The sequence below is a fragment of the Synechococcus sp. BIOS-U3-1 genome (assembly GCF_014279975.1).
Taxonomy (GTDB): Bacteria; Cyanobacteriota; Cyanobacteriia; order PCC-6307; family Cyanobiaceae; genus Synechococcus_C.
On the sequence record NZ_CP047936.1, the window covers coordinates 1761060 to 1977324 of the forward strand.

General features: G+C 57.4%; 242 protein-coding genes, 4 tRNA genes and 1 pseudogene (2 of these 247 only partly in view). 125 read left to right on the top strand and 122 right to left on the bottom strand.

Annotated features, from left to right (window positions below; translation table 11 throughout):
• The 3 genes in view from SynBIOSU31_RS09590 to SynBIOSU31_RS09600 are tightly spaced (at most 19 nt apart) and all read left to right on the top strand, a layout consistent with a single transcriptional unit that may run on beyond the window.
• Positions 1-558 carry the end of an NAD(P)H-quinone oxidoreductase subunit 4 gene (locus SynBIOSU31_RS09590; RefSeq protein ID WP_186489515.1) on the top strand. 1014 nt of this gene lie to the left of the window's left edge, so the window shows 558 of its 1572 coding nt (coding positions 1015-1572); its start codon lies off the left edge, out of view; the stop codon is at positions 556-558.
• A gap of 6 nt (positions 559-564) precedes the next feature.
• Complete coding sequence (locus SynBIOSU31_RS09595; protein ID WP_186489517.1) at positions 565-2682, top strand: M3 family metallopeptidase; 2118 nt, start codon at positions 565-567, stop codon at positions 2680-2682.
• A 19-nt stretch (positions 2683-2701) separates the two neighbouring features.
• Entirely contained in the window at positions 2702-4183 is a 1482-nt protein-coding gene (locus SynBIOSU31_RS09600) for an ArgR family transcriptional regulator (RefSeq protein WP_186489519.1), read from the top strand.
• On the opposite strand, the gene SynBIOSU31_RS09605 is transcribed toward SynBIOSU31_RS09600, so the two are convergent.
• From SynBIOSU31_RS09605 to SynBIOSU31_RS09640, 8 genes are all read right to left on the bottom strand, one after another.
• Positions 4143-5282: an alpha/beta hydrolase gene (locus tag SynBIOSU31_RS09605; protein ID WP_186489521.1), complete on the bottom strand. Its 1140-nt coding sequence runs from the start codon at positions 5280-5282 to the stop codon at positions 4143-4145. The two genes, SynBIOSU31_RS09600 and SynBIOSU31_RS09605, sit on opposite strands and share 41 nt — an antisense overlap.
• The gene (locus SynBIOSU31_RS09610) at positions 5279-5830 is read right to left on the bottom strand and encodes a hypothetical protein (protein ID WP_186489523.1); all 552 of its coding nucleotides are present in this window, start codon (positions 5828-5830) and stop codon (positions 5279-5281) included. Before SynBIOSU31_RS09610 ends, SynBIOSU31_RS09605 begins: the two co-directional genes overlap by 4 nt.
• A 5-nt stretch (positions 5831-5835) precedes the next feature.
• A complete protein-coding gene (locus tag SynBIOSU31_RS09615) occupies positions 5836-6531 on the bottom strand; it encodes a hypothetical protein (RefSeq protein ID WP_186489525.1) in 696 nt (231 codons plus the stop codon).
• Positions 6532-6601: 70 nt separating this feature from the next.
• Complete coding sequence (locus tag SynBIOSU31_RS09620; RefSeq protein WP_186492962.1) at positions 6602-7216, bottom strand: esterase/lipase family protein; 615 nt, start codon at positions 7214-7216, stop codon at positions 6602-6604.
• A 1-nt stretch (position 7217) separates the two neighbouring features.
• Positions 7218-7601, bottom strand: coding sequence for a dihydroneopterin aldolase (folB, locus tag SynBIOSU31_RS09625; RefSeq protein ID WP_186489527.1), 384 nt, complete (start codon positions 7599-7601; stop codon positions 7218-7220).
• Positions 7598-8911: a glutamate-5-semialdehyde dehydrogenase gene (locus SynBIOSU31_RS09630; RefSeq protein WP_186489529.1), complete on the bottom strand. Its 1314-nt coding sequence runs from the start codon at positions 8909-8911 to the stop codon at positions 7598-7600. The genes folB and SynBIOSU31_RS09630 overlap by 4 nt, the downstream gene beginning before the upstream one ends.
• 27 nt (positions 8912-8938) lie before the next feature.
• A complete protein-coding gene (locus SynBIOSU31_RS09635; RefSeq protein ID WP_186489531.1) occupies positions 8939-9856 on the bottom strand; it encodes an ROK family protein in 918 nt (305 codons plus the stop codon).
• Between the two features lie 27 nt (positions 9857-9883).
• The gene (locus SynBIOSU31_RS09640; RefSeq protein WP_255477184.1) at positions 9884-14320 is read right to left on the bottom strand and encodes a translocation/assembly module TamB domain-containing protein; all 4437 of its coding nucleotides are present in this window, start codon (positions 14318-14320) and stop codon (positions 9884-9886) included.
• An 85-nt stretch (positions 14321-14405) separates the two neighbouring features.
• On the opposite strand from SynBIOSU31_RS09640, the gene SynBIOSU31_RS09645 reads away from it, so the two are divergent.
• The 12 genes from SynBIOSU31_RS09645 (at position 14406) to SynBIOSU31_RS09700 (ending at position 23970) form a co-directional block, all read left to right on the top strand.
• Entirely contained in the window at positions 14406-14849 is a 444-nt protein-coding gene (locus SynBIOSU31_RS09645; protein WP_186492963.1) for a Ycf51 family protein, read from the top strand.
• Complete coding sequence (locus SynBIOSU31_RS09650; RefSeq protein ID WP_186489535.1) at positions 14846-15250, top strand: DUF4332 domain-containing protein; 405 nt, start codon at positions 14846-14848, stop codon at positions 15248-15250. The genes SynBIOSU31_RS09645 and SynBIOSU31_RS09650 overlap by 4 nt, the downstream gene beginning before the upstream one ends.
• 65 nt (positions 15251-15315) lie before the next feature.
• Positions 15316-15603: a hypothetical protein gene (locus tag SynBIOSU31_RS09655; protein WP_186489537.1), complete on the top strand. Its 288-nt coding sequence runs from the start codon at positions 15316-15318 to the stop codon at positions 15601-15603.
• On the top strand, positions 15575-17218 hold the full coding sequence (locus SynBIOSU31_RS09660) for a CocE/NonD family hydrolase (RefSeq protein ID WP_255477185.1): 1644 nt from the start codon (positions 15575-15577) through the stop codon (positions 17216-17218). The genes SynBIOSU31_RS09655 and SynBIOSU31_RS09660 overlap by 29 nt, the downstream gene beginning before the upstream one ends.
• Before the next feature lie 79 nt (positions 17219-17297).
• Complete coding sequence (locus SynBIOSU31_RS09665; RefSeq protein ID WP_255477186.1) at positions 17298-18011, top strand: DUF3887 domain-containing protein; 714 nt, start codon at positions 17298-17300, stop codon at positions 18009-18011.
• Positions 18012-18081: 70 nt separating this feature from the next.
• On the top strand, positions 18082-20379 hold the full coding sequence (gene glgB / locus SynBIOSU31_RS09670) for a 1,4-alpha-glucan branching protein GlgB (RefSeq protein WP_186489540.1): 2298 nt from the start codon (positions 18082-18084) through the stop codon (positions 20377-20379).
• Positions 20380-20479: 100 nt separating this feature from the next.
• A complete protein-coding gene (gene hemE / locus SynBIOSU31_RS09675) occupies positions 20480-21538 on the top strand; it encodes a uroporphyrinogen decarboxylase (RefSeq protein ID WP_186489542.1) in 1059 nt (352 codons plus the stop codon).
• Entirely contained in the window at positions 21535-22542 is a 1008-nt protein-coding gene (locus SynBIOSU31_RS09680; protein WP_186489543.1) for an NAD-dependent epimerase/dehydratase family protein, read from the top strand. The genes hemE and SynBIOSU31_RS09680 overlap by 4 nt, the downstream gene beginning before the upstream one ends.
• A gap of 35 nt (positions 22543-22577) precedes the next feature.
• Positions 22578-22937: a plastocyanin gene (gene petE / locus SynBIOSU31_RS09685; RefSeq protein WP_186489545.1), complete on the top strand. Its 360-nt coding sequence runs from the start codon at positions 22578-22580 to the stop codon at positions 22935-22937.
• A gap of 127 nt (positions 22938-23064) precedes the next feature.
• Positions 23065-23427, top strand: a complete 363-nt coding sequence (locus SynBIOSU31_RS09690; protein ID WP_186489547.1) for a c-type cytochrome — start codon at positions 23065-23067, stop codon at positions 23425-23427.
• On the top strand, positions 23424-23651 hold the full coding sequence (locus SynBIOSU31_RS09695) for a Nif11-like leader peptide family natural product precursor (RefSeq protein WP_186489549.1): 228 nt from the start codon (positions 23424-23426) through the stop codon (positions 23649-23651). The genes SynBIOSU31_RS09690 and SynBIOSU31_RS09695 overlap by 4 nt, the downstream gene beginning before the upstream one ends.
• A gap of 151 nt (positions 23652-23802) precedes the next feature.
• The gene (locus tag SynBIOSU31_RS09700) at positions 23803-23970 is read left to right on the top strand and encodes a hypothetical protein (RefSeq protein WP_186489550.1); all 168 of its coding nucleotides are present in this window, start codon (positions 23803-23805) and stop codon (positions 23968-23970) included.
• Positions 23971-24007: 37 nt separating this feature from the next.
• On the opposite strand, the gene SynBIOSU31_RS09705 is transcribed toward SynBIOSU31_RS09700, so the two are convergent.
• Positions 24008-24385 carry a hypothetical protein gene (locus tag SynBIOSU31_RS09705; RefSeq protein ID WP_255477187.1) on the bottom strand — a complete coding sequence of 126 codons (378 nt, stop codon included), beginning with the start codon at positions 24383-24385 and terminating at the stop codon, positions 24008-24010.
• Between SynBIOSU31_RS09705 and SynBIOSU31_RS09710 the strand changes: the two genes are divergently transcribed.
• The gene (locus SynBIOSU31_RS09710; protein ID WP_186489552.1) at positions 24373-24531 is read left to right on the top strand and encodes a hypothetical protein; all 159 of its coding nucleotides are present in this window, start codon (positions 24373-24375) and stop codon (positions 24529-24531) included. The genes SynBIOSU31_RS09705 and SynBIOSU31_RS09710 overlap by 13 nt on opposite strands.
• 8 nt (positions 24532-24539) lie before the next feature.
• Here SynBIOSU31_RS09710 and SynBIOSU31_RS09715 read toward each other — a convergent pair whose 3' ends face one another.
• The 3 genes from SynBIOSU31_RS09715 to SynBIOSU31_RS09725 form a co-directional block, all read right to left on the bottom strand.
• Entirely contained in the window at positions 24540-24782 is a 243-nt protein-coding gene (locus tag SynBIOSU31_RS09715) for a hypothetical protein (protein WP_186489553.1), read from the bottom strand.
• A 300-nt stretch (positions 24783-25082) separates the two neighbouring features.
• Complete coding sequence (locus SynBIOSU31_RS09720) at positions 25083-25268, bottom strand: hypothetical protein (protein WP_186489554.1); 186 nt, start codon at positions 25266-25268, stop codon at positions 25083-25085.
• Between the two features lie 80 nt (positions 25269-25348).
• Positions 25349-25564 (bottom strand): hypothetical protein, encoded by a 216-nt coding sequence (locus tag SynBIOSU31_RS09725; protein ID WP_186489555.1) that lies wholly within the window; start codon positions 25562-25564, stop codon positions 25349-25351.
• A 140-nt stretch (positions 25565-25704) separates the two neighbouring features.
• On the opposite strand from SynBIOSU31_RS09725, the gene clpB reads away from it, so the two are divergent.
• A complete protein-coding gene (gene clpB / locus SynBIOSU31_RS09730) occupies positions 25705-28320 on the top strand; it encodes an ATP-dependent chaperone ClpB (protein ID WP_186489560.1) in 2616 nt (871 codons plus the stop codon).
• Here clpB and SynBIOSU31_RS09735 read toward each other — a convergent pair whose 3' ends face one another.
• Positions 28321-28812, bottom strand: coding sequence for a 6-carboxytetrahydropterin synthase (locus tag SynBIOSU31_RS09735; RefSeq protein WP_186489562.1), 492 nt, complete (start codon positions 28810-28812; stop codon positions 28321-28323).
• A 68-nt stretch (positions 28813-28880) separates the two neighbouring features.
• Between SynBIOSU31_RS09735 and hisIE the strand changes: the two genes are divergently transcribed.
• Positions 28881-29549 carry a bifunctional phosphoribosyl-AMP cyclohydrolase/phosphoribosyl-ATP diphosphatase HisIE gene (hisIE, locus tag SynBIOSU31_RS09740; RefSeq protein ID WP_186489564.1) on the top strand — a complete coding sequence of 223 codons (669 nt, stop codon included), beginning with the start codon at positions 28881-28883 and terminating at the stop codon, positions 29547-29549.
• Here the strand turns inward: hisIE and SynBIOSU31_RS09745 are convergent, their stop codons facing one another.
• The 3 genes from SynBIOSU31_RS09745 to SynBIOSU31_RS09755 form a co-directional block, all read right to left on the bottom strand.
• Positions 29550-30197 (bottom strand): L,D-transpeptidase, encoded by a 648-nt coding sequence (locus SynBIOSU31_RS09745; protein WP_186489566.1) that lies wholly within the window; start codon positions 30195-30197, stop codon positions 29550-29552. It lies immediately after the preceding gene.
• A gap of 117 nt (positions 30198-30314) precedes the next feature.
• Positions 30315-30968 carry a peptidase gene (locus SynBIOSU31_RS09750; protein WP_186489567.1) on the bottom strand — a complete coding sequence of 218 codons (654 nt, stop codon included), beginning with the start codon at positions 30966-30968 and terminating at the stop codon, positions 30315-30317.
• 12 nt (positions 30969-30980) lie between these two features.
• Positions 30981-31472 carry a DUF2214 family protein gene (locus SynBIOSU31_RS09755; RefSeq protein ID WP_186489568.1) on the bottom strand — a complete coding sequence of 164 codons (492 nt, stop codon included), beginning with the start codon at positions 31470-31472 and terminating at the stop codon, positions 30981-30983.
• 243 nt (positions 31473-31715) lie between these two features.
• Here SynBIOSU31_RS09755 and SynBIOSU31_RS09760 point away from each other — a divergent pair, with 243 nt between their 5' ends.
• The 5 genes from SynBIOSU31_RS09760 (at position 31716) to SynBIOSU31_RS09780 (ending at position 34327) form a co-directional block, all read left to right on the top strand.
• Positions 31716-32642 (top strand): sigma-70 family RNA polymerase sigma factor, encoded by a 927-nt coding sequence (locus SynBIOSU31_RS09760; RefSeq protein ID WP_186492966.1) that lies wholly within the window; start codon positions 31716-31718, stop codon positions 32640-32642.
• Positions 32643-32734: 92 nt separating this feature from the next.
• Entirely contained in the window at positions 32735-33136 is a 402-nt protein-coding gene (locus tag SynBIOSU31_RS09765) for a YkvA family protein (protein ID WP_186489569.1), read from the top strand.
• Positions 33133-33468: a hypothetical protein gene (locus tag SynBIOSU31_RS09770; RefSeq protein ID WP_186489570.1), complete on the top strand. Its 336-nt coding sequence runs from the start codon at positions 33133-33135 to the stop codon at positions 33466-33468. Before SynBIOSU31_RS09765 ends, SynBIOSU31_RS09770 begins: the two co-directional genes overlap by 4 nt.
• A 41-nt stretch (positions 33469-33509) precedes the next feature.
• Positions 33510-33764 carry a hypothetical protein gene (locus tag SynBIOSU31_RS09775; protein ID WP_186489571.1) on the top strand — a complete coding sequence of 85 codons (255 nt, stop codon included), beginning with the start codon at positions 33510-33512 and terminating at the stop codon, positions 33762-33764.
• 5 nt (positions 33765-33769) lie between these two features.
• Positions 33770-34327, top strand: coding sequence for a phosphate-starvation-inducible PsiE family protein (locus tag SynBIOSU31_RS09780; protein ID WP_255477188.1), 558 nt, complete (start codon positions 33770-33772; stop codon positions 34325-34327).
• On the opposite strand, the pseudogene SynBIOSU31_RS09785 reads toward SynBIOSU31_RS09780, so the two are convergent.
• A pseudogene (locus tag SynBIOSU31_RS09785) lies at positions 34290-34739 on the bottom strand (Nif11 domain/cupin domain-containing protein); the annotation flags it as partial. The gene SynBIOSU31_RS09780 and the pseudogene SynBIOSU31_RS09785 overlap by 38 nt on opposite strands.
• 97 nt (positions 34740-34836) lie before the next feature.
• Between SynBIOSU31_RS09785 and SynBIOSU31_RS09790 the strand changes: the two are divergent.
• The gene (locus SynBIOSU31_RS09790; RefSeq protein WP_186492967.1) at positions 34837-35169 is read left to right on the top strand and encodes a c-type cytochrome; all 333 of its coding nucleotides are present in this window, start codon (positions 34837-34839) and stop codon (positions 35167-35169) included.
• Here the strand turns inward: SynBIOSU31_RS09790 and SynBIOSU31_RS09795 are convergent.
• Positions 35145-35414: a YciI family protein gene (locus SynBIOSU31_RS09795; RefSeq protein WP_186489573.1), complete on the bottom strand. Its 270-nt coding sequence runs from the start codon at positions 35412-35414 to the stop codon at positions 35145-35147. The genes SynBIOSU31_RS09790 and SynBIOSU31_RS09795 overlap by 25 nt on opposite strands.
• 93 nt (positions 35415-35507) lie before the next feature.
• Here SynBIOSU31_RS09795 and SynBIOSU31_RS09800 point away from each other — a divergent pair, with 93 nt between their 5' ends.
• The gene (locus SynBIOSU31_RS09800) at positions 35508-35876 is read left to right on the top strand and encodes an AbrB family transcriptional regulator (protein ID WP_186492968.1); all 369 of its coding nucleotides are present in this window, start codon (positions 35508-35510) and stop codon (positions 35874-35876) included.
• A 3-nt stretch (positions 35877-35879) separates the two neighbouring features.
• On the opposite strand, the gene trpA is transcribed toward SynBIOSU31_RS09800, so the two are convergent.
• Genes trpA through SynBIOSU31_RS09815 form a run of 3 tightly spaced genes read right to left on the bottom strand, consistent with a single transcriptional unit; the run spans position 35880 to position 37319 of the window.
• Positions 35880-36686 carry a tryptophan synthase subunit alpha gene (gene trpA / locus SynBIOSU31_RS09805; RefSeq protein ID WP_186489575.1) on the bottom strand — a complete coding sequence of 269 codons (807 nt, stop codon included), beginning with the start codon at positions 36684-36686 and terminating at the stop codon, positions 35880-35882.
• A 45-nt stretch (positions 36687-36731) separates the two neighbouring features.
• A complete protein-coding gene (locus SynBIOSU31_RS09810) occupies positions 36732-37070 on the bottom strand; it encodes a DUF3007 family protein (RefSeq protein WP_067092961.1) in 339 nt (112 codons plus the stop codon).
• Positions 37071-37073: 3 nt separating this feature from the next.
• Positions 37074-37319, bottom strand: coding sequence for an NAD(P)H-quinone oxidoreductase subunit L (locus SynBIOSU31_RS09815; RefSeq protein WP_186489577.1), 246 nt, complete (start codon positions 37317-37319; stop codon positions 37074-37076).
• Between the two features lie 61 nt (positions 37320-37380).
• Between SynBIOSU31_RS09815 and SynBIOSU31_RS09820 the strand changes: the two genes are divergently transcribed.
• A tRNA-Leu gene (locus SynBIOSU31_RS09820) sits at positions 37381-37469 on the top strand.
• A gap of 79 nt (positions 37470-37548) precedes the next feature.
• A complete protein-coding gene (locus SynBIOSU31_RS09825; RefSeq protein WP_186489579.1) occupies positions 37549-40251 on the top strand; it encodes an MGH1-like glycoside hydrolase domain-containing protein in 2703 nt (900 codons plus the stop codon).
• A gap of 506 nt (positions 40252-40757) precedes the next feature.
• Here the strand turns inward: SynBIOSU31_RS09825 and pyrC are convergent.
• Both pyrC and SynBIOSU31_RS09835 read right to left on the bottom strand, forming a co-directional pair.
• Positions 40758-41843 (bottom strand): dihydroorotase, encoded by a 1086-nt coding sequence (gene pyrC, locus SynBIOSU31_RS09830; protein ID WP_186489581.1) that lies wholly within the window; start codon positions 41841-41843, stop codon positions 40758-40760.
• 16 nt (positions 41844-41859) lie between these two features.
• Complete coding sequence (locus tag SynBIOSU31_RS09835) at positions 41860-43521, bottom strand: SulP family inorganic anion transporter (RefSeq protein ID WP_186489583.1); 1662 nt, start codon at positions 43519-43521, stop codon at positions 41860-41862.
• A 125-nt stretch (positions 43522-43646) separates the two neighbouring features.
• Between SynBIOSU31_RS09835 and SynBIOSU31_RS09840 the strand changes: the two genes are divergently transcribed.
• From SynBIOSU31_RS09840 to SynBIOSU31_RS09870, 7 genes are all read left to right on the top strand, one after another.
• Positions 43647-44765: a calcium/sodium antiporter gene (locus SynBIOSU31_RS09840; protein ID WP_186489588.1), complete on the top strand. Its 1119-nt coding sequence runs from the start codon at positions 43647-43649 to the stop codon at positions 44763-44765.
• A 113-nt stretch (positions 44766-44878) separates the two neighbouring features.
• On the top strand, positions 44879-45379 hold the full coding sequence (locus SynBIOSU31_RS09845; protein ID WP_186489589.1) for a DUF2231 domain-containing protein: 501 nt from the start codon (positions 44879-44881) through the stop codon (positions 45377-45379).
• Positions 45376-46011, top strand: a complete 636-nt coding sequence (locus SynBIOSU31_RS09850) for a DUF2231 domain-containing protein (RefSeq protein WP_186489590.1) — start codon at positions 45376-45378, stop codon at positions 46009-46011. The genes SynBIOSU31_RS09845 and SynBIOSU31_RS09850 overlap by 4 nt, the downstream gene beginning before the upstream one ends.
• Positions 46008-46955, top strand: a complete 948-nt coding sequence (locus SynBIOSU31_RS09855) for a cytochrome c oxidase subunit II (protein ID WP_186489591.1) — start codon at positions 46008-46010, stop codon at positions 46953-46955. The genes SynBIOSU31_RS09850 and SynBIOSU31_RS09855 overlap by 4 nt, the downstream gene beginning before the upstream one ends.
• A 5-nt stretch (positions 46956-46960) precedes the next feature.
• Positions 46961-48649 (top strand): cytochrome c oxidase subunit I, encoded by a 1689-nt coding sequence (locus tag SynBIOSU31_RS09860; RefSeq protein ID WP_186489592.1) that lies wholly within the window; start codon positions 46961-46963, stop codon positions 48647-48649.
• Between the two features lie 3 nt (positions 48650-48652).
• A complete protein-coding gene (locus SynBIOSU31_RS09865) occupies positions 48653-49258 on the top strand; it encodes a cytochrome c oxidase subunit 3 (RefSeq protein WP_186489594.1) in 606 nt (201 codons plus the stop codon).
• A gap of 41 nt (positions 49259-49299) precedes the next feature.
• Positions 49300-50820 carry a GMC oxidoreductase gene (locus tag SynBIOSU31_RS09870; protein ID WP_186492969.1) on the top strand — a complete coding sequence of 507 codons (1521 nt, stop codon included), beginning with the start codon at positions 49300-49302 and terminating at the stop codon, positions 50818-50820.
• A 59-nt stretch (positions 50821-50879) separates the two neighbouring features.
• Here the strand turns inward: SynBIOSU31_RS09870 and gorA are convergent, their stop codons facing one another.
• On the bottom strand, positions 50880-52241 hold the full coding sequence (gene gorA, locus SynBIOSU31_RS09875) for a glutathione-disulfide reductase (protein WP_186489595.1): 1362 nt from the start codon (positions 52239-52241) through the stop codon (positions 50880-50882).
• 135 nt (positions 52242-52376) lie between these two features.
• Between gorA and SynBIOSU31_RS09880 the strand changes: the two genes are divergently transcribed.
• Together SynBIOSU31_RS09880 and SynBIOSU31_RS09885 are read left to right on the top strand one after the other, a co-directional pair.
• A complete protein-coding gene (locus tag SynBIOSU31_RS09880; RefSeq protein WP_255477189.1) occupies positions 52377-53027 on the top strand; it encodes a ParB-like protein in 651 nt (216 codons plus the stop codon).
• Between the two features lie 102 nt (positions 53028-53129).
• On the top strand, positions 53130-53618 hold the full coding sequence (locus SynBIOSU31_RS09885; protein ID WP_255477190.1) for a DUF2808 domain-containing protein: 489 nt from the start codon (positions 53130-53132) through the stop codon (positions 53616-53618).
• 27 nt (positions 53619-53645) lie between these two features.
• On the opposite strand, the gene dnaA is transcribed toward SynBIOSU31_RS09885, so the two are convergent.
• On the bottom strand, positions 53646-55073 hold the full coding sequence (dnaA, locus tag SynBIOSU31_RS09890; RefSeq protein ID WP_255477191.1) for a chromosomal replication initiator protein DnaA: 1428 nt from the start codon (positions 55071-55073) through the stop codon (positions 53646-53648).
• A gap of 53 nt (positions 55074-55126) precedes the next feature.
• Between dnaA and SynBIOSU31_RS09895 the strand changes: the two genes are divergently transcribed.
• The 3 genes from SynBIOSU31_RS09895 to SynBIOSU31_RS09905 are packed head-to-tail and all read left to right on the top strand — an operon-like array spanning position 55127 to position 57658.
• Positions 55127-56287 (top strand): trypsin-like peptidase domain-containing protein, encoded by a 1161-nt coding sequence (locus tag SynBIOSU31_RS09895; RefSeq protein ID WP_186489599.1) that lies wholly within the window; start codon positions 55127-55129, stop codon positions 56285-56287.
• Positions 56288-56306: 19 nt separating this feature from the next.
• Positions 56307-56933, top strand: a complete 627-nt coding sequence (locus SynBIOSU31_RS09900) for a TIGR04282 family arsenosugar biosynthesis glycosyltransferase (RefSeq protein ID WP_186489603.1) — start codon at positions 56307-56309, stop codon at positions 56931-56933.
• Complete coding sequence (locus tag SynBIOSU31_RS09905) at positions 56930-57658, top strand: TIGR04283 family arsenosugar biosynthesis glycosyltransferase (protein WP_186489609.1); 729 nt, start codon at positions 56930-56932, stop codon at positions 57656-57658. Before SynBIOSU31_RS09900 ends, SynBIOSU31_RS09905 begins: the two co-directional genes overlap by 4 nt.
• On the opposite strand, the gene SynBIOSU31_RS09910 is transcribed toward SynBIOSU31_RS09905, so the two are convergent.
• A complete protein-coding gene (locus SynBIOSU31_RS09910; protein ID WP_186492972.1) occupies positions 57628-58089 on the bottom strand; it encodes a GNAT family N-acetyltransferase in 462 nt (153 codons plus the stop codon). The genes SynBIOSU31_RS09905 and SynBIOSU31_RS09910 overlap by 31 nt on opposite strands.
• A gap of 120 nt (positions 58090-58209) precedes the next feature.
• Between SynBIOSU31_RS09910 and SynBIOSU31_RS09915 the strand changes: the two genes are divergently transcribed.
• The gene (locus SynBIOSU31_RS09915) at positions 58210-58965 is read left to right on the top strand and encodes an alpha/beta fold hydrolase (protein ID WP_186489611.1); all 756 of its coding nucleotides are present in this window, start codon (positions 58210-58212) and stop codon (positions 58963-58965) included.
• On the opposite strand, the gene SynBIOSU31_RS09920 is transcribed toward SynBIOSU31_RS09915, so the two are convergent.
• Positions 58938-60782 (bottom strand): ABC transporter ATP-binding protein, encoded by a 1845-nt coding sequence (locus tag SynBIOSU31_RS09920; protein ID WP_186489613.1) that lies wholly within the window; start codon positions 60780-60782, stop codon positions 58938-58940. The two genes, SynBIOSU31_RS09915 and SynBIOSU31_RS09920, sit on opposite strands and share 28 nt — an antisense overlap.
• Positions 60782-61435: an ATP phosphoribosyltransferase gene (hisG, locus tag SynBIOSU31_RS09925; protein WP_186489618.1), complete on the bottom strand. Its 654-nt coding sequence runs from the start codon at positions 61433-61435 to the stop codon at positions 60782-60784. The genes SynBIOSU31_RS09920 and hisG overlap by 1 nt, the downstream gene beginning before the upstream one ends.
• 29 nt (positions 61436-61464) lie before the next feature.
• Here hisG and gloB point away from each other — a divergent pair, with 29 nt between their 5' ends.
• A complete protein-coding gene (gloB, locus tag SynBIOSU31_RS09930) occupies positions 61465-62229 on the top strand; it encodes a hydroxyacylglutathione hydrolase (RefSeq protein ID WP_186489622.1) in 765 nt (254 codons plus the stop codon).
• 7 nt (positions 62230-62236) lie between these two features.
• Here the strand turns inward: gloB and SynBIOSU31_RS09935 are convergent, their stop codons facing one another.
• Entirely contained in the window at positions 62237-63316 is a 1080-nt protein-coding gene (locus SynBIOSU31_RS09935; protein WP_186489624.1) for an ABC transporter ATP-binding protein, read from the bottom strand.
• 43 nt (positions 63317-63359) lie between these two features.
• Here SynBIOSU31_RS09935 and SynBIOSU31_RS09940 point away from each other — a divergent pair, with 43 nt between their 5' ends.
• On the top strand, positions 63360-63758 hold the full coding sequence (locus tag SynBIOSU31_RS09940; protein ID WP_186489626.1) for a RidA family protein: 399 nt from the start codon (positions 63360-63362) through the stop codon (positions 63756-63758).
• Between the two features lie 46 nt (positions 63759-63804).
• On the top strand, positions 63805-64032 hold the full coding sequence (locus SynBIOSU31_RS09945) for a DUF3136 domain-containing protein (RefSeq protein WP_186492973.1): 228 nt from the start codon (positions 63805-63807) through the stop codon (positions 64030-64032).
• Between the two features lie 36 nt (positions 64033-64068).
• On the opposite strand, the gene cbbX is transcribed toward SynBIOSU31_RS09945, so the two are convergent.
• The 6 genes from cbbX to SynBIOSU31_RS14930 all read right to left on the bottom strand — a co-directional run bounded on the left by cbbX (position 64069) and on the right by SynBIOSU31_RS14930 (position 70112).
• Positions 64069-64986: a CbbX protein gene (gene cbbX / locus SynBIOSU31_RS09950; protein WP_186489628.1), complete on the bottom strand. Its 918-nt coding sequence runs from the start codon at positions 64984-64986 to the stop codon at positions 64069-64071.
• Positions 64970-65221, bottom strand: a complete 252-nt coding sequence (locus SynBIOSU31_RS09955; protein ID WP_186489630.1) for a 4a-hydroxytetrahydrobiopterin dehydratase — start codon at positions 65219-65221, stop codon at positions 64970-64972. The genes cbbX and SynBIOSU31_RS09955 overlap by 17 nt, the downstream gene beginning before the upstream one ends.
• 25 nt (positions 65222-65246) lie before the next feature.
• The gene (locus SynBIOSU31_RS09960) at positions 65247-66386 is read right to left on the bottom strand and encodes a CO2 hydration protein (protein WP_186489632.1); all 1140 of its coding nucleotides are present in this window, start codon (positions 66384-66386) and stop codon (positions 65247-65249) included.
• A complete protein-coding gene (locus tag SynBIOSU31_RS09965; protein WP_186492974.1) occupies positions 66383-67906 on the bottom strand; it encodes an NADH-quinone oxidoreductase subunit M in 1524 nt (507 codons plus the stop codon). Before SynBIOSU31_RS09965 ends, SynBIOSU31_RS09960 begins: the two co-directional genes overlap by 4 nt.
• Positions 67907-67910: 4 nt before the next feature.
• Positions 67911-69755, bottom strand: coding sequence for an NAD(P)H-quinone oxidoreductase subunit F (locus SynBIOSU31_RS09970; RefSeq protein WP_186489638.1), 1845 nt, complete (start codon positions 69753-69755; stop codon positions 67911-67913).
• Positions 69756-69836: 81 nt separating this feature from the next.
• Positions 69837-70112, bottom strand: a complete 276-nt coding sequence (locus SynBIOSU31_RS14930; RefSeq protein WP_370593621.1) for a BMC domain-containing protein — start codon at positions 70110-70112, stop codon at positions 69837-69839.
• On the opposite strand from SynBIOSU31_RS14930, the gene SynBIOSU31_RS14935 reads away from it, so the two are divergent.
• Together SynBIOSU31_RS14935 and SynBIOSU31_RS14815 are read left to right on the top strand one after the other, a co-directional pair.
• Positions 70111-70398: a hypothetical protein gene (locus SynBIOSU31_RS14935; RefSeq protein ID WP_222930047.1), complete on the top strand. Its 288-nt coding sequence runs from the start codon at positions 70111-70113 to the stop codon at positions 70396-70398. The two genes, SynBIOSU31_RS14930 and SynBIOSU31_RS14935, sit on opposite strands and share 2 nt — an antisense overlap.
• Positions 70399-70420: 22 nt before the next feature.
• Positions 70421-70543, top strand: a complete 123-nt coding sequence (locus tag SynBIOSU31_RS14815) for a hypothetical protein (RefSeq protein ID WP_255477192.1) — start codon at positions 70421-70423, stop codon at positions 70541-70543.
• On the opposite strand, the gene SynBIOSU31_RS09980 is transcribed toward SynBIOSU31_RS14815, so the two are convergent.
• From SynBIOSU31_RS09980 to SynBIOSU31_RS10010, 7 genes are all read right to left on the bottom strand, one after another.
• Positions 70522-70773: a carboxysome peptide B gene (locus tag SynBIOSU31_RS09980; protein ID WP_186489641.1), complete on the bottom strand. Its 252-nt coding sequence runs from the start codon at positions 70771-70773 to the stop codon at positions 70522-70524. The two genes, SynBIOSU31_RS14815 and SynBIOSU31_RS09980, sit on opposite strands and share 22 nt — an antisense overlap.
• Positions 70773-71093: a carboxysome peptide A gene (locus tag SynBIOSU31_RS09985; protein WP_186489643.1), complete on the bottom strand. Its 321-nt coding sequence runs from the start codon at positions 71091-71093 to the stop codon at positions 70773-70775. The genes SynBIOSU31_RS09980 and SynBIOSU31_RS09985 overlap by 1 nt, the downstream gene beginning before the upstream one ends.
• 2 nt (positions 71094-71095) lie before the next feature.
• On the bottom strand, positions 71096-72859 hold the full coding sequence (locus SynBIOSU31_RS09990; protein ID WP_186489648.1) for a carboxysome shell carbonic anhydrase: 1764 nt from the start codon (positions 72857-72859) through the stop codon (positions 71096-71098).
• Between the two features lie 7 nt (positions 72860-72866).
• On the bottom strand, positions 72867-75191 hold the full coding sequence (gene csoS2 / locus SynBIOSU31_RS09995; protein WP_186489649.1) for a carboxysome assembly protein CsoS2: 2325 nt from the start codon (positions 75189-75191) through the stop codon (positions 72867-72869).
• 101 nt (positions 75192-75292) lie between these two features.
• Positions 75293-75634 carry a ribulose bisphosphate carboxylase small subunit gene (locus SynBIOSU31_RS10000; protein ID WP_186489650.1) on the bottom strand — a complete coding sequence of 114 codons (342 nt, stop codon included), beginning with the start codon at positions 75632-75634 and terminating at the stop codon, positions 75293-75295.
• A gap of 59 nt (positions 75635-75693) precedes the next feature.
• Positions 75694-77109, bottom strand: coding sequence for a form I ribulose bisphosphate carboxylase large subunit (locus SynBIOSU31_RS10005; RefSeq protein ID WP_186489651.1), 1416 nt, complete (start codon positions 77107-77109; stop codon positions 75694-75696).
• A gap of 73 nt (positions 77110-77182) precedes the next feature.
• Positions 77183-77494 (bottom strand): BMC domain-containing protein, encoded by a 312-nt coding sequence (locus tag SynBIOSU31_RS10010; protein ID WP_006169870.1) that lies wholly within the window; start codon positions 77492-77494, stop codon positions 77183-77185.
• A 319-nt stretch (positions 77495-77813) separates the two neighbouring features.
• Between SynBIOSU31_RS10010 and SynBIOSU31_RS10015 the strand changes: the two genes are divergently transcribed.
• Positions 77814-78419 carry a non-canonical purine NTP pyrophosphatase gene (locus tag SynBIOSU31_RS10015; RefSeq protein WP_186489653.1) on the top strand — a complete coding sequence of 202 codons (606 nt, stop codon included), beginning with the start codon at positions 77814-77816 and terminating at the stop codon, positions 78417-78419.
• Between the two features lie 4 nt (positions 78420-78423).
• On the opposite strand, the gene SynBIOSU31_RS10020 is transcribed toward SynBIOSU31_RS10015, so the two are convergent.
• Positions 78424-79209 carry a BMC domain-containing protein gene (locus SynBIOSU31_RS10020; protein WP_186489654.1) on the bottom strand — a complete coding sequence of 262 codons (786 nt, stop codon included), beginning with the start codon at positions 79207-79209 and terminating at the stop codon, positions 78424-78426.
• A gap of 97 nt (positions 79210-79306) precedes the next feature.
• On the opposite strand from SynBIOSU31_RS10020, the gene SynBIOSU31_RS10025 reads away from it, so the two are divergent.
• Positions 79307-79714, top strand: coding sequence for a hypothetical protein (locus SynBIOSU31_RS10025; protein WP_186489656.1), 408 nt, complete (start codon positions 79307-79309; stop codon positions 79712-79714).
• A gap of 10 nt (positions 79715-79724) precedes the next feature.
• Here SynBIOSU31_RS10025 and SynBIOSU31_RS10030 read toward each other — a convergent pair whose 3' ends face one another.
• Positions 79725-80216, bottom strand: a complete 492-nt coding sequence (locus SynBIOSU31_RS10030) for a hypothetical protein (protein ID WP_186489658.1) — start codon at positions 80214-80216, stop codon at positions 79725-79727.
• Between the two features lie 137 nt (positions 80217-80353).
• Between SynBIOSU31_RS10030 and SynBIOSU31_RS10035 the strand changes: the two genes are divergently transcribed.
• From SynBIOSU31_RS10035 to bchL, 3 genes are all read left to right on the top strand, one after another.
• On the top strand, positions 80354-81628 hold the full coding sequence (locus SynBIOSU31_RS10035) for a ferredoxin:protochlorophyllide reductase (ATP-dependent) subunit N (protein WP_186489660.1): 1275 nt from the start codon (positions 80354-80356) through the stop codon (positions 81626-81628).
• 5 nt (positions 81629-81633) lie between these two features.
• A complete protein-coding gene (locus SynBIOSU31_RS10040; protein WP_186489662.1) occupies positions 81634-83214 on the top strand; it encodes a ferredoxin:protochlorophyllide reductase (ATP-dependent) subunit B in 1581 nt (526 codons plus the stop codon).
• 150 nt (positions 83215-83364) lie between these two features.
• The gene (gene bchL / locus SynBIOSU31_RS10045) at positions 83365-84255 is read left to right on the top strand and encodes a ferredoxin:protochlorophyllide reductase (ATP-dependent) iron-sulfur ATP-binding protein (RefSeq protein WP_186489664.1); all 891 of its coding nucleotides are present in this window, start codon (positions 83365-83367) and stop codon (positions 84253-84255) included.
• 3 nt (positions 84256-84258) lie between these two features.
• Here bchL and SynBIOSU31_RS10050 read toward each other — a convergent pair whose 3' ends face one another.
• From SynBIOSU31_RS10050 to psaM, 3 genes are all read right to left on the bottom strand, one after another.
• Positions 84259-85221: a protochlorophyllide reductase gene (locus tag SynBIOSU31_RS10050; RefSeq protein ID WP_186489665.1), complete on the bottom strand. Its 963-nt coding sequence runs from the start codon at positions 85219-85221 to the stop codon at positions 84259-84261.
• Between the two features lie 91 nt (positions 85222-85312).
• Positions 85313-85654 carry a hypothetical protein gene (locus SynBIOSU31_RS10055; RefSeq protein ID WP_186489667.1) on the bottom strand — a complete coding sequence of 114 codons (342 nt, stop codon included), beginning with the start codon at positions 85652-85654 and terminating at the stop codon, positions 85313-85315.
• Between the two features lie 49 nt (positions 85655-85703).
• Positions 85704-85808, bottom strand: a complete 105-nt coding sequence (gene psaM, locus SynBIOSU31_RS10060) for a photosystem I reaction center subunit XII (RefSeq protein ID WP_186489668.1) — start codon at positions 85806-85808, stop codon at positions 85704-85706.
• 79 nt (positions 85809-85887) lie between these two features.
• Between psaM and SynBIOSU31_RS10065 the strand changes: the two genes are divergently transcribed.
• Both SynBIOSU31_RS10065 and SynBIOSU31_RS10070 read left to right on the top strand, forming a co-directional pair.
• Positions 85888-86388, top strand: a complete 501-nt coding sequence (locus SynBIOSU31_RS10065) for a CRR6 family NdhI maturation factor (RefSeq protein WP_186489669.1) — start codon at positions 85888-85890, stop codon at positions 86386-86388.
• Positions 86385-86972 (top strand): hypothetical protein, encoded by a 588-nt coding sequence (locus SynBIOSU31_RS10070; RefSeq protein WP_255477193.1) that lies wholly within the window; start codon positions 86385-86387, stop codon positions 86970-86972. Before SynBIOSU31_RS10065 ends, SynBIOSU31_RS10070 begins: the two co-directional genes overlap by 4 nt.
• A gap of 10 nt (positions 86973-86982) precedes the next feature.
• Here the strand turns inward: SynBIOSU31_RS10070 and SynBIOSU31_RS10075 are convergent, their stop codons facing one another.
• Positions 86983-87762 (bottom strand): TSUP family transporter, encoded by a 780-nt coding sequence (locus SynBIOSU31_RS10075; RefSeq protein ID WP_370593622.1) that lies wholly within the window; start codon positions 87760-87762, stop codon positions 86983-86985.
• Between SynBIOSU31_RS10075 and SynBIOSU31_RS10080 the strand changes: the two genes are divergently transcribed.
• On the top strand, positions 87761-88534 hold the full coding sequence (locus SynBIOSU31_RS10080; protein WP_186489670.1) for a lipoyl protein ligase domain-containing protein: 774 nt from the start codon (positions 87761-87763) through the stop codon (positions 88532-88534). The two genes, SynBIOSU31_RS10075 and SynBIOSU31_RS10080, sit on opposite strands and share 2 nt — an antisense overlap.
• Here SynBIOSU31_RS10080 and SynBIOSU31_RS10085 read toward each other — a convergent pair.
• On the bottom strand, positions 88507-89775 hold the full coding sequence (locus SynBIOSU31_RS10085) for a site-2 protease family protein (protein WP_186492977.1): 1269 nt from the start codon (positions 89773-89775) through the stop codon (positions 88507-88509). The genes SynBIOSU31_RS10080 and SynBIOSU31_RS10085 overlap by 28 nt on opposite strands.
• Before the next feature lie 69 nt (positions 89776-89844).
• Between SynBIOSU31_RS10085 and SynBIOSU31_RS10090 the strand changes: the two genes are divergently transcribed.
• Complete coding sequence (locus SynBIOSU31_RS10090; protein WP_186489671.1) at positions 89845-90528, top strand: phosphoribosylanthranilate isomerase; 684 nt, start codon at positions 89845-89847, stop codon at positions 90526-90528.
• 58 nt (positions 90529-90586) lie between these two features.
• Positions 90587-91045 carry a hypothetical protein gene (locus tag SynBIOSU31_RS10095; RefSeq protein WP_255477194.1) on the top strand — a complete coding sequence of 153 codons (459 nt, stop codon included), beginning with the start codon at positions 90587-90589 and terminating at the stop codon, positions 91043-91045.
• Between the two features lie 61 nt (positions 91046-91106).
• Here the strand turns inward: SynBIOSU31_RS10095 and folE are convergent, their stop codons facing one another.
• The 6 genes from folE to SynBIOSU31_RS10125 all read right to left on the bottom strand — a co-directional run bounded on the left by folE (position 91107) and on the right by SynBIOSU31_RS10125 (position 96492).
• Positions 91107-91901, bottom strand: a complete 795-nt coding sequence (gene folE, locus SynBIOSU31_RS10100; protein ID WP_186489674.1) for a GTP cyclohydrolase I — start codon at positions 91899-91901, stop codon at positions 91107-91109.
• A gap of 12 nt (positions 91902-91913) precedes the next feature.
• Complete coding sequence (locus SynBIOSU31_RS10105) at positions 91914-92621, bottom strand: SDR family oxidoreductase (protein ID WP_186489676.1); 708 nt, start codon at positions 92619-92621, stop codon at positions 91914-91916.
• Positions 92622-92645: 24 nt separating this feature from the next.
• Positions 92646-93635, bottom strand: coding sequence for an acetyl-CoA carboxylase carboxyltransferase subunit alpha (locus SynBIOSU31_RS10110; RefSeq protein WP_186489677.1), 990 nt, complete (start codon positions 93633-93635; stop codon positions 92646-92648).
• 20 nt (positions 93636-93655) lie between these two features.
• Positions 93656-94696, bottom strand: a complete 1041-nt coding sequence (locus tag SynBIOSU31_RS10115) for a long-chain acyl-[acyl-carrier-protein] reductase (protein ID WP_186489679.1) — start codon at positions 94694-94696, stop codon at positions 93656-93658.
• Positions 94697-94859: 163 nt separating this feature from the next.
• Positions 94860-95585 carry an aldehyde oxygenase (deformylating) gene (locus SynBIOSU31_RS10120; protein WP_186489680.1) on the bottom strand — a complete coding sequence of 242 codons (726 nt, stop codon included), beginning with the start codon at positions 95583-95585 and terminating at the stop codon, positions 94860-94862.
• A gap of 73 nt (positions 95586-95658) precedes the next feature.
• Positions 95659-96492 (bottom strand): creatininase family protein, encoded by an 834-nt coding sequence (locus SynBIOSU31_RS10125; RefSeq protein ID WP_186489681.1) that lies wholly within the window; start codon positions 96490-96492, stop codon positions 95659-95661.
• 51 nt (positions 96493-96543) lie between these two features.
• On the opposite strand from SynBIOSU31_RS10125, the gene SynBIOSU31_RS10130 reads away from it, so the two are divergent.
• From SynBIOSU31_RS10130 to pgeF, 3 genes are read left to right on the top strand one after another with little or no spacing between them, the layout of a single operon-like run.
• Complete coding sequence (locus tag SynBIOSU31_RS10130) at positions 96544-97839, top strand: S1 RNA-binding domain-containing protein (RefSeq protein WP_186489682.1); 1296 nt, start codon at positions 96544-96546, stop codon at positions 97837-97839.
• Positions 97836-98750, top strand: coding sequence for a Tab2/Atab2 family RNA-binding protein (locus tag SynBIOSU31_RS10135; RefSeq protein ID WP_186489683.1), 915 nt, complete (start codon positions 97836-97838; stop codon positions 98748-98750). The genes SynBIOSU31_RS10130 and SynBIOSU31_RS10135 overlap by 4 nt, the downstream gene beginning before the upstream one ends.
• Positions 98747-99580 carry a peptidoglycan editing factor PgeF gene (gene pgeF / locus SynBIOSU31_RS10140; protein WP_186489687.1) on the top strand — a complete coding sequence of 278 codons (834 nt, stop codon included), beginning with the start codon at positions 98747-98749 and terminating at the stop codon, positions 99578-99580. Before SynBIOSU31_RS10135 ends, pgeF begins: the two co-directional genes overlap by 4 nt.
• 9 nt (positions 99581-99589) lie before the next feature.
• On the opposite strand, the gene SynBIOSU31_RS10145 is transcribed toward pgeF, so the two are convergent.
• The 5 genes from SynBIOSU31_RS10145 to hemH form a co-directional block, all read right to left on the bottom strand.
• Complete coding sequence (locus SynBIOSU31_RS10145; protein ID WP_186489689.1) at positions 99590-101257, bottom strand: NAD(P)/FAD-dependent oxidoreductase; 1668 nt, start codon at positions 101255-101257, stop codon at positions 99590-99592.
• A gap of 143 nt (positions 101258-101400) precedes the next feature.
• Positions 101401-101625 carry a GIVxVP protein gene (locus tag SynBIOSU31_RS10150; RefSeq protein ID WP_186489691.1) on the bottom strand — a complete coding sequence of 75 codons (225 nt, stop codon included), beginning with the start codon at positions 101623-101625 and terminating at the stop codon, positions 101401-101403.
• 1 nt (position 101626) lies between these two features.
• The gene (locus tag SynBIOSU31_RS10155) at positions 101627-101947 is read right to left on the bottom strand and encodes a nuclease (RefSeq protein ID WP_186492978.1); all 321 of its coding nucleotides are present in this window, start codon (positions 101945-101947) and stop codon (positions 101627-101629) included.
• A 35-nt stretch (positions 101948-101982) separates the two neighbouring features.
• On the bottom strand, positions 101983-103794 hold the full coding sequence (gene ilvB, locus SynBIOSU31_RS10160; RefSeq protein ID WP_186489696.1) for a biosynthetic-type acetolactate synthase large subunit: 1812 nt from the start codon (positions 103792-103794) through the stop codon (positions 101983-101985).
• Between the two features lie 60 nt (positions 103795-103854).
• Positions 103855-105030: a ferrochelatase gene (hemH, locus tag SynBIOSU31_RS10165; protein ID WP_186489698.1), complete on the bottom strand. Its 1176-nt coding sequence runs from the start codon at positions 105028-105030 to the stop codon at positions 103855-103857.
• Between the two features lie 71 nt (positions 105031-105101).
• Here hemH and SynBIOSU31_RS10170 point away from each other — a divergent pair, with 71 nt between their 5' ends.
• Genes SynBIOSU31_RS10170 through cobO form a run of 4 tightly spaced genes read left to right on the top strand, consistent with a single transcriptional unit; the run spans position 105102 to position 108886 of the window.
• Positions 105102-106286 (top strand): site-specific integrase, encoded by a 1185-nt coding sequence (locus SynBIOSU31_RS10170; protein WP_186489700.1) that lies wholly within the window; start codon positions 105102-105104, stop codon positions 106284-106286.
• Positions 106283-107533, top strand: coding sequence for a serine hydrolase domain-containing protein (locus SynBIOSU31_RS10175; protein ID WP_186489702.1), 1251 nt, complete (start codon positions 106283-106285; stop codon positions 107531-107533). The genes SynBIOSU31_RS10170 and SynBIOSU31_RS10175 overlap by 4 nt, the downstream gene beginning before the upstream one ends.
• Before the next feature lie 40 nt (positions 107534-107573).
• Complete coding sequence (locus tag SynBIOSU31_RS10180) at positions 107574-108224, top strand: class I SAM-dependent methyltransferase (RefSeq protein ID WP_186489704.1); 651 nt, start codon at positions 107574-107576, stop codon at positions 108222-108224.
• Entirely contained in the window at positions 108221-108886 is a 666-nt protein-coding gene (cobO, locus tag SynBIOSU31_RS10185) for a cob(I)yrinic acid a,c-diamide adenosyltransferase (RefSeq protein ID WP_186489706.1), read from the top strand. Before SynBIOSU31_RS10180 ends, cobO begins: the two co-directional genes overlap by 4 nt.
• A gap of 16 nt (positions 108887-108902) precedes the next feature.
• Here cobO and SynBIOSU31_RS10190 read toward each other — a convergent pair whose 3' ends face one another.
• Positions 108903-109088 carry a hypothetical protein gene (locus tag SynBIOSU31_RS10190; RefSeq protein ID WP_186489708.1) on the bottom strand — a complete coding sequence of 62 codons (186 nt, stop codon included), beginning with the start codon at positions 109086-109088 and terminating at the stop codon, positions 108903-108905.
• A 102-nt stretch (positions 109089-109190) separates the two neighbouring features.
• Here SynBIOSU31_RS10190 and pyrH point away from each other — a divergent pair, with 102 nt between their 5' ends.
• The 3 genes from pyrH to SynBIOSU31_RS10205 are packed head-to-tail and all read left to right on the top strand — an operon-like array spanning position 109191 to position 111582.
• Positions 109191-109898: a UMP kinase gene (gene pyrH / locus SynBIOSU31_RS10195; RefSeq protein WP_186489710.1), complete on the top strand. Its 708-nt coding sequence runs from the start codon at positions 109191-109193 to the stop codon at positions 109896-109898.
• Between the two features lie 8 nt (positions 109899-109906).
• A complete protein-coding gene (gene frr / locus SynBIOSU31_RS10200) occupies positions 109907-110455 on the top strand; it encodes a ribosome recycling factor (RefSeq protein WP_186489711.1) in 549 nt (182 codons plus the stop codon).
• Positions 110452-111582: an NAD(P)/FAD-dependent oxidoreductase gene (locus SynBIOSU31_RS10205; protein ID WP_186489712.1), complete on the top strand. Its 1131-nt coding sequence runs from the start codon at positions 110452-110454 to the stop codon at positions 111580-111582. The genes frr and SynBIOSU31_RS10205 overlap by 4 nt, the downstream gene beginning before the upstream one ends.
• Here SynBIOSU31_RS10205 and SynBIOSU31_RS10210 read toward each other — a convergent pair.
• The 6 genes from SynBIOSU31_RS10210 to SynBIOSU31_RS10235 form a co-directional block, all read right to left on the bottom strand.
• Positions 111579-113045 carry an FAD-binding domain-containing protein gene (locus SynBIOSU31_RS10210; protein WP_186489713.1) on the bottom strand — a complete coding sequence of 489 codons (1467 nt, stop codon included), beginning with the start codon at positions 113043-113045 and terminating at the stop codon, positions 111579-111581. The genes SynBIOSU31_RS10205 and SynBIOSU31_RS10210 overlap by 4 nt on opposite strands.
• A 49-nt stretch (positions 113046-113094) precedes the next feature.
• Entirely contained in the window at positions 113095-113481 is a 387-nt protein-coding gene (locus SynBIOSU31_RS10215) for a Crp/Fnr family transcriptional regulator (RefSeq protein ID WP_186489714.1), read from the bottom strand.
• A gap of 28 nt (positions 113482-113509) precedes the next feature.
• Positions 113510-114682 carry a transaldolase gene (locus SynBIOSU31_RS10220; RefSeq protein ID WP_186489715.1) on the bottom strand — a complete coding sequence of 391 codons (1173 nt, stop codon included), beginning with the start codon at positions 114680-114682 and terminating at the stop codon, positions 113510-113512.
• Positions 114683-114774: 92 nt separating this feature from the next.
• Positions 114775-116580 (bottom strand): peptidoglycan D,D-transpeptidase FtsI family protein, encoded by a 1806-nt coding sequence (locus SynBIOSU31_RS10225; RefSeq protein WP_186489716.1) that lies wholly within the window; start codon positions 116578-116580, stop codon positions 114775-114777.
• 3 nt (positions 116581-116583) lie between these two features.
• Positions 116584-117039, bottom strand: a complete 456-nt coding sequence (locus SynBIOSU31_RS10230) for a hypothetical protein (RefSeq protein ID WP_186489717.1) — start codon at positions 117037-117039, stop codon at positions 116584-116586.
• 83 nt (positions 117040-117122) lie between these two features.
• Positions 117123-118499, bottom strand: a complete 1377-nt coding sequence (locus SynBIOSU31_RS10235; protein WP_186489718.1) for a CPBP family intramembrane glutamic endopeptidase — start codon at positions 118497-118499, stop codon at positions 117123-117125.
• A 109-nt stretch (positions 118500-118608) separates the two neighbouring features.
• Here SynBIOSU31_RS10235 and SynBIOSU31_RS10240 point away from each other — a divergent pair, with 109 nt between their 5' ends.
• Positions 118609-119937, top strand: coding sequence for a histidine phosphatase family protein (locus SynBIOSU31_RS10240; RefSeq protein WP_186492979.1), 1329 nt, complete (start codon positions 118609-118611; stop codon positions 119935-119937).
• An 11-nt stretch (positions 119938-119948) separates the two neighbouring features.
• On the top strand, positions 119949-121229 hold the full coding sequence (locus tag SynBIOSU31_RS10245; protein WP_186489720.1) for a dihydroorotase: 1281 nt from the start codon (positions 119949-119951) through the stop codon (positions 121227-121229).
• Here SynBIOSU31_RS10245 and lepB read toward each other — a convergent pair.
• Positions 121201-121932, bottom strand: a complete 732-nt coding sequence (gene lepB, locus SynBIOSU31_RS10250) for a signal peptidase I (protein WP_186489722.1) — start codon at positions 121930-121932, stop codon at positions 121201-121203. The genes SynBIOSU31_RS10245 and lepB overlap by 29 nt on opposite strands.
• An 82-nt stretch (positions 121933-122014) precedes the next feature.
• On the opposite strand from lepB, the gene SynBIOSU31_RS10255 reads away from it, so the two are divergent.
• On the top strand, positions 122015-123520 hold the full coding sequence (locus SynBIOSU31_RS10255) for a hypothetical protein (protein ID WP_186489724.1): 1506 nt from the start codon (positions 122015-122017) through the stop codon (positions 123518-123520).
• Here the strand turns inward: SynBIOSU31_RS10255 and SynBIOSU31_RS10260 are convergent.
• From SynBIOSU31_RS10260 to SynBIOSU31_RS10275, 4 genes are all read right to left on the bottom strand, one after another.
• Complete coding sequence (locus tag SynBIOSU31_RS10260) at positions 123483-123842, bottom strand: Spx/MgsR family RNA polymerase-binding regulatory protein (RefSeq protein ID WP_186489732.1); 360 nt, start codon at positions 123840-123842, stop codon at positions 123483-123485. The genes SynBIOSU31_RS10255 and SynBIOSU31_RS10260 overlap by 38 nt on opposite strands.
• A 2-nt stretch (positions 123843-123844) precedes the next feature.
• Positions 123845-124204, bottom strand: coding sequence for a 2Fe-2S iron-sulfur cluster-binding protein (locus tag SynBIOSU31_RS10265; RefSeq protein ID WP_186489734.1), 360 nt, complete (start codon positions 124202-124204; stop codon positions 123845-123847).
• A gap of 107 nt (positions 124205-124311) precedes the next feature.
• Positions 124312-124824 carry an inorganic diphosphatase gene (locus SynBIOSU31_RS10270; protein WP_186489736.1) on the bottom strand — a complete coding sequence of 171 codons (513 nt, stop codon included), beginning with the start codon at positions 124822-124824 and terminating at the stop codon, positions 124312-124314.
• A gap of 307 nt (positions 124825-125131) precedes the next feature.
• A complete protein-coding gene (locus SynBIOSU31_RS10275) occupies positions 125132-125569 on the bottom strand; it encodes a resolvase (protein WP_370593623.1) in 438 nt (145 codons plus the stop codon).
• 174 nt (positions 125570-125743) lie between these two features.
• Between SynBIOSU31_RS10275 and SynBIOSU31_RS10280 the strand changes: the two genes are divergently transcribed.
• The 4 genes from SynBIOSU31_RS10280 to SynBIOSU31_RS10295 all read left to right on the top strand — a co-directional run bounded on the left by SynBIOSU31_RS10280 (position 125744) and on the right by SynBIOSU31_RS10295 (position 130500).
• Entirely contained in the window at positions 125744-127534 is a 1791-nt protein-coding gene (locus SynBIOSU31_RS10280; RefSeq protein ID WP_186489740.1) for a proline--tRNA ligase, read from the top strand.
• A 38-nt stretch (positions 127535-127572) separates the two neighbouring features.
• Positions 127573-127995: a photosystem II protein Psb27 gene (gene psb27 / locus SynBIOSU31_RS10285; protein ID WP_186489742.1), complete on the top strand. Its 423-nt coding sequence runs from the start codon at positions 127573-127575 to the stop codon at positions 127993-127995.
• A 117-nt stretch (positions 127996-128112) separates the two neighbouring features.
• Positions 128113-129432, top strand: coding sequence for an adenylosuccinate synthase (locus tag SynBIOSU31_RS10290; RefSeq protein ID WP_186489744.1), 1320 nt, complete (start codon positions 128113-128115; stop codon positions 129430-129432).
• 54 nt (positions 129433-129486) lie between these two features.
• Positions 129487-130500, top strand: coding sequence for an adenosine kinase (locus tag SynBIOSU31_RS10295; RefSeq protein ID WP_186489746.1), 1014 nt, complete (start codon positions 129487-129489; stop codon positions 130498-130500).
• Here SynBIOSU31_RS10295 and cutA read toward each other — a convergent pair.
• Both cutA and SynBIOSU31_RS10305 read right to left on the bottom strand, forming a co-directional pair.
• Positions 130436-130807 (bottom strand): divalent-cation tolerance protein CutA, encoded by a 372-nt coding sequence (gene cutA, locus SynBIOSU31_RS10300; RefSeq protein WP_370593624.1) that lies wholly within the window; start codon positions 130805-130807, stop codon positions 130436-130438. The two genes, SynBIOSU31_RS10295 and cutA, sit on opposite strands and share 65 nt — an antisense overlap.
• Positions 130767-131606: a precorrin-6A/cobalt-precorrin-6A reductase gene (locus SynBIOSU31_RS10305; RefSeq protein WP_186489749.1), complete on the bottom strand. Its 840-nt coding sequence runs from the start codon at positions 131604-131606 to the stop codon at positions 130767-130769. Before SynBIOSU31_RS10305 ends, cutA begins: the two co-directional genes overlap by 41 nt.
• A gap of 14 nt (positions 131607-131620) precedes the next feature.
• Here SynBIOSU31_RS10305 and SynBIOSU31_RS10310 point away from each other — a divergent pair, with 14 nt between their 5' ends.
• On the top strand, positions 131621-132073 hold the full coding sequence (locus tag SynBIOSU31_RS10310) for a single-stranded DNA-binding protein (RefSeq protein WP_186489751.1): 453 nt from the start codon (positions 131621-131623) through the stop codon (positions 132071-132073).
• A gap of 18 nt (positions 132074-132091) precedes the next feature.
• Here the strand turns inward: SynBIOSU31_RS10310 and SynBIOSU31_RS10315 are convergent, their stop codons facing one another.
• Positions 132092-132271 carry a hypothetical protein gene (locus SynBIOSU31_RS10315; protein WP_255477451.1) on the bottom strand — a complete coding sequence of 60 codons (180 nt, stop codon included), beginning with the start codon at positions 132269-132271 and terminating at the stop codon, positions 132092-132094.
• Positions 132272-132378: 107 nt separating this feature from the next.
• Here SynBIOSU31_RS10315 and SynBIOSU31_RS10320 point away from each other — a divergent pair, with 107 nt between their 5' ends.
• Genes SynBIOSU31_RS10320 through SynBIOSU31_RS10330 form a run of 3 tightly spaced genes read left to right on the top strand, consistent with a single transcriptional unit; the run spans position 132379 to position 134908 of the window.
• Positions 132379-132963: a DUF2854 domain-containing protein gene (locus SynBIOSU31_RS10320; protein WP_186489755.1), complete on the top strand. Its 585-nt coding sequence runs from the start codon at positions 132379-132381 to the stop codon at positions 132961-132963.
• Positions 132956-133813 carry an acetylglutamate kinase gene (argB, locus tag SynBIOSU31_RS10325; RefSeq protein ID WP_186489757.1) on the top strand — a complete coding sequence of 286 codons (858 nt, stop codon included), beginning with the start codon at positions 132956-132958 and terminating at the stop codon, positions 133811-133813. The genes SynBIOSU31_RS10320 and argB overlap by 8 nt, the downstream gene beginning before the upstream one ends.
• Positions 133814-133816: 3 nt before the next feature.
• Complete coding sequence (locus tag SynBIOSU31_RS10330) at positions 133817-134908, top strand: DUF3153 domain-containing protein (protein ID WP_186489758.1); 1092 nt, start codon at positions 133817-133819, stop codon at positions 134906-134908.
• Between the two features lies 1 nt (position 134909).
• Here SynBIOSU31_RS10330 and priA read toward each other — a convergent pair whose 3' ends face one another.
• On the bottom strand, positions 134910-137201 hold the full coding sequence (priA, locus tag SynBIOSU31_RS10335; protein ID WP_186489760.1) for a replication restart helicase PriA: 2292 nt from the start codon (positions 137199-137201) through the stop codon (positions 134910-134912).
• Positions 137202-137505: 304 nt separating this feature from the next.
• Between priA and rpoD the strand changes: the two genes are divergently transcribed.
• The gene (rpoD, locus tag SynBIOSU31_RS10340) at positions 137506-138924 is read left to right on the top strand and encodes an RNA polymerase sigma factor RpoD (protein WP_186489762.1); all 1419 of its coding nucleotides are present in this window, start codon (positions 137506-137508) and stop codon (positions 138922-138924) included.
• 97 nt (positions 138925-139021) lie between these two features.
• Here rpoD and SynBIOSU31_RS10345 read toward each other — a convergent pair whose 3' ends face one another.
• Complete coding sequence (locus tag SynBIOSU31_RS10345; protein WP_186489764.1) at positions 139022-139474, bottom strand: DUF6561 domain-containing protein; 453 nt, start codon at positions 139472-139474, stop codon at positions 139022-139024.
• A 164-nt stretch (positions 139475-139638) separates the two neighbouring features.
• Between SynBIOSU31_RS10345 and hemC the strand changes: the two genes are divergently transcribed.
• A complete protein-coding gene (hemC, locus tag SynBIOSU31_RS10350; RefSeq protein WP_186489768.1) occupies positions 139639-140592 on the top strand; it encodes a hydroxymethylbilane synthase in 954 nt (317 codons plus the stop codon).
• A gap of 11 nt (positions 140593-140603) precedes the next feature.
• Positions 140604-141227 carry a MarC family protein gene (locus tag SynBIOSU31_RS10355; RefSeq protein WP_255477452.1) on the top strand — a complete coding sequence of 208 codons (624 nt, stop codon included), beginning with the start codon at positions 140604-140606 and terminating at the stop codon, positions 141225-141227.
• On the opposite strand, the gene SynBIOSU31_RS10360 is transcribed toward SynBIOSU31_RS10355, so the two are convergent.
• From SynBIOSU31_RS10360 to SynBIOSU31_RS10390, 7 genes are all read right to left on the bottom strand, one after another.
• On the bottom strand, positions 141217-141816 hold the full coding sequence (locus SynBIOSU31_RS10360; RefSeq protein ID WP_255477196.1) for a L,D-transpeptidase: 600 nt from the start codon (positions 141814-141816) through the stop codon (positions 141217-141219). The genes SynBIOSU31_RS10355 and SynBIOSU31_RS10360 overlap by 11 nt on opposite strands.
• A 186-nt stretch (positions 141817-142002) precedes the next feature.
• Complete coding sequence (locus tag SynBIOSU31_RS10365) at positions 142003-142452, bottom strand: DUF6790 family protein (protein WP_186489769.1); 450 nt, start codon at positions 142450-142452, stop codon at positions 142003-142005.
• Positions 142453-142518: 66 nt separating this feature from the next.
• Entirely contained in the window at positions 142519-143106 is a 588-nt protein-coding gene (locus tag SynBIOSU31_RS10370) for an inorganic diphosphatase (RefSeq protein WP_186489771.1), read from the bottom strand.
• Between the two features lie 124 nt (positions 143107-143230).
• On the bottom strand, positions 143231-144763 hold the full coding sequence (locus SynBIOSU31_RS10375) for a carboxypeptidase M32 (protein WP_186489773.1): 1533 nt from the start codon (positions 144761-144763) through the stop codon (positions 143231-143233).
• A 99-nt stretch (positions 144764-144862) separates the two neighbouring features.
• Positions 144863-145069: a hypothetical protein gene (locus SynBIOSU31_RS10380; RefSeq protein ID WP_186489775.1), complete on the bottom strand. Its 207-nt coding sequence runs from the start codon at positions 145067-145069 to the stop codon at positions 144863-144865.
• A 77-nt stretch (positions 145070-145146) separates the two neighbouring features.
• Complete coding sequence (locus SynBIOSU31_RS10385; protein ID WP_186489777.1) at positions 145147-145290, bottom strand: hypothetical protein; 144 nt, start codon at positions 145288-145290, stop codon at positions 145147-145149.
• Between the two features lie 66 nt (positions 145291-145356).
• Positions 145357-145602 carry a hypothetical protein gene (locus SynBIOSU31_RS10390; RefSeq protein ID WP_255477197.1) on the bottom strand — a complete coding sequence of 82 codons (246 nt, stop codon included), beginning with the start codon at positions 145600-145602 and terminating at the stop codon, positions 145357-145359.
• A gap of 61 nt (positions 145603-145663) precedes the next feature.
• Between SynBIOSU31_RS10390 and SynBIOSU31_RS10395 the strand changes: the two genes are divergently transcribed.
• The 4 genes from SynBIOSU31_RS10395 (at position 145664) to SynBIOSU31_RS10410 (ending at position 148992) form a co-directional block, all read left to right on the top strand.
• Positions 145664-145945: a 4a-hydroxytetrahydrobiopterin dehydratase gene (locus tag SynBIOSU31_RS10395; RefSeq protein WP_186489779.1), complete on the top strand. Its 282-nt coding sequence runs from the start codon at positions 145664-145666 to the stop codon at positions 145943-145945.
• Between the two features lie 37 nt (positions 145946-145982).
• Positions 145983-147002, top strand: coding sequence for a CobW family GTP-binding protein (locus SynBIOSU31_RS10400; RefSeq protein WP_186489781.1), 1020 nt, complete (start codon positions 145983-145985; stop codon positions 147000-147002).
• 28 nt (positions 147003-147030) lie between these two features.
• On the top strand, positions 147031-147177 hold the full coding sequence (locus SynBIOSU31_RS10405) for a hypothetical protein (RefSeq protein WP_186489783.1): 147 nt from the start codon (positions 147031-147033) through the stop codon (positions 147175-147177).
• A 261-nt stretch (positions 147178-147438) separates the two neighbouring features.
• Positions 147439-148992, top strand: a complete 1554-nt coding sequence (locus SynBIOSU31_RS10410) for an ABC transporter permease (RefSeq protein WP_186489785.1) — start codon at positions 147439-147441, stop codon at positions 148990-148992.
• Between the two features lie 9 nt (positions 148993-149001).
• Here SynBIOSU31_RS10410 and SynBIOSU31_RS10415 read toward each other — a convergent pair whose 3' ends face one another.
• Positions 149002-150039, bottom strand: coding sequence for an esterase-like activity of phytase family protein (locus SynBIOSU31_RS10415; RefSeq protein WP_255477198.1), 1038 nt, complete (start codon positions 150037-150039; stop codon positions 149002-149004).
• Positions 150040-150059: 20 nt separating this feature from the next.
• Here SynBIOSU31_RS10415 and SynBIOSU31_RS10420 point away from each other — a divergent pair, with 20 nt between their 5' ends.
• Positions 150060-150944 (top strand): cation diffusion facilitator family transporter, encoded by an 885-nt coding sequence (locus SynBIOSU31_RS10420; protein ID WP_186489787.1) that lies wholly within the window; start codon positions 150060-150062, stop codon positions 150942-150944.
• Here SynBIOSU31_RS10420 and SynBIOSU31_RS10425 read toward each other — a convergent pair.
• Genes SynBIOSU31_RS10425 through SynBIOSU31_RS10440 form a run of 4 tightly spaced genes read right to left on the bottom strand, consistent with a single transcriptional unit; the run spans position 150899 to position 154405 of the window.
• Positions 150899-151891, bottom strand: a complete 993-nt coding sequence (locus tag SynBIOSU31_RS10425) for a lysylphosphatidylglycerol synthase domain-containing protein (protein ID WP_186489788.1) — start codon at positions 151889-151891, stop codon at positions 150899-150901. The genes SynBIOSU31_RS10420 and SynBIOSU31_RS10425 overlap by 46 nt on opposite strands.
• The gene (locus tag SynBIOSU31_RS10430) at positions 151885-153120 is read right to left on the bottom strand and encodes a LarC family nickel insertion protein (RefSeq protein ID WP_186489789.1); all 1236 of its coding nucleotides are present in this window, start codon (positions 153118-153120) and stop codon (positions 151885-151887) included. Before SynBIOSU31_RS10430 ends, SynBIOSU31_RS10425 begins: the two co-directional genes overlap by 7 nt.
• Entirely contained in the window at positions 153117-153755 is a 639-nt protein-coding gene (locus tag SynBIOSU31_RS10435; RefSeq protein ID WP_186489790.1) for a hypothetical protein, read from the bottom strand. The genes SynBIOSU31_RS10430 and SynBIOSU31_RS10435 overlap by 4 nt, the downstream gene beginning before the upstream one ends.
• Positions 153755-154405 carry a hypothetical protein gene (locus SynBIOSU31_RS10440; RefSeq protein ID WP_186492984.1) on the bottom strand — a complete coding sequence of 217 codons (651 nt, stop codon included), beginning with the start codon at positions 154403-154405 and terminating at the stop codon, positions 153755-153757. Before SynBIOSU31_RS10440 ends, SynBIOSU31_RS10435 begins: the two co-directional genes overlap by 1 nt.
• Positions 154406-154677: 272 nt before the next feature.
• Here SynBIOSU31_RS10440 and SynBIOSU31_RS10445 point away from each other — a divergent pair, with 272 nt between their 5' ends.
• Entirely contained in the window at positions 154678-155211 is a 534-nt protein-coding gene (locus tag SynBIOSU31_RS10445; RefSeq protein ID WP_186489791.1) for a hypothetical protein, read from the top strand.
• Here SynBIOSU31_RS10445 and SynBIOSU31_RS10450 read toward each other — a convergent pair.
• Entirely contained in the window at positions 155189-155485 is a 297-nt protein-coding gene (locus tag SynBIOSU31_RS10450; protein WP_255477471.1) for a hypothetical protein, read from the bottom strand. The two genes, SynBIOSU31_RS10445 and SynBIOSU31_RS10450, sit on opposite strands and share 23 nt — an antisense overlap.
• A 62-nt stretch (positions 155486-155547) precedes the next feature.
• Between SynBIOSU31_RS10450 and xth the strand changes: the two genes are divergently transcribed.
• The 3 genes from xth to SynBIOSU31_RS10465 all read left to right on the top strand — a co-directional run bounded on the left by xth (position 155548) and on the right by SynBIOSU31_RS10465 (position 159313).
• Positions 155548-156390 (top strand): exodeoxyribonuclease III, encoded by an 843-nt coding sequence (xth, locus tag SynBIOSU31_RS10455; RefSeq protein ID WP_186489792.1) that lies wholly within the window; start codon positions 155548-155550, stop codon positions 156388-156390.
• Positions 156391-156707: 317 nt separating this feature from the next.
• Complete coding sequence (gene hemL / locus SynBIOSU31_RS10460; RefSeq protein ID WP_186489793.1) at positions 156708-158009, top strand: glutamate-1-semialdehyde 2,1-aminomutase; 1302 nt, start codon at positions 156708-156710, stop codon at positions 158007-158009.
• Between the two features lie 53 nt (positions 158010-158062).
• Entirely contained in the window at positions 158063-159313 is a 1251-nt protein-coding gene (locus SynBIOSU31_RS10465; RefSeq protein ID WP_255477199.1) for a carbohydrate porin, read from the top strand.
• A 3-nt stretch (positions 159314-159316) separates the two neighbouring features.
• On the opposite strand, the gene SynBIOSU31_RS10470 is transcribed toward SynBIOSU31_RS10465, so the two are convergent.
• Positions 159317-159811, bottom strand: a complete 495-nt coding sequence (locus SynBIOSU31_RS10470) for a YajQ family cyclic di-GMP-binding protein (RefSeq protein WP_186489795.1) — start codon at positions 159809-159811, stop codon at positions 159317-159319.
• Between the two features lie 149 nt (positions 159812-159960).
• On the opposite strand from SynBIOSU31_RS10470, the gene SynBIOSU31_RS10475 reads away from it, so the two are divergent.
• The gene (locus SynBIOSU31_RS10475; RefSeq protein ID WP_186489796.1) at positions 159961-160497 is read left to right on the top strand and encodes an MAPEG family protein; all 537 of its coding nucleotides are present in this window, start codon (positions 159961-159963) and stop codon (positions 160495-160497) included.
• Here SynBIOSU31_RS10475 and SynBIOSU31_RS10480 read toward each other — a convergent pair.
• The gene (locus SynBIOSU31_RS10480) at positions 160494-161408 is read right to left on the bottom strand and encodes an SPFH domain-containing protein (RefSeq protein WP_186489798.1); all 915 of its coding nucleotides are present in this window, start codon (positions 161406-161408) and stop codon (positions 160494-160496) included. The genes SynBIOSU31_RS10475 and SynBIOSU31_RS10480 overlap by 4 nt on opposite strands.
• A 60-nt stretch (positions 161409-161468) precedes the next feature.
• Here SynBIOSU31_RS10480 and SynBIOSU31_RS10485 point away from each other — a divergent pair, with 60 nt between their 5' ends.
• A complete protein-coding gene (locus SynBIOSU31_RS10485) occupies positions 161469-161912 on the top strand; it encodes an NfeD family protein (protein WP_186489799.1) in 444 nt (147 codons plus the stop codon).
• A gap of 3 nt (positions 161913-161915) precedes the next feature.
• On the opposite strand, the gene SynBIOSU31_RS10490 is transcribed toward SynBIOSU31_RS10485, so the two are convergent.
• Genes SynBIOSU31_RS10490 through ebsA form a run of 3 tightly spaced genes read right to left on the bottom strand, consistent with a single transcriptional unit; the run spans position 161916 to position 164017 of the window.
• A complete protein-coding gene (locus SynBIOSU31_RS10490) occupies positions 161916-162428 on the bottom strand; it encodes a DNA recombination-mediator protein A (protein WP_186489800.1) in 513 nt (170 codons plus the stop codon).
• A 54-nt stretch (positions 162429-162482) separates the two neighbouring features.
• Positions 162483-163592 (bottom strand): phosphotransacetylase family protein, encoded by a 1110-nt coding sequence (locus SynBIOSU31_RS10495; RefSeq protein ID WP_186489801.1) that lies wholly within the window; start codon positions 163590-163592, stop codon positions 162483-162485.
• A gap of 29 nt (positions 163593-163621) precedes the next feature.
• The gene (gene ebsA / locus SynBIOSU31_RS10500; RefSeq protein WP_255477200.1) at positions 163622-164017 is read right to left on the bottom strand and encodes a type IV pilus biogenesis protein EbsA; all 396 of its coding nucleotides are present in this window, start codon (positions 164015-164017) and stop codon (positions 163622-163624) included.
• 2 nt (positions 164018-164019) lie between these two features.
• Here ebsA and SynBIOSU31_RS10505 point away from each other — a divergent pair, with 2 nt between their 5' ends.
• Positions 164020-164808, top strand: a complete 789-nt coding sequence (locus SynBIOSU31_RS10505) for an SDR family oxidoreductase (protein ID WP_255477201.1) — start codon at positions 164020-164022, stop codon at positions 164806-164808.
• Here the strand turns inward: SynBIOSU31_RS10505 and map are convergent.
• Positions 164789-165628 carry a type I methionyl aminopeptidase gene (gene map, locus SynBIOSU31_RS10510; RefSeq protein ID WP_186489802.1) on the bottom strand — a complete coding sequence of 280 codons (840 nt, stop codon included), beginning with the start codon at positions 165626-165628 and terminating at the stop codon, positions 164789-164791. The genes SynBIOSU31_RS10505 and map overlap by 20 nt on opposite strands.
• Before the next feature lie 60 nt (positions 165629-165688).
• Between map and SynBIOSU31_RS10515 the strand changes: the two genes are divergently transcribed.
• From SynBIOSU31_RS10515 to gltX, 6 genes are all read left to right on the top strand, one after another.
• Positions 165689-166012, top strand: coding sequence for a PepSY domain-containing protein (locus SynBIOSU31_RS10515; protein ID WP_186489803.1), 324 nt, complete (start codon positions 165689-165691; stop codon positions 166010-166012).
• A 33-nt stretch (positions 166013-166045) separates the two neighbouring features.
• Positions 166046-166507, top strand: coding sequence for a 50S ribosomal protein L19 (gene rplS / locus SynBIOSU31_RS10520; RefSeq protein ID WP_186489804.1), 462 nt, complete (start codon positions 166046-166048; stop codon positions 166505-166507).
• Between the two features lie 62 nt (positions 166508-166569).
• Positions 166570-166642: transfer RNA gene (locus SynBIOSU31_RS10525), tRNA-Trp, on the top strand.
• A 37-nt stretch (positions 166643-166679) separates the two neighbouring features.
• Positions 166680-166868: a hyperconserved protein Hcp gene (locus SynBIOSU31_RS10530; protein ID WP_006043540.1), complete on the top strand. Its 189-nt coding sequence runs from the start codon at positions 166680-166682 to the stop codon at positions 166866-166868.
• 239 nt (positions 166869-167107) lie between these two features.
• Positions 167108-167181 (top strand) — tRNA-Asp (locus SynBIOSU31_RS10535).
• A 21-nt stretch (positions 167182-167202) separates the two neighbouring features.
• Positions 167203-168636, top strand: coding sequence for a glutamate--tRNA ligase (gene gltX / locus SynBIOSU31_RS10540; protein ID WP_186489805.1), 1434 nt, complete (start codon positions 167203-167205; stop codon positions 168634-168636).
• Here the strand turns inward: gltX and SynBIOSU31_RS10545 are convergent.
• The 5 genes from SynBIOSU31_RS10545 to SynBIOSU31_RS10565 are packed head-to-tail and all read right to left on the bottom strand — an operon-like array spanning position 168580 to position 171906.
• A complete protein-coding gene (locus SynBIOSU31_RS10545; RefSeq protein ID WP_186489813.1) occupies positions 168580-169839 on the bottom strand; it encodes a cation:proton antiporter in 1260 nt (419 codons plus the stop codon). The two genes, gltX and SynBIOSU31_RS10545, sit on opposite strands and share 57 nt — an antisense overlap.
• On the bottom strand, positions 169829-170074 hold the full coding sequence (locus tag SynBIOSU31_RS10550; protein ID WP_186489815.1) for a hypothetical protein: 246 nt from the start codon (positions 170072-170074) through the stop codon (positions 169829-169831). Before SynBIOSU31_RS10550 ends, SynBIOSU31_RS10545 begins: the two co-directional genes overlap by 11 nt.
• A complete protein-coding gene (locus SynBIOSU31_RS10555) occupies positions 170074-170619 on the bottom strand; it encodes a DUF1643 domain-containing protein (protein WP_255477202.1) in 546 nt (181 codons plus the stop codon). Before SynBIOSU31_RS10555 ends, SynBIOSU31_RS10550 begins: the two co-directional genes overlap by 1 nt.
• On the bottom strand, positions 170600-171712 hold the full coding sequence (gene wecB / locus SynBIOSU31_RS10560; protein WP_186489816.1) for a non-hydrolyzing UDP-N-acetylglucosamine 2-epimerase: 1113 nt from the start codon (positions 171710-171712) through the stop codon (positions 170600-170602). The genes SynBIOSU31_RS10555 and wecB overlap by 20 nt, the downstream gene beginning before the upstream one ends.
• A 38-nt stretch (positions 171713-171750) precedes the next feature.
• On the bottom strand, positions 171751-171906 hold the full coding sequence (locus SynBIOSU31_RS10565) for a hypothetical protein (RefSeq protein WP_186489818.1): 156 nt from the start codon (positions 171904-171906) through the stop codon (positions 171751-171753).
• Between the two features lie 8 nt (positions 171907-171914).
• On the opposite strand from SynBIOSU31_RS10565, the gene SynBIOSU31_RS10570 reads away from it, so the two are divergent.
• The gene (locus SynBIOSU31_RS10570; protein WP_186489820.1) at positions 171915-172991 is read left to right on the top strand and encodes a type IV pilus twitching motility protein PilT; all 1077 of its coding nucleotides are present in this window, start codon (positions 171915-171917) and stop codon (positions 172989-172991) included.
• Between the two features lie 11 nt (positions 172992-173002).
• Here the strand turns inward: SynBIOSU31_RS10570 and SynBIOSU31_RS10575 are convergent, their stop codons facing one another.
• Positions 173003-173197, bottom strand: coding sequence for a high light inducible protein (locus SynBIOSU31_RS10575; RefSeq protein ID WP_186489822.1), 195 nt, complete (start codon positions 173195-173197; stop codon positions 173003-173005).
• A gap of 38 nt (positions 173198-173235) precedes the next feature.
• Positions 173236-174306, bottom strand: coding sequence for a tRNA (adenosine(37)-N6)-threonylcarbamoyltransferase complex transferase subunit TsaD (gene tsaD / locus SynBIOSU31_RS10580; RefSeq protein WP_186489831.1), 1071 nt, complete (start codon positions 174304-174306; stop codon positions 173236-173238).
• Positions 174307-174382: 76 nt separating this feature from the next.
• Between tsaD and SynBIOSU31_RS10585 the strand changes: the two genes are divergently transcribed.
• Both SynBIOSU31_RS10585 and psaJ read left to right on the top strand, forming a co-directional pair.
• A complete protein-coding gene (locus SynBIOSU31_RS10585; protein ID WP_186489833.1) occupies positions 174383-174862 on the top strand; it encodes a Photosystem I reaction center subunit III in 480 nt (159 codons plus the stop codon).
• 31 nt (positions 174863-174893) lie between these two features.
• Positions 174894-175010, top strand: a complete 117-nt coding sequence (gene psaJ / locus SynBIOSU31_RS10590) for a photosystem I reaction center subunit IX (protein ID WP_066905917.1) — start codon at positions 174894-174896, stop codon at positions 175008-175010.
• Positions 175011-175015: 5 nt separating this feature from the next.
• Here the strand turns inward: psaJ and gmk are convergent, their stop codons facing one another.
• The gene (gmk, locus tag SynBIOSU31_RS10595) at positions 175016-175588 is read right to left on the bottom strand and encodes a guanylate kinase (RefSeq protein ID WP_186489835.1); all 573 of its coding nucleotides are present in this window, start codon (positions 175586-175588) and stop codon (positions 175016-175018) included.
• A 63-nt stretch (positions 175589-175651) separates the two neighbouring features.
• Here gmk and SynBIOSU31_RS10600 point away from each other — a divergent pair, with 63 nt between their 5' ends.
• Positions 175652-177370: an Rqc2 family fibronectin-binding protein gene (locus SynBIOSU31_RS10600; RefSeq protein ID WP_186489836.1), complete on the top strand. Its 1719-nt coding sequence runs from the start codon at positions 175652-175654 to the stop codon at positions 177368-177370.
• A 117-nt stretch (positions 177371-177487) separates the two neighbouring features.
• On the top strand, positions 177488-178222 hold the full coding sequence (tatC, locus tag SynBIOSU31_RS10605; RefSeq protein ID WP_186492989.1) for a twin-arginine translocase subunit TatC: 735 nt from the start codon (positions 177488-177490) through the stop codon (positions 178220-178222).
• Here tatC and SynBIOSU31_RS10610 read toward each other — a convergent pair.
• Entirely contained in the window at positions 178173-178520 is a 348-nt protein-coding gene (locus tag SynBIOSU31_RS10610; RefSeq protein WP_186489838.1) for a DUF3067 family protein, read from the bottom strand. The genes tatC and SynBIOSU31_RS10610 overlap by 50 nt on opposite strands.
• Before the next feature lie 121 nt (positions 178521-178641).
• On the opposite strand from SynBIOSU31_RS10610, the gene petC reads away from it, so the two are divergent.
• The 8 genes from petC to SynBIOSU31_RS10650 all read left to right on the top strand — a co-directional run bounded on the left by petC (position 178642) and on the right by SynBIOSU31_RS10650 (position 185284).
• A complete protein-coding gene (petC, locus tag SynBIOSU31_RS10615) occupies positions 178642-179178 on the top strand; it encodes a cytochrome b6-f complex iron-sulfur subunit (RefSeq protein ID WP_186489840.1) in 537 nt (178 codons plus the stop codon).
• 44 nt (positions 179179-179222) lie between these two features.
• Positions 179223-180155 (top strand): cytochrome f, encoded by a 933-nt coding sequence (gene petA, locus SynBIOSU31_RS10620; RefSeq protein WP_186492990.1) that lies wholly within the window; start codon positions 179223-179225, stop codon positions 180153-180155.
• 20 nt (positions 180156-180175) lie between these two features.
• The gene (lgt, locus tag SynBIOSU31_RS10625; protein WP_186492991.1) at positions 180176-181027 is read left to right on the top strand and encodes a prolipoprotein diacylglyceryl transferase; all 852 of its coding nucleotides are present in this window, start codon (positions 180176-180178) and stop codon (positions 181025-181027) included.
• The gene (gene cobM / locus SynBIOSU31_RS10630; RefSeq protein WP_186489842.1) at positions 181024-181779 is read left to right on the top strand and encodes a precorrin-4 C(11)-methyltransferase; all 756 of its coding nucleotides are present in this window, start codon (positions 181024-181026) and stop codon (positions 181777-181779) included. Before lgt ends, cobM begins: the two co-directional genes overlap by 4 nt.
• Before the next feature lie 37 nt (positions 181780-181816).
• Positions 181817-181888: transfer RNA gene (locus SynBIOSU31_RS10635), tRNA-Val, on the top strand.
• Positions 181889-182277: 389 nt separating this feature from the next.
• On the top strand, positions 182278-184323 hold the full coding sequence (locus tag SynBIOSU31_RS10640; RefSeq protein WP_186489844.1) for an acyltransferase family protein: 2046 nt from the start codon (positions 182278-182280) through the stop codon (positions 184321-184323).
• A gap of 256 nt (positions 184324-184579) precedes the next feature.
• On the top strand, positions 184580-184873 hold the full coding sequence (locus SynBIOSU31_RS10645; protein ID WP_186489846.1) for a DUF1330 domain-containing protein: 294 nt from the start codon (positions 184580-184582) through the stop codon (positions 184871-184873).
• Between the two features lie 219 nt (positions 184874-185092).
• Positions 185093-185284: a hypothetical protein gene (locus SynBIOSU31_RS10650; protein ID WP_186489848.1), complete on the top strand. Its 192-nt coding sequence runs from the start codon at positions 185093-185095 to the stop codon at positions 185282-185284.
• Between the two features lie 132 nt (positions 185285-185416).
• Here SynBIOSU31_RS10650 and SynBIOSU31_RS10655 read toward each other — a convergent pair whose 3' ends face one another.
• Complete coding sequence (locus SynBIOSU31_RS10655) at positions 185417-185791, bottom strand: hypothetical protein (RefSeq protein WP_186489849.1); 375 nt, start codon at positions 185789-185791, stop codon at positions 185417-185419.
• A gap of 200 nt (positions 185792-185991) precedes the next feature.
• Between SynBIOSU31_RS10655 and SynBIOSU31_RS10660 the strand changes: the two genes are divergently transcribed.
• Positions 185992-186798 (top strand): helix-turn-helix domain-containing protein, encoded by an 807-nt coding sequence (locus SynBIOSU31_RS10660; RefSeq protein ID WP_186489851.1) that lies wholly within the window; start codon positions 185992-185994, stop codon positions 186796-186798.
• Here SynBIOSU31_RS10660 and SynBIOSU31_RS10665 read toward each other — a convergent pair.
• The gene (locus tag SynBIOSU31_RS10665) at positions 186782-188392 is read right to left on the bottom strand and encodes a Ppx/GppA phosphatase family protein (protein WP_255477454.1); all 1611 of its coding nucleotides are present in this window, start codon (positions 188390-188392) and stop codon (positions 186782-186784) included. The genes SynBIOSU31_RS10660 and SynBIOSU31_RS10665 overlap by 17 nt on opposite strands.
• Before the next feature lie 151 nt (positions 188393-188543).
• Here SynBIOSU31_RS10665 and SynBIOSU31_RS10670 point away from each other — a divergent pair, with 151 nt between their 5' ends.
• Together SynBIOSU31_RS10670 and SynBIOSU31_RS10675 are read left to right on the top strand one after the other, a co-directional pair.
• A complete protein-coding gene (locus tag SynBIOSU31_RS10670) occupies positions 188544-189437 on the top strand; it encodes a 4-hydroxybenzoate polyprenyltransferase (protein WP_255477203.1) in 894 nt (297 codons plus the stop codon).
• Entirely contained in the window at positions 189437-190354 is a 918-nt protein-coding gene (locus SynBIOSU31_RS10675) for a S66 peptidase family protein (RefSeq protein ID WP_186489867.1), read from the top strand. Before SynBIOSU31_RS10670 ends, SynBIOSU31_RS10675 begins: the two co-directional genes overlap by 1 nt.
• Here SynBIOSU31_RS10675 and ispD read toward each other — a convergent pair.
• Positions 190345-191016 carry a 2-C-methyl-D-erythritol 4-phosphate cytidylyltransferase gene (gene ispD, locus SynBIOSU31_RS10680; RefSeq protein WP_186492993.1) on the bottom strand — a complete coding sequence of 224 codons (672 nt, stop codon included), beginning with the start codon at positions 191014-191016 and terminating at the stop codon, positions 190345-190347. The genes SynBIOSU31_RS10675 and ispD overlap by 10 nt on opposite strands.
• 72 nt (positions 191017-191088) lie before the next feature.
• On the opposite strand from ispD, the gene SynBIOSU31_RS10685 reads away from it, so the two are divergent.
• The 4 genes from SynBIOSU31_RS10685 (at position 191089) to groL (ending at position 195813) form a co-directional block, all read left to right on the top strand.
• Positions 191089-191919, top strand: a complete 831-nt coding sequence (locus SynBIOSU31_RS10685; protein ID WP_186489869.1) for a glycosyltransferase family 9 protein — start codon at positions 191089-191091, stop codon at positions 191917-191919.
• On the top strand, positions 191919-193019 hold the full coding sequence (locus SynBIOSU31_RS10690) for a potassium channel family protein (protein ID WP_186489871.1): 1101 nt from the start codon (positions 191919-191921) through the stop codon (positions 193017-193019). Before SynBIOSU31_RS10685 ends, SynBIOSU31_RS10690 begins: the two co-directional genes overlap by 1 nt.
• A gap of 47 nt (positions 193020-193066) precedes the next feature.
• Positions 193067-193819 carry a 3-oxoacyl-[acyl-carrier-protein] reductase gene (gene fabG / locus SynBIOSU31_RS10695; protein WP_186489874.1) on the top strand — a complete coding sequence of 251 codons (753 nt, stop codon included), beginning with the start codon at positions 193067-193069 and terminating at the stop codon, positions 193817-193819.
• Between the two features lie 332 nt (positions 193820-194151).
• Positions 194152-195813, top strand: coding sequence for a chaperonin GroEL (gene groL / locus SynBIOSU31_RS10700; protein ID WP_186489879.1), 1662 nt, complete (start codon positions 194152-194154; stop codon positions 195811-195813).
• Positions 195814-195839: 26 nt separating this feature from the next.
• Here the strand turns inward: groL and SynBIOSU31_RS10705 are convergent, their stop codons facing one another.
• From SynBIOSU31_RS10705 to SynBIOSU31_RS10735, 7 genes are read right to left on the bottom strand one after another with little or no spacing between them, the layout of a single operon-like run.
• A complete protein-coding gene (locus SynBIOSU31_RS10705) occupies positions 195840-196022 on the bottom strand; it encodes a hypothetical protein (RefSeq protein ID WP_186489881.1) in 183 nt (60 codons plus the stop codon).
• 19 nt (positions 196023-196041) lie between these two features.
• Positions 196042-196758: an N-acetylmannosamine-6-phosphate 2-epimerase gene (locus SynBIOSU31_RS10710; protein ID WP_186489882.1), complete on the bottom strand. Its 717-nt coding sequence runs from the start codon at positions 196756-196758 to the stop codon at positions 196042-196044.
• A 6-nt stretch (positions 196759-196764) separates the two neighbouring features.
• Positions 196765-197244, bottom strand: coding sequence for a hypothetical protein (locus SynBIOSU31_RS10715; protein WP_186489884.1), 480 nt, complete (start codon positions 197242-197244; stop codon positions 196765-196767).
• Between the two features lie 4 nt (positions 197245-197248).
• Complete coding sequence (locus tag SynBIOSU31_RS10720) at positions 197249-198106, bottom strand: ABC transporter permease (protein WP_186489893.1); 858 nt, start codon at positions 198104-198106, stop codon at positions 197249-197251.
• Positions 198107-198143: 37 nt separating this feature from the next.
• A complete protein-coding gene (locus tag SynBIOSU31_RS10725; protein ID WP_186489896.1) occupies positions 198144-199157 on the bottom strand; it encodes an ABC transporter ATP-binding protein in 1014 nt (337 codons plus the stop codon).
• Positions 199158-199185: 28 nt separating this feature from the next.
• Positions 199186-200193 (bottom strand): heme o synthase, encoded by a 1008-nt coding sequence (locus tag SynBIOSU31_RS10730; RefSeq protein ID WP_186489898.1) that lies wholly within the window; start codon positions 200191-200193, stop codon positions 199186-199188.
• On the bottom strand, positions 200186-201115 hold the full coding sequence (locus SynBIOSU31_RS10735) for a COX15/CtaA family protein (RefSeq protein ID WP_186489900.1): 930 nt from the start codon (positions 201113-201115) through the stop codon (positions 200186-200188). Before SynBIOSU31_RS10735 ends, SynBIOSU31_RS10730 begins: the two co-directional genes overlap by 8 nt.
• A gap of 230 nt (positions 201116-201345) precedes the next feature.
• Here SynBIOSU31_RS10735 and SynBIOSU31_RS10740 point away from each other — a divergent pair, with 230 nt between their 5' ends.
• The 4 genes from SynBIOSU31_RS10740 to SynBIOSU31_RS10755 all read left to right on the top strand — a co-directional run bounded on the left by SynBIOSU31_RS10740 (position 201346) and on the right by SynBIOSU31_RS10755 (position 204899).
• The gene (locus SynBIOSU31_RS10740) at positions 201346-202170 is read left to right on the top strand and encodes a cytochrome c oxidase subunit II (RefSeq protein ID WP_186489902.1); all 825 of its coding nucleotides are present in this window, start codon (positions 201346-201348) and stop codon (positions 202168-202170) included.
• The gene (gene ctaD / locus SynBIOSU31_RS10745; protein ID WP_186489903.1) at positions 202167-203837 is read left to right on the top strand and encodes a cytochrome c oxidase subunit I; all 1671 of its coding nucleotides are present in this window, start codon (positions 202167-202169) and stop codon (positions 203835-203837) included. Before SynBIOSU31_RS10740 ends, ctaD begins: the two co-directional genes overlap by 4 nt.
• The gene (locus SynBIOSU31_RS10750) at positions 203834-204448 is read left to right on the top strand and encodes a cytochrome c oxidase subunit 3 (protein WP_186489904.1); all 615 of its coding nucleotides are present in this window, start codon (positions 203834-203836) and stop codon (positions 204446-204448) included. Before ctaD ends, SynBIOSU31_RS10750 begins: the two co-directional genes overlap by 4 nt.
• A gap of 94 nt (positions 204449-204542) precedes the next feature.
• Positions 204543-204899: an AbrB family transcriptional regulator gene (locus SynBIOSU31_RS10755; RefSeq protein ID WP_186489906.1), complete on the top strand. Its 357-nt coding sequence runs from the start codon at positions 204543-204545 to the stop codon at positions 204897-204899.
• A 102-nt stretch (positions 204900-205001) separates the two neighbouring features.
• Here SynBIOSU31_RS10755 and SynBIOSU31_RS10760 read toward each other — a convergent pair whose 3' ends face one another.
• On the bottom strand, positions 205002-205592 hold the full coding sequence (locus SynBIOSU31_RS10760; protein ID WP_186489908.1) for an HdeD family acid-resistance protein: 591 nt from the start codon (positions 205590-205592) through the stop codon (positions 205002-205004).
• A 74-nt stretch (positions 205593-205666) separates the two neighbouring features.
• Positions 205667-206314 carry a riboflavin synthase gene (locus SynBIOSU31_RS10765; RefSeq protein WP_186489910.1) on the bottom strand — a complete coding sequence of 216 codons (648 nt, stop codon included), beginning with the start codon at positions 206312-206314 and terminating at the stop codon, positions 205667-205669.
• 63 nt (positions 206315-206377) lie between these two features.
• On the opposite strand from SynBIOSU31_RS10765, the gene SynBIOSU31_RS10770 reads away from it, so the two are divergent.
• Both SynBIOSU31_RS10770 and SynBIOSU31_RS10775 read left to right on the top strand, forming a co-directional pair.
• Positions 206378-206968: a bifunctional nuclease family protein gene (locus tag SynBIOSU31_RS10770; protein WP_186492994.1), complete on the top strand. Its 591-nt coding sequence runs from the start codon at positions 206378-206380 to the stop codon at positions 206966-206968.
• 77 nt (positions 206969-207045) lie between these two features.
• A complete protein-coding gene (locus SynBIOSU31_RS10775) occupies positions 207046-208122 on the top strand; it encodes an aldo/keto reductase (protein ID WP_186492995.1) in 1077 nt (358 codons plus the stop codon).
• On the opposite strand, the gene SynBIOSU31_RS10780 is transcribed toward SynBIOSU31_RS10775, so the two are convergent.
• From SynBIOSU31_RS10780 to topA, 5 genes are read right to left on the bottom strand one after another with little or no spacing between them, the layout of a single operon-like run.
• Positions 208111-209121 carry a twin-arginine translocation signal domain-containing protein gene (locus tag SynBIOSU31_RS10780; protein WP_186489912.1) on the bottom strand — a complete coding sequence of 337 codons (1011 nt, stop codon included), beginning with the start codon at positions 209119-209121 and terminating at the stop codon, positions 208111-208113. The genes SynBIOSU31_RS10775 and SynBIOSU31_RS10780 overlap by 12 nt on opposite strands.
• A 9-nt stretch (positions 209122-209130) precedes the next feature.
• Positions 209131-210333, bottom strand: coding sequence for a nicotinate-nucleotide--dimethylbenzimidazole phosphoribosyltransferase (locus SynBIOSU31_RS10785; RefSeq protein WP_186489914.1), 1203 nt, complete (start codon positions 210331-210333; stop codon positions 209131-209133).
• Positions 210305-210949 (bottom strand): DUF2232 domain-containing protein, encoded by a 645-nt coding sequence (locus SynBIOSU31_RS10790; RefSeq protein ID WP_186489916.1) that lies wholly within the window; start codon positions 210947-210949, stop codon positions 210305-210307. Before SynBIOSU31_RS10790 ends, SynBIOSU31_RS10785 begins: the two co-directional genes overlap by 29 nt.
• Positions 210949-211479, bottom strand: a complete 531-nt coding sequence (locus SynBIOSU31_RS10795) for a hypothetical protein (protein ID WP_186489917.1) — start codon at positions 211477-211479, stop codon at positions 210949-210951. The genes SynBIOSU31_RS10790 and SynBIOSU31_RS10795 overlap by 1 nt, the downstream gene beginning before the upstream one ends.
• The gene (topA, locus tag SynBIOSU31_RS10800) at positions 211479-214211 is read right to left on the bottom strand and encodes a type I DNA topoisomerase (RefSeq protein WP_186489918.1); all 2733 of its coding nucleotides are present in this window, start codon (positions 214209-214211) and stop codon (positions 211479-211481) included. The genes SynBIOSU31_RS10795 and topA overlap by 1 nt, the downstream gene beginning before the upstream one ends.
• Before the next feature lie 127 nt (positions 214212-214338).
• On the opposite strand from topA, the gene SynBIOSU31_RS10805 reads away from it, so the two are divergent.
• Positions 214339-215910 carry an NAD(P)H-quinone oxidoreductase subunit N gene (locus tag SynBIOSU31_RS10805; protein ID WP_186492996.1) on the top strand — a complete coding sequence of 524 codons (1572 nt, stop codon included), beginning with the start codon at positions 214339-214341 and terminating at the stop codon, positions 215908-215910.
• Positions 215885-216265 carry the 5' portion of an ABC transporter ATP-binding protein gene (locus SynBIOSU31_RS10810; RefSeq protein ID WP_186489919.1) on the top strand. The gene runs 366 nt beyond the window's last position, so 381 of the gene's 747 nt are visible here — the first part of the coding sequence; it begins with the start codon at positions 215885-215887; its stop codon lies off the right edge, out of view. Before SynBIOSU31_RS10805 ends, SynBIOSU31_RS10810 begins: the two co-directional genes overlap by 26 nt.

Sequence of the window (216265 nt, forward strand, 5' to 3'; positions counted from 1 at the left end):
CTCGGTCTCAGCGGATCCATGCTGCAGATGATCAGCCATGGTCTGATCGCAGCGGCGATGTTCTTCGTGACGGGCTGCTTCTACGAGCGCACCAAGACACTCTCGATCCCCAACATGGGCGGGCTGGCAAAAGCTCTGCCGATCACATTCGCCTTTTTCCTTGCCAGCTCCCTAGCCTCATTGGCCTTACCGGGCATGAGCGGCTTCATCAGCGAGATAACAGTGTTCCTCGGCATCACCAGCCAGGAAAGCTTCACCACCTTCTTCCGAGTCACGACCATCGTTCTGGCAGCTATTGGGCTTGTTCTCACTCCCATTTACTTGCTGTCCATGTGCCGGAGAGTGTTTTTTGGACCACGAATCCCTGCCCTCGCCTTCGTAAAGGACATGCGTCCTCGGGAGGTAGTAATAGGACTCACACTGCTTGTCCCGACACTGGTGATCGGCATCTGGCCTCGGATCGCAATGGATCTCTATGAGGCTTCCACCGATGCCCTTGCTTCCGATCTGGCGAGTCACACCGTTGTTGCTGCTCGTGCCCTTCTCCCCACCGGCTGATCATCAATGAGCACCCCCGAACTGCTGCGCGGCGAAGGCCTACCTCGTTTTGAGGTCATCGACGCTGAGCAGGTCAACAGCGAAATCCCAGCCCTGCTGACCGCGCTGAATAGTCAGCTTGAGGCGCTGGAATCATCACTGCAGCTGCGTCTCGCCGCGGCCTCCCCTCTGAACTGGGACGAGCTGATGCCGAGCCTGCATCAGCTCGGTGAACGTCTTCGCTGGAGTTGGGGCGTAGTGAGTCATCTCAGCGGAGTCCGCAACACCTCTGAGTTACGTGAGGCTCATGCGAAACAGCAACCCGAGGTGGTGCGCTTCAGCAATCGCCTCGGCCAGAGTCAGGTTCTGCATGAAGCTCTCAGCAGACTGAAAGCATCCCCAGCTCAACCGCTAGACGGCACACAGACTCGCATCCTCGACGCTGAACTTCTCTCAATGCAGCATCGCGGCGTAGGTCTGAGAGGAGCCGAGCAGGCTGATTTCAACAGCACAAGTGAGCGCCTCGCAGCTCTCTCAACCAGTTTCAGCAACCACGTGCTGGATGCAACGCAGTCCTGGAGCCTCTTGATCCAGAAGCGGGAACAGCTTGCGGGAGTTCCAGAGCGTGCCCTGGCGGTCCTGGCCGCAGCTGCCGCAGAAGCTGGTGATCAATCCACGGATGGTTTGGCACCAACCGCTGCAGAAGGCCCCTGGCGTCTGGGCCTGGATATGCCGCGCTACATCCCTGTCATCACCCACGCCAAAGACAGAACCCTGCGTGAAACCCTTTACAAAGCGCACGTGAGCCGCGCCAGCAATGGCGATCTGGATAACGCGCCGTTGATCGAAGAGATCCTGAAGCTCCGGCGTGAGCAGGCATCACGGCTCGGGTATGCCAATTGGGCGGAACTCAGCCTTGCTTCAAAGATGGCGGATGATGTGTCTGCGGTTGAGTCGCTGCTGGAAGAGCTAAGAGCTTCGGCCATGCCTGTGGCGCAACAGGAACTCCAGGAACTGAGTGAATGCGCCCAGAGTCATGGTGCGGCCGAAGCCGATGCATTAGCCCCTTGGGATGTGAGCCACTGGGCCGAGCAGCTGAGACGCGAACGTTTCAATCTCGATCAGGAAGCCCTAAGGCCCTGGTTCCCTCTCCCCAAAGTGCTCGAGGGATTATTCAGCCTCTGCGAACGCCTGTTCAGCATCCGCATCAAGCCCGCAGATGGTGAAGCGCCCATCTGGCATGAGGATGTGCGCTTCTTCCGCGTCATGGACTGCGGCGGTGAGGATCTGGCAGCTTTTTATCTCGACCCTTTCAGCCGTCCAGCCAGCAAACGCGGCGGCGCATGGATGGATGAGTGTCTGAGCCGTCAGCGCAATGCCAACGGCGATCTCACCCTTCCGGTGGCTTACTTGATTTGCAATCAGACGCCTCCCGCAGGCGACACGCCAAGCCTGATGAGCTTCGAAGAGGTGGAAACCCTCTTTCATGAATTCGGCCATGGCCTCCAGCACATGCTCACTACGGTCGAGCACCCGGAAGCGGCCGGCATCAACAACGTGGAGTGGGATGCAGTTGAGCTTCCCAGCCAGTTCATGGAGAACTGGTGTCTCGATCGAAGCACCCTGATGGGGATGGCTCGCCACTGGCAGACGGGAGAGCCTTTAGCTGAAGCCGATTACCAAAAGCTCTGCAGCAGTCGCACCTTCATGCAGGGGAATGGCACCCTCCGACAGGTTCATTTCGCCCTGACCGACCTGCGCCTCCACAGCCAATGGACCCCGGAGCTGAAGATCAGCCCAAATGAGTTCCGTCGCCGCATCGCCACAACGACCAGCGTGCTTCAGCCCGTGGAGGAAGACCGTTTCCTTTGCGCGTTCGGCCACATCTTTGCCGGTGGATACGCCGCTGGCTATTACTCCTACAAATGGGCAGAAGTGCTTAGCGCCGATGCATTTGCTGCTTTTGAAGAGGTGGGCCTGGAGAAAGACGATGATGTCGCTGCCACAGGTGAACGTTTCCGCAACACCATCCTCAGCCTGGGCGGAAGCCTGCGGCCTGCAGAGGTGTACCGACGCTTCCGTGGCAGGGATGCGACCAGCGCGGCTCTCATCCGCCATACCGGTCTTGCTGCTACGGCAACCTGATCTGCACAAGGCCTGAGCCATGGCAGACGATCAGCTCAGGCTTAGTTCAACCTGGGGGCAGTCCACTGGTGACGGCACAGGCCTTGCTCCTCTGATCGGGCTTGATGAAGCACTGGAGCAAAGCAACTTACGCCGCGGCATCAGTCGTGAAGCGTTCCTCAAAGAGCTGCTCGGCGATCTGCACCATCAACGTTTAATACCGCTGCTGCTGATGCTTCCCCGGCGCTGGCGCGGGCGGAATGCAAACCTGCCGGAGCATCTACGCAGCTTGGGAAGCCTGCTGGAAAACAATCTGGTCAGCCCTCTACTGCTGGCAACCCTGGCCGATGACCTGCAGCACCTGTTGCCCGCAGTCTCCAAACCCTCAGGGCTCAGTGCCCTTGATCGCTGGTGTCAGCGACAGATCTCCATCAATATTGAACAAACCCTCCCCTTACCGCAGACACTCCAAGCGCTGTGGTCAATGACGGCAGACGCCATGGAAACAGCGTCGGTGATGCCACAACATCCAGGTGGAATGTTGGCGAAGATCAGTCACATGGGCGGGGCTCTGACCTGGAGCAACCACGGACTCACCAATGTGCAGGCAGAACCTGAACGGCTGCGCAATCGTCTGTTAGCGCAGATCCTCAATGCGCTCGGAAGCAACCGACTGAACAGAGCAGGCCGTGCTTTAGAACCATTCAGCTTCGAAGGAGTCAGCAGCGGCCGTGAGCTATTGGATCAGCTCACGAAACAGAGCTGGCAGTGTTGTGCCCGGATTCGAACGAGTGTGGCCAGTTTTGGCCTCGGTGCCAGCACTCGCATCGGTGAGCAATGGCTGCAGATCCCGCTAGCGGTGCCTTATCGGACCGGTCTTCTTGATGAAACAAGCCAAGAGATCCAGGCACTGATGCCCCATTCCTCCCTCGAAATGGAACTGCGGCCTCCCGAGAGCTCGCCACTGCTATTGCAGTACTACCAGGGAGTTGAAGGATTAAATGGCTGGGCAGCCCTCAATGAGCTGCATCGTCCCTGGCAGAACGACCGAAGCAATGGCACTGTCACCTATCAAACAACTGAACTCAGAGGCGAACAGTTGGGTGAAACACTCGATCTTTGCGAGCTGATTGCAGCCGTGCATAACAGCGAAGCCCAACTCAGCCATCTGCAGTTGGGTGGATACGGAGCGCTGGGTTTCTGCATCGATTCCACAGCCCTGCTGGAGCAGGCCATCACTGGACGAACCAACCTGTTCCCACTGACGCTTGCAGACCTATGGCGTCAGAGACTGCACCGCCAGCTGCAGCAACAACTGGACGCGGGCCTGCAAGCGACAGACGACAGCGTGAATCGCTACCGCCTTGCCCTGGAGCAGCTGCCCCAGGACCTCTTCCATGACAACCAATCACGACCTGATGCTTGCCGAAGGCTGAGAGCAAGCCAGCCACGACACAGCCCTTTCGCACTGGTACGAGCACTTAACGGGGAGTTTTCAGGGGAGCTCTTAACGGGGGGCTAAGCACTGAGCGCTCGAGTTCCGTGCAGATGGCCTCAACTACCGAACTGCGGAACGCCGTGGAGAACGGACCAGATGAGCCATTGTGACCCATCCCTTCGATCATGTAGCGCTGCAGGGAATGCTGACGTTGCCAGCGATTCCAATTGGAGAGTGGCAACAGAGGCAGACGACCGGGATAGGCGATCCGCCCCAGAGCAGCGACAGGATCAAGGCTGCCCAGCACCATGGCCACGTCATTGACCGACTCAAGCGCGCCATTACCGCTGAAGACACCACAGACGGTGATGACCTGAACTCTCACACGACAGAGCTGTTGAAGGATTTCAGCGATACCGATCGCCATCTCTCCACCACCGCTGTAACCGACGAGGACGATGCGAGAAGCCTGATGGGGCCGAAAGCCGATCGAATCGAGACGACGGGCAATTTTCAACGCCAGCTCGTAGTTCATCACTGGTCCATAACGGCGATCCGAGGAGATCCCGACCTTGATGACATTGTTCGCTTGCACACAAAAAGCGCAGACAAAGCGGACCAGACCATTGGGGTGATGCTCCTGCAGAGCGAACAGGCGCTGCCAGAACCATCCGGCGAAGGTGGTCGAACTCAGTCCAGCATTGGTGATTGTGTAAGCCTCGATCCCTTTCACCAGCATCGTGTCATCCGCAATCGACTCCTGCAGACAACTGAGGAAGTCGCTCACACGCGGTGGGTGGCTTTCTTCACTCTGATGAATGCCATCGAGGTAGACCACATAGTGACGATGCTGGTCAGAACCCGTGTTGCCTGACGCAAACAGGCGACTGGGGTCTGGGAGGCCATGCATCCAGCCTTCCCAGAAGACGAAATCCACCATCACCGAATAAACACCGACCAGTGCGACCACCACCACCAGAACAATTCCGAACCAGGTCAGCAGTTCCAACAACGATCCCGGTTGCAACAGAGAGGTCGCATCCCGACGGACAGCAGTCACGCCCAGCAGGCCGAGCATGACAACACAGACCAGCGCCACCACCAACCAACGGCGCACCTGCCGAAGACGACGGCGTTGATGCTGAACAGCCGCCACGGTGTCTTTTTCAGAGGCCCCTGTCATGGCGAGGTCAGAGCCGAGACCTCTGTGGCGAGCATGGTGTAGCTGGTGCGCCAACGCTGCGCGAACAGCAATCCCACCAACAGCAGAGCAAGCACAAAGCCAGGAAGCGCAACCACCAGACTCGTCTCCAGAGGGATGTTGTAGACCGCCTGAAGCAGCAACATCACATTGAGATGGATCCAGGCCAGCAAGGTCACTGCGATCAGATCACTCACATAAGGAGCAGCGGCCAGCACATAAAACAAGCCTGGCCACATGGCGGCACCCATGTGATTGGCAAAGGTGATCGGCTGAAGAGGAACGCCTTCCAACAACATCAGCATCAGGCTGTGACAAAGAATTCCGAGCAGAAAGGCCAGGCTGAGCACCAGCGCATCAACGATCATGTGCAACACGATTTGCTTCGGCGTCAGTCGGTTGGCCAGCAACGCAAACAAATGCGAGGCCGACATCGACAACCCAACGCCGATCAGCAGACCAACGCCGGTGTCCATGGCAAGCAGAAGCTGACCCATGGACTGCAGAGAAGCCAACAGCTGATCAGCCATTGGCATCAGGCCCGTCGCAGATGGGGACGATTAACGATCCAGAGAACGATGATCGAAAGCACGGCGCAATAGAAGCACCAGACCGAATTGAAGGTTGCGCTGTAAGTGGCCCACGTGAGGAAAATCGACACGAAGATGAGCACACCAAACAGCTTCACAGCCTTGTCACTGACGGCAATAAGCGGCAAGACAATAAAGCCCCAATACACCAACTCACCAACAGGTTCTGTGTTGACGAAGTTGTGAAAGATGCTGTGAAGACTTGCAATGTCATAAAGAAGACGACCATTGCTATGCACCGCCGGCTGAATCGCCGGCGGATTGAAGAGCATGGGCAAATAGAAGGCGATCCCCAGAACCGTGGCCACAATCGAGACCCATTTCAAGCGTCGTTGCAATCCTTTGGAGTCCGTACTGCGGCTAATGGACCAAGCGCTCCACGGGATCCAGATCATCCAAAAGCAGTAGGCAAAGAAGAGAAAGCCAAGGCCACCAATCGTTGCGAGGGGCTCGATGCTGCCACGGTCGATCGCAGTCCATTCCAGACCCTCGACAAATTGCTGAACTCCGAAGAAGAACGGAACCAAAGCGAGAGGCTTGTAATCAGGCCGCTCATGACGGGTGGCCAGATGATGCGAATAAAGACCAAGAGGAACAAGCACGGCGGAGGCCGTGAAACTTGCCGAAGCCGAAAAACACATGCGCGGCAGGACTGGAATGACATTCAAAGTGTGCCCATCAGCACAGAACATGTCACTGTTCGTGCGCCAATCAGTCGCTCAGCAGCGTTCCCAGCAAAACATCAAGAGATCGGGGATGCGATATCAACTGCTGATGGGTGAAGACAGGAAGACTGCTGACCAGTCCAAAAGGCAGATGGGCCTGCCATCCAGGGACAACCATCAAATCCCAGCGGCAGTAATAACTGACGCAATCCAATCCCTTAAGTGCCTGGGCATCAGTATTGAGAGAACGCAACAGAGGACTGCCACGTTTCATGTCCGCCAGCCCGGCGCAAAGCCATGAGGGAATCCACTGCGCCGTGACAGTTCCCTGCTGCGGACTGCCAACACTCACAAAGCGACGAGTGCGATGAACACCTCCGAGCTGCTGGAGCCAGACACGCCCGATAATGCCGCCCATCGAAAAACCAAGCAGGTCCACCTCCACGTGATCACCCCAACGCCGACGGATGTGATCGTCAAGTTGTTCCGCCAGTGTGTGCAGAGGAACAGCCCCAAAGCGGTGCGGAAGATGGGGCACCAACAGCGGAACATCGTGCTCCTCCAGCCGCCGGACCAATCGCCGAAAAAGATGAGGTGTATCCCAGAGACCATGGACTAGAACCAGCGGTCGCCGTGACGGAGAAGGCACCGTGGTGGTCATATCAGAACGGCTTTCGTCGCCAGCGTTCAAGGCTCACCGTACCGGCGAAACCTGGGATCGGAGCATGACATTTGCTCAGCCAAAGATGCATCGGTAAAGCGCCATAGATCCCCTCAAGCTTCTCGAATATGCGCTCACTGAAATGTTCGAGGGTGTGGCAGGTGATCTCCGCAGCAAGGCCCTGCAAAGCCTGGACTCCCAGGCTGTAATCGGCTGTTGCCGCCAGTGAGTCAGCAGACGCCGATTGGCTCAAATCAAGATGAAACTCCAGATCAACACGGAACCACTGACCGAGTTCACGCTCATGGTCGAGAACCCCCACATGGGCCCAAAGGCGGAGATTATCGACTCTGATGATGTCCAGTGGAGGGGTGACGTTGCTCATCCCTCCAAGTCCACATGATTGAACTGCCGCACACCAGAGGCATAGTCGGAAGCGGTGTGGCCATCACCACGTAATCGATAGCGATAGGTCACCAGCCCCTCCAAACCAACGGGACCTCTCGGAGGCAGGGTCTGAGTACTGATGCCCACTTCAGCGCCGAAGCCGTAGCGGAAACCGTCAGCAAATCGGGTGGAACAGTTGTGGTAGACACCGGCACTGTCCACGGAACGCAGGAATCGCTCTGCAGTGGAGACGTTACGGGTTGCAATCGCCTCGGTATGACGTGAGCCATAACGCCGGATGTGCTCCAGCGCTGCATCAAGATCATCCACAACACGAACCGAAAGGGTCAACGCCAGATATTCCGTGCTCCAGTCCTCGTCAGCCGCGGCCTCAGCGATTCCGCGAGCACAAGCGCCTGGATCACCGAGCAGCCTGACACCTTCGGCCTGGAAGGCGGGGATGGCCTTCTCCAAGAAAACCCCAGCAATGTCGGCATGAACAAGCAGCGTCTCCAAGGCATTACAAGCAGCCGGATACTGCACTTTGCTGTCCAGGGCAATGGCCACAGCCTGATCTGGGTCCGCCTCAGCATCCACATACAAATGACAGACCCCATCGGCATGGCCGAGCACAGGAATGCGGGTGTTGTCCTGAATGAAACGCACCAGTTCGTTACTTCCCCTGGGGATGATGAGATCCACCAAGCCCTCAAGCCGCAGCAACGCAAGGCTGTCTTCACGGGTGGTGAGCAGAGCGAGGGCCTCAGAAGAAACCGACGTGGCGACAAGTCCCTGCTGCAGTGCTGCCATCACTGCTTTATTGGTGCACTCAGCTTCACGTCCACCCTTCAGGATTGCCCCGTTACCTGAGCGGATCGCCAGCGAGGCGATCTGGATCACGGCATCCGGACGGGCCTCGAAAATCACGCCAACGACCCCTAAGGGAACGCTGACGCGTTCGAGCACAAGGCCATCATCAAGTTGCCGGTGCAACTGACGTTGGCCTAGCGGGTCATCAAGCTCTGCCAACTGTCGCAGCCCGGTGATCGCTCCTTCAAGCTTGACTTCATCAAGTTTGAGACGGGCCATCAGTGCCGGAGCTAAACCGCTTTGCTCAGCGGTTTGAAGGTCCACCCGATTCGCGGCAACGATGGCGTGGGTATTGGCACGAAGTGACTCCGCCATAGCCAGCAACGCCTCTCGGCGCTGCTCATCGCTGGTCAGCCCTAGTTCCGTGGCGGCACGGCGCAGGCCCGCCGCCAAAGACAGAAGCTCCGGGGAGGGATCTGGAACGGCCTGCACGGGCATCAGTCAAAACAGGCTCCATCATCCCGCCTAGGGAGACGGAGAAAGCAGCAATCGCTGAATCGCCAGGCGAGCGGCGCCCAGACGGCCCGCGCCATTGCCCAGTGCACACGCCTTGATCTGAAGAGCCTCGCGACTCACCGACTGAACACGAGTGGCGACCTCCTGGCGCACCGCGGGGAGGAAATGCTCACTCGCACCAGCGAGCCCTCCCCCCACCAACACCAGCTGCGGCGTAAACATGTAAACAAGCGAGCTGATCCCAGTGCCCAGAAGCTGGCCGTAGCGGTCCCAATGGCTGATGGCCTGAGGATCACCACTGGATGCGGCCAAGGCCAGTGAGGATGGCTCAACACCACTGAGACGCTTCAACCCGGCAATGCTCGCAAACTGTTCCAGCGACCCCCTGTTGCCGCTGTTGCACTCAGGTCCATCGGGAAAGAGCGTGATCAGGCCGGGTTCCGCGGCGGCTCCGTGATGCCCTGTGAACAACTGGCCAGCGAGCATCACTCCTCCGCCAACACCGGTTCCAAGAGTGAGCAACACCACATCGCTGTAACCCTGAGCAGCGCCTTTCCATGCCTCACCCACAAGAGCGCAATTGCCGTCATTGGCGAGGGTGACCCTGCGCTGAAGGCGTGATTCAAGCCACGCCGCCAGAGGAACCTCCTCCCAGCCGGGCAGATTGATGCAGACGCGGGCCACCCGCGCATCGGCATCCATAGGACCCGGCAAACCAATCCCCACCACCGAAGCCAGACCATCGGGATCAAGGCTCGCGATCGCGTCGACGATCTCCACACAGACCGATCCCGGTGTGGCCGGTTGGGGCGTCGGTCGCTGATGTTCGGCCAGTAACTCCCCTTCAAAGCTGAACAGACCGAGCTTGATCGCCGTTCCACCGAGATCCACACCCAGAACGCACCGATCAGTTACCTCTTTTCTCATGCATTGATCAATCGATTCAGCCATCAATCAGAACCGCATGAACAGTTGCAGCTGGCTCTGCCAAGTGCCCTGACTGTCGACCGCTCCGGACAGACTCAGGTTCGGATTGAGTTGATACGTCAAGGTTCCCTGCGGTGGGATGTCATTGCGATTAGGAGCAGCCAACACGGAGAAGTCGAAGCGTTCAGTGATGGAGACACCCACGTCGGTCACCAGGGTGAGCTGGGGCGGGATCTGACCGGAAACGCGGTCCTTTTCATTCTGAACAATGCGATTGACGTAAGTCGGATAGAGGGCGAACTGCAGGCGCTGATTGAATGAATCGTTGAACGTTCCCAGAACAGGGGACAGCAACGACTGACCAAGCACGGCAGCCAAAGCCGCACCGGCCCCTGCTCCCGAAAGACCTGCGAGCGAGTTGCCGCCAATCAAGGCCAGCAACTGCGGTTGGGGAAGAGACGGTGTACTGCGCAGACGGATGCTCTGGGCCAGGCGGTCGGCTGGTCCGCTGGCAGTGAGCATCACCTTGATCAGCCGCAGCTGTCCTCCGCCACTGAGGTTGCCGATACCGTTGGTATCAAACACTGAGGTGGATCCGCCACTGAGGTTGCCGAGACCATTGGTATCAAACACTGAGGTGGAGAAGGCGCTGTTATCGACGTTATTGATGGTCACGTTGTCGGAGACCCTGGTGTCCATGGCGACATCGACGTAGGGAATCAGCCCGAGCGAGGGCGTGAACACTGCAACATTGGCGGCAGCACGATCAAGGCTGAACGTCGAGGTGAACATGGTCACCCGGCCGGACAGCAACTCAACAACTCCTCGCAGTTCCAGGCTGGGATCAAGAGCTCCATTAACGGTGAGAAGACCCGCCGTCGTGAAGTTGTAGAAAGGCAGATCCTCAATTTTCAGTTTGGGGCCAAGGGTGAGGCGCAGATCGCGGAATCCGATGAAGGGCAGCTTGGGCAGAGAGGCCTTGATCGAGCGACTGGTCGCCGCCTCCACATCAGCGCCACTGAGAACCAGTGGCTCTTTGAAGTCCCACTTTTCCTCGAGGAGTTCATCAACGGAGACTGCCTTGGTGGAAGCTGACTTCTGAGACTGTGGATTTCTGGCCCGAGAGAACATGGAGCGAGGAGGGCGAATCGCTCCATGACTGATTTCGAAGATTCCGCCGATCTGTGGGCTCACCACAGCTCCTGTGAGCATCAGGTCAGCGCCGACCTCTACATCAGCAGTAGGAAGCTTCAAACGGGCATTTTCGACCTGGATGCGTAGCGGATTGGGCTCGGGGTAGGGACGCAGAAGCGCGAGTGCACCACTTCCTTTGAGCTGACCACCTGAGCCGAAACGACCCTTGAGCGTCTGCACTTCCAGCCGGTCAAAGTCGAAGACCATGGAGCCATTGACTTTGGTAAGGCTCTGGCCCTGAGCCTTGAAGGCAGCCTCCTTGATCACGATGTAGCCGTTGGCCTCCGGCGCTAGGAGGGTGCCACCGAGCAACAGACGAAGATCAACATCCCCCTTGTCCCAAGCGATGGTGTCATTGGCCAGCCCGGTCAGAAACTTCAGACCATCTCCGAGGCTCACGATGCGGACATCGAGTGGCTGGTCAGCAGCAAAGGGAATGCTCCCAGTGACGGTCACAGCCTCTTTGGAGGAGTCGGAGACAAGAGCTAGGTCAAGTTTAAGAGCCTGATCACTCAGCAGCACCTGGCCGCGTTTTAAAGCAATTGGGTTGGAGCCGAGACGTGCATCCTCGAGAACCAGCTCGCTGCTGATCACTGACTTGGAACCATCAAGCCGGTAGGTACCTCTCATGCCAAGCGCACCCAGAAGTGACCGCGGGACGGGAGCAACCAGCGCGAGCAGGCTGAATGGGAGGTGCGCAAAGGAAAACTGCCCCTCTCCTCCTTGTAATGGTCCTTCAATCCGTGCAGTGAAGGGTTTCACCTGCAAGGCGTAATCAGCATCCTCACCCTCGATCCATAAATGACCTCGAGCATTGAGATCGAGATTGAGACGACTGATCCGAGGACCGGTCAGATCGATCACCGCATCCACCTGCCCGCGTAGATCTTCAAGACGGAAAGGTTCGCGGTCACGGTTCTTAAGTCGCGCCTGCAGCAAGGCCTGTCGGGCATGACGCAGTGCTTGCAGCTGCCCGTCCAGATTGCCGCCGAAGGTATTGATCAGCAGCGTGCCCAGATCGGATGCTGAGCCGTGCTCTAGGGGCTCATCTTGACTGAGCCTCGGGAGGCTGAGAGCACTGTTGCTAAGCCAACGAGCGCTCAGTCCTCGTGCCACAGCTTGCCCCTTGAAAGGACCATTAGACCGTCCTTCAACATCCACAGTGATCTGGCCCGTATCCGGTGGCAGCAGTTCGCCCGTGATCGCATAACGGCGATCCGAGTAGCGGCCCGTGAGCAGCATTTGCTGAAGCTGAAGCCCCATGAGTCCTGGACGGTTAATGCTCAGATCGCCGGTCATGGCGAGCGGTTGCAGTGCAAGGGTGCCTTCACCACTCAAACGGCCATAAACCCCTTCCCAGCGTTGTCTGGGAGGGAGGGTCAGTTCCAGCCCATCGACCGTTAGATCATTGGCTGTCCATTGGTAAGCAGCCGGCGTTCCTGTGAGCTGCAGATCCCCCTTGCGGCGACGCAGCATCACATCGGTGGGAAGCCAATTCGCACCAAGCTGGGCCTCAAGTGATCCCGCAATCACTGCTCCAACCGAGGCCATCGTCAGCACACCGCCACCACCGGAGCGACCGAGGAAGGTTCCACTCCAGTCCTCCATCAGACGCACAGCACCCGCCCGCGGATGATTCACCGCAAGGCGCAGATCAGGGCGGAGTGCATCAAGAGGGCCCATGACCCGACCGAATGCCGTCATCGTTCCATCCATCTCTGTACCCAGAAGAGGACCCAGTCGCTTGAGCGGGTAGGCGTCTAGGCGCAGATCGGCCTCCAAGGGGCCGGAATTCAGACCGCCTGCAGCAAGGCTGAGCGGCATTCTGGCGCGGGCAGTGAACTCAGGACTACGGAACTGCTCAAGCTTCAGCAGTCCTGATTGCGCAGTCCAGCCTGCCTCTAACGACCATGACTGCAGCAAGGGATTGCTGGCCTGTGCCATGGCCAGAGACACTTCCGGTTTCAGCGATGCACCGCTCAACTGCAGCTTTCCCTTCACTGGGGCTGCAGTCCCGAAAAGCGGAGAGAAGAGTGCAAAACGCTTCCACGCGGATCCCGCTAGCTCAAGCCGCTGGGTCGCAATCTTCAGCCGAGGATGCAGCGCTCCTTTGGCCTTTACATCCAGACCAGGTGCTTTGAGAACAAAGCGATCAAGAGTGGCTGACCAATCCTGGCGGTCTCGCCAATCGGCACTCAGTTGAGCGCCAAGGCGAAGAGGTCCGTCCACCGGAATGGAATCTGGCAATGCCCAGAGCCCATCGATGCGCAGTTTCGGTTGGTCCCAGTCGCCCTCCACCTGGAACGCCAGATTGCGGTTCTGATCCAGTTCTTTGAGGGCTCCCTTCAGGTCGAAGGAGCGATTGAGACGCACGCTCCCCCCAAGGGAAGCCCGATAAGGGCCGTAAGTCCATTGACTGTTTGGGACCTTGAGCATGTCCCCTCGGCAACTGACTCGCAACTGCGGCGACTCGAGCATGTGCTCCATGGCCTGACCACTCAACTGCGCTCTCCGCAGAGACAGTCCACCGCTGCAGTCAGCTTGTCCCCGACGCCAACCCAGACGAAGGTTGCCCCCGAGTTGCCCCTGCATCTGAAGTGGCAGTTCGAACGGGAGCAGGGCCTGATAGCGAGCCAGCTGAATCCGTTCCAGTTGGGTGGTGATCTGAAACTCCGGACGGACCCAACGGCCCTTTGCCTTGACGCTGATGCGCCCCCTCTCTGGAAGCACAAACTTGAGGACGCCATCCGCCTTGTGTTCATCGAGACGGATATCGCTCCATCCCGCAGCTGTCAGGCTGAGTTCCGCAGGAACGACCCTGACCCTGGCGGGGTCACTGAAACGCACCTGAAGATCCAAGCGGGGTGGATCGCTTTGCTGAGGGAATGGGCCCGGAATCCAATAGCTGCCCTGCTCATTGCGCTTCAGATCGAGATGAGCACCTCTGACCCGCACCGTGAGCACTGGTTTGAATCGCTGCAGGCTGGCGAGGGGATCGAACCCGATAGTGATGCGCTGAATCTCTGCCGTCGACTGATCGCGTGGACCTTTGCGGACTTGAACAGGTCCTAAAGCGAATCCATGCGGACCAAGGCCCCGATAGCGACCAATGCTGACGGGGTGACCAAGAGGCTTGGAGATCTGAGCCTCAAGGCTTGGACGCAAACGCTGAAACAGCGAACCGACCCAGCGATCGGCCGCGAACCAGAGCGCCACTCCACCAATGAGGGATCCACCCAAAACCGACAGGACGAGCCTGTTACGCCGCATGCTGGGTGGACCTCCTCGCATCGATGCCCGTCAATACGCCGGAGGTCGACGCAATATAAGGACCACATTCCGAGCAGACCAGCCCATGCCACTTGAGGAATTGCTCTCAACCTCCAGCATCTGGCTCGCGAAGGGCGGGTTGGCGCTGTTCGGATTAACCCTGATCGCCTTCATCGCCCGCTGGGGGATCCGTTTCCGGCTGGTAGGCGTGAGCAGTTTCACCCTGCTGTTGTCGGCCAGCTGCTGGGCTTTTGGTCTCAGCTACACACCAGGCGTCAGCGTGGAAGGAGCACTGCGAGCGCCGATTGTGTTTGACAATGGCGCCGATTTGGTTGTGGCTCAGGCTCAGGCCGATTTCCCAGACGAAGCGATCGAACCGACCCTGCAGCAACTGGCAGGAAACGTGCGTCCAGGCGGTCGCAACAGCCCGGAGGTGACTGTTCGCCTACGTCAGCTGCAGCCCGCTGGGGAAGGGGCTTCAAGATCGGTGGTTCTGGGCGAAACCGTCCGCGACTTACGAGCTGGATGAGACCCGAGGATCCTCTACAGGAGCTGCCCCAGGGCCTGCGCGACGAACTGAAACAGCTGCTTGCCTCCGGCATTACGACCTGGGGGCAGCTTCAGGCTCTCGATGAACGACGGATCAGTCGACTGGCTTCCAGCGGGCGAGCATCAGCACGCAACCTCAGGCGCTTGCAAGCAATGGCCAATCTCGCCTGCTCGTTGGACCTGGCGCCTCAGGATGCTGCTCTGCTGATGCATGCAGGACTGGCCACCGTGACAGCAATCGCTGGGTCTTCCCCTCAGGAGCTACTCACCCGGACCGGTCGGCTTGAACGTCAGTTGCGAAGCGGACGTCCACCCGTTGTGGATCTGGCATTGGCCCGTCGCTGGATCCTCCGAGCCAAGGAGAGGCAAAACACGAACTGACCGTCGAGACCAGCCATGTTCGTCTCACCCGTTTCAAATGAGGACCGATTCGGACAGAGGTTGCGATGCGTTTCCTCAACAACCTGAAATTCGCAACAGTTGCTGCCGTCTCAGCACTGCTCGCGGTGAGCCCTGTCAGTCAGGCCCAGTCATCACTCTTGGAAAGCGTCAAGCGCAACCCCGGTGAAGCCCAGGCTCTCTGCCAACAGTTCAAATCGATCAATGCTCAAGGTGGGTCAGCACTGTCGAGCCAATCCATTGCTGTCATTGCCGGCCAACGCAACCTCAACAAAACTGAGGCTGAAATTGTCGCGACCTACGTAATTGGACTCAACTGCCCGGAAGTTCGCTGATACATCACTGATCACCAGCGACGGCGTTGAGCTCGTCTCACGGGTATGGCGACCCTCCGGACATGGCCCCTGGCCTGCGCTATTGATGCGACAGCCTTACGGCAAGTCCATCGCGTCAACGGTCACGCTTCCTCACCCTGATTGGTGGTGCAGCCATGGCTTTGTCGTCGTCGTGCAAGATGTGCGCGGTCAGGGGGATTCGGGAGGACGCTTCCAAGGCTTCTCGCAGGAAGCGCTCGACACAGCCGACACCTTGACTTGGCTTCGGAATAGGCCAGAGGTCAATGGTCGCATTGGGATGTATGGCTTCTCTTATCAGGGACTAACCCAACTACTGGCGCCTTCAGACTGCCCACCGCCAGATTGTCTGGCACCGGCGATGTGCGGCCTGCATGAACGGGATCACTGGAGCTGCGACGGCAATGCCCACTGGTGGCATCTGGGGTTGGGCTGGGGCCTACAGCTGGCGAGTCTCCAGGCCAAAAAGCGTGGAGATCACTCGGCCTGGGAGGAGATGCGACGCAGCCTGGAGGACGGCAGCTATCTACGAGAAGGCATGCCATTGCTTGAGCGCCATGATCCCGACGGCATGGCCCTGCGCTGGCTGCAGCAAACCCCCGAACAGGACAGCGAGTGGATTCAACATTCCGTTTCGCAGCGATGGCTGCAGCAACCCATGCTGTTATTGGGGGGATGGTGGGATCCCCATCTCCGCGGCGTGATTGCTCTTGCGGAACAAGCCAGGGCGGCTGGAGGCCGGCCTGAACTCCACATCGGCCCTGCGACCCATCTGCAGTGGTGGACAGAAAGCAGCGCACTTCTGTTGAACTTCTTTCAGCGGCATCTGATCTCACCCTCCAACGACTCCGCAGACCAAGAAAGCGACGATGAAATCGTTGTTTGGCTGTGGGACCAGGTCAGCGAAAGCTGGTGCGAACCGAACGGTCTCAACCCAGCATCGAGCGCACCCTCATCTCAGACTTCATCACAACCGCCATCTCAGCAGCGCTGGTATTTGTGCAGTCGAGGCCTCGCCTGCATTGAGGCAGAAGAAGGTCAGATCCTTACTGCGGCTGCTGATTCTGCTGGCAAGGTGGTGATCGTGCATGACCCATGGCGGCCTGTGCCCGCTATCGGCGGGCATCTCAGCCCCAGTGCCGGGCCGTGCGATCGAGCATCCCTTGATCGCCGCAGCGATGTCGCGGTATTTACCGGTGAAACCCTGAAAGGCGCCCTGCTTCTGAGTGGCACGCCGAAACTGAAACTGCGCGTCTGCGCTGACCAGCCTGGATTCGATCTGTGCGTAGCGCTGTCGCGATTGCCTCTGGATATGAACACAGTGCAACAGCTCTCAACGGGGATGCTGCGAGTCCGCGGGCAAGGAGTCCAGGAGCTCTGCGAACGAGAGCTGGAACTTCAGCCACTACACGCCACGTTCGAGCCCGGTGACCGGCTGCGCCTGTCGATCGCAGGAGCAGCCTGGCCAGCCATTGCCATCAATCCTGGACAGCCGGGGATTGCCTGTAGGGCACCCAGCGCTGATTGCCGCGTGATCAGTATTGAGTTGCATCTTGAGATGGCTCAGTTGTGGATGCTGCCTCTGCTGGCGCCCTAACACTGAAGAACTCCGGCAGACTGACACGACCGTACTGACGATTGCTGTGAAGTTCACCTCCTGTCTTCTGGCCGCTGCCATGGCCACCTGCACTGTGGAGATGATCCCTGCGGCAAACGTCCGAGCAGAGGTGAGGGTTGCACAGGCCCTCAATGCTCCGCGGACCAATCTCACCACAAACCAAGCCAAATCGGCAGCCAGCGAACTGCTCCAATCGATCCAAACGAAGGATGCGCAGAGGATCTTCAAACTGTTGGCGTCGCCCCTGCAAGCAGCCACCAGCGTGGAGGCCATCAGCCAGCGACTACAAAGCGCACCCATCATCGAGTCCTACCGAGTCGTCGCGATCAATCAAGGTCTTGACGACACGACCGTTGAAACGGTGGCTGTTACCAATAGCGGCACCCGTGAGCTGCCACTTCTACTGGTGCTCGATGACGACGGTCAGCTGCTGGCGTGGAAGTGGGTCGAGACGATGCTCCCCATCGAGCAGACCGCATTGAACTTTGTAAAAGATCTGGATGCCGGTCGTTGGATCGCAGCGCGGTACTACCTGGACCTCGACTTTCAAAGAGAGATCTCCCCAGCCGACCTCAAGCGCAAGTGGTCGAAGCTGGAGCGGGTTCTCGGGGGAGTGAAGAGCATCAAAAGTGCGCTTGCAGCCTCGAGTAGCAATGAGCAGCAACTGGTGCTGGTCACGATCGAATTCGGCAACATGACCGACAACCTGTTCGTGATCTTCAACCGCCAGGGGCAGATCATCAACGTCGACTTCTCAGCAGATCTGGTCTGAAATCCCTGGCAGGGAAGGAGTTTGAGCAGGCTTTCCGCTTAAGCTCCCGGCCTACGAAAGCTCCGTCGTCATGACCATCACTGTGCAGGACTGGATGGTTGAGGACGCCCAGCGACTTGCGGAGTGTCGTCACGACCACCCCTTCTCCATTCTCGGCCCTCAATCGCAGGACAACGGTGGCTGGGTCATCCGTGTCTGGATGCCCGAAGCCAACAGCGTGACTCTTCTGAGCGGTTCAGAGGAGATCGCCATGGCAACTCCCCACCATCCCTGGATCTTCGAAGCAGAGGTCAATCAGAACCCAGGCAGTACCTACAGGGTCCGGGTGAACCGTGGAGGGATCACCCATGAGCAACACGATCCTTGGGCCTTCCGTCTGGAATGGATGGGGGAAATGGACCGCCATCTGTTTGCGGAGGGCAATCACCATCACATCTGGCGGCGCATGGGTGCCCATCGCAGCGATCAGGACGGAGTCGAGGGGGTGATGTTCTGCCTGTGGGCTCCCAATGCCCGCAGCGTCAGCGTGATCGGCAACCTCAACACCTGGGATGGGCGCCAGCACCCCATGCAACAACGCCTTGGCGGAATCTGGGAGCTATTCGTCCCCGGACTCGCTGAAGGAGAGCTCTACAAATACGAAATCCGTACTCAGGACGGTCACTGCTACCAGAAGGCCGATCCGTATGGCTTCCAGCACGAAGTGCGTCCAGCCACGAGTTCCCTGGTGACCCATCTGGATGGTTTCAACTGGACCGATAGCAACTGGATGAAAACCCGGGACAGCAGCAATGTGCTGGACCAGCCGATTTCCGTTTACGAGATGCACCTCGGAAGCTGGATTCACGCCTCCGCGGAAGAGCCCTTCATTGAGGCCGATGGCACCGCCCGACCGCCGGTCCCCGCCGCAGATCTCAAGCCAGGCGCGCGCCTGCTCACCTATCCGGAACTGGCTGACCGGCTGATTCCATACGTGAAGGAGAGGGGCTTCACGCACATCGAACTGATGCCCATCACCGAGCATCCTTTTGATGGCTCCTGGGGTTACCAGGTCACCGGCTGGTATGCCCCAACCAGCCGTTACGGAACCCCTGATGAATTTAGGGCTTTCGTCGACCGCTGCCATGCCGAGGGCATCGGTGTGATCATCGACTGGGTGCCAGGTCACTTCCCACGTGACAGCCACGGTTTGGCCTTTTTTGATGGCTGTCATCTGTACGAACACGCCGATCCACGCATCGGCGAGCACAAGGAATGGGGCACGCTGATCTTCAACTACAGCCGCAATGAAGTACGCAACTTCCTAGTCGCCAACTTGGTGTTTTGGTTCGACCAGTTCCACATCGATGGCATCCGTGTGGATGCGGTGGCCTCCATGCTCTACCGCGACTATCTGCGACCCGACGGCGAGTGGCTACCCAACGAAAACGGCGGCCGTGAGAACACCGAAGCGGTGCGTTTTCTTCAACAAGCCAATCATGTGCTTTTCCAGCATTTCCCTGGAGCACTATCGATTGCCGAGGAATCCACCACCTGGCCGATGGTGACCCAGCCCACTGATATTGGCGGCCTTGGCTTCAACCTGAAATGGAACATGGGTTGGATGCACGACATGCTCGATTATTTCGAGCTTGATCCCTGGTTCCGTCAGTTCCATCAGAACAACATCACCTTCTCGATTTGGTACACCTACACAGAGAATTTCATGCTTGCCCTGAGCCACGATGAAGTGGTGCACGGCAAGAGCCATCTTCTGCACAAGATGCCAGGAGACGACTGGCAGAAATACGCGAACACGCGCGCTCTTCTCGCCTACATGTGGACTCACCCAGGTAAGAAAACCATCTTCATGGGAATGGAGTTCGGTCAGCGAGCCGAATGGAATGTGTGGGGCGATTTGGAATGGGATCTGCTGAACCACGAACCGCATCAGGGGCTTCAACTCCTGGTGCGCGATCTCAACACTCTCTATAAGGCGGAGCCTGCTTTGTGGAGAGATGACTTCGATCAATTCGGCTTCCAGTGGATCGATTGCAACGACAATCGCCATTCAGTCATCAGCTTCATGCGCAGGGAAAGCAGCAGCGGAACCTGGCTTGTTGTGGTTGCCAATTTCACACCTCAAAGTCACTCCCACTACCGAGTGGGCGTGCCACTGGCAGGCTTTTACGAGGAAATCTTCAACACTGACGCAGCCAAATACGGCGGCAGCAATCTGGGCAACATGGGAGGCAAACCAACCGATGAATGGGGCATTCATGGGTATGACAACTCTCTCGATCTCTGCCTGCCACCGTTAAGCCTGATGGTGTTCAGACACGACCCGAAACGCAGCATGAGCGCTTTGGACCAATCCAAGAGCGACTGAACCGCGGCCAACGATGTGACGAACCGCCCAGCCTGCCTGGAAACCAGTGCTTTTGCACGGTTTCTTCAGGTAGGTTTCCGACTGATTTGATTTCGGCTTGATGAGCGACTCTCTGCCTCTGTTACTGCGTGCAGCCCGCGGTGAAGCGGTGGAGCGTCCTCCGGTCTGGATGATGCGCCAGGCCGGCCGCTACATGAAGATCTATCGCGACCTAAGGGACAAGTACCCCAGTTTCCGCGAACGCTCTGAGAACCCCGATCTCTCTTATGAGATCTCGATGCAACCCTTCAGGGCCTTCCAGCCAGACGGGGTAATTCTGTTCTCCGACATCCTCACGCCTCTTCCTGGCATGGGGATCGACTTCGACATCATTGAGAGCAAAGGGCCTCAGATCGGTGATCCGATCCGCAACATCGACCAAGTCAATGCTCTACGTCCCCTGATTCCAGGCGAATCGATGCCCTTTGTGGGCGAAGTGCTGGGTCGTCTACGTGAGAGCGTCGGCAATGAGGCTGCTGTGCTTGGTTTCGTTGGGGCTCCTTGGACGCTGGCTGCCTACGTCGTGGAAGGCAAAAGCAGCAAAAACTATGCAGTGATCAAGGCCATGGCCTTCCGTGAGCCCGAAATGCTGCACAAACTGCTTGATCATTTTGCTGAGTCCATTGCCAACTACCTTCGCTACCAGATCGATTCCGGGGCACAGGTAGTGCAAATGTTCGACTCTTGGGCAGGGCAACTCAGCCCAGCCGACTACGACGTCTTCGCGGCCCCTTATCAGAAAAAAGTGGTCGACTTGGTCAAGCAGACCCATCCCGACACCCCGTTCATCCTTTACATCTCCGGCAGCGCCGGTGTGATCGAACGGATGGCCCAGACCGGTGTAGACATCATCTCCCTCGACTGGACCGTGGACATGGCCGAAGCCTGTGCACGACTGCCTGAGCACATCGGAGTGCAAGGCAATGTTGATCCTGGCCTGCTGTTCGGCACCCCAAAGGCCATCGAAACCCGAATCGATGACTGTGTTCGCAAGGCCAAAGGCCGCCGCCACATCCTCAACCTCGGCCATGGAATCCTTCCCGGCACACCTGAAGAAAACGGAGCTGCCTTCTTCACTGCCGGCAAGAGCGTGATGGACCGCATTGGGGCTCTCGCTTGAGTCAGCCCACCACTCCGGCACGCATCCTGATCACCGGCGCCAGTGGCTGCGTCGGTCAATACACCACCTCATGGCTGCTGGAGAACAGCGAGGCCGAGCTATTGCTCTGGTTGCGTGATCCGAGCAAACTCACTGCTGTTTCCGCAGATCATCCGCGCATCCAACTTCTGGTGGGCGACCTGCGCGAGGCCGATCGTTTCGAAGCCGAACTGGCCAGCGTGCATCGCGTGATCCACACAGCCACTGCCTGGGGCGATCCCGAGCGCGCTCAACAGGTGAATGTGATGGCAGTCAAGCGAATGCTGTCTCTTCTCAATCCATCCTTAATCGAGCAAATCACCTACTTCTCGACAGCCAGCATCCTGGATCGGCATCTGCAGCCTTTAACCGAAGCACTGGCCTACGGCACCGAATACATCCAGACCAAGGCCCAGTGCCTCAAAGATCTGGAGGAGCACCCTCTCGCCGAGAAAATCGTTGCTGTCTTTCCCACTCTGGTCTTCGGAGGTCGAGTCGACGCCAGCAGCTCTTTCCCCACGAGCTATCTCACCGAGGGCCTCGCTGAGGCCAGCAAATGGCTCTGGCTAGCTCGATTTCTAAGAGCCGATGCCAGTTTCCACTTCATCCATGCAGCAGACATCGCTGCAATTTGCGGCCATCTCGCCACCCACCCCCATCAACGCAACCCGGAACCCGGCCAGGGTGCTGTCCGCAGAATCGTGATGGGTCAGAAGGCCATCAGCGTGAATGAAGCAGTGGCCATTCTCTGCCGCTGGCGGGGCATTCGACGAACCCCTGGAATCCCGCTGTGGCCCTGGTTGATCGAAACACTGATCAGAGTGCTGCCGATTGAGGTCAATGCCTGGGATCGTTTCTCCATTCGTCAACGCCATTTCATTCACCAACCCGTCACCCAGCCAGAACGCTTCGGCGACATCAGCCATGCAGCAGATCTTGAGTCAGTGCTGCAGGATTCAGGTTTACCGAGGCGGGGCTTGCCATGAAATACCCTTATAATTAGACAACTTCAACAGTCGTCATGCTGAAGAGCCTGAAATCGCTTCTCTACACCACCCTCGCCTTCGTGCTCGCCTGCACGGTTGGTGTTGCATCTGCCAATGCAGCCACCGTTGAGGTGAAACTTGGCGCAGATTCCGGAATGTTGGCTTTCGAGCCCAGTTCCGTCACCATCAAAGCCGGTGACACCGTCAAGTTCGTCAATAACAAGATGGCTCCTCATAACGCCGTCTTTGAAGGTCACGACGAGTACAGCCATGCCGACCTGGCATTCTCCCCAGGCGAATCCTGGGAAGAAACCTTCACTGAGGCAGGTACCTTCGATTTCTATTGCGAGCCACACCGCGGTGCTGGCATGGTTGGTCAAGTGATCGTTGAGTGATTCACTCAGACAACACCTGATTTTTCAGGTTTCAACATATTCAGACCCCAGTTTGTCAACGTTCATTCTGGGGTCTTTTCATGTTGTTGATGATGGATAGGTTTGGCATAGAGACGAACGCCAAGGGATGCCAAACCCTGCTTCTGCACTGGCACTGATTCTCAGCCTCTGCCTGAGTCTCGGGGCGGCGCTACCCGTGAGCGCCATGACTGAACCGGACCTTTCCCATGGCGCCCAGCTGTTTTCCAGCAATTGCGCTGCTTGCCACATGGGTGGCGGCAATGTGATTAGAGCCACTCGCACGCTGAGACAGGCCGACTTACAGGCCTACCTCGACTCCTACAGCCAGCATCCAATTGAAGCTATTGAATACCAGATCGAGAATGGGAAAAATGCGATGCCGTCCTACGAAGGCAAGCTGAGTCTTACTGAAATCGATGATGTGGCTGCATTCGTCGAGAAACAAGCTGAAAAAGGGTGGTCACGATGAGCAGAGAAGCACTGAATGCCTTTGTCCATGCGCTCGAACACAGTGCATCGCTTCGACGAAAACTGCATGGCTGCTCGAATGATGCTGAGATTGTTTCTCTGGCACGACGTCTCGACTTCGCCTTAGATCGTTTCGATTTGATCGAAGACGATCAGGTGTCGAACATGGAGACCTGGTTTAGCCGCAGTGCTTTGGGAATCAGAACTCACAACAGCACTGATTGAGCCGTTGTGGCTGAAGACAACGCTTCAGCTGAGCAGCGCATCACATAAAAGCGGTAGCAACCGACACCTATTGAACTTCTTTTAAGGATTTCAGAAAGACGCGGTCCTGGGCACTGCTGATCAACGAAAGTGCTCTCGCTCGAGAATGCTCATGAACGACACCGTTCACAACCGTCGCGGGACCAGCCTGAAATGGGAAACCAACGGAGAACTGGCTGGGGCCGACCTGCGCAACATCCTGCACCGACTCCAGGAAGCCGACCCTAATGCTCAGGGGCTCAATCAATGCGACCTCGTTGATCGACCACAGCAGACGTGACTGACCTGGCCAAGCCGCCAATCGTCAACGACTGGCATCAGAGCAGTTCGGCCATTCGATCAACGCTGGATCCGATGCATTCGACCACATATCCCTCCAACGACTGATCGTCACTGCCTGGCCTAAGCCTGAAGAGATAGGCATTCACCCAGGCCGTTTCCGTGTTGTTGACATCGTGACCACGATCAACAAAACCAGGTTTCTGATCAAACAGGTGGAGAAGAACCGTCAGCACATCCTGTCTAGAAAGGCTTTCAGGATCGATCGATGGCAGCTGATCCCGGATTTCAAGAAACGAGATCGAAGCTGAATAATCAAAATCTTCCGGCACCACAACCGACATCAGCAGCTTCTCGATGTTGGGATGGTAGGTGCGACAGACACAACGACGATCAGTCAGCCATGAGCCTTGCACCGAACGACCGCCACCACTGGATCGAAGAGATCGCGTTTCTTGAAGCCCGCCTGAATGGCAGCCAGGGAGACATCGACAAGGAGGATCGTGCGGCCTGTGAAGAAGCCCTCAAGGCAGCAAAAAGCAATCTTGCCGCCTGTCGCTGATCCTGTCCTCAGGCCCGAAAGGTATGGGACGGAGAAACAAAACTTTGCCGCTTCGCGAACAGCTGCTTGCGAGGTCTAGAAGCGCTCTGAAGACGAATCCTTTCGGACAAGAGCTTGGCTTGCAGCGACTTGTGGCGGGTCTCCTGATCCCGCCAGTACTGCTGGATCGTGGGCGGCCAAAACTCGGACACCCGATCAAGCTTGGGGGTCATGTCGCCGGAGATATTGATCACGGACATCCAGCTCACCATCAATGAGGTCGTCTCCAACCCCTAGCCAGAGCCGAACAGAGTGGCAGCAATCAAGTCACGGCTGACATGAAGTGGGATCACAGGAGGGGGTGACGAGCCACGGCTCAGCCGACTCAACGATTGCTGGTCGGCCTGGTGGCATCCACTTCAGGTTTCAAATTGCAGCACGGAAGCTGCTCTGAGTACTGGGCCGGTTCGCGCATCGCCCAATACTCATCAACCACACCAAGAAGGTGAGAACTGATCCGAGCTAGCCATGACCGTATCTTCATCCCTTCATCCTGGCGAACAAGGGGGGATTCAGCCACGCTCAGCAACCAGCCAGTCCTGGTTGCCGAGCGTTCCAGTGGACTTCGAGTCCAAACTCCACTGCCTCCACTCCGAAGCAGACGCTGGTGATACGGCGTCAACCAGGGCGTTATCGGTCCAGTAGTCGGGTGAATCGAGGATCCCCAGATGCAGAGGACAGGACGGGGCAGCCTTCACAACCCACTCCTTCAGATTTGCTTAATCATGACTCAATCGCAGCCTGAGTTGCAACTAGACCATGACGCCATAGCAAGCCTTTATCCCTTTAAACGAGCCTCAGTCAGCACAGCCAAATACAGATCCTCATCAACCTCCCGGATGTCGTACTCCGAAGGCATCGCACCATGGTGATGTTCATGAACCACGGTCCAGCACATTCTCTCCAAGTCAGAAGGTGAAGCTCCATAGAGCTCCCTCACTCTGGCCGCAAGCCTTGTCACCAAGCTCGGATTCACAGGGTTTTCCTCAACCATGGGATTGCCAGCATTCGGTGGACCCTACCGATCTGGATCGGTTGACCGCAGGCTGGAGTGCAGACCGAACCACTTGGATCGGTTCCCCATGGGCTTGAGGATGATGCCCCCCATACGGTTGTTGCAGTACAAACGGAATCATGCAACCCACGGCCGAACAATTCACCGAAAAGGCCTGGGCCGCGATTCTTTCGGCCCAGAACCTGGCCCAGAAGCGACGCCATCAACAACTGGAGACCGAGCATCTGATGCTGGCACTCCTGGAACAAGACGGACTCGCCAGTCGCATCCTCGAAAAAGCCGGTGTGACGCCAGCCGCTCTTCAGAGCAACCTGGAAGCCCATCTGAGTGTGCAACCGGCGCTGCAGTCTCCTCCGGAATCCGTTTACCTAGGCAAGGGGCTCAACACCCTGCTGGATCGTTCCGAAACTCTCAAGCAGAGTTACGGAGACAGCTACACCTCCATAGAACACCTGCTGTTGGCATTAGCAGAGGATTCCCGCTGCGGACAACGCCTACTCAATCAGGTGGGCGCCGACGCCAAAGCCCTGAAAACCGCCATTGATGCCGTGCGTGGCAGCCAGACCGTGACCGACCAAAACCCAGAAGCAACCTACGAATCGCTGGAGAAATATGGACGTGATCTCACGGCGGCGGCCCGTGACGGCAAGCTGGATCCTGTGATCGGCCGCGACGAGGAGATCCGCCGCACCATTCAGATTCTTAGCCGCCGAACCAAGAACAACCCTGTACTGATTGGTGAACCAGGCGTTGGCAAGACCGCCATTGTGGAAGGCCTGGCTCAGCGCATCGTGAACGGCGACGTTCCTCAGGCGCTGCAGAACCGACAACTCATCGCCCTCGACATGGGGGCACTGATCGCCGGTGCCAAATATCGCGGTGAATTCGAGGAACGACTCAAGGCGGTTCTGAAGGAGGTCACCGACTCCGAGGGGCAGATCGTTTTGTTCATCGACGAGATCCATACGGTGGTAGGGGCCGGTGCCACAGGCGGCGCCATGGATGCCAGCAACCTGCTCAAACCGATGCTGGCCCGCGGTGAATTGCGCTGCATCGGCGCCACCACACTCGACGAACATCGTCAGCACATCGAAAAGGATCCAGCTCTTGAGCGTCGCTTCCAGCAGGTGCTGGTGGACCAGCCGACGGTGGAAGACACGATCTCGATCCTGCGCGGACTGAAGGAGCGCTATGAAGTGCATCACGGTGTTCGCATCGCCGATAGTTCGCTAGTGGCTGCTGCAGTACTCAGCAGTCGCTACATCGCCGACCGCTTTCTCCCGGATAAGGCCATCGATCTGGTGGATGAATCGGCAGCGCGCCTGAAGATGGAAATCACCTCCAAACCGGAGGAGATCGACGAAATCGATCGCAAGATCCTGCAGCTTGAGATGGAAAAACTCTCACTCGGCCGCGAATCCGATGCCGCCAGTCAGGAGCGGCTGGAGAGACTCGAGCGGGAATTGGCAGAACTCTCAGAACAGCAGAGCACCCTGAATGCCCAATGGCAGCAGGAAAAGGGGGCGATTGATGAACTCTCCAATCTCAAGGAGGAGATTGAGCGGGTGCAACTGCAGGTGGATCAGGCCAAGCGCAGCTACGATCTCAATAAAGCCGCAGAGCTGGAATACGGCACCCTGGCCACCCTGCAGAAGCAGCTGTCGGGGAAAGAGGCCGCACTGGCCGAAGACGACGACAACGGTCAGGAGAAGACCTTGCTGCGCGAGGAGGTTACCGAAGACGACATCGCCGAGGTGATCGCCAAATGGACCGGCATTCCCGTGGCCAAACTGGTGCAGTCGGAAATGGTCAAGCTTCTAGAGCTTGAGAACCAGCTGCACGACAGAGTTGTGGGTCAACAACAGGCTGTCACCGCCGTCGCCGATGCGATTCAACGCTCACGCGCCGGGCTCAGTGATCCCCATCGACCGATTGCCTCCTTCCTCTTCCTCGGTCCTACCGGTGTCGGCAAAACAGAGCTGTCCAAAGCACTGGCAGCTCAGCTGTTCGACAGCGAAGACGCGATGGTGCGCATCGACATGAGTGAATACATGGAGAAGCACACCGTGAGTCGTCTGATCGGTGCGCCTCCTGGTTACGTCGGCTACGAAGCAGGAGGTCAGCTCACAGAAGCCGTACGCCGGCGCCCTTACGCCGTGATCCTGTTCGACGAAGTGGAGAAGGCCCACCCCGATGTGTTCAATGTGATGCTGCAGATCCTGGATGACGGTCGGGTCACCGACGGCCAGGGCAGGACTGTTGACTTCACCAATGCCGTTCTGATTCTCACCAGCAACATCGGCAGCCAGTCGATCCTTGATCTTGGTGGCGACGACGGGCAGCACGAAGAAATGGAACGGAGGGTGAATGAAGCCCTTCGCGGCCATTTCCGTCCTGAATTCCTCAATCGGCTTGATGATCAGATCATCTTCCACAGTCTGCGCAGAGACGAACTGCGCCAGATCGTGAGCCTGCAGGTTGACCGTCTCCGTCGACGACTCATGGAGCGCAAGCTCAGTCTGACCATCAGCGAGAACGCCACCGACTGGCTTGCGAATGCCGGCTATGACCCGGTGTATGGCGCCCGTCCGCTCAAGCGTGCCATCCAGCGCGAACTGGAAACACCGATTGCCAAGGCGATCCTGGCTGGACGTTACGTCGACGGAGATGACGTCACTGTGGATGTGCAGCCAACCGGAGGCAGCGATGAGCAACAGACCCTGGTGCTGCGCTGATCACTGGCCAGGTTGTGGGTGCGCAGTGCTGAACCAATCGGGCATTGCTTCATAGCTAGCACCATTGGCAGAATTCTCGCGAGCCTCCACCTTCCAGCAACAGCTGCGGCCGGCATCACGATTTAGCAACAAGACGTTGGCCCAACCCCAGACCAATCGTGCGCTGGCTTCCATCCCAACGTTGTCCATCACTCGCAGGTCCAGGGCACCTTGTTCATGCAGGGTCTGCCATTGCTGCATCAACGGATCATCACTATTCACCAAAAAGGTGTGATCGAACTGGTCTCTGAGCTGCTTCTCTAGAGGCCTGAGACTGGAGAAATCCACCACAAACCCACATTGGTCGAGATGAGTTGCGGCGAACCACACGGTGAAGCTGCGGCTGTAACCGTGGACGAATCGACAGTGTCCGGGGTGCTGCCACTGCCGATGGCTACAGGGATACCCCTCGAAATGCTTACTGCAGGTGTGACCGGTGGAGGGCAGAGGCATCGGGCAGAGGGAAGGGACGGCACTGCGGCAGGATTCTTCCTGTCTACATCTGCAGCACGCGCAGACCGATGCAGCCCCTCACATCAGCCTTCATTGATCAACTCCGTTTCAATGATGCGGGACTGATCCCCGCGGTCGCCCAGGACTGGTTGGACGGTGCGGTGCTGATGGTGGCCTGGATGAATCAGCACTCCATTGACCTGACGTTGAGTACTGGAGAAGTTCACTACTGGAGCCGCTCGCGTCAAGAGCTCTGGCACAAGGGAGCCACCAGCGGCCACACCCAAACAGTCAAAAGCATCCGTTACGACTGCGACGCGGATGTGATTTTGGTCTCAATCGAGCAGACCGGCGATGTGGCCTGCCACACCGGCGCTCGCAGCTGCTTCTACGAAGACAGCGACCAGCGTTCTCCGGGTGGTGTAGACGCGCTCCCACCTCCGGCTGACGCCTGCACGGAGTTAATGCGGGTGATCGAAGACCGCCGAGATCATCCTGAGCAGGGCAGCTACACCAACAAACTGCTGGAGGGAGGTGACAACAGCATCCTCAAGAAAATCGGTGAGGAAAGTGCAGAATTTGTGATGGCCTGCAAGGACGGCAACGCCGACGAGATCGCTGGAGAGGCTGCTGACATCGTGTTCCATCTGCAGGTAGCCATGGCCCATCACGGTGTCAGCTGGCGTCAGGTACAGGAAGTACTGGCCGCCCGGCGTGGAGCTCCGCGCAGGCCTTGATCAAGGCGTGCAGGGAGAATCAGAACTGATCACAACTTCATCTCCGAGCTGCACTGTTGTGAGCAGGTCAGCCATCACCTTGCGATCCACATTGATGCAGCCTCCGGTGATCGATTTCCCCACCCTGCTGGGATCGTTGGTGCCATGGATGGCGAAGCTATACCAACGGAACTTGCCGTCGTAGGTGTTGAAACGGAATGGCTGTGGCGTAGCAGGCACGGGCGCCAGGCTGATGTAACCCTCGCCGTACTCACCTGTTTCACCATCACCCTTGAAATCGATGGAACTCATGTTGCGAAACAGGTTCTCGCGCAGATAGGTCTCAGTTTTTCCGGACTCCTTCACCAAGGCGGGATCCATGACAAAGCGATCCTCACTGAGGATTGCATTCACACGAAAGGTGCCCAGCGGTGTCCAGCCCTCTTCAAACGTTGATCCAGCGCAAGTCATACCGTTGCGGCCATACCCCACCTTGAAGCGAAGGGGTTCTCGTCCCTGATTCAGCTCTCCTGCGCTGGCAGAAGGCTCGGCAGCATCCAGTTGAATGCGGATGCTGTCCTTGGAGGCTCGGCCTTCCCTGGATAGAGGACCCGACGATCCACACCCAGAAACAACAACGAGCACTGCGCCCATGAGCAGTGAACGCATCAGACCACGTGAGCGCAGCAAGGTCGCAATCCTCAAGGCCAGCAATCGTTCAGTGAAGGCAGCATGCCAAGTTTTCAGCGGCCTGTCAGAAGCTTGAAGCGTGCGTCAAAAACGTCGTCACTGCGCGGCGGCATCGGCAGGCTTGAAGGGCTTGCCAAAACGAGTGGGCTGATCACGCAACCAGTTGAGAGTGCGTCGATCACCAGCAGATGGAGCGAGCACTGGCGATGCTCCTTGCACCGGTGCAAGGGCATCAGTGGGATCAACGCTATGGCCCCAGAGACCGAAAGCATGGCCCAGCTCATGCAACGCGGTGGCCTGCAGAGACTGTGCCCTCAGCTCCGGTGACACCATCACGGTCACACCTGGTTCCAGTCGCCAGATGTCTTCGCGCTGAACCTCCAGCAGTTGCAGCACGGCACGACCATTACTGGCTCGCCAGCCGCCCGCCAGCTTTCGCCGAAGCGGCCGACGACGTTCGACCCGAACGTGAGCCCGGTTGGGATCACTGACACGCGTGATCGGCAAGAAAGGCATCCAATGATCCAAAGCAGCATCAACGGCATTCAGCCAGCGACGCTCCCATCGATCCGGCACCTCATCAGCTGAAGGCTCGACCCACACACACCAGCGAGGCAGGGACGGAATACCGAAAGCCGTGGTCGCCAAACGCGCCCCATATCCAGGTGCTGTTTCAGGAGCCGCGGCAGTGAAGGGCTGACCCTCAAGCCTGCGAACCTGCTGAACTGGTGGACAGGGGTCGTCAAGCATCGAACTTGTTACTCAGGCAGCGGAAAGACCAACACCCCTGGCCATCAGTGTGGCGAGCATCGGAACCAGGGCAAATCCCACGAGCTCCACGTTGATGATCCACCCCAGACGGGTTGCCAGCGCCTGGCCCACCTTGGGCAGTTCACCTTTACGGAGCGGAATCGCCCACAGGATGTAAGTGACTGTGGGATAAAGCGAAAGCCCTCCGACACTCAGGTAAAGACCGACTTTCCACCAGAACAGAGGGTTTTCGGTGTAAAAGTCGCTGCCCTGACCGAAATAGAGCACCCGCAGAATCCCGGTCAACAGCAGAGCGAGTGCTGCGATTCCATAAATGATGTCGGTGATCACCATGGCCGTGGCGGTCCTGCGGTCAGGATCTGGACGAATCAGCCGGCGCTCCACCACCAAGGCCGCGAAGCAGAGCATGAAGCTCAGGTAGTGGACATAGGCCACTCCAGCACTCTTGGCGATCTCCGGCGTTAGCGCAGTGGCCAGCAACATGAGCTCGAATCATTTGTTGCTGGCGACAGTAGCGGCTGAGAGGAAACCTCCGCTGCTTCCATGCGGAAGGTCTGCACAACAAATCCAACGCAAATATGAAGTGATACGAATCACATTATGAACAAAAGTTGAATTCGGTACAAATTCAGAATTACGACTGAAATATGAATTCCGCAGTCTTCATTACACGCACCAGATAAAAAGCCATTCGCCCTAGGTTCAATGAAACCTGGCATACATGTGATGGTGAGTTCACTGAGTGCATTTCTGGGCGAAATCGGCAGACATCAACTATTGACTCCTGAACAGGAGTTAACAATGGGTCGAAAAGTTCAGGCGATGGTCGCTCTGAATGAGCGCTGTCTGCTTGCCGGTGGAAGTGGATCCGCATGTGAATACAACGACGAAGAGAAACGCACGATTAAACGAGGGGAGCGGGCCAAGAATCAGATGATCACCTCCAACCTCAGGTTGGTAGTCAATCTTGCAAAGCGATACCAGGGCAAGGGACTTGACCTCTTGGATCTGATTCAAGAAGGCACCCTTGGACTCACACGCGCCGTCGAGAAATACGACCCAACTCGCGGTCACCGCTTTTCCACATACGCCTACTGGTGGATTCGTCAGGGCCTGAACCGTGCTCTTTCAACCCAGAGCCGAACTATTCGCATACCCGTAAATGTGAATGAAAAACTCACCAAACTGCGTGCTGCCAAAGCTCGACTGATGCAGAGCAATGGCTTACCTCCAACATCGGAACAACTTTCGGAGTCGATGCAAATCTCCCTCAGCGAGGTGGAAGATCTGCTGGGTTGTGAGTTACGCAGTGTGACGGTCAGCCTTCAGGGAGTCGTGAAGTCAAAGTCAGATCCATCAGAACTCGTTGACGTTTTGCCAAGTGATGAAATTCCACCGATGGAACGGGCGGAAATCGCTGAAAGAACGGCTTCGGCCTGGAAGCTGCTGGACAAATCCAATCTCACTCCCAAGGAACGAACGGTGGTGATGCTGCGCTTCGGCCTCGACGGCAGCCACGAATGGCGCACGCTTGCTGAGGTGGCCCGGCACATGAACTGCAGCCGTGAATACTGTCGCCAGGTGGTCCAACGTGCATTGCGCAAACTGCGCAAAACCGGTATCCAGCATGGCCTCGTCGAGATGAGCGTCTAAACGGGAACCCACCCTCCCGGGATCGGCTCTCCTGCTGGCCAATCCGCTCACAGGGTGAGACTGTTCATGCTGACTGCTGCGCTACTTCTGCCATGACCTCGAGCTCCTCTTCAGGCCACTCGGAGTTCGACACCAGCTTCAACGGGGAAGTGGTGGATGCAGAAGTGCTCGACAGTGAAGTGATTGATGAGTCGGCATTCCGTCAGCTGCTGAAGCGGGCTGGACGATCCATTGCCCGCCCAGCCCTTGAGGCGCTCGAGATGATGCTTGATCCAGCAACGCCTCCTCAGGCGAGGCTGACCCTGCTAGCAGCACTGACCTATCTCCTAGTCCCCACCGATCTAATCCCGGACCTCTTGCCAGTGGCTGGTTTCAGTGATGATCTGGTGGCAATCACCGCAGTCATGGGTCTTTGCCGGAATCACATCACACCCGAGATCAGGCAACGGGCACAACGCAGACTGGATCAATGGTTCCCGACCCAATGTCCATGACCCGCTGGTCACGCGAATTGGAGGATGAGCTTGCAGCACTGCTCAAGGACTGGCTGAAGCAGCAGGGGCGTACACAGTCAGACCTGCGCCGCAGCCTGAGAGCAACATCCACCCGCATGCCTGCCCTGATGGAGGTCCTAGAGCGTGAACATGTCCTTGGGGGCATGCCTCGGCTGGCAGCCCGGCTGTGCTCCATCGAAGCCGAATGGGCAGCCAATCCGGAAATGCCTGCGAATGAGGCTTCAGGCGCAGGTGCCCCTCAGAACGGTGCCGACCCCTTCGGTCAACTGGATCTACTGCTGCGAGAAATTAGAGATGACTGCACCGGCTGAACCCGATCGCAGGCAACATGGGGTTATCCGTTTGGTTCTCAATGGCCTCCGTCCCGCAACGACTGCTCGGCGTCAGCCTCATCACGGCTGTCAGCGCGACGCTTCCGCAGGCAGCGACGGCTCAATCAGAGGTCTGGTTGCTCGGCCCCAACAGTCGTACGGGAGAACAGAGCACTGTGGTTCCCACGGACTGCGTCGAAGGAGCGGATGGTTCCATCACCTGTAACACCAAGATCCAAAATCCCCCTGGCGACACACCCGCCAAGCCCTTTTACAACCCGTTCAGCAACAACTGAGCCCAGTGATTCAGTCTCGTCGCAAACGCCGAAGTTTCCTGCAATGGGTTGATGCAGGGGAAAAGCAGGTCGCCATCCTGCTCACCATCATCACTGCTGTTGTGATCGCTGCTTCGATCGTGCAGCTCACAATCCGCGTGGCTCTTTCGCTGATCACCAATGAACAGGATTCCTACTGGCTGGGTGATGGTCTGATTCGCATCCTTGGTGATCTGCTGACGGTCTTGATCGCACTGGAAGTGCTGCAAAACATCACCAGTTACCTGCGTCGCCACGTCGTCCAGATTGAACTAGTGCTGGTCACCGCACTCACGGCCGTAGCCAGGAAAGTCATTGTGTTGCCCAAAGGCGCGGAAGACAAACCACAGCTTTTGATCGGCCTTGGCGTCTCCGCCATCGCGTTGGCGGGGGCTTACTGGCTTGTTAAACGATCGGCTGAACCGGATACTCGCTTGGACGCTCATTCCAGTAGAGAGCAAGCCATACCGTTCCAGGATGAGCATCCGTCCGCTCAACCCGATGACGTCGACCAGCTGAGAGCATCAGTTGATCCCCCACGCTGAGTTCAACGCATTCCTCTGGATCTTCAAGACGTAGGAGCGCGCTCCCCTTCAACAAGGTGAGCCACTCATGCTCTTTCTGTTGATACCAGAAACCATCCGGACTACGTGATCCGTTGGAACTGATCCTCATCAGCCTCCAACCCTCGCCGGAACACAACTCGTCTTCGATTTCATGCCCTGAAGCTGCCAGTGGCCCAGCCAGCAGATTGGAGAAACCTGGTCCCTCCACACTCGGCTCTCCCCAGCGTCGGTCGATGCGGTATCCCCATAACCGCGCCAATTGCACGACCGCATTGTGATCCGAGCAGGCCGCTAATTGACGACGACGCTCCGGATTGGCCTCAAGACTGCTGACCAATGCATTGAGCTGTTGGACCTTCAACAGAAAACGCTGCAGATCCTCTTCCGCCATCAGATCAAAGACAACTGTTCTGATCCTGACAACCCACCGATTCAGACCCAACCAATGGCTTGCACCAAGGCAGACTGAAATCACCTACCGATAGATGATGAGAACTCTGCTGGCAGGTGCACTGATGCTGCTAACACTGTTCTGGCAGAGTTCCAGCGTCTGGGGCTTGAGTGGATCAGGAGCGCAGCTGTTTGATCTGCATTGCGCTGGATGTCATCCCAATGGCGGAAACATCATTCGTCGAGGACGAACACTAAAACTTACGGCCCTCGAGAAACGAGAGCTCAACAATGCTCAAGCGATTGCACAGATTGCCCGTGAAGGCATTGGCCAAATGAGCGGTTATGCCGATGCTCTCGGAGAAGGGAATGACATCGTGGTTGCCGAATGGATCTGGCAGCAGGCTCAGAATGCCTGGACCCATGGATAAACATCCAGTTGAGTCCAAATTCCCTCTCGCCAGTAGACATCTGCTTCAAGCAGAGCGCGCACAGTTGATTCACTGTCGGACTCAAAGACTGCGAAAACGTGTGTACTGCCAACAGTGGGACCAAGGGTGATCAATGTCCCACTTTCCTTGAGGGCTTTGAGCCGCTCGAGATGCTCATCACGAAACGGAGCTCTTTTTTCCAATGCGTTGTCGCAATAGGTCCCCCAGAGAACGAATCGGGCCATAGTTTCACCTCCGGTTGAAAAAATCTGCACCGAATGGTTGGCGCATACTGCACACTAAGCGCTATGTTCAGAGGGTAGATTATTTTTATGATGATGCTCACTGGTGCTGAACTCCTTGCAAAGGTCAAGGATTTAGGTGACGTCTCCAAGACAGACCTGGCTACTGCCTGTGGTTATGTCTCTAAAAAAAAGGATGGTTCTGATCGCGTTAATTTCACTGCTTTCTACGAAGCTCTTCTCAATGCCAAAGGCATTGATCTAGGTGGCGGTTCCGCTGGTATTGGCAAAGGTGGTCGCAAACTTTCCTACGTGGCAACTGTCCAAGGAAACGGCAACCTGTTGATCGGCAAGGCATATACAGCCATGCTTGATCTAAAGCCTGGTGATGAGTTCGAAATCAAGCTGGGTCGCAAACAAATCCGCCTCGTTCCCGTTGGTGGCACTGACGAAGACGAAGAGTGATTTTCAGCCGGCTGCTGCACGCAGCTCACGGCAAAAATCACCTGCTTCCGCCGCTGCGCAACCTTGTTGTGCAGCGGCGATTCTTTTGACTAAGGCACTACCAACAATGGCTCCATCAGCGCCCCATGCACGCACCTGACGGACCTGCTCAGGACCAGAGATTCCAAATCCCACAGCAACAGGACCCGCATCGCATCGCTTCAAAGAAGTGACTAATTGGCCGACACGTTCTTGAAGAGTTGAGCGTTCTCCGGTGACACCAGTCACAGAAACCAGATAAGTGAACCCACGACTGGAAGCAGCGATACGTTCCATGCGCTCTTCCGGAGTGGTGGGTGCCACCAACAAAACAAGATCAAGGCCATGTTGTGCTGCAAGTGGAGACAAACGTTCCGCTTCCTCAAGGGGGAGGTCAGGTACAACCAAACCAGAAACACCAGCGGCAGCAGCTTCAGAAAAAAAGCGTTCTGCTCCTCGATTCAGCAGTGGGTTGCTGTAAGTGAACAGCACCACCGGCATCGTGAGTTGTTCACGCAATCCACCCAACATCTCCAGCACTTTTGCCGGGGTTGTTTTCTGTTCAAGAGCTCGATGAGCCGCAGCCTGGATCACTGGTCCATCTGCCAAAGGGTCGCTGTAGGGAATGCCGAGCTCCACCACATCAGCCCCATGATTTTGAAGACTGAGCAACACATCTGCCGTGCTCTGAAGATCAGGATCACCAGCCATCACGAAAGGCATCAGTGCCAGACGCTGCTCAACGGCGGTCTTCACAAAGACCTCTGCAATGCGTGAAGACTGCTCTGTCACGGATTCTGAAACTGTGATGCAGGCGAGCCTAGAGGTCGGCTGAAACTACTCAGATGCTTGGGTGGTCTCCTCTTCAGCGATAGAGGCCATCAGTGCCTGCTGCTGCTCTGGAGTCATGGCATCGAACCGCTCCTGAAGCTGTTGAGCGGTGAGCTGGTCGTAACCGCTGCGATAGCGACGGCGTTGCTGCATGTAAGTCATGCGTCCCGTCACCACTCTGAACAGATAGGAGCTGGTCCAGATCACCACCACCACGACAAGAAGGGCTTCGGCTGCGATTCCCGCAGAAAACCCCTCCAGCCCAAGAGCTTCAAACAGCCAATAGCCCAAACCACCAGCGAGCAGAAGACCCAAGCCAAGTTTCAGAACACCGGCACGTGTCAATTCTCAGACCTCACCCTGACCGCTGAAACGCAGATTGAGGAATGGAGCAAACACAATCAATCCTGGAAAAAACAGGAACACCAGCGAGTAAATCCCCAAACGCTCGTATTTACCCATCACGGTCCAGCGGCGGGTCATCCAGGCGTAAAGAAGAAGGGGAACTACCACTAGGTAGGCACCACCCAGGACGATATAGGCACCGATCACAAGCCAGGTATCCAGGGAAACCGCGTTGAGGAGAGTCTCCATGGTCTGCAGAATGGGCCTTCTGGAGGGAATCTAGAATGCCAAGGCGGTGCCGGTGGCACCTGGGGGCGTGGCGGAATCGGTAGACGCACGCGACTTAAAATCGTTTGGGATGAAAATCCTGTGGGGGTTCAAGTCCCCCCGCCCCCACCACCGGTAGTGATACAAGCCGTTTTGTCATGGGCATTCGAGATCACCCTCATTAACTTCGAAGCATGAGGGTGCTTCGTTCATGGCAACTTCTGTGATCTTCAACGCAGAGCTTGGAGAGGAACCTGCAGAGCTGATTCGTTGCCGCGAGCGCGACGATGGGCATCAACCCTGGGATCGATGGGGCACCTATCTCAGCGACAGACAGTGGGGAACCGTTCGAGAGGACTACTCCGCAGACGGCAGTGCCTGGGACTCGTTTCCCTTTGACCACAGCCATCTACGCACATACCGCTGGGGCGAAGACGGCCTGCTCGGCCTTTGTGATGAAAAGGGTCTGCTCTGTTTCGCCCCGACACTCTGGAACGGAAAAGACCCTGTTCTGAAAGAACGCCTTTTCGGTCTAGGTAATCCGGAAGGCAATCACGGTGAAGACATCAAGGACATGATGTATCACCTGGCCGGAACGCCCACAGGAAGTTATGCCAAAGCGTTGTATCGGTACCCTCAGAAAAGCTTCCCTTACAAGCAACTAAGAGATGAAAACCGGTGCCGCGGTAGACACCAGAACGAATACGAACTGATTCACACCGGCATTTTTGATAACAATCGATTCTTCGATCTGGAGGTGGAGTACGCCAAGGCCTCACCAGAGGATGTGGTCATCCGTTTCACCATCACCAACCGTGGACCGGAGCAGGCTGAACTCCATTTGCTTCCCACACTTTGGTTTCGCAACACTTGGAGCTGGGGTGAAAACAGAGAGAACGACGGCAACACACCATCACTACACCTGAAGGAGGATCTGCTCGTCAGCAGTGCAGTTGAGGGACTCGGCTCCTACGGCCTGAGTTGCAGCGAACAGGGAACATGGCTGTTCACCGAAAACGAGACCAACACCCAGCGGCTTTACAACCAGCCTCTGAAGCAGCCCTATGTGAAAGATGCCTTTCACCGTTATCTGACCGAAGGCAAGCTCGATGCCGTGAATCCCAATCAAACAGGAAGCAAGGCAGCTCTCCACCTGCAGCGCGAACTCAAGCCCGGCGAGATCTGGGAGATTGATCTCAGGCTGCGCAAATACGACACCGCAGGGACAACAGCACAAGGCAGCGTCGAGTCCGCCACAATTACTGCCCTCATTGAGCAACGTCGCCAGGACTGGCAAGAGCATCTGCACTGGGTAGCCCCAGGACTAAACGACGAAGACAGAGCGATTCATGCCGCAGCAGCGGCTGGTCTGTTTTGGTGCCGCAAGTTCTACAACTGGTACGTGGCTCGCTGGCTGCGCGGCGACAGCAACTCAGCCAAACCACCAGTAGAACGCTGGCAAACCGACAACGCCTATTGGCGCAACCTGCGAGCACGCAACATCATCTCCATGCCCGACTGCTGGGAGTATCCCTACTTCTGTCAGTGGGACCTGATGTTCCATGCCGTGGCCTTCGCAGAGATTGACCCGGGTGAAGCAAAGCGTCAGTCACGCATGTTGCGCCAGGCTTCTTACACCGCCAACAACGGCCAGTCCCCGGCCTACGAATGGGCACTGTCCGACTCCAATCCTCCGATCGGAGCCTGGGCGGCACTGCGGATCTTCATGATCTCCAATCGCCGCTATGGCCACAAGGATTATCCGTTTCTGCGTGCAAGTCTTCGCGAACTGCTGCTGGAATACGGCTGGTGGGCTAACCGCACCGACCGCAATGGCGACAGCCTGTTTGAAGGTGGCTTCCTCGGACTCGACAACATCGCGATCTTCGATCGCCGCTATCCGCTAAAAGACGGAAGCCGCATCGAGCAGTCGGACGGTACGGCATGGATGGGCATGCTCAGCCTGAACATGCTGGAGGCATGCGTTCTGCTTGCCGAAGACAGAGAGGAATACACGAGTCTCTGCGAGCGCTTCGTCGCTGACTTCAGTCGTCTCACGTACGCCTTGAACAGTCCTTCCGGGCGTGGCTACGTCAATTGGGACGAAGAGGATGGGTTCTATTACGACGTGCTGAAGCGACCGGACGGCAGCAGTGATTACCTACGCACACGGTCACTGAGTGGGCTGATTCCTCTGCTTGCAGTCGCTACGTTTGATGCAGCGACAGTGAGGGAGATCCCATCCCTCGATGTGCGCAGCTATCTCAATGAACTGGCTGAAGAGCGAGGGGCACCTTTTGATGGAATCAATCATCTCGGCACATGGCATCGCGATCGCGTGCTCTACTCAATCGTGCCTCCCGATCGACTGCGTCGAATTCTCACCAGGGTCTTCGACGAAGAGGAGTTTCTCTCTGCTTACGGCATCCGAAGTCTGTCCAAGGCGTACCAGAAGACTCCCTATACCTATCAACAGGGTGACGACTGCGCCACCATCAGCTACTGCCCTGGCGACAGTCCGATTGCCATGTTCGGTGGTAACTCCAACTGGCGAGGTCCGGTCTGGATGCCGATCAACTATCTGCTAATTGAGGCCCTGCAGAAGTTCGGCCACGTTCTCGGTGACGAATTCAAGATGGAGTTTCCAACCGGCTCAGGGCGTGAACTGAACCTCTGGCAAATTTCACTGGAACTGGAACAACGACTGGTCGGAATCTTCCGGCAAGATGCCTCGGGTCGCCGCGCCTTCAACGGAGAGATGGCCCAGTTCCAGGACGATGCTGTATGGCGCGATCTGTTCCAATTCAATGAATACTTCAACGGCTGCACTGGCGCTGGGTTGGGAGCCAGTCACCAGACAGGCTGGACAGCCATTGTCACCAAAATGATCACTCAGCTTCAACGTTGGCGGTGATGGCAAAGACAACACATACCTCTATTCATTCAGAGGCATGCACTGCTCGTTGATCTCTGGCAAATCACGGAAACCCTGCCATTGAAGAGTGAAGAACCAATCCGGACCGTTTCAGGCGACTTAGCAACTCAAACACAATGGCTTCTACTAACTCGACTCATTCCAAAACCATTGAGCAACTTTAAATCCAAAATAAGCTCAGACAAATACACACCCTTTACAAGTGGTATTAACAAGCAATAAACCCAATTTTACCAAGACAAAATGGCAACTTACTTGATAGCATTCGGCGCACGTCTTACCCAGCAGAATAGTGCGTCAATAGCATCAAGGCTTCTAAGGGCACCTACACAAAGCCATCGATGGCTGGATTTAGGTGAAGAACTCTCCGCCCCCCATTATCTCTACAACTTATGCTTAACGATAGACCTAATGAAAGACTAGTCAGATTCAAAAGATTTTCGATATCTCCACGGGGGCTAACCCCCGATTCACTGCATCACCAGCTAACTATTAACTTCAACAGTCCATGCAAGCGTTTCACCGGCATGAAACAACAGCGGCAATTCACCATCCGGTAGTGCGTCATCCCCGCAGCAGATTGATGCCGGCGGAACCAAACGTGAGGGAACCCGTTGATCCCGCCGGGCAAGTGTGATGGTGTCGGTGTTGAGAGGCAGGCCGTAAAAGCGCGGACCATGCTCACTGGCAAAGCCTTCGAGATATTCGAGCGCGCCCTCCTGTTCAAAGATGGCGGCGTAGCTCTCTAATGCATGAAGCGCATTGAAGATGCCCGCACAACCGCAGGCTGACTCCTTGCCTGATCGGGGGTGAGGAGCGGAATCGGTGCCAAGGAAGAAGCAGGGCAAGCCACTGGTCGCAGCCTTCACCAATGCCCTTCGATGACATTCCCGCTTCACAACCGGGAGGCAGTAGAAGTCGCTTCTCAAGCCGCCCACAAACATGGCATTGCGGTTGAGATGCAGATGATGCGGAGTAATCGTGGCGGCGATACGTTCATCACCACTCTGATAAGCGTCTCGGATATAGATCGCTGATTCCTCAGTGGTGATGTGCTCGAGCACAATGCGTAACCGAGGATGGCGCTGGCGGAGCGGTTTCAGATGCCGTTCGATGAACAGGGCTTCACGGTCGAAGACATCCACATCAGGATCCGTGACTTCTCCGTGGATCAGCAGAGGCATGTCGATGGACTCCATGCATGACAGCACGGAGGAGATTTTGGACAGATCACTGACACCGGCCGCTGAATTGGTGGTTGCATTGGCGGGATACAACTTGGCCGCTCGAAACACATCCTGAGTGAATCCTTTCGCCAGCTCATCGGGATCGAGATCGTCTGTGAGATAAGCCGTCATCAGCGGCTCAAAACGGATCCCCTCAGGTAAAGCCTCAAGAATTCTGCTGCGGTACGCCAACGCTGCATCCACCGAGGCCACCGGTGGGCGCAGGTTGGGCATCACAATGGCCCGAGCAAAAGTTCGAGCTGTGGCTGGCAGCACAGCCCAAAGCATGGCTCCGTCCCTGAGGTGCACATGCCAGTCATCCGGACGGCGAAGCTCGAGGGACATTGGCACCTCCGCCAAGTCAGACCTCCTGAAGGACGGGGAGCTGACCCACTGCACGACGCAGAATCTCCTCCCGATCGTCGCTCACATGGTGTTCGGGCAGAAGCTCAAGCAGCTTCAGCTTCTCGAGGCGATTGCGGGTGGAACCGTTCATCACCACCAGATAAACAGACCGGCCAACTTCAACGGCTTCCTTAATGGCGTTTTCAAGGGCCAATGATGCAGTCACTCCGAGATGAGAGACCTCCGTCAGATCAAACAACACGGCTTCACAATCTTCGATGGCGTTGTGTTCACGGCTGATGGTCTTGGCCACACCGAAGATCATCGGACCGGTGAGTTGGAAGAGCAGCAGACGACCAGCCGCCTGATCCAGCAATGCTTGCTGATTTTCAGGAAGTTCAACGTCATCATCGGTGGTGCTGATGGTTTTGACTCCGCGGGCCTGCAGGGCCGTCATCCGTTCGATGGTGAGCACATTGGCCACGAAAACACCAATGAATACAGCCCAGATCAGGTCAACCAGCACGGTGAGTGCAATCACCCCGTAAGTGATGCATGCCGCTTTAATCGAAAGGTGATGAGCGCGCTGAAGGAAGCTCCAGTCAATGATGTCGAAGCCCACTTTCAGGGCAATACCTGCCAATACTGCCAAGGGAATCTGGGAGGCCAGCGGCGCGGCAAGCAGAATCACCAGCATCAGAATCAGTGCGCGGACGATGCCGGACAGGGCAGAGCGACCACCCGCCTGAATATTGACCACGGTGCCCATGGTCGCTCCAGCTCCCGGCAGCCCCCCGAACAAACCAGAGATCACATTGCCAAGGCCCTGTCCGATGAGCTCCTTATTGGAATCGTGCTCTGTGCGGGTCAGGCTGTCAGCCACCACAGAGGTGAGCAGAGCATCAATGCATCCGAGCATGCCGAGCACAGCACCATTGACCACCATCAATCGAATCTGATCGCCCGAAAAGGTCGGAGGAATGAAACGGGGAAATTCGGCTGTGAATTCGGGAATCCTGCGCAGTTCAACATCACCGAAGAGAGTGAGAGACAACACAGTGCCCACCACGAGAGCCAGAAGCTGTGGAGGGCAGAACCGCTTGAACTGCTCGGGTGTGAACCACAAGATCAACAAAGTGATCACGGCCAGTGCAAGCTCAAGAGGCTGAACACCCGATATCAATTCCGGGAGCGAATTCAAGGTCCCAATCACACCCCCGGAGGGACTGCTCTGTCCCAGAAAGGGAGCCAACTGCAGGATCACCAAGATCACACCGATCCCGGACATGAATCCCGAAATCACCGTGTAGGGCATCATCGTGATGTAGCGGCCTAGACGGAAAAAACCAAACAGGATCTGGAACACGCCAGCCAGAACCACCACGGTGAAGGCCATCGCCAGAGCAGTCCCTTTGTCGGGAATCTGGCTTGTGAAACTGAGAATGACGGCGGTGAACACCACCGTCATCGGTCCAGTCGGCTCAGAAATCAGCGTGGGAGTGCCACCGAAGAGCGATGCCACCAGGCCGATGATCACAGCTCCCCAAAGTCCGGCAGCCGCTCCAGCTCCGGAGGCCACACCAAAGGCGAGGGCCATCGGCAATGCCACGACAGCTGCCGTCACACCACCGAAAACATCCCCGCGAACGTTGCGCGTACTGATGTGATTAAGAAGCACGCCAAACCGTTTCGAATGTGGCGGAATGCTAATTCCCTGTCAGAGCAATGGCCTGAATCCGCGCAGGGTCGCTCCCTGACGAGCACTGGGTGGCATCGCAGAATAAGGGCAGGCTGCGACGCAAGATGCCCGACTTTCTGACATCCGCCCTGGAGGTCCTCATCGGGATCGGCCTCTTGTTTGCAGGGGGAGAAGTCTTCGTCCAGGGGGCGGTGACGCTCTCGCTGATTTTCGGAATCCCTCAACTGGTGATCGGACTCACTGTGGTTTCGATCGGAACCAGCGCTCCGGAGCTGTTCGTGAGTGTCAATTCCGTTTTGCGTGGATTGGATTCCCTGGCCGTGAGCAACGTGGTGGGCAGCAACATCTTCAACGTGATGGTGGTGCTTGGTAGCAGTGCTGTGGTGATGCCACTGCGCGTCGAAAGCCGCCTCGTTCGAAGGGATGTGCCGGTGATGATCGCTGTGTCCGCGGCGGTTTGGGGCATGGCATCGGCGGGGAGGGTGACCTGGCAGTCGGGCATAGCACTTCTGCTCGCACTGTTGATCAACTCAATCTGGGAAATTCGCACAGCCCGAGAGGAGCCAGCAGGTGTTGAAGGAGCTGAGCCCGATGTGAATCCCGACCAGGGCAAGCGCGGCATCCTGAAAGCTGTGTTGTCACTGTTGGTCGGAATTCTGCTGCTGGGTGTGGGGTCGCGGGTTCTCGTCAGCGGTGCCAGCGGTGCTGCGACCTATTTGGGCGTGAGTGAAGCGGTGATCGGACTCACAATCGTGTCTGCCGGCACCTCCATGCCAGAACTGATCACGTCGCTAGTGGCCGCCATCAAGGGGCGAACCGATCTGGCGATCGGCAATGTTGTAGGCAGCAACCTGCTCAACCATCTGCTCGTGCTGGGCGCCAGCTCACTGGCAGCCGCTGGAGCGGGCGGTCTGCAGGTGAGCCCCCTCTTGATTCAGCGCGACATGCCGGTCATGGTGCTAACCGCACTGGCTTGCATGCCCATCTTCTGGACCAAAGGCCGGATCACCCGTCTAGAGGGTGGAATCCTGCTGGCCCTCTATGTGTTCTACGTGGTCGATCAAGTGCTGCCTCGCACACTGCCCACCTGGCAGGACGAATTTCGACTGGTGATGCTTTGCCTTGTGGTTCCGGCCGTCATTGTCGTGATTGTTGTTCAGGCTGGGCTGTATTGGCGACAGCTTCAACGCAAGCGACTCAAAGAGCCCAATGAGCTGAGCTGAAGCACAAGAGCTTGGATCAAGACACATGTCACAGCAACGCTCGCATTCGTTCACGAAAGGATGACCACACCCTGAAAGCTGTTCATCCTTAGAGAGCGTTGCGCGGCTTGCCGATGCTCGAGCTGCTTCCACCTCTCAACGACAAAAATTTGCCTTGGCTGGATGTAATCCATCCAATCATCGTGCATTTCGTGATCGCGATGGCGCTGATCTCAGTTGTGTTCGATTTAGTTGGTGTGATTACACAAAAGCGCAACCTCTTCGAGGTGAGCTTTTGGAATCTGGTGGTGGCCACCGTATCCATCTTTGTAGCCATCATCTTCGGACAGATCGAAGCAGGTCTGGCCAGTCCCTACGGAGCAGCACGGGACATCCTCAACTACCACAGCACCATCGGCTGGTCACTGGCTGGCGTTCTCGGTCTATTTACTGGCTGTCGCTATGTCGTGCGCCAGAAAGATCCAACTCGTCTGCCAGCAGGGTTTCTGGTCATTGATGGAGTGCTCGCCACGCTGGTGTTCTGCCAGGTGTATCTGGGCGACATGCTCGTTTGGGTCTACGGGCTTCACACCGTGCCGGTCGTCGACGCTATCCGCAGTGGAGCGGTGTCATGAACCCCACGGTCCCGTTGCCAATAATCGCGATTCCGTCTCCCATCAATGACATCGTCGATCAGCTCGGTGCGAATGATCTCCCTTACACGATTCCAATTCACCCAAACCTGGTTCATTTCACGATCGGCTTGTTTGCAATCGGAATCGCATTTGACTTCGCCGGTGCGATCTATCCACTGGAAAAAAGGATCTTCCGTTTCCTTGCACTCCCAGTAACGCGCACTGGCTTCCATGACGTGGGCTGGTACAACGTCCTCGCCTGCAGCGTGATCACTTTTTTCACAGTGGCCGCAGGCTTCTTTGAAATGCTTCTGGCCGTGCCGCTGCCTGGCATTCGCAGCGTCATTGGCCAAAACGCCATCGACACCATGCTTTGGCACGCCATTGGTGGGGTGGCACTACTACTGATCATCGTTGCGATGACCATTTGGCGCGGCTTCCAGCGCTTCGCCTGGCGCAAAGACCTGGGTCGCCAGGTGAGCTGGCTGTATCTCGCCTGCGGGGCCGTCATCCTTTTAGTCATGGGGGTTCATGGAAGCCTTGGTGCCTGGCTTGCCAGTGAATTTGGCGTGCACATCACAGCTGATCAACTGCTTGCAGCTGGAGCGGATCTGAAGGAGGCACTGCCATGACGTCCTCGCGCCAAAGCCCGAAAAAAGGTCTGCCGCTCCGGCTGCTGGCCGTGATCCTGGTCTCCACTGCACTGGATGTGGCAGTGAGTTTCCAGGTGTCGCGCTGGGCCTATGGCTGGTTGCCAGTGCCCGCATCCACGGCTGCACCTTATGTGGATGATCTGTTCAGCCTTGAGGTCGGGATCGGCGCCTTCGTGTTCATCGGCTGTGTGGGTTTCATTGTCTGGTCGTTGTTATTCAGTCGTGCTGAAAAGTACGACGAAAGTGATGGTCTTCCGATTGAAGGCAACACCAAACTCGAAATCACCTGGACGGTGATCCCTTTTGTCATTGTCATGGCGCTGGCCTTTTATTCGATCCAGGTGAACGAGAAGCTTGCCTCGCTCGGGCCCAAGCAGAAATACGACGTCGCGCTCAATCAGGCTCCCGATGCCGTAGCCACCCTGGACGCACGCCGCGACATCGGACCGATCGAGGTGATTTCCAGGCAATGGTCCTGGGAATTTGTTTACCCCGATGGCGTGCGCAGTTCAGAACTGCATCTACCGCTCAATCAGCGCGCCAACTTTCTGCTGATCTCCGAAGACGTTCTTCACAGCTTCTACATTCCGGCGTTCCGCCTCAAGCAGGACATCATTCCAGGAAGTGTGATCTCGTACAGCATCACGCCCACCCGTGAAGGTCGCTTCAGGCTGCGCGATGCCATGTTCAGCGGCGCTTACTTCTCCAACAACCAGACCGACGTGATTGTCGAGTCGGAAGAGGAGTACGCCTCCTGGCTGACCACCACAGCCAAGCGCCCACTGGTCCAGGGCCTTAGCCCGGGCACAGCCCTTTACGAAAAACGCCTCAAGGACGGCGACCGTGGATGGGCGACCGTTCCCCCAGCTCCTCCACCGATGGTCAACGACCCCGGTAATCCCGAAGCGCCCCACGACGCCTGACCCCGATGACCAGCGCCAAATACGACCCCAGAGTGCTCAAGGCACCCCACCCTGTTCCAGGTGCTCCTGACAACTGGAAGCGCTTCTTCAGTTTCAACACCGACGCGAAAGTGATCGGAATTCAGTACATCGGGCTGTCACTGTTCTTCCTGATGGTGGGTGGTCTCCTGGCCATGGTCATGCGCGGTGAATTGATCACTCCTCCGGCAGATCTCGTCGATCCGAGTGTCTACAACGGGCTCTACACAATGCACGGGACAGTAATGCTGTTCCTGTTCCTGTTCCCGGTCCTGAATGGATTCAACAACCTGTTGATCCCCACCATGATCGGAGCTCCGGACATGGCTTTTCCCAAGCTGAACGCCGCAGCTTTCTGGCTGGTGCCTGTCTTTGCTGTCGTACTACTGAGCAGCTTCTTCGTGCCTGGAGGACCAGCCTCATCGGGGTGGTGGTCCTATCCACCGGTCAGCATTCAGAACCCTCTTGGTCATCTAATCAATGGTGAATTTCTCTGGATCCTGGCAGTAGCGATCTCCGGGGTGTCATCGATCATGGGTGCGATCAATTTCGTCACAACGATCATCCGCATGCGGGCGCCCGGAATGGGCTTTTTCAAGATGCCCGTCTTTGTCTGGACAGCATGGGCCGCCCAGACTCTTCAGCTGATTGGTCTACCCGCACTCACGGGAGGAGCCATCATGTTGATGTTCGATCTCAGTTTCGGAACCAGTTTCTTCCGACCTGAAGGAGGAGGAGATCCAGTGCTTTACCAGCACTTTTTCTGGTTCTACTCCCATCCTGCGGTGTACGTGATGGTTCTGCCTGTGTTCGGCATCTTCTCAGAGCTAATCACGGTTTATTCACGCAAACCACTATTCGGCTACAAATTCGTGGCATTGGCCTCATTCATCATCACTTTCCTGGGCTTGATCGTCTGGGTGCATCACATGTTCTATACCGGAACGCCACAGTGGATGCGCAATCTGGTGATGATCACAACCATGCTGATTGCTGTACCCACCGGAGTGAAAGTATTTGCCTGGCTGGGAACACTCTGGGGGGCAAAGATCCGTCTTAGCACACCGATGTTATTCGTTCTGGGGGGCCTTGTGAATTTCATTTTCGGAGGCATCACCGGCGTCATGCTCGGCACAGTTCCCATCGATATCCACGTGGGCAACACCTATTTCGTTGTTGCCCACTTTCACTACATCATTTTCAACACGATTGGTTTTGGAATCTTCGCTGGCATCTATCACTGGTTCCCAAAATTCACCGGCCGGATGTACTACGAAGGGCTCGGAAAAATTCATTTCACCCTCACCTTCATTGGTGCAACTCTCAACTGGCTTCCGCTGCACTGGGCCGGCCTCTACGGCATGCCTCGACGCGTTGCCTCCTATGACCCTGAGTTCGCCCTCTGGAATGTGATTGCAAGTATCGGAGCCTTCATGTTGGGGGTGGCTTCCATTCCCTTCATCCTCAACATCGTGAGCTCCTGGGCAAGGGGTGCCAAAGCCCCCGCCAATCCCTGGAGAGCGATCGGACTGGAGTGGTTGCTTCCCTCGCCGCCGCCGGCTGAAAATTTCGAAGACGATATTCCCACTGTGATCAGCGAGCCCTATGGCTATGGCCTGGGCAAACCCCTTGTCGAAGACGAGGAGTTTTATGTCCGACGCTCCATGGAGGCCTGAACAATGACCAGCGCCAATGTTGATTTACCGCTCAAGCACAAACCCGGACATATCAAACATGACGGGCACAATTTGACGGGATTTATCATATTTCTATGCTCGGAAAGCATTATCTTTCTGGCGTTTTTTGTTGGTTATGCACTGCTGAAGATCACGAGTCCCGAATGGCTTCCGGAAGGTGTCGAAGGTCTCGAAACACGGATGCCATTAATCAACACAGTCATTCTTGTGAGCTCCAGTTTTGTTGCCTACTTCGCTGAACGCTATCTCCACAAAGAGAATCTCTGGGGATTCCGGGCAATGTGGCTACTCACAATGGCCATGGGAAGTTACTTCGTCTATGGGCAATATGTCGAGTGGTCAGAGCTGGCATTCAGCTTGAGCAGCGGAGTATTCGGGGGAACGTTCTACTTACTGACCGGTTTTCACGGCCTTCATGTGATCACAGGAATCCTGCTGATGGGCCTGATGTTGGCGCGTTCCTTCCGCCCAAACAACTACGCCAAGGGGGAAATGGGCGTCACGGCAGTGAGCCTGTTCTGGCATTTCGTGGATGTGATCTGGATCATCCTTTATGTGCTGATTTATGTGTGGCAGCGAACCAGCTGATCGCTTCTGCATCACTCAGTTTTCAACAACCTCAGCCATCCATGATCATCGACGACCGCCATTACGACATCATCATCGTCGGCAGTGGTGCCGGCGGAGGGACTCTTGCAGGGGCGCTCACCCGCCAGGGCAGAAGCGTTCTGCTTCTAGAGCGAGGAGAAGCCATGGCACTAAGTGATCAAAACGTGGCCGATGTAGATCTGCTCCGCAAGGATCGCTATCACCCCACGGATGAACGCTGGTTCGGTCCAGATGGAGACCCTTTCGCACCTCAAACCGCCTACAGCCTGGGTGGCAACACCAAGATCTGGGGAGCAGTGTTGGAACGCATGCGCGACAAGGATTTCGGTGAGGTGTCACTGCAGCATGGTGTTTCACCAGCCTGGCCTTTCGATTACGCCCATCTGGCTCCCTACTACGACCAGGCTGAGACGCTCTACCGGGTTCACGGTCAGGCCCATATCGACCCCACGGAGCCTGCACGCAGTAAAGACTTCGACCATGCGCCACGTCCGGTGGTGCCGTTCCTCGAGCAGCTTCGCGAAGGGCTACAGCGCCACGGCTGCCAGCCTTACGACCTGCCTCTCAGCTGGTCCGAAAGCAAAGAAGATCCCAGCGGTGACTCCCAGCTCTTCGGCCTAGACAGGGCCGACCCAAGCAAGCTGGAGGTTCGAACTCTGTCCAAGGTTCTGCGGTTGCATGTGAGCCCCAGTGGACGAGATGTGAAGCGGGTGGAGGCGGATGTAGACGGCGAGGTCTGGCTTTTCTCCTCCGATCTGGTGGTACTGGCAGCCGGTGCAATCAATACGCCGGCCATCCTGCTGCGATCTAGCAACGAACGTCACCCCCGTGGCCTCAGCAACAAGTCAGACCAGGTGGGTAGAAACCTGATGAATGTTCAGCTCACCTCGATCCTGCAGCGTTCCGCGGAAGCTAACAGCGGTCGTTACGCCCGTTCCTTCGGCATCAACGACTACTACTGGGGAGACAAGAACGTGACGTTCCCACTGGGGCACATTCAGTCCGCAGGCGGAGTGCTGCAGGACGCACTATTCGCAGAATCACCGCCAGTGTTGTCACTGGTCAGCAAGTTGATTCCTGATTTTGGATTGGAGCGCCTGGCATCGCGATCAGTCGCCTGGTGGGCCATGACCGAAGTGCTTCCCGATCCAGAAAACAAGGTATGGCTGAACAAAGAACAGATCCGCATCAATTATCTCCATAACAATCTGGAAGCCCACGACCGACTGGTGTATCGCTGGATCGACACCCTCAAATCCGTGGAGGCCGATCCGGTCACCAAGGTGGTGACGTCAGAGCCCGTGCATCCCCGCGGCGAAGCACCTCTCAGCGTGGTGGGCTACGGCTGCGGCACCTGTCGAATGGGTGAAGATCCCGTCGCATCCGTCGTGGATGCAGATGGAAAGTGCCATGAACTTGAGAACGTCTACATCACCGACAGCAGTATTTTTCCAAGCTGCCCAAGCGTGGGACCAGGTCTCACCACTATTGCCCTGGCACTGCGCATGGCAGAAACACTTCACCAACGGCTGCACAACTGATCCTGGGACCACTCCGATCATGAGCTGATCAGCTCATGATCGGAGTGGTTGTGACGCCATTAGCCCATGGTGACGAATTCCTCCGACACCGTTGGATGCAAAGCCATCGTGCGATCAAAGTCTGACTTGGTTGCTCCCATTCCAACAGCGATCGCCGCCATCTGAATGATCTCTGCTGCATGTTCGCCGACCATGTGACAGCCCAGAACGCGCTCGGTTTCTACTTCAAGGACCAGCTTGAGCAGACAACGCGGTCCGCACTTAGGTAGGGCCTGTGCCATGGAGCGGAAACGGGCCCGGTGAATCACCACCCCCTCGGCACCGTATTGGGCGATGGCATCCTCTTCCGACAACCCCACCGTGGCCAGCTCAGGCTGACTGAATACGGCACTGGCTACCAATTCATGGCTCACCTGTCGCGGACGCTCTCCATAGACACTGTCAGCAAAGGCGCGACCCTCATCAATCGCCACAGGCGTGAGGCAGATGCGATCGGTCACATCACCAACAGCGAACACATGGGGCACATTGGTGCGCTGATCAGCATCCACGGGAATGTGATGGCCATGGATCGTCACTCCCGCAGCATCGAGGTTGAGACCTTGCAGAAAAGGCCGTCGTCCAGTGGCCAGAAGTACACCCCCACAGGAGATTTGATCCCCGCGATTGGTGCGCACAACCAGGTCTCCGGGCTTGCCCTCAATGGCTTCAGGGCCTGTGGAGAACTGCACATTCACGCCTTTCTCAGCCATCCCCTCCTGCACGACTGCTGCCAGTTCGGCATCAAAACCGCGTAGCAGATGTTCGCGGCGCACCAGCTGTGTCACTTCGACACCAAGGCCGCTGAGAATCCCCGCGAATTCGCAGGCGATGAAGCCAGCACCCACCACAACCATCCGCTCAGGGAAACGCTCCAGCAAAAACATGTCGTCGCTGACCCAGCCCAGCTCGACACCTTGGATATCAGGACGCTGAGGGCGCCCGCCGACACCGATCAGCACCCTCTCAGCATGCAGGCGTTGCTCGGGATCACCACCGGGGTCAGCGGAAACAAGAATGTGATGGTCATCCTCAAAGCGTCCCCAGCCTTTGATCAGGGAGACACCGGCCTTCGCTAGAAAGTCAATGTGCATGGCATTGAGGCGGTCCACCTCAGCACGCACATTGGCAAGCAACTGTGCTGAATCAATCCGGACCTCAGACGGATGGACGCCATAACTGGAGGCCTCCTCCATCTGTCCTGCCATCTGGGATCCATAGACCAGCAGTTTCTTGGGGACACACCCCCTGATCACGCAGGTGCCACCGACACGATCACCTTCAATGATGGCAACCCGAGCCCCATGACGTGCCGCCCGCTTGGCCGCCGCGAGGCCGCCGGAACCGGCACCGAGCACTACGAGATCAAACGACTGGTCCACCACAGCTGACGCTCAACTACCCAGCATTCTGAAGGGTCTGAATTCAATGGCTTCAAAGGGTGCGATCGAGATCAGCGAACCAACCAATCGGTGAGATCCGCATAGGGTTGGGTCGATTGAGACCTGGAGTCTGGTGTGCATCTGCCTCGCTACGACCGGATTCCTGATCATGACAATGATCACAAGCTGATCGAAGTCAGGGTGTGTGATCTCCAGCCCACGCAGATGTGCGTCGGGCTTGCGGAGGTTCGGAGCCGTCAGAGGGACTTCAGCAAGGAAAACAGGAAGGAACGTCTCGATTATCTGCGCGGCAAGCCGGTGCCCCTCGTGCGCAACCGCCTTGGGCAGCTCTGGATGGTGGATCGACACCATCGACTGAGGGCACTGCTGGAGATGGATCCCGGTGTTACCACCTATGGCTACGTCATCGCTGAGCTTGACAGCGACAGCCGCGATGCAGCGCTCCCAGCTCTGCAGAGTCGGGGGTGGCTCTATCTCCAGGACGGACGCGGCAACGGTCCATGGGAACCCTCCAAGCTGCCCCTGTCACTCCTGGGTCTTGAAGACGACTCGTACCGCAGCCTCGTCTGGAAATTGAAGAAAGAGGGGCTAATCAAGCCACAGCGCCTTATCCCTTATCACGAGTTCCGTTGGGGGGCATGGCTGCGCACACGCCCCTTGCCACCGTTCAGTTCCTCCCAGTTAGAGCCGGCGCTGCCGGCATCTCGGCGACTGGTTCAGTCCCGATCTGCGGCTCATCTCGCCGGCTGGACTGGCAAAACCTGAAGGGTTGAGCGCTGTTGCCCCCTCCCCTCAACCGTTCGACGATTCACAAAACACCCCACTCCTATGCGTCTCCTGACCTCAACTCTGGCAGCAGCTGTGCTGATGACAGCCACGACTGCGAAGGCTGTGGAGATCGATGGCCAAACCAGTTTTGTAGCCGTGCCAACGCAGGCAAAACTCACCAATTACCGCTGGTACGCGTTCGAGTGTTGTGCCGTTTACTACGTGACTCTGGAATTCCCAGGGGGTGCTGGAGCTGATCTGGGAGGAATCAATCTTGAACAGATCCGGGGCGCGCAGCCCGCGTTTTATTACGGAGCTGTGCCTGTTAAGGCCTTTATTGGCACTCCACGTCGTCAAGGGAAATCCGTTGAGGTCCAGGCGAAATTCAGTCATGACGCACGCTCAATCGACGTTCGATTCGAGTCAGCGGTGAAACCAGGAGACGTTGTCACGATCGCCTTTCAGACAGGAGTGAACCCACCCGAAGACATCTACACCTTCTCGTTAACGGCCGTTCCGGCAGGGCCGAATCCGATCCATCAGATGGTTGGAGTGATTCAAATGGAGATCTTCGAGCCGATGTACTGAGGCTGAAGGCTGTGGAACAAAAAGTCTTCAGCGCTTGCGACGTGAATCAATCTGCAGCAGATCACGCACCCTTTGCACCTGACTGGCCAGCTGTGGATCAGTGCCGAGCTTCTTCTCCACCTGACCAATGGCGTACATCACCGTGGTGTGATCCTTTCCTCCGAAGGTTTCACCGATCCGCGGAAGGCTGAGCCCGGTGCCCTGACGCATCAAGAACATGCCCACCTGTCGGGCCTGACTGACCGCCCGGCGACGGCTGCTGCTGCGCATGTCATCCGCAGTCACCCCAAAGACTTCCGACACCTTGTCGATCACCTGCTGAGATGTGACTTCAACACCCTGGCCGCTGGGATCCAGCATGGGAGCAACCGATTCAACGGTCATCGGCATCCCAGTGATCGAAGAGAAAGCGACCGCTCTTGTTAGCGCTCCTTCCAGCTCGCGGATGTTGGAGGTGAAACGACCAGAGATGTACTGAATCAGATCCCTCGGCAGAGAAACACGTTCCTGTTCGGCCTTTTTCTGAAGAATCGCCATGCGCGTCTCAAGATCCGGGGCCTGGATGTCAGCAATCAAACCCATGGAGAAGCGCGAAATCAAACGTTCTTGCAGTCGGGGAATCTGGCTGGGAGGGCGATCACTCGCGATCACGATCTGTCGACCGGCCTCGTGCAACGCATTGAACGTGTGGAAGAACTCTTCCTGCGTGTATTCCTTGCCCTCGATGAACTGGATGTCATCAACAAGGATGAGATCAGCGGCCCGGTAACGATCGCGAAAGGCCTGCATCCCATCTTTGCGAATCGCCACGATCAGGTCGTTGGTGAAAGTCTCGGTGGAGACATAAAACACCTTGGCCTCAGGATCGATCTCTAAGCGGTAATGACCGATGGCCTGCATGAGATGGGTCTTACCAAGGCCGACACCTCCACAGATGAACAGCGGGTTGAATTCGCGCCCGGGGGCCTCGGCAACAGCAAGGGCAGCGGCATGGGCCATGCGGCTATTAGGCCCCACAACGAATCGGTTGAACACGTACCGCATGTTCAGCCCCGGGAGACGACGGGGAGCCCTCGTAGCCGGGGTTGGCGGCGCCAGCGGGGGCGGCACCGCTGGCGCCGTAGGTGCGGCGGTGACACCTGCCGTTGCAGAGCCGGCCGGAAGCTCCTCAGCATCACGCGCCAGAACCGACACCGTCACAGGCTGACCAGTGATCTCACCGGCCACATCCGCGATGGTGCTCGCATAGTTCTTACGCAACCAGTTGCTGGCAAAGCTGTTAGGCGCCAGCAATGTGAGAGTCCCTTCCCGGAATCCGCTGCACTGGGCAGGGCGGATCCAGGTCTCGAAGGTTGGCTTGCTGAGGTTGCTCTGAAGGGCCTGCTGAACCTTGCTCCAAAGCTCACTGCCCGTCAGCACTGCATCCTCCGATTCACGGTGGCTGAATCTACGCACCCCAGGCCGATCGGTCCGTCTTTAATGAGGTGCTGACGACATCACACATCTTCATGGCCTCCGCCATCCAGCGTCCCCTGCAGCGAGCACTCATGCTCATCGGCGTCGGCCTCATCGGCTCCAGTCTCAGCGGCTGCGGAACCGACTGGAAGCAGCGCATCGGACTTGATCAGGCCCCCGCCAGCGACCCCTTGCCGGAGGTGAGCGATGGCCCTCGCTCAGCCCCCCTTCAACCGGGTAAAAACATCATTGTTGAAGCGGTGGATCGGGTCGGCCCCTCAGTGGTGCGGATCGACACGGTGAAACGTGTGGTCAACCCGCTCGGCAACCTGTTTGGCGGCAGAGCCCCCATACAGCAACAGGCGGGACAGGGGTCCGGATTCATTACGCGTTCCGATGGCCTGATCTTCACGAACGCACATGTTGTGGAGGGTGCGGACCAGGTCTCGGTGACGCTGCCAGACGGTCGCAGCTTCAGTGGTCGCGTTCTCGGCAGTGACCCACTCACGGACATCGCTGTGGTGCGTGTGGTTGCCGACAAACTGCCGGTCGCTCCCCTTGGAAATTCCAACAATCTCAAGCCCGGGGAATGGGCCATCGCCATCGGCAATCCTCTAGGCCTCAACAACACGGTGACTGCTGGCATCATCAGCGCCGTGGATCGCACCAATGCCATAGGGGAAGGGCAGAGAGTGCCTTACATCCAAACGGATGCGGCCGTGAACCCGGGTAACAGTGGCGGACCGCTGATCAATGCCGCTGGCCAGGTAATCGGCATCAACACTGCTATCAAGAAAGCTCCCGGCGCCGGCCTGAGTTTTGCCATCCCGATCAACCTGGCCAAGCGAATCGCCCAGCAGATCATCAGCACCGGCCAGGCGTCTCACCCCTTCATTGGAGTCCGCCTCCAAAGCCTGACGCCCCAATTGGCCAAGGAGATCAATGCCGCGGCCAATAGCAACTTATGCAAGGTGCCTGAATTGAACGGCGTAGTAGTGATCGAAGTGGTGGAGAACAGCCCTGCAGCAGCGGGAGGAATCCGCCCCTGCGACCTGATCCGAGAAGTCAACGGCACCAAGGTGCAGGACCCGTCCCAGGTGCAGCTGGCAGTCGACCGGGGTCGCGTTGACGAGGCGATGCCCATCCTTGTTGAGCGCGATGGCGAAAGCCTTGAGCTGATGGTGAAACCTGAGGAGCTCCCACGGCAGCAGTGATCCCTTGCGTGCTGATCCGATGACCAGGCCCATCCTGGTGGTGATGACCCGCTGGCCTGCCAGCGGGCGCTGCAAACGCCGTCTTGCAAGCAAGCTGGGTGCTTCTCAGGCCGCAGGGATACAGGCTCGGTTAATCAGTCACACCTTGGCGGTGGCACAGGCACTCGCCAGAGAGGGAACGCTGCGACTGCACATCGCCATCAGCGGCGCTGGCCCAAGAGCCTGGCGCCGCTGGCTCGCCTCAGTGCCTGAGGCCAGCGTCAGCGCACAGGGCCGTGGAGACCTCGGCAACCGAATGCGCAGGGAGGTACTGCGGGCACGTTCCATTGACCCCAGTGCTCCCGTGATCCTGATTGGCACGGATCTTCCCGACCTTGCTCCAAGAGACCTGATCAGGGCGATCGAGCTTCTGCGCCACTCACCATTAGTGATCGGACCATCAAGGGACGGTGGTTACTGGCTCTTTGGTCTGGGGGCAACGGCGACTGGAACACCCCGCTGGCCCTTTCATTCGATCCCTTGGGGGAGCGATCAGGTCTTCCAGCTCACTTGGCAGCGTGCCTGCCAACGCGGTCTGACGCCTGCACAACTCGACGCACGCAATGACATCGACGAGCTCGAGGATCTGGAGGGGTGGCTGGCATGAACACTCCAGCGGCCCTGAGCGTGGTGATTCCCTGCCTGAACGAAGCAGAACGACTGCCACTGCTGCTGGCGGACTTACAGCAGGGTGGAAGCGAACTGGAGATCTTGCTAGCTGATGGGGGGAGCAACGATGCAACGCCGGAGATCGCTTGCCTAGCAGGTGCTTATCTCATCAAGGTTCATCCCGCTGGCCGTGGCCGTCAACTGCGCACTGCAGCGGCTCAGGCAAGTAGCGACTGGTTGCTGTTCCTGCATGCGGACAGCCGCCTGCCCCTGCGATGGTTCAGGGAGATCAGACCACTGCTGCAAACCTCTTCAGAAGCAGAAGCTGCAGCCTGGTATTTCGACTTTCGAATCACTCCCTCCACAGCAGCGCGACGCCTGCTGGAGCAGGCTGTGGCCTTGCGCAGCAGCTGGCTGCAACGTCCTTACGGCGATCAGGGACTACTGCTGCATCGCACGCTTTATGACCGCAGCGGCGGCTTTGCCGAGCTGCCGCTGATGGAGGATCTGGATCTGGTGGAGCGCCTGAGCCGCATCACTGATCTCAGGCGGATCGGTCTGCCGCTGACCACCGATGGCCGACGTTGGCAGAGCGACGGAGTGATGCAACGCAGCTGGCGCAATGCAAGGCTGCGCAGGCGCTGGAGACAGGGAGAGTCCGCAGAGCGGCTAGCGGCGGATTACTACGGAACTCAGTTCGCGTACCAGAAACCGCAGCGGTGACCATTGGGTTCCAGGTCCCAGCCCAGACGTTTGTAGAAGGGCAGGACTCCTGGATCGGCAAACAACGTGGCGCGTTCAGTCCCCAATGCTCGCAGCGCATCAAGGATGTAATCCATGAGCTGACTGCCGAGACCAGAGCCCTGGTAAAGGGGGTGAACAGCAACATCCCAGATGGTCGCTTCAAGCACCCCGTCGCCTGTGCAGCGCGCGAAGCCAACCAGTCGCGGAATCCGGGCATCGTGGCGCCAGAGACCAACTCGGATCAGGCTGTTGTCGAGGGCCTTGCGAACCCTTCGTGCAGGTCGCCGGCTCCAGCCCACCGCTTCAAGCAGCTGCTCCAGCTCCACCAGATCAAACGGTCGGTGCTGACTGAAGACCAAAGTGAGCTGGCTGGCAGGGGTCGCACACAGCTTCGCCTGATCGCCGTACATCACTTGCAGTGTCTCTGGCGTAAGGGAAGGGTCGTCGATCACTGACGATGCTGCAGTCTGACGATCCTGGCGCACGGAAGGCGAAAAGGGCGGCAAGGTAGGTAGGCAAGTTCTGCACTGATGCCTGCAAGTCAACTGCTGATTGCTGTTCATGGCTGGCTTTTGAGCAAGCAGGTCTGGTCGCCTTTCTCTGCATGCTGGAAAGAACGCCACCCAGAGATCGATCTCTGGTGTCCTGATCTCCCCGGCTTCGGTGATGCAGAGCGCCCCTCCGGACTGCTGCCCAACCTGTCCGCTTACGGCCGCTGGCTGGCGGAGGAAGCCGTTCAGAGGGCGAACGGACGTCCTTTCGTGCTGTTGGGCCATTCACTCGGCGGCAGCGTGGTGCTGCATGCCGAAGCGACGCTGCGACAACAGCAACAGACAGGCTTATTGGGCGTTGTTCTACTGGCAGCCGGAGGTGGGATCTATCAGCCGCGGCCCTTTCGTCGACTGCGCAGCTTCGGCAAACTAATTCTTGAGCTGCGTCCGGATGTCCTGGCTCAGCTCCCAGCGCCCATTGGAGAGCTAGGACCGTTCAAGGCCGAGCGTCGTGCTGCCCGCGGACTGCTGGTCAACAGCACCAGTCGAGGCGCAGTTCGAGATCTACCTGGGTTGGTGTCGGATCTGGGAGTCGACAGCCTTTGGATCAGTGGTGAAAACGATCAAGTCATGGAACCTGGTTATGTGCGTCACTTAGCGGCTTACAGCCCTGGTCATGACTATCGCCAAATCTCTGGGTGTGGCCACCTACCGATGCGAGAGAAGCCCGAGGTTCTGAGCGACCTTCTGTCCAGCTGGGTGGAGGCTCAGAGCCTGGCTAAGCCACGTTCCTGAAGCTCAGCGAGTTCGGCATAGAGACCGCCCTGAGCTCGCAATTGAAGATGGGTTCCCTGCTCGATCAAACGGCCACGACGCAGAACGAGGATCCGATCTGCAGCCTCAACGGTGGCCAAACGGTGAGCGATCACCACAGCTGTTCGACGCTCAAGTAAGCGGTCAAGGTCCCTTTGCAAGGTTGCTTCCGTGGAAGGATCCATGAAGGCGGTGGCTTCGTCCATCACGAGGACATTGGGGTTTCGGATCGCCACACGTGCCACGGCAAGCAGCTGACGTTCGCCTGAGCTGAGATTGCCCCCACGCTCGCGCAGCTCCGTGTCCAACCCCTGAGGAAGCCTTCCGAGCAGTGTGCTGAGGCCAAGATCCCTGCAAACCTCCTTGAGCTGCTTGTCATCGATATCCCGATCGAGACGCAGATTGTCACCGACGCTGCCACTGAACAAAAAGGTGTCTTGCAGGACCACCCCGAGCTGGCGACGGAGATCAGGCAGGGAAAGACTGCGGATGTCGCGTCCATCGAGAAGGATGCGGCCCTGCTGTGGTTCATAGAGCCTGCAGAGCAAGCGGATCACGGTGGTCTTTCCAGACCCAGTGGGACCCACCAGCGCCACATGTTCTCCTGGCGCCAGTCGGAAGCTCAGATCCTGAAGGATCGGCTCATCAGGCCGATAGGCGAAATGAACACCTTCAAACACCACTTCGCCGCGAGACGAGGGCATCACCTGAAGAGGAGCCGGTGAGGCGCCCTCAGCAGTTGAGTCCTGAGTGTTGGCGGAGCCCGCACGGGTGTGATCTCGAATTTCCAGTGGCTCTTCGAGCAGTTCTCCGATTCGCTCAACAGCAGTCAGCCCACCCTGAATCTGAGTGAAACGCTCGGCCATCTGCCGCAGTGGATCAAACAGACGCTGCGAATAAAGAATGAATGTGGTGAGGATGCCCAGCCCCATTGCCCCGGAGCTGACCATCCAGCCACCCAGAGCCAGCACAATCGCCACCGCACCGAGAGAAACCCACTCCAGGAATGCGGAGATGCTGCTGTCAAACAGAATCGTTCCATTCACCGCCTCGCGATAGGCCAAGCCGGTTCGTTGGAAACGAGCGCCGTTGAAGGCCTCACGACGAAACATCTGAACCACGTCCAGACCCTGCAAATTTTCCTGAAAATCTGCATTCAGCTGCGACAGCTCCTCACGCACCCGGTAGTTCGCTTTGCGGTAGCGACCCTGCAGCCAGAGCACAACCAGGGTCACGGGAACCTGAGACACAAGCAGCAGAAGTCCCAGTCGCCATTCGATCAACAACATGGTCACCGCGATCACGGTGAGCGTGACCAGATCACCCAAAACGCCAACAGCACCGCTACCAAACACCTCAGCCAGCGCATCGACATCACTAGTGAGACGCGTGAGCAACTTGCCTACTGGCATGCGGTCATGGAACCGCAGGGAGAGATCCATCGCATGGGCGAAAAGATCGCGGCGGATTCTGGCCGTGAGTCGCTGGCCCACCGATTGGATGTTGAAACTTTGCACTCCCTGCAGAGCCAGACGCACCAGCACGGAAATCAGCAAAGCAACAATGATCAGCCGCAGGGCCAACGTGCTGTCCAATGGCTGAAGAATTGGAGCGACCGCTTCATTGGTGGCACCCGACACAGTGCGCAGAATCGAGATGGCCTGTCCCACGAGCAACGGCTGGATCGCGCCGGCGAGCGCCACCGGAATGAGTAGAACCAGGGTGAGAAGCAGACGACGACGGTCGCGTCCGAGGTAACGCCCCAGCCGACTGATGCGCTGAAGATCAGAACCGGCCATCAACTCGTTCTCACCATCTCCCTCTTGGGAGCATCCATCGCCTCGATGACCTGTTGCAGTTCTCCCTGGTCCAAACGCAACGAAAGCGGATGGCCCACCAGTCGGGCGGTGGTGTGGAAGAGGTCCTCAATCGCCACCAAACCATTGTCTTTGAGGGTTCGCCCTGTGGCGACCAGATCAACAATCGCTTCGGCAATCCCAGTGATCGGACCAAGCTCAACGGATCCAGTCAGGTGCACCAGCTCAACGGGGAGATCAATTGAATCGAAATACTGTCTTGCACAGCGGGTGAATTTGCTGGCCACACGGCAATGGGGCGGCAGGTCGGTGGGCCTCTGATAACCACTGCTGGATTTCACAGCAACGGACATGCGGCAGCCACCGAAACCGAGGTCAACCAGATGCGCCACAGGCATTTGGTGCTCACGCAGCACGTCGTAACCGACTACACCGAGCTGTGCCTGCCCGTAGGCCACGTAAACCGGCACATCACCGTTCCTAACCAGCAGAGCTCGGGCACGGCCGCAGGCCGAAGGCACCATCAGCTGGCGGTTGTCGGGATCCAGCACTGCCGAAAAATCAAGACCGGCAACTCTGAAACGTTCCACGGAGTCCCGCAGCAGCGCGCCCTTGGCCAGTGCAACGGTGATCATGGAAGCTTGCATCGCCCAAAACTTTAACGATGGGCCACCCCTATAAGAGCGACGGAATCAAGCCACTGCCAGTCCTGCAGGACAACGTTGTCTGGGTCTGGACAAGGGGACGCGAGGCAGTGGTGGTCGATCCAGCCGTCGCCGAACCAGTGAAGCAATGGCTGGTGAGTCACAAGCTGGAACTCACAGCCGTCCTGCAAACCCATCACCACGCAGACCACATTGGTGGCACTCCCGATCTATTGCGCCACTGGCCTTCAGCTGCCGTCATCGCCGCCGCCGCCGACCGAAAGCGGATCCCTTTCCAGACGATGTCGGTGGAACCGGGAATGCAGCTCGAGCTGCTTGGACAGCCCGTCAACGTGATCGACGTTCGAGCCCACACCCGAGCACATCTGGCTTACATCCTTCCCCAGGGTTGCTCCCCCGAACTTCCGACGCCTGTGCTGTTCTGCGGCGACACCCTGTTCGGAGCAGGCTGCGGACGCCTGTTCGAAGGATCAGCCGAGGACATGCACCTGGCCCTGAAGCGCTTACAGGATCTCCCGGACGACACCATCGTGCATTGCGCTCACGAATACACCGAAGGCAACCTGCGCTGGGCCCATTCCCTCAGACCGGATGATCAGGCGATCGCTGCACGTCTGATCACGGTACGAAAACTCCGCAGCCATGGAGGTCTTTCCCTGCCAAGCACCATGGGCGAGGAGCGCCGCACCAATCTGTTTCTCCGCGCTGGCTCAGTCCAGGAATTGCGGGAACTCAGGCTTCACAAAGACAGCTGGAGCGGCTGAGACAAGCTCAGCAGGCTTTGGTGAGCAGAACACGTCGCTGAGGATGCAACAGAACCGATGAATCAGGCTGCAAAACCAAACGACAGTTTTGGCCCCGTTCATAGTCCTCAGATAAAGGTCTCAGCAGCCGCAGCTGGCGATCTCCGCTCTTCACCCTGTACATCCAGCTGTGGCCCAGAAACTCACGCCCCACCACCTGATCCCCACCATTGGAATCCTCCAGCAGTGCGATCGCTTCGGGAGCAACCAGAACCGTTGCCTCCTCAGGCAGGGAATCAGCCTGAAGACCCCCAGGCCTCTCCAAGTCACCCAAGGGGCAGCGCAGGCAACCGCTGCCGACATCGTTCCAGACCGGCAGAACATTGCGCTGGAGAACAAAGCTGCCCACGAAGGGGGTTGCCGGTGACTCCACCAAATCCTTCGGACTGGCGCATTGATGCAAACGCCCGTCGCGCAGAACAGCCACTCGACTGCAGATTGCCAGAGCCTCCTCAGGATCATGGGTGACCAGAACGCCACTGGTATTGCAAGCACTGAGGACTGAAGGCAGTTCACTGCGAAGGCGCAGCCGAACCTCTACATCAAGGTTGGAGAAGGGTTCATCGAGCAGCACCACCGACGGGGCCGGTGCCAAAGCCCTCGCTAAGGCAAGGCGTTGACGCTGACCGCCTGAGAGTTCATGGGGATAACGCTCTTTCAACCGTTCCAGACCCAGTAGTTCGAGCAACCAAGCCGCTCGACTGGTGTCCTGCCCGCGGCGAAGACCGAAACAGGTGTTGTCCCAACCATTGAGGTGAGGAAAAAGGGCATAGTCCTGAAACACCATGCCCACTCCACGGCGTTCGGCGGCGAGGGACCGCTGGGGGCTGGCCACCTCGCTGCCATGAAGGCGAATGCTTCCGCGGACTGGAGTCTCGAAACCGGCGATCAGTCTGAGCAGCGTGGTCTTGCCGCATCCAGAGGGGCCCAGCAACCCCACGAGTTCGCCGCCTTGCAGGCTGAGATTGATGTCTTGAAGAGTCCACTCCGCTCCGGAAGCGCCATAGCTGTGCCAGAGACCGTCGATCTCGACCGGAAGGGACTCCATCGACACGAAGCGCGAAAATGCAGTCCCATTGTGATCCCTTTTGATGTCGACTACCACCCATCAGGCCATCACCACCGCTGACGCACCGGCTCCGGTAGGGCCATACAACCAGGCTGTGCAGGCTGGCGAATGGCTTTATTGCTCAGGCCAGATCCCTCTTGACCCTGCCACCGGAGAAATGGTGGGCGGCGGCGATGTGGAAGCGGAAACGAGACAGGTGCTGCGCAATTTGAAGGCCGTCCTGAACGCTGCGGGAACAGAGGCCGCCAAAGTGGTTCGCACAACCGTGTACCTCGTTGATCTCGCCGACTTTCAAGCGGTCAATGCGATCTATGCCGAAATGTTCGGAAGCGGTGTGAGCCCTGCAAGGGCCTGCGTTCAGGTGGCAGCACTACCCAAGGGCTCCAAGGTGGAGATCGATTGCATCGCCTGGCTCGGATGAAGTGATCCGGCGGTTTCATAGGTTAGAGATGAACCGAGCGACCTTCATGGCCCAGGCCAAGCTGACCATCGGCGAACTGGAAGCGGGCTATCCCCTGTACTGCAAGGCATTACGACGGCTTCTCAAAGAAGGACGCGAGGTGAAGGACATTGAAAAAACCGTGTGCTGGGGCCATCTGGAAACCCTGAACCGCTGCTTGCCTGGTCGCTATAAAGCGCCCTCCTACCTGATGGCGCTGATCCGACGAGATCTAGAGCAACCCACTCCTAGGTGAGCATTGCTTAATGCAAGCCGAGCTGAAGAAGAAAGCTCATTCAGCTACGTCGGTCAGTGGCCTAGAAGGATCGGCTCCCTCCACTTCCCCCTGGAAGACACGACTAGCGAAAACGTCCGCTGCTTCAATGGTGATCAGAGCTTCACGACTGAGAGGTTGATCTCGACGTGAGAACAAGCGGTTGGCATGCCGCAGTCGCAGACGATCGAGAGCATTGCGGACTGAGCGTGCATTCGCGAAGAAGGGCAATTGACGCCGCCGGCTGATGTAGCTGTTGAAGGCTTCGACCGCTGCGTCGCTAAATCGGTACTGCTGTTGTTCCAGCAACAGTTCTGCGATTGCCATCAATTCACTCTGGCTGTAATCAGGGAAGTCAATGTGGTGAGCAACTCTTGAAGAAAGTCCTGGATTGGATTGATAAAAAGCTGTCATCCGGTCTTTGTAACCGGCAAAGATCACCACAAGATCATTGCGCTGGCTCTCCATCTCCTGCAGAAGAATCTCAATCGCTTCAGCACCAAAATCTCGTTCATTTCCAGGTTTGTAGAGGTAATAAGCCTCGTCAATGAACAGAACGCCACCCTGGGCACGTTTGATCATCTCTTTGGTTTTCGGGGCCGTGTGCCCCACATATTGACCAACAAGGTCATCCCTGGTCACGGTGATCACATGGCCTTTGCGCAAGTAGCCGAGGCGATGAAGAATCTGCGAAATCTTCTGCGCAACAGTTGTTTTTCCAGTCCCAGGTTGACCGGTGAACGACATATGCAGACTTGGCGCTTTGCTCACCAAATCCAGGGACTGCCGAGCCTGATCCACCAACAGCAAAGCGGCGATCTCACGGATTCTCGTTTTGACTGGCAGCAGACCGATCAGCTCGGTATCCAGGTGCTCAAGAACCTCTCCAACTCCCGAAGCCATGAAACTGGCTTCAAGATCAATCGATGAGTCCATCAATCGCCGCTGCGAAGGCGTGATCTAAATCAGTGAGCGTCGCGTCCTCCGCATCCTCATTGGGGCGCAGGGTGATGTTCACATAGGTTTTCCCAAAGCTGATGTCGGGGTAGCGCTTGCGCACTTCGCTGAACTCACCCAGCCGATCCAGAAAATCACGGGTGGAGCTGTAGCTGTCGAACTCGAATCTCTTTTCCAGACAGACAGGACGTTTGCGTTCATTCCAAGGTTCCATCGACAACCTCGAGGCCTATCGAAACTTAAAGGAGAGCGCCCCTCTGACAGCCCATCAGGCGTTCTGACCATGCAGATGCATAAGCATGATTGGCCGCCTGTTGCTCGGGATCCTGCGTGTCAAGGGGATTGGGCATCGTTCCGGCGATCGCAGCGTTGGTGACACAGAACATCGACTTCTGGAAGCTGATACAGATCTGAACATGGGCATCAGCCTGGGCACGGCCGTGATGGTCATACCAGCGGCTGAGCTCCTCGGGAAGATTCCGGTACATGTCTGACATACAGAGGCTGGGAGGAATTCCAGCCCCCATGCTCGGCAGGGGGTCAGCGTAAAGAGCTCCGTATTTGAACAGGCTCTGGTCGGCCGCGATCTGACGGGCCTGGGCGTTGTAGGACACCGTCCCCAAAAATGGCATGCCTCGAAAGAACACCGCCTCCACATAGGGAACGGCAACATCCACGAGAAAAGTCAGACCTGCTTCTGGGGGGAGAACCGAGACGGACTCACCACCCACCATGACCTCATAGGTGATGGGATTACCTGCGGCGGCCACGAGGCCATCACGGATGTGGTGAACCACATCAAGGACACAGGCCACTTCACCGATGCGATAGCGGCGTGCCAAATCAATGAAAATGTCACTCATCACTCGCCAGAACAGACCAAGTGCATAGATCGTTGTCATCGACCTAATCGCCTCCGGAGCGAATCCCGGATAAAGAGTGTTCACCAGACGCAGAAGCGGATCCCGCTTAGAGCGCAGGGAGATCACGCGGCGACACACAACCTGAAACGGCTCTGAATCGAAATAAGCATCCATCCCACCGGTGCCATGCCAGAACATCGCCTTCTGGCAGTACTCGGCATATTCGAAATTGATGCGATCACCCTTTAGGTGCTCCCAGAAGCGCTTGGCAGTAAACCCTTCGTGGAAGAAGCGGAACACCGGGAACGGGTTGAGCAGCTGTGTCTTGCCCTGATACACAAGATTGCAGCTGTAGGCGTCCAACACGAGCCCATAGCTCTCAAGCACATTGACCACCTGCAGCAGATGATCAGGAGTGTCAGCCAACAGAGGGGCATCCGAGAGCAGACGCCTGATCAACTCCTCCTGATCGGGGAGCGTGGGTTCGGTGGCTTGAGGTCGGGCAGTGGTGGTCATGAAAGCCCTCCAGGCTGGACCAGTGTGGCGAGTTCACTGAGCTGGGCGGTGGCTGGCTGGCTAAGGCCCACGAGCAGGTTGGGGACGATACCCAGCAGAAGGATGAGTAAGGACATCGACAGTGCCGGAATATGCTGAGAGAAGGGAACCTGATTGAGAATTCTCGGATTCTGATTGGCACCAGGAGCCACCGCAAGACGCCCAAAAAAGGCGCGGTTGACTAGCAGAAGGAAATACACGGCCGTGAGGCCTGAGCCGACCATGGAGAGGAGGGTGGCCACAGGGAACATCTCGAAACTGCCCTTAAACACCAGGAATTCAGAAATGAAGCCGGCCATGCCGGGGATGCCTGCACTGGCCATCACACCGATAATCATCAATGTGCCGGTGAGTGGCAGACCACGCTGAGGATTCAGCAGCCCCCTCAACACATTCAGGTCGCGGGTGCCGGTGCGCTCGTACACGATCCCAACTGCGAGGAAAAGAACTGCTGAGATCAGGCCATGGCTGACCATCTGGAACAGAGCGCCAATCAACGCGAGGGGGGTAGCCGCAGCCGCGGCGAGCAGCACGTAGCCCATATGACCCACAGAGCTGTAGGCCACCATTCTCTTCATGTCGGACTGGGCGATGGCTGCCAGCGATCCGTACAGCACCGAAACAGCAGCCCAGCCAGCCAGCCATGGAGCTGCGACGGACCAAGCCTCCGGGAAAAGGCCAAGGCAGAAACGCAGAAGGCCGTAAGTGCCCAGCTTGAGCAACACCCCGGCCAACAACACTGAAACAGGGGTGGATGCCTCGGTGTGCGCATCTGGCAGCCAGGTGTGGAAGGGGAAGAGGGGAATCTTGATCCCGAAGCCGATGAGCAGGCAGGTCATCAGCACCAGCTGGCTGGTCAGTCCCATCTGAGTCGTGAGGATCGGCCGGATTCCGAAATCAACGCTCCCCGTGACCAGGGCGATCCCGAGGAAGGCCGCAAGGATCAGAACACCGGACACGGCCGTGACGATCAGGAACTTGGTGGAGGCATAGGCTCTGTTAGCGCCACCCCAGATGGCGATGAGCAGCCAAAGCGGAATCAGTTCCAGTTCATAGAACAGGAAGAAGAGCAGAAGGTTCTGAGCGAGAAAAGCTCCATTCACAGCTCCGCTGATCACCAGCAGAAGAGCGAAATAAACACGTGGGCGATTCTCAACCGAGCGAGAAGCAGCTGCTGCCACAAGACAGAGCACCCCGTTCATCAATACAAGCGGGAGCGACAGACCATCAACACCAAGGCTGAATTCCAGCCCCATCTGAGGAAGCCAGGGAAGGATCTCCACCAGTTGCTGTCCGGGCTCGACCGCCGAAAAGGGGATCAGCAGACCAAAACTGAGCAGGCACTGAACAGTAAGGATGACAAGGGTGAAGGTACGGCTGCGACCGACACTCTCGGAAATATCGGAGCTGCCTGAACCTGGCAGAACACTGATCAGCAATGCTCCGAGGAAGGGGATCAGAAGAAGAAGAGTCAGCATGATGACCTCACTGCAGAACCCAGCTCAGAGACATGAGCAGCAGCACGATGGCGCCGATCACGGTCAGCACATACGACTGGGTCTGACCGCTGATGCTCAGCTTCAGGCCTTCTGCACTCGATAGTGAAAAGCGTGCGAGACCGTGCAGCACGCCATCAACCACATTGCGGTCAAACCAGCCGGCGAGCTGCGAGAAGGTGGCCACCACATTGACGATGGTGACTCGGTAAAAACGCTCGGTGTAAAAGTCGTAGGCGAGCAAATCCTGAAACCAACGAAGAATCGGATTGAGTGAGCGTGACCAGGCTTTGTTAAGCGGAACGAGGGCCCCGGCCAGCAAACCGACAGCACCACTGGAGACCACAAGAGCAGCGGCCCAGAAAGGAAAGGCCAGCAGACCATCGAGGGATTCCAGACGGATCAGCAGGAACGGCGTCAGCACCACAATCACGGTGAGCGCGACCATTGGCAACGCCATTTGCCAGTTGATCTCCGCCGCCCGGCGCGTCTTTGCGAGCGACGGACCAAGGAACACCAGGCGGAACACCCGGGTGAGGTTCAATGCTGTCAGGGCATTGGTGATCAGGAAAACCGGCACGAACACCACTGCTCTGGCACCGACCAATTCCACAGCCTGTGCCAGGCAGAGGAATCCACCGAGGGGAAGCAATCCGACCAACCCAGCGCCACCAACTAAAAAGGCACCTGTGGTCGCGGGCATCCGACTGCCCAGACCACCAAGCTCGGTGATGTCCTGACAGTTGGTCGAGGCGATCACCCCACCGACACTCATCGACAGAAGAGCCTTCGACACCGCGTGGGCATAGAGCAGCAGCAGTGCCAGCACGGGCACCTGCAGAGAAATGGCAATGAACACCAGACCTAAATAGGCCGTAGTGGAGTAAGACAGCGTCCGCTTGATATCCACCTGGGCGATGGAGACCAGGGAACCGCCGATGGCGCTGATTGTGCCGATCACCTGAAGCACTACAAGCGTGACGGGCGCGTGCTGCAGCAAGGGCATGACTTTCAGCAGCACGATTGCACCACAGGTGACCACGACGGAATTGCGCAAAATTGACGCGGGATTCGGTCCCTCCATGGCCTCATCAAGCCAAAGGTGCATAGGGAACTGAGCGCACTTACCCGTTGGTCCAGCGACCAGTCCGAGGCCGAGAAGTGTCGCAGCTAAAGGGGTCAAAGTGTCCTGAGCCGACCAGCTGTATAGATCATCGAAGCTTGTGACTCCAGACCATGCCGTCAGGGCCACCACACTCATCAACAGCATCACATCACCAACTCTCTTGGTCAGAAATGCGTCACGAGCGGCGGTGACCACCAGCGGCTGGGCATACCAAAAGCCCACCAGCAGATAGGTCGAGAGGGTCAGCATTTCCAGAAGGAAATAGCTCTGGAACAGCGAATCGCTCAGCACAACACCCGACATGGCACCTTCGAAAAAGCCAAGTAAGGCAAAGAAGCGAGCCAGGGCCCATTCCTTGTCGAGGTACCCCAACGAATAAATCTGGGAAAGAAGGCTCAGACCGGTGATCAGCTCAAGGGCTGAAACATTGGTGAGAGAAAGACCGAAGCTGATTTCAAGATTGAGATCACCCACAGACAGCCATGGCATGCCAATCACGGCAGGACCATTGGCCATGACATCCCTGAGCACAAGACTGCCGTGAACCACGGCCAGCAGGGTCAACAGGATGTTGAGGTACGCCGGCGGCCGATGGGCGTCTCTGCGGAACCATCCGAAGGCCCAAGGGAGGGATACCAGCATTCCAGCGAATCCATAGAGCGGAATCAACCAGGCGGTCTGAAGAGGCAGCGAAAGAGCTGGAGTCAAAAGCAACGAGACCTTAAGGGCCGTTGTGATGCGGGTTGGCCGGGGAATCTAGTCCGAAATGATGCAGAGAAACGTTATTGATCAACTTCGCCTTCGCACATTGGTTGGCAAGAGAGCAGGCTCAACCTCCTGGTGGGGGCGAGCAATGATGTGAGCGGCAACGAGGCCGTCACCGACACGCTCGCAAGCATCAGCTCCTGCACGTACTGCAGCGTTCACGGCACCGGTCTCACCGCGAACCATGACTGTGACGTAACCACCACCGACATATTCACGACTGATCAGCTGCACTTCGGCGGCCTTCGTCATAGCGTCGGCAGCCTCGATGGCTGGCACCATGCCTCGGGTTTCGATCATGCCGAGGGCAATTCCCTTCACGGGGGGCTCGGGAGCAGCAGCGACGGACTTGGAGGCACGTCCGGACCCAGACGAGCCTGAGGACGACGCGGCGCGACGACTACTGCCGGACCTTGCCGCCATTGCACGATTAGGGGCAGACCTCGCGGTCGTGCTGCGACGGGTGCTTGCGGAGCGACTGCTGGCGACGGGAGTCACATCGACAGTGGTCGAGGAGGCTGCAGGCTCAGATGTAGAAGACACGGCTTTCGATGCAGGGCTAGCGGAGGCCCCAGCGGAGGCCTGACCTGAGGCCTTGGCGGTCACTGATGTGGTCGAAGCTGCAGCAGCAGAAGAGCGACGACGGGGAGCTGGGGATGCCATGGGAGAGGTTTCGGACGGATGCAGTGGAGGGAAGGGATGTGATCAGTTATCCATCCGGCATCCAGTGATCGATGATTCCACCGATGGTCAAATCCGTCAGCACAGAACTGTTTGGGCAGGCAAAACGAGCTGCAGAACCACTGGCGGTGAACACCCAGTTGCCCTCTCGGGCTCCAACAGGATCAACAGCAACAAGCTTCTTGCCCTTGTTATTTCTGAGAATGCGCAGGTGCATGTGATCCAACCCTGCCAGGCGGTAGGAGCAAACCAGGGTTCCCATCACCTGCATGATCTCCATCAGGTCTTGGCTCCTGGCTTGGGAGATGGCTTGGAGGTAGCGGGAGCAGAAGGGTCTGCTGACGACGGCTTGGGTGGATCGGGTTCCCAGTGGTCAATGATTCCAACAATGGTGAGGTCACTCGGGTATGACTTGCTGCCGGCAGCCTCACGGGCGGCGGAACTGCTCACGCAGATCACCCAGTCTCCGGGCTTGGCGCCGACTGCATCCACGGCCACTTTCTTGGTACTGCCGTCCAAAACCACCTGGAGATGTTTGTGCTCGAAATCCGGAATCCGGTTGGTTGAAACGAGCGGCTTGAGGACCTTGACAATCAGCATGGTCAGTGAGCCTCCTGCTGGACGGGATCGAGTGTGGAACCTACCGCCACCGCCGGCAGCGGCTGGTCACGGTCACGGATTGTGAGAAGCGTGTGGAGAAGTCCTTCGCTAACGAGCGCTGTATAGCGCTCGTCGATGGCCTTCTGAATTCGATGGCAATCAGCGATGGCACGCTCCCGTGCACCTGGCACCTTGCCGGAATAGTCGAAACGCACCACGACCGGAATCGGCAGATCGCGGGCGACATTGAGCCCCTTGAAGATTTTCACGCCGACATCAAGATCTGGTGCGCCTTGTTCAACGGTGTCGAGGTGAGCGAAATAAGTGAGGTTGCGCAGATGCACCTCCTTAAAACCGATGCCGACACCGATGAAGCGCTCTGCATGACCGGCATCGGGATAGGCACCGTGATGCAGAGATCGAACGTAGTCCTGCTGGGAGATATTGCTGACCAGCAATCGTGTAATGAACCGCACCATGCCTTCATCGGGAGGTGATGACATGTGGGTCTGAACAGCGGCCTGGACGGCATCCATCGCCTGCTGCACCGTCAGCGGAGCGGTGCTGTCGTAAAGCGATCTGGCACAGAGCCACTGATCCAGTCGGATCTCACCGTTCTGATCAGGGACATGAACACGAATGGCATCGGTATCGGTGTCCAGTCCGATTAAAAGCAGATCAACAGAAGCACCACAGCAGAAGCTGTTTTCAACAGCTTCACGAAAGTCATGCAGACGCTGAAGACCTGAGGCCGCAGCCAGAGCGTCATCGCTGCCATGAGCTGCACAACCCTGATGCGTTGGATCGAGCGAGCTGAAGTGATAGGCCACCACCTTCAGATAACGGGTGGGTGATTGCGCCCCATTCGGCACTTGCTCCCGGAAACGGCGATGTTCGGTCTTGATCCAGCGATTGACAGTGTTCTCAACATCAAACATCGCTCCGGCATGGGAGCGACGGCGCACAGCACTGAAAGGAATCCTCAACGCGTAAGCGATCGTGTGAGCCAAGCGACCATCAGCGCAGGGCGTGACGTCCAGAAGATGAAAACCGCAATCGAGAAGAAAGGCATTGAATTCCTCCGAAGCTCGACTGCCTGAAGCAGCTTCTAGGGGGTCGTCCTGGAAAAACCGTTCACTAAACAGCTGGTGAGACTGAAAGACGCACCATGCAAACAGAGCACGCATATCAAGAGGTCTCACCCACGACTTTTCAAGGATGTGATCCGGAAGATCGAAACCAAGCTCTGCGCGTGCAAGCCGTTGAGCTTGCGCCAGGAAGTCGGGTTCGTGCTGAAGAGCAGAAACCCGCTTCAGGAGAGGAACGATCCGATCAAAGCGACCCTTCACCTCAAGCTCATAGGCCTTGAGGTGTTCATTGGCCGACTGGTCGGTCAGCGGATGGGACTGCACCGACCAGGGAAGGGATGTTCTGCTGAGATTGACCTCGACCGATGTCCTGGGCTCTCCACGCTTCAGCCGTCCGGGCTGCTGTGGAGTTGAGCGACGGCGGTCTGCTTGGGAACGGATGCGTCCGCCTGATACGGAACCTCCTTTCAACACAGCAGACTTACCAGATGTGGTCAGTGCTTGGCGACGCTGAAGAGCCGACTGCCGCACTGTGCTGCCCGCCGGCGAGCGGACCTCGCCTGAGGAGAGAGATTCTGCATTGGCAGTGTCCTGAACCAGTGAGGCCTGGAGCTGGCGACGAGTGGGAGCGGTGGGCGCTAAAGGTCGCCCGCCACGGGAAGGCATGGAGCGAACCATTCGCGAATTAGCCCCTTGCTCCGCCGGAGACGGTGATCAGAGAGCCTTTGTCGGTGTTGCCATGGGATCCGGTCACACGGCAGACGGGCCACTCGGCTTGCTCATTTCGCTTGCGCTCGAAGGGAGCCATGGCCCCCATCGGACCAGGACGGGTGGGGTTGCGCCGACGGGCAGAAGCACCTTCGGTACCGGTGACATGCTCGCCACGGTCCCAGTCATCTCCAGTCACCTTGGTGGAGGAGCCCTCGCCTGTCACTCGGGACGTGGGCTCATCAGCCGGTTCACTGACAACAGCCACCGTGGGCTGAAAGTGGCGGCGTTGAAAGTCGCGATTGTCAAAGCGGAACTGTTCGGTGCCGGTGACCTTGCCGCCGGCCATGTCAAAAGGGCCGGTGATGCGATTGCCGTTCTCATAGGCGGTGCCAGTGACAGAACCCTGCGCATCACGCTGCTGCTGAGCTGCACGAGCTGGTGACATCACGCTGAAACGAGTCCAGGCAGCACCTTCAGGAGATTGACCATGCGTATCGGTGCCGGCTGGAGCCTCTGCACCACAGGCTGCAGCCAACTGGTCTGCACCCACGTAAGGAGTACCGGTAACGGCTTCACAGGCACCACGCTGATCACCGGTCATCACTCCCCCCACACCAGGCTGGATGCCGGTCATGGCGGCGGAAGGTGTACCCGGACGCATAGGTGTGCGTTCTCTGATCGCTTGGACAGCAGGGGTCCCGCAATGCTGACCTGCCTGCTCGAGGCCGGCGTAAGGAGTACCGGTCACGGCCTGACAACTGCCGGGCTCATCACCGGTCACGCGCTCGGAACGACCCGTACGGGTACCACTAACAACCTGATTGCGATTGGTGATGCTGTAACCGACCTTGGCCGCCTCGGGTTCAGGTTTTGCACCGCAGAAGCCATTGAACTGCTCAGCGCTGAGGTACTGGTCACCGGTCACACGGTGACAGGATCCGAACTCATCACCAGTCACCTGGGAAGAACGACCGACCAAAGTGCCGGTTACGCCAGTACCTGAGAGGGTTGCGGATAGACCAACCTTCGCGGCTGGTCGACCATCGGGAAGGGGGTCTGAACCGAGATACTGATCTCCGGTGAGGCTGCGATTGGCACCAGCTTCATCGCCGGTCACGCTGGCGGAACGGCCCACCATCACACCGCTCACTGGGCGGCCCTCAAGGGTGAGGCTGTGACCGACCTTGCGAGGGGATGGGTTGGAACCACCGCAGTAGGCAGCGGACTGATTGGCGGAAATATATTCCGTGCCTGTCACATTTTTGCAAGTGCCCGGCTCATCGCCGGTGACCTTGCCTGATCGACCGACTTCATTACCAGTCACGCGATTTCCATGACTCGTCGATGTCGTTCTCACCTTGGCGGGTGTAGTTGGCTCTGGAGCTTGCTGACAGAATGTCTGGAAGACTTCAGCACCGAGATATTCAGTGCCGGTGATTGAGCGGCAGGTGCTGGCCTCGTTGCCGGTGGTCTTCAATGAGCGGTTGGCCTGAGTACCGGTCACGGTCTGGCCAGCGGGTGTGGTGCTTTCTCCCACTTTCCAGTGAGCATCTGCGGCGGCAGCCTGCTTGGCGCCGTGGCGATTGGGGCCGCTGGGACGGGTGACCCCAGCGTTGTGCTTGGTAATGGCACCGGCTTTCGCCCGCAACTCACGCACCTGTTGCGCAATCTCTCGGCTGGAGAGATCAGGATTGGCCTGACGGGCTACCGCTGCAGCACTGGTGGGCTGCTTACCTGCGGTTTTGCCATGCTTTGACATGGCATCACGACGAGCCAACACAAGAGCACGACTGGGATTTTCGATGGATCGCCTTTTGGGGGTCACCGAACGGCGCTCAAGACCAGCACGACGATCACCGGAGCGCGAGGTCAGCTCGACGGTGACGGCGGGGCGCTCGACTTTTTCAGGAGCAACAACCGCTGCAGGAGTAGCTGCTGCTTTGCGAGCCACATCAGCACGGTTGCGGTCGCTGCTGGATGCGGAGGTCTTGCCGCGGCGAGACAAGGCTTCGCGACGGGACAGCACAAGATCACGGCTGGGATTGCGCTGAGCCTTCACTTGGGAACTGCGTGGAGTGGAGGCAGTCCGGGTCAAAGAGACCGCACGCTGCGGCGCCGCCGCAACAGGTGCAGTCACCGCTGGCTCGTTCACTGCAGTGACTTCCGTACGAGTAGGACGGGCATCGGTCGATGTGCGCACCCGGCTATTAGCCACGGCAGCAGCAGACGCCTTTTTACCCGAGGTCGTCAGCGCTTTGCGGCGCTCAAGTGCGAGTTCTCGACTGGAAAGTCTTGCCATGTCCGCCCGGTGAAGTCGTCGAAGAGCAAGGGGCTGATGCCCCCGAAATAAATCTGGAGCCCTGAACTGAAATCAGGGCTCTGAACCAAAGGTTCGAAGGATCAGCGACCTTCGAAAACCACGAAGCAGGCACCCTGGCTTTGGGTGTAGGCGTCGTAACCGACCATGCGCACGTGGTGGTCGGGGTAGGCCCGATGGCAGGCCTCGAGCTCACTCACTACAACGTTGAGGTCCTTCTCACCAAAGAAGGGCAGCTTCCAATAAGACCAATAAGTGGCCATGGAGTTGCTGGGATGGACATGCTCAATGAGCGGGCTCCAGCCCTGGGCAATGATGTAAGCGATCTGGTCGTAGATCTCGTCCTGGGTCATCGGCGGAAGAAAGCCGAAGGTCTCCAGGGTGGCGACTGTTTTGTAGTCACCCACGGTGCTCTGGAAAGGCATGGGGATCCTGGGTAGAAGTAAAAAATGTGGCCGGTTAAGTCAACCGGCCGTGGTTGCGATCAGTTCTGAACGTCGAGCTTGTCGACGGTGTCGAACTCGAACTTGATCTCCTTCCAGGTCTCGAGGGCGATCGCCAGCTCAGGGCTGTGCTTGCCGGCTTCCATAAGGATGTCGCGGCTTTCTTTCTCGATCTCGCGACCGGCATTACGTGCTTTGACGCAGGCCTCTAGAGCCACACGGTTAGCAGCAGCGCCAGCAGCGGAGCCCCAGGGGTGACCATGGGTACCACCACCGAACTGCAGAACGGAATCGTCACCAAAGATCGCCACCAGTGCAGGCATATGCCAGACGTGGATGCCACCGGAAGCAACTGCAAACACACCAGGCATGGAACCCCAGTCCTGATCGAAGAAGTTGCCGCGGCTGCGATCTTCAGGCACGAATGATTCGCGCAGCTGATCGATGTAGCCGAGGGTGGTTTGACGATCACCTTCCAGCTTGCCGACAACGGTGCCGGTGTGGAGCTGGTCACCGCCCGACAGACGCAGACACTTGGCGAGTACGCGGAAGTGAATGCCGTGCTTGGGGTGACGGTCGATCACCGCGTGCATGGCACGGTGAATGTGCAGCAACATGCCGTTCTTGCGGCACCACTTCGACAAACCGGTGTTGGCGGTGAAGCCACCGGTGATGAAGTCATGCATCACGATCGGCATACCGAGTTCCTTAGCGAACTCAGCGCGCTCGTACATCTCCTCGGGAGTGTTGGCAGTCACATTGAGGTAGTGACCTTTGCGCTCGCCGGTTTCCTGCTCAGACAGCTTGATGGCGTCGGCGACGAACTCGAAACGGTTCTGCCAGCGCTGGAAAGGCTGGGAGTTAATGTTCTCGTCGTCTTTGGTGAAGTCCAGACCGCCACGAAGGCACTCATAGACCACACGGCCATAGTTCTTACCGCTCAGGCCGAGCTTCGGCTTGATGGTGCAACCCAGCAAAGGACGGCCGTACTTGTTCATCCGGTCGCGCTCGACCTGAATCCCGTTCGGGGGGCCGTAGCAGGTCTTGATGAAGGCAATCGGGAAGCGCAGATCTTCAAGACGCAGGTGACGCAGAGCCTTGAAACCAAAAACGTTGCCGACCAATGAGGTCAGAACGTTGGTGATGGAACCCTCTTCGAACAGATCGAGTGGGTAGGCGATGAAGGCATAGAACGCCTCCTTGTCACCAGGGACGTCTTCGATGCGATAGCAACGTCCTTTGTAAAAGTCGAGATCAGTGAGGAGCTCGGACCACACAGTGGACCAGGTGCCAGTTGAGGACTCAGCAGCCACAGCAGCGGCTACCTCTTCCTTGGGAACTCCCTCCTGGCCGGTGCACTTGAAGCAGGCCAGCAGGTCGGTGTCGAGGGGGACGTAATCAGGAGTCCAGTAAGTGTCTCTGTACTCCTTTACCCCTGCGTCGTACTTCTTGCTCATAAGAAAAGTCCGTTAAGTCGTTGAAGGCGGGTAAGTCGTTGAAACCTCAAATTTCATAGAGGCTCAGTCGATCTCAGTCCTTCTGACCAAGGAAGTTGCCGTTGCCCAGCGCAGGCTCCACTTCACGGTGGGGGCGAGCGATGATGTGAGCAGCTACGAGGCCGTCGCCAACGCGCTCACAGGCATCGGCGCCAGCACGCACAGCAGCATTCACAGCACCAGTTTCGCCGCGGACCAGAACGGTGACATAACCGCCACCGACGAACTCACGACCGATCAGGCGCACTTCGGCAGCCTTGGTCATGGCGTCAGCCGCTTCGATCGCAGGAACGAGGCCGCGTGTCTCGATCATGCCGAGAGCGATGCCCATGGTTTCGTTTGCCATTACCTACCGGGAATAGGGGGGGATGTTCGCCGATGAGACTGCTCTGCCAATGGGCGACCCGTCAAGAGCTAATGGGCTTTGCCGGGATCACAGTCCGTAGTGAACCTGATAAGCCCTGCTGATCACCCTGTCAGGGACTGATCTAAAGAACTGTGCGCTCCCAGGTCAGCGCCCCAACACATGCGGTAGCGCAACCGACAAAGATCCATAGCTTTACAAACGGATACCTGAAAGTCCGGGTTTACCGGGCGGGATGTTCAACCTTTTCAGGTTTCCTGTGACGACTGAAGTTCAAATGAATTACACCTGATCACACACAATGGGGTTCCATTCCGGGATCAGTGCTTTGCGCAGGCTGATTATTGCCAGCGGTAATCCACAGAAGGTGGCTGAGATCGAAGCGATGCTCGGCCCCATCGATGTGTCTGTGCAACGTCAACCTGCCGATCTGGATGTTGAGGAGACCGGCAACACCTATTTGGAGAACGCTCGCTTGAAGGCCAGTGCCGCGGCAGAGAGAACAGGTTGTTGGACTCTCGCCGATGACTCCGGGCTTGAAGTGGACGCTCTCAATGGAGCTCCAGGGCTTTATACGGCCCGACTCGCCTCCACGAACGAGAAAAAGCTCGCGAAGCTCATGCAGGCCATGGCAGACGTGCCCTATCGAAGTGCCCGCTTTCGGAGCGCGATGGTGCTCTGTTCACCCGATGGCGTCTGCGATGAGCAAGCGGAGGGAATCTGCTGGGGTGAGCTTCTCTGTGCACCGGCCTATCCAGGCGGCGGCATTGAATCCTTGTTCTGGGTGCGTGAGGCCGGCTGTAGTTATGGAGAACTGAACACCTCCCAGCTGTCCAAACTTGGAAGCCGAGGCAAGGCCGCCCGCGCACTGGCACCTGGTCTGCGCAGAAGACTGGAACTGGACTGAACGTTCAGCTCCGCGCAGCTCGTCGATTCACCAGATCAATTGCACGCATGGCAGCCGCCGCGGCCTCCTCCACATCACCCTCTCGCCCCGCCAAAGTGAGGCGCCCGAAAGCTCCCACAGCCTTGACATCCACAAGAGTGATGTTGGATGCCTTCTCCGCCTCATTCGCGGCAATTAAGACGTAACCAGCAGGCTCGGTCTCAAGGATGAACATGCTCATCCCCGACTCGATCATGGAACCACGGCGATTGATTCGATTAATCAGCACAGCATGATCTGGGGTGATCGCTCGAATCACTTCAGTCCAACTCACCTCAGCGGGAGTTCGCTGGTCAATAGAGCTGCCGATGGCCTCAAGCACCACATCACCAGAATGGAGCACTGTGCTCTGATCTCGGTGATAGAGGGCCATCGATCCGAAAGCCCTTTCCACCACCATCTGTCCGAGGCGCACATTGCTGGCCTTGAGAGCAATGTCTGTCACCCGATGAACAGCCATACCCGGCGAAACCTCCATCCAAAGGCAGGCATCCCCTGGAATCGGCAAAAACCCCTGACTGACCGTTCCCATGTAGGCAGCTAGCTGTGGCTGCAGTGAATCGATGAACACATGGGTTCGCAGCTCAATTGACTGCACAAGACTATTTTTCCGACTAAGTCGAGAAGACTCCGAGTCGGTCGTCACGACGCAGCTCGCTCCGCTGGCAGAGGGATTCACCTCCGTGCCAGTGACGAGAGCGCTTCCGCCAACCCGTCGCTCCCTGGCGTCCAAGCCGGCGAAACGATTCATAGCGCGGAGCTTACCGGAAGCCGATCGGGGAAACAGAGCTCAAGCGCTTGCACAGCCCGACACAACCGATAACTTCGGCCCAACCGCCCTGTAAGCCATGGCTTCCGCCCGTAGAAAAACTGAGGAACCTGGCCGGCTCTCAACAGAGCTCAATGCCGAACAGGCTCTGGGACTTGTCAGCTACAGCCTGATGCAGCGTCTTGCCGGTGAAGGCCAGGTCGAGATGCCTTGGCTGGAGACTGACCAGAACAGCCATGCAGGAATGGTGAGGCAGCTTCGTCAGAGACTTGAACTCACTGCTCTAGCCGTTGAAAGCGGAGCTCCTCTGACGACGGCTGAAGTCACCTACCTCCTTGGAGCTCGACCAGGAACAGAAGCCGTTGAGCGAGGTGGATTAAAAGCTCGGCGTGTCAGTCGAAACGTTTGGCGATTGAGCCGCATCGATGAATCTGGTAGCGGCAGCAGCGGAAGCTTTGGTGAAGACCGCTTCCGCCGCCGTCTCTGAATCCCACTGATCAGGACTTCGACTTGGACTCCGGCTTGGCATCGGCGCTGTCATCAACAGCATCGATGCAGACCGTTGTGGATGCAAGTTGTTCCCGTGCCTCTAGCAGTGGAGCAGCTTTTCCCTTCAGTTGTTCAGCAGCTTCTGCCAGGGTCAGGTCCTTTTTCTTGCTGACTTCATCGACGGCCTTGCGGAAAAGGTCCACCTGGTCTCTGTACTCCTTCACTTCAGCCTTTTCGAGCTGACCTTCAGCTTTATTGAGAGCCGAGAGAGCGGCCTTAAGTTTGTCCCCCGCCCGTTGAGCATCCGCCACGGTGGAGTCTGGAGTCAGATTGTTGACCTGGTCCACGGCGGCATCAACATCTGATTGAGCGTTACAGACGGCTTCAACACCGTTGATGACCTTCACCTCATCGTTTGCAGCCTTCTTGTCAGCCGACTGACAGGCCACAAGTGCCAAGCTCAAGGCGAGCGCAGCAGGGATAAGACTTAGGGAAAACATGGCTGGATCTGAGTCGATCGACGAAATGTACCCAGATTCCCCATTTCCGACCGCCACGATCCCGAAGAGTTTCAGGCACTTACCCCGTTATCCCGATCCGGAGTCATGGTGAAGGGCAGGAGAGCGCAGGAATCCCGATGGGCGCCAATTTGCGTAAGGAATCTGGACCCCGAGAGGTGTTCTGTGGTCTGACATCGATCGTGTGGCTGCATCGACGCATGCCCGATGCTTTTTTTCTTGTGGTGGGATCGCGCACCTGCGCCCACCTCATCCAAAGTGCCGCGGGCGTGATGATTTTTGCTGAGCCCAGGTTCGGCACGGCCATCCTCAGCGAACGGGACCTGGCAGGCCTGGCCGATGCCCACGACGAACTGGACCGAGTGGCCCGAGAGTTGCTAGCGCGACGTCCGGAGATCCGCACCCTTTTCCTGGTGGGTTCCTGCCCGAGCGAGGTGATCAAGCTCGATCTGGCACGTGCCGCTGAACGCCTCAATGAGGAATTGCAGGGCAGGGTTCGTGTTTTGAACTACTCCGGAAGCGGCATCGAAACCACCTTCACCGAAGGAGAGGACGGAGCTCTATCTGCCCTGGTGCCCTTTCTACCCAACACCGATAAGCGCCAGCTCCTGCTCGCAGGAACCCTGGCTGATGCGGTTGAGGACCGTATGGTTCACCTCTTCTCCCGTCTAGGCATTGAGACGGTCTGCAGTCTTCCTCCAAGACAGTCCACGGAATTGCCTGGTGTGGGGCCAGGCACCACGGTGCTGCTCACCCAGCCCTTTCTGAGCAACACCGCACGACTGCTGAAAGCACGGGGGGCCAAAGTCCTGAGTTCGCCCTTCCCGCTTGGAGCGGAGGGAAGCCGTCGATGGATGGAAACGGCATGCAGAGATTTCAACCTGCCGGGGGATCGGGTTGCGGCTGTACTCGACCCCCTGGAACAGAGAGCGCGTATGGCCCTTGAGCCCCATAGAGCGGCGTTAGCAGGAAAACGCATTGTGCTGCTACCGGAATCTCAACTGGAAATCCCCCTCGCTCGCTTTTTGCAACGCGAATGCGGCATGGAACTCGTGGAGGTCGGCACGCCTTATTTGAACCGCGAACAGATGGCGCCGGAGCTCGAACTGCTACCCGAGGGCACCGACGTGACAGAGGGTCAGCACGTGGAACAACAGTTGGACCGCGTGCGCGAACAACAGCCAGATCTGGTGGTGTGCGGCATGGGCCTGGCCAACCCCCTGGAAGCAGAAGGCATCACTACCAAATGGTCGATCGAACTCGTCTTTAGCCCCATCCACGGCATTGATCAGGCCGGGGATCTGGCCGAATTGTTCTCACGCCCACTACGCAGAAGACAACTCATTCATCCCGCACTGCATCCGCAGACCTCGAATCCTTCCATCCACGCCTGATTCCCATGCAACTGACGCTCTGGACGTACGAAGGACCACCGCATGTGGGGGCCATGCGAATCGCCGCCTCGATGCGCGGCGTGCACTATGTGCTGCATGCGCCTCAGGGCGACACGTATGCAGACCTGCTGTTCACGATGATCGAACGGCGCGGCCAGCGCCCACCGGTGACCTACACCACTTTTCAGGCACGAGACCTGGGAGGCGACACAGCCGAACTGGTAAAACGCACTGTGCGTGAAGCGGCAGAACGTTTCCGTCCTGATGCACTCCTGGTGGGAGAGAGCTGCACAGCGGAACTGATTCAGGATCAACCAGGCGCCCTCGCCCAGGGCATGGGTCTGAGCATGCCTGTTGTAACCCTGGAACTCCCCGCATACAGCAAAAAGGAGAACTGGGGAGCTGCAGAAACGCTTTATCAGCTGCTGCGCAATCTGCTGAAACCGCAGGTTCCTGATCAACCACAACATGATCCAAGGGCGTGGATGGCCGTTGGCCGTCGGCCTCGGGTGAATCTGATCGGACCATCCCTGCTGGGATTTCGATGCCGTGATGACGTACTCGAAGTCCAGAGACTGCTCACCCTGCATGGCATCGATGTCGGAGTGGTCGCTCCGCTTGGAGCGGATGTCAGTGATCTTCAGCGAATCCCGCAGGCAGATTTAAATGTTTGCCTATATCCAGAGATCGCCGAATCCAGCTGCAGCTGGCTTGAACGGAACTTCGGAATTCCGTTCACTCGCACTGTGCCGATTGGCGTCGGTGCCACCCACGACTTCCTGGTGGAGTTGCACACGCTGCTGGGCATGGATCCACCGACGAAGGAGGAGGGATATCGCTGTTCAAGACTGCCCTGGTACTCGGAATCCGTGGATTCCACCTATCTCACAGGCAAGCGGGTGTTCATCTTTGGCGACGGCTGCCATGCCGTAGCGGCAGCGCGCATCTGTAGCGAAGAGCTCGGATTCAAAGTGGTTGGCCTTGGCACCTACAGCCGTGAGATGGCGCGACCGGTTCGTGCAGCAGCCAAGGAACTCGGACTCGACGCACTGATCAGCGATGACTATCTGGAGGTTGAGGCAGCCATGGCCGATGCCGTACCCGAGCTGGTGCTTGGAACTCAGATGGAACGGCACAGCGCTAAGCGCCTAGGAATCCCTTGCGCCGTAATCAGCACACCGATGCATGTTCAGGACGTCCCAGCGCGCAATAGCCCACAGATGGGATGGGAGGGCGCCAATGTGATTTTCGACGCCTGGGTGCATCCGCTCATGATGGGGCTTGAGGAACATCTGATCGGCATGTTCCGCCATGACTTTGAGTTTGTGGACGGACATCAAAGCCACCTAGGTCATCGCGGCGGAACAGAGCAAACCACCGAAGGGTCCAGCCAATCCACCGTGGTCATCAGCGCTGAAGAGCAAGGCCCGGTATGGACTGCCGACGGCGAGGCAGAACTGAAAAAAATCCCCTTCTTTGTGCGTGGCAAGGTGCGCAGAAACACCGAAACCTATGCACGCCAGGAGGGCCGCTTAGAGATCAGTAGCGAAACTCTCTATGACGCAAAAGCCCACTACAAGGCATGAGCAAATTCACTCATTTCTTTTCATCAATTCGAAAAAAAATGCAATGCCCAAGCAACTCTGAAACGAAGGATCTTTTATTACTTGGTGCATATCAGCCGAGGTGCATGTGTTGCTGTTGAATGAGAACGATCCCTTTTGCAAAGGTCCTGCATGACCACGACCCTGACGCGACCAGCTGATGGAGAAGGCAGTGTGCAGGTCCAGCAGGACCCGTCACTAAGCATCCAGGAGGAGACACTGGTGATTGCCGTCTACGGCAAAGGTGGGATCGGCAAATCCACCACATCCTCGAATCTTTCAGCCGCCTTCTCGAAGCTGGGCAAACGGGTGCTGCAGATCGGCTGCGACCCGAAACATGACAGCACTTTCACGCTGACGCACAAGATGGTGCCGACCGTGATTGACATCCTGGAGGAGGTGGACTTCCACAGCGAAGAGCTCCGGCCCGAGGATTTTGTGTTCACCGGCTTCAACGGCGTGCAATGCGTTGAAAGCGGAGGGCCACCGGCAGGCACCGGCTGCGGAGGCTACGTCACAGGACAGACAGTGAAGCTGCTCAAAGAGCACCATTTGCTGGAAGACACCGACGTGGTGATTTTCGATGTCTTGGGGGATGTGGTCTGTGGTGGGTTTGCTGCACCTCTGCAGCATGCGAACTACTGCCTGATCGTGACTGCCAATGATTTCGATTCGATCTTTGCAATGAACCGGATCGTCCAGGCGATCCAGGCCAAGGCCAAGAACTACAAGGTGCGGCTCGGAGGCGTTGTCGCCAACCGATCAGCCGATACCGATCAGATCGACAAGTTCAATGAACGCACAGGCCTGCGAACCATGGCGCACTTCAAGGATGTGGACGCCATTCGCCGCTCACGCCTGAAAAAGTGCACCATTTTTGAAATGGACGACGATGACGAGGCAGTGCGGGCCTGTCGACAGGAATATCTCAACCTTGCGCAGAACATGCTCGACAAGGTCGAACCCCTAGAGGCCGTCTCATTGAAAGATCGGGAAATCTTCGACCTGCTTGGATTCGACTGAGCCTCAACTTGTTTCGCTCAGCCCCACCAAATCCATTGATAACTCCCAGACCCTGCTAGCGGTCTGGGAGTCGGTGACTTTGTCAGACAAGTCCTGACTGAACTGCTGTCCGTTTTTCTTCTGACGGTTGCCCCAGCTCCAATGCACTCCGGATTCTGCGAAATCCGGATCAGCAACCACCTGGGCAACACGCTCACCTGCCAGCGGCTGGGAGACATAGCCACCGGTGATGTTCTTCTGAAACCAAGGGAAGATTTTTCTGAACAGCCTGGGCGCGTTGCGGAAGAGCGGGGTGTCAGCAACACACCCTGGGTAGAGCGACGTAAAACTGATGCCGGTCTCACGACTGAAGCGCCGGTGTAGTTCCTGCGTTGTGATCATGTTGCAGAGCTTGCTGTCCTTGTAAGCCTTCCCAGGCTTGAAGGACTTGCCGCTGGCCATCGAAACAGGATCCTTAAAACCGGCCTCGAAACCGGAGAGATCACCGAGATCGGCAGGAGCAGGAATCGGAATCTTGCCTCCGAGCTCCTTTGAATTTGCAGTCACAGTGCCAAGAATCACCACGCGGCGAGAGGGATGCGTGGAGACCCTTAGGCGTTGCATCAGCAACTGAATCAGCAGGAAATGTCCAAAGTGATTGGTAGCCATCGAAATCTCATAGCCCTGAGGGGAACGCTCTGGATGTTTCAGCTTCGGCTTGTAGACAGCGGCGTTGCAGACCAGCGCATCGATCTGTTCAGGCAGTCCCTCCACTGCCTGGCGGACACTGTCCAGATCACCGAGATCCATCAAAACGTGTTTCAACCGCTCTGAAGGCAGGTCCAGCTCATCGGCAGCGGCGGCAGCACGCTGAGGAGAACGGTTGGCGGTGATCACAGTCCAGCCCTGTTGCACGAGAGCACGTGTGGCATTCAGCCCAACCCCGGACGTGGTTCCGGTAATCAGAACAGTGCCTGGAACGGGCATCGGGAGAGCTGTGCAGATCGCTCAGTCTGCCGCTCAGTCGATACGCACAACGACCTGCGGTCATGAATCTCAGCCAGCAGTCATCAGGCCCTCAGCGCCAGATCACCCGTAGCCGGTTTGGAGCAATCCATTGCTCCTGCTCATCCATCAGGCGTTCGTCACCACCGAGGGTGAACAGAGTGTCAAATCGATGTTGCAGCCCTTGCAACTTGGTGGCTTCAACATCCACCACAGCAGCCAACTCTCCATGTCGGTCGAGTCGCTCCTGATAGGCCATCGACAACCGCACAACACTGACCAAGCCCAAAAAAATAAGGCCACCCTTCACTGCCAGTGCCAGGGCGCTGCACAACAATTCCCTCCGATCGTTCTGCTGCTGCAGCAAGGCCGCCAGAGAGGCGGCGTCAGGTGCTGAAGAAACGGCTTTCCGCATCACCGCTTTTAACGCGGCGAACCGTTCGTGCCAAGAGGCCCTGTAAAGCTCAGGCGCGGTAAAGGCTCACGCAAAGACGAATCGCGAGGACACCAGCGTGAGCAGCCACCACGAGAGCGATGAAGATTTCTGTCTGGGTAAGGGTGCTGACCATGACGGAAGCTTGAAACCTTTGCATTCTTTCCTGCGCAGGCCTCGGGGCGCCATCATTCGCAAAGGCCTGTCACACCCGCATGGAAGCCTTGAGTCCTGATTCTCTGGTGACGATCGACGCAAAGGCGATCAGGACACTGAACCTGCAGGCTGTTTCAGCCTGGATGGAACGCCCTCTTCAGGACCTGCTCGATGCCGGTGCAGTCCTGGAATTGCGCTATGAGTGGCCCCGTGAGCTGAATGATCCCAGAGAACTAAGCGAATGTCCCGAGCCTCGTCTGTGGGCCCTGCGTGCAGACGCTCACTATCCCTGGCTACCCCTTTTGCTGGATCGAACCGGAGGAAGCCTGGCTCAGCATGTAGCGATGCTGGTTCCCCACAATTTCAGCCCCAGTGAGGGCATCCGCTTCGACCCTCAGGCCCTGGAGTTATGGATCACCCATCGCTTGATGCTGCTCAACCAGCTAGGCAACACTTCTGACATTTCAGGAGGTCAGCGCGGCAACCTCAGCCTGATGGCAGCCAGTCTTGGTTTCGAACTGGATGGTGGCTTCTGGGAACTACTCGATCAGTCACCATGAACCAGCACATTCGGAACTGGGCAGGATTGCCCCTGTTGATACTGAGCCTGTGCTCAGGGAGCTGCGGATCCGAAGCGCAACTCATTGTCTCTGATCGTCAGCCTGAGCCAGCACCACAACAAGCTGCTCTGAAGCCAGTGCCACCGGGCCAGGCTGGGCCGAGCCAAGAGTTGCTGGCGCGCTTGCAGGGAAAGACTCTTCAACTCAGCGCCAAGCGCACAGATGTTCAACGAACGGACGGACAACGCCAGTGGCTACTGGAACTGCACCAGGGCAGAACGGTGCTGGCAAGCTGGCCAGCGCTGAGCGGGACCCCCAGCAGCCAGGGCCTCGATCGACGCTGGTCTCCAGGAAACGGAGCGCCTCTGCCCCAGGGTGATTACACCCTGGGTCCCCCTGAACCCTGGGGCAACGACATCTGGATGATGCTGTCTCCCCGTTTTGACACCAGCCGCAGTGGACTGGGGATTCACTACTGCAACCCAGGCAGCGGCTGCCTCTGCCTGCCGGATCATTCCTCGCTGCTGGCTCTGACGGCCTGGATGCAGGAGTTGAATCTCAATCGACTCAGGGTTTTGAACTGACCCCAGACGGTCAACCCAACTGCAGGACCAACTGAACAGCCCTTCTGCCGCTGTCGACCGCCAACAACAGCGACAGCACTCTGAGCAGCCAAGCGAGTGTTCTTGAATTGACCCGATCCAACCGAGCCGCCGTCCACTGAGCTGCGAAGGCAGCAACGGCACCCAGCACGAGACCCTGCATCCACTGACCGCGTCCTTCATGCAAAAACTGCAATGACGCGGCACTTGCTGAGCAGGCGACCGCCAGGGTGCTGAGACGAATCGCCTGACGAATCGGCACCGACAGGCCGTTCACCATCAAGGGAACCATCAAAAGACCACCGCCAAGACCGAGCATCCCTCCTGCAAGGCCAGCAACACCTCCAACGGCCGTGAGACCTTTTAAAGGCAGAGGCTGATCAGATTCAGGTTGCTGATCACTGCGATCACCACGAATCGTGAGCGCCAGCAGTAGGTAAAGCAATGCCTGAAGTGTCAGCAGCTGCCAACCTGCTGCAAGTCGACCAAGACGACTGAACACCAGAGCGGTAGCGAAGGCCGACAGACCAATTGCCAAGCCAGGCCTGAGCTGAAGTGTGCGTGCGCGCCAATGGGTGTAACTGCCGCCGATCGCAGTGGGCACGATGGCGAACGTGCTCGTTGCCAGAGCTTGGTGGGGGCTGAAGCCCATCCAGAGCAGAAGAGGAGCGAAGATCAGACCACCACCGATTCCCAGCAGACCGGCCAAAGCTCCCGCCAGGAGCCCCAGTGGCACGGCCAGCAGCACCTCCGCCAATGTCATCGCCGCCATGACGCTGCCAACATCCTGCCGGTACGAGCATTCAGGCCGCGGCCGTCTCCTTCCCCATCTCACGCTCAACGGCGCCGAGCAGATGGCCTTGGATGCGCTGCTGCTTGAGCAGTGTTGGACACAGGGGCATAACCAACCGATCTTGCGCTTCTACAGCTGGAACAGACCATCCCTCTCGCTGGGCTGGAATCAACAGGAGATTCCAGACCCTTGGAGAGACCTTTCCAGGACAGGTGAGCTGGATCTCCTGCGCCGCCCCAGCGGTGGCGGTGCGGTGCTTCACGGCGGTGGGCTGACCTACGCATTGGTGTGGCCTGAAGCACCTCGACAAAAGCGAGAGGCTTACCTGCAAGTGAACCGCTGGATCACCGCAGGATTCGCAACACTGGGCGTCGGCCTCAATCCCGGCGACGCACCTGCAGAGGCCGGCGCCATCCACTGCTTTGGCCGTTCCACAGCGGCCGACCTTGTGGATACGCAAGGAGGCAAACGCATTGGCAGTGCTCAGTTCTGGCAGCACGGTCATCTTCTTCAGCACGGCGAAATCCCCCTGACCCCCCCGACTGATCTCTGGCGAACAGTGTTCGGAACCGACCCACCGCTGTGGACGCCGACGACGCCCGACTTCCTAACAATCGAAAGGGCGCTGATCTCAAGCTTCGGCAAAGGGCTGTCGAATCTCACCTGGATTGATCAGCCCCTCAGCTCCGAGGAACGCACCTTGATGCAGCAAGGGGCTGAGCGTTACCGGCTGGGGGCTTCAGCGCTCTGATCGTCAAGAAGTCCTGAAGCACGCATGCTGTTCACCACCTGAGCCAGAGGCATTCCAAACGGGTAGGTGTTGGAGCGGCGGGCTGCCTTGAGCATGGCCTCGGGCAGTTTCACAGATAAGCCCTTGAGAACGGCTTCGCCCAGGTCACAGCGGTCAAGGGTTCCGTCGGGCAGACCGGCGGGGCCTAAAACCAACAGACGCCCTTGCTCCGTATCTTCTAAGGCAAGGACCGCCTGCCAGAGAGGTGCTGCCTGCTGGATCGAAGGCAGGCGCTTCAACGGCTGAAGATGATCGGCGATGGTCTGACGATCCCATTGCTGAACAGGGAGGTCCTTGAGCGGCTGATCAGTAATAAAACCAATCCATCGACCGCCCCGACAGACGAGCACCCAGTCCGGGAGGCAGGTGTTGTCGCTGTCCACGGCTCCCAGACGCAGCTTGCTGAGACTGCGCAGACTCTGATCCGCCTCCACCACGCGGAATCGACGGGAAGTCGCCGGTCCAACAGTTTCCCGCTTGAGCACCTGCTGCAACGCCAAGGTCTGGGTCTGACTGCGGGACGCACTCATTCCGAACCAGCCGAGAAGTACCAGCCACAGTCCGGCGAATCCACCTCCCCTCAGCACAATCCAGAAACCGATCATCACAGCGAGGAGTGACAAGAACCGACCACTTGCGGTCGCCACCTGAATTCCCCGACGTTGACTGCCAGTCCATTGCCAGACAATGGATTTGAGAATCAAGCCACCATCCAGCGGTAATCCCGGCAGCAGATTGAACAGCGCCAGAACCAGATTGAGCCATCCAAGCTGGGCCACAAGGTTCCCCAGCAGAGGGCTGACATGTTCAGCGGAGTGAACACTGGATAGCAACACAGCTCCAAGAATCAGACTGACCGCTGGCCCCGCCGCCGCAACCCTTAGCGAGCCCATCGCAGTGGAACATTCCCGTTCCACCCGGGCGACTCCGCCCATCAAAAACAACGTGATACTGCTCACCTTCACCCCCTCACGTAGGGCCACAAGGGAATGGCCAAGCTCATGCAGCAGCACAGATACGAACAGCAATAGCGCGGTGAGAAGCCCCATCGACCAGCTGATCCAGACAGCGCCTGCAGCGTCTGGCAGTTTCGCGACCTGCTGCTGAAAGGCCATGGTGAACAACACCAGAACAATGAACCAACTTGGATGAATCCTCAAAGGGATCCCGCCGATTCGCATCAATTGCCAGCCATCACCCAAATGCTTTTCCGGCGGGCTGGCCGGCAGTGTTGACTCAATCCTAGAAAGGACATCCAATGCTGCTCCCCCATGGTCGATCAGAGCCTGTCTCTCAAGATCTGCGGGCTGACCGACTGCGACCAAGCCTGTGAGATCGCGGCCATGGGGGTGCATGCGATCGGAGTGATTGGAGTACCGGATACTCCGCGTTTCGTGGCGCCAAGGCAACGCAAAGCAATCTTCCAGAGACTGACCCAGGAGCATCCTCTGCTGAAGCGGGTTTGGGTGGTGGCAGACCCCAGCGATCAACAGCTTGCATCTGCATTCATGGGGAAGGGACAGCCCTCCGTGGTGCAGCTGCACGGGGAGGAATCGCCCAAGCGATGCGCGGAGCTGCGTCTGCTTTATCCCCGGATCAAATGGTGGAAAGCACTACGCCTGCGTGAAGAAGCGGATCTGAATGGCATCGATGCTTATGCCGACAGCGTGGATGCCCTACTTCTGGACGCTTGGAGTCCAAATCAACTGGGAGGGACTGGGCATCGTCTCGATCCTGCCTGGTTTGAGCGGTTGGAGACACGGATCTGCAGCGGTCTTCCTTGGTGGCTTGCTGGAGGGATCAGCGCTGAGTGGGTCCCAACACTGCTGCAACAGGTGAGCCCTTTTGGTCTTGATGCTTCAAGCCGCCTTGAACACAGTCCTGGGGTGAAGGATCTTCGTCATGTCGAAGCGCTAATCGAAGCCGTTAGGGTCAATTCGGGCAACCAGGGATAGGTTGAATCTCCCCTCAACAGCATCCATGCTCCGGGCTACGTCACTTTGCCTCACCCTCATGGCGGCAGTCCCTCTCGGGGTCTCAGCCCAGGGAATGCTGCCGGGATGTCGGCTGGACAACGGCAGTCTCCAATGTGTGCCAGGTCTGACCGCAAGCCCTGAAAAGCAGATTCAGGTGCTTGATGGACAAATTCAGCAGGGGCTTCAGCAGGAAGGACATCTCCAACAAGCCATCACAGGACTTCAACGGTTCGCTTTGGTCGGAGAAGCCAGGGAAGGTGCACTACTGAAAGCAGTATTGAAACTTGAGGGAGCTGATATCGATGAACTTGATGTCCACTGGTATCGCCGCAGTGGCCAAGGCAATTGGACGCTTGTGGAGTCAGGTAAGGGTCACAACCATCGCGTCGGACCTGAGGATCGAGACGACAGGCTGATGGCTGTGTTGGTGGTGCGCGGCAGTAACGGCAACATTCAACGGATCAGCAGCAATGTGATCGGTCCCATCCATCAATAAGCAGAAGGGGTCCCACAAGAGGCACCACTTCTGCTCGTTACGCAAAATCTGAGTTAACAGATCAGTTACTCAGAAGAGCTTCTTGCTGGCGGACGAGCTCAAAGAATTCCTGCTTGAGGCTGGGATCATGGCGGAAATCACCTCGAACAACGGAATTGACCATGCTGGTCTGTGGCTCTTTCACACCGCGCCATTTCATGCAGTAGTGCTGCGCCTTGATGATGATTCCGAGACCCTTGGGCTCACACAGCTTCTCAATTTCGTCGGCAAGGATCATCACTGCCTCTTCCTGGATATGTGGCCTTGAGAACACCCAGTCTGCAACCCGAGTGAACTTCGAGAGACCAATCACTCGAGAGCCTGGCTTGATTCCCACCCAGCAATTACCCATGATGGGAACGAAATGGTGCGAACAGGCGGAGCGCACAGTGAGAGGTCCAACGGTATAAATCTCGTCAAGCTGCTTCACGTTCGGGAAGCTAGCAACCTTAGGTTGTTGGTGATAACGACCCTTGAAGACCTCCTGTATATACATCTTGGCGACCCGTTCAGCGGTCTCCTCGGTGTTGTGGTCGTTCTCGATATCAATCACCAAACTGTGCAGAAGATCGCGAAAACGATCAGCAACTTCCGCCTGCAGTTCTTCTAATTCCCCAGGGAGAATGTGATCTGCGATGTTGTCATTGGCAAGGAATGAAGCTCCTCGTTCGCGCAGGCGGTCGCGAATTACCTCGGAAATTTTGGCATCAGTAATGGCAAACTGACCACGGCCATTACTGAGTGACGCATGCGAACTCAGTTGACTGAGCGCTGCGGCACTGGTTCCGTTAGTGGAAGCAGGAAGTGTAGAAGTCATCTCTTTCAGAATTCAGAAAGCGCCTGTAGCTGGCATGAGGGTTAAATCCTCAACAACCTGAGTGGCAGGTTGCTGGGCCAAGTGAAGAAGAGCGGCTGCGGCCTGATTGACAGGCAGCATGGCACGTCGGTCGAAATCACTGTCGACGGTCGGAGAGTCCCAGAGGGAAGTATCCACCGCACCAAGTGTGAGAGTGCAGGCACGAATGCCATGGGCACGTTCTTCCTCACCCAGGCAGCGAGTGAAACTCGCCAGAGCAGCTTTGACGGTGCAGTAAGCCCCCCAACCGGGAAAAGCATTTCTGGCCGCGTGGCTACTCACATTGATCACCAATCCACCCGCTGGCCTCATGGCAGGGACAACAGCAGAACAGACCTGGAAAACACTGGTGAGGTTGAGTTGAATCAACCAGTCCCAGCGATCTAGAGGCATCTCGAGTAATTCGCCGGTCCAGGCAGCACCTGCGTTATTGATGAGAACTGAGGGGCGAAGCCCCTGATTCAGCAATTCATCGATGCCTGGTGCAATAGCGGATGAATCGGTGAGGTCGATCGCTTTGTAAGCGACACGAACACCACTTGCACTCAGCTCCGCATCGAGAGACTGCAATGCAGCCTCACTACGGGAGACAAGAAGCAAATCCCACCCTGCCTCGGCAAATGCCTTGGCAGCAGCATGACCGATTCCACGAGATGCGCCGGTGATCAGAACGGAAGGCAAGAAGTCCGTGCAATCTGAAGCACCCTAGGCAGCGAAACCATCTTCCGGCGAGCTGGCATCGAGGAAACGCCCCATAGCCCTGAATTTCATGTAGCGCTGATCTCTCAGATCATCAACAGACAAGGCGAGCAAATCGTCGAGATGGCGATTCAGTGCAGCTCTCAGCGTCTCACCGGCTTCGAGGGGGGCCCAATTGTTACCACCAGCAGGTTCAGGCAAAACTTCGTCCACCACGCCAAGACTGAGCAGATCCTTGCCGGTGATGCGTAACGCAGCCGCAGCATCGGAAGCCTTCGCCGCATCGCGCCAGAGAATGGAGGCGCAAGCTTCAGGGCTGGCCACGGTGTAAACGCTGTGCTCAAACATGATCAACCTGTCTGCGACTCCGATACCGAGTGCACCACCAGAGCCACCCTCCCCGATCACCGTGGCGACGATGGGGACTCGCAAGCTGAACATCTCACGCAGGTTCACGGCAATTGCCTCGCCCTGACCCTGCTCCTCCGCCAGTAGACCGGCATAAGCCCCAGGCGTGTCGATGAAAGCCAGGATCGGCAGGCCGAAGCGATCAGCATGCTCCATCAGCCGCAGAGCCTTGCGGTAGCCCCCCGGGGTGGCCATGCCGAAATTCCGCGCCACGTTCTCCTTGGTGTCGCGTCCTTTCTGATGCCCGATCAGAAGTACCGAACGATTCCCCAGACGTCCGATCCCACCAATCAGAGCCTGGTCATCACTGCCGCGGCGATCACCGTGTAGCTCAACCCAGTCATCGCAGAACATCTGGATGAAATCGAGGGTGCTTGGCCGATGGGGGTGTCGTGCGACTTGAATTTTCTGAGCCGGGCTTAAGGAACGAAAAATTTCATCCCGACGTCGAGCTGCGAGCGTTTCAAGCTGCAGCAGTTGCTGGCTGACATCGACTTCCGAATCCCTTGCCAGCTGACGGATCTGCTCGATCTGCTGTTCGAGCTCCACCAGCGGTTTCTCGAAATCAAGCAGAGGTCGGCGGGCCATTGAGGAAGGTGAAAACGACTTCAGACAACAACAGCCTGAGGCTGTCCTTGAAGATTGAGGGTGGAGAAACCATGGCGGACCGACGCGGCACCGATGAAATCCATCTTCTCCAGAGTGATGTTGTTACGTCCCCAACTGAAGTTGGTGTGGCACTCCTCGAATTCAAGCAGCATCGCTTCAGCGAAGCAGGCAAACATCTGTCGCTGAGGTTTTTCCATCTCAGCAATTTCCATCATCGTCCAGCCGATGTCACTGCCGAATTCAACGATGCCTCCCTTCAGCACATGAACACCTTCGCAGGCAACCTTGGCATCGAGATTCTTTGGGTAGCCCCCATCGATCATCAGGCAGGGCTTCCGCAGCGAGGCTGAATCAATTTCAAGCGTGCGCGGCATGCTCGCCACCCACACCACGACATCAGCTTCAGGAAGCGCTTCATCAAGAGTGAGGATCCTTCCGCCACCCAGTTCAGACTGAAGATCCTTAAGGGGCTGCTGCTGACGCGCAACCAGCAGCAGCTCAGCGACACCCGTCCGGTTGGAGAGCCAGCGGCAGACAGCACTGCCGATATCTCCGGTGGCCCCCACCACGGCAACCTTGGCTTTGGCCAGATCGATACCCAGAAGAGGCGCGTTGTTCTCAACCTGACGACTGATCACCCAGGCCGTATGGGTGTTGCCCGTGGTGAATCGCTCCCACTCCAAGGTTGTGCTGCGCACATGCTGATGCTGGAGAAGGTTGAAGTTCTCAAAAATAATTGAAGTGAAGCCGCCAAGAGCTGTGATGTTGATTCCCTTCTTCTGAGCGAGCTCCATGGCGTTGAGCACTTTGCGCCTTGCCGTCTTGAAGCGACTCAGCATCTCGGGAACGAAACAGGAATCGATGTAGGCACCCGAGATCTTTTTGCCAGTGGCACTGGTGACCTCAACGTTCTCCACCAATTGGGGTGGCGCACTGCACCACACATCAAGATCCCCCCCGGCGATGTGATCGAAACCGAGATCAGAAGCTTTGCGCCTCGCCGCCTCAAAGCTGGTGGAGTGCCCGATCAGACCAAACATGTACTGCCGACTGTCGTACGTGTACGCATTGAACTCAAACTCACCCTGATAACGGGCTGATGACTCAATGTTCCCATGAAGGCACGCCTTAAGGAAAACGTGCCTGTAATCGAACCGGTCCTGGACTTTCGCGCTGGACCATCGAACGATCGTTTTTTCTGGTTCAGAGCGCTGCCGCTGCCATTCGAGCAATTTCACGCATGTTGAAACCGATCTCGCTAAGAGCCTCTTGATACGCGATCAGGAAATCCTCGATCAGATCTTCTTTATCCATCTGCAGAACAGCGGCATCCCCTGCGACCTGATCCAACATCGAACGAATCAGAGGAAGATTGGCCTTATTAGCGGCAAAGAGCTCTTCCTTGCTGGCTTCAAAATTGGCCTTAAGCCACTCCTGGCCGTAGTTGAGATGGGTGTACTCATCTTTCACGACACCTTCAGTAATCCTGCGGGCGAAGGGATCTGCCACAGGGATATAGATGTGATACGCGGAAATTGCGAAGGCTTCAATCAGCAACGCCTGAATCAAAAGACAGGTCACAACCTTGCCTTCCTTGAAGGCGATTTGGAAATTGCCATGAAGCGGACCGAAGAATTCCTTGGCGAAAGGAAGGTCGGCCTCAACTCCCAGATTGCGGCCGCAAGAGGTGAAGCCCTTCATGTGCTTCATTTCCATCTTGGCCAACCGAGCCAGTTCATCGGCATGCTCGGGGATCATGGTGCCCAGAGACATGTAGTTGTCGTAGGCCTCTTGCTCGCCTTCGATCACGATCGCATTGATACGGCTGTAGGCGTCTTTGTAGGCCTCAGTGGTGAAGTCAGGCAATTGCTGTGCCGATGCATCCCGCTCGTCAAGGACGGCGACCTCGGGGCTGACGGGGGTCGGCATAGATGTTTCCGTAACGGTCAACGTCGGTGACTGTAACCAGTGCCACCGATATTGGATGTTCGATTGATGGAGTTCAGATACGTCGCTGGTCTCCGCGAGGTGGCCAGCTTGATGTCATCAGGCTTGTGAAGAGTTGGCGCCAATGGGCTAAAAGCGCTGTCTCCAACTGACTTCCGAGCTTCGCATCCGCACCGCGGCTATCGCCGACGACACCGGACTGGCTGAGGTCGGCAGCGAACCAGGCGAGAGGCGCAGGACCTTCAAGACTCCAACCTTCAGGAGGTGTGGCTGCCGACTTATTACTGACATGGTCACCATCCAGAGGCCTCTGTTCGCCGACCAGAGCGGGCTCAAGAGCCAGCATCAGACTGGTCTCAGCAAGTCCCGCATGCAATCCATGCGCCAGCTCATTAGCAGGCACTAGAGACTTGAGTTCTGAAACTCCACTCCAGAGAAAACAGGGAAGAACAGCCATTGCTGGGGTTTCAACCGCCAGTTCACGGGCAGCGGTTTGCAGAAGACCGATCTGACCACCGTGGGCGTTGAACAGCACCAAGCGCTGCACACCCTGATCCGCAAGCTGCTTGCCAACCTCTCTCACAAGGCGAATCAGCAGTTCGGCACTGAGGCTGAGAGTTCCAGGGAAGCCACGATGTTCAGGCGAAAGACCGATCGACTGAATCGGCAAAGCCCAAATCGGCATCTCCTCTGGAAGCCCTTGCAGCACACGATCAAGAATGCGTTCCGCAAACAACGCATCAGTTGAAAGGGGGAGCTGCGGACCGTGCTGCTCAAAGGCACCGAATGGCCAGACAAGGGTTGAACCGCTCCGCTGCAATGCCAGAGCAGCCTCGGGCCAGTGCATGCACTCCAACCGCCTGGTGTTTTGTCCACCGTCACCGCTCATCCTGAATCAACCTCCTGCTGTCAGACTGTCTGGCCAAGGACGATGGGTCCCATGGCCGGAACAGAACGTCAGAATTCCCGACTGGATGGTGGCAAGGGTGCCGCAGCTTCGGCGCAGCCACCACGAAAACCGCTTCAGGTGATGCACATCAGCAAGCGGGAAGAGCAGGATCGACTGCGTAAGGAGGCCGAGCAAGCCCGTGCAGCCGCTGATGCTGCTGTTGAACGTGCTGCACAGCTCGAGCAGGCGGCACTCGCCGCCGAAGGCGGCCAGTCCATGGCTACAAGTCCCCCTGCACCTCCAAAAGGACCACAAGCGTCTTCTGGTCCATCGCGAGATACCGACGACGATGACCTGTCCGGTATGACCATGGCCGACCTACTCGGTCCCTCCGATGCAGGACGGCGTCAGAACAATGTCCCCGCCGAAGCGGCAACTGCAGCAAGCCGCGTTGTTGACGATTTCGATTTTGATGAAGATGCCTTTCTGGCAGCACTCGATGCCAACGAGCCTGTGGGCACAACCGGTGAGGTCGTCACCGGAACCGTGATCGCAATGGAGAGTGATGGTGTCTACGTGGATATCGGCGGCAAAGCGCCTGGCTTCATGCCCAAAAGCGAATGTGGCCTTGGGGTGATCACCAATCTGAAGGAACGCTTCCCCAAGGGGCTCGAGCTTGAGGTACTGGTCACTCGTGAACAAAATGCCGATGGCATGGTCACCATCAGCTGTCGTGCACTGGCCCTTCGCAAAAGCTGGGACAAGGTCAAGCAGCTCGCCAAGGACGGCAAGGTGGCTCAGGTCAAAATCACCGGTTTCAATCGAGGGGGTGTCACCTGCGATCTCGAAGGGTTAAGAGGATTCATTCCCAGATCTCAACTTCAGGAGGGTGAAAACCACGAAGCACTGGTTGGGAAGACGCTTGGCGTCGCTTTCCTGGAGGTCAACTCCGAGACCCGCAAACTGGTCCTTTCCGAAAAACGCGCAGCAACGGCCGCCCGTTTTTCAGAACTTGAAGTGGGGCAGTTGGTGGAAGGTCAGGTGTCCTCCATCAAGCCCTATGGACTGTTCATCGATCTGGGTGGCGTCAGTGGTCTGCTGCATCAGTCAGTCATCACCGGAGGCAGTCTGCGCTCGTTGCGCGAAGTCTTCGGACAGGGAGACACCGTGAAGGCTCTCATCACCGAGCTTGATCCCGGTCGAGGCCGGATCGCTCTCAACACAGCCCTCCTAGAGGGACAGCCAGGGGAACTTCTCGTCGATAAGGACACCGTTATGGCGGAGGCGACCGATCGAGCCAACAGAGCCCGTAACGTCCTCAGGCAGCAGGAACAGTCAGCTGGATGACCACAGCTTCCATGTCTGCCGGTGACGCCGGCTCCCAGTCCAGGACAGAGCGTCAGGCCGATTGGGAGCTGGATTTTTATTCAAGACCCATCCTGGAAAAGGATGGCAAGAAGCGCTGGGAGCTGCTGATCATCAGCACCCCGGAGATCAACGGCAACGAATGCTTCCGCTTCGCGAAGCTTTGTCCTGCAAGCGAAGTGAATTCCACCTGGTTGGCCGCGGCCCTACGCCAAGCATTGGCTGAGGCTGAAGACCAGGGTTGGAAGCCTCCACAAAGACTGCGCGCCTGGCGCAGTGCCATGAGAACGATGGTGCAGCGTGCTGCCGCAGAGCTGCTCCTGGAAGTGGTGTCGAGCAGGCGCACCTATGCCCTGCTCGACTGGCTCGATGAGCGAGAGCGGACGCTTTATCCGCAGGAGGAAGGCTTCATGGCAGGCCCCCTTGCACTGCCGCCTTCCCCTGTCGAAACCCCGCCTCTGCCACTTCCCGAAGCCGTCCGGGGCGACGCCTGGACTTGGGCCGGACTTCCAGCCGGCAGCCTCAAGGATGCGAGTGAGTGGCCTCTTGGCTTCAACGGCCTAGTGCCGGTTCCCCCTTCTCTGAAGGACGATCTTGAGGTTCCTGGCCTACGTCTGTTCAGTCGCAGCAGAGCCCTGGCCCTGGCAGGTTGGCTTGGGGGCCTTGAACCTGTGCGGCTGCGTGTGAGCTCGCTCCAGTTGATTCTCGATGCTGGTCAAGATGACAGCTGGCTCGTCAGTGATCTGAACCAACAGGAAGCCAAACAGATTGCAGCCGCGCTGGAGGCGTCGTTCCTCAACCTGCATGGACTTCAGTTCATCGCCGTACAGAGCGCTCCTGACAGTGAGCGGTTCGAAGGCTTCTGGATGCTCAGGGATCAGCCGCAACAATGAGCTCCGCGAAGGGAGCAGACCCAGGCACTGAGCGAGAGGATCCTCTTGCTAAGCCCGACAGCCGCTTCAACACCCTTCCGGGCTGGACCTGGGTGGGCTGTTATGGCGGTTATTACCTCACAGCGAATCACTTGCATGAAGCTGGCTTTGAGCATGGATTCTTCACCCGGCGTTGGCAAGGTCGTGGTCCCGACGAACTAGCTGCCTACCTGTCCTGCGGAGTCTCCGTTCATCGCCCGCAGCAGGTCCATGGAAACCTCGTGCTTGAGGCTTCCGTTGCCACTGCAGCACCATGGCCCGATGCCGATGGGTTAGTGAGTGATCGCGGCGGCCAGAGCCTCTGGGTTTGTGGCGCCGACTGCACCCCCGTTTTGCTTGCGGATCCCGAAAGCGGGCACGTCGCCGCATGCCATGCAGGCTGGCGCGGCGTGGCCAGCCGGATCCTGCCCACCGCGATCGACAAGCTTGAACAGCGAGGCGCCCGTAGGGAACAGCTGATCGTTGCCCTTGGACCAGCGGTCAGTGGTGAGCGCTATCAAGTGGAACAATCAGTGGCGCTTCAGGTGGGTGAGGCGTTGGCAACCGAGCTCAGATCACTCGAGCAGCTGCAGAGGCAAGCTGTCATTCATCCTGATCCAGAGCAGGGGCGCTGCCGTTTAGATATCCGACAAGCCGCCTTGCAGCAACTGAAAGCAGAAGGGATTGACAGCAGCAAGATCACAACATGTCCGCTCTGCACGGTCGCTGAACCCAGTCTGTTTCACTCCTGGCGACGCGATCAGGTGAAGGCAGTTCAGTGGAGTGGAATCGTCGGACAGGCGACGATCTGAACGCCTGCATTAGTTCGATATCGGCTCGAGCAGACGCAATGCAACCGCTTCAGCAGCCCGAATACCATCAATTGCTGCCGAAAGAATCCCGCCTGCATAACCGGCACCCTCCCCAGCAGGCGTGAGACCGTGCACATTGAGCGACTCCAGGCGATCATCCCGAGGGATGCGCAGCGGCGACGAAGTGCGGGTCTCGACCCCGGTCAGAACGGCATCAGGGTGGTCATAACCAGAAAGCTTCTGACCGAATGCCGGCAGAGCTTCCCTCAGGGCATCCACCATCGGTTCCGGTAGAAGCTTGGCAAGGTCAGTGGGTTGAACACCAGGTTGATAGGAGGGACTCACTGATCCAAGCGACGTGGATGGCCTTCCGGCCAAAAAATCCTCCTGTCGCTGCACTGGGGCGCTGTAGTCCTGACCACCGAGTTGGAAAGCGAGGGATTCGAGTTCACGCTGAAACACCAGGCCCGCGAGTGGATCTGCGGGCCAACGTTCATGAGACTCCAGGTCTGCATCCGACACAGGCACCACCAGCCCGCTGTTGGCGTTTCGTTCATTGCGGGAGTGCTGGCTCATGCCATTGGTCACAACACGACCTGGTTCAGAGGTCGCACCCACCACAAACCCACCGGGGCACATACAGAAGCTGTAAACGCAGCGACCGTTAGCAGCGTGATGCACCAGCTTGTATTCAGCGGCACCGAGCAACGGATGGCCAGCGGCATCCCCCCAGCGGGCGTTGTCGATCAGCGACTGCGGGTGCTCGATCCGAAGGCCAATCGCGAAGGGCTTTCGTTCCATGGCAACACCATTGCGATCCAGCATCGCGAACGTATCCCTGGCCGAATGTCCAGGAGCCAGAATCACCTGAGTGCAGTCGACACGATTGCCATCGGCCAGTTGCAGCCCGATGATCCGCGTCGGCTTACCACCAGTGGCGCTGGCAGGCTCTAACAGAAGTTGTTCCACGCGGGCACCAAAGCGGACCTCACCGCCAAGAGCCTCAATCTGAGCGCGCAACCCCCTGACCACTGTCGCCAGCTTGAACGTGCCGATATGGGGGCGGTGTCGGGTGAGGATGTCGCGGTTGGCGCCGCATTTCACCAGCTCTTCAAGCACTTTGCGGCCGTAATGAACGGGATCGCTGATCTGGCTATAAAGCTTGCCATCGGAAAAGGTTCCGGCTCCCCCCTCGCCGAACTGCACGTTGGATTCGGGGTTGAAAGTCGCTCGACGACGCCAGAAGCCAAACGTGTCGCGACTTCTCTGCTTCACCGCCTGTCCGCGCTCCAGCAGCAATGGACGGAATCCCATCTGTGCAAGCAACAGTGCGGCGAAGTAACCACAGGGTCCTGCCCCAATCACCACCGGCCGCACCCATGACGCATCGAGAGGACTGGTTGGAGCGTGGGCAACAAATCGGTAGGACTCATCAGGCCTGCGACGAATGCGTCGGTCGGCCGAGCATCGGCGCAACAACGCTTTCTCCCCCCGTACCTGAACATCCACGCTGTAGATGATCCGGATTCGATCCCGACGACGGGCATCAATGCTCTGCTTCACCAACTGGTGGGAGATCAGTTGCTCTCGAGGTACTCGCAGGCACCGCAGAACAGCCTGCTCAAGGTCATCCTCCGTATGGTCTAGCTCCAGACGAAGCTCGCTCAGGCGCAACACGAGCTCTCTGCCTCCCGGACCCCCAAAAACAACATTACCGGCAGGACACTGAACAATTTTGAGCTTCTCCCGGACTCCTCAGCGTGGCTGATTCGGGATAACACGTGATGGGCAAAACCCTCTCCCATAAACCAGAGAAGCCCTTAAAGAGACTCTTCAGGTTCATCGGCCTTGGGCTCAGCTTCGGTGCTCCCCCCTTGGATTGCCAGTGAAAGGAGTCCGGCGACCAGCAGCAGACTGCCGATGCCGATGGCAAGAGATCGGTTGTCCGACGCGGCGTCACCCCAGATCGCTGTGCTCAGAAAAGCTGAGCCAAGAAGCACACACGGCACCATGACAATCCCAGAGGCAATGCGGTTGCGTGCCATTTCAGGCTCCTGGACAGGTGACCTGAGCCAGACCTTCATTCACCAGTCCAGCGCCGAGATCAAGTTCATCTCCAATCGGAGTGACTCTTGCCAACAGAACACCATCTGCACTGCCCTCCGGCCGCAGATTCACCCGTCGGCGACGGGGAAGCTCGCGACGCATCCAATCCTGCGCTTGCTGCTCATCCTCAGGGTCTACCTGAACACAGGCCAGCTGCACGCTGTAGTTGCGATTGCGATCACCAATCTGCAGAAGCGTTGCCGAACGCACCTGCAGAACTTCTGCAGCAAACGCCTGGGGAGGCAGCACCAGCAACAGCATCAAGCTGAGGGCGGCTGCGATGAGAATGCCAAATCTCACTGGGCTCCGGGATGGGAGAAAGAACTTCCGGAGTGCTGGAAAGCCAACTCGGGATCGGCAGGCAGACCCACCATCTGAGCATTGCTGCAACCGGGTGGAACCATCGGATAGCAGTTCTCACCCCGGCGAACATGCACATCGACCAGGGTTGGATGTGGTGAAGCGAAGGCCTCGGCCAGCCGGGTGTGGAGATCATCGCGCTCAACGATCTTCATCCCCTCCACTCCAAACGCTTGGGCCAGAGCTTCGAAATCCGGCATACCGCCAAGCATGTCCGAAGCGGAATAACGCTCGTCGTAGAAACTCTCCTGCCATTGACGAACCATCCCCTGCCAGTGATTGTTCACAATCACCACCTTCACCGGGATCCTGTATTGAGCCAGAGTGCCCAGTTCCTGAATATTCATGAGCACACTGGCGTCACCAGCAATGCACACCACCTGACGATCAGGACAAGCAACCTGGGCGCCCAGAGCAGCAGGCATCCCGAAACCCATTGTCCCCAGTCCAGCGCTGCTGATCCAGCCACGTGGACCATTGCGTAGATATTGAGCAGCCCACATCTGATGCTGGCCTACATCCGTCGTGACGATGGCTCCAGGTGCCAAGTCACGGACAGCCATCAACACTTCCTGGGGATAGATGGGACCTTCTTGAGGCGGTATGGAAAGGGGATAACGCTGTTTCCATTCGCGGATCCTCTCCAACCAAACGGCGGTCTGCGGTTCGGGGGAACGTCGCAAACTCAGATCCACCAGCGCGGCAAGGCTGGTACCGACATCACCGAGGACTGCGACCTCAGGACGTCTGTTTTTGCCGATCTCAGCCGGATCGATCTCGAAATGGATCACCCGGGCCCGTGGAGCAAAGGTGTCGAGCTTCCCCGTCACCCGATCATCAAAGCGAGCACCAACGGCAATCAGTAAATCGCAATCGGTCACAGCAAAGTTGGCGTAAGCCGTGCCATGCATGCCCAGCATGCCGAGTGCCAGTGGGTGGTTCTCGTCAAAAGCGCCCTTACCCATCAGCGTTGTGGTGACAGGGATCTGGTAGCGCTCTGCAAGCACGGCGATGCTGTCATGAGCCGATGAAGCAATCGCACCACCACCGACATAAAGGAGAGGGCGCTGTGCTTTCGCGATCAGATCAAGCGCTGCTTCGATCGACTGGGAATCAGGCGCTGGGGTCGAGCCGAACCCTGCAGGAACAACGGATCCCGGTTCGACCGGGATGTAATCAAACTCCTCTTGGCCAACATCTTTGGGGATGTCAATCAACACAGGACCGGGTCGGCCCGAGGCAGCAATGTGAAAGGCCTGAGCAACCACCGAGGCGAGATCAGCCGGGTTTCGCACAACCCAGGAATGTTTCACGATCGGCAACGTGATGCCGAAAATGTCAGTCTCCTGAAAAGCATCAGTACCAATTGCCGTCCGCGGAACCTGACCGGTGATCACCACCATCGGTACTGAATCCATCTGGGCAGTGGCAATGCCTGTGACCAAATTGGTAGCCCCAGGACCGGACGTGCCAAAACACACACCCACCCGACCGGTCGCGCGGGCATAGGCGTCAGCCGCATGGGTTCCGCCTTGCTCGTGACGCACCAGGAAGTGACGCAACCAACCCTCGCTTTCGGCCACATGCAGGGCGTCATAGATCGGAAGGATGGCGCCGCCTGGGTAGCCAAAAATCGTGTCCACACCGTGCAAGCGCAGAGCATCCATCAAGGCCTGCGCTCCGCTCATCCTGCGGCTTCCATCGCTGCTGGACGCTGTGTCGGCCGTAGGAGCGGAGATCAGCGTCACTGTGACTACACGAGGAACTGATCCTCAAGATTAAGGGCCGGCCTGTCGATTTGCCGACACTCAGAGCAGTCCGAGTGCATGTAGCGGACCCTGGCCACTAATGATTTCGAGCAGAAAGGCTGAGAAGCCCAGCATGGCCAATCGCCCGTTCCAAACTTCGGAACTGTTGTTCCAGCCCCACTCCCATTTCTCCTGGGGATAGAGCTTCACTTTGGTTGGTAATTCAGCTGCCGCATCAAGGCTGACTTCAGGGCCTTCAAGACTGGTCACCACAAGGTCAGCTAATCCCTCGATGAACGGGGGATAGGTGTCGAGAGCACGCACACGCCGGAAATTCACCACACCGGACTCGGTGGCGAGTTCGCGGTACTCGATGTCAATCTCCTCAAGGGTCTCGATGTGCTCACTGACAAAGCTGATCGGCACCACGACCAAATCGTTGGTCTTGGCTTTGCCGAGCTCTTCCAGAGCTTCTTCGGTGTAGGGCTTCAGCCACTCCACCGGACCCACACGACTTTGATAAGCGAGGGTGTGGGGATTGTCGTGACCGACAAGCTCCTCGAGCTTGTTCATGATCAGGGCCGTGCAAGCCTCGATTTGCTGTTGATACGGATCACCGGCTTCTTCGACGTAGCTCTTTGGAACACCATGAGCGCTGAAGAACACGTGAGCCTTGTGGGGGTCATCGCTATTGCGAACTTCCTCGGCGATCAGCTCAGCCATCGCCGTGACGTAGCCAGGGTGATCAAACCAGCTGCGAATGCAGCGGATCGGCAACTTCTCGAAGACACCGTCCCCCTGCCGCAGGCGCTGGAGCTCACGGAAACTTGAACCACTTGTACTGATAGAGAAGTGCGGATAAAGCGGAAGCACCACCACCTGATCCATTCCATCTGCCTTGATATCTGCGACGGCGGACTCTGTGAAGGGATGCCAGTAGCGCATGGCCACATAACTGGTGGCCTCGATTCCCCGTTGCCGCAGAAGGCTCTGCAGCTCTCGAGCCTGCTGCTCGGTGATGCGACGAAGTGGTGAGCCGCCACCGATGGAGCGATAGGCACTTTGTGACTTGCCGCTGCGAAGGGTGCTGATCAGCCAGGCCAAAGGCTTTTGCAGCGCTGGAATGGGCAACCGGATGATCTCCGGATCAGCAAAGAGATTGAAAAGGAAGGGACCGACGTCCTGAATCCGCTCAGGGCCACCCAGATTGAGTAGTACGACACCGACCCGAGCCATGTCTGGAAACGATTGCAGGGGTTGAGAGTAACCCGCAATAACGGCATCTTGACGATGTCCTGAAGGAAAGGATGTCTCTAAGCGAGCCGCTTGAGGAGATCAGGCGAAATTCGAATGCAGCGTTGGCGTCGATCGGCATCGGTCTACGTATCGAATGTCGCGGTCGCCGAGTGAACCTGCGTGGCTTGTTGCCTATGCGTCAACAACCAGGCCAGCGATCGGTGCAACGTCTCAGCCTCGGACTTGAGAACAACAGGGATGGATTGCTCGAAGCCGAACAGATCGCTCGGGTGATCGATGCCCAACTCAAACGCGACCAGTTTCGATGGGAGCATTGGATCAAGGCCCCAGAGCAGACAACATCCGGCTCTGCAGGTCAAACTCGGGCACTGCTTGACCAGCAACTTCAGACCTTCGAGCGGGTCTTTTTTGCTGATCCCCGACGGCGCCGATCCCCTTCCGGCAGTCGAACCACATGGACTGGTGCTTACAACCCCTACTTGCGCCGACTGCGCTCACTTGCCGGCAAGGAAACCGGCCCAATTGGTGCAGACCTTCTGCTTCAGACCTTGCACAGCTACCCAGATGGCAGCCGCAGTCGTCAGCAATGCAGCACAGCCCTGGCAAGCCTGGCCAGGCATCTGGAACTAGAACTGCCCGAGAACTGGCGAGCCGAAGCAGCAGGCTATGGCCTGCATCGAGCTCGGTTCCGCCAGCTTCCCAGCGACCAAAGAATTCTCGAGAGCATCCTGCAGATTCCCAATCCACGCTGGCGGTTGGCCTATGGCCTGATGGCCACCTATGGGCTTCGTAACCATGAAGTGTTCTTCAGCGACCTCTCCGCTCTGAGCGACGAGGGAGATCGCGTGATCCGGGTCTTGCCCACCACCAAAACAGGTGAGCACCAAGTTTGGCCTTTCAATCCGGAATGGGTCGAGCGGTTTGACCTGCTGAAACTTGGACGAGACCCGCAGGCACTGCCAGTCATCACCACTGATCTGAGGGCAACGACCCTGCAGCAAGTGGGACGACGAGTCACCGAGCAATTTCGCCGCTACGACCTTCCCCTCACCCCTTATGACCTTCGCCATGCCTGGGCAGTGAGAACCATTCACATCGGTCTACCTGACACGGTTTCCGCGAGAATGATGGGTCACTCAGTGGCCATTCACACTCGCACCTATCACCACTGGATCACCCGCCGCGATCAACAGCAGGCCGTCGATGCAGCGCTCGCGCGACAACACGCGTCATGAGGAATCAGTGGCTGAACAATCAGTGGCTCAAGCTGGCGGCACTGCTACTGACGACACTGCCACTACTCCCTACCGCTGGAGAGTCAGCGACTACCTCGCCAGAGGAGGTGTCTTCCGTGTTGCCGATCACGGAATTGCAAACCTGGATGAACGAAGCCGGTGTTCCAGGAGTGAGCATCTCGGTAATCAAGGATTTCGAGATCCATTGGACGCTCGCTTTTGGGAGGGCGGATGCAAGCTCACATCGCCCAGTGACAACGAGCACGTTGTTTCAGGCGGCCTCGATCAGTAAACCAGTGATGGCCGTCGCAGCGGCAGTCCTGGCTGAGCAAGGGCAACTCGACCTCGACGGGGATCTAGCTGAGATGTTGCGCTCATGGGACATGCCTGCACTGGCTGAGGGCATCACGTCTCCCATCACGCCGAGAATGCTGCTCAGTCACACATCGGGTCTGGGAGATGGCCTTGGTTTCCCCGGCTATCGACCGTCAGAAGCTCTTCCAGACACGCTGAGCATCTTGAACGGAGTCCCACCCGCCACGACGGTGGCAATCCGTCCGAGCTTTCCGCCGATGAGCCAATCCCGTTACTCAGGTGGAGGCAGCGTTGTGATGCAGCAACTGCTGATGGATGTGACTGGACGGTCTTTTCCAGATCTAATGCGCTCCACTTTGCTTCAACCACTCGGCATGTTGATGAGCACCTATCAACAGCCTCTGAATGGATCGCTACGGCATTCAGCTGCCTTGGCCCATGACACCAAAGGGGAGCGCCTGGATGTTCCATGGATGATCTATCCAGAGCTTGCTGCCGCAGGGCTTTGGAGCACAGCAGAGGAGCTTGCAGCTCTAGTGCGTTCTTTGCAGAGAACAGCTGCTGGAGACGTGTTGCAGCCGTTATCCAGAAAACTCGTCCGAGATCTCTGGCAACCAGTCGGGGTTGGGTCCTTCGGCTCTGGATTCCACGTGTTCCAGCAAGGAGAAGGCTGGTACTTCGCTCACATTGGAGCCAATCGGGGCTATCGCAGCTTTTTGATGGCACATCAATCCAAGGGATATGGCCTTGTGGTCATGACCAATGGAGAAGGAGGGGAGACGCTGATTGAAAGGATCTGCCGTCGCATCCAACGGTTTTATGACTGGGATGTGCAACAGACGGAAGGGCAATTCCGTTTTGCGCCACAGAGAGGTCTTGGCTGCCTTCCGAAGGTTCGGGCCACTGAGCCCAGACCTTCAACGTCAGGATGAACGCTCTGGATGACGTCCCTCTCATCCACTCCTGATCCTGATGACCTCGTTTTTGCGGCCACTGGCCTACCGCTACCGCTGGATCTACGACACGGTGACCGCGATCTCATCACTGAGCGTGGGTGGAGTCGAACAACTCCGCCGTCTGGGGCTGGAAGCCCTGCAATCCATGTTGGAGCCCGGAGCACCCGTGCTGGATCTCTGCTGCGGCAGCGGCGAGGCTGCAGCACCTTGGCTAGCCGCGGGCTTCGATGTCACAGGACTAGATCTCTCTCCACTGGCACTCGCTCTGGCCGCCCGACGACACCCAAGCCTCAAGCGGGTGGAGGGTTTAGCCGAGGAACCCCCGTTACAGGACGGCAGCTTCTGTGCCATTCAGCTGAGCGTGGCACTGCATGAATTTCCTCGCCGCGAGCGGGAGCTTGTACTACGCCAGAGCTTGCGACTGTTGAAACCGGGTGGCTGGCTGGTGATTGTGGACCTACACCCGGCAGGGCCTTGGCTGCGACTGCCGCAACAACTGTTCTGCGCCTTGTTTGAAACCGACACGGCCACGTCCATGCTGGAAGATGACCTGCCATCTCAACTGCAGCAACTCGGTTTCACAGCGGTGAAGCAGGAGTTACTGGCCGGGCAGGCCCTGCAGCGCATCACCGCTGCGCGCCCCCGCATCGATGCACCCTCGTCATGAGCAACAGCAATCTCGACCAAACGGCAGCAGAACTGGGCATGGGAGGCAACCTTGCCCCTGAGCGCGACGATGCTGGCTACCGCAAACGCATGGAGCGACGCCAAGAGGTGCAACGCCAGCGGGTCGAGGAGCGCAACAAGGAGAAAGGATTGATCCTGGTGTTCACCGGGCATGGCAAGGGCAAGACCACCGCAGGCCTAGGACTCGTGCTTCGCACCCTCGGGCATGGTGAACGGGTGGCGGTGGTGCAGTTCATCAAGGGTGGTTGGGAACCGGGTGAAGCCAGGGCCCTGAAAGTCTTCGGCGACCAGATCTGCTGGCATGCACTGGGGGAAGGATTCACCTGGGAAACTCAGGACCGCCAACGAGATCAACAACTGGTTCAAGAGGCCTGGCAAACCGCATTGGGCCACCTGCGTGACGACCGAATCAAGTTGGTTCTGCTGGATGAACTCAACGTGGCGATCAAGCTGGGCTACATCGAACCTGAAATCGTGATCGCTGGCCTGAAGGAGCGACCGGAGCTTTGCCATGTGGCCGTCACCGGTCGAGGGGCACCAGCCCCGCTCATCGAAGCAGCCGATCTGGTCACAGAGATGACCTTGAACAAACACCCGTTCAGAGAGCAGGGTGTCAAAGCTCAGGCTGGCATCGAGTATTGATCTTCAGTTCTGACACTCAGTTTTGATCCAGATCGTGTCTGATCAAGCCCGACGCAGCGGTCAGCACCGACAGACCGCTGACCAGCAGAGCGCGGTGAACGACAGGATCACGCCAACAGGACGGATCCTGACTGGCGCGATCCAGAGCCGAGAGGGTGAGACGTGCCATTACCGAACTGCGTCCACTGTTTTCGTCAGACATGAAAACTTTGACGTTGCTCTATCCAAGCGGTTGCGCCGCATGCGCGCCAGTGGCGGGAGCGTCCGATCCTGCTTGCTACTGTCAGCTGGATCAGGTGGATGAATGGCCTACGCGCGTGCACTCCTGAAACTCAGCGGAGAGGCGCTGATGGGAGACCAGGGGTACGGAATTGATCCAGCCATCGTTCAGTCCATCGCCTCAGACGTTGCCAAAGTGATCGCTGGTGGCACCCAGCTGGCGATTGTGGTGGGCGGAGGAAACATCTTCCGAGGCCTAAAAGGGTCAGCCGCCGGAATGGATCGAGCCACAGCTGATTACGTGGGCATGCTGGCCACCGTGATGAATGCGATCACCCTTCAGGACGGACTGGAACGTGCAGGTGTACCGACCAGGGTGCAGACAGCCATTGGCATGCAGGAAGTCGCAGAGCCTTACATCCGCCGTAAAGCCATCCGCCATCTTGAGAAAGGACGTGTAGTGGTCTTCGGCGCCGGCTGCGGCAACCCCTTCTTCACCACCGACACCACGGCAGCCCTACGGGCCGCCGAAATCAATGCGGATGTGGTGTTCAAGGCCACCAAGGTGGATGGGGTCTATGACAAGGATCCCGCCATCCATGCCGATGCCGTGAAACAGGAACACCTCACTTACCAACAGGTCCTGAGCGGCGAACTTGCCGTGATGGACAGCACTGCCATCGCTCTTTGCAAAGACAACAACATCCCGATTGTTGTTTTCAATCTGTTTGAACCTGGCAACATCGGCAAAGCCGTGGCTGGAGAGCCAATCGGTTCCCGGATCAACAACTGACAACCGTTATGTCGAAGCAAGACCTCGAAGCGAGCATGCAGAAGTCGGTGGAATCCACCCAGCGCATGTTCAACACCATCCGAACAGGGCGCGCCAACTCGTCTTTGCTCGATCGCATCTCAGTGGAGTACTACGGCGCCGACACACCACTGAAGTCGTTGGCGACGCTGACAACACCTGACTCACAGACCATCCAGATCCAGCCCTTCGACATCAGCTCCCTGGCGGGGATCGAAAAGGCAATCGCCATGAGTGAACTGGGATTCACCCCCAACAACGACGGCAAGATCATCCGCATCAACGTGCCGCCACTGACTGAGGAGCGTCGCAAAGAATTCTGCAAGCTCGCCTCTAAATATGCGGAGGAAGGCAAGGTAGCCCTGCGCAACATTCGCCGCGACGCCATCGACAAGACCAAGAAACAGGAAAAGGAGGGTGAGTTCTCCGAAGATCAGAGCCGTGACGAACAGGAGAGCATCCAGAAAACCCTCGAAAAGTTCATCGCTCTGCTGGAGAAACACCTCGCCGATAAGGAGGCCGCCATCCTCAAGGTGTGATTGAAACCGACGTTGCCGTAATCGGTGCCGGAGCTGCCGGCACTTCAGCTGCATTTCACCTTGCTAACGCGGGGCATTCAGTCACCATTCTGGAAGCGGAGTCCGGGGTTCAGATCAAACCCTGCGGTGGAGGCATGGCCTCCTCTGTGCAGAACTGGTTCCCTTTCGATCTCAGTCCAGCGGTTGATGATGTGATCCGCCAGGTTGACTTCAGCTGGTGCCTGGAAGATCCCGTTGTTGCCGAACTACCCGGGGAAGCACCGTTTTGGATTGTTCGGCGTGAGCATCTGGATTCTTTACTGCTTGCGCAGGCAGTAAGTGCCGGTGCCTCCATTCAAAGGCCATGTCGTGTGACAACACTCGAACGCACCGGCGAGTGCTGGACACTCAAAGCGGAACAAGGATCTCCTGTTCAGGCCAGAGCCGTTGTGATCGCTGATGGCTCTGGGTCTCCCTGGCCGCAACAAGTCGGCATCGGCCCCAGCTCACTACATATGGCAAGCACGCTGTCGGTTCGCCTGGAGGGACACGGAACGCTCCCCCCTGGAACAGCACGCTTCGAATTCGGACTGGTGCACCATGGGTTCGCCTGGGCTTTCCCGCTGGCAGACGGGATCAATGTTGGAGTGGGCACCTTCATCGGTCGTGATGTCACCGATTCGGAGACGATCCTGAGTGCACTACTACCTGACCTTGGCTTTTCTGCCGATGCAGGTCTTCGGCAGCAAGCCAACCTGAGGGTCTGGAACGGTCACAGCGCACTCCATGCCAACGGGATCGTGGCGGTCGGCGATGCCGCATCTCTCTGCGATCCGTTCCTTGCAGAGGGATTGCGACCGGCTCTGATGAGCGGCTGCGAAGCTGCAAAGCACCTTGACCGCTGGCTGAATGGTGAAGAGCAATCCCTTCAGGGTTACTCCAAGGCGATGAGACAGCGCTGGGGCGACTCCATGGCCTGGGGTCGTCGGATCGCACAAGTGTTCTACCGCTTCCCCGGTGTGGGCTATCAGCTGGGAGTTAAACGACCGACGGCTCCTAGACGGATCGCCCAGATCCTCTCAGGCGAGATGGGATATGGCGATATCGCGCAGCGTGTCATTCGCCGACTGCTGCTGCAGCGCAACTAAAGATCGAATGCCAGCTGCTGCACGGATGGATCACTCATGCCGCGACGTGATCGTCGTCGAGAGGATGCCGGCAGACCGGCACGCCTAGAGCCATGTCGCCGCTGAATGACATCGGCATGATGATCAAATCCGGCTGAACGTCTGATCGCAAAGATCCTGTCTTTAGCTTGTCTCGCCGAATCGGCACAATCCACGATCGGCATCACGCCGTTGAACGCCCAGGGTTCATGAAGATGCACCACGGGAACATCCGCCAGTTCCGGACACCAACGGCGGATGAACACCCCATCCTGATCATGGTCACGACCCTGCTTGATCGGGTTGTAGATCCTGATTGTGTTGATAGAGGTGCTGCCCGACTGCATCTGGCACTGACTCCAGTGAATTCCTGGTTCGTAATCCACAAACAGACGTGCAAGGTGCAGACCGCTATCCCTCCAGGGCAACCAGAGGTTGTAGCTCGCAAATGACATCAACATTGCCCGCATCCGGAAGTTGATCCACCCATTGGCTCTTAAGGCCCGCATACAGGCATCCACGAAAGGCACGCCGGTACAGCCGTGGGCCCAGGCCGCCAAACGCTCGACATCAGGAGTACGGAGATCACGCATGAAAGGGTGAAAGTCCTGCCACTCGATCGATGGCTGATCCTCGAGCTTCTGAATGAAATGACAGTGCCAGTGAAGCCTCGACCCAAAACTGCGCGCCCCGCGTCCCTGAATCCCACGACTGCGCTGAAGAACCTCTCGCATGGATAGACAACCCCAAGTGAGATAAGTGGAGAGCCTGGAACACCCCACGAAGGCTTTGTTCGGGCTGGAAATAGAGCGGCAATAGTGCTCCACTCGTTGGTCGAGAAAATGCTGGAGTTCGTTCAGACCGGCATGACGGCCACCATGCTGGCGATGGGGGCAAGGATCAGGCTCGAGTCCAAGTTCAGCGGCCGTCGGCAGTTCACCAGGCGAGACACCCTGCAAAGGCTCGAGATGACTAGGAGCAGCCGTAATCGGTTCCGCCATGCGCTCTTCCCAGCGCCGGGCCCATCCACCACGAGTGCGTAACGGGCGGATCACTCCAAACTGCGGAATCTGCTGCCAGGGAACGCTGCGCTCCTTGGCCCACGCAGCGACCCGCCTATCTCTGGCGTAGGTCCAGTCGTTGCCGGTCTCTTCATGACTCCATAGGCCCTCTACACCAAGCTGGCGCCTGGCACGTTCCAGCACCTCCACCGCGTCCCCGCAGCGAATAACCAACGGCTGTCCAATAGCAGCCATCGACTTTTGGAGATCGAGCAGAGCTTCCCTACAGAACTCCCATTGACGACCTGAGGCATCGCGCTGGAGCCAGAAATCAGGCTCAACGATGTAAAGAGGCAACACATCTCCAAGAGCCAATGCTTGGATCAGCGGCCTGTGATCCTCCAGCCGCAAGTCGCGCTTGAACCAAACCAGCTGCAACCCCATCGACGACGGAACAGCTCAAAAGACTCTGAAGAACCTAATCAGATTGAGATCAGACCTGGGTTGCAATCTTCAGATCACGCAGACGGGCGTCAACGGAAGCCAGCAGTTCAATGGCAAACATGGGTGACTCCTGAACGGCAAACAGGAATTTCTCGCGGTTCATCTCGATCAATCGGCAATCGGTTTCGGCCTGTGCCGTGCCAAGCCGGCGATGGCCTTCCATCACCAACGCGCCGGCACCAAAGACGTTGCCTGCCTCGATCAGTTCATATCCCTGCTGTCCGTTTTCGTTGGTCCAGGTCAGTCGAATCGTGCCCTCGAGCACACCGAACATCGATGCACCTGGGTCGTCAGCCTTGAAGATGACATCACCGGTCTTGACGCCGTGCACCTCACTCTTCTGAGCAAGGGCACGCATGGTATCGAGGGCATTCACGGACCAACAGTCAGAGACAACAGGACGATCAAGCTCTGGTCAGTGACAGAGCAGATCCGAAGCCACTGCGCACTTCCTCCTGAGTGAGCCTGCCGTCATGATCTGCATCCAGAGCGTCGAACACAGCATCACTTCCAAGCCACTCATCACGAGTAATGCAGCCGTCACCATTCATGTCATTGAGCATGAAGATCTCCTGCACGGCATGACCGAAGGCCTGACCACCTTCGAGCTCCGCCAGTCGATGGGCCAGCATGCTTTCCAGCGTTTCAATCGCCTTGCTGAAGCCCTTGATACCTTCACCAAGTTTGTCCGTGGCCATGCGATCAGAGGCCATCAGGCTGTCGAACTGCTCTTTCTCCACATGGATCTGTGCTTCGCTACTGGACGGATTGGCCGCATCGAGTTTTTGGTTGAGCGTGGCCTCACTGGAACGCAACTGATCGAGCAACTTGGGTGAAATGGTGAGCAGATCGCAACCAGCAAGCTCGGTAATTTCATCGATGTTGCGGAAACTGGCCCCCATCACCTCGGTCTTATAGCCATGAGTCTTGAAGTAGTTGAAGATTCTGGTGACAGACAAGACACCGGGATCCTCTGGACCGGGATAAGAGTCCCTCCCTGTGTCGGCTTTGTACCAGTCGAGGATGCGGCCAACAAAAGGCGAAACGAGAGTGACGCCGGCTTCAGCACAGGCAGCCGCCTGAGCGAAGCCGAACAGGAGAGTGAGGTTGCAGTGAATCCCTTCCCGCTCAAGAATTTCAGCGGCTTTGATGCCCTCCCAGGTGGAAGCAATCTTGATCAGGACACGATCGTTACTGATGCCGGCGTCGTTGTAAAGGCGAATGAGCTTGCGGCCCTTTTCAATGGTGGCGTCGGTGTCGTAACTGAGCCGAGCATCAACCTCGGTGGACACGCGCCGGGGAACGATCTTGAGAATCTCCTTGCCAAAAATCACGCTGATCTCATCAAGCGCCTCCCGCACCACTGTCTCGACGGGCGCACTGTCGCCGATCAGACGACGAGAGGATCGCAAGGCCTCGTCGATCAGGCTTTGATAGGCAGGGATCTGAGCAGCTGCAAGGATCAAGGAGGGATTGGTGGTGGCATCCCGTGGCGTGAACTTGCGAATCGCTTCGAGATCACCCGTGTCTGCCACAACGACGGTCATCGCAGAGAGCTGCTCAAGAAGAGTTGCCATATCCCTAAAGGCTTATTACTTGTAACGTAGCTGCGTTTTGGGAGCTGGCATCCCACTGAAAAGTTCAGCGGGAGACGGGCACTTTCAGCGCTTCACCCGGGTTGCTCCGAAGCCGAAGTGAGTGCCGTGCTGGGAGGGATCTTTTCGATCACTAACAGACCGTCGATGATTGATTTGGCGACTGGAAGAGCCACCGTGGATCCATAGGCATTGTCTCCCTGAGGCTCATCCACCACTACCAGCACGACGTAGCGCGGATCATCGACGGGGAGGGTCGCCACAAAACTGCAGATCAGAGCGCCGGGAACGTAAACACCATTGAGGGCTTTCTGAGCCGTGCCGGTCTTGCCACCGATGCGGTATCCCGGTGTTCTGACGCCCTTGCCGCTTCCTTTCTCAACGACTGATTCCATCCAGGACATCACGGTTCGGGTGACCTCAGGTTTCAGCAGTGGCTTGCCTTGGCGTGATCCAGGCGGAGCCAGCGCATCGCCGGCTCTCAATCCTCGGGTGATGTGAGGGCTAACAAGACGACCGCCATTAGCGAGCAAGGCGTGCAGCTGCACCAGTTTCAACGGTGTCAGAGAGAATCCCTGCCCGAAAGACGCCGTGGCTGGCTCGATCGGCTGGGTCGTGAACTGCTCCTTGGTCTTGAGCTGACCAGCAACCGCTCCGGGAAGGTCGGTATCGGGCCGTGCATCCAGACCGAGGCGGCTCAACCAGTCCCAGTAGGTCGAGGAGGGCAGATTGCGCATGGCCTGGACCATGCCGACGTTGCTGGACACCTGCAGCACCGTGGGGAAGTCGATCAGACCATTGGCACGCCGGTCATGATTATTGATTGGCCATCCACCGATCGTGACAGAACCGCTGTCCTGAACACGTCCTGTGGTCTGAATTGCATTTTCCTGAAGAGCCAGCGCCAGGTTGATGGGCTTGAACGTGGACCCAGGTTCATAAAGATCCTGAACCGACCATTCGCGGAAACGACCTGCCGGAAAACTCCAATAGCTGTTTGGGTCGTAAGTCGGCAGAGAAGCCAGCGCCAACAACTCACCATTGGTGACGTCCATGACAATCGCTACACCTTTCTTCGCCTTCCAGGTTTTGATCTGAGCAGACAGAGCCTTGGCAGCAACGGCTTGGAGACGAGCATCGAGCGTGAGCTGAAGTCTCAGGTCATCTCCAAAGAAGACTCCGGCATCGAGATTGTCGGGAAGCGGAGTGCCATCGGCTCCTCTCCGAAGACTTCTGGCCTGTTCATGACGTTGCAGTTCATCGTGTCGGCTTTGTTCAAGCCCTGCTTGAGGTTCTCGATCCTGATTGAGAAAGCCGACCACATTGGCGAAAAGATCACCCTGGGGATAAACGCGGTAGGGATAGGACTCCAGGTCAACTCCAGAGATGCCAGCGGAACGAATCCTCGATGCAGTCTCGGGATCCAGCCCTTCCATCAACTTGATGCCGGAGGGACGATCGCCAATTCTCTTGAGGATCTCGCCCTCGGTGAGTGTCAGCAAAGGAGCTAGACGTGCGGCCACATCGGCAGAAGGGCGAATGAGAGTTGGAGCATCGCCTGGAAGATTGAAGTAACGCGGATGTAGCCAGAGCCGATAGCGCTCTTCGTCAAGAGCGACAAGGCGTCCGGTGCGATCCACAATCGGACGACGAGTCCCTAGCGGCTTCGTGCGCTGGGTTTGCACTGATCGCGCACGGCCTTCAAGCTCGCTGGCCTGAAACACCTGCAACCAGGCCATTCGTCCCATCAGACCAACAAGACCCAGACACAAAAGCACGAAAACAGATCGCATTCGTCCTGCAGGGACTGGCTCCAGAGGCACAACCCTCCTGCGCTGGCGACTGGCTCCTGGCTGGTTGGGCTTGGCGGAACGGCCCATCAATCAGTAGCCGTGATGAATGGTGCGCTCCATGAGCGAGCCAAGCATGGCCAGGTGGTCAATCCCTGACTTTGTAGACGCCGATGAGGGACGTTCGAGATACACCAGATTGGCCACAGTGGTGGGAACCATCTGCTTAGGGGTTTGTGAACGCTCCAGCAAATGACGTTCAAGCATGGCCGTGGATTCGGTCAGACGATGGGCTAAATCCCGGGTCATTTCAAGCTGACGGAAGGCCATTGTCCACTGGTGCTGCCAGTGCAGCGTGAGCCCACTGAGCACAAGAACTGCTGCGAATACTCCGATCAGGCTGCCGTCTGCAGTGCGATGCAGACCCGCAAGCAGAGGAGACTTGCGAGCGACACGACGTGCAGAGAGCGACCCCTGAATGACCTCGAACGGACTACTAGAGGCCGGACGTTGCGCGGAAGACGGTTGTGACTGCGGAACCGCGACCACGGACAAGGTTGATCAATGCGCCAGTGAACCACCTGAGGGAGGACATCGCAAGCCTGAAACCTTGACCAGGACTGAAGATTGGATCAGCTACCCAGCAACACGAGATTCAGGAAGGTCACGCCGTTCCAGAGTGAATGCATCACCACGCAAGGAAGCAGACGGCCGGTGCTGAGACGCAGCAGGCCGAGGCCGAGGCCGAGCACGAGTAGTGGAGCCAGTTCGCCGACGCTGAGATGAGCCACAGCAAAGATCAGAGCACTCGCCAGCACGCCTCCTGATCGACCCAGGGACTGGCCAAGTACAGGCAGCAGCACCCCGCGGAAGATGGTTTCTTCAAAGAGAGGCGCCAGAACCACAGCCGTGAGAGAGAGCAGCAATAGGGCGATGGGGTCCTGACTCTTAAGGACGATCTCAAGCAAGGGGTTGCTGCCTCCCTGATCCCCGATCAGACGAGTGATCAACCAGCCCGTGAGAACCACGGGAGGCAACACCATCAGCCAACCTCGCCCCCCCTGAAGCAAGGCAATGCCAAAAGGCTGGAGCCGCCACTGCAGCCATCCTTGCGGAGGCATCTGTGCACGGTCCAGCTGCTTCAGCTGCTGACGCAAGATCAGCAGAGGAGGTCCTGCAAGAGCGACATAACCCAGAAATACATTGACGCCCTGAGTCAGAGGCGCAGAAAGACCACGGGTGAATGCCGAGGAGATCGGGATGATTAAAAGGGGCATCAACACCTCACCAAGCACCACAAAACCGCCCGCCACAAGCAGCACCATGTCCAAAACCCCCAGAGGAGGGGCGAGCAGAGTTGGCCAGGCCGGTAGTCGGCGACGCATCAGTTGCCATAGATGGCGCAACAGCAAAAGTCCACCAAGCAGAAGCGCCGCAAGGGGAAGAAGCTCACTGATCACCAGCCGGCGAGCGGCTCTTGTCGCTACAGCCTGATCAAGACAGCTCTCCTTTTCACCACCTAGTGCCTCACAGGCGAGACGACGGGTTAACGGGTCGGCAGTCAGCTGGAGCAGCCTGGAACGCTCATCCGCCGAGACCTTGTGGCTGTCGCCTTCCGCGAGAGCTCTCTGAAGCTGAAGCAGATCACTGGATTCGAGATTTAACTGTTGGAGACTGCGCCGATGCTCTGGATCCGTCTCCAGAGCAGTGAACAAAATCTTTTGGCGGTCATCCAAGCGCTCCAGCGGAATTTGACGCAGGCTTTCCAGCAGGGAATCGGAGGCATCTGCTCCGAGCAGCAAGGGTCGCAGAGGCGCAGGAACTTGAGGCTCTGCCAGCAATGTCAGCTCCTGTTGCTCGAGCGACAATGCAGGCGCGACAGAGGGTTTATCGAAACTGTCGACCAGTCCAAGCGCCCAAATCGTGGTGGCCAGTACCAACGACAGAATGGCAAGAAGCACCTTCCAGGACGGGGCCGCCGTTGATCGTCCGGAGGGTGGGCTGGTCACAAGAAGCAGGCGAATGCTTTGGATTCTCGTCGGTAGCGCGTGCCACGGCCGATGAAGAGTTCACCCTGGTCACGCTCATACGATGGCGGCGCTCTATCAGCATGTAGCGGTGCCCCTGCGTCTTCTCCTTGTTCGCCACGGTCTCAGCAGCTTCAATGTGGAGCGGAGGATCCAGGGGCGTGATGATCTCTCCACACTCACGGCTTCAGGACACGAGCAGGCGCGCCGGCTGGGACAAGCGCTTGCCGATGTTCCTATGAAGGCGGTTTATAGCTCTCCGCTGAAACGGGCTGCGTCCACCGCTGCAGGAATCCTCGAGAACCGTGACGACGGACTTGAACCAAGCTTTGAGGATGGGCTCCTGGAGATTGATCTCGAGCCATGGAGTGGACTGACTGCGGCCGAACGATCGGATCGCTTCCCAGAGGAATTCGCCACCTGGAAACAGAAGCCTGAAGCTTTAGAGCTGATCAGGAAAGACGGAAGCCGTTACCGCCCTTATGAGGAGTTGATGAAGCAGGCCCGCCGCTTTCTAGACGAGCTGATTAAGCGGCATCCCGTCAACAGCGATGACACCGTGCTGCTGGTCGGGCACAACGCCATCCTGCGTTGCCTGATCGTGAGCCTGCTGGGCGAACCGGAACGGGGCTTCCGCCGGCTCCGCCTCGACAATGCCTCACTGTCGATCTTCAATCTCAGCCCACGCGACAACGGTCATCAGTTGCAGATCGAGTGCCTGAACAGCACGGCACACCTTGACCCCCCGCTGCCTGCCAAAGGCGAAGGATCAAGGCTCATTCTGGTGCGACACGGCGAGACAAACTGGAATCGCGAGGGTCGGTTCCAGGGACAGATCGATATCCCGCTCAACAGCAATGGGCATGCCCAGGCGGAGGCTGCGAGGGGCTTTCTGCAAGACGTGTCCTTGCAAAAGGCCTACAGCAGTTCAATGTCACGCCCACGCGAGACGGCTGAGGGCATCCTGAAATCTCACCCAGGCATCTCCATCACGCTCACGGACGGGCTGATGGAAATCGGTCATGGCCTCTGGGAGGGCAAGCTTGAATCAGAAATCAGCGCCGATTGGGGAGATCTGCTGGAACAGTGGAAACGTTCACCTGAAACGGTGCAAATGCCTGAAGGGGAAACAATCCAGGATGTCTGGAATCGCTCCGTTGACAGTTGGAACGCGATTGCGTCCAGCCTCGATTCCAAGGAAACTGCCTTGGTCGTCGCCCATGACGCTGTCAATAAAACGATCCTTTGCCATCTACTTGGCCTCAGCCCTGCTGATATCTGGGCCGTGAAACAGGGCAACGGAGGTGTCACGGTGGTCGACATGCCATCGGAACCAGGGCAGCCTGCGGTGGTTGCCTGCCTCAACCTCACCTCCCACCTCGGCGGTGTGCTCGATCGCACGGCGGCCGGAGCGCTCTGACACTGAGATCGATGACCGAGATGATCCTTCTCGACCCCGTAAGGGTGCTGGTTGGGCCCGACCACCCGCTGCAGGAACAGGGTGCGGCCCTGCTGCGGGAAGGACGCCTCGAGGCACTCGGAGAACAGGCCCGCGAAGTGGCTCGATCAACGGGCATCCCTTCAAGAGCTGCCGGGCATCAGCTTCTTGCTCCATGCCTGGTCGATGTCCATTCCTCACTGCCGGAGCCTTTCCAGGGCCAAGGCGAAACACTGGAAAGCCTTGTGCGCTCTGCCGCTGCAGGAGGTTATGGGCAGCTTGCTCTGCTGCCTGAGGCATCAGCAAACCGTCGCGAACTGCCTGATCGACTTCGGGGATTTCAGCTCTCAGGCTCTGATCTGGCGCTCCATCTTTGGGGCGGCTTCAGTCAGGGAGGGAAGGGCGAACAACTGACTCCCCATGCTGACCTGATCGAGGCAGGTGCCGTGGGCCTCTCAGATGGAGACAACATGCCACCGGTTTCCTTGCTCGACCGCGCCCTCACCTTGGGCGAATCAGGGGCATCACCTGTGCTGATCCCACCGCTTGATGCCGTTCTGCGCGGGGAGGGGCTGTTGCGGGAAGGCCCCGAAGCCCTGAGAGCAGGCTGGCCCACTGATCCTCTGAGCAGCGAAACGCTTCCGCTCAGTCAGCTCGCCCAGCTGCAGCAAGAGCACCCGCAGCGCAAGCTGATGCTGATGGGTCTATCCACCGCAGCAAGCGTTGGTCTGCTGCAACAGTTGAAGTTGCGTCCCGCAGCGACCGTGAGCTGGTGGCATGTACTGACCAGTAGCAGTTCCAGTGCAGCCACGGCAGCCTCATGGTTTGTCTCACCGTCCCTAGGCAACACAAGAGATCGTGATGCACTGATTGAGGGCCTAAGCGAAGGGCTGATCCAGGCGATCGCTGTCCATGCATCACCGCTTGATGATGAAGAGTGCCTACTGCCTCCTGATCAACGCCAACGTGGAATTGCCGGCCATCAACACGTGCTTCCCTCTCTCTGGCAAGCGCTTGTGGTGTCTAAGGGCTGGACAGCGGAACGCCTCTGGGATGTGCTCAGCTTCGGGCCCGCCCGACTTCTGGGGGTCACTGAAGAACGTCTGATTCCGGGAAGCAATCGCTGGCTTCTCTTTGATCCTGATGTGATCTGGACGCCCTCGCGATCGGATCCGTGGGCTTCGAGGGCCGCCAATCAACCCTGCCTCGACGGTCCTTTGCGTGGACGCGTTGTGCAATACGGCCTCAGACGCCCAGCGAGCCCAGTCGATTGAGAGGCCAGAACCTCCAAAGCGCTCGGCCAATGATTTGGTCCTCAGGTAAAAAGGGACCACCTGGCCAATAGCGACCATCCCAGCTGTTGCTTCGGTTGTCGCCAAGAGCGAGCACATGCCTTTCAGGCACGGTGACGTTGAGCGTTCGGCAGAGACTCATCCCCTGCTCATCAACAGGGCAGTATTTGGTGACATAGGGCTCATCCAGGGGATCTCCATTCACCCGGACTTCTCCACGAGGGTTCACGGAGACCTGGTCTCCACCCACAGCGACAACCCGCTTGATATAGGCATCACAAGCAGGGTGACTAAGACCGGGAATCAATCCCAGGAGAGGAAAGTTGGCCAAAACACAACGGAACGTTGGTGGTGGGCCAGCAGTTTTTAATGCTGGATCAAAGGCATGCGGTGATTTGAACACCACAATCTCTCCTCGCTTGGGGCCGCGAGTGGCGTAAGAGAGTTTTTCAACCAGCAGACGGTCCTGTATCTGCAAACCGGGAAGCATCGAGCCTGAAGGGATGAAACGTGCTTCAGCCACGTAATGGCGGATCCCAAAATAAAGAGCCAGGGTGAAGATCACGGGTCCCCAGAAATCCCAAAACGGATGTCCTTTTTGGCCCTGCGACTTGAAGGAAGCCGAAGAGGAATCCGATGGAGAATCAGCTTGTGGAGGCGAAGCGTCGTGCTGGGCGTCTGGCAACGGAAACCTTGCTGACCGTGGGTCATCCAAGATAGGCCTGATAGCGATGGCCTCCTAGCCTCAGCGGAGATCGCTCACACCCATGGTCAGACCTCGGTGGCAAGGTGTGAAACCCTCCGCAAGCCGTCGCTTCTGGCTTGGCTGGGACCGAATGGTCGCAGGGATCGCAGCCCTGAACTTGGCCTGGGTCGTCTTCGACGTGACCTATGTGCCCCTACGCAACTTCTGGCTGCAGCGCACCCTATTTCCCCTGCCCTCCATCAGCCTTGCTGTTCCGCTGCCCTGGCTGCCCGACATCACACCCTTCTATGACCCCGTGAAGGGAATAGAGCCTCATCGGGACACCGAGGCGTACATCGAACATTTTGAGCGTTTGGAAAAGACCGCCGCGGCCACCGGTATCAATAGCCCTGCGGCCAAACAGCTGCGTCTGGAAATGGTGGTGCGCAACAGTCAGCTGATCGATGAGAACCCTTTTGTCAGCTCCAACAAATTAGGAACACTTGAGAAAATCAAAAGTCGCCTGAGAGCGAGGGCAGGAATGGATTCAGCCAAACAATCCGCCGCCCATCTACTTGGAGACCGCTATCTGACGGATGAAAGATGGGCAGCGGAACAAAGATTTTGGCGCAAAAATATTCTTCCCCTCGCGTCCACGAATTACTGGCGCGGCACGGATGAAAATGGGCAGCCGATTGATCTGTCTTGGAGAATTGATCTTCCCTTCCAGATTCTCTTTCTCCTGGACATCATGCTGCGCGCCATTCGGCTGAAGCAGCGCTATCCCGCCATCGCCTGGAGAGACGCACTGCTGCGTCGATGGATTGATTTACCACTGCTGATTCCGTTCTGGAGGCTGCTGCGAATCGTGCCCGTGACAGAGCGCCTATCCAGCGCACGCATGATCCAGCTGGAACCGCTCAGAGCTGCAGTGAGCCGCGGAGTGGTCGCTTTGCTCGCCCTCGAATTATTCGAAGTGATCACTTTGCGAATCCTCGATGCGGCGCAGGATGCAGTGCGTTCACCCCATTGGCCCGACAAAATCAGGCGTCTTTGCAGCCATCAGAGCATCGAATCGGATGGGGAAAGGGAACTCGCTGAACTGCTGCGCCTCTGGCTTCCATTGGTATTGACACAAGTCGGACCGGGAATGCGTCCACAGCTCGTTGCCCTCGTGAGTCACGCTTTGCAACGCAACCTTGAGGACAAAGCAATTCCGCCGCCTCTGCGAGCGTTACCTGGAATTAGCAAAGCCGAAAACCAGCTCAGCCTTCAGTTATCGACAGGCCTTGTTGACTCTTTATTGAATCTCTCTCGCAATGCAGGGGATCGTTTTGCACAGAAAGATCCTGTGCTTCAGGACCTGGGCATTCAGACTGTTGATCGATTCTGGGAAGAACTAGCAAAAACACTGGAACAGGGCCCAGTTCTCGAACGCAGCCAGGAACTCGTGGCCGCTTTTCTCGAAGATATCAAACGAAGCAGCATGAATCAGTTGCGGTTCCAGAAAAATGTCGATGAACTGATCACTGAACTCGACGGATTGAATTTCAGCTCAGAAGCTGCTCAGACCAAACCTCGGGCTTAAAGCCAATCAAAAACCGACCATCCGGGCATTGAACGAAGGGCCTTTTGATCAGCTTTCCGTCGGCAGCCAGCGCTTGAAGCGCTTGCTCGTCACTCATTTTTTTAACCGTTTCAGCACCAATGGCTCTGTAGCTTTGTCCACTGGTATTGAAGATCGGCTTGACCTCACCAAACTGGCGGTAAGCCTGATGCAATTGATCAGCTGAAGGGGGATTGAGAGTGATATCAATCACCTCAAAATCAAACCCTTCATTTTCAAGCCATAAAAGAGCTTTTCGACAGGTACTACAGCGGGAATAACCGAAAACTGTGAAACCGGCCACGATTATCGGCTCAGAAGACTCTTGACGGCGCCAATGAGGCTATTGGAGCCCTGACCCGCTCCATCTTCGGGACGCGGGCGAATCGTCACATCACCATTGACGGTGGTTCGACAGCTGAGACGGTAGTTGGCAGGGCGATCCGACAGATAGACCTCCTCGACATCACTGAGTGGAGATAGGTTCTGAGCCCCTTCAAGGACTTCGACCACACAAGTACCGCACTGACCAACACCACCACAGTTATTGAGGTTGTTCAGACCTTTGTATGGGTTGACGCCCGCTGAGAGAACCGCTTTGCGCAGGTTGGCACCCTCAATGCAGCCAACTTGTTGGCCTTCCTGCTCAAAACGGATGGTGGGCACGGTGATTTACAAAACAATGTGGCTTAATTTACAAGCAACTTGGCTTCAATCGAGGATTTCGCCCTTGAACCCATGCCCAGAATGGTGTTCGTTGAGCTGATGACGGATCAGGAAGAAGCGGCTTGGACGCATGTATCAAGCAATGGCTGAACTGCATCGACGTCACGCCAGCCGCCTATCTCGGTCACACGACCTTCCATGTTTTTGTAGGTGCGGAAAAATTCGGCAACATCCTCAAGCTGACTGGGCGCGATCTGATGAATGCTCTGAATTCCCTGCTGACGGGGATCTGCCACAGGCACGCAAAGGATTTTTCCGTCGTAATGACCCATGTCGTGCATATCAAGGACACCAATGGGTCTTGCTTGAATTAGACATCCAGCGAAGGTCGGTTCCGCCATGATCACCATGGCATCAAGGGGAGATCCGTCCTCGGCAAGCGTGTTGGGAATGAAGCCGTAATCGAATGGATATCGGACCGATGAGTAAAGAACCCGATCAAGAGCCATCACTCCAGCTTCTGCAAAATATTCGTATTTATTGCTGCTTCCTGCTGGAATCTCAACGATCAGATTGACCAGTCCTGGAGACGGAGACGGGGTAAGAGCCCTGAGATCCATACATCTCTTTGACGGTGACTGAAGAGTAAGTGGGACGATCGGTCAGCACAGCTGCCAGTGGAATCCCTAATCCTGTAACGGCGAGAGTAAACCCGAGAACAGCAAGAGCAGGGACAGCAACGAACTGCGCTGCATACGCAGAGTGTTTAGGGGGAGGCTCAGAGTCCATTCAGTGGTGATCGGGGACATCCCAGACTTCTTGTACAAGGCCTAGAAGCCGTGAAGAACGTCAATGGACGACTTCAAGGGAGATTGAGTTGTGAATCAAGAATCAGAACTCATCGACATTCTGACACCAATGCAAACCTTATGCAGCAGGACGATCCTGTCGATCACGTCGCGAGGCGAGATCGGAGGGAGCTTCAGGAAGCCCATCAAGGCGAGATCTAATCATGCGCAATTCATCGAGAATCGCACCAAGCACTTGTTGCGTGGCGGTGGATGGTGAATTGAGGACTTCAACAGTGACCTCCTTGATCCTTAGAACATCCTTGGCGAATCGAGCCACCTCGTTGGGATGAAACAAAAGAGGATCTTTCTGATCACTTCTGTATTCGGGGTTGAGCTTGCGAGGGTTAAAAACGGGGTTGAGGTTACGCGGATCGGTGTTGGTGTAGCGATACACAGATGCACGCGACCGATTCAATGACTTCTGAACATCATCAATACCAACCAACGCATCGGACTGAGACAGAACAGCAGCAGCATCTCCCCGAAAATCCGTGGATTCACTCACGCTCGGCATTGATACTTCTAACGACCGAGGAAACATGAGACAGCGCTGGGACAGGTTGGATTCCGCAGAACATAGCAGCTGAGACTCAGGACGCCAGCATCGATCACAGCAAAAGTGACAGTTCCCTGATCGACCGTTTTCTTGGCGGTGATAGCTTCCTGGCCCTCTCTATAAATTCCTGTCATGCGCGTCTCCCGCCTGTCGCTGGTGACGTTGAGGAACGTGCCCTCGGACGCTGAAATCCCGTCTCATCAATTGCTTGTTCGTGGTGGTTACATCAGACGAGTTGGGCCGGGTCTCTACGCCTACCTCCCCTTGATGTGGCGCGTTTTGCGCAAGATCAGCAGGATTGTTCGAGACGAACTTGACAGCCTCGGAGCCCTTGAGACGCTGCTTCCACAGCTCCAACCCGCTGAACCATGGGAACGCAGCGGTCGCTGGCAGGGCTACACCGCCGGCGAGGGCATCATGTTCCACCTCGAAGATCGCCAGGGCCGGCGCGTGGGCCTTGGACCCACCCATGAGGAAGTGGTCACAGAACTGGCTAGGGAGCTGTTTCGCTCCTACAAGCAGTTGCCTGTCACGCTCTATCAAATTCAGACCAAATTCCGCGACGAGATCAGGCCCCGTTTCGGGCTGATGCGCAGTCGGGAATTCATCATGAAGGACGCCTACTCCTTCCATGCCGACGAAGCGGATCTGGAGCAGACCTATGCACTGATGGCAGGGGCCTATGCCCGCATCTTCAAGCGCTGCGGTCTCAACGCGGTTGGAGTGGACGCCGACAGCGGCGCAATTGGAGGAGCCGCTTCCCAGGAATTCATGGTGATAGCGAATGCAGGCGAAGACCTGATTCTCTCCACTCCAGATGGAAGCTATGCCGCCAATCAAGAGAAAGCCATCTCACATCCGAGTCCAGCACTGCCACTGCCTCCAGGTGAGGAACGAAACCTTGACACGCCGGCTCAGGCAACGATTGAGGATCTCTGCTCTGCCAACAACCTCTCCCCATCTCAGACCGTCAAGGTGCTGGTGCTGCTGGCCCGTCTAGATGACGGCAGAGAGCAACCTCTGCTGGTCAGCCTGCGAGGGGACCAAGAGCTGAATGAGGTCAAGCTGACCAATGCCGTGACCAGGCGGCTGGGGGCTTCCGCACTTGAAATTGCACCGATCAAACCAGAGCAGCTCCGACAGCAGGGTCTCGGGTCCCTGCCTTTTGGCTCCATCGGCCCGGATCTTGCAGACAGCTCTCTGAACAATGCCGAAAGCTGGGAAAACCAATTTGAACGACTGGCGGACCCAACCGCGCTTGATCTTGAGCGCTTTGTCTGCGGCGCCAACAGCACTGACAAGCATCGCTGGGGGGCGACATGGAGCTCCATGCCCGCGCAGAACAAAGTTGATCTACGCAATGCCAAGGCCGGGGATCGATCTTTCCACAACCAGGAACAGATCCTTGAGGAGCGGCGGGGTATCGAGGTGGGCCACATTTTCCAGCTCGGCAGCAAATACTCCGACGCTCTCGAAGCCCGTTTCACCGATCAGGACGGCAAGCAAGAGTCATTGTTAATGGGCTGCTACGGCATAGGCATCTCTCGCCTCGCCCAGGCGGCAGTGGAACAACATCACGATGACGCGGGAATCTGCTGGCCGGTGAGCATTGCACCCTTCCCGGTCATCGTTGTTGTGGCGAACGTGCAAGACCCGACGCAGCTCGCCCTGGGGGAGACCCTGTACGGATCCTTGCAATCGGCAGGAGTTGATGCACTCCTGGATGACCGCAGCGAACGTGCCGGAGTCAAATTCAAGGATGCCGATTTGATTGGAATTCCCTGGCGGATCGTTGTGGGTCGCGAAGCCGAGGCCGGACGTGTTGAGGTGGTGGAACGATCCACCCGCTCAAACAGCACCATGTCTGATCAAGACGCCTTGACCCAAGTGCTCAAGGCCGTCCAAGCTCACACCATGGTCTAGCGCTGCTTCGCCTTAAAGTTCCCCAAAATTTTCCTGCCATGCGAATAGAGCTGCAACGCCTCAGCCGCCAACTCAGGGGATTCACCCTGGCCTTGTGCCTTGGTCTCACCCTGATGCTCTCCGCCTGCGGCGACAGCATTTCAACCATGACTGGCGATTACGTCGAAGACACAGTGGCCGTTGTTCAGTCGCTGCAGACCACGCTTGCGCTCCCCTCTGACGCTGAAGGGTTACAGGAGTCGGAAAAGGCAGCACATGATCTTATTAACGACTACATGGCGAGGTATCGACCAAGGCCCCGGATCAATGGCCTCAGCTCCTTCACCACGATGCAGACAGCCCTGAATTCTCTTCAAGGTCACTACAACACCTACACCAATCGACCAGTGCCTGAAGCACTGCGCACTCGTGTTGAAAAAGAGCTGAGCAAAGCCGAGAAAGCCGCTCTTCGAGGAACCTGAGCATCCGCAGCCACGAACCCGTCAAAGGACCAATCACAATTTCGCAACTCTCTTTGACCTCAGGCAGGTAGATCTGAGAGAGTTCCGGATTGTGCAGAATGGCGGCTTCGGGCCGCAGTGTCTTTGGCCAATGTTGTCGTCATCGGTGCTCAGTGGGGTGACGAAGGGAAGGGAAAGATCACAGATCTCCTCAGCCGTTCCGCTGATGTCGTCGTTCGCTATCAGGGCGGAGTCAACGCTGGCCACACCATCGTGGTGGACGATCAGGTTCTCAAGCTTCACCTGATTCCCTCTGGAATTCTCTATCCCGATACCGTTTGCCTGATCGGTTCAGGAACCGTCGTGGATCCCAAGGTGATGCTCGGCGAACTCGACATGCTGATCGAGAATGGGATCGATATCGCTGGGCTGAAACTCGCCTCCACAGCGCATGTGACCATGCCCTACCACCGCCTTCTCGACCAGGCGATGGAAAAGCAGCGCGGCGATCGGCGCATCGGCACCACGGGTCGGGGCATCGGTCCGACCTACGCGGACAAATCCCAGAGAAGCGGTATCCGCGTGATCGACCTTCTTGACGAATCGCGTCTGCGCGACCGGCTCGAAGGCCCACTGAATGAGAAGAACCAGCTTCTACAAACGATTTATGGCGTGGAACCGCTCGATGCAGAAGCGGTCATCAGTGAATATCTGGCTTATGGCAGACGACTAGCCCACCATGTGGTGGACTGCACCCGGGAGATTCACCAAGCGGCACGCGGTCGCAAAAACATTCTCTTCGAGGGCGCACAGGGAACGCTTCTCGACCTGGACCACGGCACCTATCCCTATGTCACCTCCTCCAACCCCGTATCCGGGGGAGCCTGCATTGGGGCTGGTGTGGGACCGACTCTGATCGACCGGGTAATCGGTGTTGCCAAGGCCTACACAACCAGAGTTGGAGAAGGTCCCTTCCCTACTGAACTCGATGGCAGCCTCAACGATCATCTCTGCGACCGTGGTGGCGAGTTTGGCACCACCACTGGCCGCCGCCGCCGCTGCGGTTGGTTTGACGGTGTGATTGGTCGCTATGCCGTTGGCGTGAACGGCCTTGATTGCCTGGCCGTCACCAAGCTCGATGTCTTGGACGAACTCGATGAACTTCAGGTTTGTGTGGCCTATGAGCTTGACGGAGAAAGGATTGAACACTTCCCCTCCTGCGCAGAGGCATTCGCCCGCTGCAAACCGATTTATGTGACGCTGCCTGGCTGGCAATGTTCAACCGCTGAATGCCGCACGCTTGAGGATCTCCCCGACAAAGCGATGGCGTACCTGCGCTTCCTGGCCGATCTGATGGAGGTCCCGATCGCCATCGTGTCACTGGGTGCCGGTCGCGATCAGACCATTGTTGTCGAGGATCCGATCCACGGTCCAAAACGGGCACTTCTCAGCGCCTGATTCCAGCAAAGGCCATCAGGGCGTAAGACTGCCGCAGTCAATACAAACTTGTTCATGGCCGATTCCTCCCGTTTCCAGCCCAACGCTTCCCTGGATGTGGTGGGAATCGGCAACGCAATCGTGGATGTCCTCGTCCAGACCAAGGACAGTTTTCTCAGTGAGCACGATCTGCAGAAAGGGGGAATGTGCCTCATCGACGAACAGCAGGCTGAAGCGTTGTACCAATCCAGTGGTCCTGGGCTGGAAACCTCTGGCGGATCAGTGGCCAACACCATGGTTGGTATCGCTCAGCTTGGCGGGCGAACAGGATTTATCGGTCGAGTGCGTGATGACCAACTCGGATCGATCTTCAGCCACGACATCCGTGCAGTGGGAACCCGCTTTGAGACACCCTCCGCAACCACTGGCGCCACGACTGCACGCTGTCTCATTTACGTGACTCCCGATGCAGAACGCACAATGTGCACCTTCCTCGGAGCATCAACACAGCTTGAGCCAGAGGATCTTGACCTCTCCATGGTCAAGCAAACAAAAGTGCTTTACCTCGAGGGCTACCTCTGGGATAGCCCTGCAGCGAAGCGGGCCTTCATTGCCGCAGCGGAAGCTTGCCGGGCGGCGGGCGGAAAAGTCGCTCTCTCTCTCTCCGATGGCTTCTGCGTGGATCGCCACCGAGAAAGCTTTCTCGAGCTGGTGAACGGTCATGTCGATGTGCTGTTCGCCAACGAAGTGGAGATCAAAGCGCTTTATCAGACCGAAGACTTCGACATCGCAATCGAGAAGGTACGCGGTTGTTGCTCAGTGACAGCGGTCACTCGCGGAAGCGACGGATCGGTTGTGCTCAGCGGAGATCAGCGTTGGGAGATTGGCATCTACGGACTCGGCGAACTGGTTGACACCACCGGTGCAGGCGATCTGTATGCCGGAGGATTTCTCCATGCCTTCACCCAGGGCCATTCCCTGGAGCGCTGCGGACAACTGGGAGCTCTTTGCGCCGGTCAGATCGTTACCCAGCTTGGTGCTCGCTCCCAGGTCTCTCTTCCTGAACTGATGCGGGAGCATCTGAACTGAGGCCATCCAATACCCACGCCGCATAGGCCATTCCAGCCTGAGCTGCCATGTGGAGAATTTCGGGAGTGTCATAGCTGTGGAGTTCCTCGAGAGCTGAAAGCAGCTGTTCCAGACATTGGGGGCTGGTCTTGATGAGTAACTGCACTTCCTGCGAACGCTCAATTGCCCCCTTCCAGCGGTAGCAGGACTGCACTGGCATCAAGGTGACGCACGCTGCTAAACGGCGCGTGATCAATTGCTCGGCAAGGTCTCCGGCCTTGATCTGATCAGCCTCCGTGGTGAGGACCAGTCTCAGATCCGTTGACATGGCCATCCAGCTGTCGACACAACTGGCTCACGCTATGAACCACGTCAACATTGGGCATTTGGTTGGGTCGTTTTAGCTTCCAGAGACGGATGGAGTGGCGAAGGGCCAGATCACTCCAGAGTTGATCCGCAGCTCCACCCGACTGACGACAAAACACATCGGTGATCTCCCAGCGTCGACACAGTGCCGCTTCCAATCCCCCAATGCGATCACCTATTCCAGGCCTCAACACGGCCAGCCGCTCGCCGGACAATCCCGCAAGACCAGCCTGGCGGATGGCTTCAGGCGTGGGAAGAACCCTGGCATAAATAGAGGCTCCTGCCAGCCTGGCTGCCGTCGCAGCGGCGGCTAGCTGCCGCGCTCCGACGGCAAGAAGCAGACGGTGGCCTGAAAGAGCGCAGTCCGAGAGATCAGCGACTGTGAGAAGCAGTGATCCATCCGACACCACGTGATCAGGCCGCTCGAATCGAAGCAGCGGCAGATTCCGGAGGGAGCATGCCAAGCGGAGTTGAGCACTGATCTGCACAGCGAAAGGATGGGTCGCATCCAGGACAAATGTCACACCCCGTGCTGCCAGGTGTTGCCCAAGAGATTCCTGAGAGGTGAACGGCCCCACATGCAGGTCATCCAGTTGCATTCCGCAGTAGGCCCTTGCCGCAGCTGGACTGACAACACTGATACTGACGCGATAGCCGGACTCCAGCAGAGTGCTCGCGATCCCTGGTCCCTCACCGGTTCCGGCGAAGACCAGCACATGGTTCTGGCGATTCCGCCAGTGGTGCATCAGGATGGCGCTCACCGACCAGAACGAGGATGAATCACTGCGTACTTGAGGTGGATGTTCTACAGGCTCCCACCCTGCGATACACGCAAGACAATCAGACACCAATTGCGGAAATGGAGGTTGGTTTTGATGCGTTACGCCCCGACGACCCCAGAGGTCAACTGAAGGTGGTGGGATGGGGCAACCTCGCCCAAGACCTTCAGAATCGCGTGCAAGTGGGCCAGCGGCTGCTGATTGAAGGCAGGCTGCGTATGAACACGGTGCCCCGTCAGGACGGCACCAAAGAAAAACGCGCTGAGTTCACGCTCGCCCGGTTGCACCCAGTGTCGGGTGAATCCAGTGCCACGGCTCAGGCTCAACCTTCAACCACACTTCCTTCGAAGCGTCCTGAACCTGCTGCTGCTCCCTCACCTGCAAAAGAGCCGGCAGCACAGTGGAATACCGCACCGCTCGTTCCAGACACGGACGACATTCCTTTCTGAATAACGGCACATCGTTGTCTAGCTCTGATCGGTGGCTGAGCTGAAATGCTCCGAGGCTCGCTGCAACAGCTGGCCAAGCTCACGCTCGAGTGCAGCCAGGTCCAGGCGAAATTCCTGCCATCTCCCCCGGTCAATCTGTTCCAGCAACCAGGCCCTGTCCTGCTCAAGCTGTTCAATCAGCGCAGTTGCATCCTCCATTGAATTCTGATCCTGGTCTTTCGATCGGGTGCTGTCCATCAACTGCGGCCGCAGGCCTATCCATCCTGAACCCCGCACGGTCAGAATGGCGCCACTTCCAATGCCGCATGAACGATCTGCTCTCGCCAGGAAGCCTGGTCACCATCGCCGGCGGTGTGCTCACCGTGGTGGGTGCTGTGGCTTACGGGACCGGCGCCGCCAACTTGAGTCTGCCGACAATTTTCTACGGCATTCCGATCTTGCTTGGCGGACTGGCCCTGAAGTCTTCAGAACTACCACCGGCCAAACGCGTCACGCCAAAAGCACAACTGAAGGGAGAACGTGAGGCTGCAACTCCTGAACTCGGGAAACTTCTCAGCGATGTCACCCGTTGGCGATATGGCCAGAAAGCCCATTTAGAAAGTTCTCTGGAATCACTCAAACTTTGGGATGAAGACAACCCTCCTCAGCTTCTAGAGATTGAGGAAATCATTCAGAGCGGTCACTACGGACTGCGGTTGCGTTTCGCCTGTGAGGCCGTTCCGCTTCAGATCTGGCAAGAGCGAAGAGACCGACTCAGCCGCTTTTTTGCCAAAGGTCTTGAAGCAACAATCACCCCTCTGAGTGGAGAAAGACTGGATTTGATTCTCCTGCCCATGGGCGTTTCGGCAACGGATCAGCAAGCTGACTCCGGAGAACTGGCGAATGGATGATGCCCTCAGGGTCTCTGTCCTGAGTGAGGCTCTTCCTTATATCCAGCGGTTCGCAGGCCGCAGGATCGTGGTCAAGTACGGCGGAGCGGCCATGGCCCATGCCGAACTGCAAACAGCCGTCTTTAGAGATCTGGCTTTGCTCTGCAGTGTCGGAGTCCAACCTGTTGTTGTGCATGGAGGGGGGCCTGAGATCAATCACTGGTTGAAGCGACTAGCCATCGCACCAGAATTCAAGGACGGTCTGCGTGTGACCGATCCAGAAACGATGGACGTGGTGGAAATGGTCCTGGTCGGACGGGTCAACAAACAGATCGTTAACGGACTCAACCGAGTTGGCGCAAAAGCGGTCGGCCTAAGCGGCAGTGACGGCAGCCTGGTGGAGGCCCGCGCCTGGGGAAATGGCAGCCACGGGATGGTCGGCGATGTGGCCAAGGTCAATCCTGATGTGCTCGAAGCGCTGCTGGAGCGTGGTTATCTGCCTGTGATTTCCAGCGTGGCCGCCAACCCAGATGGAGTTGCCCACAACATCAACGCCGACACGGTGGCCGGCGAAGTCGCCGCCTCCCTTGAAGCAGAGAAGCTGATTTTGCTCACAGATACACCAGGCATCCTGCGCGACCGGGAAGATCCTGGGTCTTTGATCCGTCAGCTGAAGCTTTCAGAAGCCAGGCAGTTGATTCACGAGGGCGTGGTGGCCGGGGGGATGACACCCAAGACCGAATGCTGCATCAGAGCTCTTGCCCAGGGAGTTTCCGCTGCCCACATCGTGGATGGGCGCGTCGCCCATGCCCTGCTGCTGGAAGTGTTCACCGATGCCGGAATCGGCACCATGGTGGTGGGACGCAGCTGAGGGATGAGCAAAGGGCTTGCGGCAGCCGAACGGGCACTCGAACGGGGTGATTACGGCCTGTGCCTACGCCTGCTGGAACCGCTCGCCGCCGCCAACCCGATCACGGAACCCGAAGGAGCAACCATCCGCATGGTGATGGTGACAGCCTGGATGGGACAGGGCGAGGAACGCAAAGCGATCTCCACCTGTCGTCTGCTCACCCGCTGCAAGGATCCTGATCTACGCAACCGGGCTCGTCAGTTGCTGAGTGTGCTCGAGGCTCCAAGCCTGGAACGTCCTGCTCGCTGGTCGATGCAGCTACCCACACTGGACATGGCACCCCGAGTGGGGAAAGGCAGCCCCACCAGCCGAAGACGACGACAGCCGACTCCACCACCTGCCCCTCCAACCGGTCCAACGCAAGCACCATCAGCAGGTTTTGCCGTACTGGTGCTGACGGTTTTGATTGGACTGACCCTGTTGCTCAGCGGATGCGTGCGCGTCACTGCAGAGATTGATTTAGCTGGGCCCGATCGCCTGGCAATGAGCTGGCGGATCAACAGCCTTAGTGGTCACAGTCTTCCTTGGCAGCAGAACTTCGCCAAAGCGCTGCGTTCCGAAGGCCTGAACTGGACGGTGCAGCAAGACAAAACGGGCTCTCTCAATCTGATTAGTCCCATGCTGGGTTCAGACCAGGCCGCCAGGCTGATGCGCAGCAGTGTGAAACTGGCTGGACTCAGCGCTGGCGTCATCCTTCCCACCCCAGATCTATCGATCGTGGAGAGGAACTGGTTGATCGGAGTGCAGCAGCAGCTGAATCTGCGGCTGGACCTCTCTCCCCTCGCCGAGTTTCCCGCTGGCGACCTACAGGTCAGCATCACGCCTATCCATGATCTTGAGCGGGTCAGCAGCAGTCCCATAACAGGACGCCTGAAGGGGGACGTTCTGCTCTGGACACTCGACAGCGGCAGCGTCAATCAATTGCAGATCCGCCGCTGGCAGTGGAGTCCTCTCGGGTTGGGAAGCGTGCTGATCAGTCTGCTGCTGCTAGTCAGTTTTCTGCTCCAGTCCATGCGGGTTCGACTCGGCTTCGGCTACCCCGAGCTTCCGTCCTGATTCACAACTGCAAAGGATCGGGGTCAACCGCAAGGGAAACGTCTTTTGGCAGCCCTTCCCAAAGGCCGGTGCCGGGAGGCAAGGGGATCTCACTGTCCTTCGGACCATGCAGAAGTAACTGCCAGCGACTGCGGCCCGCCACCCGAGCCACAGGCGCAGGAGCAGGACCCAGCAGTTGCCAGCCTGCAGCGGCACAGCCTGCACGAATCCGTTCAGCCAGCAAGGTTCCAGCAGTCGCTGTATCGCTCGCGGACTGACCCGAAAGGCGAATCAGACAGGCCCGCGCGAAGGGCACCAGTCCGGCTTCACGGCGCAGGGTCGATTCCTCCTCCAGAAAACGTTCATAGCGACCATCCACCAGGTGTCGGATCACAGGGTGGTCAGGGCTGTAAGTCTGGACAAGCACCTCACCGGGCTTCTCAGCGCGCCCTGCGCGGCCAGCCAGTTGAAGCAGCAGTTGCAGGCACTGCTCACCAGCCCTCAGGTCAGGTCGATGCAGAAGACCATCTGCGGCAAGCACCGCTGCCAGAGTCACGCGTGGCAGGTCCATCCCTTTGGCCAGCATCTGCGTTCCGACCAGCACATCGGCCTCGCCCTCCGCAAACTGGGCGAGCAGTCTGCGGTGACCATCACGACCTCCTGTGGTGTCCCGATCAAACCGCAGCAGGCGCAGATCACTGAGCTCCTCGCCAAGACGCTCCAACACCCGTTGAGTGCCTGCTCCAAAAGGCTTGAATGCGAGGGAACCGCAGGATGTGCATGAGGGTGTGATGGCCGCTCGATGGTCACACCAATGACAGCGCAGCCACTGCTGCGCTCCCCGACTGCCATGAACCGTGAGAGGAACGTCGCAGTGAGGGCACATCACCACCTCTCCGCAGCTGCGACAGCTCAAAAATGTGCTGTATCCACGTCTTGGAACCAGCACGACAGCCTGTTCCCCTTTCTCCGGAAGCTGTGCCAACCGGTCCATCAGAGCGCGACTGATCAAGCGTTTATTGCCCTCAGCCAGTTCATGGCGCATATCGATGATCCGGACGGGTGGCAGCGGCTGGCTGGAGATTCGCGAGCACAGCCGGGCGAGAACCAGAGGACCTTGAGGTTGGAGCCGACTCCAGCTCTCAAGCGAAGGTGTCGCGCTGCCAAGCAGGAGACGGCCGCCCTGCCGCCTCACCCGCTCTGAAGCCATGACCCTTGCGTGGTAGCAGGGCATGGGTGAGTCTTGCTTGTAAGAGTTGTCGTGTTCCTCATCCAGCACCAGCAGGCCCAGCGGGCGCAGAGGAAGAAACACAGCGGAGCGCGTGCCAACGACCACCACGGGATCGCCGCTCTCGAGACAGCGACGCCAAGTGCGAACCCGCTCACGGGAGGTGCAACCGCTGTGGTACTCGAGAACTCGCCCTCCGAAACGCTGGCGACAACGATCCACGAGCTGGGGAATCAGGCCGATCTCCGGAGTGAGTAGCAGAACGTGTCGGCCAGCCGCCAACTCTGCAGCTGCCAGCTGTAAATAAACCTCAGTCTTGCCAGAACCAGTGATGCCCCAAAGCAGCAGTTCTCCACCCTCAGGGAGTGCTTGAAACCGATTGACCACCGTTTGTTGCTCATCGGTCAGCGCTCGCGGTGACTCCAGCTCGCTAGCAAAGGCCGTCGCCCGGCCTGATTCAGTGCCACCGGTCTCCGATTTGCGTTGTCGGCTGATCAGGCCCTTGCCTTCCAGGCTCTTCACAGTGCCCGCTTGAAAACCCTCCGCCAGAAGGTCACGCTGCCAAGCGCCACCGCCTCTACGTTCGAGCTCCGCTAACAGTGCGCTCTGCCTGCTGGCCTTTGGCCTGGAGGAGCGATCAGCAGCATCAAGCCGCTCAACCCACCAGAGCTGGCGCAACGCAGGCGCAGAACAAGGCTTCTGGCCCAGCCATCCCGGCGGCAAAGCCGCTTTGAGCATGCGAAAGGCACTGGTATGGCAAAGGGCGGCCATGGCATCCAGCCATGATCGCCAGGATGGGTCGACTGCAGCACGCTGAACCAGTTCTTCAACAGGGTTGAGCCGAACAACATCGCTGTCAACAGAGTTCACCGTTGTTTTGATCGATCTGCAGCCCGTGACCAACCCCTGTAGCCGTCGGCCTCGCAGACGAACCGCCACAAGATCCCCCAGTCCCACTCCGAGACTCTGGCTGTCGCAATAGCTGAAAGTACGCCCGTCACGACCGGCCTCCAGCCAGACATCAACTTCCGAAACCGACTGCGCGGCAGGAGGACTGGAGGATTGATTGACAGGGGTTGCCGACATCACATGTTTTTCTTAAGATACAGTTGTTGGACAGCTCAACAGCTGTTGTCGGAACAGAGCAGAGTTCCGTCCAGTGGGAAGACACGAAGCTCGAGCCCGGGTTTATCCCGACGGCCGACCGGTCTGCGAACGCCCCTGACAGCCCTGCCCTAGCCCAAAGCCCACCAATTGATTCTCGATCACGGTTCTTAACCGTCTACCCCTCTGCTTTGGGGAGATCGGAAAACTGTGATGCGCCCCAAGCCGAACTTGGTTGCGTTTGTTGACTGCGTTAGTTCAGTACACCCTCACCATCCCAAACACCATGAGTCCTGCTGCGAGCAAGTCAGCTCAGCCCACGGCTTCATCGCCCAAGACTGCTGCTTCCAAAGCGGCGTCTACCAAGGCGGCTCCATCCATCGTGATGCTGGCGGATTCCAAAGGATTACCCAAGGGTGTGAGCAAGCAGGCCAAGCCGAAGTCAAAAACGTCAACGGCAAAGTCCTCTGCCACGAAGGCCACTCCGAAAGCGAAAACGGCCTCCAAGACCAGCACAGCCAAAAGCGCGACAGCAGCTAAGACCTCAGCAGCAACAAAGACAACGAAGGGCGCAAAAACCTCTTCGCAGGCAACCACAGCCAAGAGCTCAGCCGCTGCCAAGCCGACTGATCTTGATGCCGCCGCTGATCAATTGCTGGCCAAGACCGCCGGCAACCCTTCCGCAAGCAAGGAGGAGAAAGCCAAGGCAGACGCCAAAGCCAAGGTGCTGGCGAGCATCAAGGTTGGCCCGAAAGGCGTCTACACCGAAGATTCCATCAGGGTTTACCTGCAGGAGATTGGCAGAATCCGCCTGCTACGCCCAGACGAAGAAATCGAACTGGCTAGAAAGATCGCCGATCTTCTCTACCTCGAGGAACTGGCCGCCCAGTTCGAGAGTGACAACGGCCGCGAACCCGACAACAAGGAATGGGCAGCGCTGGTGGAGATGCCGCTGATTCGTTTCCGCCGCCGACTGATGCTCGGCCGTCGGGCCAAGGAAAAAATGGTTCAGTCGAATCTTCGCTTGGTGGTGTCGATCGCCAAGAAATACATGAATCGGGGCCTGAGCTTCCAGGACCTCATTCAGGAAGGCAGTCTCGGCCTGATTCGTGCCGCGGAGAAATTCGACCACGAGAAGGGCTACAAATTCTCCACCTACGCCACTTGGTGGATTCGCCAAGCGATTACGCGGGCCATCGCTGATCAGAGTCGAACGATTCGCCTCCCTGTTCACCTCTACGAGACCATTTCTCGCATCAAGAAGACCACCAAAGTGCTCAGCCAGGAGTTTGGCCGCAAACCGACGGAAGAAGAGATCGCCGAATCAATGGAAATGACCATTGAAAAGCTGCGCTTCATCGCCAAGAGTGCCCAGCTGCCGATCTCCCTTGAAACCCCAATCGGCAAAGAAGAGGATTCCCGTCTCGGCGATTTCATCGAAGCAGACATCGAGAATCCCGAGCAGGACGTGGCCAAAAATCTCCTCCGTGAGGATCTGGAAGGAGTGCTGGCGACCCTCAGCCCGAGGGAGCGAGATGTGCTCCGACTTCGCTACGGCCTTGACGATGGACGCATGAAGACGCTCGAGGAAATCGGTCAGATCTTCGATGTCACCCGTGAGCGAATCCGTCAAATCGAAGCCAAGGCATTGCGCAAGCTTCGTCATCCCAACCGGAACGGGGTGTTGAAGGAATACATCAAGTGATTGCGTAGCAGCCGCTCTCAATTCAGTAAAAAAGGGGGTTAATTACCTCCTTTTTTATTGAACGCTGCTTTTAAACTCTTGAATCGAACTAAACAATTCAGTGCGATTCGACACTGTCAGTGAACTCCTGAAACGCCTTTTTCAAACGCTCAACAGGCGTTTCTGATGGAGGACATTCCTGATTAGTGGAACGGGTATAGGCCTGCAGAATGCGTGCTTCAGGTTCCAGCAATGCCGCGACTGCTGCCTTGAGCATCACAACATTGCGCTGAGGCGTTAATCCGGCCAGATAGGAATGCAGGGACCACGGTCCTGAATCATCCTGCTTTTCCAGCCTCAGAGGCCTGATCAATTGATAAGCCCGATCGCCGTCGGAGTCGGTGGTCTGCCTGAGACGCGCTACCAGCATCACACCGCTGGTGAGCAGCACCAGTCGAATCGATCCCTCGCTCAACAAAGGCAGAAAAGGAACTGAATCATCCACCTGAGCCAGAGAGGAGCCGGCGGATGGATGGCTCAGCTTCACTCCGTTGACCACAGGACCAGGCATCGCGACCCTCGAGAACGCTCAGATCGTAAAGCTGCTCGCCGAGAAGAGTGAGGCCTGCTTCTGCGCTACAGAGTCAAAAAGCTTTCATGGGCCTGCATTCTGTGAAATCTTGAGCGGAACTGGGCCTTCGACTCCGTAGGCTGAGTGGCTGTTTCAACGTGCCCATGGCTCTCGAGCAACTGCGTATCGCCTCCCGCCGCAGCCAGCTGGCCATGGTGCAGACCAACTGGGTGAAAGCGGAACTGGAAAAAGCCCACCCAGGGCTTGCGATCTCGGTGGAGGCCATGGCCACGAAGGGCGACAAAATTCTGGACGTCGCTCTGGCAAAAATCGGCGATAAGGGCCTATTCACAAAGGAACTGGAAGCCCAGATGTTGGTGGGTCGAGCGGAGATCGCCGTGCACTCACTCAAGGATCTACCCACCAACCTGCCCGACGGCCTGATGCTCGGTTGCATCACCGAGAGGGAGGACCCAGCGGATGCCTTGGTGGTGAACAGCAAAAACGCTGAATACACCCTTGAGACATTGCCAGAGGGATCCGTCGTTGGCACGAGCTCGTTGCGAAGACTCGCTCAGCTGCGTTACCACTTCCCCCACCTGCAGTTCAAAGACGTTCGCGGCAACGTCATTACCAGGCTGGAAAAATTGGATGCTGGCGGATATGACTGCCTGATCCTCGCAGCGGCAGGCCTGAGTCGGCTTGGATTCGGAGATCGAATCCATCAGATCATTCCAGGCCACATTTCACTTCATGCGGTGGGACAGGGAGCCCTTGGAATTGAATGCGTCTCCGACAACCAGGATGTTCTGAACATCATTCAAGTGTTGGAGCATGCTCCAACCGCTGGACGATGTCTGGCGGAACGGGCTTTCCTCCGGGAACTTGAAGGTGGATGCCAGGTTCCTATTGGGGTGAACAGCCGTATTGATGGTCATGAAATGGTTCTCACCGGGATGGTGGCCAGCCTTGATGGCAAGCAAATGATCCGTGATGAACGCCGAGGTCCCCTCAGCAATCCAGAAGATGTGGGTTTAAAGCTCGCAGCTGACTTGAAATCCCGTGGTGCAGGCGAGATCCTTCAGGAGATCTTCGCATCGGTTCGTCCCGAAGCCTGACTAAGTCACTGCTGCACACAGCGGTCGGAATTTTCACCATTTCGAATCCGATCGGCAATCTGCCGATCTACTTGTCTTTCACAAACGGCAACAAGAGTCAGCACAGAGCGATCGCACGCAGCAGCGCTTTCACCATGGTGATTGGCCTGCTTCTCGCCACCTGGCTTGGCAATGATCTGCTCGGCTTCTTTGGAATCGGCAGACCAGCCTTTCAGGTAGCAGGTGGATTGATCGTGGTGCTGATCGGCCTTTCGATGCTGCGCTCGGAACCTTCGAAGGTTCACCACGATCCGAAGTCCTTGGAACGCGACCAGAACTCTTCGGTGAAGGGAATCGTGCCTCTGGGCATTCCCCTACTGGCAGGTCCAGGCACCCTCACAGTGGTGATCGCGGATCCAAATGCCACCAGCATGGGAGGGAAGGTGATGCTCAGCCTGGTTGTGCTCACCATGAGTTTGCTCATTTATCTGATTTTCAATGCTGGTGAGTTGTTCTCATCCAGGATCAGTGAATCTGCCTTGCAGGTGCTCACGAAAATCATGGGCTTGATCCTCACCGCCATTGCAGTTCAGATGTTGTTCACAGGCTTCAGTGCAGGGTTCCCCATGCTTGGAGGAGTAGGCCTCACCGGGTGATTTTCACCGGAGTGCCCACATCCACCAGTTCGTAGAGCTTCTGAACGTGGGCATTGAGCATGCGGACACAGCCATTCGACACCGCCGCGCGGATTTTCACCCATTGAGGCCAAGGGGTTCCATGAATTCCGAATTGGTTAGGTCCCTGCTGCAGAAAACCGATCCAGCGATGGCCGAGTGGGCTAGAAGGCCCAGTGACCGGATGGATCTGGCCGGATTTCGTGCTTTGGTACTGAGGATTAACAAGCTTGGTCTCAACCCGAAACACACCCGTCGGTGTTGGAGTTTTGGGATCACCAATCGCCACCGGCCAGCGCCCGATCGACTGACCAGCGCGGATCACACTGATGCGTCGCTGCTTGAGATCGAGATGAATACTGGTTTCAGCATTCACGGGATGCACTTTTGCTGAAGCCAACAACGGTGCCTGCGACTGAGGCGAAGCCTGTGCAGGAACCGTTGCAGCCAGAGCTAAGGACACAACTCCAAGGGTCGCCAGAGAGGAACAACCAACGCACTTGAGACGCATTACCAGACGACCAAGACTCACTGGTCTCAACGTATCCATCGGCCGGGGTAAAAACCGCACACCAGTGGAGGACTTTCTGAAGAAACGAACCCACCACTCAGCAGAACAGAATCCTGGCTTTTGCTACCAAGGGAAAAATTCTCTGGATTGTGCGATGCCGGAACAACTCCAGTGGATCAATCTCAAGATCAAGAACATCATTCCCGCCAGCGCAGGAGCGATTCTGCTGAACCCCTGAATGACAGCTCAGGTCAGCACCGCAAAAGCAAACCAAAGCAGAACGACAGCAAAGACAAGGTTGACGAACTTGCTGCCTGCTCTGGGACGCTGGCGGGTTCGACCTGATTCGAACAGATGAAGCACCGCTGCTTGCAGCATGTAGATGCCGAACACCAGGACGAGGGAACCAAGAGCCGTGGTTCCCCAGCCCAGGAACGAGGCGATCACAGCTACCAGCCCCCAGGCGAGATTGGCGAATCCCACCTCAAGCTGGAAGTCGTTGCGCTTGCCGAGATCCCAGCCCATGCGCACTGCATCGCTGCGGTGAAACACAGCATGGCGAACGAACGACAAGAGCCCCACACCACCGACTGACCAGAGCGCAACCCAATGAGCTGCAGAGTGAATTTGACCTGCAGAAAGAGCACTGAATCCAAAAAAGAGACCGATGCCACCCACGAGCCAGGTGGCTTGCATCAGAACCTTGGAGATCCAAGGATGGGTCGGCAGCATCATCACGTTGAACGCGGCGCAACTGGTGGATTAATCCACCAGTTTGGGGTCAATCTCAGCCAGGTAACGAGCCTCACAGGTCTTGATGATCTCAATGGCTTTATCCGTACCGAAAAAGCCGTTCACAGTGCAGGTTCCTGGCTTCTTGAGATCCTTGTAATGCTCCCAGTAATACGTGGTTTCCTTTTTCCATTGCCCGCCAAGATCCTCAAAGCTCTTGATGTGATCCATACGCTTGTCATCGGCAAGCACCGCGATGACCTTGTCATCAACCTCACCGCCATCATCGAACGTCATGATGCCGATGATGCGAGCTTCAACAATTGAACCTGGAATCAGAGGCTCGGTGACATTCACAATCTCAATATCAAGCGGGTCACCGTCTTCATCCCAGGTCCTGGGAATGCAGCCATAAGCGAAGGGATAGGCCAGTGAGGAATAACCGACCCGGTCAAGCTTCAGGTGACCTGTTTCAGTGATCAGCTCGTACTTGTTGATCGTGTTGGAGTTGAGCTCCACGATCGTGTTCAGACGCAACTCGGATTCGTCAGCAAAGGCCGGCAACACGTGCAGCAGGTTCGGCATGCTGCGGCTCGGAGCCTGGTCGAGATTGGCCATGGAGGACGGCGTTCGGAGCGGTGATATTACGAGCACGTCTGAGCAACAGCTCCATGCTCAACCGTGTTGTTCAGCTCTGACATTCACCACGAGCTGATTCATCACAAAGCAACTGGCAGAGCGGTTAAGCCCGGACAGTGAACAACCGCTCCAGCTTGGCTTCCAGATAGCTCAAAAAGGGGCCGCTCGAAAGAGATCGGCCAGACACCTGCTCCACCAGTTGCTCAGCATTCAAAGCACGACCGACGGGATGGACGTTGTCCCTCAGCCAACCGAGCATGAGGCTGAGATCTCCACGGCGAACGTGCTCTTCAGGAGATCCGATCGCCAACTGCATCGCTTCGCTCAGCTGGGCACTGACTAAGTGTCCAAGCAAATAGGACGGGAAGTAGCCAAAAAGGCCTTCACTCCAATGCACATCCTGAAGACAGCCCTGGGCATCATCTGCGGGTGTGACCCCCAGCAGTTCTCGATAACGACGATTCCATTCGCTCGGAAGATCCTCCACCGGCAGGCCCTGTTCCAACAAAGCCAACTCAAGATCGGTTCGAATAAGAATATGAAGCCCGTAGCTGAGTTCGTCTGCTTCCACCCGATTGCATCCGGGCGCCATCGGATTCATCGCCTTCCAGAGATCAGTTGCCGACTCGAGAGGTGCACCTGCAGCGGCAAAGCGTTGCCACCAAAGTTCTGAGAAGGGCTGACTTCGGGCCACCCGGTTTTCCCAAAACAACGACTGACTTTCATGCACTGCCATGGACGTGGCCTGGCCGAGAGGCCAGGCAAACCACTGATGCGAGGTAGTCGGCAGTCCCTGCTCGTACAGCGAATGTCCCCACTCGTGTGCTGTGGCCAGAAAACAGGACAAAGGCTGACCAGGCACCACACGCGTGGTGATGCGGAAGTCGCGAGGACCCAACGTGATCGAAAAGGGGTGTGGGGAGGCCGCCACGCATGTGATCCCCCTGTCCCTGCCCCAGTCGCAGAGCAGCTGGTCACAGAGCTGCTGCTGAGTCGATGCAGGCAGATCCCAACTGAGAGATGACGGCCTGGGACTGCCCTTGAGCTGCTCCAATAATTCGGGCAGACGTTTGCGTAGGGGCGCAAACAATTCCTGAAGCCGCAGAAGTGTGAGGTCAGGCTCGAACGGCTGCGCGAGAGTTTCCCAGCAACTTCGCGGCTCTGCCAGCTGACGAGCCTGTTCCTGACGCAACTCCACCATCCGACGAAGAGCAGGCGCAAAAAGGGAGAAGTCGGACGTGCTGCGGGCCTGTTGCCAAAGGTCATACCCCTGGGATTTGGCTTTGGCGAGAGCACTGACTAAATCAGGATCAAGTGCTTGCTGCCGACGGAGATCCTGCTCAAGCAGATCCAAATTGCGGGCTTGGCCGCTGGTGGCTTCAGGGCGATCAACACCGTTTGCGCGGATTCGCCACTCCTCGCGGGCTTCAGCGATCAGCTCCGCATAGTGATCAGAACTTTGGCGGGCGTGGAGCTGGCGAGCCAACAACGCCAATTGCTCACCTCGCCAGGCTGCACCACCGCTTGGCATTCGGGTGTTTTGATCCCAATAAAGAGTCCTGGTTATGGAATCCATAACCTGGGTTTCGTGGAGGTGCGAGCCAAGACGATCCCAAGCCGTTTTCCCGGCAGCCATTGGCTTCATCGATCTGAAACGACCTTAACCAGCTTCAAGCCCAGAGCACAGCTTCCAAAACGCAAAGCACTGATGCGTCTGCTTTCAATCAATCACCGATCAGGACAGTTCCTGATCATCAGTTGCACTGGAATCCGGTTCCCCGCCCTCCGCTCGCAGAGCCCTCTCCAAGGAATTGACCTGGGCTGTTCGTTCCGGTGATTGAACAATGACGTTGACCTGCCGGACAGCGACGAGCTTTCGCCACAAGAGAGCGATCAACCAAGAGGCCGTAGCGAAGACTGCTGCGAAATACAGGAGTCGCATGATCGTCCAAGATCCAGCAAGACCGCTGTTCTAATTGAAACGGGTGTTCAAGGGCGCCAGCGGAATCGACAATGCGGTCATTGCAGCTCTTCGCCCTCTTGAGGGACACCAGACTCTTGATCCGTCTGTTCGTCGAGCATCAGTCGTTTCAACTGGCGTTGGGCATCCTGTCGCCTGAACAGCTCATGAAACCGATTGATTAGATAATCGACGTCCGTCATGAATCAAGCCCTCCATCGCCAGCTGAGCGCGCATCAACACATTGTCCCGCAGATCGACCGATTCATTCAGTCCTTGCGGCAATAGCCACCGCCCATCGGATTCCAACCAGACGGACAGTTCTCATCCATCGCCGGGCGAAGGGTGTAGCTCATCAGTCCGAGAGCACTGCACTTGCCGTTCGACATGTCGGCATAGCCCATTGGACACTCAGCAGTGAGTTTTTTGACCATGCGTTGGGCTCTTGCCGGAAGCGGTGAAAAGCTAACCATCGAAACAAGAGTCAGCAGAAGCCAGAACAGTCTGTTGAACATCTTTTGACCAGAACCGCCGCTCACGCTCCAGGCTAGAGCTGAAGTTCAGGGACGATGGCCAATGGCAACGCTGCTCAGCCTTCAGGAATGCGAAGACCTTCGCGACGCTCTGACGCAGTGGCAAGTGGGGGATGAACGCCTCAAACGCCAGTGGCAATTCAACGACTTCAGCGAGGCCTTCGCCTTCATGACCAGGGTTGCCCTGTTGGCGGAATCGAAACAGCACCATCCCAATTGGAGCAACGTCTACAACCGTGTGACGATCGAACTGACCACGCACGACCTGGGAGGACTGAGCAATCTGGATGCAGAGCTGGCGCGATCCATCGACGCCCTGCAGTGAACCGCTGCCAAGATGCAGTTAGGGCGGGGACTTTTTGATGACAACCAGCGCGAAACCAACCGCGGTACCGGTGACGATTCTCACTGGCTTTCTCGGAGCAGGCAAAACAACCCTGCTGAACCACATCCTCAGCAATCAGGAAGGTCTTAAAACAGCTGTTCTTGTCAATGAATTTGGTGAGATCGGAATCGACAACGAGTTGGTGGTGAGCACCAATGAGGACATGGTCGAACTGAGCAATGGGTGCATCTGCTGCTCCATCAACGGCGAGCTGCTGGAAGCCGTGGACCGCATCCTCAAGAGGCCTAAGCCTGTCGAATATCTGGTGGTGGAAACAACGGGTCTGGCTGATCCGCTACCCGTTGCAATGACTTTTCTTGGCAGTGAGCTGCGTGATTTAACGAGGCTCGATTCGATCATCACCTTGATTGATGCTGAAAACTTCGGAGCAGAAGCCATTGCCAGCGAAGTCGGTCGATCGCAGGTGATCTATGGCGACATCCTGATGCTCAACAAAACCGATCTTGTCGATGAGAATCGCGTGAAGGATGTCGAACAACAGTTACGCGACGTCAAAAAGGATGCACGCATCCTGCACTCAGTGAAGGGGGATGTGCCGCTGCCCCTTCTTCTAAGCGTGGGTCTGTTCGAATCCGATCGAGTGGTGAACGAAAGCCACGACCATGGGCACAGCCACGACCATGGGTCCGCTGATCATCTGGATATCGAAGGCTTCACCTCTCTGTCTTTCTCAAGCAGCGATCCCTTTGATCTGAGAGCCTTTCAAAATTTTCTCGACAACCATTTGCCTGAAAGCGTTTTTCGAGCCAAGGGAATTCTTTGGTTCAAGGAAAGTGAACGACGTCACGTGTTCCACCTGGCGGGCAAACGATTCTCAATCGACGACAGCGACTGGACCGGAACCCGCAAGAACCAACTGGTGCTGATCGGACGTGGACTCGACCATGACACCCTGAAACATCAGCTTCAGGACTGCGTTGTCGTGCCTGCTGATCAAGCAGTAGAGGCGAAGTTGCCCCGTATTCAGCAAACATGATTAGGGTGGCACTCAACGAGGAGAGGGCATGATCGAAGTTCTCGCGGCTGGCGGTCTGTTGATGGCTCTGGCGCTTGCCTTCTGGCTACTGCTTGATTCGGATGACGACAGCGGTGGTGGTGGCCTGATGGAACCAGCCCTTGTTCCGATCCCCGTTCGTCGCAGTGACCGCTGAGCGGCACTGCCAACCTTGATTCACCGCTGAAACCCTCACCAGACGTGAGGGTTTTTTTATGCATATCGCCACGTTATTGAATACGCTTCTCAAAACCTTTGTTTTGCGTGTCTTCACAGCCTTGCTTCCGAAATGCATCGGATTCGTTCTGCCTGGAGAGCGCCACACCTGCTGGCCTCAAACATCAGAACCGCAAGCGTGCCCAGCCCCTAATCGCCGGTTGTTGCGAGTAATCCAAGCGTGAACAGCGACAAATCCTCCATGGCAGACCCTCTTGAGCGAGGACTTCTCGTCAGTACACGCCGCTTGCTGTCAGGCCGCTTTTTGCTGGTTGCGGGAGCCGTTGCGATTGCATTCCTTGCCCTGCTTCCGGTCATCGGTCTGCTGGGCGAAGGCCTCAGCGGCGTAAGCAACGGTAATGCCAGCCTCAGGCCGGACGGTCTGCTCCAGATCCGCGGAACTTTGCTGCTGCTTTTGGGCACCAGCGTGATGGGGGGTGTGATCGGAACCGCCAACGGCTGGCTGCTGGCAAACTGCCGTTTTCCCGGACGCCGCTGGCTAAGGATCGCCCAGCTCTTACCACTAGCCAATCCGTCGTATCTACTGGCGGCGACTCTGGTGGATATTGGCAGCCTGGAAGGAATCACTATCAATGGAATGGGATGGGGAATCGCTGTGATGGCGCTGACCACCTACCCCTATGTGTTCCTGCTCAGCACCGAAAGCTTCACCATCTGTGGACGCCGGCAGCTGGAAGCCTGCCGTTCTCTCGGTGTCGGGCCATGGAACAGCTTTCGCCGGATTGCACTTCCCATGGCCCTGCCGGCGATCGGTGCAGGCATTGCTCTCATGGGCATGGAGGTCCTGAATGAATACGGTGCGGTGCAACTGCTCGGCATTCCCAGTCTTTCGGCTGGAATCATCGAGGCCTGGAGAATCGAAGGCAATCCCACTGGTGCTGTAGGGCTTGCTCTGATCACACTGTGCATCGTGATGGTCCTCCTGATCGGCGAACGCAGACTGCGCAGCCGCAGCCGTCGCTGGTCCGAAGGCGTCGCAGGTGGAGAGTCGCCGGCATGGAAGCTGAACGGCTGGCGGGCTCTCTCGGCCCAGGCGTTGGGAGCAGTACCTCCCCTGATCACCCTTGGCATTCCTCTGTTTTGGGCCGGAATGAACTGGCAACAGTTGGCCACAGGCCTGACACCCGAATTGCTCCTACTGACCCTGCGCACGCTGGGGCTCGCGCTCGCAGCGACCCTGCTAGCGGGCTTAGCGGCACTATTGCTGGCCATTGCCAAGCGCTGGAGTCAGGCCAAATGGCTCCGAGGTGTGACTTTTCTGGCGGGTATGGGATACGCGATTCCTGGCGCTGTCCTGGCGCTGGCTCTGCTGGTGATCGGCGGACCCTGGCAACTCTCTCCAATCGTGCTTCTGCTCTGGGGATACAGCGATCGCTTCCTCGCAGTGAACAAAGGTGGCATTGATGCAGCTCTTGAGCGACTCTCCCCAAGTCTTGACGAAGCCGCAACGGGCCTAGGCCTGCGTTGGCCGGCCGTGCTCAAACGGGTTCATCTACCGCTTCTACGAGGCCCCATCCTCGTTGGCAGTTTGCTGGTATTCGTCGACACCGTGAAGGAGCTGCCGCTCACATTCGCGCTGCGACCTTTCGATTTCGACACGCTTGCGGTGAGGGTGTTTCAGTACGCAGGTGATGAGCGACTCGCCGCTGCAGTCTGGCCGGCACTGATGATCCTGATCCTCGGTCTGATTGCTTCAACAGCTCTGGTGCCCCGATTGGATCGGGATACGGAGTAGAGGTCGGGATCAGAAGGCGAAACGAGTGGAAGCACAGTCCGGTCCACGCCGCGGAGCCAGAACGGACAACCAGCTGCTCTGGAAAGGATGAAAACCATCGTCACTCACCAGCACCAGCGGAACACGGCCGTCTTTCATCACCGGCCCCCAAGCCATTCCCTCCCAGTTGGCTGATGGCAGACCAATCGCCAACAGATCCCAGCTTTGCAACGGTTGAATTAGCGAAGTATTCAGTGACTTACTGGCCGGCAGACGCAGAATCTGCAGATAGGCAGACCAACCAGCTGGCAACGTAAAACTGCGCAACAGCCCAAGAACTGCTGCATCACTTTCCAGGGCAAGCAGTTCGGTCAAACCCAGCTTCCGCCTGGTCGCTGCACCTGCAGGTCCGATCTCGAACCGCCCCAGGGGCTCGAGCCGCTGATCCGAACCGGTTCGGAGACGGGCAAGCCGCACCCAGTCCTTACCCTGTTGTGCCCTGTCCTGAATCAGCGGAGCTTCGGCTGCCATGACCAGATCACCAGAAGCCATCTGCGTCAGTGCTTCAGGCCCTTTGTTGGAGGCCAGCCCCTGACCCTCCCTCTCTTGCCAATCAGCCGGTAGCGGGACCTCGCGCTGTAAGCGCCCGTTCAAGAGGTTGTAACGCTGCAATCGTGCCCTTCTCTCAGGGCGTCGACGCCCCTCACTGACGATCCAGACCTGATTACCAAGGAGCACTAGCCCCTCACCGTCCAAGGTCGCTGGTAGAGGTGAACCTTCTCGATCCTTCAACAGCAGACGCCGACCACCCTGCAGCGAGACCTGCTCACCTTGCAACAGACGCTTCAGGCCAGTGAACGACACCAGATAGCCAGTGGCCTCGTCACTCAACAACCAAAGACGGTCGCTCTTTTGCTGATAAGCCACAGCGGAGAAACCACCAACACGATCTCCTTCCAATCCCCGATGTGGAAGTTCAACGTTGTGAATCAACTCCCAGCCTGCCGCCAGCGGGCAGGGCAGTGCCTGTGCTGGCGATGGCAAAGCCGGTAGGGCTGTGACCATCATGTTTTAGGTGCCACGGTCGTTTGGAACATCATCACCACCACGGCCACAACCGGCAGGCATTCCGCTTGACGGTGGTGCTCAATGCCTGCCTGAGCGGTTTACAGATCGCCGTGGGGATTGCCTTCGGATCAATCGCCTTGATCGGCGATGCTCTGCATAACGTCGGCGACGTAATGGGTCTCCTGCTGGGCTGGGGTGCGGAAAGCCTGAGCCAGAAACCTGCGAAGGGGCGATTCAGTTATGGATTCGGACGCTCGACCCAGCTAGCAGCCGTGGCCAACGCTGTGTTGATCTTGATGGCCTCCGCGGTGGTCTGCGTGGAGTCCCTACAACGTTTTCGACAACCGGAGCTGGTTGTGGCCTGGCCAGTCGCCATTGCCGCAGGTGCGGGCCTGGTCGTGAACCTGGTCTCTGCCCGTCTATTCGGTTCAGATCATCATGGCGATCTAAATCGTCGAGCAGCCGCTCTTCACCTTCTCGGAGATGCAGCCGTCTCAGCGGCGGTGCTGCTGAGTGCTGTAGTCGCCGGGATCACCGGCTGGAGATGGATTGATCCACTCACAGGTCTTGGAGTCGGCCTAAGCGTGGGATGGCTGGGAATCATGTTGCTACGGGATGGTCTAGCCGAATTGATGGATGAGGTTCCCCATCGGATTGATCCGGCAGCCGTTCTGGCCGATCTACAAGCAATGCCTGGTGTCCAGGGTGTTCATCACCTGCACATCTGGTCCATCGGCGGAACGCGAGTTGCCCTCACTGTTCACCTGCAAAGGGCTACTGATTTGAGCCACCTGGATCCAAAGCTGCTGAGCGAGGTGCGGCAAGTCATGCACCAGAAGGGCATCGTGCACTGCACAGTTCAGCTGGAAGAACCGGGCGAGGACTGCGGTGAAATGCTGAGCTGATTCATCCAACGAACAATCTGGCGGTCCAGCTTCACGCCTGCCGCGGCCAACAGATCCGCAAGGGTGACAACGAGGCGATAACTGAGTGCAAGGGCAAGGAGTGCTGCCTCCGGCACGGATGAACCCAGGCGCAGGAGCAACACCGCTTCAAAGACCCCTAACCCACCTGGAGCGGCTGGAACGACAAGTCCTGTGGCCCAGGCCAAGGCAAAGGCTGCCATCCAGCTACCGATCGGCAACACCGGGGTCAGCCCGAACACCTGAATGCAGCACCAAAAACCGGAGAAACGTGAGGCGATAAACACCAGCTCGGCCATCAGTGGCATCCAGGGATAAACCTCACGTCCACTTCCCAGCCGTTCCAGAGGAGGCAAGGAGGCCAAATCGGGTTCGGAACGGTTGAGTTGCCTTAAACGGCTGCGTTCAAGCCTGCAGAGCAATGGCTCTCTCCAACGTGGCAACAACAGCAGCGCTGGAAGCGGCGCCACCAAGGCCAAGCCGTTCTGCCAGCCACCGAAGGGCACCCAGAGCAAGGCCGCGACCGCCATCAACATGGGCTCAAGCAAAACGGACACCAGTGCTGGCCCCGTTCCGATGGAAGGTCCTAGGGCACGCACACGCTGAAGGAAGTGCCACACTCCGCCAGGCAGGTACTTGAGGAGATTGCTGCTCAAGTAAAGGGGCACAAGAGGTATTGAGCCTGTGCCATGTCCCAGCCAACCCACCAGCACCTTCCAAGCTCCTGCATTCACAACCAAACTCAGCCAACTCAGGCCGAGGGCAAGCACAAGCCACCACCAGCCTTGAGCTGAGATGGCTAGGGAGCGCAGTCCCGCAGCGTGACCAGCCAGCGCCCAGCCAACAAATCCAAGCGTGAGCAGGGTGATCCACAGCTTCAGGCCCCCGGGGAGCTTGGCCGAAAGCAGCGATTGAAAACGCTTCAGCATGTCCACTCTTGCTCAGGATTGAACTGGAGCCTTTCCTGAGAAATCTGCTGCCAGAGGGTCTCAGGAGAGAGCCCGGCTCGGCAAGCGAGCTGCTGGAGAGCCTCCCGCTCGGGCTTAATGGACTGACTGCCGTCCGGCTTCAACATCTGCTTGGCAGCCAGGTCCCCCCATGGAGTCGTGAGACTTCCTTGACGCCGCGGCAACACCCAACGCCCCTGACGCCGCTCGCGCAGTCCCAGAGTGGGGCTCTCCATCCACCAGATCCGGCGTAGATCAGCGGCCTGCTCGGGCAGCACCAGAACCGTGACGGCAGTTCCTGGACGTCCCTTCTTCATCTGCAGCGGAGAACAGGCAACGTCCAGAGCACCCGCTTCACGCAGCTGCTGGATCAGCCATGCCATGGCTTCAGCTGAAAAATCGTCAATCCAAGCCTCCTGAATGATCAAGTCCTGCCAACGGGGCTGGCTTGCTGCAACAGAGACCTGAGGTTGCTGACGGATGAGGCGCAGCAGGTTGGGACGGTCCAGCTGACGGTGGCCCAGACCGATTCCAACCGCCTCAGGAGCCAACTGTTCTGGCCATCCAAACCCATCTGCCAGTACAGCCATCAGAGCCAGACCGGTCGGAGTTGTCAGCTCAGCTTCTGGCCAGTCATCGCCCCAGCGCAATTCCACACCATGACGACGCGCCAGCTCGAGCACCGCTGGAGCAGGGACCGGCAGCAGCCCGTGAGCGGTGGCAACCGCACCCCGTCCAGCTGGAGGAGGGACACACAAGATCGACAGTGGATTGAGATGCTCCATTGCAGCGCAGACACCAACCACATCCACCAGGCTGTCGATGGCGCCAACTTCGTGGAAATGCACCTGTTCAGCTGGAATGCCGTGAACGGCAGCTTCGGCGTCAGCGAGTGCCGTGAACACCGACAGCACCCGTGCCTGCAATGACGGAGTAAGCACGGCATTGCCGATTCTTTGACGCAACTCTCCCCAACATCGATGTGGTGGATTGGGGTCTAGCCCTTCAACATCCACACGAAGTCCTCGCAATCCGCCATTTCGCGCTTCCTCAACACGAAGCACAAAGTCATTTTCAAAGCCGAGCTCACGCAGAGGGGAATGAATCAGCTCAGGGGGTACCCCCAGATCAAGACAGGCAGCCAGCAACATGTCGCCGGCCAGACCGGTGGGACAGTCGATCACGTAGGCAGCGGCAATGCCCGGGGTCATGTCACCTCCGGATCGAGGCCCTCCAACAGCCTGCCAGCGATGACATCTAAATCATCCAGACGCTTTCTCAAAAGCTGTTCTACCTCGCGTCGAGCCCGGCGCTGCTCGCGCTGCGCTGTGGCCACATCCTGACCTGACAATCCCCAGATCCTGCCGAGCAGAGCTCGATCATCGGCCCCGCCACGAGCGGATCCCTCCAGCAGGGTCTCGGCCACCATTCCAGCCTGAAGGACACGGCTCCATCGGCGCAGGTCCTCCATGGGCAGTCGAACCTGATCGGGGAGTTCAAATTCCGTAGCTCCATTGCAGCGGAGTCCTGCCTCAAGACAAGGACGGGTGCCCACCAGCACGCGACGCACCTTCATTTCCTCCTCCCGCGCAACCAGCCAGTGACCGGCTTCGTGGCGCGCGACCCGTCGCAGACGCATCTTGCCTCCGGGAAGGGCTTCAGCTAAGAGATGACCCCCCATCCCCTCCAGTTGAGACGCATCGAGGGTGAGTCCCAACAAGCCGCCGCCAACTAGCAAAGCGATCCAGGCAGGAGACAGGCCCACAAGCGGGCCAAAAACCGCGAGACCAGTACAACCGGCCACCGCCAAACCGGCAGTGGTGCTGGAAACGGGAGATGCGTTCATTAATTGCGCGCCGAGCGACTGCTATCTGCTGGGCGGCGGGAGGCTCCACCGCGCCCCTTGCCTCCACGCGTGGGCATCGGTGCGATCACCTCGGCGGATTGGACTTGAAGCATCTGTCCCTGACGACGCACGTCGAGGCTGACGAAATGGCGCAAATGCGCAAGCTCGACATCACCACTGAGTTGCAACTTGAACGGCAAGGGCCGAAAACCATCAGCTCGTGGCTGCTGACGCACCTTGACCACAACCTCGGAAGCTTCCGGCTTGGTGTAAATGAGCTCTCCCCTAATCGAAAAGTAGTCGTCGCCTTCCGGCAACTCATCCGTGGAGACTTGTTCAGAGCCTGTCTCTGCATCTGCAGAAGACAGGGTGCTGGGCTCCCAGATTCCAGCGATCTGTAGGTGCAACTGACCTGCTTCCCTGCATCGCGGATAAACCACCCAGAGGTGAGGCTTGTCCATGTCGAGATGACGGCGCATCAATGTGAGCATGCGGCCCAGAACAACGGCATCAAGCTCCTCACCATCTGCAGCAATCAAATGGCCACGGGTGCTCTGATCTTCAGATTCGGGCCGGAATAGTCCGCGCACGACGCCGATTGCCCGGTACTGCAGCGGCTCGGTCACCGCGGGAATGGGATGGTCGCGCATCAGTTTCAAGGGCATCCACTGGCCCATTGCAACTCTAGCCAGCATCGACAAACAGCTTCAGACTGAATGGGCATTTCCACGACACGGTGCCGGGCAATAGGCGTCAAACAAAGGAAACTCTGGCCAGGCTTGCCGCAGTCGCTGGTCTATGTGCAACCGCAGGCTGGATAGTGACCCACCTCTGGCCTCAGACCCATTCTGAGGCCACTCTCCAAAAACAGTCCTCCGAGATCGAAGTCTCAAGCCTGGAGATTGTCAAAAAACAGGTTCAAATGCATCCGAGCGACTGGCGCTGGGCAGTGCTCCTTGCTCGTGCACAGCATGAGCAAGGAGCTCGTGAAGCAGCCGTTCGCACATTGAGGCCTTTGCAACGCCTGCACCCCAATCGGCTTGAAGTGGTCACACTGTGGGCTCTGTTCGCTCAAGAAACCACCGATAGCGAAGAGTCAATCAAGCATCTGAGCAAACGTTTTGAATCCCTTTCTGGTGCACGTCGGCTGAAACTGGGTTTGCTGTTGGCCGATCTGGAGCGTTTGTCCGGAAACTCAAAAGCCGCTTCCAATCACTACCGCCATTTGATCAAAGACAATCCACAACGCCCTGAACCGTTGCTGGCTTTCGCCCTTCTGAAAAGGGATCAAGGAAAAGGTGACGATGCCATGACTCTGCTGCGCAAAGCCATGACATTGAGCAAAGACCTGGCCCCAACATGCGCTGACTTACAAACACTTGAACTGCGCTGGGCTCTGGAAGCCGCACGCAACAGGCCTGCCAGAGCAAAAGTCAAGGCTGTGAAAACTCCCTGAGAGCTTCATCGATGGCATCGACTGGATCGGTGGCATCGTTCATGGAAGTCGCTTGACGCAACGTCTTCATCAGCTCCATGGGGTTGGTGACATCCAGCACCGATCCTTTCTTCTTAGATTCCCCAGGAAGGGTGTTGTAGATATCACGATCTTCATTGCGCTCAAGCACATTCGGCTGTGACAGCGTGGTTTGCGCATAAGCCGCTGAGCAGACCGGAAGCAATCCGCTGAAGACAGCGATCGCAAGACCGAACGTCACGCGGAGCGATTGCATGGGATCGAATGCTTGGTTCCGGGGGATGCTAAGGGTCTCCAAACAGGTGGATCAGGGTCTCCGTGCAGATCGCGAGCTGGAATGTCAATTCGATTCGCACGCGTCTGGATCATGTCCTCCGCTGGTTGGAGCAGAGCGGTGTGGATCTGCTGGCCGTTCAAGAGACCAAGGTCGATGATCCGATCTTTCCACTCGAGCCTTTTCGCTCAAGGGGTTATCACGTCAGTTTCCATGGTCAGAAGTCGTACAACGGCGTCGCCCTCATCAGCCGGCATCCCCTTGAAGACGTGCGCTTGGGGTTCATGGGAGAACTGGGATCTGACCCTGAGGCTGAAGAGCTGAGTCAACAGAAAAGAGTGATCAGTGCCCTGGTGGATGGGATCCGGGTGATCAACCTCTACGTGCCCAACGGTTCCAGCCTCAAATCGGATAAGTACGACTACAAACTGAGCTGGATCTCATGCCTCGAAAGGTATCTGCAAGCAGCTCAAACAAGGGATGAGCCACTCTGCGTTGTGGGTGATTTCAACATCGGTCCGGAAGCAAGAGACCTTCCTGACCCCGAGCGTCTCAGCGGCGGAATCATGGCTTCAGATGCCGAACGCAACGCCTTGGCTCAAGCACTTGGGGTTGATCTAAAAGATGCCTTCCGGCTATTCGAATCAGGCAGCGGACACTGGAGCTGGTGGGATTACCGCAGCGGTGCATGGAACCGTGACAGCGGGTGGAGAATTGATCACATCTATCTCAGTTCCGATCTGCAGGAACTCGCCCTTAGCTGCCAAATCGACAAACAGGAACGGGACCGGGAGCAACCCAGTGACCACGCCCCTGTGGTCGTTGACCTCTCTTGGGAGATTGAGGAGGAGTGCGAAGACGATTCAGAGGCCTTCAGCTCTGATTAAGCAGCGTGGTTGGGAGCAAGCTAGTCAGTGGTCCGGTAGTTCGGCCTGGAGCAAGGGTGCAACCCAATTCATGCTCGATCCGTCACAGTCTTAAACAAGCTTTCTTTGAACGTCATGGAACGCCGTACGAAGCTAGGAATCGCCTCAGATCCAGCTCAGACGCTGTTCAGAGATGGCCTGGTCAAAGTCCAAAACACGATGCCGATGCTTGTATCACAAGTTCCGGAATCTCCGCTTCGTACACAGATCAGCCGTTTTGGCACGTTCTTGGGTCAGGATGTGGCACGGTTTGCATCGGCCCTTTGGCATCCGCCCACGTGACAGCACCAAGCTTGAACACCAGTCGCTCCCAGGAGCTCTTCAGTGCCGCCCAGGCTCTGATGCCTGGTGGCGTGAGCTCCCCAGTGCGTGCATTCAAATCTGTGGGTGGCCAGCCGATCGTCTTCGATCGGGTTAAGGGCGCCTACGCCTGGGACGTTGATGACAACAAATACATCGACTACATCGGCAGTTGGGGGCCCGCAATCTGCGGTCACGCCCATCCCGAAGTCATCAGTGCGCTTCAGGAAACGATCGAGAAGGGCACCAGCTTCGGAGCCCCCTGTGCTCTCGAGAACACGTTGGCCGAGATGGTGATCGAAGCCGTTCCCAGCGTGGAGATGGTTCGGTTCGTCAACAGCGGCACAGAAGCCTGCATGGCCGTTCTGCGTCTGATGCGCGCCTTCACAGGTCGCGACAAGGTCATCAAGTTCGAAGGTTGTTACCACGGCCATGCGGACATGTTCCTTGTGAAGGCCGGTTCTGGTGTGGCCACCCTCGGCCTGCCTGACTCACCTGGCGTTCCCCGCAGCACCACAGCCAACACCTTGACCGCGCCATACAACGATCTAGAGGCCGTCAAGCAGCTTTTCGCAGAAAACCCTGATGCCATTTCAGGTGTCATTCTCGAGCCGATCGTCGGCAATGCCGGATTTATCCAGCCCGAGCCCGGTTTCCTTGAGGGTTTGCGTGAACTCACCAAGGAGAACGGAGCACTGCTCGTCTTTGACGAGGTGATGACAGGCTTCCGCATCAGTTATGGCGGAGCCCAGGCACATTTCGGTGTCACCCCTGATCTCACCACGATGGGCAAGGTGATCGGCGGAGGGCTTCCCGTCGGCGCCTACGGCGGCCGACGGGAAATCATGGAGATGGTTGCTCCTGCTGGCCCCATGTACCAAGCGGGCACTCTCAGCGGAAATCCCCTGGCTATGACAGCGGGCATCAAGACACTTGAGCTTTTAAAACAGCCCGGCAGCTACGAAAAGCTCACCGCAACCACGGAGAAATTGGTGGCGGGCATCAAGGAGGCAGCGAGCTCTGCCGGCCTTCCCATCACGAGCGGAAGTGTTAGCGCCATGTTCGGGTTCTTCCTCTGCGAGGGGCCTGTACGCAACTTCGAAGAGGCGAAGGCAACCGACGCTGAACGCTTCGGCAAACTGCACCGCGCCATGTTGGAGCGAGGCGTTTACCTGGCTCCTTCAGCCTTCGAGGCCGGCTTCACTTCCCTGGCCCATTCGGACGCAGACATCGAAGCCACGATTCAGGCGTTCCGCGACAGCTTCGCTGCGATCTCCTGAACTCGAATCAGGCACATACCAGCATCGGCAGGGGGAAACAATTCAGAAAAGCATTGATCGGGCTGACCCTCCTGGTCTCTTCACTGCAGGGCTGTCCCAGCCGCGCAGGACCATTACAGACATGGCTGCAGCTGCCTGAATGGCTCGATCTCAGTATCGACTACATAGCAGAGCCCATGACCGGCATGACCGGTGGAATCAATCCTTCAGCAGCAAGCTGGTATCAGGCTGTGGTGCTCGACCTATCCCTGAGTAGCGGTTTCGGGAAGAGCCAGCAGCAGTGGAGTGAACTGGATCACTGGCAGGTGAATCTGCAGCTGACCAATGATGCCGGCAACCCCGATCTAAATACCGAGCTGGGATCCTCGTTCACACTGCAGACCCTGGTGAATCCAGTGGGGAGCTGGATTACCGAAGCCTCTGTCGTCAGAAATCGCGGAGAGAGTTGGTGGCAAGCCGAGCTAGGTGTGATGTCGCTTGAGCCAGTCATGGCTGGAGAACCAGGCTTTCTGTCTGCTCCTGCCATGGGCAGTTACATCAGCTCAGTACTCAACAACACCTTGAACCTGTTAATCGCGGGAGTACCGATTAATCCCTTCGTGGCACCTGGAGTCAAACTTCAGGCCCATTCAGACTCTCTTGGCTCACTGGAATATGCCTACTTTTACCTAAACCCTCAAACCAGTATTGCGGCAAGCCTTGGGGTTGATCCAGGCGTCCCTGATGTGCAAGGCGGTGTTCAAGCTCTGCAATGGAAAACCAACCCTCTTCAATCCAGGACTGATCTCTCGACAGAGATCAGCATTCCAGAAACCGACGAGAGCGTAATCAGACAGTTACCCCTTCCTGAAGTTCAACTTGGGAGCTATTTCTCATCAACCCGTCTCCTGGTCGACAACGCAAATGAGCTGGGAGAAGGAATCAACCGCGGCATGTACGGCTCGGTTACCTGGCCTCTTGATGTACCAGTCGGCCTGGATAACCGAGTTTGGGCTGGTGGCACCGTCAGCCTCGATCCTTCAAACAACCCTTACCCAACATTCATCTCAGGTGGCTGGCTGAGCCAAGGCATCATTCCTGGCCGACCACTTGATGTACTTGCTCTGGGTTTGGGTCGTACCAGTTTCAGCCCGACCATCAACCCGGGATTGAGCTACGAAGGAACAATCGAATTGAATTACTCGTTTTATGTTTCAGAAATTTTTCAGATCCAACCCGTGATGCAATGGATTATCAATCCAGGTGGTGAGAACAAAGTTCCAGGCATCTGGGCTGGAGGCGTACAGATCAACTTAAGCCTCTAACCCTCAGCGATAGTTCTCAAACTGAAGAGGTACATCAAGCTCATCTTCTTTTGAACGCAACAATTGAATCACCTGCTGAAGATCATCCTTGCTCTTGCCTGTCACTCTTAAGCTCTCTCCTTGAATAGCGACGGTTACCTTTTTGAGCTCATCACGGACGATCTTGCTCATTTTCTTAGCCAGTTCCTGACTCAGTCCTTTCTTCAATTGGACCGTCTGCTGCACACGATTACCACCCACTGTTTCCGCAGGCTGAAAATCGAAGATCTTTAAAGACAAATCTCTCTTTGTCGCCTTAGCCCGCAGAATATCTTCAACTGCTTGAAGGGTCATGTCACTAGCAGTAGTGATCACAACAGCAGTGTCTTCGAGAGCGATCTCGGTACCGGAATCCTTGAGGTCGTAGCGCTGAGAAACGTCCCTACGAACTTGATCAAGCGTATTCACCAACTCCTGACGGTCAAAATCAGAGACCACATCAAATGAATACGAAGCCATTGAACAATCATCGATGGTTGAAGGCTAGCAATGCTCATGAAGCCTCTCTCAGCAGAAGATCTGACAACGGATGAATAGTGATGACATCTTCATCTTCGATCAGCAACTCCTCACCAAACGCTGCTTCAAGACAGGCATGACGAAGGCGAATGCTGACGACTTGGTGGTGCGGTCGGATTGATCGCATCGATCGGCAGTCGATCACTATTGTTTCAACCGCGATTGCCTTAACTGTGTTCATCACGGACCTTCTCACTCGGACGCCAGCTGCGCCCTACGCCTTGTCGCTCGTGTTCTCGGGAGCCGTGGTGATCGCCAGCATCATTCCACTGGGTGCCGCCCGTTCACAGGCGGACTTCACGATGGACGATATGAAGGCTCCAAGGGCCATGTTCGACCGTCTTCCCTCCTGGGGGAAACGGGCAAGCTGGGCCCATCAAAACAGCTTCGAAGCATTTGGCCTGCATGCTCCGGCGGCACTTCTAGCCCTGATCGCCGTGCTGCAAATCGGAGAACTTCAGGGACTTGCCATTCCCGCAGCCTTGGTCCAGCCCATGCTGCGTCTGATTTATCTGCCGGCCTATGTGGCCAACGTGCCTCCCCTGAGAGGACTGTGTTGGGCCGGCGCTCTGCTTTGCACCGGCATCCTCTATATCGAGGGAGTTAGAGCTCTACTGGTTGCCTAACTCTTGCCCTGTTGGAATTGCTTCAAGGCAGCCAGCAGTGATGCAGGTGACTGGGGATCCACCATCAGCACGCTGCCAGCCGGCGAGTCAGCCATGCGCTGGCCCATCGCCATCCAGTCCTCAGCCAGCATCAGCCGAACAGCCTCTTCAGCCTCCGGGCTCTCGGCAAGAGCCTTGGCCATGACGCGTGCCGCTTCGGACTTCGCCTCGGCCATCACACCTTGCTGCTTGGCCTGGCCTTCGGCCTCAAGCAGGATCGCTTCCTTTTGGGCACGAGCATCAAGGACCAGAGCCTCCGCACGACCACGCGCCTCATTCAACTGGGCTTCTTTTTCTCCTTCAGAACGCAGAATTGCAGCGCGCTTCTCACGTTCAGCAGTCATCTGAGCCTCCATGGCCTGCTTGACTCCCGGAGAGGGATTGATATCACGCATTTCAACCCGGGTCACTTTCACTCCCCATGGATCGGTGGCCTCATCAAGCTCCCTCAGCAGAAGCTCATTCACCTCGCTGCGCGTGGTGAAGGTTTGATCCAGATCCAACTTGCCCATCTCGGCACGAATCTGGGTCAACACCAGGTTCACCATCGCTGCCTGCAGATCGTCCACGGCGTAATACGCCTGAGAATGCTCAAGCAATTGCCAATACACCACCGCATCAACCTCGATGGAGACGTTGTCTCGGGTAATGCAGAGCTGGGGCGGAATATCCAGAACCCGTTCCTTGAGTGACTCGTGACTCACCACACGTTCGACCACAGGAATCACGATGGAGAGCCCAGGCTGCAACTCACGGTCGAACTTGCCGAGCCGCTCGACGAGCCGCGATCGGCCACCGCTGGTGACCTTGACACTGCCACTGCCCAAAAGTGCGATCAGGATCAATGCAGGCAGGCTCAGCAGCGCTTCCATGACGAAAAAGATGTCTAATGCGACGTTAGTCCCCAAAGTAAGGAGAACAAGCCACCAGACATGCCACCTCTCTGGAGTCCTTTGATCTGGTTGCTAGTGGCCGGCGTGCTGCTGGTCGTCGAACTGGTGCAACCCAGTTTTGATGGCTTGATGTTCGCCGTCTTCGCCGGACTTGTCGTGTCGGTGCTGACAGCCTTGCTGCCCCTGCAAGTCTGGATTCAGATCATCTTGTTCAGTGTCATCACAGTGCTGGGGACGCTTTGGCTGAGCCGCTGGTCTGCCCAACGCAATCCAAGACCTGGACGTCGAAGACTGAAAGACAACACAGCCGAAGTACTGGGCACGATTGAGCCCGGAGGAGAAGGCAGGGTTCGCTGGCAGGGCCAGAGCTGGGCGGCTAGTTCACTGGATGTGGAAGCCCCCCTACAGGCTGGAGAACGCGTACTCGTGATTAGCAGAGAAGGAACCCAACTTCAGGTTCTGCCGAGCCCACCTTTGCCCTGAATGTCAGTCGAAAAACAGGAGGCTGACAACCTTCCCCATATCCTCGGCACTGCGACAGCTGGCAAGAAGTGTCTCGCTGTCATGAAAAGCCAAACAAATCAGTTGATCACAACGACTGATGATGTCCTGATTGCAGAGGCTGCTGGCCAAAGGCAGAGGCAGATCGTCGTGCTCTGGCTTCTCAATCAGATGCAAAACAGTCTCTAATTGATCACGGATCTCAGGGCCCTGACGACTCAAACTCTGCGGCAGAAGCACTGTGAGCTTCGAGGCATCAACAGCCAGAACACCTCGAATCACCGCTGCATTAACCCCCTGCGCACCTGAAGTCACGAGAGAGTGGCCCTCCTGCGCAAGCGATCGGGCGATCAGCTCAATCAGATGGATGGCGACTACAGGAACATGACGACTACCGAGGATGGCAATCCTCCGCGCTCCCTGGTCTTGGAGCAAAGCCAATTCCTGCGCAAGGGTGTCCACCCTGTCCAGTGCAGGAAGATCAAGGGATCGGCTCAATGACTACCTGCGAGCGTTCCTAGAAGCTAGCAGCGGTGAACCCTGTCGGGACCATCACTTTGAGCCGATCGCCAGGTGTTCGAGTCCCACGGCGCTGAGCAAGTCCGCTAAGCGGCAGTGTTCCTCCACCAAGCGGAAGGCGTAAGTCGCCTTCACCGCCTCATGCAGACGCACGTGGCCGAACGCCTGTTCGATCACTTCAACGGTCCCGAGTGTGTCCTGCTCGACCTTGAGCAATGGCACCTCCAGTTCATCCGCTCTGCTGATCAACTGAGGAAGCGGATCTCCGGCACCCGTCAAAATCAAACACTGAGTGGATGCCTCCAGGGCTGCCAGCTGAATATCGGTGCGATCTGCTCCGGTCACGACAGCCATATTGCGGCGGCGGCGGAAGAACTCCATCGCTGAGTTCACATTCATTGCCCCGATGCTGAGGGTCTCGACCAACAGGTCGAGTTTCTCGCTGCAGCAGATCACCCGCGCATCGAGCCGACGCACGAGTTCTCCAACCGTGACACTGCGCAGCAGTGGCGAGCGGGGCATTACACCGAACACCTGAATGCCAAGCGCCTGGAGAGAGGGCACAACATCACGTTCCAGGCTTTCCACATCATCCGGAGTCACTGCATTGAGCACCACCCCGCGCAATCGGTCACCAAGCTGCTGACTGGCAGCCAGCAACGCATCGACGCTGCGACTGTCTTCCCAGAGATGCACGAGCACCACTGGTGCATCGAGGTCGCGGGCCAGTTGGACCAGACTCAGCCCATAGAGCAAACCCTCATGGAGATTGCCCGCGGCTTCCAACAGGGTGACAGAACTCTCCGTCTGCCGAAGACTGGACCGAAGCTGTTCAAGCCCCTCACCGGCCGCCAAGGTTCCCTTCGACAGCCGTTGCTGTGCAGTATCGGGAGACAGCAGATGCAGAGAAGGGATCAGGTCCTGATGGGGCAACCCGAGGGTCTCTCCAACGAAACGGACATCGTCATCGATCAAGGGTGAAGGCAGCGTTCCTTGATCGGACTCCCAGTCAAGGCTGGTAGCAAGCGGTTTTCCGAACAGGACACGAATGCCCACCGAGCGCAGATGCCGTGCAATCCCAAGGACTAAGGCGGACTTACCGCTGAAGGGTTCACAGGATCCGATCAGCAGCGTTGAGCCCATCCGGGAGATCTGAGATTGGTGCTTACAATTTAAGGGGAACCATCCCCGGCAATCTGCTCAAGCAACAACCACTGCCAGAAGCTATTCGGGAGATCCTGACGGCCAGCTTCCACAGCTTGCATTAGCCAATCCAACAGTTGATGTGCAGGGCACTCAAAGGGATACCGCTGATCAACTCGGTCCTGAAATTGCAACTCACAGCGACAGGCCTGCAAGGGGGCATTGGCAGGGCTCCAGCTCAGCAGGTATCGATGGGGCTGAGCATCACTACGGGCGCGCTCGCCTCCGAACTTGCCCAGAGGCAATTGTTCAAGAGCAAGTCGCAGGGCATGCTCTCTCCGAAGCCCTCCGCAGTAAGGAGCGAATAGCGCCAGTTGAGCGTCACCGGACGGACTGGACAACGTCATACCGTCGAGCTGTTCCAAGCATGCACCAGTTCACCGCCATGGCCAAACTTGTGCCGAGGACCTCCGACGCCAGCTCCGTGGCAGAGACCTGGGCAGGTCGAAGAGTGGGAATCACAGGCGCAGGAGGTGCACTGGGTCGCTCACTCACGCGCAGGCTCAGACAAAGGGGCGCCTGGGTCATTGCCCTGAGTCATCGTCCCAAGCCGAGGGAACTGGACAGCTCGGTCGGGCCCCAGGAGTGGGTCTGCTGGAGCTGCGGAAAGGAAGATGAGCTTGATTCCACATTGAGTCGTCTCGATGTGCTCGTGCTCAACCACGGCATCAACCCGGGTGGCGATCAGAGCCCCAAGAGCCTGAACCAGGCCCTTGAGGTCAATGCCCTCAGCCAATGGAGGCTCTTACAGCGGTTTGAGCAGCTGGAGAGAGACCTCAAGCAACCGGCACAGCCGCCGGAGCTATGGGTAAACACATCGGAGGCTGAAATCCAACCTGCACTAAGCCCTGCTTATGAGCTGAGCAAGCGCCTAATTGGCCAGCTCGTCAGCCTGCGCTGGAGTGCACCACGTGAAGAGCGAAACAAGCTTCCGAAGCTTCGCAAGCTTGTGCTCGGCCCATTCCGTTCTGAACTCAATCCAATTGGTCTGATGTCAGCGGATTTCGTGTCAAGTCAAATCCTTTGGCAAGCCGACCGAGGCCTGCCTCTGATCATCGTCACCCCTAATCCGCTCACCTTGCTAGCGATGCCTCTCATCGAGCTGGGGCGTTTGGCCTACAACAAAATTTTATGGATTAATCACCACGATCGGTGAGGATCTCGCATCCATCGGAGGTCACGACAATCGTGTGTTCCCACTGCGCTGAAAGGCTGCCGTCGCGAGTCACCACAGTCCAGCGATCTCTGAGCGTTCGACAGGCATTGCTGCCGGCATTCAGGATCGGTTCCACCGCCAGGGTCATGCCAGGACGCAGTTTGACGTTCGGCAGAACGTCAGTGCGAAAGTTGAACACGGACGGTTCTTCGTGGAGATTGCGACCTACTCCGTGACCGGTGTAGTCCTCCACCACACTGAATCCACCTTCATGGACGCGATCCTCCACGGCACCAGCGATATCGAGCAACGTGTTACCCGAGCGGATCTGTGCCAGTCCTGCCATCAGTGACTCTTGAGCCACTTTGCTGAGGGCGGCCGCCTGATCACTCACCTCACCAACACAAATGGTGACGCAACTGTCGCCGTGATAACCCTCAAAAAATGCACCTGTGTCCACCTTGAGCAAATCCCCGGCATGAATCACTTTTTTGCTGTTGGGGATGCCGTGAACCACCTCGTCGTTGATGCTTGAGCAGATGCTGGCGGGGAATCCGTGATAGCCCTTGAAACTTGGGGTTGCACCCATTTCCCTGATGCGTCGCTCGGCATAAGCATCCAGATCGGCAGTGGTTTGGCCGGGCTCAACCATTTCCATGATTTCCCGAAGCACAGTCGCCACAATGCGACTGGCCTTAGCCATGATTTTCAGCTCTCTCGCGGATTTGATTTCCACTCCCCGACGCTTCTGAATGCGCGGACCCGTGGCGGTCACACTGCCGGCGTTGGTCGAGGCGAGCAGATCAGCGAACAAGTTCATCGGTGATTTCTTCGGGCAGTCCCGACGTCCTGCTGTCACGCTATCAATGGTGACGAGCTAATGCTGGTGGCTCTCTGGATGGCACGACTGCGGCGCTGGCACAGCAGAGTGGCGCCCTTAGTACTTCTACCGTTGATGACCACGGTCATCACTGGTCTGAGCTATCGGCTAGCGCGCGACTGGTTTGGCATGAGTCGCGACAGCGCTCACTGGCTGATGAGCCTGCATGAGGGTGAATGGCTAGGACCGCAGCTTGAACCTTTGGTGGTTGTCCTCAACGCGCTGGGCGTGCTCTGGATGTTGATCACGGGCGGAGGAATGATGGTGCAGTCCTGGAGAAACGCCTGGAAGAAGCGCGGAGTCGACGGTGAGTCGAGGGGGTAAGCTGGTTGTTTGGCGTGATTACCCGGAGCTGGGATGGCAGCGGACCAGAAAGACACATCTGCACAAGACAATGCAGATGTCACAAGCACTGAGAACGAGTCCCCGAAGACTGCTGCTCCAGCCGCCAAGGCTGACCGCCTCAACCCTGCTGATCTAATCAGAGAGTTTGAGAAAGCGCAGCAGAAAACAGATCTTCCCGATATTTACGTGGGAGACACAGTTCGCGTTGGCGTTCGCATCAGCGAGGGCAATAAGGAGCGTGTTCAGCCCTACGAGGGGGTGGTGATCGCCAAGCGTCACGGCGGGGTGAATCAGACCATCACTGTTCGCCGCATTTTTCAAGGGATTGGCGTTGAAAGAGTGTTTATGCTGCATAGTCCCCAAGTGGCCTCCATCAAGGTGGAGCGCCGCGGTAAGGTACGGCGGGCGAAGCTTTTCTATCTGCGGGAACGGGTGGGCAAGGCCACCCGCGTGAAGCAGCGCTTCGACCGCTGAGGCTTAGGTCTCGTTCATTTCAATGCCATTGCTTAAGTGATGGTCGAGGGGTCCATCGCCTTGCGCCGTTAGTTCAGTTGGTAGAACGCAGGTCTCCAAAACCTGATGTCGGGGGTTCAAGTCCTCCACGGCGCGTCCGATGGCCCTTTCTGCAGTTTCCTAGATTTCGAGCATGGAGTTGGATCTTCAACCTGGTGATGTGGTCAAGGTCCTCGAATCAGCCGCCCTCGGCTGGGTTCGTGCCCGTGTGATTCGTGTCAAATCCGGAGGACGTGTGGTCGTGCAGAGCGATCAAGGTCGTGAATTTACGGCCCGTGGCAACCAAGTTCGTCTGATCGAGCCTGCAGGCTTCCGTCCCTGAACAAGCTGAATTCGTCCCGTCATGGGATCACCATCGCCGGTGGCTGTAGCCGCCGGTTTTTTATGCCTTCCTTAAAGCGCTGTCACAGAGAACACTTGTAGGTTCTGAAGTCAAGTTGTTCAGAACCCGAGCAGCGCGTGTATTGACGGAGGGCAGGGCAACAGTCGATACTTTCGATGTCGCGCGAGCGACGCAGATCAGATTCCAACGGACGAGCACCGTCGATCTGAATCCGATCTGGGACCGTAGTTCAACCGGTTAGAGCACCGCCCTGTCACGGCGGAAGTTGCGGGTTCGAATCCCGTCGGTCCCGTTCTTCATCCCGAGCCACACCATGGTGCGTGTTCGTCTGGCCCCAAGTCCAACGGGCACTCTCCATATTGGAACGGCAAGAACAGCAGTTTTCAACTGGTTGTTCGCCCGACACCAAAAGGGTCAGTTCCTGCTGAGAATTGAGGACACTGACAAAGAACGTTCCAAGCCGGAGTTCACTACCAACATCCTTGATGGCCTCGCTTGGCTAGGAATCGACTGGGATGAAGATCCCACTATTCAGAGCGAGCGGGTACACGAGCATCGTTCTGCCATCCAGTTGCTGCTCGACCGAGGCCTCGCCTACCGCTGTTACGCCAATGAAGAGGAGCTCGCAGCAATGCGAGAACTCCAGAAAGCGGAGAACAAAGCACCTCGCTACGACAACCGACACAGGCACCTCACAGCCGAGCAGGAAGCATCGTTCAAAGCCGAGGGCCGTGAGGCGGTGATCCGCTTCCGAATCGATGACAGTGAGGAGATCCACTGGCGCGACCTTGTGCGTGGACCGATGCAGTGGCGCGGAGCCGATCTCGGTGGTGACATGGTGATTGCCCGACGCGCTCCCAACGACCAGATCGGGGACCCTCTTTACAACCTTGTAGTGGTGGTCGATGACGCGGCCATGGACATCACACATGTCATCCGCGGCGAAGACCACATCGCCAACACCGCCAAGCAACTCCTGCTGTACCAGGCTCTTGAGCTGACCGCGCCGGTCTTTGCCCACACCCCGCTGATCCTCAATGCTGAGGGGCGCAAACTCTCGAAGCGAGACGGCGTCACATCGATCAACGATTTCCGTTCCATGGGGTACACGGCCGAGGCGATCGCCAACTACATGACCCTCCTGGGCTGGTCCGTTCCCGAAGGAATGGAGGAACGCTTCACCCTCACGCAGGCCGCTGAAGTGTTCAGCTTCGATCGGGTGAACAAAGCCGGTGCGCGTTTCGACTGGGACAAGCTCAACTGGCTCAATGCCCAGGTTCTGCATGGCCTCACACCGCAGCAACTGCTGAATGAAATCTCGCCGCTCTGGCGCGAACAGGGATGGAGCCTGCCTGAGGACGTGAGCTGGAGCCTGGCCTTATGCGAACTACTCGGACCATCACTCACCTTGCTGAAAGACGGCATTGACCAGGCACAACCCTTTTTTGTCTGCCCTGAGCTTGAGGACGATGGCCTCAAGCAACTGGAGTTGGAAGGAGCCCGGGGCGCAATCGGTCAGCTGGTGGAATCCCTCGAGAGTGATCCATGGGACGGCGGTGACATCGCAGAGGCTCAGTCCTTGCTTGCCGGGGCCGCGAACAAAGCCGGTGTGAAAAAGGGCGTTCTGATGAAATCCTTGCGCGCAGGTCTGCTCGGCCGTCTCCAGGGACCGGATCTGATCACAACCTGGTCATTGTTGGCCAGGGTCGGGCAGGACCTGCCCCGCCTGAAGCGCTGTCTCACCTGACTCTTCAGGCTCGACTTGAATCAGACCTAAAACACGCGCCAGGGGCTGGGCCGTCAGTCCCTGAAATCCCACTGTCATCAGGATCGTCAGAAACACGAGGCCCTGAAGTCGACCAGCTCCGAGGATCCCCGCCTGCTCAAGACGGATTGAAAACAGGGAAGCCACGGCGGCCGTGACAATGCCCCGCGGCGCTAGCCATCCCATGAAGAGGCGTTGACGCCAGTCAAGAGGCAATCCGATTGTGGCCACGCCCACTGCCGCTGGACGCACCAGCAGCATCAGCGCCAGAACACAGCTGACGCCACCCCATCCGAGCGGACTCAGTTCAGCCCACGAGACATCAGCAGCCAGCAGCGGGAAAAGCATCGTGATTGCCAATCTCGCCAGCTCGCGGATCAACTCATCCAGCTGAGCCGCCTGCGTTGAAGGACGACGGCCAACCACAACGCCTGCAGCAACCGATGCCGGCAGACCGGATTCGGGAAGCAGCCATTCGCAAATGGCAAACATGAGAAACAGAACGCCAAGGGTCAGCTGCAGCCTTAAGCCCACGGCCTGCTCCGAAGGCAGACGTCTCAACAGCTCAGCAAGCAGCCATCCAACAGCAACTCCGATCAGCACTCCACCTCCGAGGCGAGACAGCAGGCCAATCGCAAGACCTCTCCAGCCGTAGAGATCGCCAAGCAGCAGCTCGAGCAGCAGCAGGGCCAGAACGGCTCCCACAGGTTCGAGCACCAGTCCCTCCGCTTCGAGCACATCTCCGAGCGGAGGAGCCAGGCGAATCTGTTGCACGATCGGCGTGACCACCGTTGGTCCCGTTCCCAGCACGATGGCGCTGTAAACAGCAGCCACGGACCATCCCAGTCCAGCCAGCCAATGCGCTGCCAGGATTCCAGCGCCCAGCGACAGCAACAAACGCAGTACGGAGATCCGCAGCACGGTTGCCTTGATGGTGTCACCGGGCAAGCGCAGATTCAGCCCTCCATCAAACAGAACGAGACTGACAAGCAGGCCAACGGTTGTCTCAAGCCCCTCTCCCAGGTCCAAAGGCTCCACAAGGCCAAGACCGGATCGTCCGATCAATAGACCAGACAACAGCAATAGAACCACCCCTGGCAGTCCTGAAATGGCCGCAAGCAATCGAGCTCCGGCGCCGGCAAACACCGTGATGCCCCAAAGCAGTCCGAGCCTGTCAGGCGTCATCGATGGATGCGAATTGCGGTTCTACACGCACGCCGATGACTGCTTCGGGGCGAATCACCAGATATTCCCCTTCGAGATCCCCGAGTGGGATATTCACGAAGGTCTGACCACTCCCGCCGCTGACCAGACCCTGATACCACTCCTGAAACGTCTCAAGAGTCGGGAAATGCACCATCTCTGTTTGACCTCCCGAGAGATGAAGCAAAATCTTGTAGCGGCGAGGGCTGCGTGTCATCAGCGAACCGTACAGGCCCAGGGGAAAAGCCGGCTCCCTGCAGCCACATAGAGCGGGTGACGAGGTTGACCGCTCCGTGTTGTGCCAATCACCAGTGGGGGAGCCCCCTGAAAACGCAGAGCTAGAGCAGTGGCGAGCATCGTCACCACCTGATCGTCACGGCGATACAGGGAGCCTGCCTCACCCCACCCCAACCAGAGGTCGCAGGCAGGTGAGCGAGACCAGCTCTGAAACCAGCTATTCAGCACTGGGTCGGTGTCCAGCCCCACAGAATCATCGCAACGACGCAAAGCCCTTGGGGATGGAGAGATCCTTCCGAACACATTGAGAACCACCAGCTGGTGATAGCCCCAGTCCCGAGCGAAACCCTGAAGTCGCCTCAGGGTGGGGTCATCACGACCAGCATCGGCCAGGGAAGGATTGAGACCGACAAACAGAAGCAGCTTGCAGGGATCATCCCGCGACGGCATGCGGATTGAACGACGCAGCATCCAGCGGTAATGGCCGCAAGGGCTGAAAGCGGCATCAGCCGTTGAGTAAAGCAAGTGCTGCTTCAAGAATCCTGCCGCTAGCTCGACCATCTCCGAAGGGGTTCACCGCCCGAGCCATTTGCTCATAAGCCTTGGGATCATCGAGAAGGCGTGAAGCCTCACGAGCAATGGAATCACTGTCTGTCCCGACCAACCGTGCTGTACCGGACTCCACAGCTTCTGGACGCTCAGTCGTGCGACGCAACACCAGGACCGGCTTCCCAAGCGCTGGAGCTTCCTCCTGGAGTCCACCGGAATCGGTAAGCAGCAGGGTGCATCCCTTCATCGCAGCGACCAGGCGGTCATAGTCAAGGGGCTCGCTGAGGACGACACGGGGATGATCGCCAAGCAGAGCACGCAATGGCTCCCGAACCGTCGGATTGCGGTGCAGTGGCAGCAGCAGGACGGTATCAGGATGGCCGTCAAGCACCTGAAGCATGCCCGCAGCGATGTTGCTCAGCCGCTCTCCCCAATTCTCCCGGCGATGAACCGTGGCGAGAACCACGCGCTGGTTGGCCCAATCGATGGGCAGATCAGACAGAACAGGAGCCCGCTCAGCCATATGCAAGAGCGCATCGATGACCGTGTTGCCGGTGACCATTACACGACCGACCACACCGGAAGCCTTCAGGTTGGCTTCCGAGCGCTCGGTGGGAGCGAAATGCAACTGGGCAACCTGAGAGATCAAACGGCGGTTGGCCTCCTCTGGGAAAGGGTCTAAGAGATTGTCCGTTCGTAAACCGGCCTCCACATGGCCAACAGGGATCTGCTCATAAAATGCAGCGAGCGCAGCGGCAAAAGCTGTTGTGGTGTCTCCCTGCACCAGCACCAAGCCTGGAGGGAAAGCCTGGAAGTCATCTCGCAGGCCCTGAAGAGCCGCGCAGGTCACGTGGGTAAGGGTTTGGCGCGGCGCCATCAAATCAAGATCGTGATCGGCCTTTAACGCAAAGAGGTCCATCACCTGAGTGACCATCTCACGATGCTGTCCAGTCAGAACAACCCTCGTCTCGAGAGCTGAACAGGCCTGGAATTCCTGGATGACGGGGGCAAGCTTGATGGCTTCCGGGCGGGTGCCAAGCACAATGGTGACGCGGGGCCTGGCAGCCATAAACCGTGGGTTGGTGGCGGAATCTTAAGCGGGTTTCATCAACCTCCCAGCAAGCCTTCACTTGCCAGCAGTCCAGCGATGGCGAAGCTGATACGAGAGGACATCGAGCAGCGTGAGTCAACCGATCTTTCCACCGGGATTCCCATCAGGCGCGGTAACGCCAAGCCGCCATGCCCCATCGGTTGAAGAGCCACTCCGATCGATGACTGAGCCGACTCCGAGTCTGGAAAAAATCGTTCGCATCGCCCATGAGCACGGGCATTCCGATGTCCATCTCGGAGTCGGCGAGGCACCCAGATACAGAGACCGCGGCGAAATGCTGTTAACCGATTGGCCGTTAACGACCCATCAGGTCTTTCATGGATGGCTTCGGGAAATCCTCTCCCCGCAGCAGATCGACGATTTCAATCGCAGTAAGGAATTCGACGGGTCCCATGCATTCCCTTTCGTTCGTGTGCGCATCAACCTTCTGGACTCCCTGCTGGGCCCAGCGATGGTGCTGCGACTGATCCCACAGACGATTCTCACGCTTGAGCAACTGCAGTTGCCGGATGTTCTCCAGGATCTGTCTTCAAAACCAAAGGGACTGGTGCTGGTCACGGGACCAACAGGGTCCGGGAAAAGCACGACCCTGGCCGCCATGATCGACTGGATCAATCGTCATCAGACACGCCATATCCTCACCATTGAGGACCCTGTGGAGTTTGTTCACGCCAGCCAGCGATCACTGATCCGACATCGGGAGGTGGGAATTCACACTCTGAAATTCCACAATGCCCTCAGAGCGGCACTTCGGGAGGATCCCGATGTCATCCTGGTGGGTGAAATCCGCGACCGGGAAACCTTGAGCACAGCCCTCGAGGCCTCCCAGACAGGTCATCTGGTGTTTGGAACGCTGCACACGAATTCGGCTGTCAAAACAGTCGAAAGAGTGCTCGGTCTATTCGCTCCGGAAAACCAGGAAAGTATCCGCCGCTCACTGTCTGAATCACTCCTTGGCGTGATTTCTCAGGGATTAATCCGAACCACCGATGGCAGGCGTGCCGCCTATCACGACATTTTGGTGAACAACGAAGCCTGTAAGGACTACATCCAGCGAGGAGCCCTGGATGAGGTGGAGGAGATCATGGAACGCAGTGAATTCGATGGAATGATCACCACAAATCAATCACTGTTGAAACTCCTCGAGAGCGGACGAATCGAAACCAGAGATGCATTGGCAGTCAGTCCGAGACCGAATGAACTCGATCAGGCTTTACGAGGAAGAAGTGGAGTCTGAATCCGTTGACGTCAGGCAACCGGGGCGCTTGCAGCGGAAACCCGGATCACAAACAGAATTCCGAGCGACACAGACAAACCGAGCATCGCCAGGCGTCCATTCCAGATTTCTGCCTGAGGAGTAAACCCTCTACGCCAGGCATTGAGTTCTCTGGAATCCACCTCTTCAACGTTGTTCGGCTGGCGCGTCTCGGCCTTGATCGACATCACCGGGTTGCAAGTCGCGACACCCTATGCACTGAATCTCAGAAAGGCGGATTCGATTGATACAGAGGTGCGCAGTTTTCGAGAGCCCAGCGTGCTGAAACACCTAAAGCTAAAGAACTGGAAATGGATTCACACGTCAACCGATCAAGGGCAGCAGCACCCACCATCGCTGCGTTATCGGTGCAGTAGCTCAGGGGTGCCAGGTGCACATCAACCCCCTGTTCAGCTCCTTTTGCATGCATGCATTGACGCAACCGTTGATTGGCCGCTACCCCACCAACCATGACCAATGTCGACAGGCGGAGATCAGAACAGCATCGGAGGCTGCGCTCGACCAGCACATCCACAACGACTTGCTGGAAGCTGGCAGCCAGATCAGCCAGGGGTAGTGGCTCTTTCCAAGTCCGACAAGCCTCCACCTGACGAAGCATTGCGGTTTTTAGACCACTGAATGAAAAGTCGTAGGGGTAAAAACCCCCTCCGGGTTTTGAGACACGCCCTTTTGGCAACAGGAAACGGGTCACATCACCCTCAACGGCCGCAGCCTGGATCGCGGGGCCTCCCGGGTACTCAAGTCCCAACAGACGAGCCACCTTGTCAAAGGCTTCTCCAGCCGCATCATCATGACTGCGTCCGAAACGCTCCAGCGCTCCTGTTGCATCGACGCGAATCAATTCCGTATGCCCACCGCTGACGAGCAGAACGAGGTAAGGAGGTTCTGGAGGGGACAAAGCCAGCCGAACCGAAGCCAGATGGGCTTCGAGATGGTGAATAGCGATGAAAGGTCGGTTGTGAAGCGCCGCCAAAGTACGACCCGTCACGGAACCCACCATCAGGGCCCCAACGAGACCTGGGGTGACAGTGGCAGCCACGGCATCCAGATCGCTGATCGGCAGTCCGGCATCACTGAGCGCCTGATCGATCAAATGAGGAAGTGCCTCCACATGCCTGCGTGAGGCGATCTCGGGCACCACACCGCCCCATTGGGCATGCTCCTCGATTTGAGACGCAATCCGGTGCGACAGCACCTGCAGGCGACCATCGCTGTGCTCTACAACAGCCGCAGCAGACTCGTCACAACTTGTTTCGAGGGCTAGGACCTTGGCCATGCAGGTCAACAGCCTCCACTACTGTCAATTTGATACATCCTGCCTCTCCAGGGCAGGTTCGACAGGAACCGTTCCGATGCGTCGTTTCTTCGCCCTCGCGCTTTCGGCCCTGCTGGTCTTCGGTTTTGCACCGGCCGCCAGAGCTGATGTTGCGGGCCTGACTCCCTGTTCTGAAAGTGCACGCTTCCAGCAACGTGCCAGCGCAGCATCAACTCCACAGGCCATCGCCCGCTTCAAGATGTACAGCAAGGCCTCCTGTGGCGAGGACGGTCTCCCCCATCTGATCGTTGACGGCCGCTGGAACCATGCTGGTGATTTCGTACTCCCGGGACTGATGTTCCTCTACATCACTGGAACGATTGGCTGGGCAGGGCGCGACTATCTCAAGGCCATTCGCGGTCGCAAAGATCAGAACATGCTGGAGATTCAGCTGGATCTGAAGCTTGCATTGAATTCAGTAGTCAAGGCAGCGACATGGCCTGTCGCCGCCATTGCAGAGTTCAATAGTGGCAAGCTGACTGAAAGTGATTCGAAAATCACAGTTTCACCCCGCTGACCAGAAAGTTTCTCCTTCTCACTGTCCAACGATGAAAAAATTTCTCTCCACAGCACCAGTGGTCGCAGCCATTTGGTTCACATTGACTGCAGGAATCCTGATCGAGTGGAACAGATTCTTCCCGGACCTGCTGTTCCACCCGCTCTAACTCGCTCAAGCATCGGCAAGCCCCATTAACCGCTCAACATCACCGAGAGCGGTTTCAAGGTCATCATTGATGACAACAGCATCAAATTCTTGCTGTGCTTCGAGTTCAGCCCTGGCGCGATCCAGCCGCTTCACGATTGCGGCTTCTGCGTCAGTGCCGCGGCCTCTGATCCTTTGTTCAAGCTCTCCAAAACTTGGTGGTGCGAGAAAAATCTGCAGAGCATCAGGAAAACTGCAACGCACCTGGCGAGCACCCTCGAGTTCGATTTCAAGCAAGACGGGAGTTCCCGCCTCAAGCTTGTCCAAGACTGGTCGCTTGGGAGTTCCGTAGCAATTTCCTGCGAATTCAGCCCACTCCAGCAATCCTCCTTCGCTGACCAGTCGGTCAAACGATTCACGCGAATGGAAGAAGTAATGAACTCCATCTTGTTCACCCTCTCGAGGAGCACGAGTGGTGGCGGAAACAGAAAGCCAGAGCTGGGGATGGCGCTCAAGTAGGCGTGTCACCAGAGTCCCCTTGCCAACGCCGCTGGGGCCAGTCAGCAAAGCGAGCCTGGCGCGGAAATCGGTCGTTGCCATGACTTGTGTGCGGTCACGCAGCAGGGTAGGAAGGCACCCCAGTCGAAAGGCCACCGGATAGCGATGGCGAACAGCACGCTTCAGGTGATGGACCTCACCAGCCTTCGGGCGGTGCTGGTGGATCTGCGAGCACAGATCATTCCAAGTCGCTTTGAAAAGGCACAACAACCAAATCCACAGAGCCTGCAGCTGGGCTTCCGCACCCTCACAGGGATGGTCTGGCTGGAACTCAGCTGGCAAGCCGATGCCGCCAGACTGGTTCAGATTCCTTCTCCAAGCCGGATCGGAAGTGGAAGCACGCTGGCACAGCAAATTCAGCACGGCCTGAAACAACTTGCCCTGGTGGAACTAGAGCAGCGAGACTTTGAGCGAGTTGTGCTACTTCACTTCGCGCCACGCCCAGGCGAGCCGAGCGTGCGGACTTTGGTTCTGGAGCTCATGGGCCGCCACAGCAATGTGCTGCTGCTGGATGACCAGGAACGGATCACCGCCATTGCCAGGCAGGTCAGGCAGCACCAGTCACGAGTCCGTCCGCTGAGCAGTGGGGATCCCTACATCCCACCGCCATCACTGCAGAGCCTGCCACCAAGCCGCGAGGAACCCTTCGCACAATGGAAACGCAGACTGACACTGCTGCCGGTCGATTTGGGGAAAGCACTGCGGGACACCTATCAGGGCATCAGCCCAGCGCTTACCAGGCAACTCATCAACTTTCCCGCGAGTGATGAGGCGCCGCTGCCGCTCTCAGCCAGCACTCCTGTCCAGCAGATCAGCGACAACCAATGGCTGCTTCTTCATAGGCGTTGGACGCAATGGCTGAACCATCTCAGTTGTGGCGAATTCATCCTTCACCTGGATGAGGCAGGCGGCTACCGCGTCTGGAATGATCCTGCTGACTCAGCAAGCAACAGCGAATCACTCAGTCTTCGTTTAGGGCTGTATTACCGGAACCATCTCAACCAGCGACAACTCCTGAAAGAGAGCCTTGAACTGCAACAGCTTCTGGAACAAAGCCGACAACGAGAACAGGCCCAGCGCATCGAGCAGGTCGAGCGACTGAATGCCACTGGGGGTGCCGATGATCTGCAACATCAGGGGGATGCAATTCTTTGTCAGGCCGCTCCTAATAAAGAAAGTATTGACCAGGCGCAGAAGCTTTACCAGCGCGCGAAGCGACTGCGACGATCTATTCCCTTAATCGAAGAGCGACTGGTCCATCACGATCAACGTCTTGCGCTGATTGAAGGCAGCGCAAGCTTCCTGACAGACTTAATCCAGGCGGACTGGGACGATGCCGAGGATCGCAACCGACAACTGCGTGAGCTGAAGCTCGAACTGGAGGATCTGCTGACCCCTCGGCGTCGCCGTCGCCGCAGCGGTCCGCCTCCTGGGCAACCTCAACCCCTAGAGATCCGCTCCCAGCATGGCTTGGTGATTCAAGTAGGACGCAATCACCGCCAGAACGAGTGGATCAGTCTGCGTCAGGCTCGTGCAGGGGATCTTTGGTTCCATGCACAGGAGTGCCCAGGAAGCCATGTGGTGCTGAAGGCTTCGGCAGCGGCCGCTTCGGAACAGGACCTTCAACTTGCGGCAGACCTAGCGGCCTGGTTCAGCCGGGCGAAGGGAAATCGACATGTGCCTGTGGTGATGACTGGCGTGGAACATCTGCAGAGAATCCCCGGCACAGCACCAGGAACCGTGAGACATCGCCAAGCCGAGCTGGTTTGGGCGGAACCAGACCGTGCACACAGAAACCTTGAAGCTCGGAACCCCCTAGCCTGACGCCAGTCCACTGCTCACTCACCTCTGACGCCGATCACGCCTGAAGAGTCCCCGAAGCTGTCACCACCCCCGCCGATCCGGATCGGAGTTCAGGGCGGCCCTCCCAACGACGTGGAAATGCCTCTGGTTGATCATCTGGAGGAACTGCGTCAAAGAGTGCTGCGCAGCCTTGTGGCCGTGGTTGTCTGCGCATTGGCCTGCCTTCTGGCGGTGCGTCCACTAGTCAGAATTCTCGAAGAACCTGCGGGCTCGATTCGTTTCCTGCAACTGGCCCCAGGCGAATTTTTATTCGTGTCTTTCAAAGTTGCTGGTTACGCAGGACTCACGCTGGCACTTCCTTACGTGCTCTATCAGGGGCTTGCTTTTGTTTTGCCAGGCCTGACTCGAGGAGAGCGCCGACTGATTGCACCTTCGGTGGCGGGATCAGCCGTTCTATTCATGGCAGGCCTTGGATTTGCCTGGTGGGCTCTGGTGCCTGCGGCGCTGAATTTTCTCGTTAGTTACGGCGCCGATGTTGTGGAGCCCATCTGGTCGATTGAACGCTATCTGGACTTCGTTCTTTTGCTCATGCTGTCAACAGGACTGGCCTTTCAGCTTCCTGTTCTGCAGCTTCTTCTTGGAGTTTTCGGACTGGTCAACTGGCAACGCATGCTCTCCGCATGGCGTTGGGTCGTGTTGATCTCGGCCCTGGCCGGTGCTGTGCTCACTCCCTCCACTGACCCGGTCACCATGTTGCTGCTGGCAGGGGCAATCACAGCTCTTTATTTAATTGGAGTGCTGCTTGTCGCAGCGGTTCAGCAGTTCAAAGAAGAAACTCCTCCAGAGTCCCCTCCCCCTGCAGCTGCAGACTGAGGGCTTTGCCGAGTCGTGGCTTATCCCGGGTTGTGAGCAACCAGTCCCGAACAGCCTCCGCTTCCCCCAGTCTGTTGACAATTTCCAAAACTTCGGCGATGTGAGCCCTGTAATCGGGCTCATCCAAAGGGAAGGATTGTTGCTCCAGGTAGGCCCACATCACCTGGAGATACATCCGTTTGCGCCTGGTGACCAGTTGGAGGTCATAGCTGGCTTGCCAACGGGAGCGCAGCAAGTCGATGACTTCATCGACACAGAGAGGGCGCGATTCTCTCGGGAAGGTTGGATCAACGAGCACTGACGAAGACCTTAAACATCAGAAGACCTTGAACATCGATGAAAATCCAGTCTCCGCAAAGTGTGACACGACCATATAGAGCCCATAATGAGCCCCATCCAGTGCCCAACGAACGTCAGACATGACTCAGATGCCAGCCGCTGATGTGCCCGGAATGGGCCGCAGGCAGTTCATGAATCTGCTGACCTTCGGGTCTGTGACCGGCGTCGCCCTCGGAGCTCTCTATCCGGTGGTGAGTTACTTCATCCCTCCACGTGCCGCCGGAAGCGGTGGAGGTACCAGTGCCAAGGATGAGCTCGGCAACCCAGTAACGCTCAGCGGCTGGCTGAGTAACCACTCCACAGGCGATCGCAGCCTTGTCCAGGGGCTGAAGGGGGATCCCACCTACCTAATCGTTGAAGGCGAAGATGCCATTGGCAGTTATGGCATCAACGCCATCTGTACCCACCTGGGTTGTGTAGTGCCCTGGAACAGTGGCGCCAACAAGTTCATGTGCCCTTGTCATGGCAGCCAATACGACGCCGCCGGCAAGGTCGTGAGGGGACCGGCGCCCCTTTCGTTGGCCCTAGCCAACGTGAGCGTTGAAGACGACAACGTGTTCATGAGCCAGTGGACCGAAACCGACTTCCGAACAGGCGAAAAGCCGTGGTGGGGCTGATTAATCACCGTTTTTCCACCGATCTCTCCCGACACTCGCCTCCGATGCGCCGAATTTTCTCCTCATTGTTCGCAGCCCTGATCCTGGGCGTAGCCGTATTCATGGCCCCGTCAAGCAGCTGGGCTTACCCCTTTTGGGCTCAGCAGAGCTATGCCTCTCCAAGAGAAGCCACGGGCAAGATTGTCTGCGCCAATTGCCACCTGGCCAAGAAAATCACACAGGCAGAAGTACCTCAGTCCGTTCTTCCTGACACGGTGTTCAAGGCGGCAGTGAAAATCCCTTACGAGCCAGGACTCCAAGAAATTGGTGCCGATGGCAGTGATGTCGGTTTACAGGTCGGAGCTGTCATCCAGCTGCCTGATGGCTTCACCCTGGCCCCCCAGGATCGATGGACTGATGAGATCAAAGAGGAAACGGAAGGTGTCTACTTCACTCAGTACAGCGACGATCAACCCAACATTCTTCTTGTAGGTCCGATTCCAGGTGATCAGCACCAAGAAATCGTCTTCCCTGTTTTATCACCGGATCCTGCCACCGACAGCAATATCCACTTCGGCAAATATCAGATTTTCGTAGGGGGCAACAGAGGCCGTGGTCAGGTCTATCCCACTGGAGAAAAGAGTAACAACACCGTCTACACAGCACCTGTGAGTGGCACCGTCTCAGCCATTGATGACGGGGAAAATGGGGCCAAAGTTGTCACGATCAACTCCGCCGATGGCGAAAGCACGAGTGAAACAATTCCAGTGGGGCCTGCTCTGATTGTGGGAGTCGGTGACGCAATTGAAGCCGGTGTTCCCCTAACCGACGATCCGAATGTGGGTGGTTTCGGACAGGTTGATGCAGAGGTTGTGCTTCAGAACCCAGTTCGCATCTATGGTCTACTTGCCTTCTTCGCAGCTGTTTCGCTTGCTCAGATCATGTTGGTTCTGAAAAAGAGACAGATTGAGAAGGTGCAAGCAGCAGAGGGTGTCTGAGATCAGTGTTGATCCCTGCAATTTTTACGTCCCCCGGGCCCGAGCTGTTTCAGTTCGGGCCCTTCATGCTGCGTTGGTACGGGCTGCTGATTGCGGTTGCCGTCCTCATTGGACTCAATCTCTCCAGCTGGCTGGCACGACAGCGCTGCCTTGACGCCAATCTGATCAGTGATTTACTCCCAATCCTTGTGCTCGCAGCGATTATCGGAGCGAGAACCTACTACGTCGCCTTCGAATGGAACGCCTACCAACGCTCATGGTGGGATGTAGTCGCGATTTGGAAAGGAGGTATTGCTATCCATGGAGCACTTCTAGGAGGCTCGCTGGCGGTGATTCTGTTTTGCCGTTGGCGACGAGTGTCCTTCTGGGATGTTCTGGACGTGCTGGTGCCTTCAGTGGTACTGGGGCAAGCCATTGGCCGCTGGGGGAATTTTTTCAATTCGGAAGCGTTTGGTGTCCCAACCGATCTGCCGTGGAAACTTTTTATTCCCACAAACAACCGGCCAGGAATCTTTAAAACTGCTGAATTCTTCCACCCCACATTTCTCTACGAATCCCTCTGGAACATCGGAATTTTTGTGTTGTTAATGGTGCTATTCCGGCTCGGCCGCCAACGAAAGATTTCCCTACCGACGGGAGCTCTCAGCTGCATCTATCTGCTCAGCTACAGCCTTGGTCGCATCTGGATCGAAGGCCTGAGGATCGACCCGCTCTGTCTTGGCGGACAACCTCCGTTCTGTGACGGTGGCCTGCGTATCGCTCAGCTGATGAGCCTCAGCTTGATGGCCATTGCAGGCTTCGGTCTGTTCTGGCTGTATGGACGCAAGTCGCCTCTTCCAGACCCAGGCCTGAAACAGGTAGACCCTTCATGACCATGATCTCGATCGTGGGTGCGGGCCCGGGAGCACCTGATCTGCTGACCCGCCGAGCCGAAAACCGCATCATCAATGCTGATGTTCTGATCTGGACTGACTCGCTGGTGTCACCCCAGATCGCCGATCTTGCGCCTGCAGGGTGTGAACGGGTCCGGACGAGCACCCTCACGCTGGAACAGGTTCTGCCCTTGATGATCGAACGCGCCAACAGCGGAAAGAAAGTAGTACGTCTTCACGATGGCGACCCCTGTCTGTACGGAGCTCTCAGTGAACAGGTGTGCGGGCTAACCGATGCAGGAATCGAGGTGGAAGTAGTTCCTGGCATCAGCGCCTATCAGGCAACCGCTTCTGCTCTCAAGGCGGAATTGACCATCCCAGGTCTTGTGCAAACCATCGTGCTGAGTCGCAGCGGAGGTCGAACCGGCGTTCCTGAACGAGAAGATCTGAGGCACCTAGCAAGCCTGCAGGCCTCGCTATGCCTCTACCTCAGCGCCCGTCATGTTGACGAAGTTCAATCCACCCTGCTTGAGCATTACCCAGCAGACACCCCGGTCGCAATCGGCTACAGGGTCAGCTGGCCTGATGAATCGCTGGACCTCGTCCCCCTCGATCAGATGGCGAAGATCACTCACGATCGCAATCTGATTCGCACCACTCTGTATGTGATCAGTCCAGCCTTTCGTTCAACCAATCAACGATCGAAACTGTATTCGCCCGATCATGACCACTTGTTCCGTCCCAGGCACTGAAAAATCCGGACAGGTGGTGTTTTAAGATGGCTTGATCGGGCGATTAGCACAGTGGTAGCGCACTTCCTTCACACGGAAGGGGTCACTGGTTCGAATCCAGTATCGCCCATCTAATTCATACCCAGCTTTTGAGCAGGTTTCCTTTTGTCTATTTAGCGCCGAAAACAGACCATATTCACCTCAATCAGCACAGGAGGACGAAGCTCTTGCAAATACTTGAGTTCCGCACTTCGCTTGATCTAATTTTCCTTAACCACGAAAGGAACAAAGACCATGGCTTAGGACTATCTCCGGTTGTTCGGCAACACGCGAGCCATAGCCGCCCAACCACTGGCGATCACGTTCATGGATCAACCACCAGTTGATCGAGATCAAACAAGTACTGCGAACGCACTAGTTCAAAAGAGCCTAAAAAGGCCTCCGAAAGAGACAGATCTCAAATCTAAGCATGTCATGATTGATGAGAAGCAGCTCTGAAAAAGTAAGTTCCTAGTGGGCATGACTGCAAAGAAAATACAACAGACATCCAACAAGAGCCATGTTTACAGGCCTGAGATCGACGGCCTTAGAGCATTTGCAGTAATCATCGTAATCATCAATCATTTCAACAAAGATTTTTTACCAGGAGGCTATCTAGGGGTTGACATATTTTTCGTAATATCTGGCTATGTAATCACTTCGTCTCTACGCGGCAGGTCCAACAAAGACTTTACCGATTTCATTACTGGATTCTACGAGCGCAGAATTAAACGATTAGTTCCAGCACTGACAGTTTTCATAGCAATCACAAGCCTAGCTATTTGCCTATTCAATCCAGAACCAAGAGATCAACTGGGAATCGCGAAAAGAGCACTTTTGGGATTTGCCAACATTGCTCTTTACAATCAGGTAACTGATTATTTTGCGCAATCAACTGAACTAAATGCCTTTGCTCATACTTGGTCACTTGGCGTTGAAGAACAATTTTACGTCCTCTTCCCTTTGCTAACTTGGTTTTCAGGGTTTACACGCATCAGCAAGAACGGTGATCGGAATTTATTCTTATTGGTCGGGGGATTAACCTCTTTATCGTTAATCAGCTATCTTTATCTCTATCAAGCAGATCAGTCAGCGGCGTATTTTTTGATGCCGTCAAGATTTTGGGAAATGGCAGCAGGCTGCCTGATCTTTATTAGCCTCAGAAAACGAGCATCTGTTGCACAATTTTTTGCAAAGGTCCCATCACTCCTTCTGTTGGCATTGATTGTCGGAGTTTTATATCTACCGATATCACGGGGCGCCACATCAACAATGGCAGTTGTTGCTCTCACTTCAGGAATGATCGCATCACTAAGAAAGGACACAGCTGCCTTCATTCTTTTCACTAATCCAAAGATCGTCTATGTAGGATTAATCTCTTACTCACTATACTTGTGGCATTGGGGTGTGCTGGCAATTAGCCGATGGACAATTGGTATCCATTGGTGGACAGTGCCTGCTCAGATCGCTCTAATGTTTCTGCTTGCACGTGCTTCATATCGATGGATTGAAGAACCGATACGCAAGGGCAGCTGGCCAGGAAAACGCTGGAAAACCTTGACATTTGGAGGAAGCGTACTGATTATATTTGCCGGAGGCTTGACAATACTCGGCAAGCCCGAGCAATCATTCATCTATACAGGCAGCAAAAGCTCTTTAGAGAAAGCAAAACTAAATGGAAGAGAGTGCATTGCGGAGTCATATTTTCCGGCATGCTCCACCAATGGATTTACTAATGGTGATATAAAACAAGGCCAATTAACCAAAAGACTTCTTATCGTCGGGGACAGCCATGCAAAAATGCATGCTCCGCTTGCCCAAACAATCCGAGAAAGACTTGGATATGAAGTAGGAATTCATTCTATTCCAGGCTATCCATTCCCACCCAATAAGGTAATCAGAAAAAAAGACAAAGCAAGCAAGGCTAAATTCTCATATGAAAAGCAAAAAAGGTCGCTCGAGTCATCTTTAAATATACTCAATCCAGGAGACATCCTGATCATCATCAATTCTGGCTCTTACACCACAGACCATGCATCCATTGGGGAATTCAATGGATTTAGATATCCAGATTCACAATGGAGGGGAGACAATCAATCGAATTTTCTTAAACGGCTTCAAACTGAGCTTTCTTCGCTATCAAAACAGCTACACCAGAGGGGAGTGAAAATTATATACTTTCTGCCAACCCCAGTCTTCAAAGAATATGCCCATGAAGACCTGTGCTACGAGCCACAGTGGTTTGAGTGGCTGAATGATAAAAGGCGAGACTGCAAACAAACAAGGCTCAAAGCAGACATAGAGGCAAGGCACACAAAAACACTAAATCGCTATTTAGAAAAACTTAAAAAAACTCCTGGTCTTTTATTTTATAATCCTCAAGAAACTCTATGCACCCCAAAAGAGTGTCATACCATAATTGACTCGAATCAAATGTATCTTGACGGAAGCCATCTGAGCCCTCTAGGGAGCCGGCACATCTACAATTCATTCGCAAACTTCCTAAAGAAAAATAATTTGAACTAGGGCTATTTCAAGCACAACAATAACTTCGCCAGACCCATCCGCCAACAATCTTCTACTCGTTACTTGGATATCTCGACAGCGTCAGACATGTCTTTCTCAACTTCTCATATGCACTAATCCATAAAAACAACCACTTCTAAGCATCACGACATGTGAACCTCGATTGTGATGACATATCATTCATCAGAATCGAGGTTCACGCAGAGCGCCCACCACGAGAGCTCAACTACATTGGATGCATTAGATTTTTATTGTCATGGCGAAAGGCTACTGGATTAGCACGGGCACGATTCATACTCCATTAGCCATGGTTCCCTACATCAGCCGACTCTCTGAATGGCTACCCACCGTTGGTGCAAAATTTCTTGTGCGTGATGTGCAGTGCGACGTTCGTGAAGGCTGTCCCGGTTCCTTGAATGTGATTATCGAGTTCCCATCTCTGGAATCAGCAGTGTCGGCCTATGAGTCGACGGCCTATCAATCGCTGATTGAGCTGCGAACTCCCCACTCGGATCTCACTCTGTCGATCTCAGAAGAATTGCTTCCCTAAATCTTCAGGGTGTTGATTAATACGAATATTTTGAAGATTTTCATGCAAAGTCAACTCGTCTTCGGGTCATCTCCGGAGATGCGTCGAACCAAGGAGGGGTGGGACCCTCCTTTTTTTTGGCTGCTCAGCGCCGCCCAGCGTGACAACCGAGGTCAATCCGCAGCTTCGGGATCAAGTGCGCCAAAATCTCTGAACTTCACGGATCATTCGATGCTCCGAATGAAAAGCCCGCTTGCTCAAAAAATCTGGGCAATCATCACCTGGCGATGGCGCTTGCAGATCGCCCTCAATGCTCCATTTGCTCTGCTTTGGGTTGCTGATAAAACCAATCCAGCAGTGCATGCCTTCAACATGACGGCTCTCTCCGCGATGCATGCTGAGTGGCTGGCACCGATGATCGGTATTGCTTGAAGTTCCAAGCAGCACTGATTAGCGTTGTCGGAGGGTAAGTATCCAAAGCCAGACAGCGAAGAGTGTGCCGACTGGAATCACGATCACAAGCAGCTGAGCGATCACCAGATTGCGCACTTCAGGGTCCATTGCTCAGAAGGGAATCACCAGTGACCAGCGTTTGCGTCTGTATCTCCAACGTTTGCCTGTGTCCTCCGCCTGAGGGACCTCACCTGCATTGAACCCTTGCGGATCTCCAGGATCGTCGCTGACCTCAGCAGATCCCTGCATCGGCAATTCAAATCCCACAACTTGATCACCTTCCTTTTTGCAAGTTCGCACTGAATGTTGCGAATAGCTGGTCCAGAGCCCTGCTCTGCGAACGCTGTAATCACCTGCAGATTCAGCCCACCGATTGCATGCCCGCAATGCTGACTCTGGCGACCCATACCTGCCCAGGGCTTCGATGAAGCTGATGAGGTTGGGAATCTGAGTCACTACCAATGCAGCCAGGAGAAACTGCGTCATTCGGATTGATTTCATCATGCTGTCTCTCTCTCACGATCACCGAAAATCCGCACGCCAAACAAGAAACGGGGCTCAACTACGCCTAGCGGCAGCCAGGGAAGGCTGGAGGACGATGTGGCAACTCTCTCTGTGTGCCTCGTGGCACTGACAGAACTTCCAATCAAGCTTAATTTCACCTCAACGGTTTCAGTAAGGGTCGGATGTGGTTGTCGGATTCCGAGCAGGCGAAAGATGGAGCAACCATCTCAACCCTGCAGGAGATCGGTGAACTGCTTCGACAGGCCCGCGTCGAACAGGGTCTGAGCTGCGAGCAACTGGCTCAGTCTCTGAAAATGGGCAGTGAACAGTTGCAGGCTCTGGAAAGTGGTGATCTGGAGAGGCTTCCTGAACCTGTATTCATCAAGGCGATGACCCGCAGAGTCGCCTCCAAGCTCGGCCTCGATGACGACTCCCTGATCAGCAGACTTCAAGACGTTCTGCCAGCGCCCAAGACTGCTAACAGCCAGTCAAGCTCTCTCCCTGGCGGTGGTGCGACAAACAGCGCTGCCGCAAACGGTCGTGTCGCAATGGGCTTGGGAAGCAGCAAAAAACCAGACGTGCCATGGCAGCGTCTGGCCCTGGTGGCTCTGGCGATCGGCGCTGTCACCGGTGGGGCGATGGTGATCGCAAGTCAGCGTCGCGCCCTTGAGCCTGCCTCCCTCAAGGCTACAAACGAACTCAAACAACCCACTACGACAACCCCTCAACCCGTTGCACCCGATCAAAAGTCCGCAGCACAGATCTCCATCAGCAGCCAAGAACCCAGCTGGGTCTTAATCCGCAATGGCGAAGGCGACGTCGTATACGAGGGAACCCTCTCTGATCCCAAACTCTTCCCAGCTGACGCGAAACTGGAGATACTGCCCGGACGTCCCGACCTGGTCTTAATGAGTCATGGTGAGGACGCACCAAGAGCACTCGGACCGATCCATCAGGTGCGCTGGTACAAACTCAATCCTGAACGATGATCTTGAGGTTCAGACCGGTGACATCTTTCACCAGTGCTGAGCAACTTTCGAGACTCCACTGTTCAAGGCTGAGGTTCTGATTCAGACGCTCCGGCACCAGTTCCAGGATCAGATCACCGGCTTTCACCTCCGCTTTCAGCGTCTGAACAACGGGATCGGGGCGTCGATCCAGCGCAGCGGCCAGACGCAGCAACAAAGCCATCTGTGACACTGTCCTCCGGTTATCACGGGTCTGAAGCGCCTGCCAAGACTCATGACGCTTCTTGGGAAGACTGCGGCGGTGATAACGGGCGATGGCCGCGATCATCAGATGTTCTGATTCGGAATAACCGAGCAGCTCGCCGTGACGGATCAGATACCAGGAATGCTTGTGATAGGCACTCAGATTGATGTGCTGACCGCAAGCATGAAGCATGGCCGCAGCCCAGAGAAGATCTCGGCCAGATCCGTCATCACGGTGCAAGGTTTTATGGGTGCTGTCGTAAAGATTGAGTGCGTGGCTGGCGACCCGCTCGGCACGGGTTTGATTGACCGCAAAACGTTGCACCTGATGGACCACGGTGCGCTGGCGGATACTGCTTTGAAAGCTGAAGCGGTCTTCGAGAAGGCCATGGCGCAGCATCCAATCCACGATCAGCCCCTCACGCAGAGCCCGTTCGCTCAGAACCAGTTCATCGACTCCGAGCATCTGCATGGTGGTTTGCAAGATCAGCGAACCAGGAACGATGATTTCTGCACGCCGATCGTTGATGGCCGCCAGACCGCGGCGTTGCTCCGGTGTCATGACGGCCAGACGATCCACAACACGGTTTAGACGCTGCCTAGAGAGCTTGTAGCCATGAAGCTTTAGAGGTGGCCGGTCATCTTCGCTGGCCGCTAACGCACCGATGGCCATTGCCGTACCGCTGGTCGCAACAAGCACTGGCGTCTCTCCCGGCTTGATCCGTCGATGCACTTTGTCCACGGCCGGTTCCAGCGAGCCCTGGATGAAAGCCTGCAGAAATGAACGGCGCTGAGGGGGGATCGGATCGTCCTTGACGAAATCCCTCTGCAGTCTCACAGCACCGACGCGGGTACTGGTGAGTGCGCGTGCATCCCGACCATCCGCCAAGATCAGCTCGGTTGAACCTCCGCCAATATCCAGCACCAGATGAGGACGATCGCCAAAGGGCATGCCAGATAACACGCCTAGGTAAATCAGCCGGGCCTCCTCCGGACCACTGACCAGATCCACATCAAGGTCGAGTTCATCTTTGATTGTTTGCAGAAAGTCCCTGCCATTTGGAGCCTCTCGTACAGCACTGGTCGCTGCGACAACGACCTGCTCCACGTGGTGGCTCACAGCCAGCTCACGGAAACGGCGCAGGCTCTCCAACCCTCTCGACATCGCCTCGGGTGTCAGTTCGCCCGTCTCGGGGTCTCTTTCACCAAGACGGGTATTGGACTTTTCAGCTTGATCAATGCTGAAAGTTCCCAGAGCCACATCCACCGAAGCCACGAGCATGTGCGTGGAATTGGTGCCCACGTCGATTGCAGCCACAGTCCTGACTTTTCGCGATCCAACGGGATCACTGAAAGATGATTGCCTCACCATCTGATTGCTGAGGTCCACCGCGGTCGCTGGGGAAGACTCGGCACCTGACATGGCGCACCGTGATGGAGACGGGCCCACTCTGCCATCGGCGCTCCGGGCCGGGTCGCCGCTGATTAAGGTTCCGAAAAATCAATCTTCGGGTTCTGCGCAAGTGACTGGCACGACCTTTTCTCGCGTCACGTCTCATTGGGTGGCATTGCTGCGATGGAACAAACCCACCGGACGCCTGATTCTGCTCGTGCCAGCCGGATGGAGTTTGTGGCTCGCGCCGGATGCACCTCCGCCTGCAGCCTTAGTGATGCAAATCCTGATCGGCGGGCTGGCCGTGAGCGGGGCCGGATGCATCGCCAATGATCTCTGGGACCAGAAAATTGATAGAGAAGTAGAACGCACTCGCCAGCGCCCCCTCGCCAGCGGCGCACTGAACCGGAGCCAGGCGGCGGCTGCGCTTGTGCTACTGCTGGCTCTGGCCCTAGGTGTGGTGCTCAGCCTTTCGTCCCAGATGCTGCTCTGCCTGCAACTGGCAGTCCTGGCACTCCCGCCGATCCTGATCTACCCATCGGCGAAACGCTGGTTCCCATTCCCTCAGGCACTGCTGGCGATCTGCTGGGGCTTCGCCGTGTTGATCCCCTGGGCGGCATTCACAGGAAGCATCAGTCCGTCGATCCCCCTGCTGGGCTGCTGGTTCTCCACTTTGTGCTGGACCTTCAGCTTTGACACGGTCTATGCCATGGCCGACCGTCCAGATGATGCGCGGCTTGGCTTGCGCAGCAGCGCATTGACACTCGGCCGCAACGCAATCCGAACTGTTCGAGCGGGATACGGACTGATGGCGGCATCCCTGGCCGTAGCGGCTGCAGCTGCCGGTGTGGGGGTGTTGTTCTGGCCCTTCTGGCTGATCGCCACCATTGGACTTTGGCGCTCCACACACACCCTGCGAGCCAGTGAACAACAACCGGCAACGATCTATGCACGCCATTTCGGACGTCAGGTCCAAATCGGAAGTTTGCTACTCATCGGCCTTGTGTTGTCACGCCTGGGTTGATGCAGCACTCCAAACATCTCTGGCCGTTACCGAGTCCTTTGCAATTCGGCGACAAGGTCACCATTGCCGCTCCAAGTTCGGCGATCTGCGATGAATCCGGCCTGCTCGCAGGAATCACCATGCTCAAAGAATGGGGTCTGAGAGTGAACACCCCGGCCTGCCAGGGACGGCACTGGGGCTACCTGGCAGGGCACGACAGCGAGCGATACAGCGATCTCTCTACTGACGACGGAAGTGCGTTGCTGGCCTGTGCCCGCGGGGGCTGGGGGGCAGCCCGTCTTCTGGAACAAACTATTCCTTGGAAAAAGGGATGGTTTCTTGGCTTCTCCGATGTCACAGCCTTGCTCTGTAGCCGCATGGCGAGGGGCTTTGGTGGAGGGATCCATGGACCACTGGTGACAACCCTGGCTGGCGAACCTGCATGGAGCCAACAGCGTCTTCATGATCTGCTGTTCGGGCATCCTGTTGCGCCCCTTCAGGGAAACAGCTGGGCTGGCGGCACGGCGTCTGGCCCATTGGTCACAGTGAATCTCACGGTGGCATCCCACCTACTCGGCAGCCGTCACTTGCCCGATCTACAGGGAACGATCCTGGTAATTGAAGACGTGGGTGAGGCTCCTTACCGGCTTGATCGAATGCTCACCCATTGGCGGCTGGTAGGCAGCTTGCAGAATCTTGCAGGTCTTGGATTGGGTCGTTTCAGCGGTTGCAACGAGACAGAGGACAGCGATCCAGCTCACACGTTCAGCTTGGAGCAGGTTCTGAGAGAACGCACTCAGGACCTGGGCTGTCCTGTGGTTGCCGATTTACCTGTGGGTCACGGAGACGGAGGCAATGCGGCTCTGCCGATGGGCGCTCACGCTCAACTGGATGGCAACAGCGGCACCCTGAGCCTGGAGCTGTCGACTCAGCGCTGAGCGAGCACAGCCTCCGCCACGGTGAGATCGAACGGCGTGGTGACCTTGATGTTGGCGGGGCCTGCATCCAGCACCCTGACCGGCCAGCCCAGGCGTTCAAACAGGGAGGCATCGTCGGTGACCGACCAACCGAGGGCTCTGGCCTTTGCATGGCCTTCACGCAGAGCAGAAACAGCAAAACCCTGGGGCGTCTGCGCGGCCCAGAGCTCAGCCCGATCTGGTGTTTCAGCGATGAGCCCCCCGCTGTCCACACGCTTGATCGTGTCGGTGACCGGCGTCGCAGCGATCACTGCATCACCGTCAAGAACCGCTGCCGCACAGCGGTTGAACAGGCTGGGATCGACCAGACATCGTGCACCGTCATGGATCAAGACGTGCTCCACATCCCCGGGGAGTGCGGCCAATCCTCGCTCTACCGATTCCTGGCGTGTACTGCCACCTTCGATCCAGGCCACAGGCTTGGACGCACCCTGCAGAAGGGGGGCAATCTCGTTCTGGTCTCCAGGCTGACCGATCACCCCGATCCAAGCGATGGCTTCAGCCGCAAACGCCGACCGCAGGGTCCAGGCGAGCAGCGGCCTGCCCCGAAGCATCAGCAGCAGTTTGTTGCGATCAGCTCCCATACGCCGGCCACTGCCCGCTGCGGCAATCAACAGATGCACAAGCGACTCCTGCTGCCAGCAGTCTGAAACGGCCTCCATACAATCAGCTCGCACCACCTGTGCTGCTGGTTCATGCGCGTTCTCGCTCTTAGCCCCGGAAGCCTGCAGCAGCAGCTCGAGCGCCTGCCGGCTCTCGCTGCTGCCGCTGATCAGCTTGAGGCCAGCCTTCAGGTGGCCTGCGATCCATCCCATCGCGGGTTATGGACCATGCTTCCGGCGGTGAAGAAAGTCATTCCCTTCCCGTTCGAGGCGGATCCGAACCTCTCGGATTGGGCCAACCTTCTTGGCCTGGTCAGGGAACCTGACTTCCAGGCATGCCTCAATTTCGCCACAGGTAGGCAGGTGAATTTAATGCTGTCCATGAGTCATATCCCGATGCGGGTAGCCACGGAAGGCTTTGCCAGTACAGCCTCCGCCACTGTGGAAGCAGGCTGGACGCCACAGAAACTTGAAGCCTTTCTGTCCCCGATGGGCGTTTCTCTTAATGCCGATGCCTTCCGCCTCAGCCTGCCTGCGGATGCTATGGAGAAAGCCCGCAGTGCTCAGCCGCCTGGGGATGGCCCTCTGCTGCTGCTTGCGCCAGGAGCCTTCCCGGGTGACTGGCCTCAGGAACGCTGGACCTCACTCCCGGAAACTATTCGCAGCAAACTGCCCCAGTTGCGCAGCCTGGTCCTGCCGACCGACCGACCCGTCGCTGAGCGGGCCGCGGCTGTGGCCTGCGCTGATGTGGTGCTCAGCAGTTGTTCCCTTACCCAGTTGATGGCCACCTACTGCGGACTGCCTCTGGTTGCACTGGGTGCCAAAGCGGACCAGCTTCCGGAGAGGGAGATGATTCGCAGGCTCGACAGCGAAGATCTGTCCACACTCTCGGTCTCCGATGTGATGCAGGCTCTCGGCTTCTGATGAGGCGCCCGAGGCGGAGCAGACAACAAGCTCTGCTCAGTGGCCGTCCCATTCAACTAAGACAGCTTGCACAACCCTGGTTACTGCCAGGGCTGGCACTCACCATGTTGGTCTTCGGTGGAGCCATCGGTTATCGAGTCACCGAAGGTTGGGATTGGGGGGATTGCCTCTGGATGGTGCTGATCACGATCAGCACCATTGGCTACGGAGAAGTGGAGCCTCTCTCCCAGCCGGGGCGGTTGGTCACGGTGTTGATCATTGCCGGAGGACTGCTGGTTGTTCAGCTTTCGATTCAGCGTGTTCTGGGCTTGTCAGAATCCGGGTACTTCCGTCAAGTACGGGAGCTGAGGTTTCGCCGGATGCTGCGGCGCATGCAAGACCACGTCATTCTTTGCGGCTACGGCAGGATCGGTCGTGAAATCGGCGAGCAGCTGCTGCTCGAAAAAGCAACGGTGCTGGTGGTCGAACTCGACCCGTTGCGTCAAAAAGCGGCTGAAGAACGTGGCCTGAACGTGCTCCGAGCCGATGCCACCTTGGACGAAACACTGATGGAAGCCGGGCTGGACCGTTGCCGAAGTCTGGTGACTGCACTGCCGAGCAATGCAGCCAATCTCTACGTGATTTTGAGCGCCCGGGGGCTTGAACAGCGATGTCGTCTCATCGCGCGTGCTGACAGCGAGGAAGCAGCGGCGAAGCTTGAACTGGCTGGCGCCAGTGTGGTGGTGAGCCCTTACGTGGCTGGTGGTCGGCTGATGGCGACAACGGCCCTGCGACCACTAGCGGTCGACTTCACGGATTTGTTAGCAGGATCCGACTGTGAAATCGAGGAATTCCGCCTCAGTGAAGACCCCCTGCTGATGAGTCAGATTGCCCACCGCAGCCTGCAGGAACTGGACCTGGCGCGACGCACCGGAGCCATGGTGCTCGCCATCCGTGACAACAACACCTTGTTGGCCAATCCCAATGGCGAAGTCACCCTGGCCCCAGGCCAAATGCTTGTGGTGATGGGAAGCAAGCAGCAACTGCAGGATCTTCGTCAGATTCTTGGCGATGCCATCGACGCAGTGGAAACGATGCGAGGCATGCAAACGAATGAATGAAAGCTGGTCCTGCAGGTCCGTACGATCAGCCGGTCACAGGTCCTTGCATGAGCAGCATCCGCACCCTCGATGGCCAGATCGCTCTGGTGACTGGCGCCAGCCGTGGAATCGGTCGCGCCGTTGCCCTTGCCCTGGCTGAAGCCGGTGCTGAGGTGGTCGTGAATTATTCCAGCTCACCTGATGCAGCCAATGCTGTGGTCAGTGAGATCAAGGAAACTGGAGGTGAGGCCTATGCCCTTCAAGCCAATGTGGCCGACGAGGAGGCTGTCAACGGTCTGATCAAGACCGTGATCGAACGGAGTGGAAAAATCGATGTTTTGGTCAATAACGCTGGCATCACCCGCGACGGTCTGCTGATGCGCATGAAGACCGAAGACTGGCAGGCAGTCATCAATCTGAACCTGAGTGGCGTGTTCCTCTGCACCAGAGCTGTGACTCGTCCGATGCTCAAGCAGAAAAGCGGCCGGATCATCAACATCACCTCTGTCGTGGGCCTAATGGGCAACGCCGGCCAGTCCAATTACGCCGCAGCCAAAGCCGGAGTCGTTGGATTCACCAAAAGCACCGCCAAGGAGATGGCCAGCCGCGGTATCACCGTGAATGCAGTGGCTCCTGGCTTCATTGCCACCGACATGACCAAGGACCTTGAAGCGGAGGGCATCCTTGCCGCTATCCCACTTGGACAGTTCGGAACCCCCGAACAGGTCGCCGGGGCTGTGCGGTTTCTGGCCGCTGACCCTGCTGCTGCCTACATCACCGGGCAGGTTCTGCAGGTGGACGGCGGCATGGTGATGGGCTGAACACGCTCAGAGCCGACTTGCTGCGTCAACGCTCAAGTGGCTGCCCCAATTCATCCCTGAGTTTGCGAATCCGCTGCAGCAATCTGAATCTGCGACTGCGCTCTGTTGCGGTCAAAAAGATACGCAATGGCACATAGACCAAAGCCATCATTCCGGCCAGGCCGGTCAGTAGAACAAAGAAAAGTGCTCCTGAATTGCCCATATGGCAACGCTAACGAGCGTTACCCCCTCCGACAGAGATTCAGCGGGCCGTGATTCGGCTTTCCCCACTTCTTGCACCGTGTCAAGAGTCCAGTCGTTATGGGACATTGACGGTCGGGTAAGTGTCGATCATGGCCAAGCTTCTCAGTTTTTCGGATGAATCCCGCGCTTCTCTGGAGCGCGGCATGAATGCTCTTGCCGATGCGGTGCGCGTCACGATCGGCCCACGCGGTCGCAACGTGGTGCTCGAGAAATCGTTCGGAGCACCAGACATCGTCAATGACGGCGACACGATCGCGAAGGAGATCGAGCTCGAGGATCCCTTCGAAAACATCGGCGCCAAGCTGATCCAGCAGGTGGCATCCAAGACCAAGGACAAGGCCGGAGACGGCACCACCACAGCAACCGTTCTGGCACAAGCGATGGTGGAGGAAGGACTCCGCAACACGGCAGCCGGAGCAAGCCCGATCGAACTTCGCCGTGGCATGGAAGCCGCTGTTGAACATGTCGTTAAAGGCTTGGCTGAGCGGAGCCAGGCCGTGAGTGGTGATGCCATCCATCAGGTGGCCACAGTCAGCGCCGGCGGCGATGAAGAAGTGGGCCAAATGGTGAAGGAAGCGATGGACAAGGTCAGCGTCGACGGGGTGATCACCGTCGAGGAGTCCAAATCACTGGCCACTGAGCTCGATGTCACCGAAGGCATGGCCTTCGATCGTGGCTATAGCTCCCCGTATTTCGTGACCGACGGCGACCGCCAGATCTGCGAGTTCGACAACGCACTGCTGTTACTGACTGACCGCAAGGTGAGTGCAGTGGCCGACCTGGTGCCCGTGCTGGAAGCCGTTCAGCAGTCGGGATCTCCCCTTGTGGTTTTGGCCGAAGAGGTGGATGGGGAAGCTCTTGCCACCTTGGTGGTGAACAAAAATCGCGGCGTTCTGCAGGTTGCAGCTGTTCGGGCCCCATCGTTTGGTGAGCGCCGCAAAGCAGCTTTGGCAGACATCGCCATCCTGACCGGCGGCACAGTGATTAGCGAAGACCGCGCGATGACCCTCGAGAAGGTCACACTCGCCGATCTCGGCCGCGCCCGCCGAATCACAATCAGCAAGGAAAGCACGACAATCGTTGCTGGCGAGGACAGCAGTGACGCAGTGTCGGAGCGTGTGGCCTCCATTCGGCGTGAACTTGAGAACACCGAGTCGGAATACGACCGGGAGAAGCTCACCGAACGCATTGCCAAACTTGCTGGTGGTGTTGCGGTGATCAAGGTGGGAGCACCCACCGAGACCGAGCTCAAAAATCGCAAGCTGCGAATCGAGGATGCCCTGAATGCAACACGGGCCGCCGTCGAAGAAGGAATTGTTGCCGGGGGTGGTTCCACATTGCTGCAACTGGCAGGAACCCTCGATTCCGTTGCTGCTGAGCTGCGGGGAGATCAGCGAACGGGTGTGGAGATTGTCCAGCGCGCCCTCAGCGCTCCCCTCAAACAGATCGCCATCAACGCCGGCGCCAATGGAGACATCGTTGTGGAGCAAGTGAGACGCTCCGGCCAGGGGTTCAATGCCGTGACTGGCCAGTACGAGGATTTACTGCAGGCAGGCATCCTTGATGCCGCCAAGGTGGTTCGCCTTGGACTTCAGGATGCGGTTTCGATTGCATCGCTGCTGATCACCACCGAAGTGGTGGTTGCCGACAAACCTGAGCCCCCTGCTCCTGCTGCACCCGGTGGCGATCCCATGGGTGGTATGGGCGGCATGGGTGGTATGGGCGGCATGGGAATGCCTGGAATGATGTGAAGCGGCTAACGCGCGCCTAGCTCTGCTCAGAGAGCCTGAACCAGGCGCGCGTGAATCCGACAAACAGCGAGGGCTTCGCGCGGGGGCTTGCTGCAGAGATGTCCGAGCTCCCTATTCAGAGCCTGGAGCTCACCTACCGGTAGACCCGCAACAGGCAAAGCCAGAACAAGTCCACCAACCATTGCCGGGAAGGAGATGAGGCGCAACACGGCATGAGTCTCGCGGGACTCACTCAGTCTGCCTTTTGAGGTGCCTGCAATAAGCCGCCACCTGCAAATCCACACCTGTGATGGCTGTCCCGACAACCACCGCGTCGGCTCCACCGTGGATGGCATCAGCTGCGGTCACCGCCGAAGCGATCCCCCCCTCGCACACCAGCAGCGTGGAGGCGGGAAGCTGTTGTCTTAAAGGACGCAACAGGTCAATAGCTGGAGGAGAGAGCTGAGCGGTGTCTTCCGTGTAGCCAAACAGGGTCGTCCCCACCCAATCACATCCGAGAGTTGCAGCCTTCAGCCCGTTCTCAACGCTATCGATATCGGCCATCAGAGCTGCGCCGAGCTCCGTTTTCGCTCGCTGGATCAGCTGCTCAAGCACTTGACCCGAGGGGCGCGTACGTGCCGTTGCATCCAGCGCTATGACATCGGCACCGGCTGCCCAGACAGCTCTGATGTCCTCCCATCGAGGTGTGATGTAGACCGAACTGTCAGGAAAGGAACGTTTCCACAAACCCACGATCAGGGCATCCGGACAACGCTCCCGAACAGCTCCAATGTGCTCAGGACTCTCAAGCCTGACCCCAATCGCTCCATTGCGAAGACTGGCTTCGGCCATGGCGGCGATGACATCGGGATGACGCATGGCAGAGCCCTCTGGGGCCTGCACCGAAACGATCAGGCCGTGCTGGAGATGGTCCCGGGACAAGCGATTGGCGGACGAGGCGACCATGACGTCTCAGGACGCCTTGGGCAGATCGTGCTGGCTGACGGGTGTCAACCAGCGACGTAATCGTTGTGGACCGGCTGCAGGAACCGGCCGAAGACTTGGGGCAGGCGTGTCGCGACTGATTTCAGGATCAACAACGCGGCCCACATCGTCGAGGCAGTTTTTCAACAACGAGCTGAAACGGTTCACCCCTTTGATCGGTATCTCAGATTGCACAGCCTCGGCCCCTTCGGGTTGAACATCCAGTGCCGTAGTCGATTCAGACGACGCGATCGGACAAACTTCAGCGGCTGGCTGTGCCATGAATGGGTGTAAAGCTTCTTCAGAAGACACAAAACCCTCTGGCAAAGACTCGACCCCGAAACGATGAACCCACTGCAGTTCGAGGCGGGTCAACAGGGAATGATCATCCTCTTGCAGTGCCTGTTCGATTAAGCGCTGAAGGCTGATTTGGCGAGGGTCCTGATGCTGGTAAGGGGAATGGTTCACGGAATCAGGCAAGCTTGCGATTGAGCAGAGGGCGGATCAGCAGGAACAAAGCGGCCGTCAGCAGCGTCAACACCAAAAGACAGGTGGTGCCGGTGACGGAGCCATAGGGCGCTTCCAACAGAACCGATGACAGATCAAGCGGGCCGGCATAAGCGGCACGAATGGGTTCAATCGCGAAGGTAAGGGGATTTAGCGATGCAAGCCAGCCCAGCCAGGGAGGCATGAAGCTCAGCGGGGCAAGTGCCGTGCTCGCGAACAGCAGAGGCAGATTGGCTACAAAGATCACCGCAATCAGCTCAATGTGTCCTGGCAGGGCAAACGCCAGTCCAAGACTCAACGCTGTGACTGCGAACACCAACAGCAGCAACGTCACCATCACCAACACCAGACCAGCCGCTCCTGGCCACCCATAACCAAGCAGAGATGCGGTGAGCATGATTGCGAGGCTCTGCACAAGACTCAACGTTGTGATGTAGATCACAGAAGCCAGAACAATCGAGCTGCGACTGCGCAGCGGAGCAACTAACAAGCGGTTCAGGAAGCCGAATTCACGGTCGAACATCACCGGAAGTCCTGCATTGAGCGCAGCACTGAAGGCAGTGAAGACGATCACCCCCGCCCCGAGAAAACGGCCGTAGCTCATACCTCCGGGCAGCAATCCCTCCGGTGCACGGGAGAACAGAGCACCGAACAGAACCAACCAGATCAATGGCTGAAGCACACCGGCCACCAACGTGGATGGACGCCGTTGCAGCTGAAGGAACAGACGTCGCGTGAGCGCGAATGTTTCCTGCAAAAGCTCGGCAATTGCCGAGCTTTTGTTGGCGTTAGAGGAGCTTGTACCGAGGGCAGGACTGGTCATTGACAAGACAGAAACAGAAAAAACATCAGGTGAGGCATCAACGCATCGACTGGCGTCGTTCTTGCTTGGGATCGCGCTGACCTGCCACGGCAAGCTCGGCATCCATCAGGGTGCGGCCAGTGGCCTGCAGATACACATCATCAAGACTGGGACGGCTCTGCGACAGAGAGAACACTTCAAGGGCCTCACTCGCCAACTGCTGCTTCAGCGTTGCAAGAACATGCTCACCATCGACAACGAGGTTGAGCGAATAACCCTGAGCGCGGTTAATCACGATCCGCCTCACGCCATCTACTACTTCCAGAAGTTCACACACCCGCTCAGCCTCAGGCTGGTCGCTGAATTCGCGCACTCTCAGAGTCACCCGATCTCCACCGAGCTGCTGTTTCAGGACTTCAGGCGCTCCTTCTGCAATCACACGGCCGGCATCGATGATCGCCATCCGATCAGCAAGAGCCTCCACTTCTTCGAGATAATGACTGCTCAAAAGAATCGTGGTTCCCTGATCGCGGAGGTCTCGAAGCACCTCCCAAATCACAGCGCGACTTTCAATATCAAGGCCGACCGTCGGCTCATCCAGAACCAGCAGCTGAGGTTGGTGCAAGAGTCCGCAGGCCAGATCCAACCGCCGTCTCATCCCGCCGGAATAGGTACCGCAGCGACGGTCAATCCAGTCACCCATCGACATGCGATCCACCAGCTGATCAATGCGGTTGTTCCGGTCCTGCCGTGGCAGGTGATAGAGATCTCCCTGGAGTGCCAGAAGTTCGCGGCCAGTAAGGATTTTGTCAATCGCCACCTCCTGAGCCACATACCCCATCAGTTGGCGAACCGTTCGAGGTTCCTGCAACGCATCCACTCCTGCAACAACAACACGTCCTTGGTCAGGTGCAAGCAATGTGGCCAGGATGCGCAATGCAGTGGTCTTTCCCGCTCCATTCGGCCCAAGCAATCCGTAGAGGCAGCCTGAGGGAACAGACAAACTGAGTCCGCTCAGAGCTGAAACAGTCCCATAGGACTTTTCCAGTTGATCCAGCTCAAGCAGTGACATGCCACCCACGGAAACAATCGTTTGAAATCTAGGAAGCAATCCCAGGAAACCCTGCAGTCAGCGTCATCAGCCATCCCCTGAGCTGAAGATCGAACAGAGAAGCAGCGGAGAGACGGCTGATAATCAGCAACAAGCAGATCCCGAAGAGATAAAGAATCGACCAGCGGAACAGTCCTTTGGCACGATCAGTGCTGTCGGGCTCCTCGGCGAGTTTGCCAATCATCTGAAGCAGACGCCCGTTGAAGGGAAGCAGTAGCAGGCCATAGAAAAGACCTCCCTCCGGTAACGCCCAGATTCCGAGCATGCTGATCACAACAGTGGCCCAGCCATAACGGCGAATGGCGCGAGCTGTGACGACAGGTCCTTTCACCACAGGCAGCATCGGGATGCCGACCGCTCGATAGTCATCGCGCAGGAGCAAGGCCAGAGCCCAGAAATGCGCCGGCGTCCAGACCATCACAAGCGCAAAGAGCCACCAACCACTTAGGCCCACATGGCCAGTAGCTGCCGCTGCACCGACCAGAGGAGGGATGGCACCAGCGACACCGCCAACCACGATGTTCTGTGGTGTCCTTGGCTTCAGCACTGCCGTGTATAGCAACACATAGCTGCAGAGTCCAAGCAGCGACAGCCCTGCAGCGAGACAGTTCACCCCACTCACAAGCAGCGTTGCCGCCGCCAAGGTGCAGGAGACTGCACCGGCAAAAGCGGCTGTGGGCGACAGGCGACCCGAAGGCAGAGCACGGCCGCTTGTGCGCTGCATGCGGCCATCCAGTTCCTGCTCCCAGAGACAGTTAAGAACGCCTGCGGCGGCTGCGGCAAGAGCGCCACCACCAAGCGTGCAGGCCAGCCGCGGAGAGGTGAGTGGCCAGCCCTCGGTTAAGGCCATCCCACCGAGGGTCGTAGCCAGCAGCAGAGGAATTAGTCGCGGCTTGGCCACCTCAAGCCAAGGGGGAAGCTTGACGCGCTTCCGCGAAGGAACAATTTGCTCGCGAGTGAGCGGAGCCGAGAGTGCAGCTGTGGTGGAACTAGCCATGACAGGCCTCCAAGGCGGAAGAGTCGAGAACGACGGGAAGTGGATCTGATGAAGTGGGTTGACGCCTGCAGGTCAGTCCTGCGAGAACCGCAACGAGTAGACAAGCCACCAACTGATGAGCCACGGTCACTGCGGGCTGTGAAAGGCCAAGACGCAGCGTCGTGACACCAAGGCCGATCTGTGTGCCCACCAGCACAGGAGCCATTAATAAAAGTGGCCACTGCTCTCGTCCCCAGCGCCCACTGAGCAGGGCCACCAGTACGAACAGCAGCACACAGAGAGCTGTCGGCGTTGCCGCGGCACGATGCCAGTACAGCCACTGACAAGACTGACCCGCTTCAAGACAGCGCTGAGAAGCCCACGACGTGGCCATGCCAGCACCCAGCAGGCACTGGGCAGAAACCGCCAGCACACTCAATGAGCCGAAAACAGTCCACCAGCGAGGAGCAGCAATGGACTTGGGCTCTGACAGAAGAGTCTGTGTCAGACCACTGACCGTGATCACTAGCGCAAGAGCCAGGGCCAGATGGGCTGTGACAACACCGGAAGGCAACAGCTTCAACACCGTGAGCGCTCCAAGACCTCCTTGCAGAGCAACCATCAGCACCAGAAGCGCACTAAGGGGTAATAACCAACGAGGCAGCTCTCGGCGGTACCACCAAACGACCGCCATCTGCACCAGAAGTGCCAGGCCGACCACAAAGGCGTCGAGTCGGTGGAACCACTCGAGGAAAACCTGGACGTTCATCTGACGACCAGGCAGCAAGCTGCCGTAACAAAGAGGCCAATCAGGACAGGCAAGGCCTGCCTCCATGACCCTCGTCGCTCCTCCGATCACCACCAGAGCGACGAGGGCCACTACAAGATGGGCAGCTAACTGAGCTAGCCGAAGACGAATCGGATTAAGTGACGAAGCAGTCAACGCAAACTCCGAATGGAGATGGTGATCCACGGAACGTAGCCGTCTGAATCAGAACGGCACGATGTGTAGCCGAGTGCAACATCTTCAATCTCAGACTTGATGCGACTTTGCTGACAAGACAGCCCTTGAACTCAGAAAAGCCGAAGGATTTTCAGGCTTGCTTAACAATCAACGCGTGGTGATTATTAACCAACCTCCATAGCCTGAAGAAACACAAGTTGAGGTCCGGGGTGCCCATCCCCTCAGCAATTCTCACCCTGGTTTTAGGGATGCTCCTCGTGCTCGGGGGGCTTTGGATTGGCCAGAACATCAACCTTCTTCCAGTTGATGCCAGTGCCAATGCGCCGATTTACGACGAACTGTTTCGCGTTTTGTTCAGCATTGGCACAATCCTTTTTATAGGAATAGTCGGATTAATTGTTTTCAGCCTTGTACGTTTCCGTCGTCGCCCCGGACAACTCGGAGATGGATTGGCTCTGGAGGGCAACCTTCCACTCGAAGTGTTCTGGACTGCAGTGCCGGCGATCGTCGTTCTCTTCGTTGGGCTTTACAGCTACGACATCTACGAACGCATGGGCGGGATGGTTCCACTCGGCCATGGCAACCACGGTTCGCAAACAGTTGGTGATCAGCGCGTCTGGGGTGGCATTGGCTCAACACAGGATTCCCAGACAGCAACGGCGACAGGAATTCCGCCATTGCCCATCGAGGTGACAGCGATGCAATTCGCATTCCTCTTCCATTACCCAGAAGGAGACTTCATTTCCGGAGAAATGCATGTCCCTGTCGACCGACCGGTTTCACTGCGGATGGAAGCCAAGGACGTGATTCATGCTTTCTGGATTCCTGAATTCCGCCTGAAGCAGGACGTGATCCCCGGGCAACCGACGGTTCTCGACTTCACCCCGACCCGCACGGGGACTTACTCGATCGTTTGCGCAGAGCTCTGTGGTCCATATCACGGAGGCATGCGTTCGAGCGTCGTAGTCGATAGCACCGACGACTTCGACACCTGGCTCCAGTCCAACCGAAAGCCCCCCGTTGCTGAAGCATGACGATCACAGCTCCCCAGAAAACAGCGCCAGCGTTACCTCCTCTTCAGCCGACAGGATGGCTTCGCTATCTGAGCTTCAGCGTCGACCACAAGGTGATCGGCCTTCAGTATCTCGTTTGCGGATTTGCCTTCTATCTGATCGGTGGCGCAATGGCCGGCGCGATTCGAACAGAACTGCTGAGTCCGGTTTCAGACTTCATGGCCAGGGATGTTTACAACCAGATCCTCACCCTGCACGGAACCGTGATGATCTTTCTCTGGATCGTCCCAGTAGTCAACGGGGCCTTCGGAAATTATCTAATCCCCTTCTATGTGGGAGCCAGGGATATGGCCTATCCCCGACTGAATGCAGTTGCTTTTTGGCTCATTCCTCCAGCAGGACTAATGCTCATCAGCAGCTATTTCATCACGGGTGCTGCTCAGTCGGGCTGGACAGCGTATCCACCACTCAGCATCACAACACCTGCTACTGGTCAGATTATCTGGATTCTGAGTGTTCTTCTTCTAGGCGGGAGTTCAATCTTCGGCGGCATTAATTTCATCGCGACAATACTCAAACTTCGTCGCCCTGGACTGAAACTGATGCAGCTTCCGATGTACTGCTGGGCGATGCTTGGCACCAGCATTCTCGTTGTTCTCTCTACTCCAGTTCTCGCAGGAACACTCATCATGCTGAGCTTCGATATTGTTGCTCACACTGGTTTTTTCAATCCTGGTATGGGAGGAAATGTTGTTGTTTACCAACATCTTTTCTGGTTCTACTCTCACCCAGCTGTTTACATCATGGTGCTACCTGCCTTTGGCTTGGTGAGTGAAATTCTTCCGGTTCACTGCAGAAAACCCCTATTCGGATACACAACAATGGTGTATTCGATCATGGCCATCGTTGTTCTTGGATTGGTGGTGTGGGCTCATCACATGTTCACAAGTGGCACTCCACCCTGGATGCGTCTGTTCTTCACCATTGCGACAGCCTTCATCGCAGTTCCCACCGGAATCAAATTCTTCAACTGGCTGGCCACACTTTGGGGAGGTCGAATCAGTCTGAACAGTGCTGTGCTGTTTTCTTGTGGCTTCATTGTGAACTTCGTACTCGGGGGAATCACCGGTGTTGCCCTCGCACAGGTTCCATTTGACGTTCACGTTCATGACACCTACTTCGTTGTTGCCCATTTCCACTACATCGTCTACGGAGGCTCGGTGTTTGTGATTTTTGCTTCGATCTATCACTGGTACCCCAAAATCATCGGACGCATGCTCGATGAGCATCTCGGGCGTTTGCATTTTCTACTGACCTTCGTTGGCTTCAACCTCTGCTTTGCTCCCCAGCACTGGCTTGGCTTGAACGGCATGCCACGACGGGTTGCCGAATACGACCCACAGTTTGAGTTCGTTAATCAGATCAGCAGCGCAGGAGCACTGCTGATGGCCATCAGCACCCTTCCTTTTCTCTGGAATGTGATCGCCAGTGCCTTTTCCGGTGCCATCGCAGGTGACAACCCATGGAGGGCACTCACTCCTGAGTGGCTGACATCATCGCCACCACCGGTCGAGAACTGGAAAGGAGATCCCCCTCTGGTGACCCATCCCTACGGCTACGGCACCCCTGCCGACGAAATCGATCTGAACTCTGCCAGCGGCAGTGATCTTTGGAGAAACGGTCAATGACATCACTCACACCTCAAAACGCTCAGCTCGATCACGTGGATGATCATGACTCAGACCACGGATCTGAACACCCGGATCACCGCATGTTTGGTTTGGCCACCTTCTTGGTGGCTGACGCCATGACGTTCGCCGGATTCTTCGCTGCCTATCTCACTTTTAAGGCGGTGAATCCGTTGATGCCAGGTGCGATCTATGAGCTTGAACTGCCTCTGCCAACGCTCAACACCGTTTTGCTGTTGGTGAGCAGCGCAACCTTTCACCGCGCTGGCGTGAACCTGCGTAGACAGCAGAACGAACGCTGCCGGCTTTGGCTGATGCTGACCGCAATGCTCGGCATGGCCTTTCTCGCCAGCCAAATGGTGGAGTACTTCACCTTGCCCTTCGGCCTCGCCGACAATCTCTACGCCAGTACTTTTTATGCCCTCACGGGCTTCCACGGATTACACGTGACCCTGGGGACACTGATGATTCTGATTGTGTGGTGGCAATGCCGTACACCTTCAGGTCGTATCAGCGCCAACAATCATTTCCCGCTCGAGGCAGCCGAGCTCTATTGGCATTTCGTGGATGGAATCTGGGTCATTCTGTTTGTGATTCTCTACCTGATCTGACGAGCATCGACTCGAATCAAGTGAAGGAAATTCGACGAAATTCTTGCCCAGGTTGCAATCTGGGGTCAGAATTGATGTGTCTTTTCCGATAGACATGCTGGTTGGAGAGGAATTACTGAACAAGGCGCGGGCTCTCAGCAACCGCCCTGAAGATGAGATCGCCCGGGGCTGCGGTTACGTCGGCCCGAGTGGCCGCCTGATGCGCAAAAGTTTTTACAGAGCCCTAGTGGAAGCCAAGGGTTACAAGCTTCCCTCCAGCAATGGCGGTGCAGGAGGAGGCAGCCGAGGACGTCAGGCCGAATTCCGCACACGCGTTCATGGCAACGGCAACCTTCTGATCGGCCACGCGTATACCAAACGCCTTGACCTTGTACCTGGCCAGGAATTCAAAATTGAACTGAACAAGGATTCCGGCACGATCACGCTTCTGCCTCTCGCCGAGTCCATCTGACTCAAGAGTTAGGACATCGACCAACTCAACCGCTCAGCCAAGGAGACAGCTATTGGCTGCTCCTTGGTTTTTGCGTCAGCCTGTTGATTCAGGCTGAGTGGTTCACGCGATCGCAGGTGGATCCTGGCCGTCATTGATGCTGGAGCTGAATGCGATCAGCTCGATTCCGCTGAATAGGAAGCTGATGCCCACCAGCGTTCCGAGCACCCAGAGCAGACCCCAGAACTTGAGGGTGACGATCAGCAGGCCAAGAATGAAGGTGATCACTCCATTGGCGATAGCCCATCCTGCACCAGGTTGACCGCTGTTGGCCAGTCCGTTGAAGAAGGCCACAACGCCCTCGACGATGAAGACGATGCCAATAGCCAAGGCGAACGCAACCACCTGCTCAGCGGCTTCACCGGGATCACGGAAGTTACTGATCATCGAGCCACCGGCCACGAGGAACAGCGTGGACACAACCAAACGCCAGAAGCAGATCCAGCGACCCATCCGGCGGGAACGAGCCAGGTTGCTGATCCAGCCGACTACACCGCCGACGAGAAACAAAACGGCAATCACGCCTGTGGTCCAGAACGAAGCGACAACTGGGAAAATCAGGGCCAGGACGCCCAAAACAATCAGAAGAATGCCCTCTGCGATCGAGAAGGCTTTGAAGGTGCCCAGGGATTCGGAGCGGTCCTCGGAATTCATGAACAGTTCAGAGTGAACAACATCCGAAAGGTATTGAGACCTAACCAATCCCGCCATGTTGTTGTGGTCGCCGCTCAACCCCAGCCGTGCTCTGCAAGCCAGGCGGCACTAATTGGTGGTATTCCGTCCTTGGAGCCACTGGCACTGATGAGCCGCTCCGTATAACGAGCCAGCAGATCGATCTCGAGGTTGACCTCATCGCCAACCTGCAGATCACGAAGGGCTGTGACCGACCACGTATGTGGAATCACAGCGAGCCAGAACCGCGCCCCGGCATCAGCGCAACCCGCCACTGTGAGGCTGATGCCATTCACCGCAACACTGGCCTTGTCGCAGATGTAGCGGCCGAAGTCCGCATCTCGCCAGCGCAGTTCCAAATGCCATGACTGGGGCAGAGACTCCACGGCGACCACCTCACCGATGCCGTCCACATGGCCGCTCACGAGATGTCCTCCCAATCGGTCAGACAGACGAAGAGCAGGTTCGAGATTTACAGATCCTCCTCCAGCGGCCTTCGCCCCGAGAGTGGTGCGCTGAAGCGTCTCCTCACTCACATCCGCGAGAAAACCGTCACCCACCAGTGATGCCACTGTGAGGCAAACACCGTCCACGGCGACGCTGTCACCAAGGTGCAATGGAGCGAAAGCACTACAGCCGTCAACGAGCAGAGCGCGACCGCGTCGTTCGACCTGACCCACCGCCTGGACCAACCCCGTGAACATTGCCCATCTCCTTCCCTTGCACTGGTCATAATCGAGATAGCGGCGGAGCCGTACTTGATCGAGATGAGCGTGGCGGGAATCGCCCTGGATGCCAGCAACCGCAGTCCAATTGTGCTGCTGCGGGACCCATCGCGACGTCGACAGGTGCCGATCTGGATCGATCAGGCTCAAGCGCACAACATCATGGCCGGCCTCAATGGCACGCCTCAGCCCAGGCCCCTCAGCCATGACCTGATGGCTGCATTGCTGGATGCAGGGGGATTGCAGCTGGAGCGCGTGATCATTCATGCGATCGAAGACAGCACGTTCCGGGCCGTACTGCGGCTTCGTGACAGTGATCTCGACAGCGACACCGTCTCTGCCGTAGTGGATGCAGTTGAGACTGTTGTCGACGGGGATGACAACCTCCTAGAGATTGATGCACGCCCCAGTGATGCGATCGCACTGGCTATTCGCACCGGCAGCAGCATCTGGATGCTTGAAGAAGTCGTCGCGGAAGCCTCAATTGCCGTGGATGCCGAAGCGGATGCAGAAGATCGAGATGAATTCCGTCGCTTCCTAGACGGGATCAGTCCCGCCGCCCTAGGACGCCACCTGGAATCGCGCCAGCCTGGGGATTCCAGGGACGCCCAAGGCGACACCCCGGCCCCTTGAGCAGCACACTCCCCCGTCCTGTTCTGCGTCGCTCATTCGGTGATGGAGCCGATGTGAGCCTGTTCACGCTCGGCACCATGCGCGCCGTCCAGTCTCCGCAACAGATGCTGCAGCTGTTACGCGCAGCTCTTGCGGCTGGCATCAACCATCTCGAAACTGCACCTGCTTATGGGCCTGCTGAAGCTTTTCTAGGCAAGGCCTTGGCACAGCTGATCAAGGAGGGCGCATCACCCGCCGACGGTGGCTGGGTGATCACCAGCAAGCTGCTTCCGGGGCAGAGCTTTCTCTCTGGGCGTGAGGCTCTGGAGTCCAGCCTCAGCAGACTCGGGATCGACACGCTGGACAATCTGGCCATTCATGGCCTGAACCTGGACTGCCATCTCGACTGGGCGCTTTACGGCGAAGGAGCCAAGCTGATCGAGTGGGCCCTCGCCAGCGGCAGGGTTCGCCAGGTGGGCTTCAGCAGCCACGGGTCCAATGCCCTGATCGAGCGTGCAATCGCCAGTGGCCGCTTCAGGTTCTGTTGCCTGCATCTGCATCTGCTGGACCCCACGCGCATGCCACTGGCACAGCAGGCCCTAGCGAGATCCATGGGCGTACTTGCGATTTCTCCGGCTGACAAGGGTGGTCGACTGCAGGCACCGAGTGAGCTGCTGGTAGCTGACTGCAGTCCGTTCCAGCCTTTGCAGCTGGCCTATCGCTTTCTACTTGCGGCTGGCGTCAGCACACTCACCGTAGGAGCCCAGAGCGCCGCAGACCTCAAATTGGCTCGATCGCTGGCAGCCAGCGGCGGTCCATTGGATCTCGAGGAGCAAAGAGTTCTCGCTCACCTTGAGCAGCAGCGTGAGAGTCGGCTTGGCCATGAGCTCTGCGGCCAGTGCCGTGCCTGCCTGCCATGCCCCAACGACGTCCCGATCCCCGAGCTGCTGAGGTTGCGCAATCTCGCCAACGGCCATGACCTGATGGAATTCGCCGGAGAGCGCTACAACTTGATTGGCCGAGCTGGGCACTGGTGGGAAACGATCGATGCGAGCCAATGCGACCGCTGCGGTGACTGCCTGCCGCGCTGCCCTCACCAGCTACCGATCCCAGAGCTGCTGGCCGACACCCATCGACTTCTGGCAGCGGCACCGCGACGGCGGCTATGGGGCTGACGCCTTCCAGAGCTGCTGCAAACGTTGCTGCTCGGCAGCATCAGGTGGCAACAACATCCAGCTCTGCGCCCAGACCGATTCCTGCGGAAGCACAAAAGGGCGTAGTCGGAGGGGAATCCGACCCACCGCTCCGACAAGCTCATCCCTGGACAGCGGCGGAATCCAGCCCTGAGCTAACAATCTTGACAGCAAAGGTTGCTTCCAGGCCTTCAGCACCCATTCCTGGGGGATGGGTTCAGCGGTCTGGGAAGGTCGAACCAGCAGCGTCCAGTGCAGTGGTGCACCCTGCTCAGGCAGCACAGCAATGAGTCTGGGATCACGCTGGAGAGCCGCCATACAGCGCTGCAGCGGCAGCACGGCACACCTGGCATCGCCCTGCAGCAGCCAGTTCATTGCGAAACGGTCGTCAAAACTGAGAGCCGCAGCACGAAGGCGACGCAGAGCGTCACTACCACCCATCCTCTCGGCGAGTGAAATCAGCAGCCTCGGACTGGAGGGCAGCAGCAGCTTGCCCTGCACTGCAGAGTCGAGCAGTGCGTCCCAGCCGGCATCTGGAGCAGGAGCATTCGTCCCATCTCGCCGGACCACCATGACCCACGGGCTGAAGGCCACCGGCAACAACAGACGCCTCCAAACCGGGGAGGCCTCATTGAGAAAGCGTTGTCCAAGAGGACCAATTTTCGACTGAAGAGCATCAGTGGCGACCGCCTGCAAACGCTCAGGGCTGATCACCGACAACCAGCCGTCAGTCAGAGCCAGCATGTCCGTTGGCAGCGGCCACGGACTGTCCAGAAGGGTCTCACTTGAGAGCGCACCGAAACGCCATGGTGCGGGCAGATCACGACGCCAGATCGAGGGCAAACTCTCAGGCGCTGCACGCAGCGTTGGGACCGATCCTCCCCGGCTGCAGCCACTGAGCCCCGCCGCTGCTGTCACAGCAGCGAACTGGAGAAACCGACGACGGTTCAACAATGGCGCCGGAACGACAACAGGCTTCATGATCCGAACCTACGGGGCGGTAGTGCCCTCATGGCCAGCTGCGATCAACTGATCGACGGCCCGATCACAGGACTGCACCAAAGTGTCGACGGAAACACCTCTCCATTGAGCCAGAAGGGCCAGGCCACCGGCACCCACCCCTTCTTTCACATGACCCTGCTCAAAGTCGCGCAAGCGGGAGTGGCGGCTTGCTGAGAAGCGCAGACCCGCGGCATAGGCCTGAAGGGATACGGAGTAGTGCTGCTCCAGGTTGCTGAGCAACATCATCAGGGAAGAAGCCGGCGTGGCGGGCTGGAGACACTCCGCGGCAAGCCATGCAGTTGTCCCAATCAGAACGCGATCGCAGAGCTGCTGACGACGGTCTGCTGGAAGTGCATGAAGCGCCAACGCAAGCACCGCTGCCATCTGACTGCCGCCGGCCAGTAAAACAGGCTGTTCCGAATCGAGCACGCCGATCAAAAGCCCCGTGGCGAGGGCCTGAAAAGGATCACCGACTGCCGAGAGCAAGTCCTGAACATCGACGTGTGGTTGGCAAGAGAGACGAGAAAGACCCTCGCTCACCAACCGCTGCTTGAGCGCCATGGGCGGATGCAGAGCACTGCCACTAACCAGTGCCTGCACAGGCAATCCCAGACCGGTCAACACGGCGAGAGCTGTAGTGGTGCCGCCGGGAACACATTCCGCCAGCAGCAACGGTCGACGCAGTCGTTGTCCCAGCCACCGACCGCGGTCCAACAACTGCTGCACCCGTTCGGCTTGCATCGCAAGGCCGCTGGAGACACACCCAGCAGGACCCAAACGTGGATCCTCAAAGCGGAGATGGGGAAATTGTGGTGGCATCGGCAATCCGAGAGCGGCGACCTGCGGATCGAGACCGAGGAGCTCGCAGACCACCCAGCTGATCAAGGCTGGTGAGACCCCCGCGGGAAGAGGTGGCAGGCACCAGAGCGGAGGAACGGATGGCCCCTTCAGCAGCAGTTCCGCATCGGCCAGAGCCGTTGTGCGACGTGCTGCTGGGGTGCAGCCAGCCGCGGAGATTCCTGGTTGTTCTGCGGTCCTAGTGGACGCGAGCACCAGCATCAGATCCGGCAGCGGTTGGGCAGGGTCACTCCAGAGGCCTGCAAAGCGTGTTGCCTCGACCGAAGGGGGCGACCCGGTGAGACGACGCACCCCGAACTGCGGGTCAGAGGGGGTCGAGGGCCACCAGTCCATGAAGCAGCAGGGGAGGGTCAGGCACAGGGGCCTGCAATCGGGGAAAGATCCAGTAAGCAAGCGCGTGGAGAGCGAGGACGTACACGAGCTGCTGAATGAGCACCAAAGCGAGAGCCATCAGCTGAACCAGCAACAAATCAGGGGCAAGAGGTAACTGCAGCAATTCCAACAATCTGTCCAGCAGGCCAGCACCGGCTCGAGTGATGATCACCCAAAGGTTTTCACCCACCAGCAAAGAGAGCGCAACGACCCTCACAAGAAACCCAGCAGCGCCGATCAGCAAGCCGATTCCCCAGCTCAGCCACCAACTGCAGCGATGCAGCCAACACCAGCCGAGCCATATCGACAGAAGGCCATAAGGAAACAGCATCAAGGGTCCGCGAACCGGTCCCATCAAGGTGATCAGTAGAAGAATCGCCACCCCAAGGCCTTCGATCCCGGCACGGGCACCGCGTCGGACTGCCAGCAGAGCAAGTGGCAGAGGCAAGGCAAGGCGGAACAGAGCTCCTCCGACCGGGAGGTAGTACAGCGCGAGCCAGATCAAGGCAGCCGCGGCCGCTAAGTAAGAGGATTCCATCATCCGCAAGGCCTGGCGATGGCTGAGAGCTGGTCGCATCAGGAAGCAGGCTTCTGCCGGAGGTTGGAGGGCTGATTGCGATCGCTGACGGGCGCTTTTTCGATGGTCTCCACTTCAAAACCGATACCAGCACGCCTGAGAGCCTCTGTGACAGCCTCCGCGGGAGCCGCTGGATCTGCTGCTGACAGGCGAATCATGATGCGATACGGCAGGGTGCGCTCCGGAGTGGACCTCAGCTCAGTGCTATTGCTCGAATCAGCCCTTGCCGCCGGTTGTTCACGTTCAGGCACGCGTTCAGATTCGGTGGAGTCCTCATCTTCATCGACTTTGACTTTGGGCTTTTCTTTGTCTTTGGCTTTGACCTTGGCCTTGATCTGCTGCTCGTCCTTGCCAGCAACCACGCGAGTGTCTGAAACGCTGTCGTCTGGGTCATCCTGGGTGCCAGCTGGGCTGACCTCCCCTGCCTGAGAGTCAAAACTTTCAGAAAGCCTCTGGCCGAAGGGTGTGCCATCACAAGCCTGCAGCAGCATCAGCAAAGGCAACAACAGGACAAAAAGCCTGGTGCCCATCAGGACTCGGCTGGGCGAATCACGCGCACGGCACTCGCTCGTAAGCGCCCTGACTTCGTTGTAGCAGGAGGCTTTTTCGCTGCAGGCTTCTTGGCTGCAGCTTTTTTGGCTGCAGGTTTCTTGGCTGCAGGTTTCTTGGCTGCAGGTTTCTTAGTAGTGGAAGCCTTACGGCCACCCTTCTTGCTGGCGGCCTTGGCCTCCAACAGCTCTACCGCCTGCTCAAGGGTGATGTCATCAGCCCCCTTCCCTTCGGGAAGAGAAGCGTTGACCTTGCCCTGCTTCACGTAGAGACCGTAGGGGCCGTCATAGACCTGCACTGACTCTTCACTGCCCTCGGGCTTACCGAGATCCTTGAGCGCAGTACGACCACCTCGACCGCGTTTGGGCATGGCCAGCAGCTCAAGAGCACGGCTGAGTCCCACAGCGAGAACATCGTCATCGCCTTTCAGAGAGCGATAGTCCTTCTCACTCTTGCCCTTGTCCCAGACCACATAGGGGCCGAAACGACCGAGTCCTGCCTGGACCTTGCCACCATCAGGGTGCTCTCCGAGCAACCTGGGCAGTCGCAACAGGCCGAGAGCGTCATCGAGGCTGAGGTCCTCCGGCTTCACACCCTTAGGGAGCGAAGCCCGCTTGGGCTTGGGGTTCTCATCACTCACCTGCCCACGCTGCACATAGGGCCCGTATTGACCGAACAGCAGGTAAACAAGATCTCCCGTTTCGGGGTCTTCACCTAAGGCCTCAGGCCCATCCGCCTTTTGCTTAAGGATGAGCTCAGCCTGATCGTGATCGAGATCAGCAGGGGTGATCTCGCGAGGCAGGGTGGCCTTGATCAGCTCCTCCTCACCGTCATCACCAACACGTTTGGCTTCGAGATAGGCACCAAAGCGGCCAATCCTGACCACACAGGGAAGTCCCTCGAGGTCGATCGTGCGCGAGGCTCCGGGGTCGATATCGCTCTCTCGCAGGTGCACCTGGGATTCCAACCCCTCGTTCCCCTTGTAGAAGCTCTCTAGGTAAGGCAACCACTGCACCTTCCCATGAGAAATCTCATCGAGGGTGTTCTCCATCCTGGCGGTGAAGGAAGTGTCAACCAGATCTGGGAAGTGCTCCTCGAGCAGCGCAGTCACCGCAAAGGCGGTGAAGCTGGGCGTAAGCGAATTGTTCTGGAGCGCGGCATAGCCGCGATCAACGATCGTTCCAATGATCGAGGCATAGGTGGAGGGCCTGCCGATTCCTTCCTTCTCGAGCATCTTCACCAGGGAAGCTTCCGAGAAACGTGCTGGAGGCTGGGTCTGATGGCCAAGCGCCTCAACGTCTTTCAGGTTGGGAGAATCTCCCTGATTGAGGGCTGGCAGCAGCACTTCCTGGCCTTCCAGTGCCGCATCGGGATCATCGCTGCCCTCCACATAGGCACGGAAGAACCCCGGAAAATCAATGCGCTTTCCACTGGCACGGAACACCGCATCAGCGGCACTCAGATCAACAGACAGCATGGTGAGGCGGGCCTCAGCCATCTGACTGGCGACGGTGCGCTTCCAGATCAACTCATAGAGGGCTAGGTCCCTGCCATCAAGGCCCGTCTCTTGTGGAGCACGAAAACTCTCTCCGGCAGGGCGAATCGCTTCGTGAGCTTCCTGTGCGTTTCGGGACTTTGTACTGAACTGCCTGGGGCCCTTGCTCAGATAGTCCTTGCCATATCGCGATTCCACACAGCTGCGAGCAGCGCTGATCGCCTGATCAGAGAGATGCACCGAATCGGTGCGCATGTAGGTGATGAAACCACGCTCATAAAGACCCTGAGCGCAACGCATCGTTTCGCGGGCAGAAAGCCGGAGCTTGCGGTTCGACTCCTGCTGCAGGGTGCTGGTCGTGAACGGCGGAACGGGACGTCGAACCGTGGGTTTTTCTTCAACGGACGTGACGCTCCATGCCACCGACTTGACCGTCTCGGACAAGGTCAGGGCATCGCTCTCACTGAGAAGGCGAACCTTGCTTCCAGCCTTGAGTTCACCGGTGTTTTCATCAAAGTCATTGCCGGTGGCAATGCGCTGTCCCTCGAGCTGGGTGAGCTTGGCGTCAAAGCGACTGCCAGCCTGCTCAAGGCCAGCCTTGAGGTCCCAATAACTGCCGCTGCGGAATGCCCGTCGTGCGCGTTCCCGTTGCACCAGCAAACGCACAGCCACGGACTGCACACGACCCGCAGACAGGCCCCAGGCGACCTTCTTCCACAACAGAGGCGAGAGGGTGTAGCCCACCAACCGGTCGAGGATTCGTCGTGTTTCCTGGGCATGCACAAGTTCCATGTCCAGCTCACGGGTCTGGTCAAGAGCGCGCCCAATCGCCTCCTTGGTGATCTCGTGAAAGACCATTCGCTTCACCGGAACCTTTGGCGCAAGCAGCTGCAACAAATGCCAGCTGATGCTTTCGCCTTCGCGGTCTTCATCAGTCGCCAGCAAAAGCTGATCTGCGCCTTTAAGGGCGTCCTTCAGCTCCTTGACCGTTTTTTTCTTGTCCTTCGGAACCACGTAAAGGGGCTCAAAATCGGACTCGGTGTTAACGCCGAGATTGGCCCACTTCTGCCCCTTCTGAGCCGCTGGAATCTCACTGGCGTTATTGGGAAGATCACGCACATGCCCCATGGAGGCTTCCACCCGGAAGTCCTTAGGGAGGAATCCACGGATGGTGCGGGCCTTGGTGGGGCTCTCAACGATGACCAGGGTGTGCGCCAAAAGAGGGCAGATAACCGTTCCCTTCTTTATCGCACCGCCGCTCAAGTTGCAGCGAATACGAGTGATGCCTCAAGGAAGAACGGAGGCGCAGCTAAAGTCGCCCGAACCGCTTTGCCCTGCGCGCGCCATGCCCGAGATGGGTGCCTTGCTTCTCGACACCCAGCCATTGGCAGCGCCGGGTGATCTGCTCAATCTTGCGCTGAACGCCGGTGCTATTGCCCCGGAAGGCGCAGTGCTACTGGCGATGCTGGCCACCCTGCTGGTTGATCTAGCCGGTGAAAAGGTCTCCGTGCGCTGGGTTCCACCCATTTGTTACGCAGGCCTGGGGACAGCCCTTGTGCTGCTTGCCCTGCAGTGGAATGCTCCCTTGGAACCGTCCTTCTTGGGCGCATTCCTCTCCGATCACCTGGCCATTGCTTTCCGAGCCGTCGTGGCCAGCTCAACGTTGCTGTCCTTGCTGATCAGCTGGAGGTATGCCGAACAGGGAGGAACACCTGTTGGTGAGTACGCCGCGATCCTGCTGGCGGCAACGCTTGGAGGCATGTTGCTCTGTGGTGCCACCGATTTGGTGAGCATTTTCGTTTCACTGGAAACGCTCTCAGTCGCGAGTTATCTGCTCTCCGGCTACATGAAACGCGATGCACGCAGCTCAGAAGCAGCACTGAAATATTTACTCGTGGGTTCCGCCGCAGCTGCGGTCTTTCTCTACGGCTCCTCACTGCTCTACGGACTCAGCGGCTCCACCAGCCTTGAGGCGATCGGGCAGTCACTGCTGACCAGTCCCACCCCCCTCGCAGCTCTGGCGCTGGTGTTCGTGCTGGCAACCGTGGCGTTCAAAATTGCAGCAGTGCCCTTTCACCAGTGGACACCAGACGTCTACGAGGGTTCTCCAACGCCAGTCGTCGCCTTCCTGTCAGTCGGTTCGAAAGCCGCCGGTTTCGCGTTGGCTCTACGCATTCTTGTGGGCTGCTTCGCCAGTTTCGACACGCAATGGAAACTGCTGTTCACCGTTCTCGCGGTGCTCAGCATGACCCTCGGCAATGTTGTTGCGCTCGCCCAGACCTCAATGAAGCGGATGCTGGCCTACAGCTCCATTGGCCAAGCCGGTTTCGTCATGATCGGCCTGGTTTGCGGCACCGAAGACGGTTTCGCCGCCATGGTCCTCTACATGGCCGCCTACCTGTTCATGAACATGGGGGCATTTGCCTGCATCATCCTGTTCTCGATACGCACCGGTAGTGATCGAATCTCCGATTACGCCGGCCTTTATCAGAAGGATCCTCTAATCACACTTGGGCTCAGTCTCTGCCTGCTGTCTCTCGGTGGCATCCCACCGATGCTCGGGTTCTTTGGCAAGATCTACCTCTTCTTTGCGGGCTGGGCAGATCACCAGTATCTGCTGGTGGTTGTGGGACTGATCACCTCAGTGGTGTCGATTTACTACTACATCGGAGTGATCAAGATGATGGTGGTCAAGGAGCCCCAGGAAGCCTCTGATGCAGTGAAGGCCTATCCACCGATCCAGTGGAACACCCTGGGCCTGCCCCCACTCCGCGTCGCTCTCGTGACTTGTGTAGTCGTTACAGCTGTTGGTGGAATCCTTTCCAATCCTCTCTTCCAGTGGGCCAGTGATGCGGTGGCTGGAACGCCAATCCTGCAACAGGCGATCGCCAATGCCTCCGGAGCCACTCTTGGCTGACAGAGCCAGAGGTCAACGTTCTCCAGTCGCTGAGTTGCGAGCTGTCGACAAGATCTATGGGAGCGGAGCTGGCCTTGTGAGAGCGCTTGATCAGCTTGATCTGACCGTGCGCAAAGGCGACTATCTCGCCGTCATGGGGGCCAGCGGCTCCGGCAAAAGCACCGCGATGAACATTCTGGGCTGCCTCGACCGCCCCAGTAGCGGCTCTTATCACCTCAATGGGAATGCGGTGGAGGATCTCGATGATGACGCTCTAGCAGATCTGCGCAATCAGCAGCTTGGTTTCGTGTTTCAGCAATTCCATCTGCTGCCCCACGCAACGGCTCTCGAAAACGTCATGTTGCCGATGATCTAT

Excerpts from the sequence above, each read along its gene's own strand:
- SynBIOSU31_RS09595 (WP_186489517.1), top strand. The coding sequence starts at position 565 with ATGAGCACCCCCGAACTGCTGCGCGGCGAAGGCCTACCTCGTTTTGAG.
- SynBIOSU31_RS09600 (WP_186489519.1), top strand. The coding sequence starts at position 2,702 with ATGGCAGACGATCAGCTCAGGCTTAGTTCAACCTGGGGGCAGTCCACT.
- SynBIOSU31_RS09605 (WP_186489521.1), bottom strand. The coding sequence starts at position 5,282 with ATGACAGGGGCCTCTGAAAAAGACACCGTGGCGGCTGTTCAGCATCAA.
- SynBIOSU31_RS09610 (WP_186489523.1), bottom strand. The coding sequence starts at position 5,830 with ATGGCTGATCAGCTGTTGGCTTCTCTGCAGTCCATGGGTCAGCTTCTG.
- SynBIOSU31_RS09615 (WP_186489525.1), bottom strand. The coding sequence starts at position 6,531 with ATGTGTTTTTCGGCTTCGGCAAGTTTCACGGCCTCCGCCGTGCTTGTT.
- SynBIOSU31_RS09620 (WP_186492962.1), bottom strand. The coding sequence starts at position 7,216 with ATGACCACCACGGTGCCTTCTCCGTCACGGCGACCGCTGGTTCTAGTC.
- folB (WP_186489527.1), bottom strand. The coding sequence starts at position 7,601 with ATGAGCAACGTCACCCCTCCACTGGACATCATCAGAGTCGATAATCTC.
- SynBIOSU31_RS09630 (WP_186489529.1), bottom strand. The coding sequence starts at position 8,911 with ATGCCCGTGCAGGCCGTTCCAGATCCCTCCCCGGAGCTTCTGTCTTTG.
- SynBIOSU31_RS09635 (WP_186489531.1), bottom strand. The coding sequence starts at position 9,856 with ATGAGAAAAGAGGTAACTGATCGGTGCGTTCTGGGTGTGGATCTCGGT.
- SynBIOSU31_RS09640 (WP_255477184.1), bottom strand. The coding sequence starts at position 14,320 with ATGCGGCGTAACAGGCTCGTCCTGTCGGTTTTGGGTGGATCCCTCATT.
- SynBIOSU31_RS09645 (WP_186492963.1), top strand. The coding sequence starts at position 14,406 with ATGCCACTTGAGGAATTGCTCTCAACCTCCAGCATCTGGCTCGCGAAG.
- SynBIOSU31_RS09650 (WP_186489535.1), top strand. The coding sequence starts at position 14,846 with ATGAGACCCGAGGATCCTCTACAGGAGCTGCCCCAGGGCCTGCGCGAC.
- SynBIOSU31_RS09655 (WP_186489537.1), top strand. The coding sequence starts at position 15,316 with ATGCGTTTCCTCAACAACCTGAAATTCGCAACAGTTGCTGCCGTCTCA.
- SynBIOSU31_RS09665 (WP_255477186.1), top strand. The coding sequence starts at position 17,298 with ATGGCCACCTGCACTGTGGAGATGATCCCTGCGGCAAACGTCCGAGCA.
- glgB (WP_186489540.1), top strand. The coding sequence starts at position 18,082 with ATGACCATCACTGTGCAGGACTGGATGGTTGAGGACGCCCAGCGACTT.
- hemE (WP_186489542.1), top strand. The coding sequence starts at position 20,480 with ATGAGCGACTCTCTGCCTCTGTTACTGCGTGCAGCCCGCGGTGAAGCG.
- petE (WP_186489545.1), top strand. The coding sequence starts at position 22,578 with ATGCTGAAGAGCCTGAAATCGCTTCTCTACACCACCCTCGCCTTCGTG.
- SynBIOSU31_RS09690 (WP_186489547.1), top strand. The coding sequence starts at position 23,065 with ATGCCAAACCCTGCTTCTGCACTGGCACTGATTCTCAGCCTCTGCCTG.
- SynBIOSU31_RS09695 (WP_186489549.1), top strand. The coding sequence starts at position 23,424 with ATGAGCAGAGAAGCACTGAATGCCTTTGTCCATGCGCTCGAACACAGT.
- SynBIOSU31_RS09700 (WP_186489550.1), top strand. The coding sequence starts at position 23,803 with ATGAACGACACCGTTCACAACCGTCGCGGGACCAGCCTGAAATGGGAA.
- SynBIOSU31_RS09710 (WP_186489552.1), top strand. The coding sequence starts at position 24,373 with ATGAGCCTTGCACCGAACGACCGCCACCACTGGATCGAAGAGATCGCG.
- SynBIOSU31_RS09715 (WP_186489553.1), bottom strand. The coding sequence starts at position 24,782 with ATGGTGAGCTGGATGTCCGTGATCAATATCTCCGGCGACATGACCCCC.
- SynBIOSU31_RS09725 (WP_186489555.1), bottom strand. The coding sequence starts at position 25,564 with ATGGTTGAGGAAAACCCTGTGAATCCGAGCTTGGTGACAAGGCTTGCG.
- clpB (WP_186489560.1), top strand. The coding sequence starts at position 25,705 with ATGCAACCCACGGCCGAACAATTCACCGAAAAGGCCTGGGCCGCGATT.
- SynBIOSU31_RS09735 (WP_186489562.1), bottom strand. The coding sequence starts at position 28,812 with ATGCCTCTGCCCTCCACCGGTCACACCTGCAGTAAGCATTTCGAGGGG.
- hisIE (WP_186489564.1), top strand. The coding sequence starts at position 28,881 with ATGCAGCCCCTCACATCAGCCTTCATTGATCAACTCCGTTTCAATGAT.
- SynBIOSU31_RS09745 (WP_186489566.1), bottom strand. The coding sequence starts at position 30,197 with ATGCGTTCACTGCTCATGGGCGCAGTGCTCGTTGTTGTTTCTGGGTGT.
- SynBIOSU31_RS09750 (WP_186489567.1), bottom strand. The coding sequence starts at position 30,968 with ATGCTTGACGACCCCTGTCCACCAGTTCAGCAGGTTCGCAGGCTTGAG.
- SynBIOSU31_RS09755 (WP_186489568.1), bottom strand. The coding sequence starts at position 31,472 with ATGTTGCTGGCCACTGCGCTAACGCCGGAGATCGCCAAGAGTGCTGGA.
- SynBIOSU31_RS09760 (WP_186492966.1), top strand. The coding sequence starts at position 31,716 with ATGGTGAGTTCACTGAGTGCATTTCTGGGCGAAATCGGCAGACATCAA.
- SynBIOSU31_RS09765 (WP_186489569.1), top strand. The coding sequence starts at position 32,735 with ATGACCTCGAGCTCCTCTTCAGGCCACTCGGAGTTCGACACCAGCTTC.
- SynBIOSU31_RS09770 (WP_186489570.1), top strand. The coding sequence starts at position 33,133 with ATGACCCGCTGGTCACGCGAATTGGAGGATGAGCTTGCAGCACTGCTC.
- SynBIOSU31_RS09775 (WP_186489571.1), top strand. The coding sequence starts at position 33,510 with ATGGCCTCCGTCCCGCAACGACTGCTCGGCGTCAGCCTCATCACGGCT.
- SynBIOSU31_RS09790 (WP_186492967.1), top strand. The coding sequence starts at position 34,837 with ATGAGAACTCTGCTGGCAGGTGCACTGATGCTGCTAACACTGTTCTGG.
- SynBIOSU31_RS09795 (WP_186489573.1), bottom strand. The coding sequence starts at position 35,414 with ATGGCCCGATTCGTTCTCTGGGGGACCTATTGCGACAACGCATTGGAA.
- SynBIOSU31_RS09800 (WP_186492968.1), top strand. The coding sequence starts at position 35,508 with ATGCTCACTGGTGCTGAACTCCTTGCAAAGGTCAAGGATTTAGGTGAC.
- SynBIOSU31_RS09815 (WP_186489577.1), bottom strand. The coding sequence starts at position 37,319 with ATGGAGACTCTCCTCAACGCGGTTTCCCTGGATACCTGGCTTGTGATC.
- SynBIOSU31_RS09825 (WP_186489579.1), top strand. The coding sequence starts at position 37,549 with ATGGCAACTTCTGTGATCTTCAACGCAGAGCTTGGAGAGGAACCTGCA.
- pyrC (WP_186489581.1), bottom strand. The coding sequence starts at position 41,843 with ATGTCCCTCGAGCTTCGCCGTCCGGATGACTGGCATGTGCACCTCAGG.
- SynBIOSU31_RS09840 (WP_186489588.1), top strand. The coding sequence starts at position 43,647 with ATGCCCGACTTTCTGACATCCGCCCTGGAGGTCCTCATCGGGATCGGC.
- SynBIOSU31_RS09845 (WP_186489589.1), top strand. The coding sequence starts at position 44,879 with ATGCTCGAGCTGCTTCCACCTCTCAACGACAAAAATTTGCCTTGGCTG.
- SynBIOSU31_RS09850 (WP_186489590.1), top strand. The coding sequence starts at position 45,376 with ATGAACCCCACGGTCCCGTTGCCAATAATCGCGATTCCGTCTCCCATC.
- SynBIOSU31_RS09855 (WP_186489591.1), top strand. The coding sequence starts at position 46,008 with ATGACGTCCTCGCGCCAAAGCCCGAAAAAAGGTCTGCCGCTCCGGCTG.
- SynBIOSU31_RS09860 (WP_186489592.1), top strand. The coding sequence starts at position 46,961 with ATGACCAGCGCCAAATACGACCCCAGAGTGCTCAAGGCACCCCACCCT.
- SynBIOSU31_RS09865 (WP_186489594.1), top strand. The coding sequence starts at position 48,653 with ATGACCAGCGCCAATGTTGATTTACCGCTCAAGCACAAACCCGGACAT.
- SynBIOSU31_RS09870 (WP_186492969.1), top strand. The coding sequence starts at position 49,300 with ATGATCATCGACGACCGCCATTACGACATCATCATCGTCGGCAGTGGT.
- SynBIOSU31_RS09885 (WP_255477190.1), top strand. The coding sequence starts at position 53,130 with ATGACAGCCACGACTGCGAAGGCTGTGGAGATCGATGGCCAAACCAGT.
- SynBIOSU31_RS09895 (WP_186489599.1), top strand. The coding sequence starts at position 55,127 with ATGGCCTCCGCCATCCAGCGTCCCCTGCAGCGAGCACTCATGCTCATC.
- SynBIOSU31_RS09900 (WP_186489603.1), top strand. The coding sequence starts at position 56,307 with ATGACCAGGCCCATCCTGGTGGTGATGACCCGCTGGCCTGCCAGCGGG.
- SynBIOSU31_RS09905 (WP_186489609.1), top strand. The coding sequence starts at position 56,930 with ATGAACACTCCAGCGGCCCTGAGCGTGGTGATTCCCTGCCTGAACGAA.
- SynBIOSU31_RS09910 (WP_186492972.1), bottom strand. The coding sequence starts at position 58,089 with ATGTACGGCGATCAGGCGAAGCTGTGTGCGACCCCTGCCAGCCAGCTC.
- SynBIOSU31_RS09915 (WP_186489611.1), top strand. The coding sequence starts at position 58,210 with ATGCCTGCAAGTCAACTGCTGATTGCTGTTCATGGCTGGCTTTTGAGC.
- SynBIOSU31_RS09920 (WP_186489613.1), bottom strand. The coding sequence starts at position 60,782 with ATGGCCGGTTCTGATCTTCAGCGCATCAGTCGGCTGGGGCGTTACCTC.
- hisG (WP_186489618.1), bottom strand. The coding sequence starts at position 61,435 with ATGATCACCGTTGCACTGGCCAAGGGCGCGCTGCTGCGGGACTCCGTG.
- gloB (WP_186489622.1), top strand. The coding sequence starts at position 61,465 with ATGGGCCACCCCTATAAGAGCGACGGAATCAAGCCACTGCCAGTCCTG.
- SynBIOSU31_RS09935 (WP_186489624.1), bottom strand. The coding sequence starts at position 63,316 with ATGGAGTCCCTTCCGGTCGAGATCGACGGTCTCTGGCACAGCTATGGC.
- SynBIOSU31_RS09940 (WP_186489626.1), top strand. The coding sequence starts at position 63,360 with ATGTCGACTACCACCCATCAGGCCATCACCACCGCTGACGCACCGGCT.
- SynBIOSU31_RS09945 (WP_186492973.1), top strand. The coding sequence starts at position 63,805 with ATGGCCCAGGCCAAGCTGACCATCGGCGAACTGGAAGCGGGCTATCCC.
- cbbX (WP_186489628.1), bottom strand. The coding sequence starts at position 64,986 with ATGGACTCATCGATTGATCTTGAAGCCAGTTTCATGGCTTCGGGAGTT.
- SynBIOSU31_RS09955 (WP_186489630.1), bottom strand. The coding sequence starts at position 65,221 with ATGGAACCTTGGAATGAACGCAAACGTCCTGTCTGTCTGGAAAAGAGA.
- SynBIOSU31_RS09960 (WP_186489632.1), bottom strand. The coding sequence starts at position 66,386 with ATGACCACCACTGCCCGACCTCAAGCCACCGAACCCACGCTCCCCGAT.
- SynBIOSU31_RS14935 (WP_222930047.1), top strand. The coding sequence starts at position 70,111 with ATGCCGAGGGCAATTCCCTTCACGGGGGGCTCGGGAGCAGCAGCGACG.
- SynBIOSU31_RS14930 (WP_370593621.1), bottom strand. The coding sequence starts at position 70,112 with ATGATCGAAACCCGAGGCATGGTGCCAGCCATCGAGGCTGCCGACGCT.
- SynBIOSU31_RS14815 (WP_255477192.1), top strand. The coding sequence starts at position 70,421 with ATGTGGTCGAAGCTGCAGCAGCAGAAGAGCGACGACGGGGAGCTGGGG.
- SynBIOSU31_RS09980 (WP_186489641.1), bottom strand. The coding sequence starts at position 70,773 with ATGGAGATCATGCAGGTGATGGGAACCCTGGTTTGCTCCTACCGCCTG.
- SynBIOSU31_RS09985 (WP_186489643.1), bottom strand. The coding sequence starts at position 71,093 with ATGCTGATTGTCAAGGTCCTCAAGCCGCTCGTTTCAACCAACCGGATT.
- SynBIOSU31_RS09990 (WP_186489648.1), bottom strand. The coding sequence starts at position 72,859 with ATGGTTCGCTCCATGCCTTCCCGTGGCGGGCGACCTTTAGCGCCCACC.
- csoS2 (WP_186489649.1), bottom strand. The coding sequence starts at position 75,191 with ATGGCAAGACTTTCCAGTCGAGAACTCGCACTTGAGCGCCGCAAAGCG.
- SynBIOSU31_RS10000 (WP_186489650.1), bottom strand. The coding sequence starts at position 75,634 with ATGCCTTTCCAGAGCACCGTGGGTGACTACAAAACAGTCGCCACCCTG.
- SynBIOSU31_RS10005 (WP_186489651.1), bottom strand. The coding sequence starts at position 77,109 with ATGAGCAAGAAGTACGACGCAGGGGTAAAGGAGTACAGAGACACTTAC.
- SynBIOSU31_RS10010 (WP_006169870.1), bottom strand. The coding sequence starts at position 77,494 with ATGGCAAACGAAACCATGGGCATCGCTCTCGGCATGATCGAGACACGC.
- SynBIOSU31_RS10015 (WP_186489653.1), top strand. The coding sequence starts at position 77,814 with ATGGGGTTCCATTCCGGGATCAGTGCTTTGCGCAGGCTGATTATTGCC.
- SynBIOSU31_RS10020 (WP_186489654.1), bottom strand. The coding sequence starts at position 79,209 with ATGAATCGTTTCGCCGGCTTGGACGCCAGGGAGCGACGGGTTGGCGGA.
- SynBIOSU31_RS10025 (WP_186489656.1), top strand. The coding sequence starts at position 79,307 with ATGGCTTCCGCCCGTAGAAAAACTGAGGAACCTGGCCGGCTCTCAACA.
- SynBIOSU31_RS10030 (WP_186489658.1), bottom strand. The coding sequence starts at position 80,216 with ATGTTTTCCCTAAGTCTTATCCCTGCTGCGCTCGCCTTGAGCTTGGCA.
- SynBIOSU31_RS10035 (WP_186489660.1), top strand. The coding sequence starts at position 80,354 with ATGGGCGCCAATTTGCGTAAGGAATCTGGACCCCGAGAGGTGTTCTGT.
- SynBIOSU31_RS10040 (WP_186489662.1), top strand. The coding sequence starts at position 81,634 with ATGCAACTGACGCTCTGGACGTACGAAGGACCACCGCATGTGGGGGCC.
- bchL (WP_186489664.1), top strand. The coding sequence starts at position 83,365 with ATGACCACGACCCTGACGCGACCAGCTGATGGAGAAGGCAGTGTGCAG.
- SynBIOSU31_RS10050 (WP_186489665.1), bottom strand. The coding sequence starts at position 85,221 with ATGCCCGTTCCAGGCACTGTTCTGATTACCGGAACCACGTCCGGGGTT.
- SynBIOSU31_RS10055 (WP_186489667.1), bottom strand. The coding sequence starts at position 85,654 with ATGCGGAAAGCCGTTTCTTCAGCACCTGACGCCGCCTCTCTGGCGGCC.
- psaM (WP_186489668.1), bottom strand. The coding sequence starts at position 85,808 with ATGGTCAGCACCCTTACCCAGACAGAAATCTTCATCGCTCTCGTGGTG.
- SynBIOSU31_RS10065 (WP_186489669.1), top strand. The coding sequence starts at position 85,888 with ATGGAAGCCTTGAGTCCTGATTCTCTGGTGACGATCGACGCAAAGGCG.
- SynBIOSU31_RS10070 (WP_255477193.1), top strand. The coding sequence starts at position 86,385 with ATGAACCAGCACATTCGGAACTGGGCAGGATTGCCCCTGTTGATACTG.
- SynBIOSU31_RS10080 (WP_186489670.1), top strand. The coding sequence starts at position 87,761 with ATGACGCTGCCAACATCCTGCCGGTACGAGCATTCAGGCCGCGGCCGT.
- SynBIOSU31_RS10075 (WP_370593622.1), bottom strand. The coding sequence starts at position 87,762 with ATGGCGGCGATGACATTGGCGGAGGTGCTGCTGGCCGTGCCACTGGGG.
- SynBIOSU31_RS10090 (WP_186489671.1), top strand. The coding sequence starts at position 89,845 with ATGGTCGATCAGAGCCTGTCTCTCAAGATCTGCGGGCTGACCGACTGC.
- SynBIOSU31_RS10095 (WP_255477194.1), top strand. The coding sequence starts at position 90,587 with ATGGCGGCAGTCCCTCTCGGGGTCTCAGCCCAGGGAATGCTGCCGGGA.
- folE (WP_186489674.1), bottom strand. The coding sequence starts at position 91,901 with ATGACTTCTACACTTCCTGCTTCCACTAACGGAACCAGTGCCGCAGCG.
- SynBIOSU31_RS10110 (WP_186489677.1), bottom strand. The coding sequence starts at position 93,635 with ATGGCCCGCCGACCTCTGCTTGATTTCGAGAAACCGCTGGTGGAGCTC.
- SynBIOSU31_RS10115 (WP_186489679.1), bottom strand. The coding sequence starts at position 94,696 with ATGTTTGGTCTGATCGGGCACTCCACCAGCTTTGAGGCGGCGAGGCGC.
- SynBIOSU31_RS10120 (WP_186489680.1), bottom strand. The coding sequence starts at position 95,585 with ATGCCGACCCCCGTCAGCCCCGAGGTCGCCGTCCTTGACGAGCGGGAT.
- SynBIOSU31_RS10125 (WP_186489681.1), bottom strand. The coding sequence starts at position 96,492 with ATGAGCGGTGACGGTGGACAAAACACCAGGCGGTTGGAGTGCATGCAC.
- SynBIOSU31_RS10130 (WP_186489682.1), top strand. The coding sequence starts at position 96,544 with ATGGCCGGAACAGAACGTCAGAATTCCCGACTGGATGGTGGCAAGGGT.
- SynBIOSU31_RS10135 (WP_186489683.1), top strand. The coding sequence starts at position 97,836 with ATGACCACAGCTTCCATGTCTGCCGGTGACGCCGGCTCCCAGTCCAGG.
- pgeF (WP_186489687.1), top strand. The coding sequence starts at position 98,747 with ATGAGCTCCGCGAAGGGAGCAGACCCAGGCACTGAGCGAGAGGATCCT.
- SynBIOSU31_RS10150 (WP_186489691.1), bottom strand. The coding sequence starts at position 101,625 with ATGGCACGCAACCGCATTGCCTCTGGGATTGTCATGGTGCCGTGTGTG.
- SynBIOSU31_RS10155 (WP_186492978.1), bottom strand. The coding sequence starts at position 101,947 with ATGCTGTTGCTGGTGCTGCCTCCCCAGGCGTTTGCTGCAGAAGTTCTG.
- hemH (WP_186489698.1), bottom strand. The coding sequence starts at position 105,030 with ATGGCTCGGGTCGGTGTCGTACTACTCAATCTGGGTGGCCCTGAGCGG.
- SynBIOSU31_RS10170 (WP_186489700.1), top strand. The coding sequence starts at position 105,102 with ATGTCTCTAAGCGAGCCGCTTGAGGAGATCAGGCGAAATTCGAATGCA.
- SynBIOSU31_RS10175 (WP_186489702.1), top strand. The coding sequence starts at position 106,283 with ATGAGGAATCAGTGGCTGAACAATCAGTGGCTCAAGCTGGCGGCACTG.
- SynBIOSU31_RS10180 (WP_186489704.1), top strand. The coding sequence starts at position 107,574 with ATGACCTCGTTTTTGCGGCCACTGGCCTACCGCTACCGCTGGATCTAC.
- cobO (WP_186489706.1), top strand. The coding sequence starts at position 108,221 with ATGAGCAACAGCAATCTCGACCAAACGGCAGCAGAACTGGGCATGGGA.
- SynBIOSU31_RS10190 (WP_186489708.1), bottom strand. The coding sequence starts at position 109,088 with ATGTCTGACGAAAACAGTGGACGCAGTTCGGTAATGGCACGTCTCACC.
- pyrH (WP_186489710.1), top strand. The coding sequence starts at position 109,191 with ATGGCCTACGCGCGTGCACTCCTGAAACTCAGCGGAGAGGCGCTGATG.
- frr (WP_186489711.1), top strand. The coding sequence starts at position 109,907 with ATGTCGAAGCAAGACCTCGAAGCGAGCATGCAGAAGTCGGTGGAATCC.
- SynBIOSU31_RS10210 (WP_186489713.1), bottom strand. The coding sequence starts at position 113,045 with ATGGGGTTGCAGCTGGTTTGGTTCAAGCGCGACTTGCGGCTGGAGGAT.
- SynBIOSU31_RS10220 (WP_186489715.1), bottom strand. The coding sequence starts at position 114,682 with ATGGCAACTCTTCTTGAGCAGCTCTCTGCGATGACCGTCGTTGTGGCA.
- SynBIOSU31_RS10225 (WP_186489716.1), bottom strand. The coding sequence starts at position 116,580 with ATGGGCCGTTCCGCCAAGCCCAACCAGCCAGGAGCCAGTCGCCAGCGC.
- SynBIOSU31_RS10245 (WP_186489720.1), top strand. The coding sequence starts at position 119,949 with ATGACCGAGATGATCCTTCTCGACCCCGTAAGGGTGCTGGTTGGGCCC.
- SynBIOSU31_RS10255 (WP_186489724.1), top strand. The coding sequence starts at position 122,015 with ATGGTCAGACCTCGGTGGCAAGGTGTGAAACCCTCCGCAAGCCGTCGC.
- SynBIOSU31_RS10270 (WP_186489736.1), bottom strand. The coding sequence starts at position 124,824 with ATGGATCTCAGGGCTCTTACCCCGTCTCCGTCTCCAGGACTGGTCAAT.
- SynBIOSU31_RS10275 (WP_370593623.1), bottom strand. The coding sequence starts at position 125,569 with ATGCCGAGCGTGAGTGAATCCACGGATTTTCGGGGAGATGCTGCTGCT.
- SynBIOSU31_RS10280 (WP_186489740.1), top strand. The coding sequence starts at position 125,744 with ATGCGCGTCTCCCGCCTGTCGCTGGTGACGTTGAGGAACGTGCCCTCG.
- psb27 (WP_186489742.1), top strand. The coding sequence starts at position 127,573 with ATGCGAATAGAGCTGCAACGCCTCAGCCGCCAACTCAGGGGATTCACC.
- SynBIOSU31_RS10295 (WP_186489746.1), top strand. The coding sequence starts at position 129,487 with ATGGCCGATTCCTCCCGTTTCCAGCCCAACGCTTCCCTGGATGTGGTG.
- cutA (WP_370593624.1), bottom strand. The coding sequence starts at position 130,807 with ATGTCAACGGATCTGAGACTGGTCCTCACCACGGAGGCTGATCAGATC.
- SynBIOSU31_RS10310 (WP_186489751.1), top strand. The coding sequence starts at position 131,621 with ATGAATCACTGCGTACTTGAGGTGGATGTTCTACAGGCTCCCACCCTG.
- SynBIOSU31_RS10315 (WP_255477451.1), bottom strand. The coding sequence starts at position 132,271 with ATGGAGGATGCAACTGCGCTGATTGAACAGCTTGAGCAGGACAGGGCC.
- SynBIOSU31_RS10320 (WP_186489755.1), top strand. The coding sequence starts at position 132,379 with ATGAACGATCTGCTCTCGCCAGGAAGCCTGGTCACCATCGCCGGCGGT.
- argB (WP_186489757.1), top strand. The coding sequence starts at position 132,956 with ATGGATGATGCCCTCAGGGTCTCTGTCCTGAGTGAGGCTCTTCCTTAT.
- SynBIOSU31_RS10330 (WP_186489758.1), top strand. The coding sequence starts at position 133,817 with ATGAGCAAAGGGCTTGCGGCAGCCGAACGGGCACTCGAACGGGGTGAT.
- priA (WP_186489760.1), bottom strand. The coding sequence starts at position 137,201 with ATGTCGGCAACCCCTGTCAATCAATCCTCCAGTCCTCCTGCCGCGCAG.
- rpoD (WP_186489762.1), top strand. The coding sequence starts at position 137,506 with ATGAGTCCTGCTGCGAGCAAGTCAGCTCAGCCCACGGCTTCATCGCCC.
- SynBIOSU31_RS10345 (WP_186489764.1), bottom strand. The coding sequence starts at position 139,474 with ATGCCTGGTCCTGTGGTCAACGGAGTGAAGCTGAGCCATCCATCCGCC.
- hemC (WP_186489768.1), top strand. The coding sequence starts at position 139,639 with ATGGCTCTCGAGCAACTGCGTATCGCCTCCCGCCGCAGCCAGCTGGCC.
- SynBIOSU31_RS10365 (WP_186489769.1), bottom strand. The coding sequence starts at position 142,452 with ATGCAAGCCACCTGGCTCGTGGGTGGCATCGGTCTCTTTTTTGGATTC.
- SynBIOSU31_RS10370 (WP_186489771.1), bottom strand. The coding sequence starts at position 143,106 with ATGGCCAATCTCGACCAGGCTCCGAGCCGCAGCATGCCGAACCTGCTG.
- SynBIOSU31_RS10375 (WP_186489773.1), bottom strand. The coding sequence starts at position 144,763 with ATGGCTGCCGGGAAAACGGCTTGGGATCGTCTTGGCTCGCACCTCCAC.
- SynBIOSU31_RS10380 (WP_186489775.1), bottom strand. The coding sequence starts at position 145,069 with ATGCGACTCCTGTATTTCGCAGCAGTCTTCGCTACGGCCTCTTGGTTG.
- SynBIOSU31_RS10385 (WP_186489777.1), bottom strand. The coding sequence starts at position 145,290 with ATGACGGACGTCGATTATCTAATCAATCGGTTTCATGAGCTGTTCAGG.
- SynBIOSU31_RS10390 (WP_255477197.1), bottom strand. The coding sequence starts at position 145,602 with ATGTTCAACAGACTGTTCTGGCTTCTGCTGACTCTTGTTTCGATGGTT.
- SynBIOSU31_RS10395 (WP_186489779.1), top strand. The coding sequence starts at position 145,664 with ATGGCAACGCTGCTCAGCCTTCAGGAATGCGAAGACCTTCGCGACGCT.
- SynBIOSU31_RS10400 (WP_186489781.1), top strand. The coding sequence starts at position 145,983 with ATGACAACCAGCGCGAAACCAACCGCGGTACCGGTGACGATTCTCACT.
- SynBIOSU31_RS10405 (WP_186489783.1), top strand. The coding sequence starts at position 147,031 with ATGATCGAAGTTCTCGCGGCTGGCGGTCTGTTGATGGCTCTGGCGCTT.
- SynBIOSU31_RS10410 (WP_186489785.1), top strand. The coding sequence starts at position 147,439 with ATGGCAGACCCTCTTGAGCGAGGACTTCTCGTCAGTACACGCCGCTTG.
- SynBIOSU31_RS10415 (WP_255477198.1), bottom strand. The coding sequence starts at position 150,039 with ATGATGGTCACAGCCCTACCGGCTTTGCCATCGCCAGCACAGGCACTG.
- SynBIOSU31_RS10425 (WP_186489788.1), bottom strand. The coding sequence starts at position 151,891 with ATGCTGAAGCGTTTTCAATCGCTGCTTTCGGCCAAGCTCCCCGGGGGC.
- SynBIOSU31_RS10430 (WP_186489789.1), bottom strand. The coding sequence starts at position 153,120 with ATGACCCCGGGCATTGCCGCTGCCTACGTGATCGACTGTCCCACCGGT.
- SynBIOSU31_RS10435 (WP_186489790.1), bottom strand. The coding sequence starts at position 153,755 with ATGAACGCATCTCCCGTTTCCAGCACCACTGCCGGTTTGGCGGTGGCC.
- SynBIOSU31_RS10440 (WP_186492984.1), bottom strand. The coding sequence starts at position 154,405 with ATGCGCGACCATCCCATTCCCGCGGTGACCGAGCCGCTGCAGTACCGG.
- SynBIOSU31_RS10445 (WP_186489791.1), top strand. The coding sequence starts at position 154,678 with ATGCATCCGAGCGACTGGCGCTGGGCAGTGCTCCTTGCTCGTGCACAG.
- SynBIOSU31_RS10450 (WP_255477471.1), bottom strand. The coding sequence starts at position 155,485 with ATGCAATCGCTCCGCGTGACGTTCGGTCTTGCGATCGCTGTCTTCAGC.
- SynBIOSU31_RS10470 (WP_186489795.1), bottom strand. The coding sequence starts at position 159,811 with ATGGCTTCGTATTCATTTGATGTGGTCTCTGATTTTGACCGTCAGGAG.
- SynBIOSU31_RS10475 (WP_186489796.1), top strand. The coding sequence starts at position 159,961 with ATGCTGACGACTTGGTGGTGCGGTCGGATTGATCGCATCGATCGGCAG.
- SynBIOSU31_RS10480 (WP_186489798.1), bottom strand. The coding sequence starts at position 161,408 with ATGGAAGCGCTGCTGAGCCTGCCTGCATTGATCCTGATCGCACTTTTG.
- SynBIOSU31_RS10485 (WP_186489799.1), top strand. The coding sequence starts at position 161,469 with ATGCCACCTCTCTGGAGTCCTTTGATCTGGTTGCTAGTGGCCGGCGTG.
- SynBIOSU31_RS10495 (WP_186489801.1), bottom strand. The coding sequence starts at position 163,592 with ATGGGCTCAACGCTGCTGATCGGATCCTGTGAACCCTTCAGCGGTAAG.
- SynBIOSU31_RS10505 (WP_255477201.1), top strand. The coding sequence starts at position 164,020 with ATGCACCAGTTCACCGCCATGGCCAAACTTGTGCCGAGGACCTCCGAC.
- map (WP_186489802.1), bottom strand. The coding sequence starts at position 165,628 with ATGAACTTGTTCGCTGATCTGCTCGCCTCGACCAACGCCGGCAGTGTG.
- SynBIOSU31_RS10515 (WP_186489803.1), top strand. The coding sequence starts at position 165,689 with ATGCTGGTGGCTCTCTGGATGGCACGACTGCGGCGCTGGCACAGCAGA.
- rplS (WP_186489804.1), top strand. The coding sequence starts at position 166,046 with ATGGCAGCGGACCAGAAAGACACATCTGCACAAGACAATGCAGATGTC.
- SynBIOSU31_RS10530 (WP_006043540.1), top strand. The coding sequence starts at position 166,680 with ATGGAGTTGGATCTTCAACCTGGTGATGTGGTCAAGGTCCTCGAATCA.
- gltX (WP_186489805.1), top strand. The coding sequence starts at position 167,203 with ATGGTGCGTGTTCGTCTGGCCCCAAGTCCAACGGGCACTCTCCATATT.
- SynBIOSU31_RS10545 (WP_186489813.1), bottom strand. The coding sequence starts at position 169,839 with ATGACGCCTGACAGGCTCGGACTGCTTTGGGGCATCACGGTGTTTGCC.
- SynBIOSU31_RS10550 (WP_186489815.1), bottom strand. The coding sequence starts at position 170,074 with ATGACACGCAGCCCTCGCCGCTACAAGATTTTGCTTCATCTCTCGGGA.
- wecB (WP_186489816.1), bottom strand. The coding sequence starts at position 171,712 with ATGGCTGCCAGGCCCCGCGTCACCATTGTGCTTGGCACCCGCCCGGAA.
- SynBIOSU31_RS10570 (WP_186489820.1), top strand. The coding sequence starts at position 171,915 with ATGACTGAGCCGACTCCGAGTCTGGAAAAAATCGTTCGCATCGCCCAT.
- SynBIOSU31_RS10575 (WP_186489822.1), bottom strand. The coding sequence starts at position 173,197 with ATGTCGATCAAGGCCGAGACGCGCCAGCCGAACAACGTTGAAGAGGTG.
- tsaD (WP_186489831.1), bottom strand. The coding sequence starts at position 174,306 with ATGGCCAAGGTCCTAGCCCTCGAAACAAGTTGTGACGAGTCTGCTGCG.
- SynBIOSU31_RS10585 (WP_186489833.1), top strand. The coding sequence starts at position 174,383 with ATGCGTCGTTTCTTCGCCCTCGCGCTTTCGGCCCTGCTGGTCTTCGGT.
- psaJ (WP_066905917.1), top strand. The coding sequence starts at position 174,894 with ATGAAAAAATTTCTCTCCACAGCACCAGTGGTCGCAGCCATTTGGTTC.
- gmk (WP_186489835.1), bottom strand. The coding sequence starts at position 175,588 with ATGGCAACGACCGATTTCCGCGCCAGGCTCGCTTTGCTGACTGGCCCC.
- SynBIOSU31_RS10600 (WP_186489836.1), top strand. The coding sequence starts at position 175,652 with ATGGCGAACAGCACGCTTCAGGTGATGGACCTCACCAGCCTTCGGGCG.
- tatC (WP_186492989.1), top strand. The coding sequence starts at position 177,488 with ATGCCTCTGGTTGATCATCTGGAGGAACTGCGTCAAAGAGTGCTGCGC.
- petC (WP_186489840.1), top strand. The coding sequence starts at position 178,642 with ATGACTCAGATGCCAGCCGCTGATGTGCCCGGAATGGGCCGCAGGCAG.
- petA (WP_186492990.1), top strand. The coding sequence starts at position 179,223 with ATGCGCCGAATTTTCTCCTCATTGTTCGCAGCCCTGATCCTGGGCGTA.
- cobM (WP_186489842.1), top strand. The coding sequence starts at position 181,024 with ATGACCATGATCTCGATCGTGGGTGCGGGCCCGGGAGCACCTGATCTG.
- SynBIOSU31_RS10640 (WP_186489844.1), top strand. The coding sequence starts at position 182,278 with ATGACTGCAAAGAAAATACAACAGACATCCAACAAGAGCCATGTTTAC.
- SynBIOSU31_RS10645 (WP_186489846.1), top strand. The coding sequence starts at position 184,580 with ATGGCGAAAGGCTACTGGATTAGCACGGGCACGATTCATACTCCATTA.
- SynBIOSU31_RS10650 (WP_186489848.1), top strand. The coding sequence starts at position 185,093 with ATGAAAAGCCCGCTTGCTCAAAAAATCTGGGCAATCATCACCTGGCGA.
- SynBIOSU31_RS10655 (WP_186489849.1), bottom strand. The coding sequence starts at position 185,791 with ATGACGCAGTTTCTCCTGGCTGCATTGGTAGTGACTCAGATTCCCAAC.
- SynBIOSU31_RS10660 (WP_186489851.1), top strand. The coding sequence starts at position 185,992 with ATGTGGTTGTCGGATTCCGAGCAGGCGAAAGATGGAGCAACCATCTCA.
- SynBIOSU31_RS10665 (WP_255477454.1), bottom strand. The coding sequence starts at position 188,392 with ATGGTGAGGCAATCATCTTTCAGTGATCCCGTTGGATCGCGAAAAGTC.
- SynBIOSU31_RS10675 (WP_186489867.1), top strand. The coding sequence starts at position 189,437 with ATGCAGCACTCCAAACATCTCTGGCCGTTACCGAGTCCTTTGCAATTC.
- SynBIOSU31_RS10685 (WP_186489869.1), top strand. The coding sequence starts at position 191,089 with ATGCGCGTTCTCGCTCTTAGCCCCGGAAGCCTGCAGCAGCAGCTCGAG.
- SynBIOSU31_RS10690 (WP_186489871.1), top strand. The coding sequence starts at position 191,919 with ATGAGGCGCCCGAGGCGGAGCAGACAACAAGCTCTGCTCAGTGGCCGT.
- fabG (WP_186489874.1), top strand. The coding sequence starts at position 193,067 with ATGAGCAGCATCCGCACCCTCGATGGCCAGATCGCTCTGGTGACTGGC.
- groL (WP_186489879.1), top strand. The coding sequence starts at position 194,152 with ATGGCCAAGCTTCTCAGTTTTTCGGATGAATCCCGCGCTTCTCTGGAG.
- SynBIOSU31_RS10710 (WP_186489882.1), bottom strand. The coding sequence starts at position 196,758 with ATGGTCGCCTCGTCCGCCAATCGCTTGTCCCGGGACCATCTCCAGCAC.
- SynBIOSU31_RS10720 (WP_186489893.1), bottom strand. The coding sequence starts at position 198,106 with ATGACCAGTCCTGCCCTCGGTACAAGCTCCTCTAACGCCAACAAAAGC.
- SynBIOSU31_RS10725 (WP_186489896.1), bottom strand. The coding sequence starts at position 199,157 with ATGTCACTGCTTGAGCTGGATCAACTGGAAAAGTCCTATGGGACTGTT.
- SynBIOSU31_RS10730 (WP_186489898.1), bottom strand. The coding sequence starts at position 200,193 with ATGGCTAGTTCCACCACAGCTGCACTCTCGGCTCCGCTCACTCGCGAG.
- ctaD (WP_186489903.1), top strand. The coding sequence starts at position 202,167 with ATGACGATCACAGCTCCCCAGAAAACAGCGCCAGCGTTACCTCCTCTT.
- SynBIOSU31_RS10750 (WP_186489904.1), top strand. The coding sequence starts at position 203,834 with ATGACATCACTCACACCTCAAAACGCTCAGCTCGATCACGTGGATGAT.
- SynBIOSU31_RS10755 (WP_186489906.1), top strand. The coding sequence starts at position 204,543 with ATGCTGGTTGGAGAGGAATTACTGAACAAGGCGCGGGCTCTCAGCAAC.
- SynBIOSU31_RS10760 (WP_186489908.1), bottom strand. The coding sequence starts at position 205,592 with ATGAATTCCGAGGACCGCTCCGAATCCCTGGGCACCTTCAAAGCCTTC.
- SynBIOSU31_RS10765 (WP_186489910.1), bottom strand. The coding sequence starts at position 206,314 with ATGTTCACGGGGTTGGTCCAGGCGGTGGGTCAGGTCGAACGACGCGGT.
- SynBIOSU31_RS10770 (WP_186492994.1), top strand. The coding sequence starts at position 206,378 with ATGAGCGTGGCGGGAATCGCCCTGGATGCCAGCAACCGCAGTCCAATT.
- SynBIOSU31_RS10775 (WP_186492995.1), top strand. The coding sequence starts at position 207,046 with ATGCGCGCCGTCCAGTCTCCGCAACAGATGCTGCAGCTGTTACGCGCA.
- SynBIOSU31_RS10780 (WP_186489912.1), bottom strand. The coding sequence starts at position 209,121 with ATGAAGCCTGTTGTCGTTCCGGCGCCATTGTTGAACCGTCGTCGGTTT.
- SynBIOSU31_RS10785 (WP_186489914.1), bottom strand. The coding sequence starts at position 210,333 with ATGGACTGGTGGCCCTCGACCCCCTCTGACCCGCAGTTCGGGGTGCGT.
- SynBIOSU31_RS10790 (WP_186489916.1), bottom strand. The coding sequence starts at position 210,949 with ATGCGACCAGCTCTCAGCCATCGCCAGGCCTTGCGGATGATGGAATCC.
- SynBIOSU31_RS10795 (WP_186489917.1), bottom strand. The coding sequence starts at position 211,479 with ATGGGCACCAGGCTTTTTGTCCTGTTGTTGCCTTTGCTGATGCTGCTG.
- SynBIOSU31_RS10805 (WP_186492996.1), top strand. The coding sequence starts at position 214,339 with ATGCCCGAGATGGGTGCCTTGCTTCTCGACACCCAGCCATTGGCAGCG.